225 protein-coding genes, 6 tRNA genes, 3 rRNA genes, 1 pseudogene and 2 riboswitches (1 of these 237 only partly in view) are annotated in these 220,247 nt (G+C 64.0%); of the genes and pseudogenes, 146 read left to right on the forward strand and 89 right to left on the reverse strand.

Annotation, left to right across the window (positions count from 1 at the left end; all coding sequences use genetic code 11):
- The first annotated feature begins 23 nt into the window (after positions 1–23).
- Complete coding sequence (folB, locus tag HU825_RS07480) at positions 24–377, forward strand: dihydroneopterin aldolase (RefSeq protein ID WP_234303227.1); 354 nt, start codon at positions 24–26, stop codon at positions 375–377.
- The gene (folK, locus tag HU825_RS07485; RefSeq protein WP_054094462.1) at positions 368–913 is read left to right on the forward strand and encodes a 2-amino-4-hydroxy-6-hydroxymethyldihydropteridine diphosphokinase; all 546 of its coding nucleotides are present in this window, start codon (positions 368–370) and stop codon (positions 911–913) included. The genes folB and folK overlap by 10 nt, the downstream gene beginning before the upstream one ends.
- On the opposite strand, the gene HU825_RS07490 is transcribed toward folK, so the two are convergent.
- From HU825_RS07490 to HU825_RS07540, 11 genes are all read right to left on the reverse strand, one after another.
- Positions 896–2,056 carry a tRNA nucleotidyltransferase/poly(A) polymerase-related protein gene (locus tag HU825_RS07490; RefSeq protein WP_234303228.1) on the reverse strand — a complete coding sequence of 387 codons (1,161 nt, stop codon included), beginning with the start codon at positions 2,054–2,056 and terminating at the stop codon, positions 896–898. The genes folK and HU825_RS07490 overlap by 18 nt on opposite strands.
- Before the next feature lie 76 nt (positions 2,057–2,132).
- Entirely contained in the window at positions 2,133–3,674 is a 1,542-nt protein-coding gene (locus HU825_RS07495; protein ID WP_234303229.1) for a SpoVR family protein, read from the reverse strand.
- A gap of 9 nt (positions 3,675–3,683) precedes the next feature.
- Positions 3,684–4,955, reverse strand: coding sequence for a YeaH/YhbH family protein (locus HU825_RS07500; RefSeq protein ID WP_234303230.1), 1,272 nt, complete (start codon positions 4,953–4,955; stop codon positions 3,684–3,686).
- A gap of 101 nt (positions 4,956–5,056) precedes the next feature.
- Positions 5,057–6,979: a PrkA family serine protein kinase gene (locus HU825_RS07505; protein ID WP_008568271.1), complete on the reverse strand. Its 1,923-nt coding sequence runs from the start codon at positions 6,977–6,979 to the stop codon at positions 5,057–5,059.
- 269 nt (positions 6,980–7,248) lie between these two features.
- On the reverse strand, positions 7,249–7,581 hold the full coding sequence (gene glpE / locus HU825_RS07510) for a thiosulfate sulfurtransferase GlpE (RefSeq protein ID WP_156716181.1): 333 nt from the start codon (positions 7,579–7,581) through the stop codon (positions 7,249–7,251).
- The gene (locus HU825_RS07515; protein ID WP_043298889.1) at positions 7,578–8,405 is read right to left on the reverse strand and encodes a symmetrical bis(5'-nucleosyl)-tetraphosphatase; all 828 of its coding nucleotides are present in this window, start codon (positions 8,403–8,405) and stop codon (positions 7,578–7,580) included. Before HU825_RS07515 ends, glpE begins: the two co-directional genes overlap by 4 nt.
- The gene (gene apaG / locus HU825_RS07520; RefSeq protein ID WP_043298891.1) at positions 8,402–8,785 is read right to left on the reverse strand and encodes a Co2+/Mg2+ efflux protein ApaG; all 384 of its coding nucleotides are present in this window, start codon (positions 8,783–8,785) and stop codon (positions 8,402–8,404) included. Before apaG ends, HU825_RS07515 begins: the two co-directional genes overlap by 4 nt.
- 27 nt (positions 8,786–8,812) lie before the next feature.
- A complete protein-coding gene (gene rsmA, locus HU825_RS07525) occupies positions 8,813–9,607 on the reverse strand; it encodes a 16S rRNA (adenine(1518)-N(6)/adenine(1519)-N(6))-dimethyltransferase RsmA (protein ID WP_102828980.1) in 795 nt (264 codons plus the stop codon).
- A gap of 170 nt (positions 9,608–9,777) precedes the next feature.
- Complete coding sequence (gene pdxA, locus HU825_RS07530; RefSeq protein ID WP_234303231.1) at positions 9,778–10,767, reverse strand: 4-hydroxythreonine-4-phosphate dehydrogenase PdxA; 990 nt, start codon at positions 10,765–10,767, stop codon at positions 9,778–9,780.
- An 84-nt stretch (positions 10,768–10,851) separates the two neighbouring features.
- Positions 10,852–12,159 carry a peptidylprolyl isomerase gene (locus tag HU825_RS07535; RefSeq protein ID WP_054094502.1) on the reverse strand — a complete coding sequence of 436 codons (1,308 nt, stop codon included), beginning with the start codon at positions 12,157–12,159 and terminating at the stop codon, positions 10,852–10,854.
- A complete protein-coding gene (locus HU825_RS07540; protein ID WP_156716184.1) occupies positions 12,140–14,893 on the reverse strand; it encodes an LPS-assembly protein LptD in 2,754 nt (917 codons plus the stop codon). Before HU825_RS07540 ends, HU825_RS07535 begins: the two co-directional genes overlap by 20 nt.
- Positions 14,894–15,021: 128 nt before the next feature.
- Here HU825_RS07540 and HU825_RS07545 point away from each other — a divergent pair, with 128 nt between their 5' ends.
- Genes HU825_RS07545 through HU825_RS07555 form a run of 3 tightly spaced genes read left to right on the forward strand, consistent with a single transcriptional unit; the run spans position 15,022 to position 17,473 of the window.
- Positions 15,022–16,041 carry an aminoglycoside phosphotransferase family protein gene (locus tag HU825_RS07545; RefSeq protein WP_234303232.1) on the forward strand — a complete coding sequence of 340 codons (1,020 nt, stop codon included), beginning with the start codon at positions 15,022–15,024 and terminating at the stop codon, positions 16,039–16,041.
- Positions 16,038–16,706: an N-acetylmuramate alpha-1-phosphate uridylyltransferase MurU gene (murU, locus tag HU825_RS07550; RefSeq protein WP_054094469.1), complete on the forward strand. Its 669-nt coding sequence runs from the start codon at positions 16,038–16,040 to the stop codon at positions 16,704–16,706. Before HU825_RS07545 ends, murU begins: the two co-directional genes overlap by 4 nt.
- On the forward strand, positions 16,706–17,473 hold the full coding sequence (locus tag HU825_RS07555) for a DnaJ domain-containing protein (RefSeq protein ID WP_043298901.1): 768 nt from the start codon (positions 16,706–16,708) through the stop codon (positions 17,471–17,473). The genes murU and HU825_RS07555 overlap by 1 nt, the downstream gene beginning before the upstream one ends.
- A gap of 7 nt (positions 17,474–17,480) precedes the next feature.
- On the opposite strand, the gene HU825_RS07560 is transcribed toward HU825_RS07555, so the two are convergent.
- Positions 17,481–18,533: a DUF3530 family protein gene (locus HU825_RS07560; RefSeq protein WP_234303233.1), complete on the reverse strand. Its 1,053-nt coding sequence runs from the start codon at positions 18,531–18,533 to the stop codon at positions 17,481–17,483.
- Between the two features lie 96 nt (positions 18,534–18,629).
- On the opposite strand from HU825_RS07560, the gene HU825_RS07565 reads away from it, so the two are divergent.
- From HU825_RS07565 to trpC, 14 genes are all read left to right on the forward strand, one after another.
- Positions 18,630–21,047, forward strand: a complete 2,418-nt coding sequence (locus tag HU825_RS07565; RefSeq protein WP_234303234.1) for a PAS domain-containing sensor histidine kinase — start codon at positions 18,630–18,632, stop codon at positions 21,045–21,047.
- Positions 21,044–21,673, forward strand: a complete 630-nt coding sequence (locus tag HU825_RS07570; RefSeq protein ID WP_234303235.1) for a response regulator — start codon at positions 21,044–21,046, stop codon at positions 21,671–21,673. The genes HU825_RS07565 and HU825_RS07570 overlap by 4 nt, the downstream gene beginning before the upstream one ends.
- A 147-nt stretch (positions 21,674–21,820) precedes the next feature.
- Positions 21,821–22,930: an ABC transporter ATP-binding protein gene (locus HU825_RS07575; protein WP_043298908.1), complete on the forward strand. Its 1,110-nt coding sequence runs from the start codon at positions 21,821–21,823 to the stop codon at positions 22,928–22,930.
- A gap of 44 nt (positions 22,931–22,974) precedes the next feature.
- Positions 22,975–24,006 carry an ABC transporter substrate-binding protein gene (locus tag HU825_RS07580; RefSeq protein ID WP_431978454.1) on the forward strand — a complete coding sequence of 344 codons (1,032 nt, stop codon included), beginning with the start codon at positions 22,975–22,977 and terminating at the stop codon, positions 24,004–24,006.
- 63 nt (positions 24,007–24,069) lie between these two features.
- On the forward strand, positions 24,070–25,323 hold the full coding sequence (locus HU825_RS07585) for an ABC transporter permease (protein WP_234303237.1): 1,254 nt from the start codon (positions 24,070–24,072) through the stop codon (positions 25,321–25,323).
- Between the two features lie 63 nt (positions 25,324–25,386).
- Positions 25,387–26,214, forward strand: coding sequence for an ABC transporter permease (locus tag HU825_RS07590; RefSeq protein ID WP_011911951.1), 828 nt, complete (start codon positions 25,387–25,389; stop codon positions 26,212–26,214).
- Between the two features lie 18 nt (positions 26,215–26,232).
- Positions 26,233–27,693 (forward strand): NADP-dependent succinate-semialdehyde dehydrogenase, encoded by a 1,461-nt coding sequence (gene gabD, locus HU825_RS07595; RefSeq protein WP_284692209.1) that lies wholly within the window; start codon positions 26,233–26,235, stop codon positions 27,691–27,693.
- 157 nt (positions 27,694–27,850) lie between these two features.
- Positions 27,851–29,131, forward strand: a complete 1,281-nt coding sequence (gene gabT / locus HU825_RS07600) for a 4-aminobutyrate--2-oxoglutarate transaminase (RefSeq protein ID WP_138300973.1) — start codon at positions 27,851–27,853, stop codon at positions 29,129–29,131.
- Between the two features lie 104 nt (positions 29,132–29,235).
- Positions 29,236–29,910 (forward strand): ribulose-phosphate 3-epimerase, encoded by a 675-nt coding sequence (rpe, locus tag HU825_RS07605; protein ID WP_234303239.1) that lies wholly within the window; start codon positions 29,236–29,238, stop codon positions 29,908–29,910.
- A complete protein-coding gene (locus HU825_RS07610) occupies positions 29,907–30,608 on the forward strand; it encodes a phosphoglycolate phosphatase (RefSeq protein ID WP_234303240.1) in 702 nt (233 codons plus the stop codon). Before rpe ends, HU825_RS07610 begins: the two co-directional genes overlap by 4 nt.
- 180 nt (positions 30,609–30,788) lie before the next feature.
- On the forward strand, positions 30,789–32,273 hold the full coding sequence (gene trpE / locus HU825_RS07615) for an anthranilate synthase component I (protein WP_156716191.1): 1,485 nt from the start codon (positions 30,789–30,791) through the stop codon (positions 32,271–32,273).
- A gap of 2 nt (positions 32,274–32,275) precedes the next feature.
- Positions 32,276–32,869: an aminodeoxychorismate/anthranilate synthase component II gene (locus HU825_RS07620; RefSeq protein WP_054094478.1), complete on the forward strand. Its 594-nt coding sequence runs from the start codon at positions 32,276–32,278 to the stop codon at positions 32,867–32,869.
- Positions 32,869–33,915 carry an anthranilate phosphoribosyltransferase gene (gene trpD / locus HU825_RS07625; RefSeq protein WP_054094479.1) on the forward strand — a complete coding sequence of 349 codons (1,047 nt, stop codon included), beginning with the start codon at positions 32,869–32,871 and terminating at the stop codon, positions 33,913–33,915. The genes HU825_RS07620 and trpD overlap by 1 nt, the downstream gene beginning before the upstream one ends.
- Complete coding sequence (trpC, locus tag HU825_RS07630; RefSeq protein ID WP_234303241.1) at positions 33,912–34,733, forward strand: indole-3-glycerol phosphate synthase TrpC; 822 nt, start codon at positions 33,912–33,914, stop codon at positions 34,731–34,733. Before trpD ends, trpC begins: the two co-directional genes overlap by 4 nt.
- 72 nt (positions 34,734–34,805) lie before the next feature.
- Here the strand turns inward: trpC and crp are convergent, their stop codons facing one another.
- A complete protein-coding gene (crp, locus tag HU825_RS07635) occupies positions 34,806–35,450 on the reverse strand; it encodes a cAMP-activated global transcriptional regulator CRP (RefSeq protein ID WP_008568240.1) in 645 nt (214 codons plus the stop codon).
- Between the two features lie 219 nt (positions 35,451–35,669).
- Between crp and HU825_RS07640 the strand changes: the two genes are divergently transcribed.
- On the forward strand, positions 35,670–36,092 hold the full coding sequence (locus HU825_RS07640; RefSeq protein WP_234303242.1) for an OsmC family protein: 423 nt from the start codon (positions 35,670–35,672) through the stop codon (positions 36,090–36,092).
- 90 nt (positions 36,093–36,182) lie between these two features.
- Here the strand turns inward: HU825_RS07640 and coq7 are convergent, their stop codons facing one another.
- Complete coding sequence (gene coq7, locus HU825_RS07645) at positions 36,183–36,830, reverse strand: 2-polyprenyl-3-methyl-6-methoxy-1,4-benzoquinone monooxygenase (RefSeq protein WP_043298923.1); 648 nt, start codon at positions 36,828–36,830, stop codon at positions 36,183–36,185.
- Between the two features lie 55 nt (positions 36,831–36,885).
- Entirely contained in the window at positions 36,886–37,227 is a 342-nt protein-coding gene (locus HU825_RS07650) for a histidine triad nucleotide-binding protein (RefSeq protein WP_008568236.1), read from the reverse strand.
- A gap of 80 nt (positions 37,228–37,307) precedes the next feature.
- Here HU825_RS07650 and HU825_RS07655 point away from each other — a divergent pair, with 80 nt between their 5' ends.
- Positions 37,308–38,774, forward strand: a complete 1,467-nt coding sequence (locus tag HU825_RS07655; RefSeq protein WP_077682653.1) for an AAA family ATPase — start codon at positions 37,308–37,310, stop codon at positions 38,772–38,774.
- Between the two features lie 9 nt (positions 38,775–38,783).
- Here the strand turns inward: HU825_RS07655 and HU825_RS07660 are convergent, their stop codons facing one another.
- Entirely contained in the window at positions 38,784–39,713 is a 930-nt protein-coding gene (locus HU825_RS07660) for a DUF805 domain-containing protein (protein WP_043298927.1), read from the reverse strand.
- A gap of 69 nt (positions 39,714–39,782) precedes the next feature.
- The gene (gene hemJ / locus HU825_RS07665; protein WP_043298928.1) at positions 39,783–40,211 is read right to left on the reverse strand and encodes a protoporphyrinogen oxidase HemJ; all 429 of its coding nucleotides are present in this window, start codon (positions 40,209–40,211) and stop codon (positions 39,783–39,785) included.
- Positions 40,212–40,343: 132 nt separating this feature from the next.
- Between hemJ and argC the strand changes: the two genes are divergently transcribed.
- Together argC and erpA are read left to right on the forward strand one after the other, a co-directional pair.
- Positions 40,344–41,378, forward strand: a complete 1,035-nt coding sequence (argC, locus tag HU825_RS07670; protein ID WP_234303243.1) for an N-acetyl-gamma-glutamyl-phosphate reductase — start codon at positions 40,344–40,346, stop codon at positions 41,376–41,378.
- A 111-nt stretch (positions 41,379–41,489) separates the two neighbouring features.
- Positions 41,490–41,840 carry an iron-sulfur cluster insertion protein ErpA gene (erpA, locus tag HU825_RS07675; protein ID WP_234303244.1) on the forward strand — a complete coding sequence of 117 codons (351 nt, stop codon included), beginning with the start codon at positions 41,490–41,492 and terminating at the stop codon, positions 41,838–41,840.
- A gap of 62 nt (positions 41,841–41,902) precedes the next feature.
- Here erpA and HU825_RS07680 read toward each other — a convergent pair whose 3' ends face one another.
- Both HU825_RS07680 and HU825_RS07685 read right to left on the reverse strand, forming a co-directional pair.
- Positions 41,903–42,991 (reverse strand): anhydro-N-acetylmuramic acid kinase, encoded by a 1,089-nt coding sequence (locus HU825_RS07680; RefSeq protein WP_138300977.1) that lies wholly within the window; start codon positions 42,989–42,991, stop codon positions 41,903–41,905.
- A 2-nt stretch (positions 42,992–42,993) separates the two neighbouring features.
- Entirely contained in the window at positions 42,994–44,373 is a 1,380-nt protein-coding gene (locus HU825_RS07685; protein WP_193749399.1) for a peptidoglycan DD-metalloendopeptidase family protein, read from the reverse strand.
- Positions 44,374–44,547: 174 nt separating this feature from the next.
- Between HU825_RS07685 and tyrS the strand changes: the two genes are divergently transcribed.
- From tyrS to HU825_RS07960, 55 genes are all read left to right on the forward strand, one after another.
- On the forward strand, positions 44,548–45,747 hold the full coding sequence (tyrS, locus tag HU825_RS07690) for a tyrosine--tRNA ligase (RefSeq protein WP_234303245.1): 1,200 nt from the start codon (positions 44,548–44,550) through the stop codon (positions 45,745–45,747).
- 556 nt (positions 45,748–46,303) lie between these two features.
- Positions 46,304–47,840 (forward strand): 16S ribosomal RNA (locus HU825_RS07695).
- A 64-nt stretch (positions 47,841–47,904) separates the two neighbouring features.
- Positions 47,905–47,981: transfer RNA gene (locus HU825_RS07700), tRNA-Ile, on the forward strand.
- A 29-nt stretch (positions 47,982–48,010) separates the two neighbouring features.
- Positions 48,011–48,086: transfer RNA gene (locus HU825_RS07705), tRNA-Ala, on the forward strand.
- A gap of 230 nt (positions 48,087–48,316) precedes the next feature.
- Positions 48,317–51,207 (forward strand): 23S ribosomal RNA (locus HU825_RS07710).
- A 129-nt stretch (positions 51,208–51,336) separates the two neighbouring features.
- Positions 51,337–51,452 (forward strand): 5S ribosomal RNA (gene rrf / locus HU825_RS07715).
- Together the 16S, 23S and 5S rRNA genes with 2 tRNA genes alongside form the textbook arrangement of a ribosomal RNA operon.
- Positions 51,453–51,572: 120 nt before the next feature.
- A complete protein-coding gene (gene birA / locus HU825_RS07720; RefSeq protein ID WP_054095365.1) occupies positions 51,573–52,529 on the forward strand; it encodes a bifunctional biotin--[acetyl-CoA-carboxylase] ligase/biotin operon repressor BirA in 957 nt (318 codons plus the stop codon).
- Positions 52,526–53,263 (forward strand): type III pantothenate kinase, encoded by a 738-nt coding sequence (locus HU825_RS07725; RefSeq protein WP_081002811.1) that lies wholly within the window; start codon positions 52,526–52,528, stop codon positions 53,261–53,263. Before birA ends, HU825_RS07725 begins: the two co-directional genes overlap by 4 nt.
- 13 nt (positions 53,264–53,276) lie before the next feature.
- Positions 53,277–53,960 carry an SPOR domain-containing protein gene (locus HU825_RS07730; RefSeq protein ID WP_054095366.1) on the forward strand — a complete coding sequence of 228 codons (684 nt, stop codon included), beginning with the start codon at positions 53,277–53,279 and terminating at the stop codon, positions 53,958–53,960.
- 131 nt (positions 53,961–54,091) lie between these two features.
- Positions 54,092–54,176 (forward strand) — tRNA-Tyr (locus HU825_RS07735).
- A 25-nt stretch (positions 54,177–54,201) separates the two neighbouring features.
- A tRNA-Gly gene (locus HU825_RS07740) sits at positions 54,202–54,275 on the forward strand.
- 24 nt (positions 54,276–54,299) lie between these two features.
- Positions 54,300–54,375, forward strand: a tRNA-Thr gene (locus HU825_RS07745).
- 85 nt (positions 54,376–54,460) lie between these two features.
- Complete coding sequence (tuf, locus tag HU825_RS07750; RefSeq protein ID WP_138300984.1) at positions 54,461–55,654, forward strand: elongation factor Tu; 1,194 nt, start codon at positions 54,461–54,463, stop codon at positions 55,652–55,654.
- 52 nt (positions 55,655–55,706) lie between these two features.
- Positions 55,707–55,782: transfer RNA gene (locus tag HU825_RS07755), tRNA-Trp, on the forward strand.
- 43 nt (positions 55,783–55,825) lie between these two features.
- Positions 55,826–56,194 (forward strand): preprotein translocase subunit SecE, encoded by a 369-nt coding sequence (gene secE / locus HU825_RS07760; RefSeq protein WP_043299531.1) that lies wholly within the window; start codon positions 55,826–55,828, stop codon positions 56,192–56,194.
- A gap of 10 nt (positions 56,195–56,204) precedes the next feature.
- Positions 56,205–56,738, forward strand: a complete 534-nt coding sequence (gene nusG, locus HU825_RS07765; RefSeq protein ID WP_003291424.1) for a transcription termination/antitermination protein NusG — start codon at positions 56,205–56,207, stop codon at positions 56,736–56,738.
- A 110-nt stretch (positions 56,739–56,848) separates the two neighbouring features.
- Positions 56,849–57,280: a 50S ribosomal protein L11 gene (gene rplK, locus HU825_RS07770; protein ID WP_054095360.1), complete on the forward strand. Its 432-nt coding sequence runs from the start codon at positions 56,849–56,851 to the stop codon at positions 57,278–57,280.
- Positions 57,280–57,975: a 50S ribosomal protein L1 gene (gene rplA / locus HU825_RS07775; protein ID WP_043299529.1), complete on the forward strand. Its 696-nt coding sequence runs from the start codon at positions 57,280–57,282 to the stop codon at positions 57,973–57,975. The genes rplK and rplA overlap by 1 nt, the downstream gene beginning before the upstream one ends.
- 204 nt (positions 57,976–58,179) lie before the next feature.
- Positions 58,180–58,680 carry a 50S ribosomal protein L10 gene (rplJ, locus tag HU825_RS07780; RefSeq protein WP_043299528.1) on the forward strand — a complete coding sequence of 167 codons (501 nt, stop codon included), beginning with the start codon at positions 58,180–58,182 and terminating at the stop codon, positions 58,678–58,680.
- 73 nt (positions 58,681–58,753) lie between these two features.
- Positions 58,754–59,122: a 50S ribosomal protein L7/L12 gene (rplL, locus tag HU825_RS07785; protein ID WP_003297700.1), complete on the forward strand. Its 369-nt coding sequence runs from the start codon at positions 58,754–58,756 to the stop codon at positions 59,120–59,122.
- Between the two features lie 215 nt (positions 59,123–59,337).
- On the forward strand, positions 59,338–63,408 hold the full coding sequence (rpoB, locus tag HU825_RS07790) for a DNA-directed RNA polymerase subunit beta (RefSeq protein ID WP_043299527.1): 4,071 nt from the start codon (positions 59,338–59,340) through the stop codon (positions 63,406–63,408).
- Between the two features lie 64 nt (positions 63,409–63,472).
- A complete protein-coding gene (gene rpoC, locus HU825_RS07795; RefSeq protein WP_043299526.1) occupies positions 63,473–67,672 on the forward strand; it encodes a DNA-directed RNA polymerase subunit beta' in 4,200 nt (1,399 codons plus the stop codon).
- A gap of 138 nt (positions 67,673–67,810) precedes the next feature.
- Positions 67,811–68,182: a 30S ribosomal protein S12 gene (rpsL, locus tag HU825_RS07800; RefSeq protein WP_003291416.1), complete on the forward strand. Its 372-nt coding sequence runs from the start codon at positions 67,811–67,813 to the stop codon at positions 68,180–68,182.
- Between the two features lie 95 nt (positions 68,183–68,277).
- Positions 68,278–68,748, forward strand: coding sequence for a 30S ribosomal protein S7 (gene rpsG / locus HU825_RS07805; protein ID WP_003291415.1), 471 nt, complete (start codon positions 68,278–68,280; stop codon positions 68,746–68,748).
- A 30-nt stretch (positions 68,749–68,778) separates the two neighbouring features.
- A complete protein-coding gene (gene fusA, locus HU825_RS07810; RefSeq protein ID WP_234303246.1) occupies positions 68,779–70,881 on the forward strand; it encodes an elongation factor G in 2,103 nt (700 codons plus the stop codon).
- Between the two features lie 30 nt (positions 70,882–70,911).
- A complete protein-coding gene (gene tuf / locus HU825_RS07815) occupies positions 70,912–72,105 on the forward strand; it encodes an elongation factor Tu (protein ID WP_138300984.1) in 1,194 nt (397 codons plus the stop codon).
- Between the two features lie 150 nt (positions 72,106–72,255).
- Positions 72,256–72,567 carry a 30S ribosomal protein S10 gene (gene rpsJ / locus HU825_RS07820; protein ID WP_003186070.1) on the forward strand — a complete coding sequence of 104 codons (312 nt, stop codon included), beginning with the start codon at positions 72,256–72,258 and terminating at the stop codon, positions 72,565–72,567.
- 82 nt (positions 72,568–72,649) lie between these two features.
- Complete coding sequence (rplC, locus tag HU825_RS07825) at positions 72,650–73,285, forward strand: 50S ribosomal protein L3 (protein WP_008570604.1); 636 nt, start codon at positions 72,650–72,652, stop codon at positions 73,283–73,285.
- A gap of 12 nt (positions 73,286–73,297) precedes the next feature.
- Positions 73,298–73,900 carry a 50S ribosomal protein L4 gene (rplD, locus tag HU825_RS07830; RefSeq protein WP_003289213.1) on the forward strand — a complete coding sequence of 201 codons (603 nt, stop codon included), beginning with the start codon at positions 73,298–73,300 and terminating at the stop codon, positions 73,898–73,900.
- Positions 73,897–74,196 (forward strand): 50S ribosomal protein L23, encoded by a 300-nt coding sequence (gene rplW, locus HU825_RS07835; RefSeq protein ID WP_003289212.1) that lies wholly within the window; start codon positions 73,897–73,899, stop codon positions 74,194–74,196. Before rplD ends, rplW begins: the two co-directional genes overlap by 4 nt.
- Before the next feature lie 14 nt (positions 74,197–74,210).
- The gene (gene rplB / locus HU825_RS07840) at positions 74,211–75,032 is read left to right on the forward strand and encodes a 50S ribosomal protein L2 (RefSeq protein WP_003289211.1); all 822 of its coding nucleotides are present in this window, start codon (positions 74,211–74,213) and stop codon (positions 75,030–75,032) included.
- Positions 75,033–75,048: 16 nt separating this feature from the next.
- A complete protein-coding gene (gene rpsS, locus HU825_RS07845) occupies positions 75,049–75,324 on the forward strand; it encodes a 30S ribosomal protein S19 (RefSeq protein ID WP_054093410.1) in 276 nt (91 codons plus the stop codon).
- A gap of 11 nt (positions 75,325–75,335) precedes the next feature.
- A complete protein-coding gene (gene rplV, locus HU825_RS07850) occupies positions 75,336–75,668 on the forward strand; it encodes a 50S ribosomal protein L22 (protein ID WP_003103908.1) in 333 nt (110 codons plus the stop codon).
- Between the two features lie 13 nt (positions 75,669–75,681).
- Positions 75,682–76,368 carry a 30S ribosomal protein S3 gene (rpsC, locus tag HU825_RS07855; RefSeq protein WP_003289210.1) on the forward strand — a complete coding sequence of 229 codons (687 nt, stop codon included), beginning with the start codon at positions 75,682–75,684 and terminating at the stop codon, positions 76,366–76,368.
- Positions 76,369–76,380: 12 nt separating this feature from the next.
- Positions 76,381–76,794 (forward strand): 50S ribosomal protein L16, encoded by a 414-nt coding sequence (gene rplP, locus HU825_RS07860; RefSeq protein WP_003281836.1) that lies wholly within the window; start codon positions 76,381–76,383, stop codon positions 76,792–76,794.
- On the forward strand, positions 76,794–76,985 hold the full coding sequence (gene rpmC, locus HU825_RS07865) for a 50S ribosomal protein L29 (protein WP_003289209.1): 192 nt from the start codon (positions 76,794–76,796) through the stop codon (positions 76,983–76,985). The genes rplP and rpmC overlap by 1 nt, the downstream gene beginning before the upstream one ends.
- A 2-nt stretch (positions 76,986–76,987) precedes the next feature.
- Positions 76,988–77,254, forward strand: a complete 267-nt coding sequence (gene rpsQ, locus HU825_RS07870) for a 30S ribosomal protein S17 (protein WP_008570602.1) — start codon at positions 76,988–76,990, stop codon at positions 77,252–77,254.
- A 23-nt stretch (positions 77,255–77,277) separates the two neighbouring features.
- Positions 77,278–77,646: a 50S ribosomal protein L14 gene (gene rplN / locus HU825_RS07875; RefSeq protein WP_003289207.1), complete on the forward strand. Its 369-nt coding sequence runs from the start codon at positions 77,278–77,280 to the stop codon at positions 77,644–77,646.
- An 11-nt stretch (positions 77,647–77,657) separates the two neighbouring features.
- A complete protein-coding gene (rplX, locus tag HU825_RS07880; protein ID WP_003289206.1) occupies positions 77,658–77,972 on the forward strand; it encodes a 50S ribosomal protein L24 in 315 nt (104 codons plus the stop codon).
- Between the two features lie 19 nt (positions 77,973–77,991).
- Positions 77,992–78,531, forward strand: coding sequence for a 50S ribosomal protein L5 (gene rplE / locus HU825_RS07885; protein ID WP_003289205.1), 540 nt, complete (start codon positions 77,992–77,994; stop codon positions 78,529–78,531).
- A gap of 12 nt (positions 78,532–78,543) precedes the next feature.
- Positions 78,544–78,849 (forward strand): 30S ribosomal protein S14, encoded by a 306-nt coding sequence (gene rpsN, locus HU825_RS07890; protein WP_043298100.1) that lies wholly within the window; start codon positions 78,544–78,546, stop codon positions 78,847–78,849.
- Between the two features lie 184 nt (positions 78,850–79,033).
- Positions 79,034–79,426 carry a 30S ribosomal protein S8 gene (gene rpsH, locus HU825_RS07895; RefSeq protein WP_003289202.1) on the forward strand — a complete coding sequence of 131 codons (393 nt, stop codon included), beginning with the start codon at positions 79,034–79,036 and terminating at the stop codon, positions 79,424–79,426.
- A gap of 12 nt (positions 79,427–79,438) precedes the next feature.
- Positions 79,439–79,972, forward strand: a complete 534-nt coding sequence (gene rplF / locus HU825_RS07900; RefSeq protein WP_003289201.1) for a 50S ribosomal protein L6 — start codon at positions 79,439–79,441, stop codon at positions 79,970–79,972.
- Positions 79,973–79,982: 10 nt separating this feature from the next.
- On the forward strand, positions 79,983–80,333 hold the full coding sequence (gene rplR / locus HU825_RS07905; RefSeq protein WP_003289198.1) for a 50S ribosomal protein L18: 351 nt from the start codon (positions 79,983–79,985) through the stop codon (positions 80,331–80,333).
- Between the two features lie 3 nt (positions 80,334–80,336).
- On the forward strand, positions 80,337–80,837 hold the full coding sequence (rpsE, locus tag HU825_RS07910; RefSeq protein ID WP_003289196.1) for a 30S ribosomal protein S5: 501 nt from the start codon (positions 80,337–80,339) through the stop codon (positions 80,835–80,837).
- Positions 80,838–80,839: 2 nt separating this feature from the next.
- Positions 80,840–81,022, forward strand: a complete 183-nt coding sequence (rpmD, locus tag HU825_RS07915) for a 50S ribosomal protein L30 (protein WP_003289195.1) — start codon at positions 80,840–80,842, stop codon at positions 81,020–81,022.
- 3 nt (positions 81,023–81,025) lie between these two features.
- The gene (gene rplO / locus HU825_RS07920; RefSeq protein ID WP_008570598.1) at positions 81,026–81,460 is read left to right on the forward strand and encodes a 50S ribosomal protein L15; all 435 of its coding nucleotides are present in this window, start codon (positions 81,026–81,028) and stop codon (positions 81,458–81,460) included.
- Positions 81,461–82,789: a preprotein translocase subunit SecY gene (gene secY / locus HU825_RS07925; protein WP_077682532.1), complete on the forward strand. Its 1,329-nt coding sequence runs from the start codon at positions 81,461–81,463 to the stop codon at positions 82,787–82,789.
- A 29-nt stretch (positions 82,790–82,818) separates the two neighbouring features.
- Complete coding sequence (rpmJ, locus tag HU825_RS07930) at positions 82,819–82,935, forward strand: 50S ribosomal protein L36 (protein ID WP_008570596.1); 117 nt, start codon at positions 82,819–82,821, stop codon at positions 82,933–82,935.
- Positions 82,936–83,065: 130 nt separating this feature from the next.
- On the forward strand, positions 83,066–83,422 hold the full coding sequence (rpsM, locus tag HU825_RS07935; RefSeq protein ID WP_003289190.1) for a 30S ribosomal protein S13: 357 nt from the start codon (positions 83,066–83,068) through the stop codon (positions 83,420–83,422).
- Between the two features lie 18 nt (positions 83,423–83,440).
- Positions 83,441–83,830, forward strand: coding sequence for a 30S ribosomal protein S11 (gene rpsK / locus HU825_RS07940; RefSeq protein ID WP_003281811.1), 390 nt, complete (start codon positions 83,441–83,443; stop codon positions 83,828–83,830).
- A 17-nt stretch (positions 83,831–83,847) separates the two neighbouring features.
- Positions 83,848–84,468 carry a 30S ribosomal protein S4 gene (rpsD, locus tag HU825_RS07945; protein ID WP_003289188.1) on the forward strand — a complete coding sequence of 207 codons (621 nt, stop codon included), beginning with the start codon at positions 83,848–83,850 and terminating at the stop codon, positions 84,466–84,468.
- A gap of 22 nt (positions 84,469–84,490) precedes the next feature.
- Complete coding sequence (locus HU825_RS07950) at positions 84,491–85,492, forward strand: DNA-directed RNA polymerase subunit alpha (RefSeq protein WP_003289187.1); 1,002 nt, start codon at positions 84,491–84,493, stop codon at positions 85,490–85,492.
- Positions 85,493–85,537: 45 nt separating this feature from the next.
- On the forward strand, positions 85,538–85,924 hold the full coding sequence (rplQ, locus tag HU825_RS07955) for a 50S ribosomal protein L17 (protein WP_003289185.1): 387 nt from the start codon (positions 85,538–85,540) through the stop codon (positions 85,922–85,924).
- Between the two features lie 182 nt (positions 85,925–86,106).
- Positions 86,107–87,567: a catalase gene (locus tag HU825_RS07960; protein WP_234303247.1), complete on the forward strand. Its 1,461-nt coding sequence runs from the start codon at positions 86,107–86,109 to the stop codon at positions 87,565–87,567.
- A gap of 61 nt (positions 87,568–87,628) precedes the next feature.
- Here HU825_RS07960 and uvrA read toward each other — a convergent pair whose 3' ends face one another.
- Positions 87,629–90,472, reverse strand: coding sequence for an excinuclease ABC subunit UvrA (uvrA, locus tag HU825_RS07965; RefSeq protein ID WP_234303248.1), 2,844 nt, complete (start codon positions 90,470–90,472; stop codon positions 87,629–87,631).
- 130 nt (positions 90,473–90,602) lie between these two features.
- Between uvrA and HU825_RS07970 the strand changes: the two genes are divergently transcribed.
- The 4 genes from HU825_RS07970 to HU825_RS07985 all read left to right on the forward strand — a co-directional run bounded on the left by HU825_RS07970 (position 90,603) and on the right by HU825_RS07985 (position 94,460).
- Positions 90,603–91,970, forward strand: coding sequence for an MFS transporter (locus HU825_RS07970; protein ID WP_043298095.1), 1,368 nt, complete (start codon positions 90,603–90,605; stop codon positions 91,968–91,970).
- Positions 91,971–92,145: 175 nt separating this feature from the next.
- The gene (locus HU825_RS07975; RefSeq protein ID WP_043298094.1) at positions 92,146–92,643 is read left to right on the forward strand and encodes a single-stranded DNA-binding protein; all 498 of its coding nucleotides are present in this window, start codon (positions 92,146–92,148) and stop codon (positions 92,641–92,643) included.
- A gap of 10 nt (positions 92,644–92,653) precedes the next feature.
- A complete protein-coding gene (locus HU825_RS07980) occupies positions 92,654–93,538 on the forward strand; it encodes a sugar nucleotide-binding protein (RefSeq protein ID WP_043298093.1) in 885 nt (294 codons plus the stop codon).
- A complete protein-coding gene (locus HU825_RS07985; protein WP_077682535.1) occupies positions 93,531–94,460 on the forward strand; it encodes an NAD-dependent epimerase/dehydratase family protein in 930 nt (309 codons plus the stop codon). Before HU825_RS07980 ends, HU825_RS07985 begins: the two co-directional genes overlap by 8 nt.
- A 69-nt stretch (positions 94,461–94,529) precedes the next feature.
- Here HU825_RS07985 and HU825_RS07990 read toward each other — a convergent pair whose 3' ends face one another.
- Positions 94,530–95,204 (reverse strand): OmpW/AlkL family protein, encoded by a 675-nt coding sequence (locus tag HU825_RS07990; RefSeq protein ID WP_054093417.1) that lies wholly within the window; start codon positions 95,202–95,204, stop codon positions 94,530–94,532.
- A 182-nt stretch (positions 95,205–95,386) separates the two neighbouring features.
- On the opposite strand from HU825_RS07990, the gene HU825_RS07995 reads away from it, so the two are divergent.
- The 6 genes from HU825_RS07995 to HU825_RS08020 are packed head-to-tail and all read left to right on the forward strand — an operon-like array spanning position 95,387 to position 100,277.
- The gene (locus HU825_RS07995; RefSeq protein ID WP_234303249.1) at positions 95,387–96,166 is read left to right on the forward strand and encodes a DUF3450 domain-containing protein; all 780 of its coding nucleotides are present in this window, start codon (positions 95,387–95,389) and stop codon (positions 96,164–96,166) included.
- Positions 96,163–97,509, forward strand: a complete 1,347-nt coding sequence (locus HU825_RS08000) for a MotA/TolQ/ExbB proton channel family protein (RefSeq protein WP_234303250.1) — start codon at positions 96,163–96,165, stop codon at positions 97,507–97,509. Before HU825_RS07995 ends, HU825_RS08000 begins: the two co-directional genes overlap by 4 nt.
- 1 nt (position 97,510) lies before the next feature.
- Positions 97,511–98,047, forward strand: coding sequence for a MotA/TolQ/ExbB proton channel family protein (locus tag HU825_RS08005; protein WP_418652762.1), 537 nt, complete (start codon positions 97,511–97,513; stop codon positions 98,045–98,047).
- Positions 98,048–98,057: 10 nt separating this feature from the next.
- The gene (locus HU825_RS08010; protein WP_043298087.1) at positions 98,058–98,471 is read left to right on the forward strand and encodes an ExbD/TolR family protein; all 414 of its coding nucleotides are present in this window, start codon (positions 98,058–98,060) and stop codon (positions 98,469–98,471) included.
- The gene (locus tag HU825_RS08015) at positions 98,471–99,184 is read left to right on the forward strand and encodes an energy transducer TonB (RefSeq protein ID WP_234303251.1); all 714 of its coding nucleotides are present in this window, start codon (positions 98,471–98,473) and stop codon (positions 99,182–99,184) included. The genes HU825_RS08010 and HU825_RS08015 overlap by 1 nt, the downstream gene beginning before the upstream one ends.
- A 1-nt stretch (position 99,185) precedes the next feature.
- Entirely contained in the window at positions 99,186–100,277 is a 1,092-nt protein-coding gene (locus tag HU825_RS08020) for a tetratricopeptide repeat protein (protein ID WP_234303252.1), read from the forward strand.
- Positions 100,278–100,283: 6 nt separating this feature from the next.
- On the opposite strand, the gene HU825_RS08025 is transcribed toward HU825_RS08020, so the two are convergent.
- From HU825_RS08025 to HU825_RS08040, 4 genes are read right to left on the reverse strand one after another with little or no spacing between them, the layout of a single operon-like run.
- On the reverse strand, positions 100,284–100,793 hold the full coding sequence (locus HU825_RS08025) for a DUF3299 domain-containing protein (protein WP_234303253.1): 510 nt from the start codon (positions 100,791–100,793) through the stop codon (positions 100,284–100,286).
- Positions 100,794–100,801: 8 nt separating this feature from the next.
- Positions 100,802–102,067, reverse strand: coding sequence for an ABC transporter permease (locus tag HU825_RS08030; RefSeq protein ID WP_234303254.1), 1,266 nt, complete (start codon positions 102,065–102,067; stop codon positions 100,802–100,804).
- Positions 102,068–102,069: 2 nt separating this feature from the next.
- Positions 102,070–102,780, reverse strand: a complete 711-nt coding sequence (locus HU825_RS08035) for an ABC transporter ATP-binding protein (protein WP_043298082.1) — start codon at positions 102,778–102,780, stop codon at positions 102,070–102,072.
- Complete coding sequence (locus HU825_RS08040; RefSeq protein WP_043298081.1) at positions 102,780–103,385, reverse strand: DUF2796 domain-containing protein; 606 nt, start codon at positions 103,383–103,385, stop codon at positions 102,780–102,782. Before HU825_RS08040 ends, HU825_RS08035 begins: the two co-directional genes overlap by 1 nt.
- A gap of 108 nt (positions 103,386–103,493) precedes the next feature.
- Between HU825_RS08040 and HU825_RS08045 the strand changes: the two genes are divergently transcribed.
- Complete coding sequence (locus tag HU825_RS08045; RefSeq protein WP_043298080.1) at positions 103,494–103,847, forward strand: hypothetical protein; 354 nt, start codon at positions 103,494–103,496, stop codon at positions 103,845–103,847.
- 4 nt (positions 103,848–103,851) lie between these two features.
- Here the strand turns inward: HU825_RS08045 and trxA are convergent, their stop codons facing one another.
- On the reverse strand, positions 103,852–104,721 hold the full coding sequence (gene trxA, locus HU825_RS08050; RefSeq protein WP_156716203.1) for a thioredoxin: 870 nt from the start codon (positions 104,719–104,721) through the stop codon (positions 103,852–103,854).
- Between the two features lie 167 nt (positions 104,722–104,888).
- Here trxA and yedE point away from each other — a divergent pair, with 167 nt between their 5' ends.
- Positions 104,889–106,115, forward strand: coding sequence for a selenium metabolism membrane protein YedE/FdhT (gene yedE, locus HU825_RS08055; protein WP_234303255.1), 1,227 nt, complete (start codon positions 104,889–104,891; stop codon positions 106,113–106,115).
- Positions 106,084–106,323: a sulfurtransferase-like selenium metabolism protein YedF gene (yedF, locus tag HU825_RS08060; RefSeq protein ID WP_003289152.1), complete on the forward strand. Its 240-nt coding sequence runs from the start codon at positions 106,084–106,086 to the stop codon at positions 106,321–106,323. Before yedE ends, yedF begins: the two co-directional genes overlap by 32 nt.
- 2 nt (positions 106,324–106,325) lie before the next feature.
- On the opposite strand, the gene thpR is transcribed toward yedF, so the two are convergent.
- Genes thpR through HU825_RS08075 form a run of 3 tightly spaced genes read right to left on the reverse strand, consistent with a single transcriptional unit; the run spans position 106,326 to position 107,957 of the window.
- The gene (thpR, locus tag HU825_RS08065; RefSeq protein WP_234303256.1) at positions 106,326–106,874 is read right to left on the reverse strand and encodes an RNA 2',3'-cyclic phosphodiesterase; all 549 of its coding nucleotides are present in this window, start codon (positions 106,872–106,874) and stop codon (positions 106,326–106,328) included.
- Between the two features lie 16 nt (positions 106,875–106,890).
- Positions 106,891–107,544 carry a class I SAM-dependent methyltransferase gene (locus tag HU825_RS08070; protein WP_234303257.1) on the reverse strand — a complete coding sequence of 218 codons (654 nt, stop codon included), beginning with the start codon at positions 107,542–107,544 and terminating at the stop codon, positions 106,891–106,893.
- Positions 107,541–107,957, reverse strand: a complete 417-nt coding sequence (locus tag HU825_RS08075; RefSeq protein WP_431978467.1) for a YbaY family lipoprotein — start codon at positions 107,955–107,957, stop codon at positions 107,541–107,543. Before HU825_RS08075 ends, HU825_RS08070 begins: the two co-directional genes overlap by 4 nt.
- A gap of 119 nt (positions 107,958–108,076) precedes the next feature.
- On the opposite strand from HU825_RS08075, the gene nrdR reads away from it, so the two are divergent.
- The 12 genes from nrdR (at position 108,077) to HU825_RS08135 (ending at position 117,027) form a co-directional block, all read left to right on the forward strand.
- Positions 108,077–108,544, forward strand: a complete 468-nt coding sequence (gene nrdR / locus HU825_RS08080) for a transcriptional regulator NrdR (RefSeq protein ID WP_003289148.1) — start codon at positions 108,077–108,079, stop codon at positions 108,542–108,544.
- Positions 108,541–109,641 carry a bifunctional diaminohydroxyphosphoribosylaminopyrimidine deaminase/5-amino-6-(5-phosphoribosylamino)uracil reductase RibD gene (gene ribD / locus HU825_RS08085; protein WP_234303259.1) on the forward strand — a complete coding sequence of 367 codons (1,101 nt, stop codon included), beginning with the start codon at positions 108,541–108,543 and terminating at the stop codon, positions 109,639–109,641. Before nrdR ends, ribD begins: the two co-directional genes overlap by 4 nt.
- Positions 109,642–109,775: 134 nt before the next feature.
- A riboswitch (FMN riboswitch) is annotated at positions 109,776–109,914 on the forward strand.
- A 119-nt stretch (positions 109,915–110,033) separates the two neighbouring features.
- Positions 110,034–110,696: a riboflavin synthase gene (locus HU825_RS08090; RefSeq protein ID WP_234303260.1), complete on the forward strand. Its 663-nt coding sequence runs from the start codon at positions 110,034–110,036 to the stop codon at positions 110,694–110,696.
- A gap of 11 nt (positions 110,697–110,707) precedes the next feature.
- Positions 110,708–111,787, forward strand: coding sequence for a bifunctional 3,4-dihydroxy-2-butanone-4-phosphate synthase/GTP cyclohydrolase II (gene ribBA, locus HU825_RS08095; RefSeq protein ID WP_043298073.1), 1,080 nt, complete (start codon positions 110,708–110,710; stop codon positions 111,785–111,787).
- Between the two features lie 59 nt (positions 111,788–111,846).
- Positions 111,847–112,323 (forward strand): 6,7-dimethyl-8-ribityllumazine synthase, encoded by a 477-nt coding sequence (ribH, locus tag HU825_RS08100; RefSeq protein WP_003289143.1) that lies wholly within the window; start codon positions 111,847–111,849, stop codon positions 112,321–112,323.
- A gap of 2 nt (positions 112,324–112,325) precedes the next feature.
- A complete protein-coding gene (gene nusB / locus HU825_RS08105) occupies positions 112,326–112,805 on the forward strand; it encodes a transcription antitermination factor NusB (protein ID WP_431978468.1) in 480 nt (159 codons plus the stop codon).
- Between the two features lie 12 nt (positions 112,806–112,817).
- Positions 112,818–113,780, forward strand: a complete 963-nt coding sequence (gene thiL / locus HU825_RS08110; protein WP_156716207.1) for a thiamine-phosphate kinase — start codon at positions 112,818–112,820, stop codon at positions 113,778–113,780.
- Between the two features lie 38 nt (positions 113,781–113,818).
- Positions 113,819–114,316 carry a phosphatidylglycerophosphatase A family protein gene (locus HU825_RS08115; protein ID WP_234303261.1) on the forward strand — a complete coding sequence of 166 codons (498 nt, stop codon included), beginning with the start codon at positions 113,819–113,821 and terminating at the stop codon, positions 114,314–114,316.
- Positions 114,317–114,401: 85 nt separating this feature from the next.
- A complete protein-coding gene (locus HU825_RS08120; RefSeq protein WP_156716209.1) occupies positions 114,402–115,049 on the forward strand; it encodes a retropepsin-like aspartic protease family protein in 648 nt (215 codons plus the stop codon).
- Between the two features lie 156 nt (positions 115,050–115,205).
- On the forward strand, positions 115,206–115,823 hold the full coding sequence (ribA, locus tag HU825_RS08125; protein ID WP_043298068.1) for a GTP cyclohydrolase II: 618 nt from the start codon (positions 115,206–115,208) through the stop codon (positions 115,821–115,823).
- On the forward strand, positions 115,820–116,227 hold the full coding sequence (locus HU825_RS08130) for a hypothetical protein (protein WP_054093435.1): 408 nt from the start codon (positions 115,820–115,822) through the stop codon (positions 116,225–116,227). Before ribA ends, HU825_RS08130 begins: the two co-directional genes overlap by 4 nt.
- Entirely contained in the window at positions 116,227–117,027 is an 801-nt protein-coding gene (locus tag HU825_RS08135) for a cobalamin-binding protein (protein ID WP_054093436.1), read from the forward strand. Before HU825_RS08130 ends, HU825_RS08135 begins: the two co-directional genes overlap by 1 nt.
- Positions 117,028–117,046: 19 nt before the next feature.
- Here HU825_RS08135 and HU825_RS08140 read toward each other — a convergent pair whose 3' ends face one another.
- Positions 117,047–118,918, reverse strand: a complete 1,872-nt coding sequence (locus HU825_RS08140; RefSeq protein ID WP_234303262.1) for a TonB-dependent receptor domain-containing protein — start codon at positions 118,916–118,918, stop codon at positions 117,047–117,049.
- A 98-nt stretch (positions 118,919–119,016) separates the two neighbouring features.
- A riboswitch (cobalamin riboswitch) is annotated at positions 119,017–119,233 on the reverse strand.
- 138 nt (positions 119,234–119,371) lie between these two features.
- Here HU825_RS08140 and HU825_RS08145 point away from each other — a divergent pair.
- Positions 119,372–120,697 carry an RNA helicase RhlE1 gene (locus tag HU825_RS08145; RefSeq protein ID WP_234303263.1) on the forward strand — a complete coding sequence of 442 codons (1,326 nt, stop codon included), beginning with the start codon at positions 119,372–119,374 and terminating at the stop codon, positions 120,695–120,697.
- Between the two features lie 183 nt (positions 120,698–120,880).
- Positions 120,881–121,903, forward strand: a complete 1,023-nt coding sequence (gene adhP, locus HU825_RS08150; protein ID WP_234303264.1) for an alcohol dehydrogenase AdhP — start codon at positions 120,881–120,883, stop codon at positions 121,901–121,903.
- 35 nt (positions 121,904–121,938) lie between these two features.
- Here adhP and HU825_RS08155 read toward each other — a convergent pair whose 3' ends face one another.
- The 3 genes from HU825_RS08155 to HU825_RS08165 form a co-directional block, all read right to left on the reverse strand.
- Positions 121,939–122,994, reverse strand: coding sequence for a hypothetical protein (locus HU825_RS08155; protein WP_234303265.1), 1,056 nt, complete (start codon positions 122,992–122,994; stop codon positions 121,939–121,941).
- A complete protein-coding gene (locus tag HU825_RS08160; protein ID WP_234303266.1) occupies positions 122,922–123,839 on the reverse strand; it encodes a hypothetical protein in 918 nt (305 codons plus the stop codon). The genes HU825_RS08155 and HU825_RS08160 overlap by 73 nt, the downstream gene beginning before the upstream one ends.
- Positions 123,840–123,906: 67 nt before the next feature.
- Positions 123,907–125,139 (reverse strand): TIGR03862 family flavoprotein, encoded by a 1,233-nt coding sequence (locus tag HU825_RS08165; RefSeq protein ID WP_234303267.1) that lies wholly within the window; start codon positions 125,137–125,139, stop codon positions 123,907–123,909.
- Positions 125,140–125,279: 140 nt separating this feature from the next.
- Between HU825_RS08165 and bfr the strand changes: the two genes are divergently transcribed.
- Positions 125,280–125,747, forward strand: coding sequence for a bacterioferritin (bfr, locus tag HU825_RS08170; RefSeq protein ID WP_234303268.1), 468 nt, complete (start codon positions 125,280–125,282; stop codon positions 125,745–125,747).
- Between the two features lie 54 nt (positions 125,748–125,801).
- Here bfr and HU825_RS18850 read toward each other — a convergent pair whose 3' ends face one another.
- The 5 genes and pseudogenes from HU825_RS18850 to HU825_RS08190 all read right to left on the reverse strand — a co-directional run bounded on the left by HU825_RS18850 (position 125,802) and on the right by HU825_RS08190 (position 131,442).
- Entirely contained in the window at positions 125,802–126,665 is an 864-nt protein-coding gene (locus tag HU825_RS18850; protein WP_431978469.1) for a methyl-accepting chemotaxis protein, read from the reverse strand.
- A 39-nt stretch (positions 126,666–126,704) separates the two neighbouring features.
- Positions 126,705–127,721, reverse strand: a pseudogene (locus HU825_RS18855) (methyl-accepting chemotaxis protein); the annotation flags it as partial.
- Positions 127,722–127,881: 160 nt separating this feature from the next.
- On the reverse strand, positions 127,882–128,319 hold the full coding sequence (cueR, locus tag HU825_RS08180) for a Cu(I)-responsive transcriptional regulator (RefSeq protein ID WP_234303270.1): 438 nt from the start codon (positions 128,317–128,319) through the stop codon (positions 127,882–127,884).
- A 23-nt stretch (positions 128,320–128,342) separates the two neighbouring features.
- Positions 128,343–130,721, reverse strand: coding sequence for a heavy metal translocating P-type ATPase (locus tag HU825_RS08185; RefSeq protein ID WP_234303271.1), 2,379 nt, complete (start codon positions 130,719–130,721; stop codon positions 128,343–128,345).
- 88 nt (positions 130,722–130,809) lie between these two features.
- Positions 130,810–131,442 (reverse strand): TetR family transcriptional regulator, encoded by a 633-nt coding sequence (locus tag HU825_RS08190; RefSeq protein ID WP_234303272.1) that lies wholly within the window; start codon positions 131,440–131,442, stop codon positions 130,810–130,812.
- 199 nt (positions 131,443–131,641) lie between these two features.
- Between HU825_RS08190 and HU825_RS08195 the strand changes: the two genes are divergently transcribed.
- On the forward strand, positions 131,642–132,814 hold the full coding sequence (locus tag HU825_RS08195) for a multidrug effflux MFS transporter (protein WP_155551449.1): 1,173 nt from the start codon (positions 131,642–131,644) through the stop codon (positions 132,812–132,814).
- Here the strand turns inward: HU825_RS08195 and HU825_RS08200 are convergent, their stop codons facing one another.
- The 3 genes from HU825_RS08200 to HU825_RS08210 form a co-directional block, all read right to left on the reverse strand.
- Positions 132,815–132,985, reverse strand: a complete 171-nt coding sequence (locus HU825_RS08200) for a hypothetical protein (RefSeq protein ID WP_175415072.1) — start codon at positions 132,983–132,985, stop codon at positions 132,815–132,817.
- A 110-nt stretch (positions 132,986–133,095) separates the two neighbouring features.
- Complete coding sequence (locus HU825_RS08205; RefSeq protein WP_054093448.1) at positions 133,096–134,046, reverse strand: adenosine deaminase; 951 nt, start codon at positions 134,044–134,046, stop codon at positions 133,096–133,098.
- A 430-nt stretch (positions 134,047–134,476) separates the two neighbouring features.
- Positions 134,477–135,067, reverse strand: a complete 591-nt coding sequence (locus HU825_RS08210; protein ID WP_043298056.1) for an IMPACT family protein — start codon at positions 135,065–135,067, stop codon at positions 134,477–134,479.
- A 194-nt stretch (positions 135,068–135,261) separates the two neighbouring features.
- Here HU825_RS08210 and HU825_RS08215 point away from each other — a divergent pair, with 194 nt between their 5' ends.
- Positions 135,262–135,591, forward strand: a complete 330-nt coding sequence (locus HU825_RS08215) for a four-helix bundle copper-binding protein (RefSeq protein ID WP_008570545.1) — start codon at positions 135,262–135,264, stop codon at positions 135,589–135,591.
- A gap of 10 nt (positions 135,592–135,601) precedes the next feature.
- On the opposite strand, the gene HU825_RS08220 is transcribed toward HU825_RS08215, so the two are convergent.
- From HU825_RS08220 to HU825_RS08230, 3 genes are all read right to left on the reverse strand, one after another.
- Positions 135,602–137,155, reverse strand: a complete 1,554-nt coding sequence (locus HU825_RS08220) for a GGDEF domain-containing protein (RefSeq protein WP_234303273.1) — start codon at positions 137,153–137,155, stop codon at positions 135,602–135,604.
- A gap of 235 nt (positions 137,156–137,390) precedes the next feature.
- Positions 137,391–137,777, reverse strand: a complete 387-nt coding sequence (locus tag HU825_RS08225; protein ID WP_102827689.1) for a hypothetical protein — start codon at positions 137,775–137,777, stop codon at positions 137,391–137,393.
- 149 nt (positions 137,778–137,926) lie between these two features.
- Positions 137,927–138,760: an NYN domain-containing protein gene (locus tag HU825_RS08230; protein ID WP_234303274.1), complete on the reverse strand. Its 834-nt coding sequence runs from the start codon at positions 138,758–138,760 to the stop codon at positions 137,927–137,929.
- Positions 138,761–138,879: 119 nt separating this feature from the next.
- On the opposite strand from HU825_RS08230, the gene HU825_RS08235 reads away from it, so the two are divergent.
- Positions 138,880–139,584, forward strand: a complete 705-nt coding sequence (locus HU825_RS08235; RefSeq protein WP_234303275.1) for a DUF1294 domain-containing protein — start codon at positions 138,880–138,882, stop codon at positions 139,582–139,584.
- A 48-nt stretch (positions 139,585–139,632) separates the two neighbouring features.
- Here the strand turns inward: HU825_RS08235 and HU825_RS08240 are convergent, their stop codons facing one another.
- Both HU825_RS08240 and HU825_RS08245 read right to left on the reverse strand, forming a co-directional pair.
- On the reverse strand, positions 139,633–139,977 hold the full coding sequence (locus tag HU825_RS08240; RefSeq protein WP_077682563.1) for a zinc ribbon domain-containing protein YjdM: 345 nt from the start codon (positions 139,975–139,977) through the stop codon (positions 139,633–139,635).
- A 99-nt stretch (positions 139,978–140,076) separates the two neighbouring features.
- The gene (locus HU825_RS08245) at positions 140,077–140,580 is read right to left on the reverse strand and encodes an acyl-CoA thioesterase (protein WP_008570537.1); all 504 of its coding nucleotides are present in this window, start codon (positions 140,578–140,580) and stop codon (positions 140,077–140,079) included.
- A gap of 326 nt (positions 140,581–140,906) precedes the next feature.
- Here HU825_RS08245 and HU825_RS08250 point away from each other — a divergent pair, with 326 nt between their 5' ends.
- Positions 140,907–141,587 carry a c-type cytochrome gene (locus tag HU825_RS08250; protein WP_234303276.1) on the forward strand — a complete coding sequence of 227 codons (681 nt, stop codon included), beginning with the start codon at positions 140,907–140,909 and terminating at the stop codon, positions 141,585–141,587.
- Here the strand turns inward: HU825_RS08250 and codA are convergent.
- The 9 genes from codA to HU825_RS08295 all read right to left on the reverse strand — a co-directional run bounded on the left by codA (position 141,581) and on the right by HU825_RS08295 (position 150,183).
- Complete coding sequence (gene codA / locus HU825_RS08255) at positions 141,581–142,816, reverse strand: cytosine deaminase (protein WP_234303277.1); 1,236 nt, start codon at positions 142,814–142,816, stop codon at positions 141,581–141,583. The genes HU825_RS08250 and codA overlap by 7 nt on opposite strands.
- Positions 142,817–142,960: 144 nt before the next feature.
- Positions 142,961–143,722 (reverse strand): phytanoyl-CoA dioxygenase family protein, encoded by a 762-nt coding sequence (locus HU825_RS08260; RefSeq protein ID WP_234303278.1) that lies wholly within the window; start codon positions 143,720–143,722, stop codon positions 142,961–142,963.
- A 39-nt stretch (positions 143,723–143,761) separates the two neighbouring features.
- Positions 143,762–145,183, reverse strand: a complete 1,422-nt coding sequence (locus HU825_RS08265; RefSeq protein ID WP_234303279.1) for an ATP-binding protein — start codon at positions 145,181–145,183, stop codon at positions 143,762–143,764.
- Positions 145,177–145,836, reverse strand: a complete 660-nt coding sequence (locus HU825_RS08270; RefSeq protein WP_008570532.1) for a response regulator — start codon at positions 145,834–145,836, stop codon at positions 145,177–145,179. The genes HU825_RS08265 and HU825_RS08270 overlap by 7 nt, the downstream gene beginning before the upstream one ends.
- A 61-nt stretch (positions 145,837–145,897) precedes the next feature.
- Entirely contained in the window at positions 145,898–146,548 is a 651-nt protein-coding gene (locus tag HU825_RS08275) for a tetratricopeptide repeat protein (RefSeq protein ID WP_156716223.1), read from the reverse strand.
- Positions 146,545–147,378, reverse strand: a complete 834-nt coding sequence (locus HU825_RS08280) for an SDR family oxidoreductase (RefSeq protein ID WP_234303280.1) — start codon at positions 147,376–147,378, stop codon at positions 146,545–146,547. The genes HU825_RS08275 and HU825_RS08280 overlap by 4 nt, the downstream gene beginning before the upstream one ends.
- A complete protein-coding gene (locus tag HU825_RS08285) occupies positions 147,365–148,036 on the reverse strand; it encodes an iron-containing redox enzyme family protein (RefSeq protein ID WP_234303281.1) in 672 nt (223 codons plus the stop codon). The genes HU825_RS08280 and HU825_RS08285 overlap by 14 nt, the downstream gene beginning before the upstream one ends.
- A 28-nt stretch (positions 148,037–148,064) precedes the next feature.
- Positions 148,065–149,510: an AMP-binding protein gene (locus HU825_RS08290; RefSeq protein WP_234303282.1), complete on the reverse strand. Its 1,446-nt coding sequence runs from the start codon at positions 149,508–149,510 to the stop codon at positions 148,065–148,067.
- A complete protein-coding gene (locus tag HU825_RS08295; RefSeq protein ID WP_234303283.1) occupies positions 149,494–150,183 on the reverse strand; it encodes a thermostable hemolysin in 690 nt (229 codons plus the stop codon). Before HU825_RS08295 ends, HU825_RS08290 begins: the two co-directional genes overlap by 17 nt.
- 245 nt (positions 150,184–150,428) lie before the next feature.
- Between HU825_RS08295 and HU825_RS08300 the strand changes: the two genes are divergently transcribed.
- Together HU825_RS08300 and HU825_RS08305 are read left to right on the forward strand one after the other, a co-directional pair.
- Entirely contained in the window at positions 150,429–151,379 is a 951-nt protein-coding gene (locus HU825_RS08300) for an SdiA-regulated domain-containing protein (RefSeq protein ID WP_156716693.1), read from the forward strand.
- Positions 151,380–151,526: 147 nt separating this feature from the next.
- Positions 151,527–151,916, forward strand: a complete 390-nt coding sequence (locus HU825_RS08305) for a hypothetical protein (protein ID WP_234303284.1) — start codon at positions 151,527–151,529, stop codon at positions 151,914–151,916.
- 21 nt (positions 151,917–151,937) lie between these two features.
- Here the strand turns inward: HU825_RS08305 and HU825_RS08310 are convergent, their stop codons facing one another.
- Together HU825_RS08310 and HU825_RS08315 are read right to left on the reverse strand one after the other, a co-directional pair.
- Positions 151,938–152,678: a phosphatase PAP2 family protein gene (locus HU825_RS08310; RefSeq protein ID WP_234303285.1), complete on the reverse strand. Its 741-nt coding sequence runs from the start codon at positions 152,676–152,678 to the stop codon at positions 151,938–151,940.
- A gap of 40 nt (positions 152,679–152,718) precedes the next feature.
- On the reverse strand, positions 152,719–154,677 hold the full coding sequence (locus HU825_RS08315) for an LTA synthase family protein (protein ID WP_234303286.1): 1,959 nt from the start codon (positions 154,675–154,677) through the stop codon (positions 152,719–152,721).
- A 102-nt stretch (positions 154,678–154,779) separates the two neighbouring features.
- Here HU825_RS08315 and HU825_RS08320 point away from each other — a divergent pair, with 102 nt between their 5' ends.
- The 6 genes from HU825_RS08320 to HU825_RS08345 all read left to right on the forward strand — a co-directional run bounded on the left by HU825_RS08320 (position 154,780) and on the right by HU825_RS08345 (position 160,751).
- Positions 154,780–155,463, forward strand: coding sequence for a response regulator transcription factor (locus HU825_RS08320; RefSeq protein WP_008570520.1), 684 nt, complete (start codon positions 154,780–154,782; stop codon positions 155,461–155,463).
- Positions 155,453–156,727 carry a sensor histidine kinase gene (locus tag HU825_RS08325; RefSeq protein WP_234303287.1) on the forward strand — a complete coding sequence of 425 codons (1,275 nt, stop codon included), beginning with the start codon at positions 155,453–155,455 and terminating at the stop codon, positions 156,725–156,727. Before HU825_RS08320 ends, HU825_RS08325 begins: the two co-directional genes overlap by 11 nt.
- Before the next feature lie 81 nt (positions 156,728–156,808).
- The gene (locus tag HU825_RS08330; protein ID WP_234303288.1) at positions 156,809–157,486 is read left to right on the forward strand and encodes a class I SAM-dependent methyltransferase; all 678 of its coding nucleotides are present in this window, start codon (positions 156,809–156,811) and stop codon (positions 157,484–157,486) included.
- 2 nt (positions 157,487–157,488) lie between these two features.
- Positions 157,489–158,208, forward strand: coding sequence for a lipopolysaccharide kinase InaA family protein (locus HU825_RS08335; RefSeq protein ID WP_234303289.1), 720 nt, complete (start codon positions 157,489–157,491; stop codon positions 158,206–158,208).
- Positions 158,198–158,608 (forward strand): diacylglycerol kinase, encoded by a 411-nt coding sequence (locus tag HU825_RS08340; RefSeq protein WP_234303290.1) that lies wholly within the window; start codon positions 158,198–158,200, stop codon positions 158,606–158,608. The genes HU825_RS08335 and HU825_RS08340 overlap by 11 nt, the downstream gene beginning before the upstream one ends.
- 25 nt (positions 158,609–158,633) lie before the next feature.
- Positions 158,634–160,751 carry an LTA synthase family protein gene (locus HU825_RS08345; RefSeq protein ID WP_234303291.1) on the forward strand — a complete coding sequence of 706 codons (2,118 nt, stop codon included), beginning with the start codon at positions 158,634–158,636 and terminating at the stop codon, positions 160,749–160,751.
- 10 nt (positions 160,752–160,761) lie between these two features.
- On the opposite strand, the gene HU825_RS08350 is transcribed toward HU825_RS08345, so the two are convergent.
- The 6 genes from HU825_RS08350 to HU825_RS08375 all read right to left on the reverse strand — a co-directional run bounded on the left by HU825_RS08350 (position 160,762) and on the right by HU825_RS08375 (position 163,815).
- Positions 160,762–161,244, reverse strand: coding sequence for a hypothetical protein (locus HU825_RS08350; protein ID WP_234303292.1), 483 nt, complete (start codon positions 161,242–161,244; stop codon positions 160,762–160,764).
- Positions 161,245–161,336: 92 nt separating this feature from the next.
- Complete coding sequence (locus tag HU825_RS08355; protein WP_234303293.1) at positions 161,337–161,801, reverse strand: periplasmic heavy metal sensor; 465 nt, start codon at positions 161,799–161,801, stop codon at positions 161,337–161,339.
- Complete coding sequence (locus HU825_RS08360) at positions 161,798–162,226, reverse strand: anti-sigma factor family protein (RefSeq protein WP_054093472.1); 429 nt, start codon at positions 162,224–162,226, stop codon at positions 161,798–161,800. The genes HU825_RS08355 and HU825_RS08360 overlap by 4 nt, the downstream gene beginning before the upstream one ends.
- Positions 162,219–162,779, reverse strand: coding sequence for an RNA polymerase sigma factor (locus HU825_RS08365; RefSeq protein WP_054093473.1), 561 nt, complete (start codon positions 162,777–162,779; stop codon positions 162,219–162,221). The genes HU825_RS08360 and HU825_RS08365 overlap by 8 nt, the downstream gene beginning before the upstream one ends.
- A 94-nt stretch (positions 162,780–162,873) precedes the next feature.
- The gene (locus HU825_RS08370; RefSeq protein WP_234303294.1) at positions 162,874–163,398 is read right to left on the reverse strand and encodes a diheme cytochrome c; all 525 of its coding nucleotides are present in this window, start codon (positions 163,396–163,398) and stop codon (positions 162,874–162,876) included.
- 9 nt (positions 163,399–163,407) lie between these two features.
- Positions 163,408–163,815, reverse strand: coding sequence for a DUF1924 domain-containing protein (locus HU825_RS08375; protein ID WP_033937770.1), 408 nt, complete (start codon positions 163,813–163,815; stop codon positions 163,408–163,410).
- A gap of 139 nt (positions 163,816–163,954) precedes the next feature.
- Between HU825_RS08375 and HU825_RS08380 the strand changes: the two genes are divergently transcribed.
- On the forward strand, positions 163,955–165,550 hold the full coding sequence (locus tag HU825_RS08380; RefSeq protein WP_234303295.1) for a 2Fe-2S iron-sulfur cluster-binding protein: 1,596 nt from the start codon (positions 163,955–163,957) through the stop codon (positions 165,548–165,550).
- A 111-nt stretch (positions 165,551–165,661) separates the two neighbouring features.
- Here the strand turns inward: HU825_RS08380 and trmA are convergent, their stop codons facing one another.
- Together trmA and HU825_RS08390 are read right to left on the reverse strand one after the other, a co-directional pair.
- Positions 165,662–166,750, reverse strand: a complete 1,089-nt coding sequence (gene trmA / locus HU825_RS08385; RefSeq protein ID WP_234303296.1) for a tRNA (uridine(54)-C5)-methyltransferase TrmA — start codon at positions 166,748–166,750, stop codon at positions 165,662–165,664.
- 136 nt (positions 166,751–166,886) lie between these two features.
- A complete protein-coding gene (locus HU825_RS08390) occupies positions 166,887–168,179 on the reverse strand; it encodes an NCS2 family permease (protein WP_043298026.1) in 1,293 nt (430 codons plus the stop codon).
- A 134-nt stretch (positions 168,180–168,313) separates the two neighbouring features.
- On the opposite strand from HU825_RS08390, the gene HU825_RS08395 reads away from it, so the two are divergent.
- Positions 168,314–168,871 carry a DJ-1 family glyoxalase III gene (locus HU825_RS08395; protein ID WP_043298025.1) on the forward strand — a complete coding sequence of 186 codons (558 nt, stop codon included), beginning with the start codon at positions 168,314–168,316 and terminating at the stop codon, positions 168,869–168,871.
- Here HU825_RS08395 and HU825_RS08400 read toward each other — a convergent pair.
- Positions 168,868–169,995, reverse strand: a complete 1,128-nt coding sequence (locus HU825_RS08400) for a methyltransferase (RefSeq protein ID WP_234303297.1) — start codon at positions 169,993–169,995, stop codon at positions 168,868–168,870. The genes HU825_RS08395 and HU825_RS08400 overlap by 4 nt on opposite strands.
- A 96-nt stretch (positions 169,996–170,091) precedes the next feature.
- On the opposite strand from HU825_RS08400, the gene HU825_RS08405 reads away from it, so the two are divergent.
- Positions 170,092–170,868 carry a ferredoxin--NADP reductase gene (locus HU825_RS08405; protein WP_234303298.1) on the forward strand — a complete coding sequence of 259 codons (777 nt, stop codon included), beginning with the start codon at positions 170,092–170,094 and terminating at the stop codon, positions 170,866–170,868.
- A gap of 241 nt (positions 170,869–171,109) precedes the next feature.
- On the opposite strand, the gene gdhA is transcribed toward HU825_RS08405, so the two are convergent.
- Positions 171,110–172,450: an NADP-specific glutamate dehydrogenase gene (gene gdhA, locus HU825_RS08410; RefSeq protein ID WP_043298022.1), complete on the reverse strand. Its 1,341-nt coding sequence runs from the start codon at positions 172,448–172,450 to the stop codon at positions 171,110–171,112.
- Between the two features lie 334 nt (positions 172,451–172,784).
- Entirely contained in the window at positions 172,785–174,452 is a 1,668-nt protein-coding gene (ettA, locus tag HU825_RS08415) for an energy-dependent translational throttle protein EttA (RefSeq protein ID WP_054093481.1), read from the reverse strand.
- Between the two features lie 252 nt (positions 174,453–174,704).
- Here ettA and glyA point away from each other — a divergent pair, with 252 nt between their 5' ends.
- A complete protein-coding gene (glyA, locus tag HU825_RS08420) occupies positions 174,705–175,958 on the forward strand; it encodes a serine hydroxymethyltransferase (protein ID WP_234303299.1) in 1,254 nt (417 codons plus the stop codon).
- 187 nt (positions 175,959–176,145) lie between these two features.
- Here glyA and yjiA read toward each other — a convergent pair whose 3' ends face one another.
- From yjiA to HU825_RS08435, 3 genes are all read right to left on the reverse strand, one after another.
- Entirely contained in the window at positions 176,146–177,117 is a 972-nt protein-coding gene (yjiA, locus tag HU825_RS08425; RefSeq protein ID WP_234303300.1) for a GTPase, read from the reverse strand.
- A 162-nt stretch (positions 177,118–177,279) separates the two neighbouring features.
- Positions 177,280–177,483: a YbdD/YjiX family protein gene (locus HU825_RS08430; RefSeq protein WP_234303301.1), complete on the reverse strand. Its 204-nt coding sequence runs from the start codon at positions 177,481–177,483 to the stop codon at positions 177,280–177,282.
- A 57-nt stretch (positions 177,484–177,540) separates the two neighbouring features.
- Complete coding sequence (locus HU825_RS08435; RefSeq protein ID WP_054093483.1) at positions 177,541–179,598, reverse strand: carbon starvation CstA family protein; 2,058 nt, start codon at positions 179,596–179,598, stop codon at positions 177,541–177,543.
- Positions 179,599–179,810: 212 nt separating this feature from the next.
- Here HU825_RS08435 and HU825_RS08440 point away from each other — a divergent pair, with 212 nt between their 5' ends.
- The 4 genes from HU825_RS08440 (at position 179,811) to HU825_RS08455 (ending at position 182,790) form a co-directional block, all read left to right on the forward strand.
- Positions 179,811–181,160, forward strand: a complete 1,350-nt coding sequence (locus HU825_RS08440; protein WP_043298016.1) for a cache domain-containing protein — start codon at positions 179,811–179,813, stop codon at positions 181,158–181,160.
- Between the two features lie 34 nt (positions 181,161–181,194).
- Positions 181,195–181,827, forward strand: coding sequence for a response regulator (locus HU825_RS08445; protein ID WP_077682599.1), 633 nt, complete (start codon positions 181,195–181,197; stop codon positions 181,825–181,827).
- Between the two features lie 74 nt (positions 181,828–181,901).
- The gene (locus tag HU825_RS08450) at positions 181,902–182,363 is read left to right on the forward strand and encodes a methyltransferase family protein (protein WP_054093485.1); all 462 of its coding nucleotides are present in this window, start codon (positions 181,902–181,904) and stop codon (positions 182,361–182,363) included.
- Positions 182,364–182,421: 58 nt separating this feature from the next.
- The gene (locus HU825_RS08455; protein WP_138301037.1) at positions 182,422–182,790 is read left to right on the forward strand and encodes a PilZ domain-containing protein; all 369 of its coding nucleotides are present in this window, start codon (positions 182,422–182,424) and stop codon (positions 182,788–182,790) included.
- Positions 182,791–182,793: 3 nt separating this feature from the next.
- Here the strand turns inward: HU825_RS08455 and radA are convergent, their stop codons facing one another.
- Positions 182,794–184,155: a DNA repair protein RadA gene (radA, locus tag HU825_RS08460; RefSeq protein ID WP_234303302.1), complete on the reverse strand. Its 1,362-nt coding sequence runs from the start codon at positions 184,153–184,155 to the stop codon at positions 182,794–182,796.
- A 116-nt stretch (positions 184,156–184,271) separates the two neighbouring features.
- On the opposite strand from radA, the gene HU825_RS08465 reads away from it, so the two are divergent.
- Positions 184,272–184,706 carry a CopD family protein gene (locus tag HU825_RS08465; protein ID WP_043298011.1) on the forward strand — a complete coding sequence of 145 codons (435 nt, stop codon included), beginning with the start codon at positions 184,272–184,274 and terminating at the stop codon, positions 184,704–184,706.
- Positions 184,707–184,765: 59 nt separating this feature from the next.
- Here HU825_RS08465 and HU825_RS08470 read toward each other — a convergent pair whose 3' ends face one another.
- A complete protein-coding gene (locus HU825_RS08470; protein WP_234303303.1) occupies positions 184,766–185,035 on the reverse strand; it encodes an HP1242/YdcH family protein in 270 nt (89 codons plus the stop codon).
- Between the two features lie 219 nt (positions 185,036–185,254).
- On the opposite strand from HU825_RS08470, the gene mscL reads away from it, so the two are divergent.
- Entirely contained in the window at positions 185,255–185,671 is a 417-nt protein-coding gene (gene mscL / locus HU825_RS08475; RefSeq protein ID WP_155551484.1) for a large-conductance mechanosensitive channel protein MscL, read from the forward strand.
- Between the two features lie 57 nt (positions 185,672–185,728).
- Here the strand turns inward: mscL and HU825_RS08480 are convergent, their stop codons facing one another.
- The 6 genes from HU825_RS08480 to HU825_RS08505 form a co-directional block, all read right to left on the reverse strand.
- A complete protein-coding gene (locus HU825_RS08480) occupies positions 185,729–187,741 on the reverse strand; it encodes a nitric oxide reductase activation protein NorD (RefSeq protein WP_234303304.1) in 2,013 nt (670 codons plus the stop codon).
- Positions 187,741–188,562, reverse strand: coding sequence for a CbbQ/NirQ/NorQ/GpvN family protein (locus HU825_RS08485; RefSeq protein WP_284692205.1), 822 nt, complete (start codon positions 188,560–188,562; stop codon positions 187,741–187,743). Before HU825_RS08485 ends, HU825_RS08480 begins: the two co-directional genes overlap by 1 nt.
- A 5-nt stretch (positions 188,563–188,567) precedes the next feature.
- Positions 188,568–189,938, reverse strand: coding sequence for a cbb3-type cytochrome c oxidase subunit I (locus HU825_RS08490; protein ID WP_054093490.1), 1,371 nt, complete (start codon positions 189,936–189,938; stop codon positions 188,568–188,570).
- Between the two features lie 42 nt (positions 189,939–189,980).
- On the reverse strand, positions 189,981–190,850 hold the full coding sequence (locus tag HU825_RS08495; RefSeq protein WP_043298006.1) for a c-type cytochrome: 870 nt from the start codon (positions 190,848–190,850) through the stop codon (positions 189,981–189,983).
- Between the two features lie 190 nt (positions 190,851–191,040).
- The gene (locus HU825_RS08500) at positions 191,041–191,376 is read right to left on the reverse strand and encodes a cupin domain-containing protein (protein WP_231736812.1); all 336 of its coding nucleotides are present in this window, start codon (positions 191,374–191,376) and stop codon (positions 191,041–191,043) included.
- 132 nt (positions 191,377–191,508) lie between these two features.
- Positions 191,509–192,537 (reverse strand): cytochrome-c peroxidase, encoded by a 1,029-nt coding sequence (locus HU825_RS08505; RefSeq protein WP_054093493.1) that lies wholly within the window; start codon positions 192,535–192,537, stop codon positions 191,509–191,511.
- A 268-nt stretch (positions 192,538–192,805) separates the two neighbouring features.
- On the opposite strand from HU825_RS08505, the gene HU825_RS08510 reads away from it, so the two are divergent.
- The 4 genes from HU825_RS08510 (at position 192,806) to HU825_RS08525 (ending at position 197,105) form a co-directional block, all read left to right on the forward strand.
- Positions 192,806–195,244: a Lon protease family protein gene (locus HU825_RS08510; RefSeq protein ID WP_234303305.1), complete on the forward strand. Its 2,439-nt coding sequence runs from the start codon at positions 192,806–192,808 to the stop codon at positions 195,242–195,244.
- Positions 195,245–195,413: 169 nt separating this feature from the next.
- Positions 195,414–195,755: a PA4575 family protein gene (locus tag HU825_RS08515; protein ID WP_043298002.1), complete on the forward strand. Its 342-nt coding sequence runs from the start codon at positions 195,414–195,416 to the stop codon at positions 195,753–195,755.
- Positions 195,756–195,918: 163 nt separating this feature from the next.
- Entirely contained in the window at positions 195,919–196,407 is a 489-nt protein-coding gene (locus tag HU825_RS08520) for a TIGR00645 family protein (protein WP_008567437.1), read from the forward strand.
- An 80-nt stretch (positions 196,408–196,487) separates the two neighbouring features.
- On the forward strand, positions 196,488–197,105 hold the full coding sequence (locus tag HU825_RS08525; protein ID WP_054093495.1) for a BamJ family beta-barrel-assembly machinery protein: 618 nt from the start codon (positions 196,488–196,490) through the stop codon (positions 197,103–197,105).
- Positions 197,106–197,138: 33 nt separating this feature from the next.
- Here HU825_RS08525 and HU825_RS08530 read toward each other — a convergent pair whose 3' ends face one another.
- Positions 197,139–197,366 carry a PA4570 family protein gene (locus HU825_RS08530; RefSeq protein WP_043298000.1) on the reverse strand — a complete coding sequence of 76 codons (228 nt, stop codon included), beginning with the start codon at positions 197,364–197,366 and terminating at the stop codon, positions 197,139–197,141.
- A 142-nt stretch (positions 197,367–197,508) separates the two neighbouring features.
- On the reverse strand, positions 197,509–198,477 hold the full coding sequence (locus HU825_RS08535) for a polyprenyl synthetase family protein (RefSeq protein WP_054093496.1): 969 nt from the start codon (positions 198,475–198,477) through the stop codon (positions 197,509–197,511).
- A 242-nt stretch (positions 198,478–198,719) separates the two neighbouring features.
- Here HU825_RS08535 and rplU point away from each other — a divergent pair, with 242 nt between their 5' ends.
- The 5 genes from rplU to HU825_RS08560 all read left to right on the forward strand — a co-directional run bounded on the left by rplU (position 198,720) and on the right by HU825_RS08560 (position 202,385).
- A complete protein-coding gene (rplU, locus tag HU825_RS08540; RefSeq protein ID WP_043297998.1) occupies positions 198,720–199,031 on the forward strand; it encodes a 50S ribosomal protein L21 in 312 nt (103 codons plus the stop codon).
- Positions 199,032–199,066: 35 nt separating this feature from the next.
- Positions 199,067–199,324, forward strand: coding sequence for a 50S ribosomal protein L27 (gene rpmA, locus HU825_RS08545; RefSeq protein WP_008567431.1), 258 nt, complete (start codon positions 199,067–199,069; stop codon positions 199,322–199,324).
- 152 nt (positions 199,325–199,476) lie between these two features.
- Complete coding sequence (gene cgtA, locus HU825_RS08550) at positions 199,477–200,694, forward strand: Obg family GTPase CgtA (RefSeq protein ID WP_234303306.1); 1,218 nt, start codon at positions 199,477–199,479, stop codon at positions 200,692–200,694.
- A 100-nt stretch (positions 200,695–200,794) separates the two neighbouring features.
- Positions 200,795–201,913: a glutamate 5-kinase gene (proB, locus tag HU825_RS08555; RefSeq protein ID WP_054093498.1), complete on the forward strand. Its 1,119-nt coding sequence runs from the start codon at positions 200,795–200,797 to the stop codon at positions 201,911–201,913.
- Between the two features lie 7 nt (positions 201,914–201,920).
- Entirely contained in the window at positions 201,921–202,385 is a 465-nt protein-coding gene (locus HU825_RS08560; protein WP_054093499.1) for a CreA family protein, read from the forward strand.
- 85 nt (positions 202,386–202,470) lie between these two features.
- Here HU825_RS08560 and rpsT read toward each other — a convergent pair whose 3' ends face one another.
- Positions 202,471–202,749: a 30S ribosomal protein S20 gene (rpsT, locus tag HU825_RS08565; protein ID WP_003288018.1), complete on the reverse strand. Its 279-nt coding sequence runs from the start codon at positions 202,747–202,749 to the stop codon at positions 202,471–202,473.
- A gap of 220 nt (positions 202,750–202,969) precedes the next feature.
- Here rpsT and murJ point away from each other — a divergent pair, with 220 nt between their 5' ends.
- From murJ to ispH, 6 genes are all read left to right on the forward strand, one after another.
- Complete coding sequence (murJ, locus tag HU825_RS08570) at positions 202,970–204,517, forward strand: murein biosynthesis integral membrane protein MurJ (protein WP_043297994.1); 1,548 nt, start codon at positions 202,970–202,972, stop codon at positions 204,515–204,517.
- A gap of 83 nt (positions 204,518–204,600) precedes the next feature.
- Positions 204,601–205,554: a bifunctional riboflavin kinase/FAD synthetase gene (gene ribF, locus HU825_RS08575; protein ID WP_043297993.1), complete on the forward strand. Its 954-nt coding sequence runs from the start codon at positions 204,601–204,603 to the stop codon at positions 205,552–205,554.
- A complete protein-coding gene (gene ileS / locus HU825_RS08580) occupies positions 205,551–208,382 on the forward strand; it encodes an isoleucine--tRNA ligase (RefSeq protein ID WP_234303307.1) in 2,832 nt (943 codons plus the stop codon). Before ribF ends, ileS begins: the two co-directional genes overlap by 4 nt.
- Positions 208,383–208,403: 21 nt before the next feature.
- Complete coding sequence (gene lspA / locus HU825_RS08585) at positions 208,404–208,907, forward strand: signal peptidase II (protein ID WP_054093503.1); 504 nt, start codon at positions 208,404–208,406, stop codon at positions 208,905–208,907.
- Positions 208,900–209,337: an FKBP-type peptidyl-prolyl cis-trans isomerase gene (locus tag HU825_RS08590; RefSeq protein WP_043297990.1), complete on the forward strand. Its 438-nt coding sequence runs from the start codon at positions 208,900–208,902 to the stop codon at positions 209,335–209,337. The genes lspA and HU825_RS08590 overlap by 8 nt, the downstream gene beginning before the upstream one ends.
- A gap of 106 nt (positions 209,338–209,443) precedes the next feature.
- Complete coding sequence (gene ispH / locus HU825_RS08595) at positions 209,444–210,388, forward strand: 4-hydroxy-3-methylbut-2-enyl diphosphate reductase (protein WP_234303308.1); 945 nt, start codon at positions 209,444–209,446, stop codon at positions 210,386–210,388.
- Between the two features lie 113 nt (positions 210,389–210,501).
- Here the strand turns inward: ispH and HU825_RS08600 are convergent, their stop codons facing one another.
- The 7 genes from HU825_RS08600 to HU825_RS08630 all read right to left on the reverse strand — a co-directional run bounded on the left by HU825_RS08600 (position 210,502) and on the right by HU825_RS08630 (position 218,008).
- Complete coding sequence (locus tag HU825_RS08600) at positions 210,502–210,927, reverse strand: type IV pilin protein (RefSeq protein ID WP_156716251.1); 426 nt, start codon at positions 210,925–210,927, stop codon at positions 210,502–210,504.
- 1 nt (position 210,928) lies between these two features.
- On the reverse strand, positions 210,929–214,756 hold the full coding sequence (locus tag HU825_RS08605) for a pilus assembly protein (protein ID WP_234303309.1): 3,828 nt from the start codon (positions 214,754–214,756) through the stop codon (positions 210,929–210,931).
- Positions 214,757–214,766: 10 nt separating this feature from the next.
- Positions 214,767–215,441, reverse strand: coding sequence for a pilus assembly PilX family protein (locus HU825_RS08610; RefSeq protein WP_234303310.1), 675 nt, complete (start codon positions 215,439–215,441; stop codon positions 214,767–214,769).
- Positions 215,438–216,289: a PilW family protein gene (locus HU825_RS08615; protein WP_284692206.1), complete on the reverse strand. Its 852-nt coding sequence runs from the start codon at positions 216,287–216,289 to the stop codon at positions 215,438–215,440. Before HU825_RS08615 ends, HU825_RS08610 begins: the two co-directional genes overlap by 4 nt.
- On the reverse strand, positions 216,286–216,834 hold the full coding sequence (gene pilV, locus HU825_RS08620) for a type IV pilus modification protein PilV (RefSeq protein WP_054093662.1): 549 nt from the start codon (positions 216,832–216,834) through the stop codon (positions 216,286–216,288). Before pilV ends, HU825_RS08615 begins: the two co-directional genes overlap by 4 nt.
- Positions 216,835–216,842: 8 nt before the next feature.
- Complete coding sequence (locus tag HU825_RS08625) at positions 216,843–217,319, reverse strand: GspH/FimT family pseudopilin (protein ID WP_043297984.1); 477 nt, start codon at positions 217,317–217,319, stop codon at positions 216,843–216,845.
- Between the two features lie 182 nt (positions 217,320–217,501).
- The gene (locus HU825_RS08630; protein ID WP_043297983.1) at positions 217,502–218,008 is read right to left on the reverse strand and encodes a GspH/FimT family pseudopilin; all 507 of its coding nucleotides are present in this window, start codon (positions 218,006–218,008) and stop codon (positions 217,502–217,504) included.
- Positions 218,009–218,158: 150 nt separating this feature from the next.
- On the opposite strand from HU825_RS08630, the gene thiO reads away from it, so the two are divergent.
- The 3 genes from thiO to speA all read left to right on the forward strand — a co-directional run.
- Positions 218,159–219,274 carry a glycine oxidase ThiO gene (gene thiO / locus HU825_RS08635; RefSeq protein ID WP_234303312.1) on the forward strand — a complete coding sequence of 372 codons (1,116 nt, stop codon included), beginning with the start codon at positions 218,159–218,161 and terminating at the stop codon, positions 219,272–219,274.
- 101 nt (positions 219,275–219,375) lie between these two features.
- A complete protein-coding gene (locus HU825_RS08640; protein WP_043297981.1) occupies positions 219,376–219,747 on the forward strand; it encodes a translation initiation factor Sui1 in 372 nt (123 codons plus the stop codon).
- Positions 219,748–219,864: 117 nt separating this feature from the next.
- Positions 219,865–220,247 carry the beginning of an arginine decarboxylase gene (gene speA / locus HU825_RS08645; protein WP_234303313.1) on the forward strand. It continues 1,528 nt past the right edge of the window, so only the first 383 of its 1,911 coding nucleotides appear in the window; the start codon lies at positions 219,865–219,867; its stop codon lies off the right edge, out of view.

Genomic DNA, 220,247 nt, shown 5'->3' on the forward strand with positions numbered 1-220,247 from the left:
GTCGTGTCGCAGGAGAATGCTACGTGGATACAGTTTTCATCGAGGGTCTGGAAGTCGACACCGTGATCGGTGCCTACGACTGGGAGCGCGGCATTCGCCAATGCCTGCGCCTGGACCTGACCCTGGGGTGGGACATCCGTCCGGCAGCCGCCGAGGATGAGCTGGACAAGGCGTTGGATTACGCCAAGGTCGCCGCGATGATCGATCGGTTTGCCGCGGCAGCGCGTTTCGAACTGGTGGAAACCTTCGCCGAGCGGCTGGCGGCGAGCCTGATGCAGGAGTTCGGCATCGTCTGGCTGCGGTTGCGCGTGACCAAACCCGGGGTCAACCCGCGGGCCCGGGGACTGGGCGTGGAGATCGAACGCGGATGCCGCTGACTCCGGTACTGCTCGGGCTCGGCAGCAACGTCGAGCGCGAGAATCACCTGTGTGCCGGCCTTGATGCGCTGGCCGAATTGCTGACCGACATGCGTTGCTCGCCGGTATTCGAGAGCCTGGCGGTGGGCTACAAGGGCGACAATTTCTACAACCTAGTGGTGGCCGGACAAACCGCGCTGCCGCTCAATGAGCTGGATCGCCGGCTCAAGTTCATCGAAGCGGACAACGGTCGCTATGCGCCGGAGCGCAAGGGCCTGCCGCTGGATATCGATGTGCTGCTTTACGACACGCTGGTCGGCGACTTCGACGGGCTGCGCCTGCCGCGCGCGGAGATCCTGAAGAACGCCTTCGTGCTCCGGCCACTGGCGTGGCTGGTGCCCGAGCAGCGGCATCCCGCTGTCGGCCGCAGCTTCGCCGAACTCTGGCGCGAGGCGCGGATCGACCAGCAGCTGTGGCCGGTGAGTTTTCACTGGCGAGGCGTCGAGCTGACGCCGCTGGAGCTGCTGCAGGAGCCGCGATCAGGCATCCCGGCCTGATGCTGCGCACTCGGTCCGAGCGCGGGTGAAGCGGGCGACGGCCTCCAGCCGCGTGCGCTTGAGCGCTTCGCCCAGTTCGGCGCCCTGATATCCCTGTTCGATCAGCGGTTGCACCGTCACCGCGCGGACGGCTTGCGCCGCGCCACGCAGGTAGTCGGCTTGAGGAAAGGCTGCGCCGCGACCGCGAGCGAGCAGGACGCAGGCCTGCAGGAACAGCTCGAAGCGCTCGGGGCGCCGCTGGATGTCGAAGTGCTGCAACAGCTCGAACAGCTCGGCAGACGTCAGTTCGGCCGCGCGGCTGGCGTCATCGTGGAAGTGACCAACCAGCAAGGCCAGCTCCTGGCAGTCCCGCGGTGCCTTGCTGCGTGCATTCAACCCCTCGATGGCCGTGTCGTCCAGCATGGCCAGCAGGCAGGCCCAGCGTACCGGCAGTGGCTGCTGGTCGAGCGCGCATTCGCGCAGGGTCAGAAGCAGCTGCTGCGCCGCGCTGGCCGAGCGTGCGAGCTGCGCATTCAGTTCAGGAAACAGTTCGCCGAGCGCGCCGCAATCACGCAGCACCTGAATGAACACGTCGGGGCGCGGCTCCATCAGTGCGCGGGAGATTTCCTTCCAGCTGCGCTCGGGGGTGAGTGCCTGCAGCTCGCCGGACGCGGCCAGATCGGCCATCAGTGCGCGGGTTTCCTCGGCGACGCGAAAGCCCAGCGGCGCATAGCGGGCAGCGAAGCGCGCCACCCGCAACACACGCAGCGGATCTTCGGCGAAGGCCGGGGATACGTGTCGCAGCAGTCGCGCGTCAAGATCGCGCTGGCCGCCGTAAGGATCGTAGAGCCGGCCTTCGGCGTCCTCGGCCATCGCATTGATGGTGAGATCGCGGCGAATCAGGTCCTGCTCGAGCGTGACATCCGGGCTGGCATGGAAGACGAACCCCCCGTAACCGCGACCGTTTTTGCGTTCGGTACGGGCGAGTGCATATTCCTCGCCCGTCGTGGGATGCAGGAACACCGGGAAGTCGGCGCCGACCGGGCGGAAGCCGTGCGCCTGCATGGCCTCGGCCGTGGCGCCAACCACCACCCAGTCCACCTCGGTCACTTCGCGGCCCAACAGGCGATCGCGCACGGCGCCGCCTACCTTGTAAATCTGCATGTTCACCTCCGTTGGCGCGGAGGATAAAGGATTAGCGCGCCCCCGCCATCTCGCGGGGGCGGCGCGGGTGCCGTCGTCAGGCGAAATTCATTCCCGGGAAGCGGCTTTCGGCCTCCGGTTCGGGCTGCGGCGGCATGTGATGGGCGTTGACTACCTGTTCGCCCTGCATCGATTGCAGGTGCACGTCGAATCCCCACAACCGGTGCAGGTGCTTGAGCACCTCGTCCGTGGACCTGCCCAGCGGTTTGCGGTCGTGCTGCTGATGGCGCAGCGTCAGCGAGCGATCGCCGCGGCGGTCGACGCTCCAGACCTGCACGTTGGGCTCGCGGTTGCCGAGGTTGTACTGCGCGGCGAGCAGTTCGCGGATAACGTGGTAGCCGTTTTCGTCGTGGATCGCCGGCACCAGCAGGTCGTCCTTGCGGTCGTCGTCGAGGATGCTGAACAGCTTGAGGTCGCGGATGACCTTGGGCGAGAGGAACTGCAGGATGAAACTCTCGTCCTTGAAGTTCTGCATGGCGAATTTCAGCGTGGTCAGCCAGTCGCTACCGGCAATGTCGGGGAACCAGCGGCGGTCCTCCTCGGTGGGCTGTTCGCAGATGCGGCGGATATCGCTGTAGATGGCGAAACCCAGGGTGTAGGGGTTGATACCGCTGTAGTACGGGCTGTCGAAGCCGGGCTGGTAGATCACGCTGGTGTGAGCCTGGAGAAATTCCATCATGAAACCGTCGGTGACCAGGTCTTCATCGTAGAGGTCGTTCATCAGCGTGTAGTGCCAGAACGTGGCCCAGCCCTCGTTCATCACCTGGGTCTGGCGCTGCGGATAGAAGTACTGCGCGATCTTGCGCACGATGCGCACCACTTCGCGCTGCCACGGCTCGAGCAGCGGCGCGTGCTTCTCGATGAAGTAGAGGATGTTCTCCTGCGGTTCGGCCGGGAAGCGCTTGCCGTCGTCGGCCTCGTCACCCTTGCCGGCGCTCTTGGGAATGGTGCGCCAGAGGTCGTTGATCTGCCGCTGCAGGTGCTCCTCGCGTTCCTTCTGCCGGCGCCGTTCCTCCTCGGCGGAAATCGGGTAGGGGCGTTTGTAGCGGTCCACACCGTAGTTCATCAGCGCATGGCAGGAGTCGAGCAGGTCCTCCACCGCATCGATGCCGTGGCGCTCCTCGCACTGGGTGATGTACTGCTTGGCGAACACCAGGTAATCGATGATCGAGCTGGCGTCGGTCCAGGTGCGGAACAGGTAGTTACCCTTGAAGAAGCTGTTGTGGCCGTAGCAGGCGTGGGCGATGACCAGCGCCTGCATGCAGATGGTGTTTTCTTCCATCAGGTAGGCGATGCAGGGATCGGAGTTGATCACGATCTCGTAGGCCAGGCCCATTTGCCCACGTTTGTAGCCCTTCTCGGTGCTGAGGAAGTGCTTGCCGTAGGACCAGTGGTGGTAGCCGATGGGCATGCCGACGGAGGCGTAGGCGTCCATCATCTGCTCGGCAGTAATCACCTCGATCTGGTTCGGGTAGGTATCCAGCGCGTAGCGTTCGGCGAGGCGGCCGATCTCGCGGTCGTAGGCGCGGATCAGCTCGAAGGTCCATTCCGAGCCGGTGGAGATGGGCTGTCGTTTCATGGCATCTCCTCAGGCGTTGATGCGCCGCTGGAACAGCTCGCGAAACACCGGATAGATGTCGGCGGCGCTGACCAGCTGCTGCTGGGCGAAGGAGTCGGCGAAGGCCTCGGCGACCTGGTTGTACTCGTACCAGAGCGCCTGGTGTTCGCGCGGGGTGATTTCGACGTAGGTGAAGTACTGCACGAACGGCATGATCTGGTTGATCAGGATGTCGCGGCACAACGGCGAGTCGTCGTTCCAGTTGTCGCCGTCCGAAGCCTGCGCGGCATAGATGTTCCATTCGTTGGCCGGATAACGCTCGGCCATGATCTCCTGCATCATTTTCAGCGCGCTGGAGACGATGGTGCCGCCGGTCTCGCGCGAGTAGAAGAACTCTTCCTCGTCGACTTCCTTGGCGCTGGTGTGGTGGCGGATGAACACCACATCGATCTTGTCGTAGTTCCGCTTGAGGAACAGGTACAGCAGGATGAAGAAGCGCTTCGCGATGTCCTTGGTCGCCTGGGTCATCGAGCCGGACACGTCCATCACGCAGAACATCACCGCTTTCGAACTGGGGTTCGGCTGTTTGACCAGCAGGTTGTATTTGAGGTCGAAGGTGTCGAGGAACGGCACGCGGTTGATCCGTGCGCTGAGGCGTTCGATCTCGGCCTCGGTGGCCTTGATGTCGTTGAAGTTGTCCGGTTCCTCCAGCAGCAGGCGGGTCAGCTCGGCTTTCATCTCGCGCAGCTTGGTGCGGCTGCTGCCCGACAGCGCGATGCGCCGTGCATGGGCCGAACGCAGGGTGCGCACGATGTTGATGCGCGACGGATTGCCTTCGTTGCTGATGCCGGCGCGCACGGTCTTGAAGGTTTCGGTGCCGGCCAGGTGGCGCTTGACCAGGTTGGGCAGCTCCAGGTCCTCGAACATGAAATCGAGGAATTCCTCCTGGGTGATCTGGAACACGAAGTCGTCCATGCCTTCGCCGGTGTTGCTGGCCTGACCGCTGCCGCCACCTCCACCGCCGCCCTGCGGCCGCGGGATGCGTTCGCCGGCGATGAATTCCTTGTTGCCCGGATGGACGATGGTCTGGCGGCCGCCGTGGCCGTGGTGCAGCACTGGTTCGTCGATGTCGCGACCCGGAATGCTGATCTGTTCGCCGTGTTCCATGTCGGTGATGGAACGCCGGCTGACGGCTTCCTCCACCGCCTTCTTGATATGCCCACGGTAACGCTGCAGGAAGCGCTGGCGGTTTACCGTGCTCTTGTTCTTGCCGTTCAGACGACGGTCGATGACGTAGCTCATAAGGGCCCTCCGGCCAACTGCAGGCTTCTCAGGCTGCAGACCGCAAGCCTGCGCGGCCGGTCAGGTGCACCGTCCGCGCGGGCTGGCGAGCTGGGGCCGTGTTACTGCGATTTACGCACCCGCAGATACCATTCCGACAACAGGCGAACCTGCTTCTCGGTATAGCCACGCTCCACCATGCGCACCACGAAATCGTTGTGCTTTTTCTGGTCTTCCTTGCTGGCCTTGGCGTTGAAGCTGATGACCGGCAGCAGGTCCTCGGTGTTGGAGAACATCTTCTTCTCGATCACCACGCGCAGCTTCTCGTAGCTGAGCCAGGATGGATTCTTGCCGTTGTTGTTGGCCCGGGCGCGCAGCACGAAGTTGACGATCTCGTTGCGGAAATCCTTCGGGTTGCTGATGCCGGCCGGTTTCTCGATCTTCTCCAGCTCCTCGTTGAGTGCGCCGCGGTTGAGAATCTCGCCGGTTTCCGGGTCGCGGTATTCCTGATCCTGAATCCAGAAATCGGCGTACAGCACGTAGCGATCGAAGATGTTCTGCCCGTATTCGCTGTACGACTCGAGGTAGGCGGTCTGGATCTCCTTGCCGATGAACTCGATGTAGCGCGGCGCCAGGTATTCCTTGATGTAGCGCAGGTAGCGCTCGCGCACCTCGGCGGGGAACTGCTCCTGCTCGATCTGCTGTTCGAGCACGTAGAGCAGATGCACGGGGTTGGCCGCGATCTCGTGCGGGTCGAAGTTGAATACCTTGGAGAGGATCTTGAAGGCGAAACGGGTCGACAGGCCGTTCATGCCCTCGTCGACGCCGGCGGCATCGCGGTACTCCTGGATCGACTTGGCCTTGGGGTCGGTGTCCTTGAGGTTTTCGCCGTCGTAGACGCGCATCTTCGAGTAGATGTTGGAGTTTTCTGGCTCTTTCAGGCGGCTCAGTACGCTGAACTGCGCGAGCATCTTCAGGGTGTCCGGCGCGCAATGGGCCTGGGCCAGCGAGCTGTTGATCAGCAGTTTGTCGTAGATCTTCACCTCATCGGTCACGCGCAGGCAGTACGGCACTTTGACGATGTAGATGCGGTCGATGAAGGCCTCGTTGTTCTTGTTGTTGCGGAAGGTGTGCCATTCCGATTCGTTGGAGTGGGCCAGCAGGATGCCGTTGAACGGGATCGCGCCCAGCCCCTCGGTGCTGTTGTAGTTGCCTTCCTGGGTGGCCGTCAGCAGCGGGTGCAACACCTTGATCGGCGCCTTGAACATTTCGACGAATTCCATCAGGCCCTGGTTGGCGCGGCACAGCGCACCCGAGTAGCTGTAGGCGTCGGCGTCGTTCTGCGGGAATTCCTCGAGCTTGCGGATATCCACCTTGCCGACCAGTGCGGAGATGTCCTGGTTGTTTTCGTCGCCCGGCTCGGTCTTGGCCACGGCGATCTGGTTGAGAATCGACGGGTACAGCTTGACCACGCGGAACTGGCTGATGTCGCCGCCGAACTCCTGCAGGCGCTTGGTCGCCCACGGCGACATTATCGAGTTCAGATAGCGCCGCGGGATGCCGTAATCCTCTTCGAGAATCTGCGCATCCTCAGTGGGGTTGAACAGCCCCAGCGGCGACTCGAACACCGGCGAACCCTTGATCGCGTAGAACGGTACGCGCTCCATGAGCTGCTTGAGTTTCTCGGCCAGCGAGGACTTGCCGCCGCCCACCGGGCCAAGGAGGTAGAGAATCTGCTTCTTCTCTTCCAGGCCCTGCGCGGCGTGGCGGAAGTAGGAAACGATCTGGTCGATGCAGTCTTCCATGCCGTGGAAGTCCTCGAACGAGGGGTAACGGCGGATGACCTTGTTGGAGAAGATCCGCGACAGCCGCGGGTCGGTGGAGGTATCGACCAGCTCGGGCTCGCCGATGGCCATCAGCAGCCGCTCGGCGGCAGTGGCATAGGTCCTCGGGTCCTGCTTGCACAGATCGAGATATTCCTGCAGCGAGTATTCTTCCTGGCGGGTCGCTTCGAATCGTTGTTGGAAGTGACTGAAAATGCTCATGACTTCACCTCGGTCGATGCACGGAGCCGGCGTTGTCATCAGGCATCCTGGAGCCCGGCCGAAAAGTGCGGCCAGTGGAGTTCCCCCGAACACCTAATGGTCGAAACCTGATTCTGGAAGCCGCGTAAGGCTTCAGTTCTTGGATGGCCTGAACTCAAGGATAGTTCGGATTCGGCGCAGCGAAGGGCGAGGGCGGCATTTTCCCGGTACGCGATGCCGCCGGGACGCTCGGAGGCCGCGACTGGCGCGGCGTGAAGGCTGGGATTTATTTACGCGGGTTCGTCGCCGCGCTCGACGTCCAGTGGGAACGTGGCACGCCAGAGTTCAAAGCCACCGTCCAGGCTGTAGACGTCGGAGAATCCCTGGTTGGCCAGATAGGCCGCGGCGCTCTGGCTCGAATGGCCGTGGTAGCAGGTGACGATCAGCGGATGGTCGAAGTCGGCGGCGGCGATAAAGTCCGGCAGCGAATGATTGTCCAGATGTGTCGAGCCGCTGATGTGGCCGCTGGCGTAGCTGTGTGGGTCGCGGATATCGACCACCACGGCGCCGGCGGCGCGCATCTGCTGGGCGGTGTCGGGGGAAATGCGCTTGAAGTCGGTCATGCTGCGGTTCCATGGTCGCAATCGCAGCGCAGGAGTTCTTCGCTGTCGAGGTTCATGAGGGTCATGGCGTTGCCCCAGACGCAGCCGGTGTCCAGGGCGAATACGTTGGGTTCGTCGCAGTTGCCTTCCAGCGCCGCCCAGTGGCCGAAGATCAGCTTGACGTTGCGGGTCTTGCGCTGCGGGTGGCTGAACCAGGGCGCGAAGCCTTTCGGTGCGCTGTCCAGGCCTTCCTTGCTTTCCAGCTCCAGCGTGCCGTCGGCTTTGCAGAAACGCATGCGGGTGAAGTAGTTGGTGATCAGGCGTAACCGCGGTACGCCGTGCAGGTCCTTGCTCCACTTGGCGGGCAGGTTGCCGTACATGCCGTCGAGAAAGGGCAGCAGCATCGCGTCGTCCTGCAGCGCCAGCTCGACTTCAGCCGCACGCTTGAGGGCTTTCTCCAGCGTCCACTGCGGCGGAATGCCAGCGTGCACCATCGCGGTGTGGCGCTCGGCGTCGTAGTGCAGCAGCTTCTGTCGGCGCAGCCAGTCGATCAGGTCGGCGCGGTCCGGGGCGTCGAGGATCGGTCTGAGCGTGTCGGATTTGCGCAGGCGCTCGATGTCATGTGCGATCGCCAGCAGGTGCAGGTCATGATTGCCCAGCACGGTGATGGCTGAGCCGTCCAGATCACGTACGAAACGCAGGGCTTCGAGCGATTGCGGGCCGCGGTTGACCAGATCGCCAGCCAGCCACAGGCAGTCGCGCGAGGGGCTGAAGTCGACCTGCTCGAGTAGGCATTTGAGGGGTTCGAGGCAACCTTGCAGGTCGCCGACAGCATAGGTGGTCAATGCAGTGCTCCGGGTGCGGCGAGGCGGAACGGCGCGATGGGGGCCGTGAAAGCGTGGCCATCCTCGGCGCGCATCTCGTAGCTGCCCTGCATGCTGCCGACCGGCGTCGCCAGCAGGGTGCCGCTGGTGTAGACGTGCCGCTCGCCCGGAGCAATCAGTGGCTGCTCGCCGATGACGCCGGCACCACGGACTTCCTGCACCTTGCCGTCGCCATCGGTGATGATCCAGTGTCGCGCCAGCAGCTGCGCCGCCACCTCGCCAGTGTTTTCGATCGTTACCGTGTAGGCAAAGGCATAGCGGTTTTGTTCCGGCTCGGACTGCGCAGTCAGATAGCGGGGCGTGACGCTGACGTCGATGCGGTAGCGGCGGTCTTCGGTCATGGCGGACTCGACTCGGTAGGCGCGCCGCTAGCTGCGTAGCGCGAGTTGATCGGAGAGACGGACGAATGCGGCGAGGTCGAGCTGTTCGGGGCGCAGGCCACCGTCGACCTGCGCGGCCTCGATGGCCTCGGCGTCGAGCAGACCCTTGAGCGTATTGCGTAGCGTCTTGCGGCGCTGGTTGAAGGCTTCGCGTACCACCCGCTCGAGCTGACGGTGGTCGCGTGCCGGATGCGGCAGCGTCTCGTGCGGCACCAGACGGACGATGGCCGAATCGACCTTGGGCGCAGGATTGAACGCGCCCGGACCGACGTTGAACAGATGCTCCACGCGACAGTGGTATTGCACCATGATCGACAGCCGGCCCCAGTCACCGCCACCCGGTTCGGCGGCCAGGCGCTCGACTACTTCCTTCTGCAGCATGAAGTGCATGTCACGGATCAGCCCGGCGTGCTCGAGCAGATGAAAGATCAGCGGGGTGGAGATGTTGTAGGGCAGGTTGCCGACGATACGCAGGCTGGCCGGTTCCTGGCTCAGGCGGGCAAAGTCGAACTTCAGTGCATCGCCCTGGTGCAGAGTGAAATTCTCGCGCCCGGCGAATTTGCTCTGCAGGATGGGTATCAGGTCGAGGTCCAGCTCGACCACGTCCAGGTGCGCGCCGCTGTCGAGCAGGCCTTCGGTGAGTGCGCCCTGGCCGGGGCCGATCTCCACCAGCCGTTCACCCGCCTTGGGATGGATGGCGCGCAGGATGCGATGGATGACGCCGGCATCGTGCAGGAAATTCTGGCCGAAGCGCTTGCGTGCGCGGTGTTGGTAGTCGGACATAGCGGCAGCTCCAAGCCTCAAGCTGCAAGCGTCAAGCAGGAGCCGAGAGCGGTAAGGCAAAGGCGGGCAGTTTAACAGTGAAAGGCGGTGCCGCTGTAGGCGGTCCGCCCGCTCCGCACGGAATCAGGTGCGCTAGGCGTGACATCCACCTGCAGCGCGCAAGCCTTGGCTCAGCTCGGGCTGACCATCTGGTAGGCCGTTTCCAGGGCCACTTGCAGACTGCCGGTATCGATCCGCCCGGTGCCGGCCAGGTCCAGTGCGGTGCCGTGGTCGACCGAGGTGCGCACGATCGGCAGGCCGAGGGTGACATTGACTGCGGCGCCGAAGCCCTTGTACTTGAGCACCGGCAGGCCCTGGTCGTGATACATCGCCAGTACCGCGTCGCATTGATCGAGGTGCTTCGGGGTGAACAGCGTATCGGCCGGCAGCGGACCGATCAGGTTCAGCCCTTCGCCGCGCAAGCGTTGCAGCGTCGGTTCGATGATCTCGATTTCCTCGCGGCCCAGGTGCCCGCCCTCGCCAGCGTGCGGGTTGAGCCCGCAGACCAGAATGCGCGGCCGGGTAATGCCGAACTTGCCGACCAGATCGGCATGCAGGATGCGCGCGACGCGGGTCAGCCGCTCGGCCGTGATCGCCGCGGCGACCTCCTTGAGCGGCAGGTGGGTAGTGACCAAAGCCACGCGCAGGCCGCGCGTGGCGAGCATCATGACGACCTGTTCGGTATGGGTCAGCTCGGCGAGAAATTCGGTATGGCCGGAGAAGGCGATACCCGCCTCGTTGATTACGCCCTTGTGCACGGGGGCGGTGATCATCCCGGCGAAGTGACCGTCGAGGCAGCCCCGCCCGGCGCGGGAAAGGGTTTCCAGCACATAGAGGCCATTCCGGGCGTCCAGATGGCCGGCCGTCACCGGCGCGGCGAGTGGAGTATCCCAGACATACAGACTGCCGGCCGGCGCCGGAGCGCTCGGCCAGGCGCCGGGGCCGACATCGAGCAGCGCGATGTCCAGTCCCAATTGCCCCGCGCGTTCGGCCAGCAAGGTGCGGCTGGCGATGGCGATAAGTGCTTGTGGCTGGGCCCGACGCGCCAGCAGCAGGCACAGGTCGGGGCCGATGCCGGCAGGTTCTCCGGGGGTCAGGGCGAAGGGACGCGAAGGGGACATGGGGGCCTCGAAAAAAAACAGTGGCGCAAAAAAAAGGGTGACGCACCGGTCGGTCCATCACCCTGGGTACTTCCGGCTATCAGCTTAGAGCTTGATTTCCACGTACGCCTCGTCACGGATCTGGCGCAGCCAGGCCTGTAGCTCGTCGTCGTATTTACGGTTGCGCAGCAGATTAAGGGCCTGCTGCTCGCGGAACTCTTCGCTGGTGTCGGTGGCGCGACGCCCCAGAACTTCCAGGATGTGCCAGCCGAAGGGCGACTGGAACACCGGAGACAGCTGGCCGCTGGCGGTATTGGCCATCACTTCACGGAATTCCGGCACCAGAGCGGCCGGATCGATCCAGTTGAGGTCGCCGCCGTTGAGCGCCGAGCCCGGATCCTCCGAGAAATTCTTCGCCAGTTCGGCGAAGTCTTCGCCAGCGACGATGCGCTCGCGCAGACGTTGTACCAACAGGCGCGCCTCGTCGTTGCTGCGGATGGCGCTCGGCTTGATCAGAATGTGGCGAACATGCACCTCGTCGCGCACCTGGGTATCGCCGCCGCGTTTTTCCAGCAGTTTGAGGATGATGAAACCCGGTGGTGTGCGTACCGGACGGGTGAATTCACCCACCGCCAGTTCGCGCACGTCGCTGTCGAACGGCGGTGGCAGCTGGGCGGCCTTGCGCCAGCCCATCTCGCCGCCTTCCAGGGCGTTTTCGCTGGCCGAGCGGGCAACCGCCAGCTGGGCAAAGTTGGCGCCTTGCTGAAGCTGCTCGTAGGTTTCGTTGGCGCGTCGCTCCGCCGCCTGGATGGTGGCCGAATCGGCACCCTCGGGCACCGCGATGAGGATGTTGGCCAGCCGGTACTCTTCGGACAGTTGGAGCTTGCCCAGGTCCGAAGCTAGGAAGTTGCGTACTTCCTGGTCGGAAACCTGTACACGCTCGGCGATCCGCCGTTGCCGCACACGGCTGATGATCATCTCGCGACGTATCTGCTCGCGCGCCGTTTCCAGGCTCAGGCCATCGTTGGCCAAGGCGTTGCGGAACTGCTCGAGGGTCATGTTGTTGCGCTGGGCGATGGTGCCCATCGCCTGGTTGAGCTCTTCGTCGGAGATACGGATGCCCGAGCGCTCGCCGATCTGCAGCTGCAGGTTCTCGGTGATCAGGCGCTCGAGCACCTGCTGACGCAGGACGTCCATCGGCGGCGCATCGGCACCGCGCTTGTCGATGGTCTGCTGGACCTCGCGGATGCGCTGTTCCAGCTGGCTCTGCATGATGACGTCGTTGTCGACGATGGCGACCACGCGATCCAGCGGCTGTACCTCGGCGCTTGCGAGAGGAATCAGTGCAGCGTTGCCCAGCAGCAGGGCGCCCGCCACGAGCGGGCGCAGGTAATCAGAAAGCTTGGTCTTCACGTTCACGGTAGCCTTGAATGCCTTCGTCGAGGAATGTTTCGGTCGCATTGCCGACCACGCCACCCAGTCCCTTGAGCACGATCTGCAGGAAGATACCGGTGTCCGGCTCGTCGTTGAGATCGGGGTTGAGGCTGGTTTCGTCGTAGTCGATCCAGTAGCGGTTGATCAGCCGCAGCTTCCAGCAGCAGCTGTCGTACTCGAAGCCGCCAAAGGCTTCCAGTGTGCGGCTGCGGCTGTAGTCGTGCTGCCAGCGCCCGATGACGCTCCACTGCGGGACCACCGGCCAGATGAACGAGAAGTCATGCTGGTTGATCTTGTAGTAGTCCTTGATGTAGTTCGGCTGGCCGGGTCGTCCATAGTCCCCGCCATAGGTCCATTCGCCGGTCGCCTGATCGAAACGCATGGTGTCGTTGCGATAGCGATAGCCGATATTGACGATCTTGTTCGGGTTGTCCGCCGGCTGGTAGTGCCACATGGCGCTGCCCGAGCGGGTACGCCCCTCGTCCGGATCCCAATTGAACGTCGAAGTGAAGTTCCAGTCGCGGTTATAGCGATACATGTATTCCAGCGCGTATGGCGAAACCGACGACGTTGCGCTGGCGCGCGTGCGGTAATCAATGCCGCGCAACTGGACCTTGCGATCTTCGAAGTAGAACGCCTGGCCGATGCTGAAGCGCTGCCGCTCGAAGCCGTTGGATTCGATCCAGCGGTTGGTCACGCCCAGCGATACCTGATTGGCGTCGCCGATACGGTCACGGCCAGAAAAGCGGTTCTCGCGCCAGAGCGAGGAGTAGCTGAAGCTGCTCTCGCCCGTGTCGAAGATGGGAATATCTGTCTGATCCTCTTCCGGCACATAGAGGTAGAACAGCCGCGGCTCCATTGCCTGCCGGTAGTCCTTGCCGAACCACTGCGTATCGCGATCGAAATACAGGCCGCTGTCGACGCTGAAGATCGGCACGCCGCGATTCTGGTTGCGATCGAATGATTCGTAGGCGCCCAGAGTGCGCTGCCCGGTCGCGTCGAGATCCAGATCGTACTGGGTGTACGCGTATTTCAGCGATGGCTTGACGAAGCCCCAGCTCCAGTCCAGCGGCAGGCTGACGCCCGGTTCCAGATGGATACGTTCGCCTTCGGCACGCGTCAGACCGCGCAAACGATCGTCGTACCAGCGTTCCGGATTGCCGTCTTCGTTGATGAAATTGCCGTCACGCAGGTTGCGCTGGAAGCTGACGAACTCGGTCTTGTAGGCGAAGTTCAGGCCGCCCGGCTGGAACGGCAGGCGTCCATCGAGGGTCAGCTGCGGCAGGCGCTCATAGGGCGTGATGTCGGCCACCGTGGCACGCTCGTAACCGTGGACATTGAGCCTCGCGGTATAGCTGTCGCCGCGCCAGGTCAGGGTACCGCGCTGATCGAGGTGGTCGGGCTGGTTGATGCCTAGATTCGTGTCCAGGTCCTGGAAATAGTACGGATCGCTGAGGTCGGTGTAGTCCACCTCGGCGAGCAGGCGTGAATCCAGGCCGCTGCGGTTCTGCCAGCTGTACATCCAGCGCTGGTCTTCGTACTCCGACTGCAGTTTGCGGTCGTCGTTGCTGTCGTCCAGGTAGGCGGCACCGATCTGGCCCTCGCTACTGCGGGTCAGGTAGCGGAATTCGCCTTCCATCAGCAGGCCGCGATCGGTCATCAGGTGCGGGTAGAGCGTGGCGTCGAAGTTCGGCGCCAGGTTGAAGTAGTAGGGTGTCTGCAGCGACAGGCCGGTGTCGCTAGAGGAGCCGATGCTCGGCGCGAGGAAGCCGGACTGGCGGCGATCGTCGATCGGGAAATAGATGTACGGGGTGTAGAACACCGGAACGTCCTTGACCCGCAACGTCACGTTGGTGGCCGAGCCGAAGCCGGTGGCCGGGTTCAGCGTGACGTTGTTGCCCTTCAGGTGCCAGCTGTTCTCGCCCGGCTCGCAGCGGGTATAGGTACCATCCTTGAGGCGGATGATCGCGTTCTCTTCGCGTTTGGCGTACAGCGCGCTGCCGCGCACCTTGCCCGAGTGCACGACGTACTCGGCGTTCTCGACCTTGGCTTCACCGTTATCGAGGAAGATCTCCGCGCGGTCGCCGACCATCAGGGCGTTGCGATCACGCAGGCGAACGTTGCCGTTGAGTTCGCCGCGGTTCTCCAGCTGATAGAGACTGGCTTCGTCAGCTTCGGCCTGCATGCTGCCCTGGCGCAATACGACATCGCCGGCCAGGGTGGCGACTTCCTGTTCCTGCTCGTAGCGGGTCGCCTTCGCGGAAACGTAGGTGGGCGCCTCGCTCATCGGCGTGTCGTCGAGCTTGCCCGGACGGTCGGGTTCGACGTAGGTGCCGGCGCAGTAGGGGCCGGTTTCGGCGAGCTGGGCGGCCGTCAGCTGATCGCGCGGCACCCAATCCAGATGGCTGTAGTCGGCACTGCGCGAGGCCAGGGCACGGCCCTTGCTCTCCGTCACCAGTTTGGCGCTGGTGTCTGCCTTGCCATCGCTGGCAGCGATCGCCTCGGCGCTATCGGTGGCGGCCTGATTCGGCCGGGGCGGCAGTTTGGCGGTCGGAGTGCTGGTGGCGCATGACCAGCCACCACCGGCGCCGGGTTGGCAGGCAAACTGCTCGGCAGCCAGCAGCATCGGAGCGGTCATCGGCTGCATCGCCAACAGGCCGCCAGTCATCAGAAGAGGGAATTTTCTACGAAACGCGGGATATTTGACTGCCATCTTGTTCTGGGGTCCGTGCTTGCGGCGAGCCATCGTCCGGCTGAGCCGCACGCCTCTCGATGGGCTGAGAAAGATGCCGGATAATAAAGCATGACCCGCCTATCGGCTAGCGCCGTGGAGACCGCCCGATGCCTCACCAAGATCACCGCCTGCAGCACGTCCGCACCTGGCTGGAGCAAGAACTGCCTGCCCTGTTTGCCGCCAACGGCTGGGGTGACGTGCCAGCCGCGCAGCTGACCGCAGCCAGCAGCGATGCAAGCTTTCGCCGCTATTTCCGCTGGGAGGGCAATGGCCGCAGCCTGATCGTCATGGACGCGCCACCGCCGCAGGAAGACTGTCGCCCGTTCGTCAAAATCGCCGGCCTGTTGGCGGCAGCCGGCGTGCATGTACCGCAGGTGCTGGCGGCGGATCTGGAGCGCGGCTTCCTGCTGCTGAGCGATCTCGGCCGGCAGACCTACCTGGACGTGATCGATGCGGATAACGCCGATCGGCTGTTCGCCGACGCCATCGACGCACTGCTGACCTTTCAGCGACAGCCGCTGCAGGTGCCGATGCCGCTGTACGACGAGGCGCTGCTGCGGCGCGAGCTGCAGCTGTTCCCCGAGTGGTACGTGCAGCGTCATCTCGGTTGCACCTTCGACGATGGCCAGCAGCAAGCCTGGGAGCGCGTCTGTGGTGTGCTGATCGACTCGGCACTGGCACAGCCACGGGTGCTGGTGCATCGCGATTACATGCCGCGCAACCTCATGCTCAGCGAGCCGAATCCAGGCGTGCTGGATTTCCAGGACGCGGTGCTCGGCCCGGTGACCTACGACATCACCTCGCTGTTCAAGGATGCCTTCGTCAGCTGGCCAGAAGCACGCGTGCAGGGCTGGCTGCGAGACTACTGGCAGAAGGCGCGCGACGCCGGAATCGCCGTGCCCGACAGCTTCGAGGAACTGCAGCGTGCCAGCGACCTGATGGGCGTGCAGCGTCATCTCAAGGTGATCGGCATCTTCGCGCGCATCTGTCATCGTGACGGCAAGCCGCGTTACCTGGCCGACGTGCCGCGCTTCTTCGCCTACATCGAGACGGTGCTGGCGCGGCGCCCGGAGCTGGCCGAGCTGGCCACACTGCTGCGTAGCCTGCCGGCGGAGCCGCGCCCATGAAGGCGATGATCCTCGCCGCCGGCAAGGGCGAGCGCCTGCGGCCGCTGACACTGCATACGCCCAAACCGCTAGTGCGAGCCGCCGGTGTGCCGTTGATCGAATACCACGTGCGTGCGCTGGCGCAGGCGGGATTCGCTGAGCTGGTGGTCAACCATGCCTGGCTCGGCCAGCAGATCGAGGATTACCTGGCTGATGGCGCGCGTTTCGGTGTGCGCATTCGCTATTCCGCCGAAGGCGAGCCGCTGGAGACGGGCGGCGGTATCCAGCGTGCGCTGCCGTTGCTTGGCGAGCAGCCGTTCGTGGTGGTCAACGGCGATATCTGGACCGACTTCGATTTCACCGCGCTGCGCCAGCCGCTCAGCGGTCTTGCCCATCTGGTGCTCGTGGACAATCCGGCGCATCACCCGCAGGGCGATTTCTGTCTGCTCGATGGTCGGGTGAGCGAGGGCGGTGCAGCCTCGAAGCTGACCTACAGCGGTATGGCCGTGTTGCATCCGGCACTGTTTCGCGAGTGCACGGCCGGCGCCTTCAAGCTGGCCCCGTTGCTGCGCCAGGCGATGGCGAGCGGACTGGTGACGGGCGAGCATTACCGCGGGCGCTGGGTGGATGTCGGCACCCATGAGCGGCTGGCCGAAGTTGAGCACCTGCTCGGGGCGCGCTGCTGATGGTCTGGCCGCTCACGGCGCTGGGAGCGCTGATCGGTTGGCTGCTGGCGAGCATTCCCGGCGCGCTGCTCGGCGGATTGCTCGGCCAGATGCTGGATCGCCGCTTCGGCTGGACGTCGTGGGCGGGGCTGCGCGAACGGCTGGCGAGCCGCGACGAGATGCGCGGCAACGAGCTGCTGTTCTTCTTGCTCGGGCGTCTGGCCAAGAGCGGCGGGCGTGTCAGCGAGGCGCACATACAGGCGGCACGGACGGAGATGCGTCGTCTGCGTCTGGACGGTGCGGCCCAGCGCGCGGCGATCGAGGCGTTCTATCGCGGCAAGGCCAGCGACGTGGCCTTGCGTGCTCCGCTCGCCCGCCTGCGCCAGCGACGCGAGGAGGCGGCACGCTTGCTGGAAGCCTGCTGGCGCATGGCGCGGGCCAACGGACAGATGGGCACGCGCGAGCACGAGCTGATCCTCCTCTGGGGCAAGTGGATGGGCTGGGACGGCGCCGCCGTAGCGGCACTCGATCACGCTGCGGCACGCGGTCAGGAAGCGCCGATGAGCCGGGCGGGTGCTTATGAACAGGCGCTGCGTCTGCTCGGCGTGCGCCACGATGCCGATCCGGCGACGATCAAGCGCGCCTATCGGCGCCTGCTCAGCAAGCATCATCCGGACAAACAGGCTGGCGCTGGCGCCAGTCCGGCCGCCGTGCGCGAGGCCACCGAGCGCACGCGCGAATTGCATAGCGCCTACACGCTGATCCGCGAGCGTCGCGGTTTCCGCTGATTGCCCCTCAGCGCGGCGGCTGACGATCCAGCCAGCCGCGTACGCGGCGCACCAGTTGTTCTTGCGCGCCGTAGCGATCGGCCGCCAGCGCCGGCAGGGCGACCTGACGATAGTCCGGATGGTCGGCGCGCCGCGCCGCGTTGCGTCGTTGCAGCGCCGCCGATCGTTCATCGGTATGGAAGTCGCCCACCGCGGTCGGTAGCGCCGACAACAGGTCTTCCAGCGACTGCTCGGCCGATGCCGGTCGTTGCGGGTCGATCACGATCAGCTGGCGGATGTCTTTGGGTTGATCCTGCGCCAGGTACCGGCTCGCCCAGTAGGCCCCGGTGCCGTGACCGACGAGCACGATCTCCGCCGGCTTCGCGGACCGTGCATGCTCGACCGCGGCGGCGAGGCGCGCCTGCATGTGCTCGACGTGGCTCGCAGGCACGGCGTCCTCTTCCGGCGGCGTCGGCGCCGCGGACGGCTCGTCATCGGCGGGGGCGGTCTGCTCGGGCAGATAGCCGGCGCTGGCGGGCTGCGCCGCGGCTTGCTCGGCATCCGCATCCGCATCCGCATCGGCATCGGCATCCGCGTCGTCCCCGGCCGCATCGGCTTCTGCCGCGTCCTCGGCTGGTGCTGGGGTGGAGGCTTGCGCGGGCGTCGTCAGGCGCGCCAGCGGATCCGCCATTGCATCGGTGGGCGTAAGGCTCAGAGTATGCCAGCCATGCTCGGGGAGCGTTCGGCGCAGCGGCGCGACGACACGTGGCCAGTCCGCAGTTTCGCCTTCGCTCGGCACGATGATCAGCACCCCGCGCGGCTTGGGCGTATTCGCTGGTTGCCAGAGCGCGAGAAAGACGTCTTCGCTGCCGAGCTGCAGTTGCGCGGCTTGGTCGAGCTGTCGGCGCAAGCCTTCGGCCTGAGCGGCGCTGCGCGGCTGCACGGCTGATCGTGGCGTGGCCGGGGCTTCGTCCGCCGGTTTCTGCTGTGGCGGCTGCGGCTCTTGCGCAGGGCTGATCCGTGGCGCAACGCCACCAATGGCAAGGCCGAGCACCAGCGCGAAAGCAGGCACGCGACGCATGGAGTGTCTCCCGTATCGAGGCCGGAGCCATGCTGGCGCCGGCAGGGTTTATGCATTACAACAGCGTGTCGGCACGCCCATCGATTGCGTGAATATATGCTTGCTTCCACCCTGCGCCGCCTCGTTCTGTTCGTGCTGCTTTTGCCCTTCGCCGCGCATGCCGCGCCGCAGGACGAGGGCGCGCGAGCCTGGCTGGATGGTCAGCGCGAGTGGCGCGTCGGGGTGGTGATGGGCGCGCCCTATGCGGAGTATGACCAGCGTCAACGGCGCCTGTCAGGCTTCCATGTGCAGCTGATGGAGCAGATCGCCGCACAGTTGGGGGTGCGGTTGCATTGGCGCCGCTTCGACGATGAGGCCGCGCTCGAGACCGCCGCCCGTGACGGACTGATCGACGTGGCGCCCGGTCTGCGGCAGACACCGGCCGGCCTGCGGCTGTGGCGCTACAGCGACCCGTTTCTGCGCATTGCACGCCTGCTCGTCGGCGACCGCGACGGCCCGCGCGCCATCGACCTCGAGCTGCTGCACCCCAGCGAGCTGATCGCCGCCGAGGGGCCGGGCTCGGTCACCGAATTTCTTGCCGCCAACTACCCCAACATCACCGTGCTGACTGCGGCCAGCCAGGCCGATGCGCTGCGTCAGGTGCTGGAAGCCAAGGCCAGCTACGCGGTCGTTGACGAGCCGCTGTTCGGCCGCCTGTCGCAGCAGATCGAGTACGCCCCGCTGGTGGTGGTCGGCGATCTGGGCAGCCCGCAGCTGCTGCGCATCGCCTCGCGGCGCGACAGTCCCGAGCTTGCGGCGCTGCTCGACAGCGCCATACGCGAGTTCCCGGCGCGGGAGTTCGCGCAGCTGCAGGAACAGTGGCTCAAGCCGCGCAGCATCGATCTTGGTCGAGAAGTCGGCTACTGGCGCAGCCTCAGCTTGCTGCTGGGCGTGCTGCTGCTGATCTGCCTGCTGATGTTCGGCTGGCAGCGCCATCAGCATGGCCTGCTGGAAACCCGGCTGAAGGCCGCGCGGCGCGACATCGAGCTGCGCGAGGCCGCCGAGGAGTCGCAGCGGCTCACGCAGTTCTGCCTGGATCACAGCACCGTCGGCATCCTCTGGCTGAACTGGGACAGCCGCGTGCGCTACGCCAACCAGGCGGCCGAATCGCTGCTTGGCTATGCCAGCGGCGAACTGCTGGATTGCCCGCTGGATACGCTCGATCCGACGCTGCGAATGGAAGCCTGGCTCGAGCGCTGGCGCGCCGCGCGCACCGGCGAGAACGACCGCCAAGTGCATGAATGCGAGTGGCAACGCGCCGATGGTCAACGCTTTCCCGCGGCGATCACTTACAGCTTCCTGCGCTTCGGCAGCCGCGAGTATCTGGTGGTGTTTCTCGCCGACGTCACCGAGCGCCGTCGCGCCAGTGCGCAGCTGCAGGAAAGCGAGGCGCGGCTCAAGGCCATGGCTGGCAACGTGCCGGGGCTGGTGTTCCGCCTCGAGCGCGAGGCCCCGCAGGGCGCGGTGCGCATTGCCTATATCAGTGAGGCCAGCCAGCGTCTGGTGGGTTATTCCGCCGAGCGCCTGCTGGAGCCGGAGCGGGGTATTCGCAGTCTGGTGCATGCTGACGACGAGGCCGACTATTGGGCCAGCCAGCAGCTGGCGCTGGAACAGGGTAAGGACTGGCGCTGGCAGGGACGCATCCTCAACCGCGACGGCGAGGTGCGCTGGGCCGATATCCGCGCCTCCGTGCGCGGCCCGGCCGATGGCCGCCAGGTGTGGGACGGCATCGTCTGGGACATCACCGAGAACAAGCGCATCGAGCTGGAGCTGGATGCCTCGCGCGCGCAATTGCGTCAGCTGGCCGCGCACCTGGAGACGGTGCGCGAGGAAGAGAAGGCGCACATCGCCCGCGAGGTGCACGACGAGCTGGGTCAGGTGCTGACCGTGCTGAAGCTGGAAACCTCGATGTGCGAGCTGGGCTTCGCCGAGCTCGATCCGGCGCTGGCGCAACGCCTGGACAGCATGAAGCGGCTGATCGCCCAGCTGTTCCAGCGGGTGCGCGATGTCGCCACGGCGCTGCGTCCGCCGATCCTCGACGCCGGCCTCGCCTCGGCGGTGGAATGGCAGGGGCGGCGTTTCGAGGAGCGCAGCGGCGTGGCCTGTCTGGTTGAGGTGCCGGAATGTCCGCTGCCGCTGGGCAATGCCAAGGCCATCGGCCTGTTTCGCATTCTGCAGGAGGCGCTGACGAATGTGATGCGCCATGCCCAGGCGCAGACGGTCAGCGTGCAGCTGACGGTCGAGGACGACATGCTCTGCCTGCGCGTCGGTGACGACGGCTGCGGTTTCGCCGAGACGGCGCGCGGACCGGGCAGCTCGTTCGGCCTGGTCGGCATGCGCGAGCGGGTGCAGATGCTCGGCGGGCAGCTCAGCATCGACAGCCAGCCCGGCCGGGGCACCACCATCACCGCGCGGGTGCCACTGGACTCCGCGCCGCTTTCATCAGCCGCCAGCACGGGAGCACTGTCGTCATGATCAGGGTCATGGTCGCCGAGGATCACACCATCGTCCGCGAGGGCATCAAGCAGCTGATCGGCATGGCCCACGACATGCAGGTGGTCGGCGAGGCCGCCAATGGCCAGCAGTTGCTCGACCAGCTGCGGCAGGTCAGTTGCGACGTGGTGCTGCTGGACATCTCCATGCCCGGCGTCAACGGCCTCGAAGCGATCCCGCGGATTCGCGCGCTGAACCAGCCCCCGGCGGTGCTGGTGCTGTCGATGCACGACGAAGCGCAGATGGCCGCGCGCGCGCTGAAGATAGGCGCGGCCGGCTACGCGACCAAGGACAGCGAGCCGGCGCTGCTGCTCACCGCGTTGCGCAAGGTCGCCGGTGGCGGGCGCTACATCGATCCGGCGCTGGCCGACCGCATGGTCTTCGAGGTCGGTCTGACCGATTCGCGACCGCCCCATGCGCTGCTGTCCGAGCGCGAGTACTCGGTGTTCGAACGCCTGGTACAGGGCGATTCGGTGAACGACATCGCCGGCAAGCTGGCGCTGAGCAGCAAGACCATCAGCACCCACAAGGCCCGCCTGATGCAGAAGCTGGCCGCGCACTCGGTGGCCGACCTGGTGCGCTACGCCCTGGAGCACAAGCTGGTCTGAGCGCCGCCCGCCGACCCGTCTGTAGGGCGTTCCCTACACGCGACTCTCCCCAACGCCTAGGCCAATCGCTCCGCTGCGCCGATTTTGCCGTGCCCGTCGCCCTTCTACGCTGTGGCCACGGTTCAACGGTTAGGCAGGTGCAGCAGCATGGTCGAGTCAACGGCGAACGATATCCTGGTGAGCTTTCGCGGCGTCCAGAAGAGCTATGACGGCGAGTCGCTGATTGTCCGGGATCTCAACCTGGACATCCGCCGCGGCGAATTCCTCACCCTGCTCGGGCCGTCCGGCTCGGGCAAGACCACCAGCCTGATGATGCTGGCCGGCTTCGAGACGCCCACCGCCGGAGAAATCCTCCTCGACGGCCGGGCGATCAACAACGTGCCGCCGCACAAGCGCGACATGGGCATGGTGTTTCAGAACTACGCGCTGTTCCCGCACATGACCGTGTCGGAAAACCTGGCGTTCCCCCTCAGCGTGCGCGGCATGGCCAAGCCGGACATCAAGGAGCGGGTCAAGCGGGCGCTGGCGATGGTGCAGCTGGAGGGCTTCCGCAACCGCTACCCGGCGCAGCTCTCCGGCGGCCAGCAGCAGCGCGTGGCGCTGGCGCGGGCGCTGGTGTTCGAGCCGCAACTGGTGCTGATGGACGAACCCCTGGGCGCGCTGGACAAGCAACTGCGCGAGCAGATGCAGATGGAGATCAAGCACCTGCACCAGCGCCTCGGCGTCACCGTGGTGTACGTCACCCACGATCAGGGTGAGGCGCTGACCATGTCCGATCGCGTCGCGGTGTTCCATCAGGGACAGATCCAGCAGATCGAAGACCCGTGCACGCTCTACGAAAAGCCGCTGAACACCTTCGTCGCCAACTTCCTTGGCGAGAACAATCGGCTGCCGGCGCACCTGCTGGAACAACGCGGCGACAGCTGCACGGTCAAGCTGGAGCGCGGCGAAACCGTCCAGGCGCTGGCGGTCAACGTCGGCGCCACGGGCAGTCCGGTCAACCTGTCGATTCGCCCGGAGCGCGTGCTGCTCAACGGCGCCAGCGCCAGTTGTCCGAACCGCTTCACCGGTCGTGTTGCCGAGTTCATATACCTCGGCGACCACATCCGCATCCGCCTGGAGGTCTGCGGGGTCAGCGACTTCTTCGTCAAGCAGCCAATTGCCGAGTTCGACCATGCCCTGCGCGTGGGCGATGTGGTGCCGATCGGCTGGCATGTCGAGCACGTCCGTGCGCTGGACCCGCTGCAGGCGGCCTGAGGCATTACAAGAACCCTAACAACCGCATCATGGAGCGAACTGGTATGAGCAACTACCTGAAACTGTCCGCGCTGGCGCTCGGACTCGTCTGTGCCGGCCAGGCCGCCGCCGATAGCCTGACCGCGGTGAGCTTCGGCGGTGCCAACAAGCAGGCGCAGACCAAGGCCTTCTACGAGCCCTGGGAAGCGGCCGGCAACGGTCGCCTGATCGCCGGTGAGTACAACGGCGAGATGGCCAAGGTCAAGGCGATGGTCGACACCAACAGCGTGTCGTGGAACCTGGTCGAGGTGGAATCGCCGGAGCTGGCGCGCGGTTGCGACGAGGGGCTGTTCGAGGAGCTCGACCCGGGCATCGTCGGCAATCCGGACGACTTCGTCGAAGGCGCGATCCAGCCCTGCGGCGTTGGTTTCTTCGTCTGGTCGACGGTGCTGGCCTACAACGCCGACAAGCTGAAGAGCGCGCCGTCCGGCTGGGCGGATTTCTGGGATACCGAGAAATTTCCCGGCAAGCGCGGCCTGCGCAAGGGCGCCAAGTACACCCTCGAATTCGCGCTGATGGCCGACGGCGTGCCGGCCAAGGAGGTCTACAAGGTGCTGGCCACCAAGGACGGCCAGAACCGTGCCTTCAGGAAGCTCGATCAGCTCAAGCCGCATATCCAGTGGTGGGAAGCCGGCGCACAGCCGCCGCAGTTTCTCGCCTCCGGCGACGTGGTGATGAGCAGCGCCTACAACGGCCGCATCGCTGCCGTGCAGAACGAGAGCAACCTGCAGATCGTCTGGAACGGCGGCATCTACGACTTCGATTCCTGGGCCATCCCCAAGGGCGCCAAGAGTCAGGAGCAGGCACGCAAGTTCATCGCCTTCACCGTCGAGCCGCAGCAGCAGAAGGCCTATGCCGAGCACATCGCCTACGGTCCGGCGAACACCCAGGCCGTGTCGTTGCTGGATGAAAAACGCCTGGCGCAGATGCCCACCGCGCCGCAGAACATCGCCGATCAGGTGGCGATGGACGTGACCTTCTGGGCCGACTACGGCGAACAGCTCGAACAGCGTTTCAACGCCTGGGCAGCACGCTGACCCCGGAGCCCCGCCGCACTGGCGGGGCCGGTCCCAGCCATCGGAACGAATCGCGGAGTCATCATGGCCACAGCTATATCCCTGCCGGCGAACCAGATCGCCGAGCCCAATCTGAAGCAGCGGCTGGCGCGCGCCGAACGGGTGAACAAGCTCAAGTCGCAGGCACTGATCGTGCCGCTGCTGCTGTTCGTGCTGCTGACCTTCCTGGTACCCATCGCCTCGCTGCTCTGGCGCAGCGTCGAGAATCCGGAGGTGGTGAACACGCTGCCTCGCACACTGGCGGCGCTGGCCGAATGGGATGGCCGTGGGCTGCCGGCGGAGCCGGCCTATCAGGCGCTGGCCGAGGACCTCTATCAGGCGCGTCGCGAGCAAACCCTGGGCGATCTGTCCAAGCGGCTGAACATGGAGCTGGCCGGCTACCGCAGCTTGCTGACCAAGACTGCGCGAGCGCTGCCGTTTCGCGAGGCGCCCGCGTCGTATCAGGAGGCGCTGGAGTCGCTCGACGAGCGCTGGGGCGATCCGGCGTTCTGGCAGGTGATCCAGCGTAACGACAGCGCGGTGACCGGCTACTACCTGCTGGCAGCGCTCGATCACCGCATCGACGAGCTGGGCGAGCTGGCCAAGGTCTCGCCGGATCAGGCGGTGTACCTGGACATCTTCGCCCGCACGTTCTGGATGGGTCTGGTGATCACGGTGATCTGCCTGCTGCTGGCCTATCCGCTGGCCTATCTGCTGGCCAACCTGCCGGCGCGGCAGAGCAACCTGCTGATGATCCTGGTGCTGCTGCCGTTCTGGACCTCGATCCTGGTGCGCGTGGCGGCGTGGATCGTGCTGCTGCAGTCGGGCGGGCTGATCAACGGTGCGCTGCTCAAGATGGGCCTGATCGACGAGCCGCTGCAGCTGGTGTTCAACCGCACCGGTGTGTACATCGCCATGGTGCACATTCTGCTGCCGTTCATGATCCTGCCGATCTACAGCGTGATGAAGAACATCTCGCCGAGCTACATGCGTGCGGCGGTCTCGCTGGGCTGTCATCCGTTCGCCAGCTTCTGGCGGGTGTACTTCCCGCAGACGCTGGCCGGGGTCGGCGCCGGCAGCCTGCTGGTGTTCATCATCGCCATCGGCTACTACATCACCCCGGCGCTGCTCGGCAGCCCGAACGACCAGATGGTCAGCTACTTCGTCGCCTTCTACACCAACACCACTATCAACTGGGGCATGGCCACGGCGTTGGGCGGGCTGCTGCTGCTCGCCACGCTGTTGCTGTACGTGATTTACAGCTGGCTGGTCGGCGCCAGCCGCCTGCGGCTGGGTTGAGATGAGACACGTCGCGGCGCGGCCGCCTTTTCAGAGTCTTCATGCCGGGCAGGAGAACCGTTCATGCTGAGCCCCTACATGTCGCCCGTCGAACGGGCCTGGTACTACGCGCTGCGCATCCTCTGCGCGCTGGTGCTGCTGTTCCTGATCGTGCCGGTGCTGGTCATCGTGCCGCTGTCGTTCAACTCCGGCTCGTTCCTGGTCTATCCGCTGCAGGGGTTCTCGTTGCGCTGGTACGAGGCGCTGTTCACCTCGGCGGACTGGATGCGCTCGCTGAAGAACAGTCTGCTCATCGCCCCGGCTGCGACCTTGCTCGCCGTGGTCCTTGGCACGCTGGCGGCGGTCGGCCTGACCCGCGCGGAGTTCCGCGGCAAGGCGCTGCTGATGACGGTGCTGATCTCGCCGATGGTGGTGCCGGTGGTGATCATCGGTGTCGCCAGCTACCTGTTCTTCGCCCCGCTGGGCATGGGCAACAGCTACCTGTCGCTGATCCTGGTGCACGCGGTGCTCGGCGTGCCCTTCGTGATCATCACGGTGTCGGCGACGCTGCAAGGCTTCAACTACAACCTGGTGCGCGCCGCGGCCAGCCTTGGCGCCTCGCCGCTGACCGCGTTCTTCCGAGTGACCCTGCCGCTGATCGCGCCGGGGGTGATTTCCGGCGCGCTGTTCGCCTTCGCCACCTCGTTCGATGAAGTGGTGGTGACGCTGTTCCTCGCCGGCCCCGAGCAGATCACCCTGCCACGGCAGATGTTCAGCGGCATCCGCGAGAACCTCAGCCCGACCATCGCCGCCGCGGCGACGTTGCTGATCGGCTTCTCCATCGCTCTGCTGCTGACCCTGGAGTGGCTGCGAGGCCGCGCCGAGAAGCTGCGCACCCAACAACCTGCCTGACGGAATACGCACATGACTCTGCAACTTGGGCAACCCGATCTGTTGCGCCAAACGGCCTATCTCAACGGTGAATGGTGCGAGGCCGACAGTGGCGCGCGCACCGAGATCTTCAACCCGGCCACCGGCGAGCTGATCGGCGCCGTGCCGAACATGGGCCGCGGTGAAACCCGCCGCTCCATCGAAGCCGCGCAGGCAGCCCAGCCGGCCTGGCGCGCGCTGACTGCGAAGGAGCGTGCCGCGCGCCTGCGGCGCTGGTACGAACTGATGCTGGAGAATCAGGAAGACCTGGCGCGGATCATGACCGCCGAACAGGGCAAGCCGCTGGCCGAGGCACGCGGCGAAGTGGCCTACGCCGCATCCTTCCTCGAATGGTTCGCCGAGGAAGGCAAGCGCCTGTACGGCGACGTGATCCCTGCCCACGCGGGCGACAAGCGCATCCTGGTGCAGAAGGAGCCGGTCGGTGTCACCGCGGCGATCACGCCGTGGAATTTCCCCAGCGCGATGATCACCCGCAAGGCCGGCCCGGCGCTCGCCGCGGGCTGTGCCATGGTGCTCAAGCCGGCACCGCAGACACCATTCTCGGCGCTGGCACTGGCCGCACTGGCCGAGCGTGCGGGCATCCCGGCGGGGCTGTTCAGCGTGATCACCGCCGATGCCGCCACGTCCCGCGACGTGGGCGCCGAACTCTGTGAAAACCCGGTGGTGCGCAAGCTCTCGTTCACCGGCTCGACGGCGGTGGGCATCAAGCTGATGCAGCAGTGCGCGCCGACGCTCAAGAAGCTCTCGCTGGAGCTGGGCGGCAACGCACCCTTTATCGTCTTCGATGATGCCGACCTGGACGCGGCGGTCGAGGGCGCGATGATCTCCAAGTACCGCAACGCCGGGCAGACCTGCGTATGTGCCAACCGCATCTACGTGCAGGACGGCATCTACGACGCCTTCGTCGACAAATTCTCCGCGGCGGTCGCGCGGCTGAAGGTCGGCAACGGAGCGGAGGAGGGCGTGACCACCGGTCCGCTGATCGACGCCGCAGCCGTGGCCAAGGTGCAGCGCCATCTGCAGGACGCGCTGGACAAGGGCGCCACCCTGCTGGCCGGTGGCAAACCCCATGCCTTGGGTGGCAACTTCTTCGAGCCGACGCTGGTGGGCGGCGTCACTGCCGAGATGGCCGTGGCGCGCGAGGAAACCTTCGGCCCGCTGGCGCCGCTGTTCCGCTTCCGCGATGAAGCCGAGGTGATCCGCCAGGCCAACGACACCGAATTCGGCCTTGCCGCCTATTTCTACGCCCGCGACCTGAGCCGCGTGTTCCGCGTCGCCGAGGCGCTGGAGTACGGCATGGTGGGCATCAACACCGGGGTGATCTCCACCGAGGTGGCGCCGTTCGGCGGGATGAAGGCATCGGGCCTCGGCCGTGAAGGCTCGAAGTACGGCCTGGATGAATACGTGGAAATCAAATACCTGTGCCTGGGCGGCATCTGACCAAACGGCTCAAATCAGGCGTGCAAAATAATGCACGGAGTTTTACTGTAATCCGAACGCTCTGGATGGTGCGGCAGTCGATCATCGTATGCTGCCGCGCCCGCTTCCTGGCGTTCTTTCCGACCCGTGCCGACGATGAGCGGCTACCGAGGAGCTTATGAGCAAGACCAACGAATCCCTGATGCAACGCCGTGTCGCCGCTGTTCCCCGTGGCGTCGGCCAGATCCACCCGATCTTTGCCGACCACGCGAAGAACAGCAGCGTGGTGGATGTGGAGGGCCGCGAGTTCATCGATTTCGCCGGCGGCATCGCCGTGCTGAATACCGGCCACCTGCACCCGAAGATCGTCAAGGCGGTGGAAGACCAACTGCACAAGCTCACCCACACCTGCTTCCAGGTGCTGGCCTACGAGCCGTACGTCGAGCTGTGCGAGAAGATCAACGCGCGGGTGCCGGGTGATTTCGCCAAGAAGACCCTGCTGGTCACCACCGGCTCCGAGGCCGTGGAAAACGCGGTGAAGATCGCCCGCGCCGCCACCGGCCGTGCCGGTGTGATTGCCTTCACCGGCGCCTATCACGGCCGCACCATGATGACCCTCGGCCTGACCGGCAAGGTCGCCCCGTACTCCGCCGGCATGGGCCTGATGCCGGGCGGGATCTTCCGTGCGCTGTACCCCTGCGCGATCCATGGCGTCAGCGTCGATGACTCGATCGCGAGCATCGAGCGCATCTTCAAGAACGATGCCGAGCCGCGCGACATCGCCGCGATCATCGTCGAACCGGTGCAGGGCGAGGGCGGCTTCAATGTCGCGCCGAAGGATTTCATGGCCCGCCTGCGCGCGCTGTGCGACGAGCACGGCATCCTGCTGATCGCCGACGAGGTGCAGACCGGCGCCGGGCGCACCGGCACCTTCTTCGCCATGGAGCAGATGGGCGTGGTCGCCGACCTGACCACCTTCGCCAAGTCGATCGCCGGCGGCTTCCCGCTGGCCGGGGTATGCGGCAAGGCCGAAATCATGGATGCCATCGCGCCCGGCGGGCTGGGCGGCACCTACGCCGGCAACCCGCTGTCCTGCGCGGCGGCGCTGGCGGTGCTGGAGGTCTTCGAGGAGGAGCATCTGCTCGACCGCTGCAAGGCCGTGGCGGAGCGGCTGACCACCGGCCTCAAGGCGATCCAGGCCAAGCACAAGGAGATCGGCGAGGTGCGCGGTTTGGGCGCGATGATCGCCATCGAGCTGTTCGAGGATGGCGACCTGGCGCGCCCGGCGGCGGCGCTGACTTCGCAGATCGTCGCGCGGGCGCGGGACAAGGGGCTGATCCTGCTGTCCTGCGGTACCTACTACAACGTGCTGCGCGTGCTGGTGCCGCTGACTGCCGAGGACGAGCTGCTCGACCGTGGCCTGGCGATCATCGGCGAGTGCTTCGACGAACTGACCTGACCGTGCGGCGGCGCGCCGGCATCCGCCAACGGATGTCAGGCGCGCCGCAATCCTGACCCCTCGGGTACAATGCGCGGCATCTTGCCGTGCAACCCGAGGTCGTCATGCAGTCGTTCGCCATCGCCCCTTCGATTCTTTCCGCCAATTTCGCCCGCCTGGGTGAGGAAGTGGACAACGTGCTGGCCGCCGGCGCCGACATCGTCCATTTCGATGTGATGGACAACCACTACGTACCCAACCTGACCATCGGCCCGATGGTCTGCTCAGCGCTGCGCAAGCATGGCGTGACCGCGCCCATCGACGTGCATCTTATGGTCAAGCCGGTGGATCGCATGATCGGCGACTTCCTCGAGGCCGGCGCCACTTACATCACCTTCCATCCAGAGGCTTCCGAGCACATCGACCGTTCGCTGCAGCTGATCAAGGATGGCGGCGCGAAGGCCGGTCTGGTGTTCAATCCGGCCACGCCGCTGGATGTTCTCAAGTACGTCATGGACAAGATCGACATGGTCCTGCTGATGAGCGTCAACCCTGGCTTCGGCGGGCAGAAGTTCATTCCCGGCACGCTGGACAAGCTGCGCGAGGCGCGCGCCCTGATCGATGCCAGCGGCCGCGAGATTCGCCTGGAGATCGACGGCGGTGTGAATCCGAAGAACATCCGCGAAATCGCTGCGGCGGGCGCCGATACGTTCGTCGCCGGCTCGGCGATCTTCAATCAGCCGGACTACAAGGCGGTGATCGACCAGATGCGCGCCGAGCTGGCGCTTGCCCGGCCATGACTCGCCTGGAGCAACTGCTCGACGGCCGGCTGCCGCGGCTGGTGATGTTCGACCTGGACGGCACCCTGATGGACTCGGTGCCGGATCTGGCCGCGGCGGTGGACAGCATGCTCGCCCAGCTCGGCCGCGCTCCGGCTGGCATTGAGCGCGTGCGCGACTGGGTCGGCAACGGCTCGCGCGTGCTGGTGCGTCGTGCGCTGGCCGGCAGTTATGAGCATGCCGGCATCGACGAAGACGAAACCGACGCGGCGCTGGCGCTGTTCATGCAGGCTTACGCCGGCAGCCACGCGCTGACCAGCGTTTACCCGGGCGTGCGCGAATGTCTGGACTGGCTCGCCGCGCGGGACGTGGCGCTGGCGGTGATCACCAACAAGCCGGCCCAGTTCGTCGCGCCGCTGCTGGAAGAGAAGGGCCTGGGCGGCTACTTCGGCTGGCTGGTCGGTGGCGATACGCTGCCGCAGCAGAAGCCCGATCCGGCAGCGCTGTTCTGGGTGATGGAGAAGGCGGGCGCAACGCCGGCCGAGTCGCTGTTCGTCGGCGATTCGCGCAACGACGTACGTGCCGCCGATGCCGCCGGCGTGCGCTGCGTCGGGCTGACCTACGGCTACAACCACGGCCGGCCGATTGCCGAGGAGCGCCCCGCGCTGGTGCTGGATGACCTGCGCCTGCTGGTTGCTTCGGTTTCCGGGCTGCGCTAGTGTGGCCCGATTCCCGCTAACCCCGCCGAAGAGATCAGATCGTGGTGGTTACCCGCAAACAGTGGATGAAGGTCATCAAGGCCCTGGCCCGTTGGCGCTGGCGCGCCTGATCAGTCCCGACCGGCTTCGCGCCGGTGCGTTTGCGAACCTCTCTGTACGCCCCTCAACCACGAGGCTGATATGACCCGCGAAGAATTCCTGCGCCTGGCCGCCGAAGGCCACAACCGCATTCCGCTCTCGTTCGAGACGCTGGCCGATTTCGATACCCCGCTGTCGCTGTACCTCAAGCTCGCCGACGCGCCCAACTCCTACCTGCTCGAGTCGGTGCAGGGCGGGGAAAAGTGGGGGCGCTATTCGATCATCGGTCTGCCCTGTCGTACCGTGCTGCGCGTGCATGATCACCATGTTCGCGTGACGGTCGAAGGCACCGAGACGGAAGCGCTGGACGTCGAGGACCCGCTGGCCTTCGTCGAATCCTTCCAGCAGCGCTACCGCGTGGCGCCAGTCGCCGGCCTGCCGCGTTTCAACGGCGGTCTGGTCGGCTATTTCGGTTACGACAGCGTGCGCTACGTCGAGCGCAAGCTGGCGCAGTGCCCGCATTCCGATCCGCTGGGTACGCCGGACATCCTGCTGATGGTTTCCGACGCGGTGGTGGTGTTCGACAATCTGGCCGGAAAGCTGCACTGCATCGTGCTGGTCGATCCGGCCGTCGACGGCGCCTATGAGCAAGGGCTGGCGCATCTGGCGAAGCTGCGCGAGAAACTGCGTCAGCCGATCGCGCCGCGCCTCGGGCTGGATTTCGAGGCGTCCGCCGGACGGGAGCCGAGCTTCCGCTCGAGCTTCAGCCGCGGAGATTTCGAGCAGGCCGTGCGCCGCATCAAGGACTACATCCTTGCCGGCGACTGCATGCAGGTGGTCATCTCGCAGCGCATGTCGATCCCGTTCAAGGCGGCGCCGATCGATCTGTATCGCGCGCTGCGCTGCTTCAACCCGACGCCGTACATGTATTTCTTCAACTTCGGCGACTTTCATGTGGTCGGTTCCTCGCCCGAGGTATTGGTGCGGGTCGAGGACGGCCTGGTCACCGTGCGACCGATTGCCGGCACCCGCCCGCGCGGTGCCAGCGAGGAAGCCGATCTGGCGCTCGAGCAGGACCTGCTGTCGGATAGCAAAGAGTTGGCCGAGCACCTGATGCTGATCGATCTGGGACGCAACGATGTCGGCCGGGTGGCCGAGACCGGTTCGGTGAAGGTCACCGAGAAGATGGTCATCGAGCGTTATTCCAACGTCATGCACATCGTGTCCAACGTCACCGGCCAGCTCAAGGCGCGCCTGTCGGCGATGGATGCACTGCGCGCGATCCTGCCCGCGGGCACGCTGTCCGGGGCGCCGAAGATCCGTGCGATGGAGATCATCGACGAACTGGAACCGGTCAAGCGCGGTGTCTATGGCGGCGCCGTCGGCTATCTCGCCTGGAACGGCAACATGGATACGGCGATCGCCATCCGCACCGCGGTGATCAAGGACGGCGAGCTGCATGTGCAGGCCGGTGCCGGCATCGTCGCCGATTCGCAACCGGCGCTGGAGTGGGAAGAGACGCTGAACAAGCGCCGCGCCATGTTCCGCGCGGTGGCCCTCGCCGAACGCGACCAGCAGGAGAACTGATCATGCTGCTGATGCTGGATAACTACGATTCCTTTACCTACAACGTCGTGCAGTATCTCGGCGAGCTGGGCGCGGACGTCAAGGTGGTGCGCAACGACGAGTTGAGCGTGGCCGAAATCGAGGCGCTGCAGCCCGAGCGCATCGTGGTCTCCCCCGGTCCCTGCACGCCGAACGAAGCCGGTGTGTCGTTGGAGCTGATCCGCCATTTCGCCGGCAAGCTGCCGATTCTCGGTGTCTGCCTCGGCCACCAGAGCATCGGCCAGGCGTTCGGTGGCGACGTGGTGCGCGCGCGCCAGGCCATGCACGGCAAGACCAGCCCGGTGTTCCATCGCGATCAGGGCGTGTTTGCCGGGCTGAACAATCCGCTCACGGTCACCCGCTATCACTCGCTGGTGGTCAAGCGCGAGACACTGCCCGAGTGCCTGGAAATCAGCGCCTGGACCCAGCTGGAAGACGGCTCGGTCGACGAGATCATGGGCCTGCGGCACAAGACGCTGAATATCGAAGGGGTGCAGTTCCATCCCGAATCGATCCTGACCGAACAGGGGCACGAGCTGTTCGCCAACTTTCTGAAGCAGACCGGAGGCGTGCGCTGATGGATATCAAGGAAGCCCTCAACCGCATCGCCGGGCAGCTCGACCTCTCCACCGAGGAAATGAAGGCGGTGATGCGCCAGATCATGACCGGCCAGTGCACCGACGCGCAGATCGGTGCCTTCCTGATGGGCATGCGCATGAAGAGCGAGACCATCGACGAGATCGTCGGCGCCGTGCAGGTCATGCGCGAGCTGGCCGAGCCGGTGAGGTTCGAGGTCGACCGGCTGGTCGACACCTGCGGTACCGGTGGCGACGGCATGAACATCTTCAACGTCTCCACGGCCGCCGCCTTCGTCGTCGCCGCGGCTGGCGGCAAGGTGGCCAAGCATGGCAATCGCGCGGTGTCGGGCAAGAGCGGCAGCGCCGATCTGCTGGAAGCGGCTGGCGTCTACCTCGACCTCACCCCCGAGCAGGTGGCGCGCAGCGTCGATACTGTGGGTGTCGGTTTCATGTTCGCGCCCGCCCATCACGGTGCGATGAAGTTCGCCGCCGGGCCGCGACGTGAACTGGGGCTGCGCACGCTGTTCAACATCCTTGGGCCGATGGCCAATCCGGCCGGCGTCCGTCATCAGGTTCTCGGTGTGTTCAGCAAGGCGCTGTGCCGGCCGATGGCCGAGGTGTTGCAGCGTCTGGGCAGTAAGCATGTGCTGGTGGTGCATGCGCAGGATGGCCTGGACGAGATCAGCCTGGCCGCGCCGACCCACATCGCCGAGCTGAAGGATGGCGAAATCCGCGAGTACGCCGTGCAGCCGGAGGACTTCGGCATCAAGAGCCAGAGTCTGATCGGTCTGAATGTCGAAGATGCGCAGGGCTCGCTGGCGCTGATCCGCGATGCGCTCGGGCGGCGCAAGACCGAGAACGGGCAGAAGGCCGCCGACATGATCGTGCTCAACGCCGGTGCAGCGCTGTACGCCGCCGATCAGGCCTGGACCCTGAAGCAGGGTGTCGAGCTGGCCCACGATGCGCTGAGCACCGGCATCGCCCGGGACAAGTTCGAAGAGCTGGTGTCCTTCACCGCCGTATTCAAGCAGGAGAACCAGAAATGAGCGTGCCGACCGTGCTGGAGAAAATCATCGCGCGCAAGTACGAGGAAGTCGCCGAGCGACGTTCGCGGACCAGTCTGGACGAACTCGAGCGCCTGGCTGCGGCGGCTGACCTGGTACGCGGTTTCGCCGCGGCCGTGCAGCGGCGGGTCAAGGCCAAGGAAGCGGCGGTGATCGCGGAGGTGAAGAAGGCATCGCCGAGCAAGGGCGTACTGCGCGAAAACTTCGACCCCGCCGAAATCGCGCGCAGCTACGAAGCGGGCGGCGCTGCCTGCCTGTCGGTACTGACCGACGTGGATTTCTTTCAGGGCGCCGATGCCTATCTGCAGCAGGCACGCGCGGCCTGCAGCCTGCCGGTGATCCGCAAGGACTTCATGGTCGATCCCTACCAGGTGGTCGAGGCCCGCGCGCTTGGCGCCGACTGCATCCTGCTGATCGTCGCCGCGCTGGAGGATGCGCGCATGGCCGAGCTGGCTGCCGTGGCCGCGCAGCATGGACTGGATGTGCTGGTGGAAGTGCACGACGGCGATGAACTCGAGCGTGCGCTGAAACTGGAAACGCCGCTGCTGGGGATCAACAATCGCAACCTGCACACGTTCGAGGTCAGCCTCGAGACGACGCTGGATCTGCTCCCACGCGTGCCACAGGACCGTGTGGTAGTGACCGAGAGCGGCATCCTCAACCGCGCCGACGTCGAGCTGATGGAGATCAATCAGGTCTACGCGTTTCTGGTGGGCGAGGCGTTCATGCGTGCCGAGCAGCCGGGCGCCGAGCTACAACGGTTGTTCTTCCCCGGTCGCCGCGCCCGGATCGCGGAGTGATGCGCCGCTGAAAAATAAAGGCCGGGGCATCGGTGATGCCTCGGCCTTCGTTCTTCAGGTGCCGCTGCAGGTTCAGCGTGTTCCGAAAACCACCATCGTCTTGCCTTTGACGTAGACCAGCCCCTGCGATTCGAGGCTTTTCAGCACGCGGCCGACCATCTCGCGCGAGCAACCGACGATGCGGCCGATTTCCTGGCGGGTGATCTTGATCTGCATGCCGTCGGGATGGGTCATCGCGTCGGGCTGCTTGCACAGATCTAGCAGCGTGCGGGCGACGCGGCCGGTAACGTCGAGAAATGCCAGGTCGCCGACCTTGCGGGTGGTGTTGCGCAGGCGATCGGCCATCTGGCTGCCCAGCGCGTAGAGAATTTCGGGGTCCTGCTGCGTCAGTTCGCGGAACTTGGCGTAGCTGAGTTCGGCGACTTCGCACTCGGTCTTGGCGCGGACCCAGGCGCTGCGTTCTTTCTCGCTGCCTTCCTTTTCGAACAGACCCATCTCGCCGAAGAAGTCGCCGGCGTTGAGGTAGGCAATGATCATCTCGCGGCCGTCATCGTCCTCGATCAGAATGGTCACCGAACCCTTGACGATAAAGAAAAGCGATTCGCAGCGATCACCGGCGTAAATGATGGTGCTTTTGGCGGTATATCGACGTCGGTGACAGTGGGCCAGCAGTTTGTCGATGTTCTTGATCTTTGGCGTAAGTGTGATAGCTACCATGCTCTAGGTCCCGGAAAATACTTGGAATGAGGCTGGTTCTTGTTATGTGTGACGAACAGTCGTTGATAAGCAGAGGCCAGCTTATCAGACGAAATTTAACCAACCGAAGTTGCGACAGAGTTACGCAGTCGGTCAACGCGCCTTTGGTCGGGGGTGCAGTCCTCAGCACTCGAACCGTGCATGTTAAGCTATCTGGCAATTTTTTCTGGGAGTTAGTGAATGAAAGCGCGCATTCAATGGGCGGGCGAGGCCATGTTTCTCGGCGAATCCGGCAGCGGCCACGTGGTCGTGATGGACGGCCCACCGGAGAGCGGCGGACGCAACCTCGGAGTGCGTCCGATGGAGATGCTGCTGCTGGGATTGGGCGGCTGCAGCAACTTCGATGTCGTCAGCATTCTGCGGAAGTCGCGGCAGGCGGTGGAAAGCTGCGAGGCCTTTCTCGAGGCCGAGCGCGCAACTGAAGATCCCAAGGTATTCACCAAGATTCATCTGCATTTCGTGGTCAAGGGCCGCGGCCTGAAAGAGGCGCAGGTCAAGCGGGCGGTCGAACTTTCCGCGGAGAAGTACTGCTCGGCATCAATCATGCTGGGCCGGGCGGGCGTCGAGATCAGCCATGACTATGAGGTCGTCGAACTGGGCTGAGTCTCCCCGCGTATACGCCGAGTCGAGAGACTTGGTTAAATAAGAAAAGGACGCTCCAGGCGTCCTTTTCTGTTTGCGGAATCCGGCGGGCTAGATGCGGTAGGTGGTCTTCGTCATCACCTTGGCCATCATGCTCATGCCGAACTTGATCGGTGCGGGAAAGCGCAGGCCGCCGGCGGCAATCGCGTTGGTGGAGTGCTCGGCTTCGTCGACGCGCATCTGCTCGAGGATGGCGCGGGATTTCTCGTCTTCGGCCGGAAGCTGTTCGAGATGATCGTCCAAGTGTTTGCATACCTGGTCTTCAGTGGCGGCGACGAAGCCGAGGCTGATCCGGTCGCTGATCAGCCCGGCCGAGGCACCTATGCCGAAGGAGAGGCCATAGAACAGCGGATTGAGCACGCTGGTGTGGCTGCCCAGTTGACGAATGCGTTGCTCGCACCAGGCCAGATGGTCGATTTCCTCGTCGGCCGCGCGTTCCATCGCCGCGCGCACCTGCGGCAATCGCGCGGTGAGCGCCTGCCCTTGGTACAGCGCCTGTGCGCACACCTCTCCGGTATGGTTGATGCGCATCAGCCCGGCGACGTGGCGCGAGTCGCGTTCGTCCAGTTCGGCGTCCGGCTTGACCACGGCGGGGGACGGCCGGCCGGGTTGGCCGCTGAAGGGCAGCAGTGTGCGCAGCGCGGCGTCGGCCTGCATCAGCAGGCGATCGGCGGGGGAGTAGTGGCGATGGGTTGTCATGATGCCTCCGGATTGAAACGACGCGCGGATGGATTTGGTGAGCGCAGGGCGCCAATCAGCCCGGCGGCCAGTGCATCTGGCGCTGTCCCAGCACGTGCATGTGAATGTGATAGACCGTCTGTCCGCCCAGGTCGTTGCAGTTCATCACCACACGAAACCCCTCGGCACAACCACGTTGCTCGGCCAGGCGTTGGGCGGTGAACAGAATGTGGCCGGCCAGGGCTTTGTCATCCTTCTCGCTGAGGTCATGCAGGGTCGGAATGTGCTTCTTCGGGATGACCAGGAAATGCACCGGCGCCTGCGGAGCAATATCTTCGAATGCTATGACTTGGTCGTCTTCATAGAGCTTGCGTGCCGGGATATCCCCAGCCACGATCTTGCAGAACAGGCAATCCATGGCATTCCTCCAGGCGTTGAGCGGTTGGACAGTGTAACAGGCCGCTTCGAGGCTGATGAATCCCACCATAAGGAGATGGGGTGAAGAACGATATTCATGATCTGGGGCTGGTGCTCGACTCACGCGTTCGGCTGATCGTGATCGAGTCGTGGGACGAGCTGCGCGTGCTGGAAACGCTAACGGGCCTAGCCGTGCGGCGGAGCCTGAGTCTTTACGTGTGGTCGGTAACCGAGGGGGTTCGCCGTCTCGGTTTTGGCGGCGAACCGCAGGGCGAAGACAGCAACGCGCCGGAAACCGCGCTCCGACTGGTCAAGCATGATCCCCAGCCGAATCTGTACGTGTTCTGCGATCTGCACCCCTTTCTCGACGAGCCGCGTGTGGTGCGCCTGCTCAAGGAGATTGCGATGGGGGCGACACCAACGCTGGTGCTGGTGTCGCATGCGTTGAAGCTGCCGGCGGAGCTGCAGCGCTTGGCCGCTCGCTTCAGCCTCACATTGCCGAGCGAGGAAGAATTGCTGGCGATCGTCCGCGAGGAAGCCGCGCGCTGGAGCGAGCGAAATCGCGGTGCGCGGGTACGCACCGACAACCGGACCCTGCAGCAGGTGGTGAAGAATCTGCGTGGCATGAGCCATGCGGAGGCGCGCAGCCTGGCGCGCAATCTGATCTGTGACGATGGCGCCATCACCCAGGAAGATCTGCCGGAACTCAATCGCGGCAAGTTCCAGTTGCTCGACCTGGATGGTGTGCTGAGCTTCGAGCGCGAGACGGCGCGCTTCGCCGAGGTGGGTGGCCTGCGGCATTTCCGCCGCTGGCTGGGCGAGCGCCAGAGCGCGTTCCTCGCCGGCGCGGCGGCGGATATGCCGCGCGGGGTGATGCTCGTGGGCGTGCAGGGCGGCGGCAAGAGCCTGGCGGCGAAAGCGGTGGCCGGACTCTGGGGGTTGCCGTTGCTGCGTCTGGACTTCGCCTGCCTGTACAACAAGTACTTCGGCGAGACCGAACGCAACCTGCGCGAGGCGCTGCGTCTGGCTGAGCAGATGGCGCCCTGCGTGCTGTGGATGGATGAAATCGAGAAGGGCCTGGCGACCGGCGAGATGGACGGTGGCGTCAGTCAGCGAGTGTTAGGCACGCTGCTGACCTGGATGGCTGAGCGCGCGGCACCGGTATTCATGGTCGCAACCGCCAATGCGATCGATCGATTGCCGCCGGAGCTGCTGCGCAAGGGGCGCTTCGACGAGCTGTTCTTCGTCGATCTGCCGGATCGCGAGACGCGCGCGGATATCTTCCGTATCCACCTGACGCGCCGCGAGCTGGCCGAGGCGGATTTCGATCTGAACGTACTGGCCGATGCCAGCGCGGGCTTTTCCGGTGCCGAGATCGAGCAGGTGGTGGTCAGCGCCGTGTATGCTGCGCAGGCGCGGCAACGGGCGGTCGACCTGCCGCTGCTGGTGGAGAGCATCCAGGCCACGTCACCGCTCTCGGTGGTAATGGCCGAGGATCTGGCGGCGCTGCGCGCCTGGGCGGACGGTCGCGCCGTACAGGCTGACTGAGCCGGCGCGTCAGCCGGCGCGGTGCAGATACTGCGTGGCGGCAGGCACGGTGATCGCGACCAATACACCGCCGATCACCAGCAGCAGCCACAGCGCCGCCAGCACCTTTACCGCCAGGCTGTTGGCTGGCTGCGGCGGGCCGTAGCGATTCGGCCCGCGCTTGCCGGGAATAACGATCATCAGTAGCGGCACGAAGACACCTATCACCGGCACCAGATTGAGCAGCAAAAGCCAGCCGGACACGCCGATGTCGTGCAGTCGCTGGACCCCGACCTGCACGTTGATCACCAGGGCGGCGATCGCCAGCAATGCCATGACAAATACCCCGGCAGGTTTCGAGATCGCTGCCACGATGCCGGCGATGCCGAAAAGACCGGCGACGGCCATCATTATTACCAGGGACCAAGCCAGGTAGCGCAGCCGGCCGATGCGGCCCTGCACGGAGAACACGCGCAGCTCGCCGTGGCTCGCCAGTGGCATCTCGAGCGTTGCCTGCGGCGGGGCGTACGGCGATTGGCTGCCTGCGATGGCGGGTGGCGAAAGCTCCTTTGCCTGCTGCGCCTGCCGGGAAAGAAATTTCGCGATGACGATTCCGCACGCCGAGCATTGTTCGTGCTGCGGTTGCGTATGCCCGCACTTGGGGCAGTTCATCTGCGCCTGATCTGCGGTGGGATTGTCGGTCAGTTCCTGCAGTTGAAGCTGGAGCTGCTCAGGCTCCTTGTGCGCGTGGGCGCCGGCGCGATGGAGTGCGGCCAGATAACGGTCGGCCTCGTCGCTGCGCAGCTGGCGCTTGAGTGCGACTTCGCTCGCGCCGAAAAGCCGTTCGATTCGCGCGCGGTCGGTCTTGAAAAGCTGCGCCAGATTGTTTTTCACGGCGTCGGCGCTGGCGCCGGGTATCAGCTCACCGCGGAAGAGGATCTTGTAATGGGCTTCGTTCATGTGGCATCCGTGTCACTGGAAAACAGATCTCGCCTTCGGCGAGGCCTACGCATCGCCAACCGTGGCGCGTTAGAAGGGCTTTATCACCGCCAGGATGACGATCGCCAGCAGGAACAGCACCGGCACTTCGTTGAACCAGCGGTAGAACACATGCCCGCGAACATTCTCATCGCGGGCGAAACGCTTGAGCTGGGCGCCGCACATGTGGTGGTAACCGATCAGCAAGAGGACCAGGGCGAGCTTCACATGCAGCCAGCCACCGCCGGTGAACAGCGTTGGATTGAGCGCCGCCATCGCGATGCCGAACGCCAGCGTCGCCACCATCGAGGGCAGCATGATGCCGCGGTAGAGCTTGCGTTCCATGATCTTGAAGCGTTCGCGGCTGGGCGCGTCGTCGCTCATGGCGTGGTAGACGAACAGGCGTGGGAGGTAGAAAAGGCCGGCGAACCAGCACACGATGGAAATGAGGTGGAAGGCTTTGAGCCAGAGATAGAGCATTCGCGGGCGTCTCCGAATTCCGATGGGAGCCGATAGTATTGATTGTTGGACGATCCGTCACCCTGATGGTTGGCCGGCAATCAAAGCAGCTTTATCATCCTTTACTTTTATGGCGTTCATTGCGAGGCAGACATGATCAAGGTCGGTATCGTCGGCGGCACGGGCTACACCGGGGTGGAATTGCTGCGCCTGCTGGCCCAGCACCCGCAGGCCGAGGTGGTGGTGATCACCTCGCGCTCGGAAGACGGCGTCAAGGTTACCGACCTGTATCCCAATCTGCGCGGCCACTACGACGGCCTCGCATTCAGCGTGCCGGATGTGGCCAAGCTGGGCGCCTGCGATGTGGTCTTCTTCGCGACACCGCACGGCGTGGCGCATGCCCTGGCTGGGGAGCTGCTCGAAGCCGGAACACGGGTAATCGACCTGTCGGCCGATTTTCGCCTGCAAGATGCCGAAGAGTGGTCCAGATGGTACGGCCAGCCGCATGGCGCAGCGCATCTGCTGGGCGAAGCAGTCTATGGCCTGCCTGAGGTCAATCGCGAGCAGATTCGCGGCGCGCGGCTGATCGCCGTGCCGGGTTGTTATCCCACTGCCACTCAGCTCGGCTTTCTACCGCTCTTGGAGAATAGTCTGGTCGACAACGGTCGGCTGATTGCCGATTGCAAGTCCGGCGTCAGCGGTGCGGGGCGTGCGGCGAAGATTAGCTCACTGTTCACCGAGGCCGGCGAAAGCATGATGGCCTATGCAGTCAAGGGGCATCGACATCTGCCGGAAATTAGTCAGGGGCTGCGCCGCGCGGCGGGCGGCGAGGTGGGGCTGACTTTCGTTCCCCATCTGACTCCGATGATTCGCGGCATTCATGCCACGCTCTATGCAAGCTTGATCGATACCTCGGTAGACGTGCAGGCACTGTATGAAAAGCGCTACGCCGACGAGCCCTTCGTCGATGTAATGCCGGCGGGCAGCCATCCGGAGACACGCAGCGTGCGTGGTGCGAACATGTGCCGTATCGCGGTGCATCGCCCGCAGGGTGGTGATCTGGTGGTGGTACTTTCGGTTATCGATAATCTGGTGAAGGGCGCATCGGGTCAGGCGATCCAGAACATGAACATCGTTTTCGGTATGGATGAGCGTCTAGGGCTGAACAACGTCGCCTTGCTGCCTTGAGTCCGAAAAACCGAGCTGCTTTCCTTGATCGACCAATAGTTGACCAATTTGGTAGGGTAAGCGGATAATGCTTCGCCATAGCAGTAGGCGTTCTAGCGCCGGGAGAACTCAATGAGTGTCGAATCCTTCACACCCACCGCGATCCAGTTCAGCCAGGCTGCCGCGAGCAAGGTGAAGACCTTGGTCGAAGAAGAGGGCAACCCGCGGCTAAAGCTGCGCGTATTCGTCACGGGGGGTGGTTGCTCGGGCTTTCAGTATGGTTTCACGTTCGATGAGGACGTGGCGGACGACGACACGATCATCGAGCGCGAAGGGGTCAGTCTGGTCGTGGACCCGATGAGCTATCAGTATCTGGCCGGAGCGGAAGTCGATTACCAAGAGGGGCTCGAAGGGTCTCGCTTCGTGATCACCAACCCGAATGCCACGACGACTTGTGGCTGCGGTCAATCGTTTTCCATCTGAGATAACTGTGCTTGCGATAACGCCGCGCTTTGCGCGGCGTTATCGTTTATGGACGCTGCTGCTTAGGCCGGATAGATCGCGCCGAGAATTCGCGGGCCTCTTGCGCCGGTCACGCTGGGGCGGTTGGCCGGAATGTTTTCCAGGCAGCAGTGCGCCAGCCACGCGAAAGCCGTGGCTTCCACCCAGTCGGGGGCGATGCCGAACGCTTCGGTGCTGCAGACGTGACGATTGGGCTGCAGAGCCTGTAGTCGCCGCATCAGCGCGGTGTTGTGGGCGCCGCCGCCGCAAACGAGCAGCTCCTGAGTATCGGGCTGCCCGCGCTCCAGTGCCTCGCTGATGCTGCGCGCCGTCAGTTCCAGCAGCGTCGCCTGAACATCCTCCGCCAGCAACGTTCTGCCGGACAGGTGCTGTTCCAGCCAAGGCAGGTTAAACAGTTCACGACCGGTACTTTTCGGGCCTTGTCGAGAAAAAAACTCGTCATCCAGCATTGCCCGCAACAGGCTGGCGTCGAGGTTACCGCTTGCTGCCCAGGCGCCGTCTCGGTCGAATGGCTGGCCACGCTGCACCTGGATCCAGGTATCCAGCAAGACATTGCCCGGCCCGCAATCGAAGCCGCGAACGGGCTGGCCCGGACTGAGCAGACTGAGATTGCTGAAGCCGCCGACGTTGAGAACCGCCCGCACCCTGTCGTCCGCCTGGAACGCTGCTTCGTGAAATGCCGGCACTAATGGGGCGCCTTGTCCGCCAGCCGCGACATCACGACGACGAAAGTCGCCGACAACGGTGATGCCGCTGAGCTCGGCGAGCAGGGCCGGATTGCCGATTTGAATGCTGAAGCCTCGCTGCGGCTCGTGGCGCACGGTTTGTCCGTGGCTACCAATCGCGCGGATTGCCGCCGGCTTGAGTTGGGTTTGCTCGAGCAGTTCACGGATGACCGACGCGGTTAGCGTCACCCACTGCTGCTCGATCAGCGCCGCGCGAGCCAGCTCATCGGGTCCGGAAGAGCAGAGCGCCAGAATCTCATGGCGTAGATCATCGGGTAACGGGCGAAAGCGGCTGGCCAGAAGTCTGGTCTGATTGGTCTGCTCGACGAGAACGACGTCCAGTCCGTCCAGACTGGTGCCGGACATGACGCCGAGATACAGTGCCATGCTTATTGCTTGTTGAGTGCCAGCATGGTTGCGCGCTCGTCATCCATGCGAGCCATGAGCGGCTGACTGAGCGCCATGAAACGCTGCTTCTCGTTCTTTGCAATCGGATCGGCCATCGGCAACTTCAGCCCTAGCGGGTCGACATGCGCGCCGTCTACTTGGAACTCGTAATGCAGGTGAGGTCCGGTAGACAGTCCGGTCGTTCCGATATAGCCGATGATCTGACCCTGCTTGACCGTGGAGCCGTTCTTCACACCTTTGGCAAAACCTTGCATATGCGCATAAAGCGTCCGATAACGCTGCCCGTGCTGGATGATTACGGTATTGCCGTAACCGCCCTTGCGCCCGGCGAGCAGCACTTTGCCGTCGCCTGCACTCTTGATCGGCGTGCCATGCGGAGCGGCATAGTCGACGCCTTTATGCGCACGAATCTTGTTCAGAATCGGATGCTTGCGACCGTTTGAGAAGCGAGAGCTGATGCGGGCGAAGTCTACCGGGGTGCGAATGAACGCCTTACGCATGCTGTTGCCGTCGGCGTTGTAATAGCTGGTCGTGCCGTTCTTGCTGGTGTAGCGCACGGCAGTGTAGGTCTTGCCGCGGTTGATGAACCGTGCAGCCAGAATGTTCCCCGTGCCAACGCGCTTGCCATCGACGATTTTCTCTTCGTAGATCAGATCGAAGGAATCACCCTTGTGGATGTCCAGCGCGAAGTCGATGTCATAACCGAATACGTTTGCCAAATCCATCGTCAGGTTGTGGCTCAGGCCAGCCTGGCGTGCAGCAACGAACAGGCTGCTGTTGATCTCACCGTGAGCGTATACGGCTTTTAGCTCCGGCTTGATCTCTTCTTTCTTAAACGTATAGCCGCTGTCTGTTCTTTCGAGGTGCAGGGTCTCGAGCGCGCTAATCCTGCTCTGCAGACTGGCGAGCTCACCCTGCTCGGTCAGCTGGAACTCGAATACCTGTCCTACCTTCAATCGGCTCAGCTGTTTAGCGTCTTTGCTGCTGGCCAGCACGCTGTGGACGGTATTAGATGGAAGGCCGGCTTTGGCGAAGAGCGTGGAAAGGGTGTCGCCGTTGGTCGCCACCAGCTTCTTGCTGCGCGGGTCCTCTTGCGGGGGCGCCAGTTGCTCAGCTACTTCGTTGGAGCTCTGTTCGATGGAGGCAAAAGGCGAATCGGATTCGGGGGCGGTGACGTCGTCGGAGACTTCCGGTACCACTGCCTGCTCGGCAGCATAATCCAGGCGAAGATCAATCAGGCTTTTCTTTGCTTCTACTTCGCGAGAAGGAAAGACAAGCAGTGCCAGGCTGAGCAGCGCGGCTACACCGCTGGCCGCCAACAGGTGGCTCTTCGGGTAGAGGGGGGCTTTTTGATTAGTCATCAGGTGTCTGGCATGTTTTTGCACAGGAAATAACTGTCTAAAATATAAGCAAAGCCTGCGTGAGGCAACCCTTGAATGCTCCCCGCTCGTCGAGCGGTGACGTGTTTCGCGCTTGTATTTTTCACATGATCTTGTAAGGCTTGCGCCCCTTAATTTCTGGATGCGGAGCCTGTCATGAGGTCAGTTGAGGAGCAGTTGACGGTCATCAAGCGGGGCGCTGACGAAGTGCTCGTCGAGTCAGAGCTGGTCGCCAAGCTGCAGCGCGGGCAGCCCCTGCGCGTCAAGGCGGGATTCGATCCGACTGCTCCTGATCTGCATCTGGGGCACACCGTGCTGATCAACAAGATGCGCCAGTTGCAGGACTTGGGGCACCAGGTGATTTTCCTCATCGGCGACTTCACTGGAATGATCGGCGACCCGAGCGGCAAGAGTGCGACAAGGCCGCCTCTGACCCGTGAGCAGGTGTTGGAGAACGCCGAGACTTACAAGGCGCAGGTATTCAAGATTCTGGATCCGGCAAAGACTGAGGTTGCCTTCAATTCGTTCTGGATGGATCAGCTGAAGCCGTCGGACATGATTAGGCTTGCCTCGCAATACACGGTGGCCCGCATGCTGGAGCGCGATGATTTCAGCAAGCGCTACGCCGCGAATCAGCCCATAGCCATTCATGAGTTCCTTTATCCGCTCGTTCAGGGCTACGACTCCGTCGCCTTGAGGGCCGATATCGAGCTAGGTGGGACCGATCAGAAGTTCAATCTGCTTATGGGGCGCGAGTTGCAGCGAGCCTATGGGCAGGAATCCCAATGCGTGGTCACGATGCCCTTGCTTGAGGGGCTGGATGGCATCAAGAAGATGTCCAAGTCGCTCGGTAACTACGTCGGAATTCAGGAGCCGCCGGGAGTGATGTACAGCAAGTTGGTATCGATTCCTGACGCGCTGATGTGGCGTTATTTCGAATTGCTGAGTTTTCGTACCGTTGAGGAAATTGGTGCATTTCGCGCCGATGTCGCGCGCGGGGCGAATCCGCGGGATATCAAGATCAAACTCGCGGAGGAGATCGTGGCGCGCTTCCATGGCGAGGATGCGGCGGCGACGGCTCATCGTTCAGCGGGTAATAGAATGAAAGAGGGTGAGCTGCCCGAAGATATTCCAGAGATCGAGTTGACTTTTGATCAGGATGTGCCGATCGCGTCTGTGCTTAATAAGGCGGGGCTGGTGAAGAATGCGGCGGTCGCGCGCGACCTTTTGGGGGCGGGCGGGGTGCGAGTTGATGGTCAGGTTGTGGACCGGAGCTTCCTGTTTCGTGCTGGCGCTACCCATGTCTGTCAGGCAGGTAAGAAGGCTTTCGCGCGTATTTCGGTGAAATTGGAATAAGGCCTTGACGCACACTTTCAGCCCCCTATAATGCGCACCACTTCTGGCGCGGTCCTCTGCTAAAAGTTCTTGTAAATCAACAAGTTGCTTTGAGATTAAGGGTTGCGTTGGTGGCGGATTCGAGTAGAATGCGCCGGGCTGGCAGGGTGGTGGTTGAGTCCTGTTGGTGGCTTCGGTCGGATTGATCGGAATCGGTGAAAGAGGTGGTTGACAGCGGTTTTGAACGCTGTATGATTCGCCTCCCGCTGACGAGAGATGAAGATTGATCGGAGCGGCAAGCGGTTGAGTAGAAAAGAGATTTTCGAAAAACAGCTTGACAGCGAGAAAGGCTGCTGTAAAATGCGCGGCCTCGGTTGAGACGAAAGGCTTGATCGAAACGCTCTTTAACAACTGAATCAAGCAATTCGTGTGGGTGCTTGTGAATGTAAGACTGATAGTCGCATGATTATCAGCATCACAAAGCAACACTCGTTAATTCGAGAGTTACTCTTTACTTGTAAAGAGATTTGCGATTGCTGAGCCAAGTTTAGGGTTTTCTCAAAACCCAAGCAGTATTGAACTGAAGAGTTTGATCATGGCTCAGATTGAACGCTGGCGGCAGGCCTAACACATGCAAGTCGAGCGGATGAGTGGAGCTTGCTCCATGATTCAGCGGCGGACGGGTGAGTAATGCCTAGGAATCTGCCTGGTAGTGGGGGACAACGTTTCGAAAGGAACGCTAATACCGCATACGTCCTACGGGAGAAAGTGGGGGATCTTCGGACCTCACGCTATCAGATGAGCCTAGGTCGGATTAGCTAGTTGGCGAGGTAAAGGCTCACCAAGGCGACGATCCGTAACTGGTCTGAGAGGATGATCAGTCACACTGGAACTGAGACACGGTCCAGACTCCTACGGGAGGCAGCAGTGGGGAATATTGGACAATGGGCGAAAGCCTGATCCAGCCATGCCGCGTGTGTGAAGAAGGTCTTCGGATTGTAAAGCACTTTAAGTTGGGAGGAAGGGCAGTAAGTTAATACCTTGCTGTTTTGACGTTACCGACAGAATAAGCACCGGCTAACTTCGTGCCAGCAGCCGCGGTAATACGAAGGGTGCAAGCGTTAATCGGAATTACTGGGCGTAAAGCGCGCGTAGGTGGTTCGTTAAGTTGGATGTGAAAGCCCCGGGCTCAACCTGGGAACTGCATCCAAAACTGGCGAGCTAGAGTATGGCAGAGGGTGGTGGAATTTCCTGTGTAGCGGTGAAATGCGTAGATATAGGAAGGAACACCAGTGGCGAAGGCGACCACCTGGGCTAATACTGACACTGAGGTGCGAAAGCGTGGGGAGCAAACAGGATTAGATACCCTGGTAGTCCACGCCGTAAACGATGTCGACTAGCCGTTGGGATCCTTGAGATCTTAGTGGCGCAGCTAACGCATTAAGTCGACCGCCTGGGGAGTACGGCCGCAAGGTTAAAACTCAAATGAATTGACGGGGGCCCGCACAAGCGGTGGAGCATGTGGTTTAATTCGAAGCAACGCGAAGAACCTTACCAGGCCTTGACATGCTGAGAACCTGCCAGAGATGGCGGGGTGCCTTCGGGAACTCAGACACAGGTGCTGCATGGCTGTCGTCAGCTCGTGTCGTGAGATGTTGGGTTAAGTCCCGTAACGAGCGCAACCCTTGTCCTTAGTTACCAGCACGTTATGGTGGGCACTCTAAGGAGACTGCCGGTGACAAACCGGAGGAAGGTGGGGATGACGTCAAGTCATCATGGCCCTTACGGCCTGGGCTACACACGTGCTACAATGGTCGGTACAAAGGGTTGCCAAGCCGCGAGGTGGAGCTAATCCCATAAAACCGATCGTAGTCCGGATCGCAGTCTGCAACTCGACTGCGTGAAGTCGGAATCGCTAGTAATCGTGAATCAGAATGTCACGGTGAATACGTTCCCGGGCCTTGTACACACCGCCCGTCACACCATGGGAGTGGGTTGCTCCAGAAGTAGCTAGTCTAACCTTCGGGGGGACGGTTACCACGGAGTGATTCATGACTGGGGTGAAGTCGTAACAAGGTAGCCGTAGGGGAACCTGCGGCTGGATCACCTCCTTAATCGAAGACATCAGCTTCTTCATAAGCTCCCACACGAATTGCTTGATTCATTGCGAAGACGATTGGGTCTGTAGCTCAGTTGGTTAGAGCGCACCCCTGATAAGGGTGAGGTCGGCAGTTCGAATCTGCCCAGACCCACCAATGTTATGGGGCGCAGGCTTCAAGACATTGGGGCCATAGCTCAGCTGGGAGAGCGCCTGCTTTGCACGCAGGAGGTCAGGAGTTCGATCCTCCTTGGCTCCACCACCACTCGTTAGAGTTCAGAAATGAACATTTGCAGGTTTTCTGTGGAATGTTGATTTCTGGTCTTTACCAGAATCGTTCTTTAAAAATTTGGGTATGTGATAGAAGTGACTGTTCGATCATTTTCACTGATGATCGGATAGCTCAAGGTAAAATTTGCGAATTCAAGCGCGAATTTTCGGCGAATGTCGTCTTCACGTTATAGACAGTAACCAGATTGCTTGGGGTTATATGGTCAAGTGAAGAAGCGCATACGGTGGATGCCTTGGCAGTCAGAGGCGATGAAAGACGTGGTAGCCTGCGAAAAGCTTCGGGGAGTCGGCAAACAGACTGTGATCCGGAGATGTCTGAATGGGGAAACCCACTGAGCACAAGCTCAGTATCTTGCACTGAATACATAGGTGTAAGAGGCGAACCAGGGGAACTGAAACATCTAAGTACCCTGAGGAAAAGAAATCAACCGAGATTCCCTTAGTAGTGGCGAGCGAACGGGGATTAGCCCTTAAGTTGATTTGAGATTAGCGGAACGCTCTGGAAAGTGCGGCCATAGTGGGTGATAGCCCTGTACGCGAAAGTCTCTTTTCAATGAAATCGAGTAGGACGGAGCACGAGAAACTTTGTCTGAATATGGGGGGACCATCCTCCAAGGCTAAATACTACTGACTGACCGATAGTGAACCAGTACCGTGAGGGAAAGGCGAAAAGAACCCCGGAGAGGGGAGTGAAATAGAACCTGAAACCGTATGCGTACAAGCAGTGGGAGCCTACTTTGTTAGGTGACTGCGTACCTTTTGTATAATGGGTCAGCGACTTATATTCAGTGGCGAGCTTAACCGAATAGGGGAGGCGTAGCGAAAGCGAGTCTTAATAGGGCGTTTAGTCGCTGGGTATAGACCCGAAACCGGGCGATCTATCCATGGGCAGGTTGAAGGTTAGGTAACACTGACTGGAGGACCGAACCGACTACCGTTGAAAAGTTAGCGGATGACCTGTGGATCGGAGTGAAAGGCTAATCAAGCTCGGAGATAGCTGGTTCTCCTCGAAAGCTATTTAGGTAGCGCCTCGTGTATCACTGCTGGGGGTAGAGCACTGTTTCGGCTAGGGGGTCATCCCGACTTACCAAACCGATGCAAACTCCGAATACCGGCAAGTGTCAGCACGGGAGACACACGGCGGGTGCTAACGTCCGTCGTGAAAAGGGAAACAACCCAGACCGTCAGCTAAGGTCCCAAAGTCATGGTTAAGTGGGAAACGATGTGGGAAGGCTTAGACAGCTAGGAGGTTGGCTTAGAAGCAGCCATCCTTTAAAGAAAGCGTAATAGCTCACTAGTCGAGTCGGCCTGCGCGGAAGATGTAACGGGGCTCAAACCATGCACCGAAGCTACGGGTTCAACGCAAGTTGAGCGGTAGAGGAGCGTTCTGTAAGCCTGTGAAGGTGAGTTGAGAAGCTTGCTGGAGGTATCAGAAGTGCGAATGCTGACATGAGTAACGACAATGCGAGTGAAAAACTCGCACGCCGAAAGACCAAGGGTTCCTGCGCAACGTTAATCGACGCAGGGTGAGTCGGTCCCTAAGGCGAGGCTGAAGAGCGTAGTCGATGGGAAACGGGTTAATATTCCCGTACTTCTAGTTACTGCGATGGGGGGACGGAGAAGGCTAGGCCAGCAAGGCGTTGGTTGTCCTTGTTTAAGGTGGTAGGCAGAGATCTTAGGTAAATCCGGGGTCTTAATGCCGAGAGCTGATGACGAGCTTTCTTTTAGAAAGCGAAGTGGTTGATGCCATGCTTCCAGGAAAAGCCTCTAAGCTTCAGGTAACTAGGAACCGTACCCCAAACCGACACAGGTGGTTGGGTAGAGAATACCAAGGCGCTTGAGAGAACTCGGGTGAAGGAACTAGGCAAAATGGCACCGTAACTTCGGGAGAAGGTGCGCCGGTGAGGGTGAATGATTTACTCAGTAAGCCCATGCCGGTCGAAGATACCAGGCCGCTGCGACTGTTTATTAAAAACACAGCACTCTGCAAACACGAAAGTGGACGTATAGGGTGTGACGCCTGCCCGGTGCCGGAAGGTTAATTGATGGGGTTAGCGCAAGCGAAGCTCTTGATCGAAGCCCCGGTAAACGGCGGCCGTAACTATAACGGTCCTAAGGTAGCGAAATTCCTTGTCGGGTAAGTTCCGACCTGCACGAATGGCGTAACGATGGCGGCGCTGTCTCCACCCGAGACTCAGTGAAATTGAAATCGCTGTGAAGATGCAGTGTATCCGCGGCTAGACGGAAAGACCCCGTGAACCTTTACTATAGCTTTGCACTGGACTTTGAATTTGCTTGTGTAGGATAGGTGGGAGGCTTTGAAGCGTGGACGCCAGTTCGCGTGGAGCCATCCTTGAAATACCACCCTGGCAACTTTGAGGTTCTAACTCTGGTCCGTTATCCGGATCGAGGACAGTGTATGGTGGGTAGTTTGACTGGGGCGGTCTCCTCCTAAAGAGTAACGGAGGAGTACGAAGGTGCGCTCAGACCGGTCGGAAATCGGTCGCAGAGTATAAAGGCAAAAGCGCGCTTGACTGCGAGACAGACACGTCGAGCAGGTACGAAAGTAGGTCTTAGTGATCCGGTGGTTCTGTATGGAAGGGCCATCGCTCAACGGATAAAAGGTACTCCGGGGATAACAGGCTGATACCGCCCAAGAGTTCATATCGACGGCGGTGTTTGGCACCTCGATGTCGGCTCATCACATCCTGGGGCTGAAGCCGGTCCCAAGGGTATGGCTGTTCGCCATTTAAAGTGGTACGCGAGCTGGGTTTAGAACGTCGTGAGACAGTTCGGTCCCTATCTGCCGTGGACGTTTGAGATTTGAGAGGGGCTGCTCCTAGTACGAGAGGACCGGAGTGGACGAACCTCTGGTGTTCCGGTTGTCACGCCAGTGGCACTGCCGGGTAGCTATGTTCGGAAGAGATAACCGCTGAAAGCATCTAAGCGGGAAACTCGCCTCAAGATGAGATCTCACTGGAGCCTTGAGCTCCCTGAAGGGCCGTCGAAGACTACGACGTTGATAGGCTGGGTGTGTAAGCGTTGTGAGGCGTTGAGCTAACCAGTACTAATTGCCCGTGAGGCTTGACCATATAACACCCAAACAATTTGGCTGTTAGACGGTAAGTCGACAAACAAACCGAAAATTTGCAAGAATTCGCGTTACCAGCATCACATACCCAATTCGCTGCAGCGGCTAAACCGAGGCAGCAACCGAATTGCTTGACGACCATAGAGCGTTGGAACCACCTGATCCCATCCCGAACTCAGTAGTGAAACGACGCATCGCCGATGGTAGTGTGGGGTCTCCCCATGTGAGAGTAGGTCATCGTCAAGCTTCTATCCCAAACCCCCGATCCGCTTGCGCGGTTCGGGGGTTTGTCTTTGCAGCTCGAAAAGCACGTTAGGCGATTGAGTGTTCTCTGGATATGATGCCGCTCTGTTGTGAGGGCTGGAAATGAATAAACTGCTGCAGTTGCTGGGGGACGGTCGTTTCCATTCGGGGCAAGAGCTAGGAGATGTATTGGGCGTCAGTCGAGGCTCTGTTTGGAAAAATATAGGGCGGATCGAGGAGGAATACGGTATCGATCTGTACCGCGTGCGGGGGCGCGGCTATCGTTTAGCTGAACCGCTGTCCTTGTTAGATGGCTCTGCGTTGCAGGGGCATTTGCTGTCACCGAAGTGGCCGCTATTTCTATATCCCAGTGTGGATTCAACAAACGCTGAAGCCTTGCGTTTGTTATCTGCCGGCGCGCAGCCGCCATTTGTCGTTCTGGCGGAAACTCAGAGGGCTGGGCGCGGGCGGCGTGGCCGAAAGTGGATTAGTCCAGTCGCCCAGAATCTTTATTACAGCTTGGCCTACAGAATTACGGGTGGCTTTCAGCAGCTCTCAGGGTTGAGTCTAGTTGCGGGGTTGGCAGTTATGGTTTCGTTGCGCAATCTCGGGGTGCGGCAAACTGGACTCAAATGGCCGAATGATGTTTATGCCGGGGGGAAGAAGCTGGCAGGCGTTTTGCTCGAATTGTCTGGAGATCCGGCAGATGTGTGCCACGTGGTTGTCGGCATTGGCATCAATGTGAATATGGTTTCTACCAAAGAGCAGATCGATCAGCCATGGACCTCGATTCGCGCGGAGCTTGGCCATTTGATTGATCGGAATTTGGTTGTGACCTGCCTGAGCGACATCTTACATAGGTATTTGCAGCGCCATACTGATTACGGCTTTGCTTCTATTCGGGAGGAATGGGAGCGCGAGCATATCTGGCAGGGGCGCGACTGTGTGTTAAGTACAGCCTCCCAGCAGGTGTATGGTCGGGTTGTTGGGATAGATGACATGGGGGGCTTGCGGTTGGAAGTGGAGGGGGTTGAAAAAAGCTTCAACAGCGGTGAGCTGAGCTTGAGGCTCGTCCCATGATTCTTGAGCTCGATTGTGGTAACAGTTTTATTAAGTGGCGCGTCCTAGACGCTGAAACTAACGATTCTCTGTCGGGGGGCGTCGCTGTTTCAGTTTCTGAATTGCTGCAGAGCGTTTCTGCATGTTCAAAACCGCTCGCCAGAGGACGCATGGTGAGTGTGCGAAGTGATGCGGAAACCAAACGGCTGTGCAGCAGTCTCGAGGGAGCATTGGGGGTACGGATCTCCTGTGCGCGGCCATCCAGAGAGCTAGGTGGCGTGGTTAATGGATATGACGATTATGCGCGCCTTGGATTGGATCGCTGGCTAGCAATTGTGGCGGCTTACAACATGGACGCTCGCGCCGCTCTAGTCCTTGATCTAGGAACAGCAGTGACGGCGGACCTTATAAGCGGTAGTGGCATCCATCTTGGTGGGTACATTGCTCCAGGTATGCCGCTGTTACGTCATCAGCTACAGACGCATACTCAGCGCGTTCGGTACGATCTCATAGAGGCGGTAAGCGCCGCGCAAGAGCTTGTCCCCGGACGCTCAACTGCTGAGGCGGTCGAGAGGGGGTGTCTATTGATGCTTCGGTCTTTTGTGAAGACTCAAATCGAGTGTGCCAGATCGACTTTTAGGGATGATGTCACTGTATTTGCGACTGGCGGGGACGCGGCCCTTATCATAGATATTCCAGCCGTGCGGCATATTCCAGATTTGGTGTTTCGTGGCTTAGCTATTGCTTGTCCCTAATCGCGAGGTGCGGATGCGCTGGTTGTTTTTGTTGCTGTTCACTTTGAATATTCTCTACTACGCATTTCAGCTTCAGCAGTCGCCCCTGCAGGCCAAGCAGGTTGCTCCCTCGTTGTCGTATGGTAGTGAGGTCGGCTCCAAAATAGCGTTGTTGAGCGAGTCGGCTCGGCTTCCCAACAAGCAGCCACAAATACTTCCAGAAAAAGATGTTACCTGCCTTTTTTTAGGGGGCTTTGATGATGAGGACACCGTTCGGGCGCTCGAGCAGCGCTTGCTGAGCCTAGATGTCCGGTCGAGCCTCCAGGTGATGGAGACAACCGTTGGCGTCGATTATTGGGTTTATTTGCCGCCGCTGGCTTCTCGCCAGGCATCGCTAAGGCAGTTGCGAGAATTGCAGTCGCGCAATATTGATGCCTATATCATTAGCGTCGGCGACCTCAGTAATGGCATATCGCTAGGTATTTTTTCTCGCCAGGATTCGGCGGAGGGGGTAGTGAGTCGCCTGGGGGCTGCTGGCTATGCGGCGCTTGTGCGCGAATTGCCTAGAGCGCACCGAACCCAATGGCTTCGTGTGGAGCCCGAGAGTCGTGAACTGTTGAGTGAGGCCTTGCTTGGGAGTCTGGTAGAGCAGATGCCTGCGATGAAGCACCAGCAGAAGTCTTGTGCAGGCGTTGCAAGCTCCGCGCTGTTTGAATAGAATGGCGCGCGCTTCGGGGGTGCTGAGTCGCAGCACTTTTGCAAGCGGACTGTCAGAAAGCTAACCTCAAGATTTATATGAGAAATCGCTTGACAGTAGGGTGGCAAGAAATGAAAATGCCGCCTCACTTTGGAGGGGTTCCCGAGCGGCCAAAGGGATCAGACTGTAAATCTGACGTCATAGACTTCGAAGGTTCGAATCCTTCCCCCTCCACCAGATTCAAGCGTAAGCCTCGGCTTAAGCGGGTATAGTTTAGTGGTAGAACCTCAGCCTTCCAAGCTGATGATGCGGGTTCGATTCCCGCTACCCGCTCCAGGTTTGAAGTTTGCGCAGTGCTTTGCTCATGTAGCTCAGCTGGTAGAGCACACCCTTGGTAAGGGTGAGGTCAGCGGTTCAAATCCGCTCATGAGCTCCAAATCGACAAAGGCAGATATGAGAATATCTGCCTTTGTTTTAATGGTGGCGTGACTAGCTCAATTCAACGATGGGAGACGGTCTCGATGGCTAAAGAGAAGTTCGAACGTAATAAACCGCACGTCAACGTCGGCACCATTGGTCACGTTGACCATGGCAAGACCACTCTGACTGCTGCGCTGACCCGTGTGTGCTCCGAAGTGTTCGGTTCCGCTCGTGTCGACTTCGACAAGATCGACAGCGCGCCGGAAGAGAAGGCTCGTGGTATCACCATCAACACCTCTCACGTGGAGTATGACTCCAACGTTCGTCACTACGCGCACGTTGACTGCCCGGGTCACGCCGACTACGTGAAGAACATGATCACCGGTGCTGCCCAGATGGACGGCGCGATCCTGGTTTGCTCCGCTGCTGACGGCCCCATGCCGCAGACTCGCGAGCACATCCTGCTGTCCCGTCAGGTTGGCGTTCCTTACATCGTCGTGTTCCTGAATAAGGCTGACATGGTCGATGACGCGGAGCTGCTGGAACTGGTCGAGATGGAAGTTCGCGACCTGCTGTCGACTTACGACTTCCCGGGTGACGACACTCCGATCATCGTTGGTTCGGCGCTGATGGCGCTGAATGGCGAAGACGAAAACGGGCTGGGCACCACCGCGGTCAAGAAGCTGGTCGAGACTCTGGATAGCTACATTCCGGAGCCGGTTCGTGCTATCGATAAGCCGTTCCTGATGCCGATCGAAGACGTGTTCTCGATCTCCGGTCGCGGTACCGTGGTGACCGGTCGTGTCGAGCGCGGCATCGTCAAGGTTCAGGAGGAAATCGAAGTGGTCGGTCTGCGTCCGACGCTGAAGACCACCTGCACCGGTGTGGAAATGTTCCGCAAGCTGCTGGACGAAGGTCGTGCTGGTGAGAACTGCGGCGTGCTGCTGCGTGGCACCAAGCGTGATGAGGTCGAGCGTGGCCAGGTTCTGGCCAAGCCGGGCACCATCAAGCCGCACACCAAGTTCGAAGCCGAAGTGTACGTGCTGTCCAAGGAAGAAGGTGGTCGTCACACTCCGTTCTTCAAGGGCTACCGTCCGCAGTTCTACTTCCGTACCACCGACGTGACCGGTTCGTGCGAGCTGCCGGAAGGTGTTGAGATGGTGATGCCGGGCGACAACGTGAAGATGGTTGTTACCCTGATCAAGCCGATCGCCATGGAAGACGGCCTGCGCTTCGCGATTCGCGAAGGTGGTCGTACCGTTGGCGCTGGCGTGGTTGCCAAGATCGTCGAATAAACGATTGATCTGTCTGTAGCAGGTCGGCATAATAGTCGGCCTGACTCTTTCTAGGCCAGTAGCTCAATTGGCAGAGCGGCGGTCTCCAAAACCGCAGGTTGGGGGTTCGATTCCCTCCTGGCCTGCCAAATTCGACGTCGGATTTGGCAATCTTTTGCAAGGTTCTAGCAGATGAATATCAAAGCTGAAGCCAAAGACACGCGCTTCGATCTGGTGAAGTGGCTTGTTGTGGCTGCTTTGGTGGTCGTTGCCGTCGTTGGTAATCAATATTACTCCGCTGAGCCGATTCTTTACCGGGTGTTGGCATTGCTGGTCGTTGCCGCGGTTGCAGGCTTGGTCGCTTTGCAGACAGTCAAGGGGCAGGCCTTCTTCGTTTTGCTGAAGGAGGCTCGTGTCGAAATTCGGAAAGTTGTTTGGCCGACTCGCCAGGAAACTACCCAGACCACCTTGATCGTGGTTGCGGTGGTTCTGGTTATGGCGTTGCTGTTGTGGGGTTTGGATTCCTTGCTCGGCTGGCTGGTTTCCATGATCGTAGGTTAAAGGATTTCTCGTGGCTAAGCGTTGGTATGTTGTGCATGCTTACTCGGGTTACGAGAAGCATGTGATGCGCTCCCTGATTGAGCGTGTGAAGCTTGCTGGCATGGAAGAGGACTTTGGCGAGATCCTGGTTCCGACCGAGGAAGTGGTCGAAATGCGAAACGGCCAGAAGCGTAAGAGTGAGCGCAAATTCTTCCCGGGTTATGTGCTGGTTCAGATGGAAATGAACGAAGGTACATGGCACTTGGTCAAGGATACTCCTCGTGTCATGGGCTTTATCGGTGGTACCGCTGATAAGCCTGCACCCATCACCGACAAGGAGGCTGAGGCTATTCTGCGTCGGGTCGCCGATAGTGGTGACAAGCCGAAGCCGAAAACGCTGTTCGAGCCGGGCGAGGTCGTGCGTGTTGCGGATGGTCCTTTCGCTGACTTTAATGGCGTAGTGGAAGAGGTTAATTACGAAAAGAGCCGCATTCAGGTTGCTGTGCTCATTTTCGGTCGCTCTACTCCCGTAGAGCTGGAGTTCAGCCAGGTCGAGAAGGTCTAGCTGAAAGAATCCCATACCCCGCAGCTGTTGGCTGCGGGGTTTTGTCGTCACTGGGATAAACAAGTCGCATGGGGGAGCCGCAAGGCGCTATCACCCGTAACGGAGTATTTATGGCTAAGAAAATTCAAGCTTATATCAAGCTTCAGGTAAAGGCCGGTCAGGCCAATCCGTCGCCGCCGGTAGGCCCTGCGCTGGGTCAGCATGGCGTGAACATTATGGAGTTCTGCAAGGCGTTCAACGCCCGTACCCAGGGCCAAGAGCCTGGACTGCCGACTCCGGTGATCATCACTGTATACAGTGATCGCAGCTTTACGTTCGAAACCAAGAGCACTCCGGCTGCTGTTCTGCTGAAGAAGGCCGCCGGCGTGGCCAGCGGTTCTGCGCGTCCCAACACCCAGAAAGTCGGTACCGTGACTCGTGCACAGCTGGAAGAGATCGCGAAAACCAAGAACGCCGATCTGACCGCTGCTGATCTTGAAGCCGCTGTGCGTACCATCGCTGGCTCTGCCCGCAGCATGGGCCTGAACGTGGAGGGTATGTAATGGCTAAGTTGACCAAGCGCCAGAAGGCCATCGCCGAGAAGGTCGAGGCCGGCAAGCAGTACGCTTTTGAAGATGCTGCCAAGCTGTTGTCCGAGCTGTCCGCGGTGAAATTCACCGAATCCTTCGATATTGCCATCAACCTTGGCGTTGATCCGCGCAAATCCGATCAGGTCGTACGCGGTGCTACTGTCCTGCCGAACGGCACCGGCAAGACTGTTCGCGTGGCTGTATTCACCCAGGGTCCCGGCGCTGAAGCTGCTCTGGCCGCCGGGGCTGATCGCGTCGGTATGGACGAGCTTGCCGCCGAAATGAAAGGCGGCGATCTGAACTATGACGTCGTCATCGCTTCGCCCGATGCCATGCGTGTCGTTGGTCAGTTGGGTCAGGTGCTCGGTCCGCGTGGCCTGATGCCGAACCCGAAAGTCGGCACCGTTACTGCTGATGTCGCCACTGCGGTCAAAAATGCCAAGGCTGGTCAGGTGCGCTTCCGTACCGACAAGAACGGCATTATCCATACCTCCGTTGGCAAGGTTGGGTTTGAAGCTGGCCAGCTGAAGCAGAACGTCGAGGCGTTGCTCTCCGACCTGAAGCGTCTGAAGCCCTCTACTTCCAAAGGTATCTACGTCAAGCGCGTGACCCTGAGCACCACCATGGGTCCGGGCCTGGTCATCGATCAGGCTTCCCTCGAGGCGTGAGGCAATACGACCCCGCTGCGGCAGGGTCGGCAAGATTGGGGTCCCTGCCTGGCGGGGGCTATCCAAGACCGTAGGCGGCGTAAGCCTTAAACCGAAGGAGTGATCCTTCAGCCTACGCAGAGGTGCTCCCGATTCGTACCGAATCAGACACCAAAACCCGTCCGGTTTCGACCGGATGAACCGGTAACATCCAGGAGTAAACCCGTGGCAATCAAACTCGAAGACAAGAAGGCCATCGTCGCTGAAGTCAACGAGGCTGCCAATGCTGCCCTGTCCGCTGTCGTGGCTGATGCCCGTGGCGTGACCGTGGGGGCCATGACCGGACTCCGTAAAGAGGCCCGCGAAGCTGGCGTTTACGTGCGTGTCGTACGTAATACCCTGCTCAAGCGCGCCGTTGAAGGCACTCAGTTTGACGTGCTCAACGACGTGTTCAAAGGCCCGACCCTGATTGCATTCTCCAACGAACATCCGGGCGCTGCCGCTCGTATCTTCAAGGAGTTTGCCAAGGGTCAGGACAAGTTCGAGATCAAGGCCGCTGCGTTCGAGGGTCAGTTCCTCGCAGCCAATCAGATCGATGTACTGGCAACCCTGCCGACCTACGACGAAGCCATTTCGCAGCTGATGAGCGTGATTCAAGGCGCTACCAGCAAGCTGGCTCGTACTTTGGCGGCCATTCGCGACCAGAAGGAAGCCGCTGCTGCCTAAGGCAAGCTGCGCTTTCGACTTCTTAATGAATTAGATGGCCGCAGGCCGTCACCTCAATACAGGAATTAGAGTCATGGCTCTGACCAACGAAGACATCATCAACGCCGTTTCCGAAATGTCCGTGATGCAGGTTGTTGAACTGATCAAGGCAATGGAAGAAAAGTTCGGTGTTACCGCTGCCGCCGCTACCGTCGCTGCTGCTGGCCCGGCGGCTGCCGCTGTCGAAGAGCAGACCGAGTTCACCATCGTTCTGGCCGAAGCTGGCGACAAGAAAGTGAACGTTATCAAGGCTGTTCGCGAGCTGACCGGCCTGGGCCTGAAAGAAGCCAAGGCTGTCGTTGACGGCGCCCCGGGCGTGGTCAAGGAAGGCGTTTCCAAAGAGGAAGCCGAAGCTGCCAAGAAGGCTCTGGAAGAAGCTGGCGCCAAAGTCGAGCTTAAGTAAGCGACGACCTTGCGTCTACAGCCGAAGCGCTCCGCGCAAGGCTGACGGCTGGTGGCTCTTGCCACCGGCCTTTTTCCGTTCTGAAAGACTGGCGATGAGCTGTCTTTCGCGGAAAGAGCCACCCCGCCGGGTGGAGCGAATCAAGGGTTCGCAAGATTTTCTGGCAGCTCCCGTCGGGAGAGGCCACAAGCAGGTGACCAAGCTGGGGAACGCTGATGGCTTACTCATACACTGAGAAAAAACGTATCCGCAAGGACTTTAGCAAGTTACCGCACGTGATGGACGTGCCGTATCTTTTGGCCATCCAGCTGGATTCGTATCGCGAATTCCTGCAGGCGGGAGCGACCAAAGATCAGTTCCGCGACATTGGCTTGCATGCAGCCTTCAAATCCGTTTTCCCGATTATCAGCTACTCCGGCAATGCAGCGCTGGAGTATGTCGGCTACCGTCTCGGCGAGCCGGCTTTCGACGTCAAGGAATGCGTGTTGCGCGGTGTGACCTTCGCGGTTCCGCTGCGGGTCAAGGTGCGCCTGATCATTTTCGACAAGGAGTCGTCGAACAAGGCCATCAAGGACATCAAGGAGCAGGAAGTCTACATGGGGGAGATCCCCCTGATGACCGAGAACGGTACCTTCATCATCAACGGTACCGAGCGCGTTATCGTTTCCCAGCTGCACCGCTCGCCGGGTGTGTTCTTCGATCACGACCGTGGCAAGACCCACAGCTCCGGCAAGCTGCTGTACTCCGCGCGGATCATTCCCTACCGCGGTTCCTGGTTGGACTTCGAGTTCGATCCGAAGGACGCCGTGTTCGTGCGTATCGACCGTCGCCGCAAGCTGCCGGCCTCCGTACTGCTGCGTGCATTGAACTACAGCACCGAGGAAATCCTCGATGCGTTCTATGACACCAACGTCTTCCATGTGAAGGGCGAGACCCTTGCGCTCGAACTGGTCCCGCAGCGTCTGCGCGGCGAGATCGCTTCCTTCGATATCAAGGATGAAAGCGGTAAGGTCATCGTCGAGCAGGGTCGTCGCATTACTGCGCGTCACATCAATCAGCTCGACAAGTCCGGCATCAAGGAACTTGAGATGCCGATGGACTATGTGCTGGGCCGTACGGTAGCCAAGGCAGTTGTGCATCCGGCCACCGGCGAGATCATCGCCGAGTGCAATACCGAGCTGACCGTCGATGTCATGGCGAAGATCGTCAAGGCCCAGGTGGTGCGTTTCGAAACGCTGTACACCAACGATATCGACTGTGGCCCGTTCATTTCCGACACGCTGAAGATCGACTCGACCACCAATCAGCTGGAAGCGCTGGTCGAGATCTACCGCATGATGCGTCCTGGCGAGCCGCCAACCAAGGATGCCGCCGAGACCCTGTTCAACAACCTGTTCTTCGCGTCCGAACGCTACGACCTGTCTGCCGTCGGTCGGATGAAGTTCAACCGTCGTATCGGTCGTACCGAGATCGAAGGCTCCGGTGTACTCAGCCGCGAAGATATCGTCGCGGTGCTCAAGACCCTGGTCGATATCCGTAACGGCAAGGGTATCGTCGATGACATCGACCACCTGGGTAACCGTCGTGTGCGTTGCGTCGGCGAGATGGCCGAGAACCAGTTCCGCGTCGGTTTGGTGCGCGTCGAGCGTGCGGTCAAAGAACGTCTGTCGATGGCCGAAAGCGAAGGCCTGATGCCGCAGGATCTGATCAACGCCAAGCCGGTCGCGGCGGCGGTGAAGGAATTCTTCGGTTCCAGCCAGCTGTCGCAGTTCATGGACCAGAACAACCCGCTCTCGGAGATCACCCACAAGCGCCGCGTCTCCGCGCTCGGCCCAGGCGGTCTGACCCGTGAGCGTGCCGGCTTCGAAGTGCGTGACGTGCACCCGACTCACTACGGTCGCGTTTGCCCGATCGAAACCCCTGAAGGTCCGAACATCGGTCTGATCAACTCGCTGGCCGCCTACGCCCGCACCAACCAGTACGGTTTCCTGGAAAGCCCGTACCGTGTGGTCAAGGAGGGCGAAGTCACCGACGAGATCGTGTTCCTCTCGGCCATCGAAGAGGCTGACCACGTGATCGCCCAGGCCAGCGCCAAGCTGGATGGCCGCAAGCTGGTCGACGAACTGGTTGCCGTGCGTCATCTGAACGAATTCACCGTCAAGGCGCCGGAAGACGTCACGCTGATGGACGTATCGCCGAAGCAGGTGGTTTCCGTCGCCGCATCGCTGATCCCGTTCCTTGAGCACGACGACGCCAACCGCGCCCTCATGGGCTCCAACATGCAGCGTCAGGCCGTACCGACTCTGCGTTCGGACAAGCCGCTGGTGGGTACCGGGATGGAGCGCAACGTGGCGCGCGACTCCGGCGTCTGCGTGGTCGCCCGTCGGGGTGGCGTGATCGATTCGGTCGACGCCAGCCGTATCGTCGTGCGTGTGCATGACGCAGAAGTCGAGACGGGCGAAGCCGGTGTCGACATCTACAACCTGACCAAATACACCCGCTCCAACCAGAACACCTGCATCAACCAGCGCCCGCTGGTCAGCAAGGGTGATGTGGTCGAGCGTGGCGACATCATGGCTGACGGTCCGTCCACCGACATGGGCGAGCTGGCTCTGGGGCAGAACATGCGCGTCGCGTTCATGCCCTGGAACGGCTACAACTTCGAGGACTCCATCCTCCTGTCGGAGCGTGTGGTTCAGGAAGACCGTTTCACCACCATCCACATTCAGGAACTCACCTGCGTATCGCGTGATACCAAACTCGGCCCAGAGGAGATCACAGCGGACATCCCCAACGTGGGCGAGGCTGCGCTGAACAAGCTGGATGAGGCGGGCATCGTCTATGTCGGTGCCGAAGTCGGCCCGGGTGACATTCTGGTGGGCAAGGTCACGCCGAAAGGCGAGACCCAACTGACCCCGGAAGAGAAACTGCTGCGCGCGATCTTCGGTGAGAAGGCCAGCGACGTTAAGGACACCTCCCTGCGCGTGCCGACCGGCACCAAGGGCACTGTCATCGACGTGCAAGTGTTCATCCGTGACGGCGTGGAGCGCGACTCCCGTGCCCTGGCTATCGAGAAGATGCAGCTCGACGAGATCCGCAAGGACCTCAACGAGGAGTTCCGTATCGTCGAAGGTGCTACCTTCGAGCGCCTGCGCTCGGCTCTGGTGGGCGCGACTGCTGAAGGCGGCGCTGGCCTGAAGAAAGGTGCTGTCATCACTGACGAGATCCTTGATGGGCTGGAGCATGGGCAGTGGTTCAAGCTGCGTATGGCTGAAGATGCGCTGAACGAGCAGTTGGAGAAGGCTCAGGCCTATCTGTCCGATCGTCGTCAGCTGCTCGACGACAAGTTTGAAGACAAGAAGCGCAAGCTGCAGCAAGGCGATGACCTGGCGCCGGGCGTGCTGAAGATCGTCAAGGTCTACCTGGCGATCAAGCGCCGTATCCAGCCGGGCGACAAGATGGCCGGTCGTCACGGTAACAAGGGTGTGGTCTCGGTGATCATGCCGGTCGAAGACATGCCGCATGACGCCAACGGCACGCCGGTCGACATCGTGCTCAACCCGCTGGGTGTGCCGTCGCGTATGAACGTCGGTCAGATCCTCGAAACCCACCTGGGCCTCGCGGCCAAGGGACTGGGTGAGAAGATCAACCTGATGCTGGAAGAACAGCGCAAGGTTGCCGAGCTGCGCAAGTTCCTGCACGAGATCTACAACGAGATCGGCGGGCGTCAGGAAAGCCTGGACGAGCTGAGCGATCAGGAAGTGCTGGATCTGGCTAACAACCTGCGCAAGGGCGTGCCGATGGCCACGCCGGTGTTCGACGGTGCCAAGGAGCGCGAGATCAAGGCCATGCTGAAGCTGGCCGATCTGCCGGAAAGTGGTCAGATGCAGCTGTTCGATGGTCGTACCGGCAACAAGTTCGAGCGCACCACCACGGTCGGCTACATGTACATGCTCAAGCTGAACCACCTGGTCGACGACAAGATGCACGCGCGTTCCACCGGTTCCTACAGCCTGGTTACCCAGCAGCCGCTGGGTGGTAAGGCGCAGTTCGGTGGTCAGCGCTTCGGGGAAATGGAGGTCTGGGCGCTGGAAGCCTACGGCGCCGCGTATACCCTGCAGGAAATGCTCACGGTCAAGTCGGACGACGTGAACGGGCGGACCAAGATGTACAAGAACATCGTGGACGGCGATCACCGCATGGAGGCCGGCATGCCGGAATCCTTCAACGTGCTGATCAAAGAAATCCGCTCGCTCGGTATCGATATCGATCTGGAAACCGAATAACCACGCACCGCCTACGCGGCGCCGGCGAGAGCCGGCTGCCGCAGGTCCGTGAGGAGGAAAGGCCTTGAAAGACTTGCTGAATCTGTTGAAAAACCAGGGTCAAATCGAAGAGTTCGATGCCATCAAGATTGCCCTGGCTTCGCCCGAGATGATCCGTTCCTGGTCCTTCGGTGAAGTGAAGAAGCCGGAGACCATTAACTACCGCACCTTCAAGCCGGAGCGCGATGGCCTGTTCTGCGCCAAGATCTTCGGGCCGGTGAAGGACTACGAGTGCCTGTGCGGCAAGTACAAGCGCCTCAAGCATCGTGGTGTAATCTGCGAGAAGTGCGGCGTGGAAGTCGCGCTGGCCAAGGTGCGCCGCGAGCGCATGGCGCACATCGAGCTGGCTTCGCCGGTTGCCCACATCTGGTTCCTGAAGTCGCTGCCGTCCCGTATCGGTCTGCTGCTGGACATGACCCTGCGTGATATCGAGCGCGTGCTCTATTTCGAGAGCTACGTGGTCATCGATCCGGGCATGACCACGCTGGAAAAGGGCCAGCTGCTGAACGATGAGCAGTACTTCGAGGCGCTGGAAGAGTTCGGCGATGATTTCGATGCCCGCATGGGTGCCGAGGCCGTGCGCGAACTGCTCAACCAGATCGACCTGGAACACGAAATTGGTCGCCTGCGCGAAGAGATCCCGCAAACCAACTCGGAAACCAAGATCAAGAAGCTGTCCAAGCGCCTCAAACTGATGGAAGCTTTCCATGGCTCGGGCAACCTGCCTGAGTGGATGGTGCTGACCGTGCTGCCGGTACTGCCGCCGGACCTGCGTCCGCTGGTTCCGCTGGATGGTGGCCGTTTCGCGACCTCGGATCTGAACGATCTGTATCGCCGTGTCATCAACCGTAACAACCGTCTCAAGCGCCTGCTCGATCTGTCCGCGCCGGACATCATCGTGCGCAACGAAAAGCGCATGCTGCAGGAAGCGGTCGACGCGCTGCTGGACAACGGCCGTCGCGGTCGGGCCATCACTGGTTCCAACAAGCGCCCGCTCAAGTCCCTGGCCGACATGATCAAGGGCAAACAGGGGCGTTTCCGTCAGAACCTGCTGGGCAAGCGCGTGGACTACTCCGGTCGTTCGGTGATCACCGTCGGCCCGACCCTGCGTCTGCATCAGTGCGGTCTGCCGAAGAAGATGGCGCTGGAGCTGTTCAAGCCGTTCATTTTCGGCAAGCTGGAAATGCGCGGCATGGCGACCACCATCAAGGCCGCCAAGAAGATGGTCGAGCGCGAGCTTCCCGAGGTTTGGGACGTGCTCGCCGAAGTCATCCGCGAACATCCCGTGCTGCTCAACCGTGCGCCGACGCTGCACCGTCTGGGTATCCAGGCGTTCGAGCCGGTGCTGATCGAGGGCAAGGCGATCCAGCTGCACCCGCTGGTTTGTGCGGCGTACAACGCCGACTTCGACGGTGACCAGATGGCCGTGCACGTGCCGCTGACGCTGGAAGCTCAGCTGGAAGCGCGCGCGCTGATGATGTCGACCAACAACATCCTTTCGCCGGCCAACGGTGAACCGATCATCGTGCCGTCGCAGGACGTGGTTCTGGGTCTGTACTACATGACCCGCGAAGCCATCAATGCCAAGGGCGAAGGTCGCGTGTTCGCTGACCTGCAGGAAGTCGACCGCGTATTCCGTGCCGGTGAAGCCTCGCTGCACGCGCGGATCAAGGTGCGTATCCACGAGACCGTCAAGGAGCGCGATGGTAGCGTTGCCAACAATGTGCGCATTGTCGATACCACCGTGGGGCGTGCACTGCTGTTCCAGATCGTGCCGGCCGGCCTGTCGTTCGACGTGGTCAACCAGCCGATGAAGAAGAAGGCGATCTCGAAGCTGATCAACCTGTGCTATCGCACGGTGGGGCTGAAGGACACCGTTATCTTCGCCGACCAGCTGATGTACACCGGTTTCGCCTACTCGACGATTTCCGGCGTTTCCATCGGCGTGAACGACTTCGTCATCCCGGACGAGAAGGCGCGCATCATCGACGCCGCTACCGAGGAGGTGAAGGAGATCGAGAGCCAGTACGCTTCCGGCCTGGTCACCCAGGGCGAGAAGTACAACAAGGTGATCGACCTCTGGTCCAAGGCTAACGACGAAGTGTCCAAGGCGATGATGGCCAACCTCTCGCGCGAGAAGGTCATCGACCGCGAGGGCAAGGAAGTCGAGCAGGATTCCTTCAATTCGATGTACATGATGGCCGACTCCGGTGCGCGGGGCTCCGCGGCACAGATTCGCCAGCTCGCCGGTATGCGCGGCCTGATGGCCAAGCCGGACGGTTCCATCATTGAGACGCCGATCACTGCGAACTTCCGTGAAGGTTTGAACGTACTGCAGTACTTCATCTCGACCCACGGTGCGCGCAAGGGTCTGGCGGATACTGCGCTGAAGACTGCGAACTCCGGTTACCTGACTCGTCGTCTGGTCGACGTCGCGCAGGATCTGGTGGTGACCGAGATCGACTGCGGTACCGAGCAAGGCCTGCACATGACGCCGCACATTGAGGGTGGTGACGTAGTCGAGCCGCTGGGCGAGCGTGTGCTCGGTCGGGTGATTGCGCGTGACGTGCTCAAACCGGGTACTGAAGAGGTTCTGGTACCGGCCGGTACCCTGATCGACGAGCAGTGGGTGGATTTCATCGAACTGAACAGCATCGACGAAGTGATCGTGCGCTCGCCGATCAGTTGCGAGACGCGTTATGGCATCTGCGCCAAGTGCTATGGTCGCGATCTGGCCCGCGGGCATCAGGTCAACATCGGTGAGGCAGTAGGGGTTATCGCTGCGCAGTCCATCGGTGAGCCGGGTACTCAGCTGACCATGCGTACGTTCCACATCGGTGGTGCGGCGAGCCGGACTTCTGCCGTCGACAACGTGCTGGTGAAGAACGGCGGTACCATCCGCCTGCACAACCTGAAGTACGTCGAGCGTACCGACGGTGCGCTGGTGGCGGTTTCCCGCTCCGGCGAACTGGCAGTGGCCGACGACTTCGGTCGCGAGCGCGAGCGCTATAAGCTGCCGTACGGCGCGGTTATCTCCATTAAGGAAGGTGACAAGGTCGATGCGGGCTCGGTAGTCGCTAAGTGGGATCCGCACACCCACCCGATCGTGACCGAAATGAAGGGTATCGTGACCTTCGTCGGCATGGAGGAGAACATCACCATCAAGCGTCAGACCGACGAACTCACCGGTCTGACCAACATTGAGGTGATGGATCCCAAGGACCGTCCGGCCGCTGGCAAGGATATCCGTCCGGCAGTCAAGCTGGTCGACGCGAATGGCAAGGATCTGCTGCTGCCGGGTACCGACGTTCCCGCGCAGTACTTCCTGCCGGCCAACGCCTTGGTCGGTGTGGCCGACGGCGCGGAAGTGAGTGTGGGCGACGTCATCGCACGTATCCCGCAGGAGACCTCCAAGACCCGTGACATCACCGGTGGTCTGCCGCGTGTGGCTGACCTGTTTGAGGCGCGTCGTCCGAAGGAGCCTTCGATCCTGGCGGAAATCAGCGGCACCATCAGCTTCGGCAAGGAGACCAAGGGCAAGCGCCGTCTGGTCATCACGCCGACCGATGGCAGCGATCCGTACGAGGAGCTGATTCCGAAGTGGCGTCACCTCAACGTCTTCGAAGGCGAGCAGGTGAACAAGGGGGAAGTGATCTCCGACGGTCCGAGCAACCCGCACGATATCCTGCGTCTGCTGGGCGTCAGCGCGCTGGCCAAGTACATCGTCAACGAGATCCAGGACGTCTACCGCCTGCAGGGTGTGAAGATCAACGACAAGCACATCGAGACCATCCTGCGGCAGATGCTGCGCAAGGTCGAGATCACCGAGTCGGGTGATTCCAGTTTCATCAAGGGTGACCAGATGGAACTGACTCAGGTGCTGGAAGAGAACGAGCGTCTGAGTGAAGAGGACAAGTTCGTCGCCAAGTACGTGCGCGTCCTGCTGGGTATCACCAAGGCCTCGCTGTCGACCGAATCGTTCATCTCCGCGGCCTCGTTCCAGGAGACTACGCGGGTACTGACCGAGGCAGCCGTCACCGGCAAGCGCGATTATCTGCGCGGCCTGAAGGAAAACGTGGTCGTGGGTCGTCTGATCCCGGCCGGTACCGGTCTGGCCTATCACAGCGAGCGCAAGCGCAAGCGTGATGCCGACAAACCGGTCCGCGTGAGTGCCGATGAGGTCGAAGCGGCGCTGACCGAAGCGCTGAATTCCAGCGGCAACTGAGTGCCAGGCCCCGGTGCGAGTCGGGGTCTGCCTTGACGGTGTGCGAGAAGCTCTTTAGACTCTCGTACCCCTAATTTGGCGGGGCTTTGCGCCCTGCCATTTTTCGTTTGTGTCGAAAGACAACAGTGGAGCTAGTAGATGGCAACTATCAACCAGCTGGTACGTCAGCCGCGCAAGCGCGTCGTCGAAAAGAGCGACGTCCCTGCGCTGCAAAACTGCCCGCAACGCCGTGGCGTGTGCACTCGTGTGTACACCACCACGCCGAAGAAACCGAACTCCGCACTGCGTAAAGTGTGCCGTGTTCGTCTGACCAATGGCTTCGAAGTCGCCTCGTACATCGGCGGTGAAGGCCATAACCTGCAAGAGCACAGCGTTGTGCTGATCCGTGGCGGTCGCGTCAAGGACCTTCCGGGTGTGCGTTACCACACCGTGCGCGGTTCGCTGGATACCTCGGGTGTCAAAGACCGTAAGCAGGGTCGTTCCAAGTACGGCGCCAAGCGTCCGAAGTAAGCATATTTTCTATTTATTTGAGTCGATAAGAGTAAGGTCGGGCGTGCTCTGTCACCGTCCCGAGCTAACCTGAAGACCGTTTTGAGGGCTTATCAATGCCAAGACGTCGTGTAGCGGCCAAGCGCGAGATTCTGGACGATCCGAAGTACGGAAGTCTGATCCTGGCCAAGTTCATGAACCACGTGATGGAGAGCGGCAAAAAAGCTGTTGCCGAGCGTATCGTTTATGGTGCTCTGGACAAGGTTAAAGAGCGCAAGAATGGCGACCCCCTGGAAATCTTCGAAAAAGCACTCGACGCCATCGCTCCGCTGGTCGAAGTGAAGTCCCGCCGCGTAGGTGGTGCGACTTACCAGGTTCCGGTCGAGGTTCGTCCGTCCCGTCGCAATGCGCTGGCCATGCGCTGGCTGGTAGATGCCGCCCGCAAGCGTGGCGAAAAATCCATGGCGCTGCGTCTCGCTGGTGAATTGCTGGATGCGTTCGAAGGCAAAGGCGCTGCCGTGAAGAAGCGTGAAGACGTGCACCGTATGGCTGAGGCTAACAAGGCCTTCTCGCACTACCGCTTCTAATTTCAGCGAAAACAACTTTGCGAGGGCTTTATGGCTCGTACAACACCGATCAATCTCTACCGTAACATCGGTATTTGTGCGCACGTGGATGCGGGTAAAACCACTACCACCGAGCGCGTGCTGTTCTATACCGGTGTCAACCACAAAATGGGTGAGACCCATGACGGCGCCTCGACCACCGACTGGATGGTTCAGGAGCAGGAGCGTGGTATTACCATTACCTCGGCAGCCGTTACTGCGTTTTGGCAGGGCTCCGAGAAGCAGTACAAGAGCCATCGCGTAAACGTTATCGACACCCCCGGTCACGTGGACTTCACCATTGAAGTGGAGCGTTCGCTGCGCGTGCTCGACGGCGCCGTCGTGGTGTTCTGTGGTACTTCCGGTGTGGAGCCGCAGTCCGAAACCGTATGGCGTCAGGCCAACAAGTACGGTGTGCCGCGTATCGTCTACGTGAACAAGATGGACCGCCAGGGCGCAAACTTCATTCGTGTCGTCGAGCAGATCAAGAAGCGTCTGGGGCATACCCCGGTACCGCTGCAGCTGCAGATCGGTTTCGAGGAGAACTTCGTCGGGCAGGTCGACCTGCTCAAGATGAAGGCTATCTACTGGAACGAAGACGACAAGGGCATGACCTTCCGTGAGGAAGAGATCCCTGCGGAACTGCAGGCTCAGGCTGAAGAATATCGCTCCAACCTGGTCGAGGCGGCTGCCGAGGCTAACGAAGAGCTGATGAACAAGTATCTGGAAGAGGGTGATCTGTCCCTCGAAGAGATCAAGGCTGGTCTGCGTCAGCGTACCATCGCCTGCGAGATCGTTCCGGCTGTTCTGGGTTCCTCGTTCAAGAACAAGGGCGTCCCCCTGGTTCTGGATGCGGTGATCGACTTCCTGCCGGCACCGACCGACATTCCGCCGATTCAGGGTGTCAGCCCGGATGACGAGGAGAAGACCGACGAGCGTGAGGCTTCCGATGAAGCTCCGTTCTCGGCGCTTGCATTCAAGATCGCGACCGACCCGTTCGTCGGTACCCTGACGTTTGCTCGGGTGTATTCGGGCGTGCTGAGTTCCGGTGACTCCGTCATCAACTCGGTGAAGGGTAAGAAAGAGCGCGTGGGTCGCATGGTGCAGATGCACGCCAACCAGCGCGAAGAGATCAAGGAAGTGCGTGCCGGTGATATCGCGGCGCTGATTGGCATGAAGGACGTCACCACGGGTGACACCCTGTGTGACATCGACAAGCCGATTATCCTCGAGCGTATGGACTTCCCGGAGCCGGTGATTCACGTTGCCGTCGAGCCGAAGACCAAGGCCGACCAGGAAAAGATGGGTGTTGCGCTGGGTCGTCTGGCTCAGGAAGATCCGTCCTTCCGTGTGCGGACTGATGAGGAAACCGGTCAGACCATCATCGGTGGTATGGGTGAATTGCACCTGGACATCATCGTTGACCGTATGCGTCGCGAGTTCAACGTCGAGGCCAACATCGGTAAGCCGCAAGTTGCCTATCGCGAGATGATTCGCAACAAGTGCGAGATCGAAGGCAAATTCGTTCGTCAGTCCGGCGGTCGTGGTCAGTTCGGTCATTGCTGGATCCGCTTTGAACCCTCCGACGAAGGTCAGGAAGGTCTGGAGTTCAAGAACGAAGTCGTTGGTGGTGTGGTTCCGAAGGAATACATTCCGGCGATCCAGAAGGGCATCGAAGAGCAGATGAAGAACGGTGTTCTCGCCGGCTATCCGCTGCTCGGCCTGAAGGCGACCGTGTTCGATGGTTCCTACCACGACGTCGACTCCAACGAAATGGCGTTCAAGATCGCCGCTTCCATGGCGACCAAGCAGCTCTCTCAGAAGGGTGGCGCGGTACTGCTTGAGCCGATCATGAAGGTCGAGGTAGTGACTCCTGAAGACTACATGGGCGATGTGATGGGTGACCTGAACCGTCGTCGCGGTCTGATCCAGGGTATGGAAGATTCCGTATCGGGCAAGGTTATTCGCGCGGAAGTGCCGCTGGGCGAGATGTTCGGCTATGCAACTGACGTGCGTTCCATGTCCCAGGGGCGCGCGAGCTACTCCATGGAATTCTCCAAGTACGCCGAGGCTCCGTCGAACATCGTCGAAGCTATTGTCAAAAAACAAGGTTGATTCAGCCCTTTAAGTAAGAGGTTTACTGTCGTGGCTAAGGAAAAATTCGAACGTAACAAACCGCACGTCAACGTCGGCACCATCGGTCACGTTGACCATGGCAAGACCACTCTGACTGCTGCGCTGACCCGTGTGTGCTCCGAAGTATTCGGTTCCGCTCGTGTCGACTTCGACAAGATCGACAGCGCGCCGGAAGAGAAGGCTCGTGGTATCACCATCAACACCTCTCACGTGGAGTATGACTCCAACGTTCGTCACTATGCGCACGTTGACTGCCCGGGTCACGCCGACTACGTGAAGAACATGATCACTGGTGCTGCCCAGATGGACGGCGCGATCTTGGTTTGCTCCGCTGCTGACGGCCCCATGCCGCAGACTCGCGAGCACATCCTGCTGTCCCGTCAGGTTGGCGTTCCTTACATCGTCGTGTTCCTGAATAAGGCTGACATGGTCGATGACGCGGAGCTGCTGGAACTGGTCGAGATGGAAGTTCGCGACCTGCTGTCGACTTACGACTTCCCGGGTGACGACACTCCGATCATCGTTGGTTCGGCGCTGATGGCGCTGAATGGCGAAGACGAAAACGGGCTGGGCACCACCGCGGTCAAGAAGCTGGTCGAGACTCTGGATAGCTACATTCCGGAGCCGGTTCGTGCTATCGATAAGCCGTTCCTGATGCCGATCGAAGACGTGTTCTCGATCTCCGGTCGCGGTACCGTGGTGACCGGTCGTGTCGAGCGCGGCATCGTCAAGGTTCAGGAGGAAATCGAAGTGGTCGGTCTGCGTCCGACGCTGAAGACCACCTGCACCGGTGTGGAAATGTTCCGCAAGCTGCTGGACGAAGGTCGTGCTGGTGAGAACTGCGGCGTGCTGCTGCGTGGCACCAAGCGTGATGAGGTCGAGCGTGGCCAGGTTCTGGCCAAGCCGGGCACCATCAAGCCGCACACCAAGTTCGAAGCCGAAGTGTACGTGCTGTCCAAGGAAGAAGGTGGTCGTCACACTCCGTTCTTCAAGGGCTACCGTCCGCAGTTCTACTTCCGTACCACCGACGTGACTGGTTCGTGCGAGCTGCCAGAAGGCGTTGAGATGGTAATGCCGGGCGACAACGTGAAGATGGTTGTCACCCTGATCAAGCCGATCGCCATGGAAGACGGCCTGCGCTTCGCGATTCGCGAAGGTGGTCGTACCGTTGGTGCTGGCGTGGTTGCCAAGATCGTCGAGTAATATGTGACGATGATGAAAAGGGCCCCTTCGGGGGCCTTTTTCTATTATTGAGCATTTATTGACACCCTCAGGGTGCATCCGTACAATTGCGCCTCCTTTTACCGGGGGTATTGCGCCTGGTAGGGTGGCTACTTGGAGTCTGAGGTCAAAATGCAAAACCAACAAATCCGTATTCGGTTAAAGGCTTTTGACCATCGCCTGATCGATCAATCAACCCAGGAAATCGTGGAGACCGCGAAACGTACTGGTGCTCAGGTGCGTGGTCCGATTCCGCTGCCAACCCGCAAAGAGCGGTTCACTGTGCTGGTTTCTCCGCACGTCAACAAAGACGCGCGCGATCAGTATGAAATTCGAACCCACAAGCGCGTGCTGGACATTGTTCAGCCGACCGACAAGACCGTCGATGCGCTGATGAAGCTCGATCTTGCGGCTGGTGTGGAAGTGCAGATCAGCCTCGGCTAAAACCTGAGAGTTTTAGTCGTGTAACGCTCTGAAATGGGCGGCCATAGCGGGTGAAAGCCCCGTACACTCAAGAGGTTTCAAAATGACTATTGGTGTAGTCGGTCGTAAATGCGGCATGACCCGCGTTTTCACCGAGGATGGTGTCTCTATTCCGGTTACGGTCATCGAGATCGAACCGAATCGCGTCACTCAGTTCAAGAATGAAGAGAGCGATGGCTATCGTGCAGTGCAGGTCACTGTCGGTGAGCGTCGCGCGTCCCGCGTCACCAAGGCTCAGGCCGGTCACTTCGCGAAGGCGAGCGTGGCGGCTGGGCGCACTGTCCTGGAATTCCGTCTCGAAGACGGCGAATACCAGGCGGGTGACGAGATCAAGGCGGAAATTTTCCAGGCAGGTCAGCTGGTGGATGTCACCGGTCAGTCCAAGGGTAAAGGCTTTGCCGGTACCATCAAGCGCTGGAACTTCCGTGGTCAGGACAATACCCACGGTAACTCCGTATCCCACCGCGTCCCGGGCTCTATTGGTCAGTGCCAGACTCCAGGTCGTGTATTCAAGGGCAAGAAGATGTCCGGGCACATGGGCGCCGAGCGCGTAACCGTGCAGTCCCTGGAAATCGTGCGTGTCGACGCCGAGCGTAATCTGCTGTTGGTCAAGGGTGCAGTGCCCGGCGCTACTGGCGGTGACGTGGTTGTGCGTCCGGCTGCCAAGGCTCGCGGTTAAGGGGGAGTTCACATGCAATTGAATGTAAATGGCGCACAGGCCATCGAAGTCTCCGATCGCACCTTTGGTGGCGAGTTCAACGAGACGCTGGTGCACCAGGCGGTCGTCGCCTACATGGCTGGCGGTCGTCAGGGTAGCAAGCAGCAAAAGACCCGCTCCGACGTGTCCGGTGGTGGCAAGCGTCCGTGGCGCCAGAAGGGCACTGGTCGCGCGCGCGCCGGTACCACTCGTGGTCCGATCTGGCGTGGCGGTGGCGTGACCTTCGCTGCTCGTCCGCAAAACCACGATCAGAAGCTGAACAAGAAGATGTACCGCGCAGCTCTGCGCTCCATTCTTGCTGAGCTCGTTCGTTCCGACCGTCTGGTCGTTGTCGAGGATTTCGCCGTCGACGCGCCGAAGACCAAAGTGCTTGCCAGCAAGCTCAATGGCATGGGTCTGAATGATGTGCTGATCGTTTCCGAAGCTGTCGATCAGAACCTGTACCTGGCTGCGCGCAACCTGCCGCACGTCGACGTGCGCGATGTTCAGGGTTCGGATCCGGTCAGCCTGATCGCCTATGACAAGGTGCTGATCACCGTGTCGGCCGTGAAGAAATTCGAGGAGCTGCTGGGATGAACCAGGAACGCGTATTCAAAGTCCTGCTTGGTCCGCACGTCTCCGAGAAGGCAACCGTGCTGGCTGACAGCAAGAGCCAATTCGTTTTCAAGGTTGCTACCGATGCAACCAAGCTGGAAATCAAGAAGGCCGTCGAAAGCCTGTTCAACGTGAAGGTCGCTACCGTCAACACCCTGAATGTACAGGGCAAGACCAAGCGTACCGCTCGCGGTCTGGGCAAGCGCAACGACTGGAAGAAGGCGTACATCGCACTTCAGCCGGGCCAGGATCTCGATTTCTCCGGCAGTGCTGAGTAAGGAAGGGGTGCATCATGGCAATCGTTAAATGCAAACCGACTTCCGCGGGCCGCCGCTTTGTGGTCAAGGTGGTGGGTCAGGAGCTGCACAAAGGCGCTCCTTATGCTCCGCTGCTCGAGAAGAAGTCGAAGTCCGGTGGTCGTAACAACAACGGCCGCATCACCACTCGCCACATTGGCGGTGGTCACAAGCAGCATTACCGTCTGGTCGATTTTCGTCGCAACAAGGATGGCATTCCTGCCATCGTCGAGCGCGTCGAATACGATCCGAACCGTACCGCGCATATCGCGCTGCTGAAGTATGCCGACGGCGAGCGTCGCTACATCATTGCGCCGAAGGGTGTGAGTGCTGGCGATCAACTGCTCTCGGGTGTGAACGCGCCGATCAAGGCTGGCAACAGCCTGCCGCTGCGCAACATTCCGCTGGGTTCCACCGTCCACGGTGTTGAGCTGAAGCCGGGCAAGGGTGCCCAGATTGCGCGTTCGGCTGGTGCTTCGGCTCAGCTGGTGGCGCGTGAAGGTGCCTATGTGACCCTGCGTCTGCGCTCCGGCGAGATGCGCAAGGTGCTGGCCGAGTGCCGTGCCACTCTGGGTGAGGTCTCGAACTCCGAGCACAGCCTGCGTTCGCTGGGCAAGGCTGGAGCCAAGCGCTGGAAGGGCATTCGTCCGACCGTGCGCGGCGTGGCCATGAACCCGGTCGATCACCCGCATGGTGGTGGTGAAGGTCGTACCTCCGGTGGTCGTCATCCGGTGTCGCCGTGGGGCTTCCCGACCAAGGGCGCGAAGACTCGCTCTAACAAGCGCACCGATAACATGATCGTCCGTCGTCGCAAGTAACTAGAGGGATACGACAGTGCCGCGTTCTCTGAAAAAAGGTCCTTTTATCGATCTTCACCTACTGAAGAAGGTCGAAGCGGCGTTGGAGAAGAACGATCGCAAGCCGGTGAAAACCTGGTCGCGTCGCTCGATGATCCTGCCGCAAATGGTCGGTTTGACCATCGCTGTGCATAACGGTCGCCAGCATGTTCCGGTCCTCGTGAACGAAGACATGGTCGGCCACAAACTGGGCGAATTTGCCGGAACCCGTACCTATCGTGGTCACGTGGCCGACAAGAAAGGCAAGCGTTAAGGGGTTTGGAAATGGAAGTAGCCGCTAAGTTGTCGGGCGCTCGCATCTCCGCCCAGAAAGCTCGCCTGGTCGCCGACCAGATCCGCGGGAAGAAGGTGGGCGAAGCGCTCAACCTGCTGGCTTTCAGCAGCAAGAAAGCCGCCGAGATCATGAAGAAAGTGCTGGAGTCGGCCGTTGCCAACGCCGAGCACAACGAAGGCGCTGACGTGGACGACCTGAAGGTCTCTACGGTCTTCGTCAACGAAGGGCGTTCGCTTAAGCGCATCATGCCGCGTGCCAAAGGCCGCGCTGATCGCATCGTCAAGCGGTCTTGCCATATCACTGTCAAGGTTGCGGACAAGTAACGGAGTCGATCAGATGGGTCAGAAAGTACATCCCACTGGCATTCGCCTGGGAATCGTCAAGGAGCACACCTCCGTCTGGTACGCAGACGGCCGTACGTATGCAGACTATCTGCTTGCAGATCTGAACGTGCGCGAGTACCTCCAAGACAAACTAAAAAGCGCGTCCGTGAGCCGTATTGATATTCATCGTCCGGCACAAACCGCACGCATCACCATCCACACCGCTCGTCCCGGCATCGTGATCGGCAAGAAGGGTGAGGATGTTGAGAAGCTGCGTCAGGACCTGACCAAGCAAATGGGTGTGCCGGTGCACATCAATATCGAAGAGATCCGCAAGCCGGAGCTCGACGCAATGCTGGTTGCACAGAGCGTAGCTCAGCAGCTGGAGCGTCGCGTGATGTTCCGTCGCGCCATGAAGCGCGCCGTACAGAACGCCATGCGCATTGGTGCCAAGGGCATCAAGATCCAGGTCAGTGGTCGTCTGGGTGGGGCTGAAATCGCCCGTACCGAGTGGTATCGCGAAGGTCGTGTGCCGCTGCACACCCTGCGTGCCGATATCGATTACAACACTTACGAAGCGCACACCACCTACGGTGTGATCGGCGTCAAGGTATGGATCTTCAAGGGCGAGGTCATCGGTGGCCGCCATGAAGAGCTAAAGCCGCAAGCGCCCGCGCCTCGTAAAAAAGCTGCTAAGTAAGGGGTACGCCAAATGTTGCAACCCAAGCGTACAAAATTCCGCAAGCAGATGACCGGCCACAACCGTGGTCTGGCTCAGCGCGGTAGCAAGGTCAGCTTCGGCGAGTTCGCGCTGAAGTCTGTTTCCCGTGGTCGCCTGACTGCGCGCCAGATCGAAGCGGCGCGCCGCGCGCTGACTCGTCACGTGAAGCGTGGCGGCAAGATCTGGATCCGCGTGTTCCCCGACAAGCCAGTTACCAAGAAGCCTCTCGAAGTTCGTATGGGTAAAGGTAAGGGTAGCGTCGAGTACTGGGTAGCCCAGATTCAGCCGGGCAAGGTGCTTTACGAGATCGAGGGTGTTTCCGAAGAGCTGGCGCGTGAGGCTTTCGCCCTGGCTGCTGCAAAGCTGCCTCTCGCCACCTCCTTTGTTAAGCGGACGGTGATGTGATGAAAGCGAATGAACTTCGTGAAAAATCCGCTCAGCAGCTGAACGAGCAACTGCTCGAGCTGCTGCGCGACCAGTTCAATCTGCGCATGCAGAAGGCAACTGGCCAGTTGGGGCAGTCTCACCTGCTCTCGCAAGTCAAGCGCGATATCGCTCGCGTCAAGACTGTGCTCAACCAGCAGGCAGGTAAGTGATCATGGCTGAAGTTGAAAAGACTGTCCGCACGCTGACTGGCCGCGTCGTCAGCGACAAGATGGACAAAACCATCACCGTTCTGATCGAGCGTCGCGTCAAGCACCCGATCTACGGCAAATACGTTAAGCGTTCGACCAAGCTGCACGCTCACGACGAAACTAACCAGTGTCGTATCGGCGACAAGGTCACCATCCGCGAGACTCGTCCGCTGGCCAAGACCAAGACCTGGACATTGGTTGACGTCGTTGAACGCGCCGTCGAAGTCTAAGGGCTAAGGGTCGGAGAAATTATATGATTCAGACTCAATCGATGCTCGATGTGGCGGATAACAGTGGCGCGCGTCGCGTCATGTGTATCAAGGTGCTCGGCGGTTCTCACCGCCGTTACGCCGGCATCGGCGACATTATCAAGGTCACCGTCAAGGAAGCGATTCCGCGTGGCAAGGTCAAGAAAGGCCAGGTGATGACTGCTGTTGTAGTCCGCACCCGTCACGGCGTTCGTCGTCCCGACGGTTCCATTATCCGTTTCGATGGCAATGCTGCTGTTCTGCTGAACAACAAGCAGGAGCCGATCGGCACCCGCATCTTTGGGCCAGTGACCCGTGAACTCCGTTCCGAGAAGTTCATGAAGATCGTCTCGCTTGCCCCAGAAGTGCTGTAAGGAGTAGCCGCATGCAAAAGATTCGTCGCGACGACGAGATCGTCGTCATTGCCGGCAAAGACAAGGGCAAGCGCGGTAAGGTGCTCAAGGTTCTCGCTGACGGCCGTGTGCTCGTTGGTGGGGTCAACCTGGTCAAGCGTCATACCAAGCCAAACCCGATGTCCGGCGTTCAGGGCGGTATCGTCGAGAAAGAGGCGCCTCTGCACGTCTCCAACGTCGCCATCTTCAATGGTGAAACCAACAAGGCAGACCGCGTTGGCTTCAAGATCGAAGACGGCAAAAAAATTCGTGTCTTCAAGTCCACCCAAAAGCCGGTTGGCGCTTGAGAATCATAGGTAAAACACCATGGCACGACTGAAAGAGATTTACCGGAAAGAAATCGCGCCGAAGCTGAAGGAAGAGCTTCAGCTGGCGAACGTGATGGAAGTTCCGCGCATTACCAAAATCACCCTCAACATGGGTATTGGCGAAGCGATCGGTGACAAGAAGATCATCGACAACGCGGTTGCCGATCTGGAGAAGATCACCGGCCAGAAGGTCGTCGTGACTCACGCTCGCAAGTCCATTGCTGGTTTCAAGGTCCGTGAGGGCTGGCCGATCGGCGTCAAGGTGACTCTGCGTCGCGAGCGCATGTACGAATTCCTGGATCGTCTGCTTTCCATCTCCCTGCCGCGCGTGCGTGACTTCCGCGGCCTGAATGCCAAGTCCTTCGACGGCCGCGGCAACTACAGCATGGGCGTGAAGGAACAGATCATCTTCCCGGAAATCGATTACGACAAGATCGATGCTCTGCGTGGCCTGGACATCACCCTGACCACCACTGCCCGGACGGATGATGAAGGTCGCGCACTGCTGCGTGCCTTCAACTTCCCGTTCCGCAACTGATTGGAGTAGGACATGGCTAAACAAAGCATGAAGAACCGCGAGCTGAAGCGTCAGCAGACGGTTGCTAAGTATGCGCAGAAGCGTGCGGCGCTGAAGGCTATCATCGTCAGCCCGAACTCCACTCCGGAGCAGCGTTGGGAAGCCCAGGTCGCCCTGCAGAAGCAGCCGCGTGATGCTAGCGCCTCGCGCCTGCGCAACCGTTGCCGTCTGACCGGTCGTCCGCATGGCGTCTACCGTAAGTTTGGTTTGGCGCGCAACATGCTGCGTCAGGCTGCAATGCGCGGTGATGTGCCGGGTCTGGTCAAGGCCAGCTGGTAAAGAAGCACTCAGGACCTTCGGGTCCTGTTTGTTTTCTGATCAAGCCCCGATTGGGGCTTGATTCGTTTCTGGCAACTCTCTAGAATGCCCGGCTCGCCTGAGCCTCGCATTTTTTGTAGGGCTTCGACCGTTGGCGACACGAGCCGTTGAAGGCTTATTTTTTTGTATTAGGAGCTAAGAGCCCATGAGTATGCAGGACCCGTTAGCGGACATGCTAACTCGTATCCGTAATGCCCAGATGGCCGAAAAGTCCGTCGTAAGCATGCCGTCTTCCACGCTGAAGGTGGCTGTAGCCAATGTTCTTCAGGGCGAAGGCTATATCGCGGGATACCAGGTCAGCAGCGACGCCAAGCCGCAGCTGTCCATCGAGCTGAAGTACTTCGAAGGCCGTCCGGTCATCGAGGAACTCAAGCGCGTAAGTCGTCCTGGCCTGCGCCAGTACAAGTCCGTCGATCAGTTGCCGAAAGTGCGCGGCGGTCTGGGTGTGTCGATCGTCTCCACCAACAAGGGTGTGATGACTGATCGTGCTGCTCGCGCTGCCGGTGTTGGCGGCGAAGTGCTTTGCACTGTGTTCTAAGGGGGGATAAGCATGTCTCGCGTTGCTAAGAACCCCGTCAAGCTGCCCGCTGGCGTCGAGGTAAAGATGGCCGGTCAGCAGCTTTCGGTGAAGGGCGCTAAGGGCGCTCTCGATCTGAATGTGCACCCGTCCGTGGAAGTAATCCAGGAGGCTGGTGAGTTGCGTTTTGCTGCACGCAATGGCGATCAGCAGAATCGCGCCATGGCCGGTACCACTCGTGCGCTGGTCAACAACATGGTTATCGGCGTCAGCCAAGGCTTCGAGCGCAAGCTCCAGCTGGTCGGCGTTGGTTACAAGGCGCAAGCCAAAGGCCAAGTGCTGTCCCTGGCTCTCGGCTTCTCGCACCCGGTGGAGTATGAGCTGCCGCAAGGCGTCACCGCTGAAACCCCCAGCCAGACCGACATCCTGATCAAGGGCGTTGACAAGCAGCTGGTCGGTCAGGTGGCCGCTGAAATCCGTGATTTCCGTCGTCCTGAGCCTTACAAAGGCAAGGGCGTGCGTTATTCGGATGAAGTGGTCCGTCGCAAAGAAGCTAAGAAGAAGTAGGGCATAGCAAATGAGCGTAAAGAAAGAAACTCGTCTGCGTCGCGCTCGCAAGGCACGCCTGAAGATGCGCGAGCTGGAGGTCGTACGCCTTTGTGTGTACCGCTCTTCCCAGCACATCTACGCCCAGGTCCTTTCGGCCGACGGCGGCAAGGTCTTGGCCAGCGCCTCGACTCTGGACAAAGAACTGCGCGATGGGGCCACCGGCAACGTCGACGCTGCCAAGAAAGTCGGTCAGCTGGTCGCTGAGCGCGCGAAAGCCGCAGGCGTCACTCAGGTGGCGTTCGACCGTTCTGGCTTCAAGTACCACGGTCGTGTGAAGGCACTGGCTGATGCTGCTCGTGAAGGCGGGCTGGAGTTCTAAGTTATGGCAAATAACGAGCAAAAGCGCGACGAAGGCTACATCGAGAAGCTGGTTCAAGTTAACCGCGTCGCAAAAACCGTAAAGGGCGGCCGCATCTTTACCTTCACCGCGCTGACTGTGGTGGGTGACGGCAAGGGTCGTGTAGGCTTCGGTCGTGGCAAGTCCCGTGAAGTGCCGGCAGCCATCCAGAAGGCCATGGAAGCGGCTCGCCGCAACATGATCCAGGTGGATCTGAACGGCACCACGCTGCAGTACCCGACTAAGGCCGCCCACGGCGCTTCCAAGGTTTACATGCAGCCTGCGTCCGAAGGTACCGGTGTGATCGCCGGTGGTGCCATGCGCGCCATCCTGGAAGTCGCTGGCGTGCAAAACGTTCTGGCTAAGTGCTACGGCTCGACCAACCCAGTGAACGTGGTGCATGCCACCTTCAAGGGGCTGAAGGCCATGCAGTCGCCGGAATCGGTTGCTGCCAAGCGGGGCAAGAGCGTCGAGGAGATTCTCTAACCATGGCTAACGCTACTGTCAAAGTCACGCTGGTAAAAAGCGTGAATGGCCGTCTGGCTAATCACAAGGCTTGCGTCAAGGGTCTCGGCCTTCGTCGTATCGGTCACACCGTCGAAGTTCAGGATACTCCTGAGAATCGCGGCATGATCAACAAGGCCTATTACCTTCTCCGTGTGGAGGGTTGATTCATGCAACTGAACGATCTGCGTTCCGCGCCGGGTGCCCGTCGCGAGAAGCTTCGCCCGGGCCGTGGTATCGGCAGCGGTCTCGGCAAGACCGGTGGTCGTGGCCACAAGGGTCAGACTTCCCGCTCCGGCGGTACGATTGCTCCGGGCTTCGAGGGTGGCCAGCAGCCGCTGCATCGTCGCCTGCCGAAGTTCGGCTTCGTTTCCCTGAAGGCCATGGACCGCGCTGAAGTGCGTACGTCCGAGCTGGCCAAGGTGGAAGGGGATGTCGTCTCCGTACAGAGCCTTAAGGATGCCAACATCATCAACCAGAACGTACAGCGGGTGAAAGTCATGCTGTCCGGTGAGGTTGGTCGCGCGGTCACTCTCAAGGGCATCGCAGCCACCAAGGGTGCGCGTGCGGCTATCGAAGCAGCTGGCGGCAAGTTCGAGGAATAAATGGCTAAGCAAGGTGCTCTCTCCGCGCTGAGTAATGGTGGGCTGTCCGAACTCTGGGCTCGTCTGCGCTTTCTGTTCATGGCGATCGTCGTCTACCGGATTGGCGCACACATCCCGGTGCCTGGGATCAATCCCGACCGGCTGGCCGAGCTGTTTCGTCAGAACGAGGGGACCATCCTTAGTCTGTTCAACATGTTTTCCGGCGGCGCGCTGGAGCGTATGAGCATCTTTGCGCTGGGGATCATGCCGTACATTTCGGCGTCGATCATCATGCAGCTCATGACCGCGGTCAGTCCGCAGCTGGAGCAGTTGAAGAAAGAGGGCGAGGCCGGGCGCCGCAAGATCAGCCAGTACACGCGTTACGGTACGCTGGTGTTGGCTGTCGTGCAGGCTGTCGGCATGTCGGTGGGGTTGGCTGGCCAGGGCGTTGCGTTCAGCAGCGACTTCGGCTTTTACTTCGTGGCCGTTACCACCTTCGTGGCAGGTGCGATGTTTATGATGTGGCTTGGCGAGCAGATCACCGAGCGGGGTATTGGTAATGGGATCTCCATGCTGATCTTCGCCGGTATCGTCGCCGGGCTACCTGGTGCTCTCGGTCAATCCTTTGAGTCGGCGCGTCAGGGTGACATCAATATCATCGCGTTGCTGGCTGTCGGCTTGCTGGCTGTTGCAATCATCGGTTTCGTGGTGTTCATCGAGCGTGGTCAGCGGCGTATTGCCGTTCATTACGCCAAGCGTCAGCAGGGCCGCAAGGTGTTTGCTGCGCAGACTAGTCACCTGCCGTTGAAGGTAAACATGGCGGGGGTCATCCCGGCTATCTTTGCCAGCAGCATTCTGCTGTTCCCCGCTTCGCTGGGGCAGTGGTTCGGCCAGTCCGAGAGCATGAGCTGGCTGGCGGATTTGTCCCAGGCTATCGCTCCCGGTCAACCTCTGAATATCCTGCTGTTCAGTGCCGGTATCATCTTTTTCTGCTTCTTCTACACGGCCTTGATGTTCAATCCCAAGGACGTTGCCGAGAATCTGAAGAAGTCCGGTGCGTTTATCCCGGGGATTCGGCCTGGTGAGCAGTCGGCGCGCTATATCGATGGTGTGCTGACTCGTCTGACCATGTTCGGCGCTCTGTACATGACGGCGGTCTGCTTGCTTCCGCAGTTTCTTGTGGTTGCGGCAAATGTTCCGTTCTACCTTGGTGGGACTTCGTTGCTGATCGTGGTGGTGGTTGTCATGGACTTCATGTCCCAGGTGCAGTCCCACCTCATGTCGCACCAGTACGATTCCCTGATGAAGAAAGCCAACCTGAAGAGCTACGGAAGCGGCATGCTTCGCTGAAGTGGTTCGTAAGGTTCGAGGAGTTGGTGATGAAAGTTCGTGCATCGGTGAAAAGGCTGTGCCGCAACTGCAAGATTATCCGTCGCGACGGTGTCGTGCGCGTGATCTGCAGCGCGGAGCCGCGTCACAAGCAGCGCCAAGGCTGATTGTGTAGAAGTGTGATAACCCGGCAGCTAGTGCGCTGCCGGGTTGAATATTTGTTTTTACAGCGTTAATATCTCGCGCCCTTTTCTTGGCTTCCGGGGCGTAGGTAGCTGTCAATTGGAGTTTCACTGAATGGCCCGTATTGCAGGCGTCAACATTCCGGATAACAAGCACACTGTTATCTCGCTGACCTACATCTACGGTGTTGGTCGCACCCGTGCACAGGAAATCTGTGCCGCTACCGGCGTGAATCCGGCAGCAAAGATCAAGGATCTCTCCGACGAGCAGGTCGAACTGCTGCGCGGCGAAGTCGGCAAGTTCATCGTTGAGGGCGACCTGCGTCGCGAAGTCAACATGAAAATCAAGCGCTTGATGGACCTGGGTTGCTACCGCGGCCTGCGTCATCGTCGTGGTCTGCCGGTTCGCGGTCAGCGTACCAAGACCAACGCGCGTACCCGTAAGGGCCCGCGTAAGCCGATCCGCAAGTAATCGCGTAGGAATTTAGTCATGGCAAAACCTGCTGCTCGTCCTCGTAAGAAAGTCAAAAAGACAGTGGTTGATGGCATCGCCCACATCCACGCGTCTTTTAACAACACCATCGTGACCATCACCGACCGCCAGGGCAACGCTTTGTCTTGGGCTACTTCGGGTGGTTCCGGTTTCCGCGGCTCACGCAAGAGCACTCCGTTCGCTGCCCAGATCGCTGCCGAGCGTGCTGGTCAGGCTGCCCTGGAGTACGGTCTGAAGAACCTCGACGTCAACGTCAAGGGCCCAGGTCCGGGTCGCGAGTCCGCCGTGCGTGCTTTGAACGCATGTGGCTATAAAATCGCCAGCATCACCGACGTGACGCCGATCCCGCACAACGGGTGCCGTCCGCCGAAGAAGCGCCGCGTGTAATCAGGAGACAGTGAAGAATGGCTCGTTATATTGGTCCCAAGTGCAAACTGTCTCGTCGTGAAGGCACCGATCTCTTCCTGAAGAGTGGTGCGCGCGCGCTCGAATCCAAGTGCAACATCGAAACTCCGCCTGGCGTTCATGGTCAGCGTCGTGGTCGTCTTTCCGACTACGGTACTCAGCTGCGCGAGAAGCAGAAGGTTCGTCGTATCTACGGTGTGCTGGAGCGTCAGTTCAGCGGTTACTACAAGGAAGCAGCCAGCCGTAAGGGCGCTACCGGCGAGAATCTGCTGCAGCTGCTCGAGTGCCGCCTGGACAACGTCGTGTATCGCATGGGCTTCGGCTCTACTCGTGCCGAATCGCGTCAACTGGTTTCGCACAAGTCGATCAGCGTCAATGGTCAGACCGTGAACATTCCGTCCTATCAAGTGAAGGCCGGTGATGTAGTTGCCGTTCGCGAGAAGTGCCGTAACCAGCTGCGTATCGCCCAAGCCCTCGAACTGTGCGCTCAGCGCGGTCGCGTTGAATGGGTCGAGGTAGATGCCGACAAGAAATCCGGTATTTTCAAGAGTGTTCCGGCTCGCAGCGATCTGTCCGCCGACATCAACGAAAACCTGATTGTCGAGCTCTACTCCAAGTAAGGGCTAGAAAATAGGTGTATCCATGCAGAGTTCGGTAAATGAGTTCCTGACCCCCCGCCACATCGATGTGCAGGTGGTCAGTCCGACCCGTGCCAAGATTACGCTCGAGCCGCTCGAGCGTGGTTTTGGCCACACCCTGGGCAACGCGCTGCGTCGTATCCTGTTGTCCTCTATGCCCGGCTGCGCTGTGGTCGAGGCAGAGATCGACGGTGTGCTCCACGAGTACAGCGCCATCGAGGGCGTGCAGGAAGATGTCATCGAAATCCTGCTCAACCTCAAAGGTATCGCCATCAAGCTGCACGGCCGTGATGAAGTGACCTTGAGCCTGGTGAAGAAGGGCGCGGGCGCTGTGACCGCTGCCGATATCCAGCTGGATCACGATGTCGAAATCGTCAATGGCGATCACCTGATCGCCAATCTGGCGGCCAACGGCTCGATCAACATGAAGCTCAAGGTCGCTCGCGGCCGTGGTTACGAGCCGGCTGATGCGCGTCAGAGCGATGAAGACGAAAGCCGTAGCATCGGTCGTCTGCAGCTCGACGCCACCTTCAGCCCGGTACGTCGCGTGGCTTATGTGGTCGAGAACGCGCGCGTCGAGCAGCGCACCAACCTGGACAAGCTGGTCATTGACCTGGAAACCAACGGTACGCTGGATCCCGAAGAGGCGATCCGTCGTGCAGCGACCATCCTGCAGCAGCAGCTGGCTGCGTTCGTCGACCTGAAGGGCGACAGCGAGCCAGTGGTTGTCGAGCAGGAAGACGAGATCGATCCGATCCTGTTGCGTCCGGTTGATGACCTGGAACTGACTGTACGTTCGGCCAACTGCCTGAAGGCGGAGAACATCTACTACATCGGTGACCTGATTCAGCGCACCGAAGTAGAGCTGTTGAAAACGCCGAATCTGGGCAAGAAGTCCCTGACCGAGATCAAGGACGTTCTGGCTTCGCGTGGTTTGTCCCTCGGTATGCGCCTGGACAACTGGCCGCCGGCAAGTCTCAAGAAGGACGATAAGGCCACTGCCTGATCGTCCCCAGTAACCGAACTGAACGTTTGGTAAGGAATTTCAATCATGCGTCATCGTAAAAGTGGCCGTCACCTGAGCCGCACCAGCGCCCACCGCAAGGCCATGTTCCAGAACATGGCGGTGTCGCTGTTCGAGCACGAACTGATCAAGACCACCCTGCCGAAAGCCAAGGAACTGCGTCGCGTTGCTGAGCCGCTGATCACCCTGGCCAAGGAAGACAGCGTCGCCAACCGTCGCCTTGCTTTCGACCGCACTCGTTCGAAGGCTGCCGTAGGCAAGCTGTTCAACGATCTGGGCAAGCGCTACGCCACCCGTCAGGGCGGCTATCTGCGTATTCTCAAGTGCGGTTTCCGCGCTGGCGACAACGCCCCGATGGCTTACGTCGAACTGGTTGACCGTCCGGTTGCCGGTGAGGTTGAAGCCGCCGAGTAACGCTTCGGCGTTTCAGAAAACCGAGTCCTTGGACTCGGTTTTTTTATGCCTGAAAGATTTGCGCTATCGAGCGCGTTGACCTTCATCATTAGTCGAGGTTTCGCTGGCTCCCTATGATGGATTTCAACCAGCCGGTGCCATACCGCCTCTGGACGTTTGAAATCCGCCAAGGAGATGCAGCCATGACCGATAAACCCAAATTGACGACCGTTGCCGGTGCCCCGGTGTGGGATAACCAGAATTCGCTTACCGCCGGGCGCCGTGGGCCAATGCTCCTGCAGGACGTCTGGTTCCTGGAGAAGCTCGCTCACTTCGATCGCGAAGTGATTCCCGAGCGGCGAATGCACGCCAAGGGCTCGGGTGCCTTCGGCGAGTTCGTGGTCACGCATGACATCACCCGCTACACCAAGGCAGCCCTCTTCTCGGAGATCGGCAAACGCACGCCGCTGTTCGCCCGGTTCTCCACCGTGGCCGGCGAGCGGGGCGCCGCTGATGCCGAGCGGGACATCCGTGGTTACGCGCTGAAGTTCTACACGGAGCAGGGCAACTGGGACATGGTCGGCAACAACACCCCGGTGTTTTTCTTCCGTGATCCGCTGAAATTCCCCGACCTCAACCATGCGGTCAAGCGTGACCCGCGGACCAATATGCGCAGTGCGAACAATAACTGGGACTTCTGGACGGGTCTGCCCGAGGCGCTGCATCAGATCACCTACGTCATGGGTGACCGCGGTATTCCGGCGTCCTACCGGCACATGCACGGCTTCGGTTCGCACACCTACAGTTTCATCAGCGCCGACAATCAGCGCTACTGGGTAAAGTTCCACTTCAAGACCCAGCAGGGTATCAAGAATCTGACCGACGCCGAGGCTGCTGCGATCGTCGCCAATGATCGCGAAAGCTCGCAGCGTGATTTGTTCGAAGCGATCGAGCGAGGCGAATACCCACGCTGGACCATGTACGTGCAGATCATGCCGGAAGCCGAGGCGGCGTCTTATCGGTTCCATCCGTTCGACCTGACTAAGGTCTGGTCGAAGAAGGACTATCCGTTGATCGAGGTGGGCTACTACGAGCTCAACCGCAATCCGGACAACTATTTCCAGGACGTCGAGCAGGCAGCATTCACGCCGGCCAACGTGGTGCCCGGCATCGGTTTCTCGCCGGATCGCATGCTGCAGGGCCGCCTGTTCTCCTACGGTGATGCGCAGCGTTACCGACTGGGCGTCAACCATCACCAGATCCCGGTCAATGCGCCGCGCTGCGCGGTGCATAGCTATCATCGCGATGGCGCGATGCGAGTGGATGGCAACCACGGTGGCCGGCTGCATTACGAGCCCAACACCTATGGCGAATGGCAGCAGCAACCGGACTTCAGCGAGCCGCCACTTATGCTCGACGGTGCTGCCGATCGCTACGACTACCGGGCGGACGACGCCGATTACTTTACGCAGCCGGGCGATCTGTTCCGGCTGATGAAGGCCGACGAGCAGCAGCGCCTGTTCGAGAACACCGCTCGGGCGATGCAGGGCGTGGAGCGGCACATCAAGCTGCGCCACATCAAGCATTGCTACCTGGCCGATCCGGCTTATGGTGCGGGTATCGCCAAGGCGGTCGACCTGCCGCTGGCGGAGGCGCTGGCCTGAGACGATGGTGAACAAAAAAAGCCCGCAGCGTGCTGCGGGCTTTTTTATGCACGGAGCGGCGTTATCGGGTGCGTGCCCGATCGCGCTCCAGCAGCGGTTTGAGGAAGTGTCCGGTATGCGACTGCGCCGTCGCCGCGACATCCTCCGGTGTGCCGCTGGCGATGATCTGCCCCCCCTTGGAACCGCCTTCGGGGCCGAGGTCGACCAGCCAGTCCGCCGTCTTAATCACGTCCAGGTTGTGCTCGATCACGACCACGGTATTGCCATGATCGCGCAGACGGTGCAGCACATCGAGCAGTTGCTGGATGTCGGCGAAATGCAGGCCGGTAGTTGGCTCGTCGAGAATGTAGAGGGTCTTGCCGGTATCGCGCTTGGACAGCTCGCGTGACAGCTTGACCCGCTGTGCCTCGCCGCCGGACAGCGTGGTCGCGCTCTGGCCCAGCTTGATGTACGACAGGCCGACATCGATCAGCGTCTGCAGCTTGCGCGCGACCGCCGGCACCGGGTCGAAGAATCCCCGCGCCTCCTCGATGGTCATGTCGAGCACCTCGGTGATGCTCTTGCCCTTGTACTTCACCTCCAGGGTTTCGCGGTTGTAGCGTTTGCCCTTGCAGACGTCGCAGGGCACGTAGATGTCCGGCAGAAAGTGCATCTCCACCTTGAGCACGCCGTCGCCCTGGCAGGCTTCGCAGCGCCCGCCCTTGACGTTGAAGGAGAAGCGCCCCGGCCCGTAGCCGCGCGAGCGCGCTTCCGGCACGCCGGCGAACAACTCGCGAATCGGCGTGAACAGTCCGGTGTAGGTGGCTGGGTTGGAGCGCGGGGTGCGCCCGATCGGGCTCTGGTCAATGTCGACTACCTTGTCCAGATGCTGCAGGCCGTCAAACGAGTCATGCGGTGCGACCTCCAGTGTCGTCGCCCCGTTGAGCGCGGTGGCAGTAATCGGAAACAGCGTGTTGTTGATCAGCGTCGACTTGCCCGAGCCGGATACGCCGGTGATGCAGGTGAGCAGGCCCACCGGGATCTCCAGATCGACGTTGCGCAGGTTGTTGCCGCGCGCGCCCTTGAGCTTGAGCAGTTTCTTCGGATCGCGCGGGGTGCGCTGCGGCGGGTACTCGATCTGCACTCTGCCGGATAGGTATTTGCCGGTCAGCGAATCGGGATGCGCCATGACCTCGTCCGGTGTGCCTTCGGCGACGATGCGCCCGCCATGCACGCCAGCGCCGGGGCCGATGTCCACCACATAGTCGGCGAGGCGGATGGCATCCTCGTCGTGCTCCACTACGATCACTGTGTTGCCGATGTCGCGCAGGTGGCGCAGGGTGCCGAGCAGGCGTTCGTTGTCGCGCTGGTGCAGGCCGATCGACGGCTCGTCCAGGATGTACATCACTCCGACCAGGCCTGCGCCGATCTGGCTGGCCAGGCGGATGCGCTGGGCCTCGCCGCCGGACAGGGTGTCGGCGCTGCGGTCCAGGGTCAGGTAGTCGAGGCCGACGTTGACCAGGAACTGCAGGCGCTCGCGAATCTCCTTGAGGATCTTGTCGGCGATCTCGCCGCGCCGGCCGGGCAGCGAAAGGACGCCGAAGTAGTCGGCGGCGTCGCCGATCGGCAGCGCGGTGACTGCCGGCAGGGTCTTGTCGCCGACCCACACATGGCGGGCCTCGCGACGCAGGCGCGTGCCCAGGCACTCGGGGCAGTGCTGGGTGCTCAGGTACTTGGCCAGCTCCTCGCGCACGGAGTTGGATTCGGTCTCGCGGTAGCGCCGCTCAAGGTTGGGGACGATGCCCTCGAACGGGTGCGAGCGCGTGACGATGTCGCCGCGATCATTGAGGTAGCGGAATTCGACGTTCTGCCTGCCGCTGCCGTACAGAATCACCTTCTGCTGGTCGGTCGGCAGGGCGGCGAACGGCTCGTCGAGGCTGAAACCGTAATGGGCGGCCAGCGAACTGAGCATCTGGAAGTAGTAAACGTTGCGGCGGTCCCAGCCGCGGATGGCGCCTTCGGCCAGGGTTAGCTCGCCGTTGACCAGCCGCTTGGCATCGAAGAACTGTTTAACACCCAGGCCGTCGCAGGTCGGGCAGGCGCCGGCCGGATTGTTGAAGGAGAACAGCTTGGGCTCGAGTTCGCTGATCGAGTGACCGCAGATCGGGCAGGCGAAGCGCGCGGAAAAGATCAGGTCCTCGGCGCCGTCTTCTTCCATCGAGGCGATCAGCGCGATGCCGTCGGCCAGCTTCAGGGCCGTCTCGAAGGATTCGGCGAGGCGCTGTTGCAGATCGGCGCGTACCTTGAAGCGGTCGACTACCACCTCGATGGTGTGCTTCTTCTGCTTGTCCAGCTTCGGCAACTCATCCAGTTCGTACAGCCGCCCGTTGACCCGAGCGCGCACGAAGCCCTGAGCGCGCAGTTCGTCGAACACTGCCAGGTGCTCGCCCTTGCGCTCGCGGATCACCGGAGCCAGCAGCATCAGCTTGCGCCCTTCGGGCTGTGCCAGCACCTGATCGACCATCTGGCTGACGGTCTGCGCCTCCAGCGGGGTGTCATGATCGGGACACCGCGGCGTACCGACCCGTGCGTACAGCAGGCGCAGGTAGTCGTAGATTTCGGTGATGGTGCCGACAGTCGAGCGCGGGTTGTGCGACGTGGACTTCTGCTCGATGGAGATCGCCGGCGACAGGCCTTCGATAGTGTCGACGTCGGGCTTCTCCATCATCGACAGGAACTGCCGGGCATAGGCCGAGAGCGACTCGACGTAGCGGCGCTGGCCTTCGGCATAGAGCGTATCGAAGGCCAATGAGGATTTGCCGGAGCCGGACAAGCCGGTGATCACGATCAGCTTGTCGCGCGGCAATGTGAGGTCGATGTTTTTCAGGTTGTGGGTGCGGGCCCCACGAATCAGAATCTTGTCCAAAGCAGCCTCGCGTGGCGGGCGGAAACACGGAAGTATAAGGCCGGCCGGATTGCGGCAACAGCGCGCGCCCGTGCCCGGCAAGAAGATGGCTGCTAGAATCGCCGCCCGGTTCATTCAAGCGAGACCCTTCATGCAGGATCCCTACAGCGAGCGCATGAGCGCCAGCGAAACCCGTGCTGCAACCGGACTGTCCCTGGTTTTCGCGTTTCGTATGCTTGGTATGTTCATGGTGCTGCCGGTGCTCGCGACCTACGGCATGGACCTGGAAGGCGCGACCCCGGCGCTGATCGGGCTGGCCATCGGTGCCTATGGTTTGACCCAGGCGGTGCTGCAAATTCCCTTCGGCATGCTGTCCGATCGCTTCGGCCGATTGCCGGTGATCTATGTCGGGCTGGTGCTGTTTGCAGCCGGCGCGGCACTGGCGGCGACCGCCGACTCCATCGGCGGCGTGATTGCCGGACGCATATTGCAGGGCGCCGGGGCGATCTCCGCCGCGGTGATGGCGCTGCTGTCGGACCTGACCCGCGAGCAGCACCGCACCAAGGCCATGGCGATGATCGGCATGAGCATCGGCTTGTCGTTCGCCGTGGCGATGGTGGTCGGCCCGCTGCTGACGCGGGCCTTCGGGCTTTCCGGGTTGTTCTGGGTCACCGCCGGCATGGCATTGCTCGGTGCGCTGATCATCGCCACCCTGCCGCGTGCGCAGGGGCATCTGCGGCACCGCGAATCCGGTGTGGCTCGCCAGGCGCTCGGCCTGACGCTGCGTCATGCCGAACTGCTGCGCCTGGACTTCGGCATTCTGGTCCTGCACGCGATCCTCATGGCCAGCTTCGTCGCCTTGCCATTGGCGCTGGTGGAGCAGGGCGCGCTGCCCAAGGACGAGCACTGGTGGGTCTACCTCACCGCGTTGCTGGTCGGGTTCGTCGGCATGATTCCGTTCATCATCTATGGCGAGAAGAAGCGGCAGATGCGGCGCGTATTGCTCGGCGCGGTGAGCGCATTGCTGGCCTGCGAGTTGTATTTCTGGTTGTTCGGTAGCGGGCTGTGGCTGCTGGTGATCGGCATGGTGGCGTTCTTCACTGCGTTCAACCTGCTGGAGGCGTCGCTGCCATCGTTGATCAGCAAGGTCGCGCCCGCGGGTGGCAAGGGCACCGCGATGGGGGTCTACTCGACCAGCCAGTTCCTTGGTGCCGGCGTCGGTGGGATCGTCGGTGGCTGGCTGTATCAGCACGGCGGCCTGGCGATGGTGTTCATCGGCTGTGCCGTGCTCTGTGCGCTGTGGTTGTGGGTGGCCTTCGGCATGCGCGAGCCACCTTATGTCACCAGCCTGCGCCTGCCGCTGTCGGCTCGCGCGCTGGCAGATAGTGAACTGTCCGCCCGTCTGCTCGGCGTGCCGGGTGTGACCGATGCCCTGATCGTCGCCGATGAGGCCGCTGCGTACGTCAAGGTGGATACGCAGGCTCTGGATCGGGCGGCGCTCGACCGGTTGCTCGCATAGCCAGCCGACAGCCTGTGCGGCAGCCGTGCTTTTTGCCGGTGCAGCGGCTGGAGCTGCTCGCGCCGGTTGGCCCCCCAGGGGCGGTAAGGTAAGATTCGCGGTCATTGGCCTGCTCCTCGCGGCAGGAGCGTTTACAGCGCGCCCATCAAATCAACGTTCCAGAAAGGAGTTACCCATGGCCAGAGGGGTGAATAAAGTCATCTTGATCGGCAATGTCGGCGGTGATCCGGAAACCCGCTACCTGCCCAACGGCAATGCGGTAACCAACATTACCCTGGCCACCACCGACAGCTGGAAGGACAAGCAGACCGGTCAGTTGCAGGAGCGTACCGAGTGGCATCGCGTCGTGCTGTTCGGCAAGGTCGCCGAGATTGCCGGTGAGTACCTGCGCAAGGGCTCGCAATGCTACATCGAGGGCCGCTTGCAGACCCGCGAGTGGGAGAAGGATGGCGTCAAGCGCTACACCACCGAGGTTGTAGTGGACATGAACGGCAGCATGCAGCTGCTCGGCGGTCGTGGCGGCAGCTCCGATGATGCCCCGCGCCAGCCGCGTCCGCAGCGTGAGCCCCAGCAGCAGGCACCGCGCGCCCAGGCTCAGCCGCAGCAGCCGCGTCCGGCCACGCAACAGCCGGCACCGGACTACGACAGCTTCGACGACGATATCCCGTTCTAGAGATCACTGAATGCGAATGCGCCTGATGCTGTTGGGCGGCGGCAATGCCCTGGGTCAGGCACTCATCCGCCTGGGTGCCGAGGAAGACATCGGCTTCTTCGCACCCTGTCCTCCCGCCCAGGGCTGGGATGCCGCCAGCCTCACCCAGTTGCTCGACGACAACCGTCCGGATGTTGTCATCAACCTGGCCTACTACTTCGATTGGTTCCAGAGCAGTCAGGTCGACGAACAGGTGCTGGTCCGCCAGGGGCGCGCGGTGGAGCGACTGGCCGAGCTCTGCCAGCACCATGACTTTATTCTTCTGCAGCCCTCGAGCTATCGCGTATTCGATGGTGCGCGAACCACTGCCTACAGCGAAAAGGACGAGCTTGCGCCGCTCGATTCACGCAGCCGGGCGCTCAGCGAGTTCGAGCAGAGCGTGCGCGCGCTGTGCCCACGGCACGTGTTGCTGCGTTTTGGCTGGCTGCTCGACGAGAGCGCCGATGGAATCCTCGGACGTTTTCTGCGTCGGCTGGAGGAGGGCGTATCGATTGAGCTCGCCGATGATCGGCGTGGTAATCCCACGCCAGTGGACGACGCTGCGCGGGTGATGCTGGCGGTCATCAAGCAGCTCGACTGTCAGGCGCCGCTGTGGGGCGTCTATCACTACGGTGGCCACGAAGCCTCGACGCCACTGCTGGTCGGCCAGGCGATTCTCGCCGAGGCGGGAAGATACCGGCCGCTCGAAGGTGAAATCCTGGTGCCAACCGCACATGCTGACTGTTCCGATGCCGAGGACGAGCCTCAGCACGGCGTGCTGGCCTGCAAGAAGATATTCAATACCTTCGGAATCAAGCCGCGCGCGTGGCGTGCTGGCTTGGCACCGCTGCTGGAGCGCTATTACCGTCATGGCTGAACGTCCTGTTCTGATTACCGGCGGGGCCGGTTTCATCGGTTCCAATCTGGTCGACGCCTTGCTTGCGCGCGGTTATGCGGTGCGGGTGCTGGATAATCTGTCGACCGGGAAACGCAGCAATCTGCCGGATGACTCCCGGTTGGAGCTGATTGTCGGCGACGTGGCAGATGCCGCCTGCGTGCGCCAGGCGCTGCAGGGGTGCTGTGCGGTGGTGCATCTGGCAGCAGTGGCGTCGGTCCAGGCGTCGGTAGACGATCCATTGGGCACGCACCAGAGCAACCTGATCGGCACGCTGAATGTCTGCGAGGCGATGCGCGCCGAGGGTGTGCGCAGAGTGCTGTTCGCTTCCAGTGCGGCGGTATACGGCAACAACGGCGAGGGCGAGGCCATTGACGAAGACACGCCGAAGGCGCCGCTGACGCCCTATGCCGCGGATAAGCTGGCCAGCGAGCACTATCTGGACTTCTACCGCCGCCAGCATGGCCTGGAGCCGGTGGTGTTCCGCTTCTTCAACATTTTCGGGCCGCGCCAGGATCCGTCTTCGCCATACTCCGGGGTCATCAGCATTTTCACCGAGCGTGCGCAGAAGGGCTTGCCGATTGTTGTATTCGGCGATGGCGAGCAGACGCGCGACTTCGTCTATGTTGGCGATCTGGTCGAGGTGCTGGTGCAGGCGCTGGAGTCACCCGAGGCAGTGGAAGGTGCGGTGAACGTCGGGCTGAGCCGCGCGACTTCGCTGAACCAACTGCTCGACGCGATTGGTGACGTGCTCGGCGGGCTGCCGACGGTCAACTACCAGGCGCCGCGCGCGGGGGATATCCGCCATTCCCGGGCGAACAATACCCGGCTGCTGCAGCGCTATCGCCTGCCGGAGCCGCCGACGGGGATGCGCGAAGGGCTAGTCCGGTTGCTGGGGCTGTAAGTTCAGGAAAACGAAGAAGGCGCCGATCGGCGCCTTCTTCTTGTCTGCGATACGGCGATGCCGGTTTCGTCAGAACTTGTAGCCGAGGCCGACCATGTAGACGAAGGGGTCTACGTCTACGTCGACCTTGATTTTTGCGCTTGCGGCTTCCGAATAGGTCGTGCCAGTCGTGTCGATATCGATGTAACGCAGTTGGGCGTTGAGCATGACGTTCTCGGTCAGCATGTAGTCCATGCCGATCTGCGCGGCCAGGCCCCAGGAGTCCTTCATATCGAGACCGCGAAGTTGCAGTGCCGAATTTTCAGCTTCGCTGGTCAGCTTGTCATCGAAGAACCAGGTGTAGTTGATGCCGGCGCCGACATAGGGCTGGAACGCCGAAGTCTTGTCGAGCGGGTAGTAGACGACACTCAGAGTCGGCGGCAGGTGCTTGATTTCACCCAGCTTCAGGCCGCCCAAGCCTTTGGTGCCTACATCATGGCTGAACGGAGATGCAGCCAGAAGCTCGATGCCGACCTTGTCGGTCAGCATATAGGCGAAGTTAAGGCCGAGCTGGGTGTCGCTGTCCAGGGTTGCACCAGTGCCGGGAAGTGCTGCGCCGCCAGCTTTCACATTGCCGCTATCTTCATGCGGATCAACCGTAATCGCACCTGCGCGAACGATGATGTCCCCGGCCTCGAAGGCCTGGGCGAAGGGTGCGGCCAGCGCCAGGGCCAGCGCGGAAGCGGTGAACAGGGTCTTGCGCATAGTGCTTGCTCCATCTTGTGTTAGCTGCGATGGGGCCATGTTATTGAGTAGCTTGCTGTCGAATTTGACTCAGCTCAATGAAACGCGCGGCCCGGCCTGCGACGTATTGCCCGGGTTGCGCTGCGTCAATGGGAAGATGATAATGTTTCTCTTTTGAGTTAGTCCTCCTGCAAGGATCCCCCATGTCTTCGTTCATCCCCCGCCTGCTGGCGGTTGCCGTGTTGCCGTGCTGTCTAGGCGCGGCGCCGCTGATGGCTGCCTCCCTGGATGCCGCGCTGACCGAGAGCGAGCGGCTGTCAGCCGAGGCCGCGGCTTCGCAGCAACGTATCGAGCAGCTTGATGACGCTACCCGGCAGATGCTCACTGAGTACCGCAGCGCGCTGCAGCAGACCGAGGCACTGAAGGCCTACAACAAGCAGCTGGTCGAGCTCACCGCCGCGCAGCGCAAGGAGCTGGAGGGCTTCCAGCGCCAGCTGGAAGGCATCGAGCGCACCCAGGAAGCGGTGACGCCGCAGATGGGCCGGATGGTCGCAGTGCTTGGCGAGTTCATCGCTGCCGACCTGCCCTTCCTCCCGGAGGAGCGCGCCGATCGCCTGGCCGGTCTGCAGGATCTGTTGCCGCGTGCCGATGTGAGTCTGGCCGAGAAGTACCGACGCATTCTCGAGGCCTACCAGATCGAGAGCGATTACGGGCGCACGCTGGAGGCCTGGCGTGGCGAGCTGCCGGTTGAGGGCGGCGCGCGCAGCGTCGAATTCCTGCGCTTGGGGCGGGTCATGCTCTATTACCAGACGCTGGATGCCCACGAGAGCGGCTGGTGGAATCCGCAGACGCGCAGTTGGGAAGTGCTCGACGGCGCCGCGCGCCGCCCGATCACCCAGGCCATCGCCGTGGCCCGGCAACAGCAGGCGCCGGCCTATCTGGAATTGCCCGTCAAGACCCTGGCCAAGGAGGCCGCGCAATGAGCCGTCTGTCGTACCTTCTAGCCCTCGTGCTGCTGCCGGTGCTGTCGCATGCCGCCGAGCCGCTGAATCCGGATCAATTGCTGCAGCGCATCCGCAGTGAGCGCGCGGCCGAGGTCAGCGCCATGCAGGCGCGCGAGCAGGCGTTCGTCAGCGATCGCAGCGAGCAGGCGCAGCTGCTGGCGCGCGCCAAGGCCGAGCTTGACCGCGAGAAGGCCGAGGCCGAGCGCCTGAAGGCCGAGTTCGATCGTCAGGAGGCCGAGCTGGCCGAGCAGGAGAAATTGCTGGCGCAGCGCGTCGGCCACCTCGGCGAGCTGTTCGGCGTGGTGCGCCAGAGTGCTGGCGATATCGCCGCACAGTGGCAGGACAGCCTGCTCAATGTGCAATACCCGGAGCGTCTGCAGCGCCTGCACAACCTTGCCGAGAGCCGAGCATTGCCATCCGCCGAAGACCTCGACGGTTTCTGGATGGCGCTGCTGGAAGACCTCGCTGCCAGCGGTCGGGTCGAGCAGCTGACGCTGCCGGTCGTCGCCGCCGACGGTCAGCGCAGCGAGCAGCCGGTGTTGCGCGTCGGCAGCTTCTCCGCGTACGGCCAGAATGCCTTCCTGCGTTACGACGCCGACTCGGGCCAACTGCTGGCGCCGGCACGGCAACCGTCCGGCATGGGGCTGGTGAACGACTATCTGGACAGCGATGCGGCACTGTCCCCGTTGCCGGTCGATCCGAGTCGCGGCACGCTGCTGGCGCAGCTGCAGCTCGAGCCGGATTTCTGGGCGCGTCTGCAGCAGGGCGGCCTGGTGGGCTGGGTGATCGTCGCGCTGGGGCTGTTCGGTCTCTGCCTGGCGGCTTGGCGGATGGTCTATCTCGCCGGTGTCAGCCGCAAGGTGAGCGGGCAAATGCGTGATCTGAACAATCCGCGCGCCGACAATCCGCTGGGACGCATTATCGGCGTGCTTGGCCCCAAGCCGCAGCTCGCCGATCTGGAAACCCTCGAACTCAAGCTCGACGAAGCCATCCTGCAGGAAACCCCACCGCTGGAGCGCGGCCAGCCGCTGCTCAAGCTGCTGACAGCGGTGGCACCGCTGCTCGGCCTGCTGGGCACGGTGACCGGGATGATCGTCACCTTCCAGGCCATCACCCAGACCGGTGGCGGCGACTCGCGGCTGATGGCCGACGGTATTTCGCAGGCGCTGGTGACCACCGTGCAGGGCCTGGTGGTGGCGATTCCGCTGCTGTTCCTGCATGCGCTGCTGGCCAGTCGCAGCAAGGCGCTGATCCAGATTCTGGAGCAACAGAGCGCCGGGCTGATCGCCCTGCACCTGTCCGGAGCGCCGCGTCGTGACTGACATGCACGGCCTGTGGCTGCGCCTGGTCGATAGCGGGCATCTGCTGCTCGACTTCATGGGCGCCGGCGGCATGGTCATGTGGGCGCTGGCGCTGCTCTGCGTGCTGTACTGGACGCTGGTTTTCGAACGCGTCTGGTACATGCGCCGGGTGTTTCCACACTGGGCCGACGACCGCCGCCGGGCCTGGGAGCATCTGGTCGATCAGCCTGGCGTCTGGCAGCGCGCTGTGCGCACCGCCTGGCTTGCTCAGGCGCAGCAGCAGCTGGCAGGACCGCTGCGCCTGAGCAAGGCATTGGTTGCGCTGTGCCCGCTGCTCGGCCTGCTCGGCACGGTCAGCGGCATGATCGCGGTATTCGACGTGCTGGCGCTCAACGGCACCGGCAATCCGCGCGGCATGGCCGCCGGCGTCTGGCAGGCGACCCTGCCGACCATGGCCGGCATGGTGCTGGCCATCACTGGATTATTCAGCCTGGCGCGCCTCGAGCGTATTGCCCGGCTGTCGCTCGACCGGCTGGCCGACCAGCTGCGTCACGATTGAGGATTTCTGGATGCGCATGCGTCGCCATCATTACCAGCAGGACGAAGACACCGGCATCGACCTCACGCCGATGCTCGACGTGGTGTTCATCATGTTGATTTTCTTCATCGTCACCAGCTCCTTCATCAAGGAGTCCGGCGTCGAGGTGCAGCGCCCGCAGGCGAGCACCGCCAGCGCGCAGGACAAGGGCAACATCTTCATCGCGGTGACCGCCGACGGTCAGGTCTGGATCGACAAGCAGGCCGTCGATGTACGCAGCGTGCGCGCGCATGTCGAGCGCATGCGTGTCGATCAGCCGGATGGCGCCGTGGTGGTGCAGGCCGATCAGGATGCGCGCACCGGGCTGGTGGTCCAGGTGATGGACCAGGCGCGCCAGGCCGGCGTGCACGATGTGGCCCTCGCTGCCAGCACGGGCGCGCAGTGATGGCGGCGCTGGCGCGCGTGGCGCTGTCCTTCGTCGCGGCCTGCGTGGTGGCGCTGTTGCTGTTCGCGTTGATGCTGAGCATGGTCACCCCGCCGCGTAGCAAGGTGGAGCGCGAGCCGGTGGCGATCGCCAACTTCGTGCGCATGGACGGGCGCAACGAGAGCAGCGCCAGCCGCTCGCGCCAGCAGGCGCCACAGCCGCCGCAGCCGAAAACGCCGCAACCGCCCACACCGCCGACGCCGAACATGGCCAGTCCGGATGCCAGCCTGCCGAAGCTCGATCTCGACCTGCCGAACATCGACTCGGGCATCTCGGTGGCGGCCGCGCCGGCACCGAGCCTGTCCGGGCTCAGCGCCGCGGCGGCCAGCGCAGCCGCGGCTACGGCGGGGCCGGCAGCCTCCGCCGCGGTGGCCGGCGGCCAGTCCGGCGGACCCGAACACGAGGTGATGCCGCTCAATGATGTGCGTCCCGAATATCCCTATCGTGCGCGTCAGCAGGGGATCGAAGGGCATATCAAGCTGGCCTTCACCATCAACCCGCAGGGGCGGGTGGAGAACATCCGTGTACTCGAAGCCTCGCCGCGCAATGTCTTCGACCGCGAGGCGCGTCGCGCCGCGGCGCGCTGGCGCTTCGCCCCGCGTACCGAGAACGGCGTGGCGGTATCGCGCGAAGCGGTGAAAACCCTGCACTTCCGTCTGAAAGGAGAACGCTGAGATGCCTCGTCTGCTGGTCCTGCTGCTGTTCTGCTTCAGCTGCGCAGCGCACGCCGCGCAGAGTATCGATCCGGCGATCTTCGCCGCACTCGAGCGCGCACAATCGGCACAGGCCAAGGGCGATTACCCGGCGGCGCGCAAGGCGTTGAGCGGTGTCGAGGCGCAGGCCGGCAGCGCGGAGGAGGCGCTGCTCTGGCGCAGTCGCGGTTACCTGGCCTGGGCCGAGGGCAACAATCGGCAGGCGCTGGAGTGGCTGGACAAGGCTGTCGCCAGCGGCAAGCTGGACGAGGCGCTGCTGGCCGGCGAACGGCTCAATCTGGCGCGACTCAATCTGGTCGAAGGGCGCTTCGCCAAGGTCGTCAGCCTGCTGGCGAAGGCCGACCAGGCCGACGAAGGCGTGCTGCAGATGCTGGTGCAGGCCTACCAGGGCCTTGGGCAGCATGCCAAGGCCCTGCCGCTGGCCGAGCGCTATGTACAGGCCAATCCGCGCGCCGACGACATCTGGCTGCAGTTCCTGGTCGCCGGCAACGCCGAACTCAAGCACTACTCCGCGGCCGAGCGCTGGCAGCGCCAGTTGCTGCTGCGGCATCCCGAGCAGGTGAAGGTCTGGCGCCAGCTGGCCGGGCTGCAGCAGCTCGCCGGTGCCGAGGACAAGGCACTGGCGACGCTGCGCACTGCGCACGCCAAGGGCTTGCGCTTCAGTGACGCCGAGCTGGACAACCTGGTACTGCTGGCCAGCGCCGCCAACCAGCCGTGGCAAGGCGCCAAGCTGTTGCAAGGCATGCTCGACGCCGGCCTGTTGGCCAGTAACGGCACCCGCCGCGAGCGGCTGGCCATGCTGTGGTGGCAAGCGCGCGAGCGCGGCGCGGCGGCGAAAATCTACCGCGAGCTGGCCAACCAGTCGGGCGCCGCCAAGTTCTGGATGAATGTCGCCCAGCTCGAGCTGGAGCAGGCGCACTGGCAGGCGGGGCTGGACGCGCTGAAACAGGCCGAGCGTGCCGGCGCCGAACGTCGCAGGGTGCGTGCCTGGCGGCAATGGGCCGAGGACGAGCTGAGCTTCGAGCGCGAGCGTCAGGTTGCCCGCGCGGGCTGAGCGTCTTCAGTCCAGCTCGTACAGCTCGATCGTCTGCGCGACCATCCGATAACCCGCCTCGGCCAGCTCGCTGCTGGCCGGCTCCACCTTCAGCGGCCCCTCGATCCAGTACGGCTGATACAGCTCATCGACCCTGACCCCCAGCTCGCTGGTGGCGTGCACGATCTGGTTCGACGGCGGTGGCGGCACATGGATGCAGGCGCCGAAGTAGGGCACCAGCAGGAACTCGATCACCCGACCTTCGCCATCCATCTCCAGCGGCACGATGTAGCCGGGCAACCGGGCGACGATGCCGTCCAGCGCCTCGACCACCGGCGCGGCCGGTGACTGCTGGCGTGCGGCTGGGCCGCTCTCCGCCGCCAGCGCGTCGGCCAGCTGCGACAGATCGTGCAGCGGCGTCGGCGGTGGCGGTGGTGGCGCACCCTCGGGAATCAGTTCCGACCACTGCAGCAGGCGCGCCTCGCCCGCGAAGGCGGCAGGCAGGATCAGCAGCAGGACGAGCAGCAAACGCGACATGGGTGCACTCACAATCTGATCGACAGGCCGTCGGCGAGCGACTGCCGATAGGCGCGCCAGGCGGGCACCGCTCCCATCAGCACGGCCGCCAGCAGGATCGCACCGAGCAGGCGCCATTCATAGCCGCTCGGCCAGCCGAACGGCAGATACAGGCCATAAAACTGCTGCAGCGGCGCCTGCGCCACGGCGATGCTGACATACAGCAGCGTCACTCCGAGCGCCGCGCCGGCCAGCGCCAGGGCGAACGCCTCGATCACCAGCAGACCGGCGATATGCCAGGGTCGCGCGCCCACCGAGCGCAGGATCGCCATCTCCCGCCGGCGCTCGTTGAGGCTGGTGAGAATCGCGGTGAGCATGCCGATCAGCCCAGTCAGCACGACAAACAGCGAGACCACGAACAGCGCCTGTTCGGCGGTGCCCATCAGGCTCCAGAGCTCCTGCAGCGCCACGCCGGGCAGCACCGCCAGCAGCGGCTCGCCGCGATACTGGTTGATCTCGCGTTGCAGGGCGAAAGTGGCGATCCTGCTGTTCAGGCCGAGCAGCACGGCGGTGATCTGCTGTGGCTGCAGGTCGAGCGTGCGCGCCTGCTCGGCGCTCACCCGCCCGGCGCCGCGGGCGGGTACACCGCCGCGCCAGTCGACATGCAACGCCTCCATCCCGGCGAGGTTGATGTGCAGCGTGCGGTCTACCGGCGTACCGGTGCGCCGCAGGATGCCGACCACGCGGAACGGCTTGTCGTCGTGCTGCACCAGGCTGACCTTGGCCACGCCGTGTGCCAGCACGATCTGCGCGTCCAGCCGGTAGCCGAGGCTCTGCGCGACTTCGGCACCGAGCACCACCTCGAACGGATCGTCGGCAAACGCGCGACCCTCGGCCAGTTGCAGCGGCTGCTGACGACCGTAGCGGTAATGCTCGAAATACGCCGGACTGGTGCCCAGTACGCGATAGCCGCGGTGCGAGTCGCCCAGCGAGAGCGGAATCGCCCATTTGACTTGCGGGTGGCCGGCCAGCTGCTGATAGCTGTCCCAGCGGATGTTGTTGGTGGCGTTGCCGATGCGGAACACCGAGTACAGCAGCAGATTCACCGAGCCGGAGCGGGCGCCGACGATCAGGTCGGTGCCGCTGATGGTGCTGGCGAAACTGGCGCGCGTCTCGGTGCGGATCCGCTCGACGGCGAGCAGCAGGCACACCGACAGCGCGATGGCGAATACCGTGAGCACGGCGGTGAAGCGGCGGTTGTTCAGGCTCGCCAGCGCCAGGCGCAACAGGTACATCCTCAGACCTCCGCGCCGCGCGCGGCGCGGTTGAGTTCGGCCAGCGTCAGGCTGCGGTCGAAGCGCGGCGCCAGGCTCTGGTCGTGGCTGACGAACAGCAGGCTCGCCCCCGCGGCCCGGCATTCGCCGAACAGCAGATCGAGGAAGGCTTCGCGGCTGTCGGCGTCCAGTGCCGACGTCGGTTCGTCAGCGATCACCAGCTCGGGCTGGCCGATCAGCGCACGCGCGGCGGCGACCCGTTGCTGCTGACCTATGGACAGCGTATCGGCGCGTCGTGCCAGCAGTGTCGCCGGCAGACCCAGCTGTTCGAGCAGGGCTGCCGCTGCCTGGCGCAGGCTGCCGTGGCGCTGGATCGCCCGGCCCGCACGTAACCGCGAGAAGCGGCAGGGCAAGCAGACGTTCTCGTGCACCGGCAGGAACGGCAGCAGGTTGAACTGCTGGAAGATGTAGCCGGTGTGATCGACACGAAAACGGTCACGCGCACCAGCGGACAGGCGGCCGAGGTCTTCACCGAGCAGGCGCACGCTGCCGCGGCCGGCGCGTTGCACACCGCCGATCAGCCCGAGCAGGGTGGTCTTGCCGCTACCGGACGGCCCCTTGAGAAACAGGCTTTCGCCGCGCGCCAGGCGAAAGCGCGGAATGTCCAACAGTTCGGCCTGACCGGGCCAGGCGAAGCCGAGGTCGTCGAGTTCGAGCAGGTCGGAGGCTGACATCAGAACGTCAGCTGCGCATGGTCCGGCGTCAGCTCGGCGCCTTGCTGGCCGCGCGGGCCGATCAGCTGGACCTGAATCCGCTCGGTAGCCGGAAAGCGCTCGAAGAGCGTGCGCAGATCGAGTGCCTGTATCGCCTCAGGATGGCGGCAGTCGAGCCGGTAGTGCGCTTCGATGTCGCTGTGCCCATCCGCGCGGGCGGCGGCGGGCTCGCTGGGCGCGGCGTCGCCATCGCGGCGCTGATAGCCGGCGTGTGCGCCGCCTAGCAAGTCGCCATGCAGTTCCTGTTCGCTGACGTCGCAACCGGCGGCTTCCGGCAGGCCGAACAGCACCCGCGGCTGCTCCAATTGCAGACGCGTGTGCGCTATCTGCGCTTCGTCCGCCGCGCTGGCTGGGGCGTGCTCGAAACCCAGCAGATTCGCCGCCGGGCTGCGCAGCGCCAGCTCCAGAACAGTGCCGTCCAGCGCCGCATCGAGGTGAGCGGTGCCGTGCTCGTGGGCGCCCAGACTGGCGGTGGCATCGTGTTCGTGGTGGTGGTGATCGTCCTGTGCTTGGCTGTAACTGAAAGGCAGCAGAACGAATGGCAGGGCGAGCAGCAGCGGGCGCATGGTCGGTTCCGGGAACTGATGGGGGTTACGTTATAACGCCTTTTTGCGTCGACTGGCCAGCCCGTCGCGGTCATGGGAGCATGCGCCGCGCTACCGAAGGAGAGCAGCATGATTCGTATCCGTGGGCATATCGGCGAATGGCCGGTCGATCTGAACATCGAGCTGGACGAGCAGGACTGGGCGCAGCTGGCGCGCAATCTGCCGCTGGCACCCAGCGCGCGCGCCGCCGATATCGCGCCGTCCGCCGACGACAGTCTGTGGCACACCGCGCGCGAGCGCCTGCGCCGCGCAGGCCGGCTGGATGGCCCCGAGCTGTTTGCCGAGCTGGAGGCGCTGACCGGCAGTGCGTCGATGGCCAAGCGCCTGCTGGTGCGACTGCGCCACTGCGATCAGGTGCGGGTCGAGAACGGCGCGGATACCGCGAGCTATCACTGGATCGGTGAGGGCTGCCCGGCGTCCTGACCGCTCAGTAGATCGCCTGGTACAGCTTGCGACGGTACAGCGTAACCAGCGGATGGTCGCCGCCGAGCAGATCGAAGACCTGCAGCAGCGTCTTGTGCGGCAAGCCTTCGGCATAGCCGCGGTTGCGCACGAACAGCTTGAGCAACCCGTCGAGCGCCGCTTCGTATTGCTGACGAGCCAACTGCTGGATGGCCAGCTGATAGGCGGCCTCGTCGTCCTCGCTGTTCTGCGCCAGGCGGCTTTTCAGCGTGGCGACTTCCGGCAGGTCGTTGGCCTGGCGCAGGAAGGTCAGCTGGGCGCGCGCGCCGGCCAGTGCCTGCCTGTGCTCGTCGCCCTTGACGGCATTGAGCACGGTTTCCGCTTCGCCCAGCTCGCCGCGCTCGGCCAGGCAGCGGGCGTACAGGATCAGGCCCGCCGCGTTCTCGTTGTCCTCGCCAAGCAGTTGCTGCAGCTGCGCTTCGGCCTCGGCGTAACGACCTTCGGCAAACAGCGCCTGCGCGCTTTCCAGTAAATCGCCTTGCGGCGTGGTCGGTGCCTGCACGTGCGGCTCGAGCATGGCGCGAATGGCCGACTCTGGCTGCGCACCGGCGAAGCCGTCCACCGGCTGGCCGTCCTTGAACAGCACGACCGTCGGCAGGCTGCGGATACCGAAGCGGGCGACGATGTCCTGCTCGATATCGCAGTTGACCTTGGCCAGCAGCAGCTCGCCCTGGTACTCCTCGGCGATCTTCGCCAGCAGCGGCATCAGCGCCTTGCATGGCGCACACCACTCGGCCCAGAAGTCGACCAGCACCGGTTTGTGGAAGGAATTTTCGAGCACCAGCTGTTCGAAGCTGGCGGTGGTGACATCGAAGATGTAGGGCGTCTGGCTCATCGGGATTCTCGGGCGGCGAAAGACGTGAAAGCTCGGCATGTTAAGTGGGGACGCCGGGTGCGGGAAGCAAGGGCGGGCGATGCGACGCGACGAAACGCGTAGTGGCCCCTATACTTGCGTCCCCTTTTCTTGGTGCGGCGATTGCAGTCGCGCAAAAGGAGTCATCGATGTCCGTTCTGTCCGACTTCCGGGAGCGCTATCTCGTGCGCTTCTGGTCGCCTTTGCCCGCGCTCGTCGCGCTGGGCGTCGCCTCCGCCTACTACTTCGCCATCACCGGAACCTTCTGGGCCGTCACCGGCGAATTCACCCGCTGGGGTGGCCACGTCCTGTCCTGGTTCGGCTACACGCCTGCCGAGTGGAGCTACTTCAAACTAATCGGTCTGGCCGGCACGCCGCTCGATCGCGTCGATGGCGTGATGATCATCGGCATGCTGCTCGGCGCGCTATGCGCGGCGCTGTGGGCGAACAACGTCAGCCTGCGCTGGCCGACCAGCAAGCGGCGCCTGGTGCAGGGGCTGATCGGCGGCGTCATCGCCGGCTTCGGCGCGCGGCTGGCGATGGGCTGCAACCTGGCGGCGTTCTTCACCGGCATCCCGATGTTCTCGCTGCACGCCTGGGCGTTCATGCTGGCGACCGTCGGTGGCGCCTGGATCGGTGTGAAGATCTGTCTGCTGCCCTGGCTGCGCACGCCGTTGAAAGTGGGCAGCCAGGCCAGTTCGCTGTTTGGCGACGTCGAAGGCACGCGGCGCCGTGCCGCGCTGCAGGCGCGCCTCGGCGTGGCGGTTGCCGTGCTGGCGATCGGCTTCGCCGCCTGGCGCTTCGATACCTCGCTGGTGCTCGGCATGGCGGTGCTGTTCGGCCTGCTGTTCGGTGGGCTGATCGAGCGCGCGCAGATCTGCTTCACCAGCGCCGCGCGTGATCTGTGGACCACCGGCCGCACCCGCGCCGCCTACGGCATCCTGCTGGGCATGGCGGTGGCCTGCGTCGGCACCTTCGGCGCGATCGCCCTGGGCGCCAGTCCGAAGATCTTCTGGATGGGGCCGAACGCGATCATCGGCGGCCTGCTGTTCGGCATCGGCATCGTCGTGGCGGGCGGCTGCGAGACCGGCTGGATGTACCGTGCGATGGAAGGCCAGGTGCACTTCTGGGTGGTCGGCATCGGTAACGTCATCGGCGGCACCCTGGTGGCGGTGTACTGGGATGAACTCGGCACGTCGCTGGCGCTGCCTTATCCGAAGGTCAACCTGCTGGAAAGCTTCGGTGCGACCAGTGGCCTGATGCTGACCTTCGCCGGGCTGGCCGTGGCCATGCTGCTGGTGCATCTGAACGCCAAACGTTTCCAAACCAAGAGGAGTCCTGCCCGTGAGCCAGGCCAAACCGAATCTCTCGCTTGATCTGCGCGGCGAGCATTGCCCGTACAACGCCATCGCCACGCTGGAAACCCTGGCGACCATGCAGCCGGGGCAGTTGCTGGAAGTGGTCACCGACTGCTCGCAGTCGGTCAACGGCATCCCGGAAGACACCCGCGCCAAGGGCTATAACTGCCTGAGCGTGGAACAGCACGGCTCGCTGTTCCGCTTCCTGATCGAAATTCCCGCCTGATCTCAGTCCGGGACGGCCGTCACGGTCGTCCCGGATGCCCGCAGCGGCCAGCTGCCCAGCTCGCGATAGCGCGCGCCCTGCGCGGTAGTTTCCGAGACGAACAACACGAAGCGATCCACTGTCCAGCCGAATGCCGGGCTGTGGCCGTGCACGCGCTCGTGACCATGGCGCGTCAGCGTCAGGTGCGGCAGAAAGGGCCGGCTGTCGAGCACCAGGCCGAGTGTGGCCAGTTGCGCGCGCAGCGCCGCCGCCAGGTAGTCCAGCGCCGGCGGCGGTGCGCTCGGCTGCAGGCAGATGAAACCCTTGCCGAGGGTGATCAGGCGATCCAGGGTCAGCTCGAATGCCGGGCAGTCGAGATCGGCCGCCAGCCGCTGCAGGCCGGCGAGGCAATCGGCCGGTTGCGCACCGAGAAACGCCAGGGTCAGGTGCAGGTTCTGTGGCGGAACCGGTCGGCCTTGCAGCGCCTGCTCGTCGCGCCAGCGACAGATGGCCGCCGCCTGCTCGCGCGGGCAGGGCAGCGCGAAGAACAGACGCAGGGTTGACTCGCTCACGTCACTCTCCCGGCAGCTATCGCGCCGCGTGATAGAGGCTGACCTGGCGGAATTCGGCCGGCTCGGCGAGATCCGGCCAGGTGCAGGCGTCCAGCACATCCAGGCGCCGATACAGCGGATGGGCGAAGTCGCGTACCCGCGAGTCGGCCACCAGCGCTTCGCGACCGCGACTGAGGAAGTGATCCAGCAGCGGCAGGTTGGTGCGGTCGTAGAGCACGTCGGCGACGATGACCAGATCGTAGCGGTCCGCCTCACCGAAGAAGTCTTGCGAATAGCGTAGCTCGACGTCGTTCAGCGCAGCGTTTGCCCGGCAGGCGGCGAGTGCCAGCGGGTCCAGGTCGCAGGCCACCACCTCGGCGGCTCCTGCCTTAGCCGCGGCGATGGCGGCTACGCCGGAACCCGCGCCGAAATCCAGCACGCGCTTGCCCCGCACCCAGTCCGGGCGCTCGGCCAGCCAGCGGGCCAGGACCAGCCCGCTGGCCCAGCAGAAACACCAATATGGTGGCTCGTCGAGAATCCGCCGGGTTTCCTCCGGGCTGAAGGCGCGATCCATGTTGGCCGCATCGATCAGCCACAGACGCAGATCGGTGCCCGGCAGCGGCTCGGCGACCAGCCGGGCGTCGCCGAGCAGTGCGTTCAGCGCTGCCTGCAACGGCGCCGGTGCCGTCATGGTGCGGGCACCAGCTGCAGCGGGCCGAGCGCCTGGCTGTTGGCTTTGTGGATCTGCAGCGCCGGCAGACGCATGATCAACTGGCCGGCGCGCGTCACCCGCCCGCGCAGCTCGACGCGCTGGCCGGCGGGAAAGGCGTCCGGGTTGAACTGCAGGATGAACGGCAGCTCCGAGCCGCGTCCCTTGAGCTGCACGTTGCTCAGCAGGCGATCCGGCTGGTCGCGGCGGTCGACCTCCAGCAGCGCCAGTTCGACATCGCTGCCGGCCGGCGCGCCGATCAGGCTGCCGCTCAGTTCGTTGTGCAATTTCGAGTGCGGCGCGCTGCTCAGTTCGACCGGCGCAGGTGGTGCGGGCGGCTGGCTGCCGCAGCCGGCCAGCAGGATCAGCAGCAGGGGCACGAAGGCGGTACGCAAGGGCACGGAAAGCTCCAGAACTACGGCGAATCGGGCTTGTATAGCAGCAAAGCCGCTGCCTTGTCTTGCCGGTCGGATGCGCTACCATGGCCGCCCCGACGTTCGACCGAATCCCGCCCATGCATTGTCCCTTCTGCAGTGCCCATGACACCAAGGTCATCGATTCCCGCCTGGTTGCCGAGGGTGATCAGGTGCGCCGCCGCCGCGAATGCCTGGCTTGCGGCGAGCGCTTCACCACCTTCGAAACCGCCGAGCTGGTGATGCCGCGACTGATCAAATCCGATGGCAGCCGCCAGCCGTTCGACGAGCAGAAGCTGCGTGCCGGCATGCAGCGTGCGTTAGAGAAGCGTCCGGTCAGTGTCGAGCGTCTGGAAGCGGCCATCGCCCACATCAAGCATCAGCTGCGTGCCACCGGCGAGCGCGAGATCAAGTCGCGGGTGCTCGGCGAGCTGGTGATGGCCGAGCTGCAGAAGCTCGACGAGGTCGCCTATATCCGCTTCGCCTCGGTCTACCGCCGCTTCCAGGACCTCAACGAGTTCCGCGAGGAGATCGAACGGCTGTCCCGCGAGCCGGCGAAATCCGAATGAGCGCCAGCGACCACGCCTGGATGGCCCGCGCGCTGCAGTTGGCGCGCAAGGGGCTGTATTCGACCCATCCGAACCCGCGGGTCGGCTGCGTCATCGTCGCCGATGGCGAGCTGGTAGGCGAAGGCTGGCACGTACGCGCCGGCGAGCCGCATGCCGAGGTTCACGCGCTGCGCCAGGCCGGTGAGCGGGCGCGTGGCGCCACTGCCTACGTCACCCTCGAACCCTGCAGCCACCACGGGCGCACGCCGCCCTGTGCCGAAGCGCTGGTCAAGGCCGGCGTCGGCCGCGTGGTGGCGGCCATGCAGGACCCGAACCCGCAGGTCGCCGGGCGCGGCCTGCAATTTCTGCGCAGCGCCGGCATCGAAGTTGCCAGCGGCGTGCTGGAAGCCGAGGCGCGGGAACTCAATGCGGGCTTCATCAAGCGCATGGAAAGCGGTCTGCCATACGTGCGCGCCAAGCTGGCGATGAGCCTGGACGGACGCACGGCGATGGCCAGCGGCGAGAGCCAGTGGATCACCGGCCCGGCGGCGCGTGCGGAGGTGCAGCGCCTGCGCGCCCGCTCCAGCGTGGTGCTGACCGGCGCCGACACCGTGCTGATGGATGCCGCGCGGCTGACCGTGCGCGCCGAACTGGGGCTGGACGCGGAAACCACCGCGCTGGTGCTTGCGCGCCCGCCGTTGCGGGTGCTGGTCGATGGTCGGCTGCGCGTGCCGCTGGATGCGCCGTTCTTCCAGGCTGGTCCGGCGCTGGTCGTCACGGCGGTTGCGGGGTGCGAGGAAACCTATCGTTGCGCCGGCCACGAGGCGCTGGTGCTGGGGCAGGAGCGGGTCGACCTGACCGCGCTGCTGCGCGAGCTGGCTGCCCGTGGTGCCAACGAGGTGCTGGTCGAGGCCGGACCGCGGCTGGTCGGTGCGTTCGCCCGTCTCGGCCTGATCGACGAATACCAGGTGTTCATGGCCGCCAAGTTCCTCGGTTCCTCGGCGCGGCCGCTGCTGGAGCTGCCGCTGGAGCGCATGAGCGAGGCGCGCGAACTGAAGATCGTCGACATCCGCGCGGTGGGCGACGACTGGAGGATCGTCGCGATTCCCGCCCGCTGAACGCGGCATCCGGTGACTGAAATCACCGGCCGCCGATAGCGCCAGGCTTTCGTCGCCATAATCGCTGCGAACGCACAAGCTGGCTGCCGTTTGCGGCTATTTGTGTTAAAAACGCTGCCGGGCCGCGTCTGGCCCAACGTTCTCAGGGCGGGGTGCGATTCCCCACCGGCGGTAATGGCTTCGGCCTAGCCCGCGAGCGCTTGCTTCGGCAAGGTCAGCAGACCCGGTGTGATTCCGGGGCCGACGGTATAGTCCGGATGAGAGAGAGCGGGATATTCCGATGGGCGCCGTTCGCGTGCCCGTCATGCATCCCTATCGATCCGTAGCGCCCTGTTTTTCTAAACAGGAGTTCGTCGTATGCAGCGTTTCATCAGCCTTCCGCGGGAGGCCACATGTTCACCGGAATAATCGAAGCCATCGGCACCATCCGTGCGCTCACCCCCAAAGGTGGCGACGTTCGCGTGCTGGTCGAGACCGGCAAGCTCGATCTGGGCGACGTCAAGCTGGGCGACAGCATCGCCGTCAACGGCGTCTGCCTGACCGCGGTAGAGCTGCCGGGCAACGGCTTTTGGGCCGACGTCAGCCGCGAAACCCTGGCGCGCACCGCCTTCATCGATCTCAAGGCCGGCAGCCGGGTCAACCTGGAAAAGGCCCTGACGCCCACCAGCCGCCTCGGCGGCCATCTGGTCAGCGGCCATGTCGATGGTGTCGGCGAAGTGGTGGCGCGGGAAGATAACGCCCGCGCGGTGCAGTTCCGCATCCGCGCGCCGCGCGAGCTGGCCAAGTACATCGCGCTGAAGGGCTCGATCACCGTGGATGGCACCAGCCTCACGGTCAATGCGGTCAATGGCGCCGAATTCGAGCTGACCATCGTGCCGCATACCCTCGGCGAAACCATCATGGCCGACTACCGGCCCGGGCGGCAGGTGAACCTGGAGGTCGACCTGCTGGCGCGTTACCTGGAGCGCCTGATGATGGGCGACAAGGCCGCCGAACCCAAGGCCTCGGCGCTCACCGAAGGTTTTCTCGCCGAGCACGGCTATCTGAAGAATTGAGGAGACGCCCGATGGCGCTCAATACCGCTGAAGAACTGATCGAAGACATCCGCGCCGGCAAGATGGTCATTCTCATGGATGACGAGGACCGCGAGAACGAGGGCGACATCATCATCGCCTCCGAATGCGTCACCGCCGAGCACATCAACTTCATGGCGCGCTTCGCCCGCGGGCTGATCTGCATGCCGATGACCCGCGAGCGCTGCGAACTGCTCAAGCTGCCGCTGATGGCGCCGCGCAACGGTTCCGGTTTCGGCACCAAGTTCACCGTTTCCATCGAGGCCGCCGAAGGCGTGACCACCGGCATTTCCGCCGCCGACCGCGCGCGCACCGTGCAGGCCGCGGTGGCGAAGAACGCCGTGGCCGAAGACATCGTCAGCCCCGGGCACATCTTCCCGCTGATGGCACAACCGGGCGGCGTGCTGGCGCGTGCCGGCCACACCGAGGCCGCGTGCGATCTGGCGCGCATGGCCGGCTTCGAGCCGTCCGGCGTGATCTGCGAGATCATGAACGATGACGGCACCATGGCGCGCCGCCCGGAGCTGGAAGTGTTCGCCGAGCAGCACGGGCTGAAGATCGGCACCATCGCCGACCTGATCCACTACCGGATGATCCACGAGCGCACCGTCGAGCGGGTTTCCGAGCAGCCGCTGGACACCGAGCTGGGCCAGTTCAACCTGGTCACCTACCGCGACGGCGTCGAGGACACCGTGCACATGGCACTGACCCGCGGCGAGATTTCCCCCGAGGAGCCGACGCTGGTGCGCGTGCACAACATGGAGCCGCTGCGTGATCTGCTGCTGGTCACCGTGCCGGGCCGCTGGAGCCTGCGCGCGGCGATGAGCGAGGTGGCCAAGGCCGGCAAGGGCGTGGTGCTGCTGCTCGGCAATCCGCTGACCGGCCCACAGTTGCTGGCGCAGCTGACCCGTCAGCAGCCGCCGACCCCGGCGACCTACAGTACCGTCGGCGCCGGTTCGCAGATTCTGCGTGACCTGGGCGTGCGCAAGATGCGCCTGATGAGCGCGCCGATGAAGTTCAACGCGATATCCGGCTTCGATCTGGAAGTTGTAGAATACCTTCCGGCCGAATAAATCAGAGGCGCCGCGCAGTCCGCGGCGCCTTCGTTCTTTAAAGAGATGAGAAAGCACCCATGCCCCTGAAGACCATCGAAGGAACCTTCATCGCCCCGCAGGGCAAGTACGCCCTGGTCGTAGGCCGCTTCAACAGCTTCGTCGTCGAGAGCCTGGTCAGCGGCGCGGTCGACGCGCTGGTTCGCCACGGCGTCAGCGAGAACGACATCACCATCATCCGTGCACCGGGTGCCTTCGAGATTCCGCTGGTCGCGCAGAAAGTCGCCCAACAGGGCGAATACGACGCCATCGTCGCCCTCGGCGCGGTCATTCGTGGCGGCACGCCGCACTTCGAATACGTTGCCGGCGAATGCACCAAGGGTCTGGCTCAGGTCTCCATGGAGTTCGGCGTACCGGTCGCCTTCGGCGTGCTGACCGTCGACTCCATCGAACAGGCTATCGAGCGCTCCGGCACCAAGGCCGGCAACAAGGGCGCCGAAGCCGCACTTTCCGCACTGGAAATGGTGAGCCTGCTGTCGCAGCTGGAGGCGAAGTGAGCCTGAATCACGACGATAGCCAGGACGCTCCGCAGCCCAAGGCCAAGGGCAAGATCGCTACCCGCCGGGTGGCGCGGAGCCTGGCGATGCAGGCGCTGTACCAGTGGCACATGGCCGGTCAGAGCCTCAACGAAATCGAAGCGCAGTTCCGCGTCGACAACGATTTCAGCGGTGTCGACGGTGCCTACTTCCACGAACTGCTCAACGGCGTCGCGCGCAAGAAGACCGAAGTCGATCAGGCCATCGAGCCGAACCTCGATCGTCCACTGGACGAGCTGGACCCGGTCGAGCTGGCGATCCTGCGCCTGTCCACCTACGAGCTGATGCAGCGCGTCGACGTGCCGTACCGCGTGGTCATCAACGAAGGCATCGAGCTGGCCAAGGTCTATGGCGCCACCGACGGGCACAAGTTCGTCAACGGCGTGCTGGACAAGCTGGCGCCTACTCTGCGCAGCGCCGAAGTGCGCAACCACAAGCGCTGAGGGCTGCTCGCCTTGCTGGGTGAGTTCGAGCTGATCCGTCACTACTTCGCCGCCGCCGCTTGCGCCAGGGCCGGCGGCGAAGTCGTGCTGGGCATCGGTGACGATTGCGCCCTGCTGGACATTCCCACCGGCGAACAGCTGGCCGTGTCCACCGATACCCTGGTCGCCGGGGTGCATTTCCCCGATTCCTGCGATCCGTTCCTGCTCGGCCAGCGCGCACTGGCAGTTGCCGCCAGCGATCTTGCGGGCATGGGCGCGACGCCCATCGGCTTCACCCTGGCCCTGACGCTGCCTGCCGCCGACGCGCTCTGGCTGGCCGAATTCGCCCGCGGGCTGGATGCGATGGCGCTCGACTGCAGCCTGCGTCTGATCGGCGGCGATACCACCCGCGGGCCGTTGTGCCTGACCGTCACCGTGTTCGGCCGGGTGCCGGCCGGGCAGGCGCTGGTTCGATCCGGCGCGCAGGTCGGCGATCTGCTCTGCGTCGGCGGCGTGCTCGGAGAGGCCGCCGGCGCCTTGCCGCTGGTGCTGGGGCAGGCCGAGGCCGATGCGGACGTCGCCGAGCATCTGCTGGCGCGCTACTGGTCGCCACAGCCGCAGCTGGCGCTGGGCGAGGCGCTGCGCGGGCGGGCCACGGCGGCGCTGGATATCTCCGACGGGCTACTCGCCGACTGCGGGCATATCGCCAAGGCGTCGAGCGTCGCGCTGCGGATCGAGCGCGAGCGGGTGCCGCTGTCCGCGCCGCTGCAGCGCCTCGCCGGTACCGCCGAGGCGCTGCGCTGCGCGCTCGCCGGTGGTGACGACTACGTGCTGACCTTCACCCTGCCGCCCGCCGAGCTGGCGGCGCTGCAGGACGCCCAATGGCCGGTGCATGTCATCGGCTGCGTCACGGTCGGGCAGGGCGTGCAGCTGGTCGATGCGGCGGGCAACGAACTACCCGTGTCCTCGCGTGGTTACAACCATTTCCATGCATAGCGTCGTTGCGCCAGTGCGCTCAGAAAAGGAACGCCGTCTTGACTGACTCCTCGCCGCTCGCGGCCAAGCCGCAAGTCCTGGTCTGGTCCAATCCCTGGCACAACCTGGCGTTCGGCTTCGGCTCCGGTCTGATGCCAAAGGCGCCTGGCACCTGGGGCTCGCTGGTGGCGCTGCCGTTCGTGCCGCTGTGGCAGCTGCTGCCGGGCTGGGGCTATGGCGTGCTGCTGGTGCTGAGCATGCTGTTCGGTATCTGGCTGTGCGGCAAGGTGGCGCGCGAGCTGGGCGTGCACGACCACGAGGGCATCGTCTGGGACGAGTTCGTCGGCATCTGGATGACCTTCTGGCTGGCACCGCAAGGCTGGCACTGGCTGCTGCTCGGCTTCGTGGTGTTCCGCGCGATGGACATCGCCAAGCCCTGGCCGATCAGTTGGGTCGACCGCCATGTGCACGGCGGCATCGGCATCATGCTCGACGACATTCTCGCCGGCGCCGCTGCCTGGGCGGCGATGCAGGGGCTGGTGGCACTGCTGGCGTGATCAAGTGTGCGGCGGCTCGCTGAATCCTCCGCGCGGCTGGCGGAAGATTGCCCGGCCTGTCCAATGCCTACTTTCAAGGACTCCCATGCGTCGCTTTGAACTTCTTCTCGCTGGCTTGCTGCTGTTGCCGTCGCTGGCGGTGTCCGCACCGATGGTGCAGGTGGTCGGGCTGTTTCCCGGCGCCGCGGTGCTGAACGTCGATGGCCAGCGCAAGTTGGTCAAGGTCGGCCAGGCCGGTCCCGGCGGCGTCGAAGTGGTGAGTGCCGATTCACGCGGTGCGGTGCTGCGCGTCGGCGGCGTCGAGCGCAGCTACGGCCTGAGTCGCGAGTACAGCGGCGCCGGCTATGCCGCACCGGAAAAGACTCAGCTCAGCGTGGCCAAAGGCGTGGGCGGACATTACTGGATCGCCGGATCGATCAATGGCCAGCCGGTGCAGTTCCTTGTCGATACCGGAGCGACCTCGGTCGCCATCAACGAAAACCAGGCGCGGCGGCTGGGCATCGATTACCGGGCCGCCGGCCAGCCGCTGCTGGTCAACACCGCCAGCGGTACGGCCAAGGCCTGGCGCGTGCGCCTGAACAGCGTCAAGGTCGGCAGCATCGACGTGCTGGGCGTCGAAGCGGTCGTGCTCGAGGGCGAATCGCCCAGCGAGGCCCTGCTGGGCATGAGCTTCCTTGGCCGGGTCAGCTGGCGCGAGGATCAGGGTGTGCTCCGGCTGGAGTCGAAAATCTAGCGCGGGCGATCCGTCACCGGCGGATGAGCGTTGTGCAGTCCGGTCGGAGGGCGTCGGGGCATCGATTCGGATTACATTTGGCCGATTACGCTCGCCCTTTGCGCCGTCCAGTTAGTGTTACAATATCCGCCTTTTTCCTCTCTGGGACTTCCGCCCGTGTCTGTCGTGTTCGTCGCCGCTTCCAAACTGCCGACGCCGTTCGGTGTGTTCACCATGCATGGATTTCTCGACCAGGACACCGGCAAGGAACATGTCGCGCTGACCCTGGGCGACGTGGCTGATGGCAAGCCGGTGCTGGGGCGGCTGCACTCCGAATGTCTGACCGGCGACGCGCTGTTCAGCCTGCGCTGCGATTGCGGCTTCCAGCTCGAGGCGGCCATGCGTGCCATCGCCGAGGAGGGCCGTGGCGTGCTGCTCTACCTGCGCCAGGAAGGTCGTGGCATTGGCCTGCTGAACAAGATTCGCGCCTATGAACTGCAGGACGGCGGCGCCGACACCGTCGAGGCCAACGAGCGTCTGGGATTCGCGCCGGACATGCGCGACTACGGCATCTGCCTGCCGATGCTCGAGCACCTGGGTATCGTCGAGGTCAAGCTGATGACCAACAACCCGCGCAAGGTCAAGGCGCTGCAGGGCTTCGGCATCCGCGTGGCCGAGCGCAAGCCGCTGCAGATCGCGCACAATCCGCACAACCGCAAATACCTCGCGACCAAGGCCGGCAAGCTCGGCCACATGCTCGGCGAGATTCATCAGGGCGAAGCCGAGCAGTCGTGAATCGCGCTGCTGTCCGCCGCCAGCTCGCCCGCGAGGGCTGGCTGCATGCTGCGCTGATGGTGCTGCCGGCGCTGCTGCTTGGTCGCACCGGGCTGCAGCTGGGCAACGGGGGGCTGGTGTTGTTCGCCGCCGGCCTCGCTTCGCTGTTCTTCAGCCTGCCGGCGTTCACCCGCTTCAAACATGCGCTGATCGCCACGGAGCAGGCGCTGGGTGACACCGCCGAGCCGGCGGCCTGGGCGCAGCTGCGGCGTATTCGCCGACGCGCGCTGCTGATCGCGTCATTGCCGGCCTGGCTGGCGGCGGTCGGCGCGCTGCTCGGCATGGAACCGGTGGCGCGCCTGCTGCTGGTGCTCGGCAGCCTTAGCTTGCTCATCCTCTATCGCATTCCGCGGCAGCTGCGCTGATGCGCCTGTTGTGGTTCGTCGCGCTGCTGCTGGTGCCGCTTTCGGCGAGCGCGGCACAGCGGGTGGTGAGCCTGGCGCCCTCGCTCAGCGAAATCATGCTCGAACTCGATGCCGGCGATCGGCTGGTCGGCGTGCTCGATGGCGGCGAGCGTCCGCCGGCGCTGGCCGGCGTGCAATCGGTCGGTCGCTACGGCCAGGTGGAGCTGGAAACGCTGCTCAGCCTGCGTCCCGATCTGGTGCTGCTCTGGCCCGACAGCATTGCGCGCGGCCAGCGTCAGCAGTTGCAGCAGCTTGGCATCCCGCTGCTGGTGGTCGAGCCGTCGCGGCTCGAACAACTGGCCGAACAGTTCGCGCTGATCGGACGCGCCGTCGACCGCGTCGAGCAGGGCGTCCAGCTGGCCGAGCGCTTTCGCCACGGCCTGGCGCAGCTGCGTCAGCAATACGCGCGCACGCCGCCGCTGCGGGTCTTCTATCAGGTCTGGCATCGCCCGCTGTATACGCTCGGCGGCCCGCAGATCATCAGCGAGGCGATCGAGGTATGTGGTGGGGTGAACGTGTTCGCCGACCTTCAGCTGCCGGCGCCGCAGGTGAGCGTCGAAGCCGTGCTGGCACGCGATCCCGAGGTGATCCTCGGCGGCAGCGGCGCCGAACTGGAGAGCTGGAAAGCCTGGCCGCAGCTCAGTGCGGTGCGTAGCGGGCGCTTGCTCGCCGTGCCGGACAAGGGGCTGGAGCGGCCGAGCTTCCAGATGCTGGGCGCGATCGGGAAGCTCTGCGAAGCGATGGCGCGGGCGGCGCCGTGAGGGCGCGCCCGCATTCCGCTTAGAGCGAAGGGGTCCAGGTCATGGCGAACAGGACGGTGCGTCCGGCTTCGCGATAACCGTAGTTCAGCACCGGATCGGTCCAGCCTGGGCCGGTGGGGCGGTCGTAGGTTGCCAGCGTATATTCGCGGTCGAACAGGTTGTTGACCTTGGCCTCCCAGAGCAGCTCGGGGTGGCTCTGCCAGCCCGCGCGCAGATCGAAGACGCCGTAGCCGGCCAGCTCGCGGGTATTGGCCGCATTGTCCTGGCGTGCGCTGGCGACGTGCCAGCCGGCGCCGGCCGACAGGCTGCCGAATTCGCGATCGAGGTCGATACTCAGCGTGCGCTTGGCACGGCGGGGCAGGGCATGACCGCTGTCGCGATCACGCGGATCAATGACGCTCACGCCCAGACTGGCCTGCCAGCCCAGCAGTTCGCGAGCCACGCTGGCCTCGAAGCCGTTGATCCGTGCCTGGCTGATGTTCTCCGGGCGTCTGGCGGCACTGTCCCAGGCAATCATGTCTTCCACATCGGTGCGGTAGACCGAGGCTTCCAGCTGAGTGCCTTCTACGTCGGCGCGCCATTGCAGCTCGTAGGTCTTCGACGTTTCGGGGCTCAGGCCGGCATTGCCCATTCCGGGGTAATAGAGATCGGAGAAGGTCGGCGCACGGAAGCCTTCGCCGTAGCTGAGGATCCAGCGCTGCGACTCGCCCACCGGCAGGCTGAAGGCGGCGTTCCAGCTGTTGTGGCTGCCGAACTGTTCGTTGTCGTCGTGGCGCAGGCCGAGTTCGGTACCGAAACGGTCGCCCTGGAAGCTGTGCTGGGCGAAGAAGGCCAGGTTGTCGCGGCTGTCTTCCTGATAGGCGGTGGATGCGTCGAGACGGTCTTCGTACCAGTCGCTGCCCAGACTCAACTGCTGGCGTTCGCTCAGTTGCAGCCGGTTTATCCAGGCCGCCGAATGCCGTGTGGTTTCCAGAAAGCCGTTGTTCCAGGGACTGCTGGCGCCGACCACCTTGTTGCGGTCGAAGCTGCGGCCCAGTTCCAGACGGCTGTTCCAGACGTCGGTCAGCTGACCGTTCAGGTAACCGCTGTAGCTGCTGACACGAAACTCGTCCTGCGGTGTGCCCGGGGCGAAGTCGTAGGCATCGTCGTATTCGTTCTCGCCGCGTTGATCGTTGAGGCTGAGGCCCGCCTGCCAGTCGGCATTGAGCTGGTGATCCAGCTTCAGGTGCAGTGCCTGCGCACGCTGGCCGTCGTCGTCGCTGTCGGCACCGCGGTTGTCGCGGCTGATATCGAAACCGTCACGCTCGTCGAGACTCGCGCCGAGATGGACGCGGGTCTGCTCGGTGCCAGCCGCCAGGCTCAGGCTGCGCTGGAAGGTCTGGTCGCTGCCGGCCGCGAGGCGGATTTCCGGCTTCACTCCGGGCTTGCCGCTGCGCGTGAAGATCTGGATGACGCCGCCGATCGCATCGGCACCATAGAGTGACGAGCGCGGGCCGCGGATCACTTCGACGCGCTCGATATTGTCGATCGCCAGGTAATCGAGACGGGCGAAGCCGCTGGTGGCCGAGGAAATGCGCTGACCATCGAGCAGCACCAGCGTCTGCGCGGTGCCGGTGCCGCGCAGCGACAGCGACGGCAGGCCGCCGGCGCTGCCGACGGTCACGCCCGGCACCCGGCGCAGCAATTCCGGCACGCTGCGCGCCTGCAGGCGCTGGATATCGGCGCGGGTGAACACGGTGTTGGCGGCGGTGGCGGTGGCGCGAGGCTCGGCCTGGCGCGCGGAAGTCACCAGCATGTTGGGCAGCTGGTAGCTGTTGGCGTCGGTAGTGTCGGCAAACACCTGCGTGCCAGGCAGCAGCGCCACGGCCAGGGCAAGTCGGGACAGTTTCATTCTTGGAATTCCTCAAAAGATCACAGCTTTCGAGGAGGGCAGGAACAAGCGGGGGCGAAAGGCAGACGGCCGCGCTTGACGGTGCTGCCCTCCGCAACACCCGTCGAATCCACCAGGCCGGTCTCCGGGCTTTCGACGCTCATCGCGCTCGCCTTCCCATGTCGGAACACAGTGGCTGTCGAGCGGACGGCGATCCGGCTGGATCGCGGTCGATTACCGTTGCGGGGGCAGCGCCGGCCTTGCTCTCGCGAGCGCACCGGCTTCCCGTTTAATGCGGACCTTGCGGTCGTGCACACCTGGGCGGATAAGAAATCGCGCGAACCATACGGCCGCATGCGGCTAAACACAAGCTGATCGAACGAGGTACGCGGCCGCAGATGCGCCACGGAGACAAGGCGCAGCCTGTTAGAATCCGCGCTTTTTCACCCGCCGAATCGGCGCTGCGAGCCTGCCATGACCTTCGCCTCCCTGGGCCTGATCGATCCGCTGCTGCGAACCCTGGAAACCCTCGACTACCGCAAGCCGACGCCGGTGCAGGCCGAAGCCATTCCCGCCGTGCTCAAGGGCCGCGACCTGATGGCGGCGGCGCAGACCGGCACCGGCAAGACCGCCGGTTTCGCCCTGCCGTTGCTGCAGCGGTTGACCATGGAAGGCGCCAAGGTGGCGAGCAATTCGGTGCGCGCGCTGGTACTGGTGCCGACCCGCGAGCTGGCCGAGCAGGTGCACGAAAGCTTTCGTGTCTACGGGCAGAACCTGCCGCTGCGCACCTACGCGGTGTACGGCGGGGTCAGCATCAACCCGCAGATGATGGCGCTGCGCAAGGGCATCGACGTGCTGGTGGCGACCCCCGGCCGATTGCTCGATCTGTACCGGCAGAACGCCGTGGGTTTCAGCCAGCTGCAGGCGCTGGTGCTCGACGAGGCCGACCGCATGCTCGACCTCGGTTTCGCCGACGAGCTGGATCAGCTGTTCTGCGCCTTGCCGAAGAGGCGCCAGACCCTGCTGTTCTCCGCGACCTTTTCCGAGGCGATCCGCCAGCTGGCCCGCGAGCTGCTGCGCGATCCGCTGTCGATCGAGGTCAGCCCGCGCAACGCGGCGGCGAAGACGGTCAAGCAGTGGCTGGTGCCGGTGGACAAGAAGCGCAAGAGCGAGCTGTTCCTGCATCTGCTCGCGGACAAGCGCTGGGGCCAGGTGCTGGTATTCGTGAAGACGCGCAAGGGCGTCGATCAGCTGGTGGACGAGCTGCAGGCGCAGGGCATTTCCAGCGATGCGATCCACGGCGACAAGCCGCAGGCGTCGCGTCTGCGCGCGCTGGAGCGCTTCAAGGCCGGCGAGGTGCAGATTCTCGTCGCCACCGACGTCGCCGCCCGTGGGCTGGACATCCATGACCTGCCGCAGGTGGTCAACTTCGACCTGCCGACCGTCGCCGAGGACTACGTGCACCGCATCGGCCGTACCGGCCGCGCCGGCGCCTCGGGCGAGGCGATCTCGCTGGTCAGCGCCGATGAAGTCGATCAGCTGGCGGCCATCGAAACGCTGATCAACCAGGTACTGCCGCGCCACGACGAGCTGGGCTTCGTGCCGGACCATCGCGTGCCGACCACCACCCTCGGCGGGCAGATCATCAAGAAGCCGAAGAAACCGAAGAAGCCCAAGGACGCCGCCGGCAAGGGCAAGATCCACCTCGGCAACTGGTTCGACGAGAACGAAAAGCCCAACGCCAGGCCGATTCGCAAGGTGCCGAGTCTGGGCGGCGGCAAGCCGGCGAAGAAGCGCTGATAGGCCTGGCGCGCGGAAACGGCGCAGCCTTGTCCACGGCACGGGTCGCGCGCGGGCCGTGCAAGGGCGATTTGTTGAGCGTGCCTGCGACGGTTTGCGTCATCACGCGGTTGGCGATTGAGGTCTAGGCTTGGTCCGGCCTGCCAACGCAGGCCCGTACGTCCTGTCTCAAGGAGTCAACCGATGACCCAGACCATGAAAGCCGCGGTGGTACATGCCTTCGGCGAGCCGCTGCGCCTCGAGGAAGTCAAGGTGCCGCTGCCCGGCCCCGGCCAGATTCTGGTAAAGATCGCCGCCTCCGGTGTGTGTCACACCGACCTGCATGCGGCCGAAGGCGACTGGCCGGTCAAGCCGGCGTTGCCGTTCATTCCAGGCCACGAAGGCGTCGGCCATGTGGCTGCAGTCGGTGCCGGCGTGACGCGGGTGAAGGAAGGCGACCGGGTCGGCGTGCCCTGGCTGTACACCGCCTGCGGTTGCTGCGAGCACTGCCTGACCGGCTGGGAAACCCTCTGCGAAAGTCAGCAGAACACCGGTTACTCGGTCAACGGCGGCTATGCCGAATACGTGCTGGCGGACCCGAACTACGTGGGCATCCTGCCGAAGAACGTCGAGTTCGACGAGATCGCGCCGATCCTCTGCGCCGGCGTTACCGTCTACAAGGGCTTGAAGGTGACCGGCGCGCGGCCCGGGCAGTGGGTGGCGATTTCCGGTATCGGCGGCCTCGGCCATGTCGCGGTGCAGTACGCCAAGGCGATGGGGCTGCACGTGGTGGCGGTGGATGTCGACGATGCCAAGCTGGAACTGGCCAAGCGCCTGGGGGCCAACCTGACCATCAATGCACGCACGGAAAATCCGGTGGAAGTGGTGCAGCGCGACATCGGCGGCACCCATGGCGTGCTGGTCACGGCGGTGTCCAACAGCGCCTTCGGTCAGGCCATCGGCATGGCGCGCCGGCGCGGCACCGTGGCGCTGGTCGGCCTGCCGCCGGGGAATTTTCCGACGCCGATCTTCGACGTGGTGCTCAAGGCGATCAGCATCACCGGCTCCATCGTCGGCACCCGCGCCGACCTGCAGGAGGCGCTGGATTTCGCCGGCGAAGGGCTGGTCAAGGCGACCATCCACACCGACAGCCTCGACAACATCAACCGGATCCTCGACGACATGCGCGCCGGTCGTATCGAAGGCCGCATCGTGATGAAGATGTAGGCACCGAACGGCGGCCTTCGGGCCGCCACCGCACCTCAGCCGCGCATGAACGATAGGTGGATGTCGCTGCCGTAGCGTCGGATGATCTCGCCCTTGGCCGCATGGAATGCCGCGACATCGCCGGCCTGTCCCGACTTGCCGAGCTTCCAGCGCGCCAGCTCCTCGGCGATCACGTCCATGAACAGCTCGGCCAGCAGCAGGCGGGCAGAGTCGCGGAAGTTGCCGTGGCCGTCGACGTACAGCTGCACGGTGGGCGCGGCGGTGTTGATCAGGATCTTGCGCTCCGCCGCGCTGTACACGGCGCGGTCCATGTCCTCGCCCAGATAGCGGAACTCGTAGCCGGTGAACATGACTTCGCCGTGATCGCGGGCGGGGCGGTGTTTCCCGATCGGCGGGTGTGGCGTTTTGTGGTGATGGATATGCGCCGCTGCGTGTTCGGCGATGACGATCTCGCACCAGGCCAGATAGCTGCCGGCACGCACGACGATCTCGCCACGCTCGGCGCTGGACTGGCCGCTGACCGTCCATTGCAGATACGGCGCTTCGCCGAGGCTCCGCAGTTCGACCGCGGCCGGTGGCGGATCGATACGCAGGCCTTCGCTGAGCGAGGCCTCGATCTGCAGGATGGTGTCGTCGGGCAATTGCTGCCGATCGAACAGCAGGCGTACATGGAACGGATGCTCCGGCGAACGGTAATAGAACGGCGTGCTGAAGCGCAGCGCCGCGACAGGCTCGCCAGCGCCGGCCGACGCGCTCACCGCGGCAATTGCCGGCGGGACGATGCCGAAATCGTGGATCGCCGCCTGGTTCATGCGTTGCAGCAGGTGGTCGATCATGTGTGCGGTGCGCCCGGAGGTGGTGGCGCGTTCCAGGTGTCGGAGCTTTTCCTGCTCGGCCATCACGAAGGGTGCGATCAGCTGGCTGACCGCCCGCGCGAAGGCGGCCACCAGCGGTGTCTTCGGATTCAGGCCGGCGCGTTCGTCGCTGATCACCGCCACGCCCTGGCCGAGCTGCTCGATCAACGCCGGACAGCGCACCGTGCCGAACAGGTATTCGGTGCCGACTGGTTCTCGTAGTCGAACAGCTGGCAATCCAGCACCGCGGTGCCCGACAGCACCAGCAGGCCGCTGGTGCGCTCGTCGCCGCGCGGCACCAGTTGCGCGTCCAGCGCACGTTTGAGCGTCAGGCTGAAGGGGAAGGTCTGCCCGTCGCAGTGGAACTCGCCCGGCTGGTCGGGGCCGAGCAGCAGCAGCGACGGCGGCTCCTCGAAACGGATCCGCCCGCTGCGCTCGATCTCCACGCCATCGCGCAGATGCGCGAGCTCGACATTTCGGCGCTCCAACACATCGCGCAGGTAGATGTTGTTGGCCAGCGAATCGACCAGCGCGCCGTACTGGGAAATGCTCACCTGGCTGCTTTCGATGACGATCGCCACGCGGGTGCCGTTGCCGGCGATGCCGAGGCGTGCACGGTCGCGCTCGGTCACGGGACGGTCCTGGCCGCCGTCGTCGTAGAGGTAGCCGCCATTCTCGGCGCGGAACAGCTCGATGCGCGACAGCCGCCCTTCATGGATGGTTTCCAGCCAACCGTAACCGAGGCCGAAGACCGCCTGCTTGAGGCCGCGGCCGAAGTAGCCGCGACCGCCGCCGATGCCCTGGGCCAGCGGGCTGTGCGCGCCGCCGTAGCTGAGAATGAAGCAGGCGGTGGCGAAGGGCATGCCCTGTGCCTGATCGGTGACCGTCAGCAGCGCGCCGCGGCGGTGGCGTTCGTACTGGATGAGCAACTGCCCGGACACCTCGACGCCGGCCGCTTCCAGCCGGGCATAGCTGTCGTCGCTGTTGGTGAGCAGCTCGACCAGCGCCTTCTCGATCGAGGCGAAGCGTCGGGAGTCGATGTCGATGACGCGTTGATCCACCGGAATTGCGTTGACGGCCATGGCAGCCTCCTCGCGCGCTTGCCCGTACAGCTGAAGCTAGCAGCGCAACGGCGAGCAGGCGAGGTGGCTAGTGGTCGCGCAGCCAGCACAGCATGCCAGCGGCGGCTGCCCGGCCGCTGGCGAAACAGGCGGTTAGCAGATAGCCGCCGGTGGGGGCTTCCCAGTCGAGCATCTCGCCGGCGCAGAACACCCCGGGCAGCCGCCTGAGCATCAGCTGCGCATCCAGCTCCTCGAAGGGCACGCCGCCGGCGCTACTGATCGCCTCGTCCAGCGGCCGCGTGCGGATCAGGCGGAGCGGCAGCGCCTTGATGGCCGCCGCCAGCGCCGCCGGGTCCTGAAAGGTTGCGGCGTCGGTCAGCTCGCGCAACAGCGCGGCCTTGACGCCGTCGAGCTTGAGCTGGCGATGCAGGTGCTTGGCCAGCGACTGCGAGCCGTGCGGCTTGGCCAGTGCATTGGCGATCTGCGCCTGGCTGCGATCGGGCAGCAGATCGAGCAGCACGGTGGCGGCGCCGTCGCGCTCGATCGCCGCGCGGATCGGCGCCGAGAGTGCGTAGACCAGGCTGCCCTCAATGCCGCTGGCGGTGAGCACGAACTCGCCTTTGCGCGGGACTTCGCCAGGCAGCGCGAGGCTGACGGTCTTCAGCGGCGCGCCGGCGAATTTCTGCTGCAGGTGCTCGCTCCAGGCTTGCACCTCGAAACCGCAATTGGCCGGGCGCAGCGGCGCAACGGTGACTCCGCGCGCCTGCAACAGCGGCACCCAGGCGCCGTCGGAGCCCAGCCGCGCCCAGCTGCCACCGCCGAGGGCGAGCAGGGTGGCGTCGGCGTCGAGCAGGCGCTCGCCATCCGGGCCGGCGATGCGCAGCTGGCCGCTTTCGTTCCAGCCCAGCCAGCGATGCCGCGTATGGATGTGCACACCGCTGTCGCGCAGACGCCTGAGCCAGGCGCGCAGCAGCGGCGCGGCCTTCATGTCGGTGGGAAACACGCGGCCGGAACTGCCGACGAAGGTATCGATACCCAGGCCGTGAATCCATTGGCGCAACGCATCCGGGCCGAAGGCCTCCAGCAGCGGACGCAGCGCATCGGCGCGTTCGCGATAGCGGCCGACGAACGTGGCGAAGTCCTCGGCATGGGTGATGTTCATGCCGCCGACGCCGGCCAGCAGGAACTTGCGGCCCACCGACGGCATGGCGTCATACAGCTCGACCGCGACGCCGGCCTGGCTCAGCGCCTCGGCCGCCATCAGGCCGGCGGGGCCGCCGCCGATGATGGCGACACGGGACGGGCGGGCGGAACGGGTCATGGCGCAAGCCTGGCGAAAAATGAGGGCGGGCATTGTAGCGACTCGTCGTGGCGCTGGCAGCGCGGCACCGGTGAACTTGACCGCTGCCGGTTCTGCGTCGATGCTTGCGCGCGTGATGCATATCCCGTCGGAGAGAACCCATGAAAGGCCAGGCACCGGTAGTCGAATATCTGAAGGAGCTGCTGCGCGGCGAGCTGGCGGCACGCGATCAGTACTTCCTGCATTCGCGCATGTATGCCGACTGGGGTTTCAGCCGGCTCCACGAGCGCATCGACCACGAGATGCAGGAAGAAACCGAGCACGCCGATGCCCTGCTCAAGCGCATCCTGTTCCTCGAAGGCACGCCGGACATGACGCCGGAGGCCATCCATCCGGGCCATACCGTACCGGACATGCTGCGCAGCGATCTGGCGCTGGAGTACAAGGTGCGCGCCGCGCTGGCCAAGGGCATCGCCCTGGCCGAGCAGCACGGCGACTACGCGACCCGCGACATCCTGGCCGCGCAGCTGCAGGACACCGAGGAAGATCACGCCTACTGGCTCGAGCAGCAGCTCGGTCTGATCGACCGGGTCGGTCTGCAGAACTACCTGCAATCGCAGGCCAGCTGAGCGCCGCTCACCGCGAGACGGCGCCCGGCGCTGCTCGCGGCCTCCCCGTAGTCCTCAGAGCCGGAAGCGGCTCACCATCGTCTGCAACTGCCCGCCCAGCCGTGCCAGCTCGGTACTCGAGGCGGCGGTTTCCTGGCTGGCGGCGGCGGTCTGTTCCGACACATCGCGCACATTCACCACGCTGCGGCTGATTTCCTCGGCCACCGCGCTCTGCTCCTCGGCGGCCGCGGCGATCTGCTGGTTCATCGCCTGAATGTTCGACACCGTGCGGGTGATGCTGCCCAGCGAAGCACCGGCACGGCGCGCCAGCTCGACGCCGCTGTCGGTGAGGTCGCGGCTGGTGTGCATGATCGTCGCGACCTCTTGCGTGCCGTTCTGCAGCGCGGCCACCAGCCCTTCGATTTCCTCGGTGGATTTCTGCGTGCGTTGCGCCAGCCCGCGCACCTCGTCGGCGACCACGGCGAAGCCACGCCCGGCCTCGCCGGCGCGTGCCGCCTCGATGGCAGCGTTGAGTGCCAGCAGGTTGGTCTGCTCGGCAACCGCGCGGATCACCGTCATCACGCTGCCGATCTTGTCGCTCTCTTGCTGCAGTGCGGTCATTGCCTGGGTCGAACGCTCCACCGCCTCGGCCATGCGCTCGATCTGCGAGACCACCTCGGTCACCACGCGATCGCCCTCGCGCGCTTCGCTGTCCGCGTCGGTGGCGGCCTGGGCCGCCTGTTCGGCGTTGCGTGCGACTTCCTGCACGGTGGCCGACATCTCGTGCATGGCGGTGGCGACCTGATCGGTTTCTTCCTTCTGGCTGTTCACCCCGGCGCTGGTCTGCTGGGTGACGGCGGACAGCTCTTCGGCGGCGGCGCTGATCTGGCTGACGCCATCGCGAATGCCGCCGATCAGCTCGCGCAGGGTCGCGCCCATCTGCTGGATGCCGCGCTGCAGCACGCCGAGTTCGTCGCGCCGCTGAACCGGCGCGGTGGCGCTGAGGTCGCCGGAGGCGATGCGCTCGACGTCGGCCAGGGTGGCGCGCAGCGGCAGGATGATCTGCCGGGTGATCAACCACGCCGCGAGCACGCCGAGCAGCAGCGCGAGCAGGGTGCTGACCAGCAGCTGGCTGCGCGCCGCGGCGCTTTCGCTGTCGAGCTGATCGAGCTGGTACTGGTAGAGCGTGTCGCTGATGCGCACGATTTCCTTCTGCTGGTCGGTCATCTCCTGGCGCGACTTGGCGATGGCCTGGATGGCCGCTTCCAGCGACTCGATGGTGGTGCGGTATTGGTCGAGTGCCGCTGCGACGCCCTGGATCGCCTGGCGGTGCGCATCGAGCGTCAGGCTCTGCTCGGCAATGCTGGCCTGCGCCGCGTCGAGCTGCGTGTAGACCGCTTGGGCGGCGGCGTTGCCGGGTGCCGCCATGTAGACGCGCAGCAGGTACTGCGCGCGCTGTACGTCTTCTTTGATGCGGGTGATGGCGAGCAGTTGGGCGAAGCGTTGCGCGTCATCCTCCGGCAGCTGCAGCACGCCTTCGGTGATGCCGGCGGTCAGCTCGTGCAGGTGGTTGGCGGCGGCTTCGATCGAGGCTCGTGCGTCGTTCGCCTGCGCGTAGGCGCGACGCATGTCGTTCAGCGAATTCTGGTACTGCGCGTTATAACCGGCCTGCTCCTTGAGCAGTGCGGCGTCGGCGGGATGCTTGAAGCTATTGAGCAGTTCGGTCTGCTGGGCGATGTACACGGCGAGGTTGTTGTCCAGCCGCGCGGTCGATTCGCTGTCGCCGTTGGCCAGCATGAATTGCAGACGGGCGATGCGCAGGTCGGTCAGCGTCTTGTTGAGCAGCGAGATGTCGGTCATCCAGCCGCTGCGCTGGATGACGCCGCCCAGGCTGCCCCAGCCGCTCCACGCGAGGATGAGGGTGAGGGTGAGTACGGCGCCGAAGCCCAGCGCGAGCTTCCTGCTGACGCCCATGTTTGCAAACCAGTTGTGCATGACAGTTCAACCATGATGAGGAGTTCGTTCCGAACGAGCGGCCTTGTGAGCGGCCCGCCGGTGTCTTCGCTCCCGCTGTCGGCGGTCGACATGCAAACTTGAATGTAAGGCAAGAAATAGCCGGTGCCCGCGTGGCCGCGGGCTGGCCGGCGGCTTCGGATCAGCGCTTGGCAGGTGGCGCCGGTTCCGCGCCGGTACTGGCTGCACAACAGCCCGTCTCGATGCCGCGCAGGATCGGGCAGTCCGGACGGTCGTCGCCGGCGCAGTGGTCGACCAGCTCCTGCAACGTGTCGCGCAGGCCGACCAGTTCGGCGATCTTGCGGTTCAGTTCGACGATATGCCCGGCGGCCAGCGCCTTGACGTCGGCACTGGCGCGCTGGCGATCCTGCCAGAGCGTGAGCAGCCGGCCGACTTCCTCGAGCGAGAAGCCCAGGTCGCGGGCGCGCTTGATGAAGCCCAGGCGGTGCAGGTCGTCGCTGCCGTAGCGACGGTAGCCGTTGGCGCCGCGCCCGGCCGGAGTGATCAGGCCGATGGATTCGTAGTAGCGGATCATCTTCGCCGACAGGCCGCTGCGCGCGGCTGCTTGACCGATATTCATGCTGCCTCCGTGGGCTCGTCGTTTCAGGGTTTCCAGCGCTTAAGCAGCAGCGCGTTGCTCACCACGCTGACGCTCGACAGCGCCATCGCCGCGCCGGCCACCACCGGACTGAGAAAGCCCAGCGCCGCCAGCGGAATGCCCACCAGGTTGTAGATGAAGGCCCAGAACAGATTCTGCTGGATCTTGCGGTAGGTGCGTCGGCTGATTTCCAGCGCCGCCGGCACCAGCCGCGGATCGCCGCGCATCAGGGTGATGCCGGCGGCGTGCATGGCCACATCGGTACCGCCACCCATGGCGATGCCGACGTCCGCCGCGGCCAGGGCCGGGGCATCGTTGATGCCGTCGCCGACCATCGCCACCACGGCGCCGCCTTTCTTCAGCTCCGCCACGGTGGCGGCCTTGTCCGCTGGCAGCACCTCGGCATGCACGTCATCGATGTGCAGCGCTTCGGCCACCACCCGCGCGCTGCCGCGGTTGTCGCCGGTGATCAGGTGGCTGCGGATATGCCGTGCCGCGAGCCCGGCAATCGCCGCGGCGGCACCGTCCTTGAGGCTGTCACCGAAAGCGAACAGGCCGAGGATGCGCGGCTCGGGCGTATGCTCCACCAGCCAGGAGAGGGTGCGGCCCTCGGCTTCCCAGCGCTGGGCGGTGTCCAGCAGCTCACCCGGCTGCAGGCCGTACTCCTCGAGCATGCGCCGGTTGCCCAGCGCCAGCTGCTGGCCGTCCAGCGATCCGGTGATGCCACGACCGCTCAGGGCCTGGCTCTTCTGCACATCCGGCACGGCGATGCCGTCGGCTTCGCAGCGCTCCAGCACGGCGCGCGCCAGCGGGTGTCCGCTGCCTCGCTGCAGGGCGCCGGCCAGGCGCAGTATTCGCGCTTCGTCGCCGTCCACGGCATGCAGGTGGATGATCTGCGGCTTGCCCGAGGTGAGCGTGCCCGTCTTGTCGAAGGCCACCGCGGTGACCGCATGGGCGACTTCCAGCGCTTCGGCGTCCTTGATCAGGATGCCGTGGCGCGCCGCCACGCCGGTGCCGGCCATGATCGCCGCCGGCGTCGCCAGGCCGAGGGCGCAGGGGCAGGCGATGACCAGCACGGCGACGGCATTGATCAGCGCGGTTTCCAGCGCTGCGCCGGCGAGCAGCCAGCCGAGCAGCGTGAATACGGCGATCACCAGCACCGCCGGGACGAACACCTGGCTGACCTTGTCCACCAGCTTCTGGATCGGCGCCTTGGCTGCCTGGGCATCCTCCACCAGGCGGATGATCCGCGCCAGCACGGTCTCGCCGCCGAGCGCGGTGGTGCGCACCAGCAGGCGGCCTTCGCCATTGATCGCGCCGCCGGTGATGCGGTCGCCGGGACGCTTGTCGACCGGCAGGCTCTCGCCGCTGATCAGCGCCTCGTCGGCCTGGCTTTCGCCTTCGAGCACCTCGCCATCGACCGGGAAACGCTCGCCCGGCTTGACCAGCACCCGATCGCCCAGGCGCAGCGCAGCGATGGCGACATCCTCCTCGTGGCCGTCGACGACGCGCGTGGCGCGTTCCGGGCGCAGCGCCTCCAGCGCGCGGATCGCCGCGCTGGTCTGGCGCTTGGCGCGGCTTTCCAGGTACTTGCCGAGCAGCACCAGGGCGATCACCACGGCCGAGGCCTCGAAGTACAGGTGCGGCATCTGCCCGACCGGCGTCGCCCACCACTGGTACAGGCTCAGGCCGTAGCCGGCGCTGGTACCGAGGGCGACCAGCAGGTCCATGTTGCCGGCGCCGGCGCGTACCGCCTTCCAGCCGGCGACATAGAAACGCGCACCGAGAACGAACTGCACCGGCGTGGCGAGCAGAAACTGCATCCACGCCGGCAGCATCCAGTGCAGTCCGAACAGGTCGCCGAACATCGGGATGACCAGCGGCGCGGCCAGCAGCAGGGCGATCAGCACGGCCAGGCGCTCGCGGCGCAGCCGCTGTTCGGCATTGTCGGCACCGAGCGGTTGCGCCTGCTCGATCACCTGCGCGTGGTAACCGGCGCCTTCCACCGCCTGGATCAGGGCGTTCGACTCCAGTGTGCCGAGCAGCTCCACCCGCGCGCGTTCGCTGGCCAGATTCACCGCCGCGCTGCGCACACCGGGGACCTTGAGCAACGCGCGCTCGACGCGGCCGACGCAGCTGGCGCAGGTCATGCCTTCGATGGTCAGTTCAACCACCTGGGTCGGCACGCCGTAGCCGGCGGTTTCCACCGCCTGGATCAGCGTCGTGAGTTCGCTGCCGTCGGCGTCGATGCGCACCTGTTCGTTGGCCAGGTTGACCGCGGCCGCGGTGACGCCCGGCACCTTGCGCAGCGCGCGCTCGACGCGGCCGGCACAGCTGGCGCAGGTCATGCCGCTGACGGGAAGGGTGAAGGTGGTCGTGGACATGGCGAGACTCCTCGATAACTGCCAGCAGGATCAACCTTGACCCTGCTGGAAGGTCAAGCCCGGGGCGGCTCGAGGTGCGTTTCGCGGCTCAGGCTTGCTCCGGCCAGTCGCCGATCAGGCCGCGGAACAGCGGATCGATCAGCGCCGCTGCCTCGGTGGGCGGGTCGAACAGCTGGTTGTCGCGCGTGTAGTCGCTGAACAGGCCGACCACCAGCGCGTGCAACGACAGCGCCGCCACCCGCGGCGTAACGCCGGGGCGCAGACAGGTCGCGGCGCTGGTGAAGAGTTTCTCGCACAGTTCGATGAACTGGTTGATGAACGCCTGGTGGCGTTCCTCGGCGTCGCGCAATTCGTCGGTGAATTCGCAACGGTGCAGCAGGATGGTGAAGATGCGCCGCTTCTGTTCGTGCCGGGCGAGCGCCGCCAGTGCCTCGACGGTGAGATCGCGCAGGATTTGCAGCGAGTCCAGTGGCGAGCGCGCATCGCAGCTGTTCAGGCGTTCGGTGATCTGTTCGGGCGGCAGGCGCACCTGGTTGAGCATCTCGTGGAACAGGTGAGCCTTGTTCTGAAAGTGCCAGTACACCGCGCCGCGCGTCACGCCGGCATCGCGGGCGATCTGGTCGAGGCTGGTGTGGGCCACGCCCTTGTCCAGAAACAGATGTTCGGCGGAGGCCAGAATGGCGATACGGGTCTTCTCCGCGTCTTCTTTGGTGCGGCGCATGGCTCGGGTTCCGGGCGGCCTGGGGCCGCGTCAGCGATCGATCGATGAGAGCAAGGCGAAGCAAAGCGACGCTCCGACGGCTTGCCGATGAGTGTTTACAATCGAGCGTGTATGTAACAGCATCCGGCATTCCTGTAAACGTTCGCGGTCCTACGCCAGGCGACCCGTCGTCGCGCCCCCGCCTTTCCTGTGAGCCAGTATGCCTCTGCGGTTTCTCCTGATATTGGGCGCACTCAGCGCCTTCGGTCCTCTGGCCATCGACATGTACCTGCCGGCCTTCCCGGCATTGGCGCGGGCCTTCGCCACCGACGTCGAGCAGGTCCAGCTGTCGTTGGCGGCCTATTTTGTCGGCTTGTCGATCGGGCAGCTGGTCTACGGTTCGCTGGCCGATCGCTACGGTCGGCGCAAGCCGCTGCTGGCTGGCGTGACGCTGTTTACCCTGGCGTCGCTGGCGTGCTCCTTCGCGCCGTCGATGGAGTGGCTGATCGGGGCGCGTTTCGTCCAGGCGCTCGGCGGTTGCGCCGGCATGGTGATTTCGCGGGCAGTGGTGCGCGACCTGTGTGACCCGATGACCAGCGCCAAGGTGTTTTCGCAACTGATGCTGGTGATGGGGCTGGCGCCGATCCTCGCGCCGGCGGCCGGCGGCGCGCTGTTGCTGGCCTACGGCTGGTCGGCGATCTTCATCGCGCTGATGCTGTTCGGCGCCGGCTGCCTGCTGGCGGTGGCGCTGTGGTTGCCGGAAACGCTGCCGGCTGGCCACGCCCCGGCGCCGATGCGCGGTGCGCTGGGCCAGTACCGGCGGCTGTTCGGCGACCGTTTCTTCCTCGGCCACACGCTGACCGGCGCGCTGTGCATGGGCGGCATGTTCGCCTACATCGCCGGTTCGCCGTTCGTCTTCATCGAGCTGTACGGGGTGCCGAGCGAGCACTACGCCTGGCTGTTCGGCAGCAATGCGGCAGGCTTCATCCTGATGGCGCAGGTGAATGTGCGCCTGATGCGCTGGCGCGGCCCGGAGTATTGGGTGCGGCGTTGGGTCTGGTTCTACTTCGCCAGCGCACTGGTGTTGCTGGCGGTCGCGGCAGTGCAGCCCGATGCGCTCTGGCCGCTGATGCTGCCACTGTTCTGTTCTGTGGCATGCCTGGGTTGCCTGCTACCCAACGCCACCGCCTGCGCGATGGCCGATCAGCGTGCCAACGCCGGTAGCGCCTCGGCGCTGCTCGGCAGCCTGCAGTTCGCCATCGCCGCAGCGGCGGCCGCCGCCGTGGGGGCGCTGCATGACGGCTCGGCGGTGCCGATGGCCGCGGTCATCAGCCTGTGCGGGCTGCTGGCCGCCGTCACCGCTTGGGTGACGGCGCGGGCGCGGACCAACTAACTAAACGCTGGCGCGGACCGGCAAGCTGTGTGGCGCGGTTAGCCGGCGCTGCAGCGTGTTGACGAAGGCGCGAGCTTCGGCCTCGTTGCGGAAGGTGACCGGATGACGATCCAGCCGGACCTGCCAGGCACCATCGCGGCGAGGCGTGAGCGGGCGGACGAGAATGTTCATGGCGAACCCTCGAGGATTGGTGAGCGGAAAGTCCACTCTAGACCTGCCAGCGCAGCGGCGCGCCGGGCGTGTTGTCGCACGGCGACGGCCACCTCGCAGGGCGCCGGTCGTCAGTAGGCCAGGCGTGCGTCCAGGCTGTTCTGCGCCAGGCGCCGGGCCTGTTCCTCGGTCATGCCCAGGCTCTCGTGCAGCGCCATGAAATTCTCGGTCACGTAGCCACCGAAGTAGGCCGGGTCGTCCGAGTTCACCGTGACCTTCACGCCCTGTTCCAGCAGGTCGAGGATGTTGTGCTGGCGCATGTCGCCGAACACCTTGAGCTTGGTGTTGGACAGCGGGCAGACCGTCAGCGGGATCTGTTCCTCGATCAGCCGGGCGATCAGCTTCGGGTCTTCGGCGGCGCGGACGCCGTGGTCGATACGGCTGACCTTGAGCAGATCCAGCGCCTGCCAGATGTATTCCGGCGGGCCTTCCTCGCCGGCGTGCGCGACGGTAAGCAAACCTTCGGCCCGCGCCTTGTCGAACACGCGCTGAAACTTGCTCGGCGGATGGCCGACTTCCGAGCTGTCCAGGCCGACGGCGAAGAACGCATCGCGATAGGGCAGCGCCTGCTCCAGCGTTCTGAACGCCGCTTCTTCCGGCAGATGGCGCAGGAAGCTCAAGATCAGCCCGCTGCTGATGCCCAGCAGCTCACGACCGTCGGCCAGCGCCGCGCTGATGCCGTTGAGCACGGCCTCGAAAGGCACGCCGCGATCGGTGTGGGTCTGCGGGTCGAAGAACGGTTCGGTGTGCACCACGTCCTGCTCCTCGCATTTCTGCAGGTAGGCCCAGGTCAGGTCGTAGAAGTCCTGCTCGGTGCGCAGCACATCGGCACCGCGGTAATAGAGATCGAGAAACTCCTGCAGGTTGTTGAAGGCGTAGGCCTGGCGCAGGGTCTCCACGTCCTTCCACGGCAGGGCGATCTTGTTGCGTTCGGCGAGGCGGAACAGCAGTTCGGGTTCCAGCGAGCCTTCCAGATGCAGATGGAGTTCTGCCTTGGGCAGGTTGTTCAGCCATTCGTACATAGCGCGATTCTCGTCGTCCGGGTGTCGGGGCATTCTATCGGTGGGCTGTCGCGACCGATATGCCCTAGCAGCGCCGTATGACAACCATGCGACTGTCCAGGCTGGCCTGGTGATTATTTGACCAGCGGTCTGAAGCCCAGCAGTGGCGGGCGCCGGCGCGTTTGTTCCCAGCGTTATCCACAGAGTTCTCCACCTCATCCGGGCATAACTTGCAGGACCGAAGTGCCAGCAGATGGCAACACGTCATCTCTCGACTCATCAGTCAAAAAATGCGGCTATTCAACGGGTTGGGGCGGTGCGCAAGAAATATCGGAGGCTGTTGCTCAAATTCTGAGCGGCCGCCGCGGGGCCGCATGGCAGCGGCCTCGCGGACCATCATGCAAAGGTTATCCACAGCGGCGTCCACAGTAATTGTGGGCAAACTCGATGCTCAGTCGTCGAGCGCTTGCAGCTGGCTGCGGCCGCGGCTGATATCGGCGAGCAGGCGCGCTAGCGGTTGCAGGCTGGCCGCCGGCAGTGCGATATCGAGGGTGGCGCCTTCGGCGTCGAAGCGCTCGTCCTCCAGTAGCGCGTCGAAATCCGCCAGGCGGGATTTGACCAGCGCCAGCTCGGCGAAGCGGCAATGACAGCGGCAGCGCGAGCGCGACACCAGTTCGCTGCGCTCGCCGGCCTGCAGGCATTTGGCCGTGGTGCCGCCGTAGGCGCGGGCCAGCCCGCCGGTGCCGAGCTTGATGCCGCCGAACCAGCGGATCACCACCACCGCCACCCGGTCGAAGTCCTGTCCCTCGATGGCCGTCAGCATCGGCCGTCCGGCGGTGCCGCCGGGCTCGCCGTCGTCGCTGAAGCGGTACTGGTTGCCGATCTTCCAGGCCCAGCAGTTGTGCGTCGCGGTCGGATCGCTGACGGCATGGATGAAGGCCTGCGCCTCGTCGGCGGTGGAGACTGGTGCGGCCTTGGCGAGGAAGCGGCTCTTGCTGATGACTTCCAGCAGTTCACAGGGCGCGCTGAGGGTGAAGGGCATGGCGGATACGGCGCTGGGCGGCGAATGACGGGCGGCCATTGTAACGGCAGCGGCACGGCTGTGCGGCGCGCGACGGGGAGACCGCCGGGCGCGCAGGCTGAACTTCCAGCGGCCCGCGGGCGCCCTAGCAGATAGGCGCCGCCGCCGAGTTTGCGGCCGCGCCTTTCGCCGATGACCGAACGGAGGACATTGTCATGCTCAATCCCCAGTACCAGTCATGCATCCAGGCCTGTTCCAGCTGTGCCCTGACGTGCGAAACCTGCGCGGCGTCGTGCCTGCGCGAAGACGACGTGAAGATGATGGCGCGCTGCATCCAGCTCGACCGCGATTGCGCCGACCTCTGCGCCGTCGCCGCGCTGCTGATGACCCGCGACAGCCCCTATGCGCAGCTCGCCTGCCGGCTGTGCGCGCAAGCCTGCCGCGACTGCGCGGAGGAATGCGCCAAGCACGCCCACGCGCATTGCCAGGATTGTGCGCAGGCCTGCCGGCGCTGCGCCGAAGAGTGCGAACGCATGGCCGCCTGACGGCCGCTCGTCAGGCTTCGGCGTCGCTGAGGGCGACGTCGTTGCGGCCGCTCTGCTTGACGCGGTACATCGCCTGGTCCGCCGCGCTCAGCAGGGCTTCGAATGTCTCGCCGTCGGCGGGATACAGGGCGATGCCGATGCTGCAGGCGATCGTCTGCTCGCCCGCATCGGTGGCAATGGGCGCGCGGATCGCCTGCAGAAGCGACTGTCCGGCGCTCAGGGCGTGCTCCGGCCGCGTCACGTCGCGCAGCAGGACGACGAACTCGTCGCCGCCGTAGCGCGCCACCGTGTCGTAGGGCCGGCTTGCGTGGAGCATGCGCTGGGCGACCGCCTGCAGCACCTGATCGCCGATCTCGTGACCGAGCTGGTCGTTGATCTCCTTGAAGTGGTCCAGGTCGACCACCATCAGCGCGAACGGCGTGCCGTGCCGCTGCTGGTAGGCACAGGCTTCGCTGAAGCGGGCGGCCAGCAGGTGGCGGTTGGGCAGGGCGGTCAGCGCGTCGTGGGTGGCGAGGTAGGTGGAGCGCTCATGCTCGCGCGCACTGTGCTCGATACGCCGGAAGTGACTGACCAGCACCGTCGGCGTCAGCACCAGGGCGCCGGCGAGGATGGCCAGCAACGTCAGGGTTTCTCCGGTCAGCAGGTCGTCAAGATGCAGCTGACGCTCGAATCGCAGCGTGGTGGGCTGCGATCGGCTGTCGAGCACGACCTGCTCGCGCAGCCGCGGCAGCAGTGCGTCCAACGCGCCGTGGCGCACCGGACCACTGGCGAACAGCTCGCTGGTACCGCCCGCAGCGGCGTGCAGCGAAGCCTCGATGCGCAGACGCGGATCGGTGCTGGCGTTGCGCGCGATGTCGCGCAGCGACTCAGTCTTGATCAGCAGCATGGCCACCATGCTGTTGCCGAACAGGTTGGCACGGGTACTCGACGGGCTATCTACCGGCCGCTCGACCCGGCGCAGCAGGATGTAGGCGTCGCCGCCTTCGAACATCGAAAACACCGGCGAGGCGACCGAGCGCGGACGTTTGCGCGCCACCTGCAGCGCGTACGCCAGATGCCCCACGGTTTCCAGCCGGACGCCGTAGATGGATTGAGCCTGAGGGTGTGGCGGGTACATGAAGAGCACCGGCCAGGTCTCGTCCAGCGGCACGCGAACCGGTAGTGCATGCGCGGCCTGCAGGGGAAAGTCCTGCAACTGAAAGTCCTCGCGCCAGGTGCGGCGCAGCAGGTCGACGACGGCGTCCTGCTCGTCCAGCGCGACCCGGCTCGCCACTTCGAGCATGTAGATCTGCGGGTAGGCGGCGACCACGGCCGAGGCATAGCGGGCGGCGGCCTCGCTGTCGTTCTGTTCGACGGCCTGGAGGAAGGCGGAGAAGCCGGCGAGCACCGCCTCGTTGGTGTCCAGGTGGTTGTGCACGCTGCTGGCGACGTTGTTCACCTGCTGGGCGAAGCGGATTTCCAAGCGCTGAAGCTCGCTCTTGAGCAGCAGGTGGGCCGAGAAGCCGAGCAACACGAACGACAGCAGGATGAAACCGGTAAAGGACCGCCGGCGCTTGGTCAGCATAGGCTCTTCCACATACAAGGCGGGCGTCCCGTTACCGACTGCAGGCATGCGCAGTGACATGGCTTGCCCCGCGCCGGCGCGGCGATTACTCGACGAGATATTGTCTGGATGTCAAAAAGCTAGCAAAGCGCCAGCAAAACGTCTACCGGGACGAGCGAGCGCCGCCACTGGGCTGGCGCGGCGGGGAGCCGCGGGGTGCGTGGCCGCAGCGCAGCGGCCGCTACACAGGAGCTGTCTATTGCTGCGCCGGCGTATCGCTGCTTCGGCAGGTGATTTCGGCGTAGGGCTGATCGGGCGAGTACTCGCCCGGCACGCGCTCGGTGCGCTGGGTGTTGGGAGCGACATTGAACACGGGCGAGGCCGAGGTGCTCGAGCGCGCTTCGGCGGGCACATGGAATTCGCAGGTGATCTGCCCCTCGGTGCGATTCATTACCTTCACCGCGCGCACGCCGAGCAATTCGCCCTCGATACCCTCGGAGCGGGCCGGCACGCCCATCGGGTTGATCTCAACATCCAGACCGTTGAGATGGGCGACGATCTCCGGCTGGGGTGTCTGCGCGCTGGCCCAGGGCGCGAAGGCCTGCGCGGCGCAGGCCAGGGCGACGAGAAGTTGCTTGCTCATGGAAACCTCCTTTGTGCACCTCTAAAAACTGCCTGCGTTGCCATCGCCGCGTTGAAAACAGAGGTGCCTCTACGTTCGGGTCCCCTTTAGAAGGGCCTGAGCGCCGTCGGTTCGATGAGCGGTGATCGCGAGCAGGCGAGCACCCTGGTTCAGTGCTTGCCGTGCTTGCGCAGACGCACGTAGAGGTCCTTGCCGCCGGTGGCGCTGCTGCCGCGCGACTCCAGCTCGAAACGCGACGGCTGGCCGGCGACCAGGTCGCTGAGTTTGCGGCAGCCGTACAGGCGCGGATCGAATGCCGGACGCAGCTTGCTGATGTTCTGCCCGAGCGTGCCGAGCTGAATCCAGTCGTCCTCCTCGGAAAGGTCGTCGAGCACCTTGGCGATGAAGTCCACCGGCACCTGCTGGCACTTGAGTGCCTCGGTCTTGCTGGCGCCGCGTGGCGTGCGGCTTTGCGCCTGCTCGACCTGCGCTGCAGCGGCGGCCAGCCGTTCCGGTGCCGCGACCTCTGTGGCGGCCTTCTGCGCATCGTCGCGCAGCAGCTCGGTATAGATGAACTTGTCGCAGGCGGAGACGAACGGCGAGGGCGTCTTCTGTTCGCCAAAGCCATAGACGGTCAGGCCCTCCTCGCGAATCCGCGCGGCCAGGCGGGTGAAGTCGCTGTCGCTGGAGACCAGGCAGAAGCCGTCGAAGCGCCGGGTGTAGAGCAGGTCCATCGCGTCGATGATCAGTGCGCTGTCGGTGGCGTTCTTGCCGGAGGTGTAGGCGAACTGTTGGATCGGCTGAATGGAGTGGTCGAGCAGCACCTTCTTCCAGCTGCCGAGGTTGGGTTTGGTCCAGTCGCCGTAGATGCGGCGGACGCTGGCGAGACCGTACTTGGCGATCTCCTCGAACAGCGCCTCGACGATGGAGGCGGGCGCGTTGTCGGCATCGATCAGTACGGCCAGGTGTTTCTGCTTGTTCGAATTGCTGGGCTTGGTGGCCATGTTGCGTCCCTGTCAGGAGAATGCTCCGACCATAACGCCGGCGTGCGGCCGCTGGCCATAGGGCCGTTGCCGCGTCGGCTCGGTTAGCATGCGCGCTTTCGTCTGCACGGGAAGCTCGCATGGAACGCCGCGGTACGCTGAAAAGCTGGAACGATCTCAAGGGCTTCGGCTTTATCCGCCCGGAGCAGGGCGGCGAAGATGTGTTCGCGCACATCAGCGTGGTACATGGCGAGCGCCGCCCGCTGGTGGGCGATCGGGTGCTCTATGTGGCGGGACGCGACACGCAGGGGCGGCTGCGTGCCGAGCATCTGCGGCTGGATGCGCCGCTGGCGCTGGACCAGCCGAAGATCCGCCAGCGCCCAGCTGGTGATTCGCGCCCGGCCAGGCCGCGCGCGCCGGCTCGCACGCCGCGCCAGGCTGGCTCCGGCGCCATCCGGCATTTGCCGGCCAAGCTGTTGCTGTTCGCGCTGCTGTGCCTGTTGCCGCTGGTTGGCGGCCTGTACCGGCTCGGTTCGCCATTGCCCTTGCTGATCTACCTGGGCGCCAGCCTGCTGACCTTCCTGCTCTACTGGCGTGACAAGCACAGTGCGCTGAAGCAACGCTGGCGCACGCCGGAAACCACCCTGCACCTGTTCGAACTGGCCGGCGGCTGGCCGGGGGCGTTGCTGGCGCAGCAGGCGTTTCGCCACAAGACACGCAAGCCGAGCTATCAGGCAGCGTTCTGGCTGATCGTGATGGTGCACCAGGCGCTGTGGATCGACCTGCTGTTCGTCGGCAGCGGCTTCACCCGCGAGCGGCTGGACTGGCTGCTGCGTCTGCTCTGAAACACAAAAGCCCGGTAGGTGCCGGGCTTGGTTGTTGCGCGCGAGGAGTCAGACCTTGCGGACGAACTCGGACTTGAGCTTCATCGCGCCGATGCCGTCGATCTTGCAGTCGATGTCGTGGTCGCCGTCGCACAGGCGGATGTTCTTCACCTTGGTGCCGACCTTGACCACCAGCGACGAGCCCTTGACCTTGAGGTCCTTGATCACGGTGACGGTGTCGCCGTCCTGCAGGGTGTTGCCGACCGAATCCTTGATCACCTTGTCGCCGTCACCGCTATCGGCCGCGCTTTCGGTGGCGCTCCACTCGTGGGCGCACTCGGGGCAGACCAGCATCTGGCCGTCCTCGTAGGTGTATTCGGAGTTGCATTTGGGGCAGGGCGGCAGAGTGCTCACGGCAGATCCTCACGGGCTGATGGCAGAAAGCCGCGCATTGTATAAGGTTTTGCCGGATCGTGCGGCGAGCGGGCCAGCGGCCCGCTGCGGGAGGACGGTTTACTGCACTGCGGCGAGGCGCTCGTTGCCGGTGCGCAGGTCCTGATAGCGCTGCTCCAGTTCGCGGCGAATCTCGCGGCGCTGGTAGGCCTGGGCGAAGCGGCGGCGCTGCTCGGGCGTCTTCGGGTTCAGCGGCGGCACCGGCACCGGCTTGCCGTCCTCGCCGAGGGCGACCATCGTGAAGAAGCAGCTGTTGGTGTGCCGCACGGCCTTGCCGCGAATGTCTTCGGTGACGACCTTGATGCCGATTTCCATCGACGTGGTGCCGGTGTAGTTCACCGAGGCGAGGAAGGTCACCAATTCGCCGACATGCACCGGCTGGCGAAACACCACCTGGTCCACCGACAGGGTCACCACGTACTGCCCGGCGTAGCGGCTGGCGCAGGCATAGGCCACTTCGTCGAGATACTTGAGCAGCGTGCCGCCATGGACGTTGCCAGAGAAGTTGGCCTTATCCGGTGTCATCAGAACGGTCATGGTCAGTTCTGCATGTGCGTCTGGCATGGGCTTGCGGCTCCTGGTGTTCTAGGGGGCTGCTACTTTAGTCGAACGCCGCCGTCCTGTGTGTGGCATTTTTGTATCGGTTTCATCTTTTTTTTCGATCGTCAATGCGGCGCAGGCGCGCAGCAGCGGAATCTGGCGAATCCGAGGGGGTAAGCGGCGCCTTTGCCTTGCCTGTACCGGCAATTTGTGAGCGCCGTCGCAAAAGTCCGGCGGCCGCGCTGCCAGCGAAGCGCTTTTGTTGATTTGTGCCGGGGTTGCGCGTGGGGCGCGCTTCTATAGTCGGCCACCCCGCAACGCCCTTCGGCCCTCTCGGTAACGGATGCCCCATGCGCCTTCTTGCACTCGTTCTGCTCAGCTGCCTTGCCACGTCCGCCCACGCCAGTGACGAGGCGATGAAACGCTTCAGCTACCTGATGGCCGACGACACGCGGCGAGAGCAGGCCTACACCGCAGGTAAGGAACGTGCGCTGTTCTGCAGCTACTGCCACGGCGAGACGGGCAACAGCAAGCGCGCGCACATTCCCAACCTGGCGGCGCAGAATCCGCTGTACCTGTTCCAGGCGTTCGAGAAGTTCGCCAGCGGCCAGCGCACCGACTTCGTCATGTCCAAGCTGGCGGAGAACCTGACGCTGGAGGATCGCGTCAACGTCGCGGTGTACTTCAGCCAGCAGAAGGTCAACCCGCCGACTGCCGCCGCCAACGAACCGCTGCGCGCGCGCGGCGAGGCGCTGTTCAAGACCACCTGCACCGGCTGCCACGGCGTGCATGCCGAGGGTATGGAAACCATGCCGCGGCTGGCCGGCCAGCCTGACGAGTATCTGCGCAAGGCGCTGACGCGCTTTCGCGACAACGATCCCAGCCGCGCCGGCTCGGTGATGATGCCGATCGCCGGCAAGCTGTCACCGGCCGATATCGGCGCGCTCGCCGCCTACCTGTCGCAGCTGCAGCTCAAGCCGGCCGAGGAGCTGGCCGCGGCCGCGCGCCTGCGCGAGATCGCCGCTCACTGACGCTCGATGCGCGCCGGATGGCGGCGCATCAGTACCTTGCCGTTACGCACCGAAACCAGCGCCTGGCCCTGGCTGCGCAGCAGCTCGTAGTCGTCCGGCGCGGAGAGAATCAGCAGGTTCGCCGGCCGTCCCGCTTCCAGCCCGTAGCGCTCGCCGAGGTTCAGTGTGCGCGCGCTGTTGTCCGTGACCAGGTCCAGGCAGCGTTGCAGGTCCGCGTAGCCGAGCATGTGGCAGATGTGCAGCCCGGCATCGAGGATGCGCAGGATGTTGCCGTTGCCCAGCGGATACCAGGGATCGACGATCGAATCCTGACCGAAGCAGACATTCAGCCCGGCGCGATCCAGCTCGGCGACGCGGGTCAGGCCGCGGCGCTTGGGGAACGTATCGAAGCGGCCCTGCAGATGGATGCTCTCGGTCGGGCAGGAGACGAAGTTGATGCCGCTCTGCTTGAGCAGGCGGAACAGCTTGGAACAGTAGGCGTTGTCGTAGGAGCCCATCGCCGTGGTGTGGCTGGCGGTGACGCGCGCGCCCATGCCGCGCACGCGTGCCTGCTCGGCCAGCACCTCGAGAAAGCGTGAGTGCGGGTCGTCGGTCTCGTCGCAGTGCACGTCCACCAGGCAGCCGGTGCGTTCGGCCAAGTCCATGAGAAATCCGATCGAGCTGACGCCCTGTTCGCGGGTGCTCTCGAAGTGCGGGATGCCGCCGACCACATCGGCGCCCAGCGCTACCGCCTCGGCCATCAGCTCGCGGCCGCCGCTGAACGACTCGATGCCCTCCTGCGGGAACGCGACGATCTGCAGGTCGATCAGGTGGCGGGTTTCCTCGCGCACCTCGAGCATGGATTTCAGCGCCGACAGCGTCGGGTCGGTGACATCGACGTGGGTGCGCACGTGCTGGATGCCGTGCTCGACCAGCATATCGATAGTCTTCTTGGCGCGCGTCTTGGTGTCTTCGTGGGTCACCTGCGCCTTGCGTTCGCTCCAGCGCTCGATGCCCTCGAACAGCGTGCCGCTCATGTTCCAGGCCGGCTCGCCGGCGGTGAGCGTGGCGTCCAGATGAATATGCGGCTCGACGAACGGCGGCACCACCAGGTTACTGGCGGCGTCGAGGTCGCCCGGGCCGGCCTCGGCCGGCGCCTGCTGCACTGTGATGGCGGCGATGCGCGAGCCGTCCAGTTCGATGCGCTGCAGGCCTTCGCGGCCACGCAGGCGGGCATTGACGATGTTCATCGCGACTCCTTCGTTGCGGTGGTTTCGGGCGCGGCGCGCCACCTGGCAGGGACTATATCGCCTGTGCGGCATTCGCGTGGCATCGGGGCCGAACGTCAGGGAGCGTCCGGCGCGTAACCCGCAGCAGGCTCGCCGAGTGCCCGCTCAATCGTATTCGGCAGGCTCGTGCTCGCCCAGCAGGCGCCGCTGGCGCGGCGTGGCGGCGGCCAGCACGGCGGGGTTGAAGGTGAACTGCAGGTACGGCGAGAACTTCTGCGCGACCATCCGCCGGCCATAGTGGATCTGCAGCAGGTAACGGCTGCGATCCGGTGTGCGGTTGCGGCTGCCCGCATGCCAGAGGTCGCTACGGAAGAACAGCACATCGCCGGCCCGGCACAGCACCGGCTCGGCCGCGCGTCCCTGCCAGGTGGTTTCGCCGGGGCATGGCTTGCGCCCGGCGTGGTGGCTGCCGGCGATCACCAGCGTCGGGCAGAGGTTGGCGTCGATGTCGTCCAGGTACAGATGCGCGGTACAGATCTGCATCGGCAGCTCGAGCGCCGGATCGGCCAGCAGCTGCGGTGGCAGCTCCATCGGCAGATAGTCGATGTGCAGTTCGCCGCCGATGAAACCCGGGCGGCTGCGCCAGGCGGTCTGGCCAATGATGTGGCAGTCCGTGCCGAGTGCCGCTTCGGCCAGCTCGATGACGCCCGGCAGGTCGAGAAAGCGCAGCCAGAACGGCGCGCGGTTGAACACGCAGGTGTAGTGATCGTCCACCAGCCCCTGATAATCCAGGCCGATCGGCGTCAGCCGGTCGATGGCCTCGCGCAGCGCGGCGATGCCGGCCGCGTCGAGCACGCCGGGCAGCAGCACGAAGCCCTCGCGGTGCATGGCGGCGAGTCGTGCGGCGGTGAGGGTGGTCGCGGTCATGCGCGTGCGCCTCGCAACGGTCGGTTTGCCATCTGGCGCCTAGCGGCCGCGCGGGAAGCGTACCCGCACGCACAGACCGCCCAGCGATGAATCCAGCAGTTCCACCGTCGCGCCATGCAGTTCGGCAATGCGCGCGACGATTGACAGGCCCAGCCCGGCGCCTTCGCCGTCGCCGAGGCGCACGAAGCGCTCGAACAGCTGTTCGCGCAGTTCGGCGGCGACTCCCGGGCCGCTGTCGGCGACATCCAGATTCAGTGCATCGGCGCTGGCGTGCAGGCGCACTTCGATGCGCCCCTGGTGCGGGGTGTACTGCAGCGCGTTGCCCAGCAGGTTCTGCAGCAGCGTGACCAGGCTCGCGGCATCGCCGTGCAGCTGCAGATCGGCGTGTTCGTCGACCTCCAGCGCCAGTTCCTGTTCGCGCGCCAGGGCCAGCGGTGTCAGCTCGGCAAGGGTTTCGCGCGCCAGTACGCCGAGGTCGAGTGGTACCAGCCGCAGCTGTTGGGCGCTGGGTTCCAGACGGGCGAGGGTCAGCAGCTGGGCGACCACGCGGGTGGTACGGTCGACGCCGGCGAGCAGCTGTTCCAGCGCTTCCTCGCGGTCGCGCGGGCTGCTGGCCTGCTGGGCGTTCTGCGCGTGAATGCGCAGCACCGCCAGCGGCGTGCGCAGCTCGTGGGCGGCGTCGGCGATGAAGCGCTTTTCCCGCTCCAGCAGCTGGTTGACCTGTTGCAGCAGGCGGTTGAGCGAGGCGGCCACCGGCTCCAGTTCCTGCGGCAGCGGTGCCAGCAGCAGCGGGGCGAGGTTGTCCGGCGCGCGATCCTTCAGCAGCCGCGCCATGTGCGCCAGCGGCCGCAGGCCCCAGCCCACTGCCAGCCAGATCAGCAGCGCCAGCAACGGCAGGCCGACCAGGTCGGGCAGCAGGCTGCGCCGGGCGATCTTCTCGACCAGTTCGCCGCGCACGTCTTCGCGTTCGCTGACCAGGATCCACAGCGCGTCCTGCGGGTCTTCCAGCAGGAACAGCCGCCAGTCGCGGCCATCGAGCACCACATCGTGATAGCCACCGGACAGGCCGGCGAACGGTGCCGGCGAGCTGCCCGTCGCACCGAGCAGCTGCTGCAGGGCGCCTTCCGGGGCGCCGGCCGATTGCAGCACGGTACTGCCGTCGGCGGCGTAGACCTGCAAACCCAGCTTGGTCTCGTAGTCATGCCCCGGCACGCCCTGATCGCGCCGGGCATTCACCGCGGCGTCCAGTGCCTGCTGCAGGGCGCGGCGGGTCTGCTGGTCCATGTCGCGCGCCATCAGCCCCTGCACCAACCGCGCGCTCTGCGCCAGCTGGGCGTCGAACAGCTCCTCGGTTTCGTGGCGGGCGTCGCGGTAGCTCTGCCAGGAGATCAGGCTCAGCGAAACCAGCAGGGTGCCGAGCAGCAGCGCCAGGGTGCGTTGGCGGATCGAGCGCTTCAGCATTTGTCCACCAGATAGCCGACGCCGCGCACGGTGCGGATCAGCTCGGGGAAGAACTTCTTGCGCAGGTGGTGGATATGCACCTCCAGCGCGTTGCTTTCGATGTCCTCATCCCAGCCGTAGAGCGCCTGTTGCAGGCGATCACGGGTCAGCACGCGGCCGGGCTGGGCGAGCAGTTCGTGCAACAGGACGAATTCCTTGCGCGGCAGGCTGACCGGCGCGCCCTGGTAGCTGACCTGCTGGTTGACCGGATCGAGCTGGATGCCGCGGTATTCCAGGGTCGGTTCCGGGCGGTTGAAGCTGCGTCGGAGCAGGGCGCGCAGGCGCGCCTTGAGTTCGGCGACGTCGAATGGCTTGACCAGGTAGTCGTCGGCGCCGGCGTCCAGCCCGGCGATGCGATCGCCGGTGGCGTCGCGCGCGGTGAGCACCAGCACCGGTACCGGGTTGCCCGCGGCGCGCAGGCGCTTGAGCACTTCCAGGCCGTCGAGCCGCGGCAGGCCGAGGTCGAGGATGGCCAGCTCGAAGCTCTCGTGGCTCAGCGCATGCAGCGCGCTGGCGCCGTCCTGCAGCCAGTCGACGGTGTAGCCCTCGGGCTTGAGCGCGGTGCGGATGCCCTCGCCGAGGGCGCGATCGTCTTCCACCAGCAGAATGCGCATGTCGTTCCTGTCGTCTTGAAGGGGCGCGGCGTTGCTGTGCATTCAACGCCGCCGCACCCGGTTATTCCAGCTTTTCCTTGACCTGCGCAAGCAGCGCACGGGCTTCGTCGCGGCGGCCGGCGTCGGCGACCTCGCGACCGGGGCGGGCGGGCGCGGCGAGTGCTTTCTCCAGCGCGGCACGCGCTTCGCCATAGCGCTTCTGGCGCAGCAGGAAATCGCCGTGGAAGTAGTTCGGGTCGATGCCGTTCGGGTTCAGCGCCAGCGCCTGCTGGAACAGTGCTTCGGCCTTGTCCTCGTCACCGAAGCCGATCGGCCAGCCGGGTACCTGGTAGTAGAGGCTGGCCAGGCTGGTATAGGCCGAACCGTCGAGTGCCTGTGCGTCGAGTTCGATGGCTTTTTCCAGTTCCGCCTTGGCCTGCTTGACCAGGCCGAGCGCGCCGAGCCCGCCCTTGGCGCCGGCCCAGGTGCTGAGCACGATGCCGTGCCAGATATGCAGCTCGGCGGCCTGCGGTTCGCCGACCACCGCGCGTTCGGCGTCCGCGGCGAGCTTGGCGAAGGCCGCTTCGCGCTGCGCCGCGGGCAGCTGGTAGTTGATCTCCGCCCAGCGCGTCTGGATCTGGCGTAGCGACGTTTCGCCGGCCGCGCTGAGGGCGAAGGAGGGTTGACTGGCCAGCGCCAGCAGGACGCTGCAAAGACCGAGCAGACGTTTCATGGCTGTTCTCCGCGTGAGGTTGGGGGATTGGGTGCGGTCGCAGGTGTGCCGTGGGCGAAGCGCTTGATCACCGGCAACTGCTTGCGCAGCGCCTGGTCGACCATGCGTGGCAGCAGGCTGTTGAGGCGCACGAAGAGCTTTTCCGGCCAGCCGAGGTACAGCTCCTCGCGCTCGGCGACGATGGCGCGGACGATCTGCCGCGCCACGGCTTGCGGATCGTCCATGCCGACCTTCAGCGCATCGTTCATCGCCACCACGTCGGCGCTGTTCATCGCCGTGCGGGTGGCGCGCGGCGCGATGTAGAGCACCTTGACGTGGCTGTCGGCCAGCTCGCGGCGCAACGCCTCGGAGAAGCCGCGCAGGGCGAACTTGCTCGCGCAGTACGCGGCGAAGCCCGGATAGCCGATGGAGCCGAAGGTCGAGCCGAGGTTGACCAGCAGCGCCTGCGGTTGCTGGCGCAACAGCGGCAGCAGCAGGTGGGTCAGCTGCAGCGTGGCGGTGACGTTGACGCCGATCAGCCGGGCGATGGCGTCCTCGTCCTGCTGTTCGAGCAGGCTGAACTGGTTGATCCCGGCGGCGTTGATCACGCAGTTGAGGCCGCCGAAGCGCCGCGCGGCATCCAGCACCAGATGCCGCCCGCTGCGCTGGGCGAGGTCCGCACAGGCCAGGCTGACCTGTTCCGGGTAGCGCTGGGCCAGCGTCTCCAGCGCCAGGCTGTCGCGACCGACCAGCAGCAGCCGCGCGCCGCCGGCGCAGAGCCGCTCGACCAGCACCTGGCCGATGCCGCCACTGGCGCCGGTGAGCAGGATGTGCGCGTCACGCAGTTGCATGGCCGGACTCCGTGGTGGTCAGGCTGCGGAAGATGTCGCCGTAGAGGCGATAGACCACGCGGGCGGTGTGCACCACCGCGACCTTGTCGTCCTCGTCGTCGAGGCGGTTCATCAGCCGCTTGAAGAACTCGATGTGCTCCAGGTCCAGGCTGCCGTGCGAAGTCAGGTAGCTGAAGGCCTTGGCCGGCAACCCGAGCTTGGCCTGCAGCACGCCGGCGGCCTGGGTGGCGAGGGCGATGCTGGTGCCTTCGAGCACGTTGACCATGCCGAAGAAGCTCGCCGGGTTGTGCCGGGCGATGCGGTCGTAGACGTAGGCGACCATCAGCTCGGTGGGCAGCGCCGGCTGGCCGTGGCGCACCGCCTCGGCATCGCCGCCGCAGGCGCGGATGTCGTTGAGAATCCACTCCTGGTGGCCGATCTCCTCCTCGATGTACTCGGCGATGGCCTCGCGCAGCCACTCCAGGCGCTCCGGCAGACGCGCGCCGCAGGCCATCAGCAGCGGTACGGTGTGCTTGACGTGGTGATAGGCCTGGGTGAGGAAGGCGATGTACTGCGCGTGCGTCGCCGTGCCGGCCAGTGCGGCATGGATGATCGGCGCGCCGAGCAGGTATTCGCGTTCGGCACTGGTCTGGTGTTGCAGGTGGTCGAAGAAGTCCATGGGCGTACCTCGCGATCGGAAAAGGAAATCAGGAAAGGGCGGCGGCAACGGCCGCCTGGTAATGACTGAGCAGGGCATCGCGGCGCAGCCGGCCGTTGGCGGTGGCCAGGCCGTTGCTGACGCTGAAGGGTTCGGCGGCGCGCAGCCAGAGGTGCACGCGGGCGTAATCGGGCAGGCCGGCGTTGACCCGCTCGACCGCCGCCTGCAGCTCGGCGTCGCTCAGCTCGGCGCGTCGTGGCACCAGCACGGCGACGTTCTGCGCCAGCGCCTCGCCATGCAGCCAGGCCTGGGCGATGGGCGCCTGCTGCACCAGCTCGGCCTCGACCCATTCCGGGTTGACGTTGCGCCCGTAGGCGGTGACGAACTGATGCTTCTTGCGCCCGTGCAGGATCAGGAAGCCGTCCTCGAAGTGGCCGAGATCGCCGGTGGCCAGCCAGTCGCCCGTCAGCGGCGGCTCGCCGAGATAACCGAGCATGTGCGGGCCGCGCACCAGCACCTCGCCGTCATCGGCCAGGCGCAGCTCGACGTGCGGCAACGGCCGGCCGACCGTGCCGATGCGCCGCGCTTCGGGCGTGTTCAGACAGACCACCGAGGCGCATTCGGACAACCCGTAGCCCTCGAACACCGGCAGGCCGAGGCGCGCGGCGCGTTCCAGCAGCTGCGGCGCCACGCGGCCGCCACCAACGGCGATGAAGCGCAGCGATGCGGGCAGCGGCACGCCTTGCTCGGCGGCGCTGACCAGCGCCAGCAGCAGCTGCGGCAGCAAGATCAGGCTGTGCGGCTGGCTGGCCTGCAGCGTGGCGAGCAGGCGCGGCAGCTCGAAACCCGCCGCGCCGCTGAAGCCGATCTCCGCCAGCGGCCGCAGCTCGATCCGTGCACCGGCCAGCAGCGGCGCATACAGCCCGGCGATGTTTTCCAGCAGGGTCGCCAGCGGCAGCACGCACAGGTGCTGGCGCACCTCACAGGGCAGGCTGGCCTGCCACAGGCTCTCGGCCACTGCCAGCTGCGCGGCGGCATCCAGACAGACGCCCTTGGGCTGGCCGGTGGTGCCGGAGGTGTAGGTGAGCTTCAGCGTGCCGGCCGGCACCGGTGTGACCGTCTGCGGCTCGCGCTGCAGCAGGCCGGAGGCGGTCGGGCGGAAGCCGCAGCGCTCGCTGAGCGGGCTGGCCGCGCCGATCAGGCAGTCGATACCGGCATGGTTCAGCACATGCTCCTGCTGCGCCGGGGAAAAGAACCCCGGCAGCGGCACGCAGACCAGGCCGGCACGCAGCAGCGCCAGGTCCCACAGGGCCCACTCCAGGCCGTTGTCCAGCGCCAGGGCGACGCGCTGCACGCCGAGCTGCTCCAGTTGGCTGGCGCGCGCGCCAACCTCGTGGCGCAGCTCAGCGTAGCTCAGCTGGCGCGGGCCCTCGCTGAGGGCGATGCCGCTGTGCTGGTCGAGCGCCCGGAAGAAGCGTTCAGCTGCAGGCTGCATGCGGCACCTCGCTGGCTTCGAACAGCGGCTGGTAGCCGAGCCGTGCGTACACGCCCAGCTGCGTCAGGCGCTGGTGGCCGGGCAGGATCTCGCCGGCCATCAGCTGCGGTCGGCAGGAGTAGTAGCTGCCCCAGTCGGCCAGCTCTTCGCCCATGCGCGCCGGATCGGCCAGGCCCAGTGGCAGCGGATCGAGCGCCAGGCGCTGAAAGCTGTTGAGCAGCGCCGGCGTGCCGGTGAACACCACCCAGCGAAAACCCTGGGCGACCAAAAGATCGGTCAGCGCGACGATCAGCAGGCGCGCCGAGGCATTGCCGAAGGCGGCCAGGTTGCCGACCTCGACGATCTCCTCACGCGGCACCGCACGCCCGCAGCGCTGGCTCACCGCCTGCTCGATGGGGTCGTCCAGATAGCGTTCGAGAAACAGCGGCCGGCGCCGCGCGCTGCGCAGGCCGACTGCGCCCTGCACCTCGCCGTGCTCGCCATGCAGGCCGAGCAGGCAGGGCATGAAGTGCTGCACTCGCGCGCCGTAGTGCTCGGCGAAACGCTGACGGATGAACCTTTCCAGCGCGGCGCGCCGCTCGCCCGCGTCGGCCTGCGCCAGCTGCAGGCTCAGCGCCGGCTCGCGGCCGATACGGGCCAGTACATCGGTGTGATCAACCCAGGGCAGTTCCATCGGGGAACCTCGGTTAGGAATCTGGGGCTGATTCTTCGGCGGCAAACTTAAGGCTGTCTTAACAGGCCGTTGAAAACCTGCCTACGTAGCCATTGCGGCGTTAGCCGCGCGTCGTGCGACGTTTTTTTCACATTCGCCCGGCTATGTTCGGCGCACCGTTCAGCGCGCCGGGCGACCGCCGCTGGATGCACCGAAGCGATCTGCCAGGCCGGCCAAGGAGCCCCGCGATGAAGCAAACCCGTGCGATGCCGTCGATTGCGCCGAATGGCCTGCCGCGCCGGAACGCGCTGCCCAAGCGGGTCTATCGCTGGCTCGGCCTGGGGCTGCTGCTGGCGATCGGGCTGACGGTGGGGGTCGCGTTGCACTGGGACGAGCGGCTGTATTTCCACCTGACGCACGCGGCGCCGGTCGCCGGGGCGGAAACCACGGATCGCTGGTTGCCGGACTATCGCGTGCTGATCGAGGCCAAGCCGGTGGCCGGTATCACCCGCAACCTGTCGGCGATCACCTACGACCGCGACCTCGACCGCCTGCTTGGCGTGATCAACGGCGGACCGACGCAGATCGTGGTGCTGAGCAAGACCGGCGAACTGCTCGAACGCTTCCCGCTGCGCGGCTTCGGCGACATCGAGGGGCTGGCCTACCTGGGTGGCGGCCGCGTCGCGGTGTCCGACGAGCGCAGCCAGCAGCTGAGCATCTTCCAGCTGCCGACGCGGCCGCGAGCCATCGATATCGCCGAGGCGCAGTTCTTCTCGCTGGGTATCAACCTCAACGGCAACAAGGGTTTCGAGGGCGTGACCTACGATGCCGCCGGCGATCGCCTGTTCGTTGCCAAGGAGCGCGATCCGCGCCAGCTCTACGAGATCGGCGGGCTGGCGGCGAGCCTGGACGGGCGCATGCAGCTGAGCATTCGCGACCGCAGTGACTGGATCGCCGATCAGGTGTTCGCCACCGATCTGTCGGATCTGCAGTTCGATGCCGAAACCGGCCATCTGATCCTGCTCAGCGACGAGTCGCGCCTGCTGATGGAGCTCGACGGCGACGGCCGCATGCGTAGCTATCGCGGCCTCGGGCTGTTCAGCGATCTGCGGCGCTCGGCGCCGCAGCCCGAGGGCGTGACCATCGACAACGACGGCACGCTCTACGTGGTCAGCGAGCCCAACCTGTTCTACAGCTTCCGCCGCCAGGGCAGCTAGCGCCGGGCCTCGCTCAGCAACGCCACGGCCTTCACGCGGCCTTCACATCGATTTGACGAAACCCTGACGGGTCCCCGCGCAGACTGCTTTCACTGCCGGGGAGTGCACTGCGCCCCGGCTTCCTGCCTGCCACGCCGGGGTGCCCTGATGACCGCTCGTCTGCTTCGTTCCGCTCGCCATAATCGCCCGACTCTGCTGGCGCTGCTGCTCGCCGGGTTCTCCCTGGCCGGCTGCCAGAGTGCGACGCCTCAGCTGTCGGACGCCTATCCGCCGGAATACGCCGCCGGTTTCGGCGACGGCTGCGCCAGTGGCCGCCAGGCCGGCGGCGCGCTGGTGCAGTTCCGCAAGGACGTGCCGCGTTACCTGGGCCAGCCGCTGTATGCCGAGGGCTGGAACGATGGCTATCGCCAGTGCCAGGCATTGCCGCAGGCGCGCAGCGAGCTCGCCGAGCGGCGCGGCAATGCGCTGGAGCGCCAGCGCGACCGCGAGTGGCGCCACCATGTCGATCAGGCCAAGGCGCAGGCCCTGCATCGCTGACCGGCGGCGCCAGGCCGCCGCCTAGGTCGCGGCGGTCGCAACGATGCCTGGTGCTGGCGTCGCTGCGCGACGGTAGAGCAGCAGCCGGTAGCAGGCCAGGCAGATCGTCCAGTCGAACAGCAGCGTCCACAGGTTGTGCGAGGCAAAGTGCGCACCCTGCATCACCCGCCCCGCCGACATCAGTGTGCCCAGAGCCAGCGCCACGCCCAGCGCGATATGCGCCAGGCGCGGGCGGCGGTCGCGCAGGACGAAGTACAGCGCCAGCAGCGAAAAACCGGCCGACGCGTGGCCGCCGGGCCAGCAGCGTCCCGGCTTCAGCGTCGGCGCGCGGTCGGCGAGCAGCGGCGTGAACGTCTCCGTGCCGCCGAACTCGCTCAGGCTCCAGGGGCAATGCACGCCGGTGAGGGTTTTCAGCGGCGAGACGATGCTGGTCGACAGCCCCAGCGCCAGCACCAGGTAGCCCAGCGGGCGGCGCCAGCGCGCCAGGCGTGTGGGCAGCAGGCTGAGCAGGAAGCCGGCGATGGCCAGCACGCCGATCAGGATCACCAACTGCTTGACGCGGTCATGCAGGAAATCCTCGAGCAGCCAGCTGTGCCGGCCGACGAAGCCCGCGCCGGGCTCGTAGAACAGCCGCGACAGGGCGAAATCCAGCTGGCTCGGTTCGCCGATCAGCAGCGCCGCCATCAACAGCGCGGGCAGGCCGAAGCCGAGGAGGAAGTTGAACGGCCGGCTGCCGTCGACGGTTGGCGCGAGAACGGACATGGGGGACTCCAGAGGCGCCGCGGGCGGCGCCGGCGAGGGGTTAGCGTTGGCTGAGCCGGTCGGCCGGCGGCTGCGTGGGCTGCCAGCTGAGCAGCGCATGCTGGTAGTCGTAGCTGGCGCCCTGGTAGTAGGCGATGTCGCGGCGAACCAGCGGATCGTCCGCCGCGGCGCTGGTCTCACGGCTCGCGCCGCGCGCGTCGTCGTGGCGGCGCATGCCCTGGCGCGGGCTGAGGATCGCCAGGTCCTGGCCGTCGAACAGCCCCAGGTGCTGATAGTTGCCGATCAGCGCGCGGCCCGGCGCGGCGTCCTCGCGCAACAGGTTGCGGCCGAAGAAGGTCGAGACGTAGTCCATGTTCAACAGGCCGAGCAGGGTCGGCGCCAGATCGATCTGGCTGGCCACGCCGGTGAATTCGCGCGGCGCGATCAGCCCCGGGGCGTAGATGAACAGCGGGACGTGGTAGCTGGGCACCGGCAGGTCCTGCGAGCCGGCGCTGCCGGCGGTGTGGTCGGCGACGAAGACGAACAGGGTGTTGGCGAACCATGGCTTGCCGCGCGCCTGGGCGAGGAATTCGCCGATGGCGTAGTCGGTGTACTTCACCGCGCCTTCGCGGCCTTCGCCGGAAGGAATGTCGACGCGTCCGTCCGGGTAGCTGTAGGGACGGTGGTTGGAGGTGGTCATCAGCTGCAGCAGGAACGGCTTGCTGGCGGCGTGATCGGCGTCGGCCTCGCGTAGCGCCAGCCGGTAGAGGTCCTCGTCGGCCATGCCCCAGGCGTTCTTGAAGTGGATGTCCGCCTCGTCCGCGCTGCTCTGGTCGACCACGCGGTAGCCGTTGCCGCTGAAGAACGCGCTCATGTTGTCGAAATAGCCGCGCCCGCCGTAGAGGAACACGCTGTCGTAGCCCTTGCTGGCGAGCTGCTGGCCGAGGCTGGCGAAGCCGCTCTCGCGGCCGATGCGCTTGACGATCGAACGCCCCGGCGTCGGCGGCACCGACAGGGTGATGGCCTCCAGGCCTCGGTCGGTGCGCGTGCCGGTGGCGTAGAAATCGGTGAAGAACAGGCTTTGCCGGCGCAGCGCGTCGAGGTTGGGCGTCAGCCCGCGGCTGTCGCCGAAGCTGCCGAGGTATTTGGCGCTGAGGCTCTCCACCGTGACCAGCACGATGTTCAGTGGTCGCGCCGCGCCCGGATTGTCGATCACCCGGCGGATGTCCAGCGGATCACTGCCGATGAACCGCGCATTCGGCTCGCCGACTTCGGCGCGCAGGTCGTTGCCGACCGCCTGCTCGGGCAGCGTGGCGTAGAACTGCGGGTAGTCCAGCTCGTTGTTGCGGAACGCGGCGAAGAACTGGAACGGGCCGTTGCTCGCCAGTTCGCGCTGGTAGGCGTTGCCGCCGCTGCCGCGTGGGAAGTCCTGGCCGACCAGCAGCCCGGCACCGAGCGCCGCCGCCAGCAGGCTGGCCAGGGCCGTTCCACGCCCGCGTCGGCCCAGGCTCGGCGCGGCCAGCGCGCGGCGCAGCAGTGGCTGCAGTGCGCTCATGGCGAGCAGCGTGAGCAGCGCCAGCAGCGTCAGCAGGACGAAGACCGGGTAGGACTCGCGAATGTTGGCGAGCACCTCGTCGGAATACACCAGATAGTCCACGGCGATGAAGTTGAAGCGCACGCCGAACTCGTCCCAGAACAGCCATTCGGCGAGCGCGGTGAACAGCATCGCGTACAGGCTCAGGCCGAGCAGCAGTTGCAGCGCGAGCCGGTGCCAGCGGCTGTGCCAGATGCGCGTCGGGCACGCCAGCAGGTAGAGCGCCAGCGGTAGCGCGGCGAAGGCCAGGTAGGCCAGGTCATAGACCAGCCCCACGGCGTAGATCTGCAGCAGACTGCCCGCCCCGCTGACGGCGTCCGTCCAGTGGGCGGCGAGCAGCACGCTGCGGGTGAGCAGGAACACACCCAGCCAGAGGCCGAGCAGCAGGGACAGGTAACGAAGCTGAGCATGGCGCAGAAGAGGCATCGTATGATTCCACGGCGAGGTTGAACGCGCCGGAGTCTGCGCGTGCCCTCGTGAGGCCTTCGTAAAGAAGCCGTGAAAATTTCGTCATCCGCGTGAGGCGACATGCGCATCCTGGTCATCGAAGACAACCGCGACATCCTGGCCAACGTGCTGGACTATCTGGAACTCAAGGGCTACGTGGTCGACTGCGCGCAGGACGGCCTCGGCGGCCTGCACCTGGCCGCCACCCAGGACTACGACCTGATCGTGCTGGACGTGATGCTGCCGGGCATCGACGGCTACCAGGTGTGCAAGCGCCTGCGCGAGGACGCCGGACGCGATACGCCGATCATCATGCTCACCGCGCGTGATGCCCTGGCCGACCGCCTGCAAGGGCTGGGCGTGGGCGCCGACGACTATCTGGTCAAGCCGTTCGCGCTGTCCGAGCTGGTGGCGCGCATCGAGGCGATCCTGCGGCGCAGCCAGGGCGCGCGCAAACGCCAACTGCAGGTCGGCGACCTGCATTACGATCTCGACACTCTGCAGGCCAGCCGTGCCGGTCAGCCGCTGCGGCTCAACCCCATCGGCCACAAGCTGCTGGCGCTGCTGATGCAGAAGAGTCCGGCGGTGGTGCGCCGCGAACAGCTGGAAGAGGCGCTGTGGGGCGACGACATTCCCGACAGCGACAGCCTGCGCAGCCACATCCATCAGCTGCGCCAGGTACTCGACAAGCCCTTCGACCGGCCGCTGCTGCACACCGTGCATGGCGTCGGTTTCCGTCTGGCGGAGGACGGCGATGCTCGCTAGACAGCCCTTCGCGCGGCGCATCGTCATCGCCTTCACACTGATGACGCTGCTGGTCAGCGGCGTGTTTTCCATCGGCATCGTGGCGGTGGTGTACTTCATCGAGGCGCAACTGGTCACCGAGGAAATGAGCCGCGAGATGGACACCGTGCTCGATGTCGATCTGGCCCACGGCCAGGCGCCACGCCTGGATGCCAGTACGCGCTTCTTCGCCTCCGGCTTGCCGCAGTACGGCCTGCCCGAAGAGCTTGCCGCGCTCGCGCCGGGGTTCACCGAACTGGTGCGCGACGACGAGGCCTTCTATGTGTTCGTCCGCGACCGGGCGGGCGAGCGCTACGTGCTGATGGAAGATCAGAACGAGTTCGAGGCACGCGAGAACGCGCTGTTCAACGTGGTGCTCGCCGGCTTCGTGCTCAGCGTGCTGGGTGCCTGGGGGCTGGGGCGGCTGATGGCGAACCGGGTGATGGCGCCGGTCAGCCGGCTGGCCAACCAGGTGCGCCATCGCGACCAGCTGCATCCGCTGGCGCCACCGCTGGCCCTGCAGTATCCGGACGACGAGGTGGGCCATCTGGCCGCCGCGTTCGACAGCACGCTTGGTCAGCTACGCCGGACCCTGGAACGCGAGCGGTTGTTCACTGCCGACGTCAGTCACGAGCTGCGCACCCCGCTGATGGTGGTGCTCGGCGCCTGCGAACTGCTCGGGCAGGCCGCGCTGCCGCCGCGGGCGCAACAGCAGGCGGCGCGCATCCAGCGTGCCGCGCAGGAAATGCATGAGCTGGTGGAAACCTTCCTGCTGCTCGCGCGCGCGCGTCCGGAGCAGGCCTCGTTCGCCGGCGACGCGACGCTGGCCAGTGTCGCCGCCGAGCAGAGCGAGCGCTGGGGGCCGCTGCTGGCGGAGAAGGGTCTGGACTTCGCGCTGAAGATCGAGGGCGATGACCACGGCGCCTACAACCGCACGCTGCTCGGCACGGTAATGTCCAACCTGCTGCGCAACGCGTTGCACTACACCGACAGCGGCAGCGTGACGCTGGTGCTTGCCGACGGCGGTTTTCGCGTCGAGGACAGTGGCGTGGGCATTCCGCCGGACCAGCAGGAGCGCATGTTCCAGCCGTTCGTGCGCGGCGCCGAGGGGCGCGGCGAGGGGCTGGGCCTGGGGCTGTCACTGGTCAAGCGGATCTGCGCGCACCAGGGCTGGGACGTCGGCATGACGTCGCGCGAGCCGCAGGGCAGCTGTTTCCGGGTGCGCTTGTCGCATCGCGTCATTTGACGTTTTTTTCACGTTCTTTTGACAGGGCCTTGATCCCGGCCTCGCTAGTGTGGCGGCACCATCCCAACCGGAACGCCCGCCATGACGAGATCGAGCCCCATCGAACTGGAGTTCTCGCGCAAGTACGATCGCGAGCACGCCCATCAGTACCTGGAAAAGCACCAGGACGGCCTGGCGCGGCGCCTGTCGCACTGGCGTGACGAGCAGCTGGCGCGGCGGGCGCTGAAGGTCGCCGGCGATCCCGATCTGGTGCTCGACCTGCCCTGTGGCGCCGGACGCTTCTGGCCGCTGCTGGCCGAGCATCCGAGCCGGATGATCTTCGCCGCGGACAATTCCGCCGACATGCTGGCCATCGCCCAGGGCGCGCAGCCGCCGGAGGTGGTCAGGCGCGTGGAAACCTTCCAGACCTCGGCGTTCGCCATCGACATGGGCGACAACGCGGTGGATTGCATCTTCTGCATGCGCCTGCTGCACCACATCGCCGACCCGCAGCACCGCCTGGCGATGCTGCGCGAGTTCCACCGCGTCACCCGCGACACGCTGATCGTCTCGCTGTGGGTGGACGGCAACTACAAGGCCTGGAAGCGCAAGCGTCTGGAGCGTCGGCGGCCGGCCAAGGACAACCAGAACCGCTTCGTCGTCGCCCGTTCGACCATCGAGGCAGAGTTCGCTCAGGCCGGTTTCGAGATCCTCGAGCACCGCGACTTCCTGCCCGGCTACGCCATGTGGCGGGTCTACGTGCTGCGCAAGCGGGGGTGAGCATGAATCAGCCACTCGAACTGCCGGCCCGCGAAACCCTGACCAGCACCTTCCAGCGCTGGTGGGACACTCACGGCGAATGGGTCGAGGCGCCCAACCAGCGCCGCGATGGCGAAAGCGGCGTACAGCGCCTGCGCCTGCGCGATGCCGGGCAGCCGCTGCTGTATTGCAAGCGCCAGGTCGGCCATCTGTATCGCACGCTCGCCCATCCGTTCGGCCGGCCCACCGCGCTGCGCGAACTGCGCGCCTTGCAGGCCTTTGCCGACGCCGGGGTGCGCGTGCCGCAGGTGATCTACTGCGGTACGCGCCAGCAGGCCGGGCAGTGGCAGGCGCTGCTGATCACCGCCGAGCTGGACGGTTTCGTCAGCCTGGAGAGCTGGTACCGCGACGGTCACGCCGCGCGCCACGGCACGCTCGTCCACCAGCGCATGCTGGCGGCGGTTGGCGTGGCCCTGAGCCGCATTCACCGGGCGCGCTGGCAGCACGGCTGCTGCTATCCCAAGCACATCTTCCTACGCGTGCATGGCGCAGGCGATGCAGCCTGGGTCGAGGTTGCGCTGCTCGATCTGGAAAAGAGCCGCCGCCGGTTGCGCCGCAGCGCTGCGGCACGCCACGACCTGCGCCAGCTCAATCGGCACCGCCAGTCGATGCCCGTCGAGGACTGGTTGCGCCTGCTCGCCGCGCACACCACCGCCAGCGGAGCCGATCTTCATGTCATCTGAACCGACGCCAACGGCCGCCGACGCTGCGGCGAACGCCGCCGCAGCCTTGAAAGGGCGCGGCGGACTGGCGCGCATCTGCAATGCCGCCGGTTATTCGGTGGCAGGGCTGCGCGCGGCCTATGCCGGCGAAGCGGCGTTCCGCCAGCTGGTGTGGTTGAACCTGCTGCTGATCCCCGTCGCGCTGCTGCTCGACGTCAGCCGCGTCGAGCGCGCGGTGCTGATCGGTGCGGTGGTGCTCGGGCTGATCGTCGAGCTGCTCAACTCGGCCATCGAGGCGACCGTCGACCGCATCTCCCTCGCCCTGCATCCGCTATCCGCGCGGGCCAAGGACATGGGCAGCGCCGCGCAACTGCTGGCGCTGTGCCTGGTCGGCCTGGTCTGGGGCGTGATCCTGCTCTGATCCGCATTTTCTGAAAGGACATCGCATGCGTTCCTTCTCGCGCGGCTCCGGTCTCGCCGCACACCTGCGCTTCATCCTCGCCAGCGCCGTGGCGCTGCTGGCGCTGTTCGCCCTGCTGCGCCTGGGCCTGCTGCTGTTCAACCGCGAGCTGATCGGCAGTACACCGCTGGCCAGTTTCGTCGAGGCGTTCGGCAACGGCCTGCGTTTTGACCTGCGGGTGACGGTGTACATCCTCGTGCCGCTGCTGCTCGCGGTGCTCAGTCCCCGGGCAATGGCCGCTCGCCGGCTGCAGCAGCTGTGGCTGGGCACCTGCGCCAGTGTGGCGATCCTGCTCGGGCTGATCGAGCTGAACTTCTATCGCGAGTTTCACCAGCGCCTCAACAGCCTGGTGTTCCAGTACCTGCAGGAAGACCCGGCGACGGTGCTGAGCATGCTCTGGCATGGCTTTCCGGTGCTGCGGTTGCTGGCCGCGTGGCTCGCGGCGAGCGCCGCGCTGTTCGCGCTGCTCGGCTGGTTGGAGCGGCGCACCCGCGCCGCGCCGCCGCGCCTGGCGAACGCGCCGGCCCGCGGCGCGAGCTGGCCGGCGCGGTTCGCGGTGTTCGGCGTGTTGCTGGTGGTCAGCGTGGTGGCCGCGCGCGGCACGCTGCGTCAGGGCCCGCCGCTGCGCTGGGGCGATGCCTTCACCACCGCCTCGACCTTCGCCAACCACCTCGGGCAGAACGCCACGCTGTCGCTCTACGATGCGGCGCGCAACCGCTTCTCGAGCCATCGCGACAACAGCTGGAAGGCGACACTGCCGGTTGCGGATGCGCAGGCGATCGCCCGCGAGCTGCTGCTGACCGCCAACGACCGGCTGGTGGATGCCGAGCTGGCGCCGGTGCGCCGTGACTTCCTGCCGCCGGCCGACGGCCAGCTGGCGGTGCGTAACGTGGTGGTGATCCTCATGGAGAGCTTCGCCGGCCGCTATGTCGGCGCGCTTGGCAGTGCCGACGGCATCACGCCGAACTTCGACCGCCTGGTCGGCGAGGGGCTGTTGTTCGAGCGTTTCTTCGCCAACGGCACCCACACCCACCAGGGCATGTTCGCCAGCATGGCCTGCTTTCCCAACCTGCCCGGCTTCGAGTACCTGATGCAGACGCCCGAAGGCGGCCATCGCTTCTCCGGCCTGCCGCAGCTGCTCGGTGCGCGGGCGTTCGACAACGTTTACGTCTACAACGGCGATTTCGCCTGGGACAACCAGGCGGGGTTCTTCGGCAACCAGGGCATGAAGCGCTTCGTCGGCCGCAACGACTATGTGAATCCGGTGGTTTCCGACCCGACCTGGGGCGTTTCCGATCAGGACATGTTCGCCCGTGCCGCCGACGAGCTGGGCAAGCTGGATAACGGCGCGCCGTTCTATGCATTGCTGCAGACGCTGTCCAACCACACGCCCTACGCGCTGCCGGACCCGCTGCCGGTGGCCGCGGTGCAGGGCCACGGCGCGCTGGATGCGCACCTGACGGCGATGCGCTATGCGGATTGGGCGCTGGGGCAGTTCTTCGAGCGGGTACGCCACGAACCCTGGTTCAAGCAGACGCTGTTCGTGGTGGTCGGTGACCACGGGTTCGGCGCGCCGGAGGAAGTCACCGAGATGGACCTGCTGCGCTTCCACGTGCCGCTGCTGCTGATCGCCCCCGGCATCACCGAGCGTTTCGGCAGCCGTCGCGAGGTGGTCGGTACGCAGGTGGATGTGGTGCCGACCATCATGGGCCGCCTCGGTGGCGAGGTGCGTCACCAATGCTGGGGCCGCGACCTGCTCAGCCTGGCGGCGGACGATCCGGGGTTCGGCATCGTCAAGCCGTCGGGCAGCGATCAGACCGTGGCGCTGATCCGTGGTGATCGGGTGCTGGTGCAGCCCAAGGAACAGCCGGCGCGGCTGTATCGCTATCGCCTGGGCCGCGCACCTGCGGGCGAGCGGATCGCCGCGGCCGAGGATCAGCCGCAGCTGCTGCGCCAGCTGCACGCCTATCTACAGACCGCCACCGCCAGCCTGCTGGCCAACACCAGTGGCGATCGCAGCGGCGAGGGCGAGTCGGACGCGGTGACCGCCGAGGTGCCGCTTGCGGTGAAAGCGGTCACGCCGGCGCGACCGGACAAGGGCTGAGCGGCGGCGATCAGTGTTCCAGCGGCTTGAAGCTGTCGTCGGCGAAGTAAGTGGCGTAGTCGCCCAGCGCGCCGACCACCGTCACCGCGCCGTCGCGCTGACCGGCCGGGGCGCCGCTCATGGCGTCGGCGCCGGCGAGCAGCTGAGCGATGATCAGGTGCAGCTGCGCGTCGGCCTCGGCGCTCAGCTTGCAGTTCTCCACCATGTAGGCGACCTGGCCACGCACCGTCTCGGCCAGTTCGCCATAGCGGGCGGCGGGCAGACGGTCCTCATGGATCGCCGGCAGTGCCTGGCGCATGTCGTGGTTGATGGTGCCCATCGCCTGGCGCAGCGGCGCATCGGTGGCCCAGCGCTTGCCGGCATCGAGTTGCAGCGCCGGCGCGCCTTCGACGTGGCCGTGGTCATGACTGGTGGCGGCGAGGCTGGCGCCGGCATGGCCGAGGGTGCCGGCGAGGATGATGGCGAGGGCGAGCGCCTGGGGTTTGCGGATCATCGATAGAACTCCATTGAGCGAGCCGGCGAAGTGCGGCTCCTGATGTTCTAACGCAGGCGCGATGGATTTGTTCCATGGCGCGGTGCAATTGGTCATTTGCGGTGCAGTTGCTCGATGCTGTCGGTGCCGAACGACTGCTGCGTGAGCACCTGGGCCAGCCGCGCGCGCTGCTGCGGTTCGAGGATCTCGCGCTCCTGCAGCAGCTGGTCGATGAGCAGGCGCTGCTGTTCGTTCTGCAGTTCGGCGATCTTCGCCTGCTCGGCGTCGATCACCGTGCGGTCCACCTGTTCGGCGAAGATCGCCTCGATCAGCCGGTTGCGGTGTTCGCCGAGGCTGGCGTTGGAGGCGCGCAGGTAGGCCAGGAACGGCGCCTCGGCATCGTGCCAGCGCTGCAGCTGGCTGGCGCTCAGTTGCAGCTCGCGCGACAGTTCGGTCGGTGCGCCGGAGGGCATCGGCAGGCCGTCGTGACTGAGTTTCTGCCAGCCGAGGCCGGCGAGCACGCCGACGTTGACCAGCACGGACAGGGCCAGGGCGTTGCGCAGGGTGGTGTTGCTCATTTCAGGTTTACCTTCAGATAGCAGAATTCGGGACGCGCGCAGAGCGCGCCGGGTGGCGCGCTGCCGAGGACGGCGAGCAGGTCGTGGCTGGGTGAGCTGCCCGACGGCTGGCCGGGCAGGGTGTAGCCGAGCAGCAGGCCGAGCAGAACCGACGCCGCGGCACCGATACCCTGCGCCCAGTGGCGCGCCCACCCGCTGCGCGCGGGTGGCGGCGCAAAGGGCCGCTGCAGACGCGCCTGCAACCCGGCCGGCAGCTCCGGACAGGCCAGCGCACGCAAGCCCTGGCCGAGCCCGTCGAGTTCGGCCAGCGTCGCGCGACACTGCGGACAAACCGCCAGGTGGCCGTCGGCGTGGCGCTGTTCGGCGGCGTCGAGTTGGTTGTCGAGGTAGGCGGACAGCGTCGCCATGTCCAGGTGCTCAGTCATCGAGGGTGCCTCCGTTGGCCTGACGGTAGCCGTGCAGCAGCGCCTCGCGGGCGCGCGCCAGGCGCGACTTGACGGTGCCGGCGTTGAGCTGCAGCGTGGCGGCCAGTTCGTCGTAGGCCAGCCCTTCCACCTCGCGCAGCAGCAGGATCTCGCGCTGTTCGTGGGGCAGGCGGGCCAGCAAGCGTTCCAGCAATGCCAGATCGCGCGCGCTCTGCAGTCGGCTTAGCGGCGACGGCGCCGGATCGACCGGCTCGGCCTGCTCCTCCGGCGCCACGTCGACGTAGCGCTGCCGCTGGCGCAGCGTATCCAGCGCGGCATTGCGCGCGATCTGCAACAGCCAGGTTTGCAAGCGTGCCTCCGGGCGCCATCTGGGCAGTGCCTGGAAGGCGCGGATGAACGTTTCCTGGGTCAGGTCCGCGGCCTCGTCGGTGCTGCCGAGCAGGCGACGGAGGAAGTGGTAGACCCGCGCCTGATGGACGCGCACCAGCGTGCCGAACGCCTGGCGATCACCACGCGCGGCCTGCTGGATGAGGTCCTGTTCGCTGTCGTTCATTAAGCGCTCGTCTGGGCTGACCGCATACGCTGCCGGCCGGGTTGCCGCAGGGATATAACGCAACGGTTGGCGAAATGTTCCGGTTATTTTTGCCTCAGCGTGGAATCTTCACCCGGTCCTCGTCGAAGTCGCCTTTTTCCGCGTCGCGATGGCAGGCTACGCAGTTGAAGCGGCCGCCGACCGACTCGCGGGAGAACTTGGCTTCGCTGACTTCGTCATGCTTGTGCTCGAACCAGCGCGTCTGGCTGATGCGTGGCGGCTCGCCGGCGGTGGGTGACGGCTCCACCGGTAGGCGGTTGGCGGCCGAGGCGCGGACCAGGAAGTCGAGGATTTCCTTTTCCTGCACCGGGTCCAGCGACGCGTTGCTGCCGTAGTGATCGCCCAGGGTGCGCATCTGCTCGCGCCAGGCATCGGCAGGCAGCAGGCCGGGAGAATAGAGCATGTGGCAGGCCGCGCATTCTTCCTTCCACACCAGCGGTGCGTCGCTGGGTACCGTCAGGCGCTTGGGCCGCTTGTAGCCCTTGCGCTCGTGATGGTCGTCGTCATCAGCGAAGCTGAGGCCGGCCAGTACCAGGGTCAGGCCCAGCCCGGCGACGGCGGCGAGGGGTGCAATCTTCATGGCCGGCTCCTATTTGATGCTGTCGATCCAGCTGATGAAGTCGCCCTTCTCCTGCGCGGTGCATTCACGGGCGTAGACGTCGTCGCAGTTGCGGCGGAACCATTTCTCGACCTTCTTCAGATCGGTGAAGCGCTCGGGGTTGGCTGCCGGCGCCAGCGGATCGACCTTGCGGTGCGCCGGGGTCTTGCCGGGCTGGCGCGGGTCGGCGGTGTGGCAGGTGGTGCAGCTCATGGTCTTGCCGTCGCGCTGCTCCTCGGCGAAGTACAGCGCCTTGCCGCGCTCGGCGGAGAAACCGGCGAAGTTCGGATTCTCCTGGCGCGCCTGGGCGGCGTAGCCGGCCAGCAGCGGGTGTTCGGTTTCGGCCAGGGCCGGCAGGCTCAGGCAGCAGGACAGGAGGATGATCCAGCGGGCTTTCATGGTGCGCTCTCCGGTTGGGAATGAGCGCAGCCTAGGCGCGCTGCCTTACGCCAAGCTGAACCGCAGCGGCCGGTGGCGTTCAGTTTCGTTTCAGCTCGCGGGAATACAAAGACGGCATCCATCAAAGAGGATCGCCGTCGTGGCTGCTTTCAATCGTTTCCGTCTGTTCCACTGGCTGCTGGCCGGTTTCTTTCTTGGCGCCTACCTCAGCGGTGACGACGCCGAGACGCTGCATATCTGGCTGGGCTACGGCCTGGTCGCGCTGTTGGTGTGGCGCCTGCTGATCGTGCCGCTGCGCCTGCGCGGCTTCCCGCAGCTGCTGCCGCCGAAGGGCCAGCGGAGCAAGCCCGGCCTGTCGAGCCTCGGCAAGTGGCTGACGGTCGGCGCGCTGGGCAGTTTCGCCGTCGCCAGCCTGGTCGGCCTGGGCATGGTCGATAACGGCGATGTGCTGGCCGCGCTGCCGGGCGTGGGGCCGGATGTCTTCGGCGCTGCCAGCGACATCGATTTCATCGGCTGGATGGGCGATGCCGAGGAGGTGCACGAGTTCTTCGCCAACCTGGGGCTGTGGCTGATCGGCCTGCATGTCGGCTATGTGCTGCTGTTCCGCCGCAAGTCGGTATGGCCGATGCTGCGCGGCGTGCCCAAGGCGGGGCCGGCTTCGACTGCACCTTCGGCTTCGACGTCGACACCGGCAACGACGTCGGTCGCGACCGCGTTCGCATCGGTGCCGGCGCCTGCCGCCGGGGAGTTCACCCGTCTGCGCATCGTCTCACGCCAGGCCGAAACCGCCGACAGCTGCTCGTTCACCCTGCAGGTGCCGGCCGCCCAGCGCGCACGCTTTGCCGCGCAGCCGGGGCAGTTCCTCACGCTGAAGGTGCCCGCTGCCGAGCCGGCGCTGCTGCGCTGCTACTCGCTGTCGCAGCGGCCGCAGGCGGATGGCGCGCTGCGCATCACCATCAAGCGGGTGCCCGGCGGCCGCGCGTCGAACTGGCTGCTGGACAACCTGCAGGCGGGCGATTGCATCGAGGCGCTGCCGCCGGCCGGCGTGTTCGTGCCGCGCAACCTGGATGACGATCTGCTGCTGCTCGGCGCCGGCAGCGGTATCACGCCGCTGATGGCGATCCTGCAGGCGGCGCTGGTCGAGGGCAGCGGGCAGGTACGGTTGTTCTATGCCAGCCGCGATGCCGCCTCGCTGATCTTTGCCGAGGAGCTGGCCGAGTGGTCTGCGCGTTACCCCGAGCGCCTGCAGCTGCGCATCTGGCTCGATGCCGAGCAGGGTGTGCCGAGCGGCCCGGCGATTGCCACGAAGATTGCCGACTGGACGGTGGCCGACGCCTTCATCTGCGGGCCGCAGCCGTTCATGGATGCCGCCGGTGCCGCGCTGGGCGAGCGGGGTGTGGATGCGGCGCGTATCCATCTGGAACGCTTTGCCGCCGCAGCGCCGACGGCCGCACCGGGCGGGCGCCGCAGCCGCCTGCGGGTCGCGCTCGACGGTCGCCGTCACGAGCTGGACGTGCCGCGCGGCGAGGTGCTGCTGGAGGCCATGGAACAGGCTGGCCTGCAACCGCCGAGCGCGTGCCGCTCGGGTGTCTGCGCCGCCTGCAAGTGCCGGGTGGTGGAGGGCAGCGTGAGCATGCGCAGCAACCAGGTGCTGAGCGAAAGCGAGGTGCGTCAGGGCTGGGCGCTGGCCTGCCAAGCCGAACCGCGCAGCGCCGAACTGCAGGTCGAATACTGACGTGTGGGTAAGGCCGTTGGCCGTTTTCCAGCCTGCGCATCGGGTGATCGACGGGGTGTAGGGCGGATAACGGCGCAGCCTTATCCGCCGTGTCGCGGCGCTGGGTGTGGCTCAGCGGCGGACCAGCAGCACCCCGGACTCCATGTGGTGGGTGTAGGGGAACTGGTCGAACAGCGCGCAGCGTTCGATGCGGTGGGTGTCGGCCAGCTGGGCGATGTTCTGCGCCAGGGTTTCCGGGTTGCAGGAGATGTAGAGGATGCGCTCGAAGCGACGGGTCAGTTCGCAGGTGTCCGGGTCCATGCCGGCGCGCGGTGGGTCGACGAAGACGCTGCCGAAGTCGTAGCTCTTCAGATCGATATCGGCGAGGCGGCGGAACGGCCGCACCTCGTTGAGGGCCTGGGTCAGCTCCTCGGCGGAGAGCCGCACCAGCTCGATGTTGTCGATGCCGTTGTCAGCGATATTGGCCAGCGCGGCGTTGACCGAGGTCTTGCTGATCTCGGTGGCCAGCACGCGGCGCACGCGGGTGGCCAGCGGCAGGGTGAAGTTGCCGTTGCCGCAGTATAGCTCCAGCAGGTCGTCATCGCGCTGACCGAGCGCGTCGAAGGCCCAGTTGAGCATCTTCTGGCAGACCTCGCCGTTGGGCTGGGTGAAGGCGCCCTCCGGTTGGCGATAGCGGAATGTCCGTCCGGCGACGACCAGTGCTTCTTCCACGTAGTCGCGGCCGATGACGATGCGCTTGCCCTTGGAGCGGCCGACCAGGCTGACGCCCAGTTGCGCGGCGAGCTGCTCGGCTGCGGCCTGCCAGGCCTCGTCCAGCGGACGGTGGTAGGCGAGGGTGATCAGCGCGTCGCCTGCCAGGGTGGTGAGAAATTCCACCTGGAACAGCTTGAAGCTCAGCACTTCCGATGCCTGCCAGGCGGCTTTCAGTTGTGGCATCAGCTCATTGATGCGGCGGCTGGCGATGGGGAACTCGTCGATCAGGATCGCCTTGTGCTTGTCGCCCGGCTCGAACATCGCGTAGTGGCGCTGGCCGTCTTCGCGCCACAGGCGGAATTCGGCGCGCAGGCGGTAGTGCTCGCGTGGCGAGTCGAAGACCTGCGCGGCGGGTGCGGCGAAGGGCGCGAGCAGTGCCTGCAGGCGCGCGGCCTTCTCGGCGAGTTGGCTGTCGTAGCGGGCGGGGTCGAAGCGAAGCTGGGTCATGGCGGCGGTCGTTGCGTGATGGAGCCGGCGGCGGGCGGCTGGGCGAGCGCCAGCGGTGGGGCGACGATTGTACGGACGGCGGGGAGGGTTGTCAGGCCGGGCGCGCGTGGTCGCCCGACCTGAGCGGCGGCCGCGATCAGCCGGGGAATGCCAGCTTGACCACGAACAGCGCCGACAGCACCCACATCGCCACGCTCAGCTCGCGCGCGCGGCCGGCGAGGAACTTGGCGGCGACCCAGGCGATGAAGCCGAAGGCGATACCGGTGGCGATGGAGTAGGTCAGCGGCATCGCCAGGGCGGTGATCAGCACCGGCGCGGCGACGGTGAGGTCATGCCAGTCGATCTCGGCAAGGCCGGAGGCCATCAGCACGGCAACGAACAGCAGTGCCGGCGCGGTGGCGAACGCCGGTACGCTGCCGGCCAGCGGCGCGAAGAACAGCGCCAGCAGGAACAGCACGGCAACCACGATGGCGGTCAGCCCGGTACGCCCGCCGGCGCTGACGCCCGCGGCCGATTCGATGTAGCTGGTGGTGGTCGAGGTGCCCAGCAGCGAGCCGCCGAGCGCCGCGGTGCTGTCGGCGATCAGCGCGCGGCCCATCTTCGGCAGGTAGCCGTCCTTGCGCATCAAGCCGGCCTTCTTCGCCACCGCGATGAGCGTGCCGGAGTTGTCGAACAGGTCGACGAAGAGGAAGGCGAAGATCACGCTGACCAGCCCCACATCCAGCGCGCCCATGATGTCGAGTTGCAGGAAGGTCGGCGCCAGCGACGGTGGCATCGACACCACGCCTCCGAACTCGGACACCCCGAGCAGGATGCTGATGACCGTCACCAGGAGGATGCTGATCAGCACCGCGCCGGTGACGCCGCGGGCTTCCAGGCCGATGATCAGGAAGAAGCCGAGGATCGCCAGCAGCGCCTGCGGCTTGCCGAGGTCGCCCATGCCGACCAGGGTCGCCGGGTTGTCGACGACGATGCCGGCGCTCTGCAGGGCGATCAACGCGAGGAACAGGCCGATGCCCGCGGCGATGGCCGAGCGCAGTTCCAGTGGGATGCTGTTGATGATCCACTCGCGGATTCTGAAGATCGACAGCAGGAAGAACAGGCACGCGGAGACAAATACCGCGCCGAGCGCGACCTGCCAGGTGTGGCCCATGCCCAGCACCACGGTGTAGGTGAAGAAGGCGTTGAGGCCCATGCCTGGCGCCAGGGCGATCGGGTAGTTGGCGATCAGGCCCATCACCGCCGAACCGATGGCCGCCGCCAGGCAGGTGGCGACGAAGATCGCGCCCTTGTCCATGCCGGTTTCGCTGAGGATGCTCGGGTTGACGAAGAGGATGTAGGCCATGGTCAGGAAGGTGGTGACACCGGCCAGGATCTCGGTACGCACGTTGGTGCCGTGCGCCTTGAGTTGGAACAGCTTTTCCAGCATGGTCGATTCTCTCGTGCCGGTCGTGGGGGAGGTGGGCCTGCTACAGCAAAGCCCATCCGTAGGGCGCTCGCAAAGGCGGCGCATGTTACACCGCCCGAACGTGCGTTTGAATTTCCATCGAGCAGGAGAAGCCCATGAGCAAACGTGTCCTGATTCCGATCGCCGACGGTTCCGAGGATCTCGAAGCCGTCACCCTGATCGACGTGCTGCGCCGCGCCGACCTCGACGTCACCGTCGCCAGCGCCGAGGAGCGACGCATGCTGACCTGCGCGCGCGGCACGCGGATCACCGCCGATGCCATGCTGCTTGACGTGCTGGCGCAGGACTTCGACCTGATCGTGCTGCCCGGCGGCATGCCCGGCGCGCAGACGCTCGGCGAGCTGGAGCCGCTGGCCGAGCGGGTGCGTCAGCAGGCGGCTGGCGGTCGCGAGTTCGCCGCGATCTGCGCCGCGCCGGCGGTGGCGCTGCATGCCTATGGGGTGCTCAAGGGGCGGCGCGTCACCTGCTATCCGGGCATGAGCGACAGGCTGGGCGGCAGCGTGTTCGTCGATCAGCCGGTGGTGGTCGACGGCAACTGCATCACCAGCCAGGGCCCGGCGACCGCGCTGGAGTTCGCCCTGACGCTGGTCGAGCGCCTGGCCGGCCGCAGCAAGCGCCGCGAGGTGGCTGCCGACATGCTGGTGCCGGGCTAGCCTTTGATCGCACGCAGGATGACGAACTTGGGCGTCGCCGCCACCTGCTCGACCCGCCCGTAGAGGCGCTTGAGCTTGAGGTGATAGCCCAGGTGGCGGTTGCCGACGATCCACAGCTCGCCACCCTGGCGCAGCGCGGTCTTGGCCTGGGTGAACATGCGCCAGGCGAGGAAGTCGCCGACCACCTGCTGCTGGTGGAACGGCGGATTGCACAGCACCAGGTCCAGCGAGGCCGGCGGCTGCTCGGCGAGGCCATCGCCGGCACGAATCTCCACCGGGCGCTCGCCGTGAATGGCCTGCCAGTTTTCCCGCGCCGACTGCACGGCCATGTAGCTCTCGTCCACCAGCGTCAGTTCGGCCTGTGGGTTGTTCAGCGCATAAACGATGCCGAGTACGCCGTTGCCGCAACCGAGATCGGCCACGCGCAGCGCGCCCAGCGCCTTGGGCAGATGCGGCAGGAAGGCGCGGGTGCCGATGTCCAGACCCTCGCGGCAGAACAGGTTGGCGTGGTTGAGCAATTCGAGTTTCGGCTGTTCGAGCTGGTAGCTGGTCGGGTAGGGCGACCGCGGTGCCGGTTTCGCGCTTGGCGTGGCGCTGAGCAGGCGGGCCTTCTTTACCGCCAGCGAGGCCTGCAGCGGGCCGATGTACTGCTCCAGCAGTTCGCCGGCGGCGCGCGGCAGGTGCTTGATCATCGCCGCGGCGATCACCTGTGCGCCCGGCGCCAGTTGGTCGTGCAGGCGAATCAGCTGCTCTTCCAGCAAGGCCAGGGTCTTCGGTACGCGAATCAGCACCAGATCGAACGGCCCCTGGGCCACTTCGCTGGCCGGGACGAAGCGCACGCGCTCGGCCGGCAGCCCGTTGCGCGCCAGGTTCTTCTGCAGCGCCAGATGGGCCAGATGCGAGTCGCCGCTGCTGGTCACGTCGACATGCGCCGCCAGGGCGCAGGCCAGCGCGCCGAAGCTGTCGTTGAGAATCAGCACCCGCGTGGTCGTCGGCAGGGCGCGCGGATGCAGCTCGGCGAGCAGGTATTCGTCGGCGGCATCGAAGGCCTGCAGCGGCTCGTTCGGCTGCTCCGGCTGGCGGATCAGATCGAGGCGGGCGTAGGGCGTGTCGAGAATAGGCATGAGAACTGGCGGTGTTTGTCGGCGTCGGAAAGGAGTATCAAGGCGTTACGGACGCTGCGTGCGGCAGGTCCGACAGAGGCTCGGAGGGAGCGAAGTATGACCGCCAGCGAAGAGAAGTTCACCCGCCAGCGCCTGCTCGAGGTGCAGACGCTGACGCCCAGCCTGTTTACCCTGCGCACCAGCCGCGATCCGGGATTTCGTTTCAGCGCCGGCCAGTTCGCCCGCCTCGGCGTGCGCAAGCCCAGCGGCTGCATTGTCTGGCGCGCCTATTCGATGGTCTCTGCGCCGCACGACGAGTTTCTCGACTTCTTCTCCATCGTCGTGCCGGACGGCGAGTTCACCAGCGAACTGAGCCGACTCAAGGTCGGCGACGAGCTGCTGATCGACAAGCAGGCCTTCGGCTTCCTGACCCTGGATCGTTTCCCCGATGGTCAGGACCTCTGGTTGTTGGCCACCGGCACCGGCATCGCGCCGTTCCTGTCGATCCTGCAGGATTTCCAGGCCTGGCAGCGTTTCGAGCGCATCATCCTCGTCTACAGCGTGCGCGAAGCGCGCGAGCTGGCCTATCAGCGGCTGATCGCCGAACTGCCGCAGCGCGAGTATCTGGAAGGGCTGGGGTCGAAGCTGCTGTACCTGCCGGTGGTCACCCGCGAACAGGTGCCTGGCGCCCTGCACGCGCGCATCACCACGCTGATCGAGACCGGCGAGCTGGAGCGCGCCGCCGATCTGCAGCTGACCCCCGAGCATTCGCGGATCATGCTCTGCGGCAACCCGCAGATGATCGAAGATACCCGCGCCGTGCTGAAGGCCCGCGACCTCAACCTCGCGCTGACCCGCAAGCCAGGACAGGTGGCGGTGGAGAATTACTGGTAGGCAAGAACCGCGACAAGCCGCGAGCCTTAAGAAGGCCGTCATGCCTGAAGCGGAGTCGATGCGTAGGGTGGATGGCCGAAGCCATCCACGCGCAACACCTTTTCGGCGCATGTGCCGCGTGGAAAATCGCTGCGCGAGTTTTCCACCCTACGGACAAGTCCGGCCCCCAAACGAAAAGCCCCGCCGGACAACCCGGCGGGGGCTTTTCTTGTTGCGTGCAGCCTGGGGCTTGCGGTAGCGGTTACACCACGCCCTGGGCCAGCATGGCGTCGGCAACCTTGACGAAGCCGGCGATGTTGGCGCCCTTGACGTAGTTGATCCGGCCGTCCGCTTCCTCGCCATAGGCGACGCAGGCGTGGTGGATCGACTGCATGATGCTGTGCAGCTTGGTGTCCACCTCGCCGGCGCTCCAGTGCAGGCGCATGGCGTTCTGGCTCATTTCCAGACCCGAGCAGGCCACGCCGCCGGCGTTGGAGGCCTTGCCCGGTGCGTAGAGGATGCCGGCCTCGAGGAACAGGTCCACGGCTTCCAGCGTCGACGGCATGTTGGCGCCTTCGGCCACGCAGATGCAGCCGTTCTTCAGCAGCGTGCGGGCGTCGTCGCCGTCCAGTTCGTTCTGCGTGGCGCACGGCAGCGCGATGTCGCACGGCAGGCTCCATGGACGCTGGTCGGCCAGGTAGGTGACGCCGAAGTGCGCGCCCATTTCTTCCAGGCGGCCGCGACGGACGTTCTTCAGGTCCATCAGGTAGTCCCACTGCTCGCAGGTCATGCCATCCGGGAAGTGCAGGGTGCCGCCCGAATCGGACAGCGAAACCACGTGGCCGCCCAGCTCCATGACCTTCTGCGCGGCATATTGCGCGACGTTACCGGAGCCGGAGATGGAGACACGCTTGCCCTCGAAGCCGCTCTGGATGTTCTTGAGCATTTCCTGGGCGAAGTACACGCAGCCGTAGCCGGTGGCTTCCGGGCGGATCAGGCTGCCGCCGTAGGCGAGGCCCTTGCCGGTCAGCACCGAGGTGAACTGATTGGACAGACGCTTGTACTGGCCGAAGAGGAAGCCGATCTCGCGGCCGCCGACGCCGATGTCACCGGCCGGTACGTCGAGATCCGCACCGATGTGGCGGTACAGCTCGCTCATGAACGACTGGCAGAAGCGCATCACTTCGTTGTCGCTCTTGCCCTTCGGGTTGAAGTCCGAGCCGCCCTTGCCGCCGCCCATTGGCAGCGAGGTCAGGGAGTTCTTGAACACCTGCTCGAAGGCGAGGAATTTCAGCACGCCGATGTTGACCGACGGGTGGAAGCGCAGGCCGCCCTTGTACGGGCCGATGGCGCTGCTCATCTGGATACGGAAACCGCGGTTGACCTGCACGCGGCCCTGATCGTCGATCCACGGTACGCGGAACATGATGGCGCGTTCCGGCTCGACCATGCGTTCGAGGATGCCGGCCTGCATGTAGCGCGGATTGGCTTCGAGGAAAGACCAGAGGCTACGGACGACCTCTTCTACGGCCTGATGGAATTCTGGCTGATGGGGGTCGCGCTGCTTGAGCCGGGCGAGAAAGGCATCAACGGTTTCGATCATTTTTGGGCCCTCGGCGACCGTGTGCGGCCGTCATTAAAAATTTTTTGGCGGGCGACTTTAGCAAACCTGATTCGTTCCATGAAAGTGCGACGTACATCGCGATGCGCCGAAGCGGTGCAAAACGCATCCTGTTCGCCGATTTTGAGTGCACTATATTGGTGCATTCGCGGCGGAGTGCCCGATGGGAATTGGCCTGGAGCGGGGTTCGTCGTCGTTCACTGTGCGCGAAAATGTCGCAGGCAAAAACGCTGAGAGGCTGCTAGCGAGCGCCATTTTGGCGCACCCGAAGTTCGCCGGACAAAAAAACGGAGCCTTGCGGCTCCGTCGTGCACCATTATTGTGCGAGCTTCTTGTATTTGACCCGGTGCGGCTGCGAAGCGGCGTCGCCGAGGCGCTTCTTGCGGTCGGCCTCGTAGTCGCTGTAGTTGCCCTCGAAGAACACCACGCCGCCGTCGTCCTCGTAGGAGAGGATGTGGGTGGCCACGCGGTCGAGGAACCAGCGGTCGTGGGAGATGACGATGGCCGAGCCGGGGAAGTCCAGCAGTGCCTCCTCCAGCGAACGCAGGGTTTCCACGTCGAGGTCGTTGGACGGTTCGTCGAGCAGCAGCACGTTGGCGCCCTGCTTGAGCGTCAGCGCCAGATGCAGGCGGCCGCGCTCACCGCCCGAGAGGTCCTTGACGAACTTCTGCTGGTCGGCGCCCTTGAAGTTGAAGCGACCGACGTAGCTGCGCGACGGTACCTCGTAGTTGCCGATGCGGATCTGGTCCAGGCCGTCGGAAACCGCTTCCCAGACCGTCTTGTTGCCGTCCAGGTCATCGCGGCTCTGGTCGACGCAGGCCAGCTGCACGGTTTCGCCGATCTCGATGCTGCCCGAATCCGGAGTTTCCTTGCCCATCAGCATGCGGAACAGCGTGGACTTGCCCGCGCCGTTGCCGCCGATCACGCCGACGATGGCGCCTTTCGGCACGCTGAAGGAGAGGTCGTCGATCAGCACGCGATCGCCGTAGCCCTTGCGCACGTTCTTCAGCTCGATGACCTTGTCGCCCAGGCGCGGGCCGGCCGGGATGTAGATCTCGTTGGTTTCGCTGCGCTTCTGGAATTCCTGCGACTGCATTTCCTCGAAGCGCGCCAGACGGGCCTTGGACTTCGACTGGCGGGCCTTGGCGCCCTGGCGCACCCACTCCAGTTCTGCCTTCATGGCCTTCTTGTGCGCCGACTCCTGCTTGGCTTCCTGCTCCAGGCGCGCGGCCTTGGCTTCCAGCCACTGCGAGTAGTTGCCCTCGAAGGGGATGCCCTGGCCACGGTCGAGTTCGAGAATCCAGCCGGCGACGTTGTCGAGGAAGTAGCGGTCGTGGGTGATCGCCACCACGGTGCCGGGGAAGTCGTGGAGGAAATGCTCCAGCCAGGCCACCGAGTCGGCGTCCAGGTGGTTGGTCGGTTCGTCCAGCAGCAGCATGTCGGGTGCCGACAGCAGCAGGCGGCACAGCGCCACACGGCGCTTCTCGCCGCCGGACAGATGGCCGACCTTGGCATCCCAGGCCGGCAGGCGCAGGGCGTCGGCGGCCACTTCCAGCTGGCGCTCCAGGTTGTGGCCGTCAGAGGCCTGCAGGATCGCCTCGAGCTTGGCCTGCTCGGCGGCCAGCGCATCGAAGTCGGCGTCGGGTTCGGCGTAGGCGGCATAGACGGCGTCCAGGCGGGCCTGGGCGTCCTTGATCACGCTGACCGCTTCCTCGACGATCTCGCGCACGGTCTTCTCGGGATCGAGCTGCGGTTCCTGCGGTAGGTAGCCGACATTGATGCCCGGCATGGCGCGGGCCTCGCCGTCGAACTCGGTGTCGACGCCGGCCATGATGCGCAGCAGGGTGGACTTACCGGCGCCGTTCAGGCCGAGCACGCCGATCTTGGCGCCCGGGAAGAACGAAAGGGAAATGTTCTTGAGGATCTCACGCTTCGGCGGAACGACCTTGCTCAGCCGGTGCATGGTGTAGACGTATTGAGCCATGGAAAACGATGCCCGTGACGGTGATGAAGAGACTCGAACCCGCTGCGCGAAGCCGTGCAGCCGGGGCGCGCTTAAAGGGCGCAACGCTACCCGAATGCACCGGGCAGGGCAAACCGCGGTGCCCGGCCTGGGCGGCGCCTTGCGGCAGCCGCGCTCATCTTGTGCATGACCGGCGCTCATACCCGTCGCACGGCGGATTGGGGTAGAATCCGCCGCTCTATTTTTACCGCCAGCTGACTTCAGAGGACTGCCATGTTCAGCCGTGACTTGACCATCGAACGCTTCGACGCCGAACTCTTCGCTGCCATGCAGCAGGAAGCCCAGCGTCAGGAAGACCACATCGAGCTGATCGCCTCGGAGAACTACACCAGCCCGGCGGTGATGGAAGCCCAGGGTTCGGTGCTGACCAACAAGTACGCCGAAGGCTACCCGGGCAAGCGCTACTACGGCGGTTGCGAGCACGTCGACGTGGTCGAGCAGCTGGCCATCGACCGCGCCAAGCAGCTGTTCGGCGCCGACTACGCCAACGTCCAGCCGCATGCCGGTTCCCAGGCCAACGCTGCTGTCTACCTGGCGCTGCTCAGCGCGGGCGACACCATCCTCGGCATGAGCCTGGCCCACGGCGGCCACCTGACCCACGGCGCGTCCGTGTCGTCCTCCGGCAAGCTGTACAACGCCGTGCAGTACGGCATCAACGACCAGGGCCTGATCGACTATGACGAAGTCGAGCGTCTGGCCGTTGAGCACAAGCCGAAGATGATCGTTGCCGGCTTCTCCGCCTACTCGCAGAAACTCGACTTCCCGCGTTTCCGCGAAATCGCCGACAAGGCCGGTGCCTACCTGTTCGTCGACATGGCCCACGTGGCCGGTCTGGTCGCCGCTGGCGTCTACCCAAACCCGGTGCCGTTCGCTGACGTGGTCACCACCACCACCCACAAGACCCTGCGCGGCCCGCGCGGCGGCCTGATCCTGGCGAAGAAGAACGAGGAGATCGAGAAGAAGCTCAACTCCGCAGTCTTCCCGGGTGCCCAGGGTGGCCCGCTGGAGCACGTCATCGCCGCCAAGGCGGTGTGCTTCAAGGAAGCCCTGCAGCCCGAGTTCAAGGCATACCAGCAGCAAGTGGTGAATAACGCCCAGGCCATGGCCGAAGTGTTCATCCAGCGCGGTTTCGACGTGGTGTCCGGTGGCACCCAGAACCACCTGTTCCTGCTCTCGCTGATCAAGCAGGACATCACCGGCAAGGACGCGGATGCCGCTCTGGGCCGCGCCTTCATCACCGTGAACAAGAACAGCGTGCCGAACGACCCGCGTTCGCCGTTCGTCACTTCCGGTCTGCGCATCGGCACCCCGGCGGTCACCACCCGTGGCTTCAAGGAAGCCGAGTGCCGTGAACTGGCTGGCTGGATCTGCGACATCCTCGACAACATGGGCGACGAGTCCGTGGTCGACGCGGTGCGCGCCAAGGTCCAGGCCGTCTGCGCCAAGCTGCCGGTATACGGCAAGTAAGATTCGCGCGCTGCAATGAAGAAACCCGGCCTCGGCCGGGTTTCTTTTTGTCTGCAGGAAATGCCTCGGAATCAGATCGGCGGTGCGCAGGGCGGGCTAGCTGCGTGCGGCTTGGCCCGGTTCGCGCCACCCGCCGGCCAGCCATCCGTAGCGCAGAACGGTGGACAAGGCTGCGCCGTTGTCCACCCTACGCCTGTACTGCGGCGAAGCCGGCGCGGATCTCGGCTTCCGGCAGGTTGTCGCCGATGAACACCAGCACGCTGCGCCGCGCCTCGTCTTCGGCCCATTCGGCGTCCCAGTCGAAGCCGTACAGCCTGAGCACGCCCTGAAACACCAGTCGGCGCGGCTCGCCAGCCACCTCCAGCACACCCTTGTAGCGCAGCAGCGCATTGCCGTGGCGCTCCAGCAGGTCTTCCATGAAGGCGCTCAGGCGCTGCATGTCCAGCGGGCGCTCGCTGTGCAGTACCAGTGTGGCGATGCGGTCCTTGCTGGTCGCCGGCAGCAGCGGCCGCAGCGCCGGCGCCGGGGCGATGTCGGCGTTGAGGTTGAAGCCGCGGATATCGAGCAGTTCGGCCAGTTCGATGCGCCCGTGCTCGACGATATGGATCGGCGCGCGGCGGTTGATCCGCTGCAGGCGCTGGCTCAGCGCCTCGACCGCCGGCGCTTCGACCAGATCGGTTTTGCTCAGCAGGATGCGGTCGGCAAAACCGACCTGCGCCTGGGCGATGGATTCCTGCAGATGGCGCTCGGCATTGGCCGCGTCGACCAGGGTGATGATGCCGTCGAGCACGTAGCGCTCGCACAGCTCGTCGCCGGCGAAGAAGGTCTGCGCCACCGGCGCCGGATCAGCCAGCCCGGTGCATTCGATGACCAGGCGCTCGAAGGCCAGCTCGCCGCTGTCCAGCTTGTCCAGCAGCAGGTACAGCGCCTTCTCCAGCTCGACATGGATCGAACAGCAGACGCAGCCGTTGGCCAGGGTCAGCAGCTCGACGGGCGCACTGCCGAGCAGCTGGCCGTCGATGGGCGTCTCGCTGAACTCGTTCTCGATCACCGCCAGCTTCAGGCCATGCTCGGCCTGCAGCATGTGCCTGAGCAGGGTGGTCTTGCCGGCGCCGAGAAAGCCGGTCAGCACGGTGACCGCGATGGGGGCTTGCGACATGAAGGCACTCCTCGCAACGAAACGCGCCACGACAAGGCGTGGCGCGGGAAATCAATGGTAGGGGCGGCATCTGGCGTAGGGTGGACAACGCCGCCGGCTTGTCCACCGCTACTCTGGGGCCAATGGTGGACAACGCTACGCGGTTGTCCACCCTACCCCAGGTCAACAGCAGCGGATCGGCCGCCCTTTGCCACCGCCATAACGAGCATCCTGGCGCTCGCGGAAGAACGCCTCGTAGCTCATCACCGGCTGGTCCGGGTGCGTGTTGCGCATGTGCTCGAGGTAGGTGTCGTAGTCGGGCATGCCGACCAGCATGCGCGCGGCCTGGCCGAGGTACTTGCCCATGCGGCTGAGGTCGTTGAACACGGCGGTGCTCCTCTTGCAATGAAGGCCGGGCGCCTCGCGGCGCCCGGCGCGGCAGGGTCAGGCGCTGGGCATGCTCTCGAAGGGCATTTCCTTGTCCGTGCGCTCGCTGCGAATCCAGGCGGCGCGGCCGACCTTCAACGCATAGAACAGGATACTGAACACCACCACCAGGAACAGCACGGTCAGACCGGCGTTGGTGTAGGCGTTCATGATCACGTTCTGCATCTGCCCGAGGTCCTTGGCCGGCGCCAGTACCTGGCCGGCGTCAAGCGCGGTGCGGTACTTGTCGGCCAGGGCGAGGAAGCCCACCGCCGGGTTGGCGTCGAACAGCTTGATCAGGCTGGCGACAGTGGTGCAGATCAGCAGCCACAGGGCCGGCAGCAGGGTGACCCAGACGTACTGCTGACGCTTCATCTTGATCAGCACCACGCTGCAGAGCATCAGCGCGATACCGGCGAGCATCTGGTTGGAGATGCCGAACAGCGGCCACAGGGTATTGATGCCGCCCAGCGGGTCGATCACGCCCTGGTACAGCAGGTAGCCCCACAGCGCCACGCAACCGGCGGTGGCGATCACGTTGGCGCCCCAGGAGTCGGTGCGCTTGAGCGCCGGCACGAAGTTGCCGAGCAGGTCCTGCAGCATGAAGCGCCCGGCACGGGTGCCGGCGTCCACCGCGGTGAGGATGAACAGTGCCTCGAACAGGATCGCGAAGTGGTACCAGAACGCCATGGTGTTCTCGCCCGGCAGCACCTGGTGGAGGATCTGCGCGATACCCACGGCGAGCGTCGGCGCGCCGCCGGCGCGGTTGAGGATGCTGGTTTCGCCGATGTCGCGGGCGACGCCTTCCAGCGCTTCCGGGGTGATGGCGAAGCCCCAGTTGCTGACCGCCGCAGCCACGCTGGCGACGTCGGCACCGACCACTGCCGGCGGGCTGTTCATGGCGAAGTACACGCCCGGCTCGATCACCGCGGCGGCGACCATCGCCATGATGGCGACCATCGACTCCATCAGCATGCCGCCGTAACCGATGTAGCGGGCATGGGTCTCGTTGGCCAGCAGCTTGGGTGTGGTGCCCGAGCTGATCAGCGCATGGAAGCCGGATACCGCGCCGCAGGCGATGGTGATGAAGAGGAACGGGAACAGTGCGCCCTTCCACACCGGGCCGGTGCCGTCGGTGAACTGGGTCAGCGCCGGCATCTTCAGCTCGGGCGCGAGGATCAGGATGCCGATGGCCAGCGCGACAATGGTGCCGATCTTGAGGAAGGTCGACAGGTAGTCACGCGGCGCGAGGATCAGCCATACCGGCAGCACTGCGGCGACGAAGCCGTAGCCGACCAGCATCCAGGTGATCTGCTCGCCGGTGAAGGTGAACACGCCAGCCCAGTACGGATCGGTGGAAATCTCCCCGCCGAGCCAGATCGAGCCGAGCAGCAGTGCCACGCCGATGATGGAAATCTCGCCGATGCGTCCCGGACGCAGGTAGCGCATGTACACGCCCATGAACATGGCGATCGGGATGGTCGCCATCACCGTGAACATGCCCCATGGGCTGTGCGCCAGCGCCTTCACCACGATCAACGCGAGCACCGCGAGGATGATGATCATGATCAGGAAGCAGCCGAACAGCGCGATCGTGCCGGGGATGCGGCCCATCTCCTCGCGCACCATGTCGCCCAGCGAACGGGCGTTGCGGCGCGTGGAGAGGAACAGGACCATGAAGTCCTGCACCGCACCGGCCAGCACCACGCCGGCGATCAGCCAGAGCGTGCCGGGCAGGTAGCCCATCTGCGCGGCGAGTACCGGGCCGACCAGCGGGCCGGCGCCAGCGATGGCGGCGAAGTGATGGCCGAACAGCACGTGCTTGTTGGTCGGCACGAAGTCCAGACCGTCATTGTTGAGCACGGCCGGGGTGGCGCGGGCGGGGTCCAGCTGCATCACCTTGGTGGCGATGAACAGGCTGTAGTAGCGGTAGGCGACCAGGTAGATCGCCATGGCGGCGACCACGATCCAGAGTGCGTTGATGGCTTCGCCGCGGCGCAGTGCGACGACACCGAGGGCGACGGCGCCCAGCACTGCGAGGGCGAACCAGGCGAGCTGGCTGACCAATCGGTTCATAGAGTTTTCTCCCGCCGTCGACTGTAGGGTCTGCGGCGTCATTGTTATTGGGCGTTGTGAATGCGCGCGCCTCGGGCGAGCCTTGCTACTATCGCCACATCCTGCAATCGCCGGTATTCGCAGTACTACTCAGCGTGGCTACGTAGATTTACGTAGGCGCGACGCGAGCCCTGACCCAGCGCATCCGCGCATTCCGATTCGCGAGACGTCCCATGCAGCTCAAGCACAAAATCGTTGCCCTCGGCATCCTGCCGCTGCTGCTGGCGGTGGCGATCATCTGCGCACTGGTGCTGCTGCAGAACCAGCGGCTCGGCGAGCAGCAGGTACAGCTGATCGAGAGCGCCATCCTGTCCAGCAAGCAGGCCGAGCTGAAGAACTACGTGGCGATGGCGTTGAGCGTGATCGCACCGCTGCACGCTGGCGGGCGCGGCGACGCCGCGGCGCAGAGGCAGGCGCTGGATGCGCTGGGCAAGATCAGTTTCGGCGAGGATGGCTACCTGTTCGTCTACGACGACCGCGGTCGCAACCTGATGCATCCGCGCCAGGCCGAGCTGGTCGGCCGCGATCTCTGGCACATGACCGACATCCACGGCCTGCCGGTGATTCAAGCGCTGCTCAAGAGCGCCATCAGCGGCGACGGCTTCCAGCGCTACTCCTGGCGCAAGCCATCGAGTGGGCAGGAAACCGACAAGCTGGCCTACGTGACCATGCTTGATGGCTGGGGCTGGATGGTCGGCACCGGCATCTACCTGGAAGACATCGAGCAGGCCACCCGGCAGGTGCGCTCGGAGGTGGCCAGCGGTATCCGCGCGACGATGATCGCCATCGCCGGGGTGACGCTGATCGTGGTGCTGGTGGTGTTCATCGGCAGCCTGATGTTGAGCATCAAGGAGCACCGTCTGGCCGACCGCAAGCTGCAGGCACTCAACCAGCGTCTGCTCAGCCTGCAGGAGGACGAGCGCTCGCGGGTGTCGCGCGAGCTGCATGACGGCATCAGCCAGCTGCTGGTGTCGATCAAGTTCCAGTTCGAGCTGGCCGCTCACCAGCTGCAGCGCGGCGCCAGCGGCGGCCTGGACAGCCTCGAACAGGCCATCGAACGGCTTGGCGGCGCCATCGGCGAGGTACGGCGCATCTCCCACGATCTGCGCCCCTCGCTGCTCGACACCCTCGGGCTGTCGGCGACCATCGGCCAGCTGGCCACGGAATTCGAGCAGCGGTGTGGATTGACGGTGGTCTGCCGCCAGCAGCTGGGCGATGCACCGTTGCCCGATGCGGTGGCGGTGGCGCTGTTTCGTATCGTCCAGGAAGCGCTGACCAACATCGAACGGCATGCCCGCGCCAGCCTGGTTCAGATCGACCTCGCGCCGAGCGCCGACGGCGTGCAGCTGCAAGTGCGCGACGATGGCATCGGCTTCGATCCGCGCACCATCGAGCGCATGCCCGGCGGCATCGGCCTGCGCAACATCCGCGAGCGGGTCGAGCACCTCGGCGGACAACTCAGTCTTTCGTCCAGCTCTGAGGGCAGCGCGATGCATGTAGTATTGCCGGTCTCGGCGAGTTGAGCCGCGAGCCACCGCCTGCCAGAAGAGTCGCCCAATGATTTCCGGCACCCCGATCCGCATAGCCCTCGTCGATGACCACACGCTGGTGCGCGACGGCATTCGCGCGCTGCTGGCCGTGATGCCGCAGATCGAGGTGGTTGGCGAGGCGGACAGCGGCGCCGCGGCGCTCGAACTGCTCGAACAGGTACAACCGGACCTGCTGCTGCTGGACATCGGCCTGAAGGACACCAACGGCCTGGAGCTGACCCGGCGCCTGTGCCAGCTGTACCCGCGGCTGCAGGTGTTGATGCTGAGCATGTACGACAACCTCGAATACGTGCGCAGTTCGATCCATGCCGGCGCGCGTGGCTACGTTCTCAAGGATTCCTCGGCGCGGGAGATCATCGCCGCGATCGAGGCGGTCGCCGCCGGCGGCACCTTCTACAGCGCGGAAATCACCCGTCGACTGGCCGAACAGCGGCAGGACGCCGCCGCGCACAACCTCACCCCGCGCGAGGAGCAGATCCTGCAGATGCTTGCCCGCGGTCTGGACAGCAAGGCGATGGCGCGGGAACTGGCGATCAGCGTGCGCACCGTGGAAACCCACCGGCTGAGCATCCGCCGCAAGCTGAACATCGACGGCACGGCGGCGCTGATCAAGTACGCGCTGAGCATCGCCCCGCGCTAGGCGTCGGGCCTAGCGCAGCGGTGCCCCAGCGAACCGCGTAGACTGCAGCGAATCGCCCGACCCGGAGCCCTTCCATGTTCAAGCGTGCCAATGGCGTCCTGCTGCCACCCCCGCTGATCTACCTGCTGTTTCTCGCCGCCGCCTGGGCGCTCGATGGGTTGCTGCCGCTCGGGCTGCCGCAGAATCTGTGGACGCACTATCTCGGCTGGGGGCTGATCGACGCCGGTGTGGTGCTGATGCTCTGGGCCGGCTTGCTGATGCTCTGGCGGCGCACCACGGTCAATCCTTACGGCACGCCGGCGAAGCTGTTGGAAGAGGGGCCGTTCCGCTTCTCGCGCAATCCGATCTACCTGGCCGACAGCCTGATCTACGTCGGCATCGCCTTGCTGTGGGGCACGCTGTGGCCGTGGTTGCTGCTGCCGCTGCTGATCTACAGCATGCAGCGCGGGGTGATCGTCCACGAGGAGCGCCTGCTGAACGAGCTGTTCGGCGACGCTTACCGTGACTATTGCCGACGCGTGCGCCGCTGGTTGTGACGGCATGCGCCGACGCGGCTGTCTATAGTGATTCCAGGTTTTGCGGAGTGATTTTCTGATGACTGATTCCCCCAGCGACCGTCGGCGCTTCCAGCGCATCGAGTTCGACGCCACCACCGAGCTGAGCCAGGGCGAGCGGTGCTGGCCGGTGGAGCTGCATGATCTGTCGCTCCGGGGCCTGCTGGTGCGCCGGCCGCAGCAGTGGGACGCCGACGCCGCGCAACCGTTTCAGGTGCGGGTGCGGCTGTCCGGTGACGCGGAGGTGCGCATGGAGGTGACGATGGCCCACGAGGAGGGCGAGCTTATCGGTTTCGCCTGCCAGCACATCGACCTCGACTCGATCGCCCACCTGCGCCGGCTGGTCGAACTCAACCTCGGCGACGAGACGTTGCTGGAGCGCGAGCTGGCGGCGCTGGGCGGTTTCTAGCTGTCACTCGAACAGCGCGTCGAGCGCCTGTTCCAGACGCGTCACCGCGATGATCTGCAGCCCGCTCGGCGCCTCCTTCGGCGCGTTGCCCTTGGGGACGATGGCGCGCTTGAAGCCGTGCTTGGCGCCCTCCTTCAGGCGCTCCTGACCGCTCGGCACCGGGCGGATCTCGCCGGACAGGCCCACTTCGCCGAATACCAACAGATCGGTATCCAGCGGCCGGTTGCGCAGGCTGGAGATCACCGCGGCCATCAGCGCCAGATCCGCCGCGGTTTCCAGTACCTTCACGCCGCCGACCACGTTGATGAACACGTCCTGGTCGTAGGTCGGGATGCTGCCATGGCGATGCAGCACGGCCAGCAGCATGGCCAGGCGGTTCTGGTCGAGGCCCAGGGTGACGCGGCGCGGGTTGGCCAGGTGGCTGGTGTCGACCAGCGCCTGCACCTCCACCAGCATCGGCCGGGTGCCTTCCCACGTGGCCATGACCACGCTGCCCGGCACCGCCTCCTGGGCGCGGGTGAGGAAGATCGCCGAGGGGTTGGTGACTTCCTTCAGACCCTTGTCGGTCATGCCGAACACGCCGAGTTCGTTCACCGCGCCGAAGCGGTTCTTCACCGCGCGCAACAGGCGCAGGCGGCCGTCGGACTCGCCCTCGAAATAGAGCACCGTGTCGACCATATGCTCGAGCACGCGCGGCCCGGCCAGGGCGCCTTCCTTGGTGACGTGCCCGACCAGGAAGATCGCCGTGCCGCTCTGCTTGGCGTAGCGCACCAGCAGCGCCGCGCTCTCGCGCACCTGGGCGACGCCGCCGGGCGCGGACTGCAGCTGCTCGGTGAAGATGGTCTGGATCGAGTCGATCACCATCACCTTGGGCTTTTCCAGCCGGGCGGTGGCGATGATCGACTCGATGCAGGTTTCGGTCATCACCTTGAGTTTGTCCTGCGGCAGGTCCAGGCGGCGCGCGCGCATCGCGACCTGCTGCTGGGATTCCTCACCGGTGACGTACAGTGCCGGATAGCGCTGGGCGATGGCGCACAGGGTCTGCAGCAGGATGGTCGACTTGCCGATCCCGGGGTCGCCGCCGATCAGCACCACCGAGCCGTCCACCAGGCCGCCGCCGAGCACGCGGTCCAGCTCGCCGGAGGCGGTGGAGAAGCGCGGCACTTCTTCCACGCTGACTTCGGCCAGCGTCTTGATGTTGGCCTGATCACCGGCCCAGCCGGCACGCCCCGACGCTGCGGGAGCGGCCTCGACGACGGTTTCCACCAGCGTATTCCAGGCGCCGCAGTCGCCGCATTGGCCGGCCCACTTGGGGAAGGTCGAGCCGCATTCGGTGCAGCCATACATGCGCTTGGCCTTGGCCATGGGAAACTCCGCGTGGGGCAAATGGAGTCGCATGATAACGGCTGACTTGATTGCCATCAGCCACAAGCGGCGCGGCAGCCGCCAGACTGTAAACAAATCGAACGGGAGTGAGCGCCATGCGTCATCTGTTGTTTCTGCACCTGCTGGGCGCCAGCGTCTGGGTCGGCGGCCATCTGGTGCTGCTGTTCGGCGTGTTGCCCAAGGCGCTGCGCCAGCGCGACCCGCAGCCGGTGCGCAACTTCGAGCAGATCTACGAGCGTATCGGCATTCCGGCGCTGCTGATCCAGATCGTCACGGGCTTGTGGATGGCCAGCCTGTGGCTACCGCATGCACAGTGGTTCGGCGCGACGCCGGCGGCGCAGCTGATCCAGGCCAAGCTGGTGCTGCTCGGGCTGACCGCAGTGCTGGGCGTGCACGCGCGGCTGGCGCTGATTCCCAAACTCGACGCGCAACGTTTGCCGCAACTGGGCGCGCATATCGTGCTGATCACGCTGACCGCCGTGGCATTCGTCTGGGTTGGCGCGGGATTCCGCTTCGGCGGGCTGTTCTGACGGACGGCACAAACAAAGAAGCCCGCGAATGCGGGCTTTTTTGTCGCTCTGCCGAGCTTTCAGCCGCAGCAACCGCCGCAGCAGCTGCCACCGGCGCGCTTGAGGTCGCGGGCGATGTCGTCTTTCAGATTCACACGCTCCTGCTTGAGGGCGTTCAGTGCGGCATCGTCGAGGGTTTCAACGCCGTCTTCGACGCGGCAGATGCGCTTGTCCAGCGCTTCGTAGTCATCGGCCTTGCGGGCGAAAGCCGGATCTTCCTGACGCAGTTTCTGCAGCTGCTCGCGCTTTTCGGGGAAATCCTTGACCAGGGGGTGGTGTTCAACGTGCATGGAACTGCTCCGGGATGTACAGGGAAGCGCTACCTTAGCCGCGCCTCCGTGTTCCTCGGTTGACGGCGATCAAGCGATTGCCGCGGCGCTGGCGGCGCGCGACGAACGTGCGGTTGGTGTGGTCGACTCACGACCGAACGCCTATGCTCTACGGCGGGCCTCGGCCGTCGCGGAGCGGCGCGCATGCTGGCACTTCTTCCTCAGCTAAGGATTTCTCATATGAGCCTGATCAGCGAATTCAAGGCGTTTGCCATGCGCGGCAATGTGATCGACATGGCCGTCGGTATCATCATCGGGGCGGCGTTCGGCAAGATCGTTTCTTCGTTCGTCGACGGAGTGGTGATGCCGCCGCTGGGGCTGCTGATCGGTGGCGTGGATTTCTCCGATCTGGCGATCGTGCTCAAGGAGGCGGTTGGCGAAACCCCGGCAGTGCTGCTGCGCTACGGCGCGTTCATCCAGACGGTGGTGGATTTCCTGATTGTCGCGTTCGCCATCTTCATCGCGATCAAGGCAATGAACTCGCTGCGTCGCAAGGAGGCCGAAGCGCCCGCCGCGCCGCCGGCGCCGACCAAGGAGGAGCTGCTGCTCACCGAGATCCGCGACCTGCTGCGTGAGCAGAACCGCAACCAGCCCTGAGCGCATTCGCGCTGACCGAACGCCCTGCACCTGCAGGGCGTTTTCGTTTGGCGCCGCTCAGGCGGCGATCAGTCGCCTGAGCCAGTCCAGCAGCACGCGTGGCAGCAGCTCTGGCTTGGGCAGCAGGGCGTACTGGTGCACGCCGAACACGGCCGGGAGGTAGCTGGCGGCCTGACGGTCGATGGTCAGGCAGAACGGCCGGATGCCCTGCAACCGTGCCTCGGTGATCGACTGGCGCAGGTCCTCGACGCCATAGCGGCCTTCGTATTCGTCAACGTCGTTGGGCTTGCCATCGGAGAGCAGCAACAGCAGCCGGTGCGTCGCCGGCTGCTGCATCAGCAGGCTGCTGGCGTGGCGGATGGCGGTGCCGGCGCGGGTGTAGTGCTCCGGTTCCAGCCCGGCAATGCGCCGGCCGACGCTTTCGCCGTAGCGCTCGCCGAAGGCCTTGAGGCTGCGCACCGTCACTGCGTTCGGTCCCTGACCGGAGAAGCTCTGCACGCTGTAGGGCTCGCCCAGCCCGTCGAGCGCCAGGCACACCAGCAGCAACGCCTCGCGCTCGACGTCGATGACCCGGCGGTGATTGCTCAGCCAGCCGTCGGTGGAGCCGCTGGCATCGACCAGCAGCATGATCGCCAGGTCATGCTGCTGCAGTCGCTGCGTCTGGTACAGCGCCTGCGGCATGCTCAGGCCGGCGCGGGCCTCGGCGAGGCCGTCGAGGTAGGCGTCCAGATCCACCTCGTCGCCATCCAGCTGGCGGCGCAGACGCAGACGCCGTGCGCTGAGCTGCTCGAACTGCCGGCGGATGGTCGCCAGCATGCTGCGATGGCGTTCGAGCGTCTGTTCGATCCACTGCTGTGGTCCGGGCTCTGCCGGCAACAACAGCACCTGCGCGCCCGGATGGCGGTAACTTCGGCTGCGGTAGTCCCACTCCGGGTAGCGCAGGGCGGCGGTGGCGTTCGGCGTGTTGCGGCTGAAGCGCGCGCGCGGCTCGGGTGGGTCGTCGGACAGCAGGACTTCCTTCGGGCTGCCGGGGCTGACCACCAGTCGCGCCTCGTTGAGCTCGCTGAGCGAGTCGGCGAAGTCCTCGGCCGCGGTCGCCTCGTCGCGATCACTGGGGCGCTGCATGCCGAGCGGGTCCTCGGCATGTTCCAGCGGAGGCGAAGGCTGCACCATCCAGATGCCCGGCTGAGTGTCGTCGTCCTCGTCATCGGCCGCCTCGCGCACCTGCGGCCGACGCGGCAGGCGAGCGCTGCGCGGTGGTGCGGCGGCGGGGTCCGGTGCGGTCGTCGTCGCGTCGAGCGGATCCAGCCGGGACGGTGCGCGCAGCTCGCCGGTCCACAGGTCGGGCAGCAGCGTGGCGCCAGCCGGTTCGCCGTGTGGATAGAGACGGGCCGCCAGCCGTGCCGCCAGCTGCAACGCCTGATGGCCGTCGAAGCATGTGGGCAGCTCGTCGGGCGCAGCGTCGCTTGGCGACTGCAGCAATCGGCGCAGGAGGGCTTCCAGCGGCTGGCGCGCGGCACTGAAGCGGGCCAGCGGCGGCCGCGCGGCCAGCAGCTGGTTGCGCTGCTGCTGTATGGCAGCGCGCAGGCCCGGCAGCTGCGCGATCAGGTGCGTATCCGCCGCCCAGGCTTCGAGCAGCACGAACAGGCTGCGCTGCAGCGGAGATTCGATGCGTTGCACCAGCGCCGCCGCGCCGCGCCGCGCGCGCACTGCCTGTTGCAGGGCGAGGGTGCGGTACAGCGTGCGGGCGTCGGCCGGATCGGCCGTGTCCAGGCGTGCCGGCAGCCAGATCGTGCGGCCATCGGTGGCCGGCACGGCGTGCTGTAGATAGGGCGCCTCGACGCGGCGGAACAGTTTCTCCAGCAACGTAGGTGGCGCCGGCGGCTGCGCCGCGCGCAGGGTGAAGCGTTGGCCGAGGCTGGCATGCAGCAGCAGGTCGAGGTGGTCGGCGACGTCCGCCAGGGTCGGCCGCGCCGGTGCCGTCGATTCACGCCGTCGGCGCCAGAGCGCCTGAACGTAAACGGTGGCGTGGCGGGCAACGTCGGTGACGACGTCTTCGGCTTCGGCCATCAGACGAACGTCAGCTCGACCAGCTCGCGCATGGCGCCGACCAGCGCGGGGTCGTCCGACAGCGGGGCGATCAGCGCGACATTGCAGGCGCTGCGCAACGCGACGCCGCTGCCGATCAGGCGGGCCGTGGCGATCAGCAGGCGGGTGCTGGGCAGCTCCGCCAGGCCGCGATCCTGCAACGCGCGCAGGCGCCCGGCGAGGCTGACCAGCGCGCGCGCGGTAGGCGCGTCGATAGCGCCTTCGCGCTCGACGATGGCCGCCTCGCGGTCGGCATCGGGGAAGTCGAACTCCAGTGCGACGAAGCGCTGACGAGTGCTGGGCTTGAGGTCCTTGAGCATGCGCTGGTAGCCCGGGTTGTAGGACACCACCAGTTGGAAGCCTGGCGCCGCCTCGAGGGTTTCGCCGGTCTTGTCCAGCGGCAGGATGCGCCGGTAGTCGGTCAGTGGATGCAGCACGACAATGGTGTCCTGGCGCGCCTCGACCACTTCGTCGAGGTAACAGATCGCGCCCTCGCGCACCGCGCGGGTCAGTGGGCCGTCGATCCAGCGCGTGCCGTCAGTGCCGATGAGGAAGCGTCCGAGCAGATCGCTGGCGGTCATGTCGTCGTGGCAGGACACGGTGATCAGCGGCCGGCCGAGGCGCCAGGCCATGTGCTCGACGAAGCGCGTCTTGCCACAGCCGGTCGGGCCTTTGAGCATCACCGCCAGCTGGCGCGCGTGGCACTGCTCGAAGACTTGCACCTCGTCGGCATTCGGTTGGTACCAGGGCTCGGCGGTCGGAAACGGGAGGCGTTCGCCGCGCGGCATGGGCGAGACATTCATGTCGGTCACAGTACGTGCCGCGCCGGAGCGTTGGTCGGCTGCACCTCATTCGTCTCGACCTCGATCCGTCGCGGGTGGCGGAAGAAGTCATAGATGAACAGGCCGACGCCGGTGGCAAAGATCGAGGCGGTGGCCACCAGCATGAGGAAGTGGATCTGGATCTTCAGCTGCGTATCCAGATAGCCCATGCCGAGGATGCGCTCCAGATAGACCTGGCCGATGCCGGCGGTGGCGAACGACAGGGTCATGCCGAACATGCCGGCCAACTGCAGCCAGAAGGCCCAGTAGCCGATCGTGCCGCCTTCCTCCTCGCGCCCGCGGGTCAGCGACGGCAGTGCGTAGACGATCATCGCCATGACGATCATCGCGTAGGCGCCGTAGAACGCGGCGTGGCCGTGCATGGCGGTGATCAGCGTGCCGTGGGTCCACTTGTTGACGCTGGGGAAGGTGTGCGCGAAGCCCAAGAGGCCGGCGCCGAACAGCGTGAAGACCGCGCTGCCGAGGGTCCAGTGCAGCGCCAGCTTGTTCGGATGCGCCAGGCCCGAGCGGCGCATGGCGTAGTAGGCGTACATCGCCATGCCGACCAGCGCCACCGGTTCCAGCGCGCTGAAGAAACCGCCGATCGGCAGCCAATAGCCGGGTACGCCGACCCAGTAGTAGTGGTGCGCGGTGCCGAGAATGCCGGCGATGAACACCAGGCCGACGATCACGTACAGCCACTTCTCCATCACCTCGCGGTCGGCGCCGGACAGGCGGATCAGCAGGTAGGCGAGGAAGCCGCCCTGGATCATCTCCCACACGCCCTCGACCCACAGGTGGATGGTCCACCAGCGGTAGTAGATCGACACCGTGTAGTTCTCGTAATGCAGCAGGGCCGGCAGGTAGAGCACCGCGGCGCTGGCCAGGCCGAGCAGCAGCACGCCCTCGGTGGTGGTGAAACGGCCGGATTTCTTGATCGTCATGCCGATGTTGTAGAGGAAGATCAGCATGCAGATGACGATGACAATTTTGTGCGGCAGTGGCTGCTCCAGCAGCTTGTTGCCGGTGCCGAAGCGGAACAGGTAGCCGATGATGGCGCTGACGCCCATCACCACCCACAGGCCGAGCTGGATGTAGGCCAGCTTGGTGCTGTGCAGCTCGCTGCGCGATTCGTCCGGGACCATCCAGTAGGTGGCGCCCATGAAGCCGGTGAGCACCCAGACGATCAGCAGGTTGGTGTGAATCACCTTGGTGACGTCGAAGGGCAGCAGGTTCAGCAGCGGATCGGGGCCCAGGTATTTCGCTGCCGAGAGCAGGCCGAATACCAGTTGCAGGCCGAACAGCACCATTGCGACGGCGAAATACCAATAAGCGACGGACTGTGATTTGTAGCGCATAGCCTGACCTCTACAAGTGTCGTCCCGCGGCAGCTGCCGCTGTTATTTGAATGTCGCGAGGTACGCGACCAGTTGGTCGAGCTGCTCGTCGGTGAGCGACTGGGCGTAGGTATTCGGCATGAACGAGGTGCCGCCCGCCGAATACATGTCGCCCGGATGCAGATAGGTGCTGGGGGAGACGATGGACTCGCGGATGTACGCCTCGATGCTGTCGGCGCTGCCTTTGTAGTCCGCCGAGGCCATCGTCTGTTCGGCTCGCGAGGCGAGGCCCGCCAGCGTCGGCCCGGCCAGGTTCACGCCCGGCGCGATGGAGTGGCAGGCATTGCAGGCCGGGCTGGCGGTGCGGAAAAGCGCCTCACCCTTGGCGATCGGATCCTCGGCGCCGCCGATCGGGCGTGCTCCCGGCGGCAGCGCGGCGTCGGCCTTGCCGGGCCCGGAAGCGTCCTGCTGCGCCAGCGTCAGGTCGGTGCCGGGAATCGACGAGCCGGTGACCAGAATCGGTCGCGGCGGCCAGCCTTGGTTGTCGACGTTGGCGACCCAGTCGAAGAAGGCGATCAGCGCGGCGATTTCCTCGTCGCTGAGGTTCTGGTTGGGCATCAGCCGGCGATGGCGCTGTTCGTCGTAGAACCTGCCTGGGTCCTTGAGAAAGGCGGTGAGGTAGGGCGCGCCGCGCAGCTGGGAAATCTTCGTGAGGTCTGGCGCGTAATAGGCGCCTTCGCCAAACAGGGTGTGGCAGTTGATGCAGTTCTTCGCGTGCCAGACGTCCTTGCCGCGAGTCACCTCGGGGGTGATGGTCTCGGCGTTGGTCAGCTTGGGAAACTGCCGGTGGCTGTCCACCGTGAGGCCGAGGAAGACCACCGTGGCGATGGCGGTGGAGATGACGGCGAAGGAGCGGGTTTGTCGTTTGTTCATTGAGATGCCTCAACGGCCGTCACACGCCGATGCCTGTCCAGTGGGTGATACCGATGCCGCCGGCGTACAGAATGGCAACCAGCATCAGCGCGAGGACCACGAAGCTGAGTATCCGTAGAGCTCTTTCCAAGGCCGCATTCCTCTGTGGAGTGACGTGGCGGGGGAAGTCCGGTGCTTGCGTCGGAGGCAATCAGGGCGGCGCCGGCACGCGCAGGATGGTCACCAGCGTGACCGTATCGGTGATGGCCTGTAAGGCATGCTCGGCGTGGCCGGCCAGATACACCAAGTCGTTGGCGTGCAGCGTCTGCCAGCGCCCGTCGGCCTGGACCTCGATGCTGCCTTGCAGGCAATGAATGGTGATGGAGCCCGCCACGGCGTGGCTGGGAACGACATGCCCGGCATTGAGCACCAGACGCATGACCTCCAGCTCGGGCGTACTGACGAGGGCTTGTGACTTGAGTTCGGGAAGCTGGTCTGCGCGCAGCAGATGGATCACTTCACCGGATCGGGCATGCTTCAGAGCCATGAGCGAAATTCACTTTGGTCATGTCTTGCTCGAGGCTAGTAGAGGTATCCGGGGTTGTCCAACCAGCCGGACGAGGGGTGCCGTTGCGCCCAGGGCGATCCCGATGCGTCTGCGTCGGGATCGCAGAGCCGCTTACTCGGGCTTCGGTGTGCTGGCGGTGCTTGCCGGCAGCAGCGGATAGGCGACCTGGGGCTGCTCGCCGGTGAGGCTGTGGAGGAAGGCGGTGATCGCACCGACCTCATCTTCGGAGAGCTGGCGGCCGAGCTGGCTGTCGCCCATGATCGCCACCGCCTGTTCCAGTTCCCAGACCTCGCCACTGTGGAAGTACGGCGGCGTCAGGGCGATGTTGCGCAGTGGCGCGGCGCGGAACACGTATTCGTCGTTGGCGGTGTTGGTCACGGCGAAGCGGCCCTTGTCGCCGGTCGGCAGGATCTCCGCGCCCGGTTTTTTGATCACGCCGAACGGGAAGTAGCTCTGGCCGCCCAGGTTGACGCCGCTGTGGCAGGCGCTGCAGCCGACGTCCATGAACAGCGCGAGGCCTTTCTTCTGCTGATCATCCAGAGCCTTGTCCTCGCCCTTGAGGAAGCGGTCGAACGGCGAGTTCGGCGTGGTCAGGCTGACCTCGAAGGCCTCCAGCGCGTAGGCCATGTTGTCGAAGCTGACCGGGTCTTTGTCGTTGGGGAAGGCCTTGCCGAACCCGGCGACATACTCCGGGATGCTCTTGAGCGTGGCGACGACGCGCTCGGGCGTGCTGTTCATTTCGACGCTGGCTTGCACCGGGCCCTTGGCCTGTTCCTGCAGGTCCTTGGCGCGTCCGTCCCAGAACTGCGCGGCATTGAATACCGCGTTGAGAACGGTCGGCGAGTTGCGCGGGCCTTTCTGCCAGCCGTGGCCGATGGAGGTCGGCACGTTGTCGCTGCCGCCGATGCTGAGGTTGTGGCAACTGTTGCAGCTGATGATGTGACTGCTGGACAGGCGCGGATCGAACCACAGCTTGTGGCCGAGCAATGCCTGGTTCTCGCTGACGGTCTTGCCGCGAACTTCGGTGACCTTGGCTGGAATCGGCTTGAAGACGGCGTTGGCGCGCTCGCGCAGCTCGTCGGCATGCGCCGAGGCGGAAAAAAGTAGGCTGCTAAGCAACAGGGCGTGAGAGGGACGCATCACGATAGGTCTCCTTGTTTGGGAAGGCTCTAGCAAGCCCCTTTCAGCTGCGCGGACGGTTGACCTGAATCAAACCGACGGGGACATACGGCTGCGACTAAGTGTGTCGGCGTGTGACAGCGTGGTTCGGGTTCGCCTGTTCGTGTGATCGCGGACGCGGCTCGGCCCGAAGCGCCGACGCTGCAGCCGGCAGCCTTGCGGCGTGTCGGTGGCGACGCCAGAATGGCGGCATCAATCGTGGCCCGCGTGCCATCCTCAAGGATTCCCGATGTCTGAAAATATCGCGGCCGGGCTGCGCCTGGCACCCGATGCGCTGACCCGTCCGTTCGACCCCAGCCAGTTCAACTTCACCAACACCGACGAGCTGGAGCCGTTCCTCGGCGTGCTTGGCCAGGAGCGGGCCGTCGAGGCATTGCAGTTCGGCGTGGCGATGCCGCGCCCCGGCTATAACGTCTACGTCATGGGCGAGCCGGGCACCGGTCGTTTCTCCTTCGTGCGCCGCTATCTGCGCGCCGAAGGCAAGCGCCTGCAGACGCCGGCCGACTGGCTGTACATCAACAATTTCGACGAACCGCGCGAGCCGCGTGTGCTCAAGCTGGAGCCGGGCAGTGCGGCGGCCTTCATCGCCGACATCAACCAGCTGATCGACAACCTGCTGGCGACCTTTCCGGCGGTGTTCGAGCACCCGAGCTTTCAGCAGAAGAAGAGCGCCATCGATCGCGCGTTCAATCAGCGCTACGACAAGGCGCTGGACATCATCGAAAAGCTCGCACTGGAGAAGGAGATCGCGCTGTACCGCGATGCCAGCAATATCGCCTTCACCCCGATGAAGGATGGCAAGGCGCTGGACGAAGCCGATTTCGCCCTGCTGCCCGAAGCCGAGCGCGAGCGCTACCACAACGATATTTCCGCGCTGGAGGTACGCCTGAACGAGGAGCTGGCCAGCCTGCCGCAGTGGAAGCGCGAGTCGACCAATCAGCTGCGCCTGCTCAATGACGAAACCATCAGCCAGGCGTTACAGCCGCTGCTGGCGCCGTTGTCGCAGAAGTATGCGGAGAACGCCGGGGTCGAGGCCTATCTGCAAGCGGTGCAGGTTAACCTGCTGAAGACGGTGGTCGAGCAGTTGGTGGACGAGAATCGCCCGGAAGCGCAGAGCCGGGTGCTGCTGGAGGAGCAGTACAACCCGAGTCTGATGGTCGGCCACAGCCTCGACGCCGGTGCGCCGGTGGTCTTCGAGCCGCATCCGACCTACGACAACCTGTTCGGCCGCATCGAATACAACACCGATCAGGGCGCGCTCTACACCAGCTACCGGCAATTGCGCCCTGGTGCGCTGCATCGCGCCAACGGCGGCTTTCTCATGCTCGAGGCGGAGAAACTGCTCGGCGAACCCTTCGTCTGGGAGGCGCTCAAGCGTGCCCTGCAGTCGCGCAAGCTGAAGATGGAGTCGCCGCTGGCCGAGCTCGGTCGTCTGGCCACGGTGACGCTGACGCCCGAAGTGATTCCGCTCAACGTCAAGGTGATCATCATCGGCTCGCGGCAGCTGTACTACACGCTGCAGGACCTGGACCCGGACTTCCAGGAGATGTTCCGGGTGCTGGTGGACTTCGACGAGGACATCCCGCTGGCCGAGGACAGCCTCGAGCAGTTCGCCCAACTGCTCAAGACCCGCACCTCGGAGGAGGGCATGGCGCCGCTGAGCGCCGCCGCGGTGGCGCGGCTGGCGACTTACAGCGCGCGGCTGGCTGAGCACCAGGGGCGGCTGTCGGCGCGTATCGGCGATCTGTTCCAGCTGGTCAGCGAGGCCGACTTCATCCGTCAGCTGGCCAAGGACGCGGTGACGGACGTCGGCCACATCGAACGTGCGCTGAAGGCCAAGGCGACGCGCACCGGCCGGGTGTCGGCGCGCATCCTCGATGACATCCTCGCCGGCGTGATCCTGATCGACAGCGAAGGCGCGGCCATCGGCAAGTGCAACGGGCTGACGGTACTGGAGGTGGGCGATTCGGCGTTCGGCATGCCGGCGCGCATTTCCGCCACCGTCTATCCGGGCGGCTCGGGCATCGTCGACATCGAGCGCGAGGTTAACCTCGGCCAGCCGATCCACTCCAAGGGCGTGATGATCCTCACCGGCTATCTCGGCAGCCGCTATGCGCAGGAGTTTCCGCTGGAGATCTCGGCGAGCATCGCGCTGGAGCAGTCGTACGGTTATGTCGACGGCGACAGCGCCTCGCTGGGCGAGTGCTGCGCGCTGATTTCCGCGCTGTCGCGCACGCCGCTCAAACAGTGTTTCGCCATCACTGGCTCGATCAACCAGTTCGGCGAGGTGCAGGCGGTTGGCGGGGTCAACGAGAAGATCGAGGGCTTCTTCCGCCTCTGCGAGGCGCGCGGGCTGACCGGCGAGCAGGGCGTGATCATTCCTTTCGCCAACGTCGCTACGCTGATGCTCGACGAGCGGGTACTCGAGGCGGTTCGCTGCGAGCGCTTCCACGTCTACGCGGTGCGTCAGGTCGATGAGGCGCTGTCGCTGCTGGTCGGCGAGCAGGTGGGCGCAGCGGACGAGCAGGGGCGCTTTCCGTCCGGCAGCGTGAATGCGCGCGTGGTGGAACGGCTGCGCGATATCGCTGCCATCGGTCTGGAAGATGACGACAAGCCGGAAGAGGGTCGCCCGGCTGGCGCGGAGCCGCCGGAGGAAGAAGGCAAATAGATGGCACTTTTCGCCTAACAAGCGGAACGATAGCGCAGGCGGCGGGTCTACCGGGCAGGCTCCATTCACCGTCCATCCACAGGTTTATCCACAGCCGGTGGGGATAAGCAGGCTGCCTGGCAGCGCTGGCCTTCGGCGTTGCGGCAGCCAGGTTGCGAGGACCGCCGCCATGTCGCACGCGCTATGCCTGAATCGTCAATGCCTGGGTCTGGTGACCCGTATCGAATGCATGATCCGCCCGCTGGCGGGCGGTAACGGTCTGTGGACGCTGCTCTGTGCGGCCGGTCTGGCCGATTCGCAGCCCACAGCGATAAAGGTGCAGGGTCCGTTCCGCGGACCGCGCATGGCCGAGTCGGTGCTGGAGATGATCGCCAGCAACCTGCAGGGGCAGGGCTATTGCCCCTCCGAGGATCCGGCCATCTGGCAGTTGCACATGCAAGCCGAGCTGCGCCGGGTCAACGCCAATCAGGCGCGCTTCCTGGGCGGGTGGGAGTCCCAGCCGGAGAGATGACACGCCGTGCGGGTCATGCTCGCGCAGCGGCAGCGCCTTGAACAGTGTCGATTCTTTCGGGCTGTTATCCACAGCGTAATATCGCGGCACATCCTCGACTTGTCCGTCATTTCGTGCTGCGTATACTCGCCAGCCGAATTTCCTCCCCGGTTGTGAGAGCCTCATGGAACGCTTTCTTGAAAACACCATGTATGCGGCGCGCTGGCTGCTGGCGCCTATCTATTTCGGTCTGGCGTTTGCGCTGTTGGCGCTGGCGATCAAGTTCTTCCAGGAAATATTTCACATCCTGCCGGCGATCCTCGCGCTCAGTGAGGCCGAACTGATCCTCAAGCTGCTGTCGCTGATCGACATGGCGCTGGTTGGCGGTCTGCTGGTGATGGTGATGATTTCCGGCTATGAGAATTTTGTGTCCCAGCTGGATATCGCCGAGGGCAAGGAGAAGCTCGACTGGCTCGGCAAGATGGACTCCGGCTCGCTGAAGATGAAGGTCGCGGCGTCCATCGTCGCGATTTCTTCGATTCACCTGCTGCGCATGTTCATGGACGCCCAGCAGCTGGAGAGCGAGAAGCTGATGTGGTACGTGATCATTCATCTGACCTTCGTGCTTTCGGCGTTCGTCATGGGTTATCTGGACAAGCTCACCAAGCACTGACTCCGTCCGCGCCGCTGGCGCAGAGAGGGTGGCGAGCTGTGCTAGGCTAGCGGCCCTTTTTCGCCTTTCGGAGCCTCGGCATGACCGAACTCAACCTCTCTACCGACGAAACCCGCGTGAGCTACGGCATCGGCCGCCAGCTGGGCGATCAGCTGCGGGACAATCCGCCGCCGGGGGTCAGCCTGGATGCGGTGATCGCCGGTATTCGCGATGCGTTCGCCGGGGCTGCCAGCCAGGTCAGTCCGCAGGAACTCAACGCCAGCTTCGCCGTCATTCGCGAGCGCATGCAGGCCGAAGCGCAGCAGAAGGCCGAGGCGGCTGCTGCCGAGGGGCGCGCGTTCCTGGCTGAAAATGCCCAGCGTGACGGCGTCACGGTGCTGGCGTCCGGCCTGCAGTACGAAGTGCTTGTGACCGGCGACGGCGCTCGTCCGACTCGTGAAGACAACGTGCGTACGCATTACCATGGCACCCTGATCGATGGCAGCGTGTTCGACAGTTCCTACGAGCGTGGCCAGCCGGCCGAATTTCCGGTCGGTGGCGTGATCGCCGGCTGGACCGAGGCCCTGCAACTGATGAACGCCGGCAGCAAATGGCGCCTCTACGTACCCAGCGAGCTGGCCTACGGCCCCCAGGGCGTCGGCAGCATCCCGCCGCACAGCGTGCTGGTGTTCGATGTCGAGCTGCTCGACGTGCTCTGAATCGCAGGTGGCCGTCCGTGCCGCCTCGCTTCGCTACGGGCGCAACGCCCGGGCATAGCTGTACAGGAACAGGTTGCGTACCTGTTCCTTGAGCACGCAGGGCTCGCTGGTGCTCAGCTCGTGCAGATCCAGATCGCCCTGTTCGCGCAGTTCCTCCAGGGCATCGCCTTCCAGCGACACGCAGATTGTTCCCGTTTGCCGGTCGAGTATGCGCAGGTAGGGTTGTGGCCGATCCAGCCAGGCATCAATTAAGTAAGTCATGCGGCACCTCCAGTTAAATTTCTTAATGAGAATAATTGTTATTTGCGGAAGTGCAAGCGCAGAAAGACCACCGCGCGAAGCGGTGGTCTGGAAAAGGGGGATTGGATTTCGCTAGCGCCGATTGGCGCGAAGGGTGGCTCGCTTAGTGAGTGCGGGCGATGGCGAAACGGCTCAGCTCCACCAGCGCGTCGCGGTAGTGGTTGGCGGGGATGAGTTCCAGGCTGCCGATGGCGCGCTCGACATGGTCGCGTGCCAGCTGCGCGGTATAGGCTAGTGCACCCGAGGCTTCGACCGCGCTGCGGATGCTTTCCAGATCTTCGACGCCGCCCTTCTGAATTGCGCGACGAACCAGTTCGGCCTGTTCGGCCGTGCCTTCGCGCATGGTGTAGATGAGCGGCAGGGTGGGTTTGCCTTCAGCCAGGTCGTCGCCGACGTTCTTGCCCAGGGTTTCTGCGTCGCCCTGGTAGTCCAGCAGATCGTCGACCAGCTGGAAGGCGATGCCGAGCTGGTCGCCGAAGGTGCGCAACGCTTCGCATTGCTCTGCAGTCGCGCCCGCCAGAGTAGCGGCGCTATGGGTGGAGGCCTCGAATAGCATCGCGGTCTTGCCGCGAATCACTTCCATGTAGATGGCTTCGGTGGTGCTGGCGTCGCGAACCTTCGACAGTTGCAGCACTTCGCCTTCGGCGATCACGCGGGTCGCCTGGGAAATGATGCGCATGACCGGCATCGAGCCGAGTTCGACCATCATTTCGAACGAGCGGGCATAGAGGAAGTCGCCCACCAGTACGCTCGGCGCATTGCCCCAGAGGGCATTGGCCGTCGAGCGGCCACGGCGCATGCCGGACATGTCGACTACGTCGTCATGCAGCAGTGTTGAGGTGTGCAGGAATTCGATGATTGCCGCCAGCAAACGCAACTGATCGCCCTGATGCCCCAGCGCGCTGCCGCTGAGTAGCACCAGCAGGGGGCGTAGACGCTTGCCCCCCGCCGAGGTGATATAGTCCCCGATCTTTTCCACCAGCGGAACGCGCGAGGTCAGTTGCTTGCGAATGATGCCGTCGACAGCGGCAAAATCGTCGGCCACTACCTGGTAGAAAGACTGGGGTTGCATCAGGGACTCCTCGCAGATTGCGCGGCATGCTATGAGTCGGCTCTGGCACTGTCAAGGCGAGCGCCGCTGGGCCTTGCGCCGCCATTGTCACGTGCGTACAATCGCGGACCCTGAACTTTCCCCACGGGCATTTCCCTGCCTTACGCAATTGCACGGGCGTCTCATCCGGCCCCATGCAGCCATGCCAGCCACCAATACCTTCTATAAAGCGCTGGGTGAGCAGGATCAACGGAGATACACAGATGTACGCAGTTATCGTGACCGGCGGCAAGCAGTACAAGGTTGCCGAAGGCGAATTCCTCAAGATTGAAAAACTCGAAGTTCCGACTGGCGAAGCTGTCACTTTCGACCGCGTTCTGCTGGTTGGCAACGGCGACGACGTGAAGATCGGCGCTCCGGTGGTCGACGGTGCCAAGGTTACCGCTGAGGTGGTTGCCCAGGGTCGCCACGACAAGGTCACTATCATCAAGTTCCGTCGTCGTAAGCATCACATGAAGCGTCAGGGCCACCGTCAGTGGTTCACTGAGGTCAAAATCACCGGTATTCAGGGCTAATCGGGCCTGAATCCCCCTACAGGAGTATTGAACTCATGGCACACAAAAAAGCTGGCGGTAGTACCCGCAACGGTCGCGATTCCGAAAGCAAACGCCTTGGCGTGAAGATGTTTGGTGGCCAGGTCATCAAGGCCGGCAACATCATCGTTCGCCAGCGTGGCACCCAGTTCCACGCCGGTTATGGCGTTGGCATGGGCAAGGATCACACCCTCTTCGCCAAGGTCGAAGGTGTGGTCAAGTTCGAAGTGAAGGGCGCTTTTGGCCGTCGCTACGTGAGCGTCGTCGCAGCCTAACTGCGGCGTTGCTGGAAAAGCCCTGTCATGCGACGGGGCTTTTTTGTTTCTGTATCCTGTGAGGCTCTTGCAAAACGCTGTATGCCTCAGCGTTTTTGCAAGATCCTTACGTTTCTGTTTCCTAAGCCCGTCCTGTGACGGGAGGCGTTCCCATGAAATTCGTCGATGAAGTATCGATTTTTGTAAAGGCCGGCGACGGCGGCAACGGCATGATGAGCTTCCGGCGTGAGAAGTTTATCGAGAAGGGCGGCCCCAACGGTGGCGATGGCGGTGATGGTGGCTCGGTCTATCTCGAGGCCAACGAGAACCTCAACACTCTGGTGGACTACCGCTACACCCGTCGCTTCCATGCGCAGAACGGGCAGAAGGGTGGCAGCACCGACTGTACTGGCGCCAAGGGCGAGGATCTGATTCTGCCGGTGCCGGTGGGCACCACGGTCATCGATGCCGCGACCCAGGAAATCATGGGTGATCTGACCAAGGCGGGTCAGCGCCTGCTGGTGGCGCAGGGTGGCTGGCATGGGCTGGGCAATACGCGTTTCAAATCCAGCACCAACCGTGCGCCGCGGCAGACCACGCCGGGCAAGCCGGGGGATGCGCGTGATCTCAAGCTGGAGCTGAAGGTGCTGGCCGACGTCGGCCTGCTGGGGTTGCCGAACGCCGGAAAGAGCACCTTTATTCGCTCGGTTTCTGCGGCCAAACCGAAAGTTGCCGACTACCCGTTCACCACGCTGGTGCCGAATCTCGGTGTGGTCAGCGTGGGGCGCTACAAGAGCTTCGTCATCGCCGATATTCCTGGGTTGATCGAGGGGGCGGCAGAGGGTGCCGGACTGGGCATTCGCTTCCTCAAGCACCTGGCGCGTACCCGTTTGCTGCTGCATCTGGTCGATATGGTGCCGCCGGATGGCAGTGATCCGGCCGATGCCGCCGAGGTCATCCTGCGCGAGCTGGAGAAGTTCAGTCCGGCGCTGATGCAGCGTGATCGTTGGTTGGTGCTGAACAAGGCTGATCAGCTGCTCGACGAGGAGCGCGAGGAGCGCATGCGTCAGGTGGTCGAGCGGCTGGACTGGAAGGGACCGGTGTTCGTGATCTCGGCGCTGGAAAGCGACGGTACCGAGGCGTTGGCTCAGGCGATCATGCGCTATCTCGATGAGCGTACGCTGCGTATTGCCGAGGACCCGCAGTATGCCGAGGCGCTGGCCGAGCTCGATCGTCAGATTGAGGACGAGGCGCGTGCGCGTCTGCAGGAGCTGGACGACCAGCGAGCGCTGCGTCGCGCGGGCGTCAAGGCAGCTGACGAGGTCGATGATGACGACTTCGATGACGATGATGATGACGAGGGTGGTGCCGAGATCTTCTACGTGCGCTGAGTTTGAGCGCACGGCAAGCAGATTCGGGTGAGAGGTCGGGAAGGCGTGCTCATGCGTGGCCGCCCCGGAAAGGTTTTGGCCGAATGACAAGGCGGGAACGATGCGGGACAAGGTGAGCGGTGCGCGGCGCTGGGTGGTGAAAATCGGCAGTGCGCTGCTGACCGCCGATGGGCGTGGTCTCGATCAGGCAGCAATGGCGGTTTGGGTGGACCAAATGGTGGCCTTGCGTGCTGCCGGTGTCGAGCTGGTGCTAGTGTCGTCGGGTGCGGTGGCTGCCGGCATGAGTCGTCTGGGCTGGGCGGCGCGGCCGAAGGCTGTGCATGAGTTGCAGGCGGCTGCGGCAGTCGGGCAAATGGGATTGATCCGTGCGTGGGAGTCGAGTTTTGCGCGTTGCAATCAGCAGACGGCGCAGATCCTGGTAACCCACGACGACCTTTCTGATCGCAAGCGCTACCTCAACGCGCGCAGCACGCTGCGCACGCTGATTGATCTCGGTGTGGTGCCGGTGATCAACGAGAACGACACCGTCGTCACCGACGAAATCCGCTTTGGCGACAACGACACGCTTGCTGCCTTGGTGGCCAATCTGGTCGAGGCCGATTTACTGGTCATTCTTACTGATCGTGACGGCATGTTCGATGCTGATCCGCGGACCAATCCTGATGCCAACCTCATCAGTGAGGCGCGTGCCGACGATCCGGCGCTGGATGCCGTTGCCGGTGGCACCGGGGGGGCGCTGGGGCGTGGCGGTATGCAGACCAAGTTGCGCGCGGCGCGACTGGCGGCGCGCTCCGGTGCGCATACGGTGATTGTCGGCGGGCGCATCGAGCAGGTGCTTGCGCGGCTCAAGGCTGGCGAACGCCTGGGGACGTTGCTCGCGCCCGAGTGCAGTCGGCACGCGGCGCGCAAACAATGGCTGGCGGGACATCTGCAAACGCGCGGTACCCTGACGCTGGATGAGGGCGCTGTGTATGCGCTGCGCCAGGGCAATCGCAGCCTCTTGCCGGTCGGTGTGAGGGCGGTGCAGGGCAGTTTTCGTCGCGGTGAGATGGTGGTCTGTGTCGGTCCGCAGGGCGAAGAGGTCGCGCGCGGTCTGGTGAACTACAGCGTTGCCGAGGCGCAGCGAATCCTCGGGCGCCCATCGGATGAAATCGAAAAGTTGCTCGGCTATGTCGATGAGCCGGAGCTGGTGCATCGCGACAACATGATTCTGGTCTGAGGTGGCTATGCGTGCTGCTTTCGTGGGGTTGGCGGCGGGATTGGCGTTGTCGGGGCTGGCAATGGCCGAAGAGATCGGCTCGGTCGATACGGTATTCAAATGGCTTGGACCGAATCACAAGATCGTGGTCGAGGCCTTCGATGACCCCAAGGTTGCGGGTGTGACCTGTTATCTGTCGCGCGCAAAAACCGGCGGGATCAAGGGTGGGCTCGGGTTGGCCGAGGATCGGGCCGAGGCCTCGATCGCCTGTCGTCAGGTCGGGCCGATTCGCTTTGCCGAGAAGCTCGAGGATGGTGAGGTGGTCTTCAAGGAGCGGACGTCGCTGGTGTTCAAGACCATGCAGGTGGTGCGCTTCTTCGATGAGTCGCGCAATACGCTGGTGTATCTGGTCTATAGCGATCGCGTGATCGAGGGTAGTCCGCAGAATGCAGTGACGGCGATTCCGGTGCTGCCTTGGTCGACTGCCCGCTGATCCGCGCTGGCAGCGCATAAGATAAAAGTGAAGATATGAAAAAAACCGGCGCAAGGCCGGTTTTTTCAAAGAACTTGCAGCGTGATCAGGCTGCGGCAGCTTCGCCGAGGGCCTTGATGTGGCCGTTCAGGCGGCTCTTGTGGCGAGCAGCTTTGTTCTTGTGAATGATGCCTTTGTCGGCCATGCGGTCAATGACCGGTACGGCTGCGGTGTAGGCTGCGCGGGCCTTGTCCAGGTCCTTGGCGTCGATGGCCTTGACCACATTCTTGATGTAGGTGCGGACCATGGAGCGCAAGCTGGCGTTGTGGCTGCGACGCTTCTCAGCCTGAATTGCGCGTTTTTTGGCGGAAGGGCTGTTGGCCACCGTCGAACTCCTCGAAAACGTGGGGATTGCAAAGCAAATAAGGCCGCGAATCATGCCGATGCGTCACGCGCTTGTCAAGCCTGTGTCGCGGGCGCGCGAAGCTGGTCGGACAGGTGGGCTGCGGCTAAACTCGCCGCCTCGTTGCGTGTCGTATCTGGCCAACGAACCGGCCGGCGCGAACGCGTCATGCCGAAACCCGCTGCGATTCCAGGAAAGACTGATGTCCGAAAACAACGGCAAGGGCGGATTGTTGCGCTCCAGCGCGGTGGTCAGTGCCATGACGCTGCTGTCGCGCGTGCTGGGTATGGTACGCGATATGGTCGTGGCCAGCTATTTTGGCTCCGGGGCGGCGGCGGATGCCTTCTTCATCGCCTTCAAGATCCCCAACTTCCTGCGCCGGCTGTTCGCCGAAGGAGCTTTCGCTCAGGCGTTCGTGCCGGTGCTGTCGGAGTATCGCGCCAAGCGCTCCCTGGCGGAGGTCAAGCAGCTGGTCGATCGCACGGCTGGCATGCTCGGCCTGGTGCTGGCCGGCCTGACCGCCGTGGGCGTGCTGTTTGCGCCCTACGTGGTGATGGTGTTCGCGCCGGGCTTCCATGACGATCCGGCGAAGATGCAATTGGCCGGCGATCTGCTGCGCATCACTTTTCCCTACCTGCTGCTGATTTCGCTCACCGCCTTCACGTCCGGAGTGCTCAACAGCTACGGGCATTTCGCTGTGCCCGGCTTCACTCCCGTGCTGCTGAATATCTGCATGATCGTCTCGGCGGTATTCCTGACGCCGTATTTCGAACAGCCGGTGATGGCGCTGGCCTGGGGGGTTTTCATTGCTGGTTTCGCCCAGCTGACGTTCCAGTTGCCCTACGTGGCGAAGTTGGGATTGCTACCTAGGCCCAGGTTCAAACCGGGCGACGAGGGGGTGCGGCGGATCATGTTGCTGATGGTGCCGGCATTGTTCGGCGTGTCGGTCAGCCAGATCAACCTGTTGCTGGATACTGTGCTGGCCTCGTTCCTGCAGACTGGCAGTGTCTCGTGGTTGTACTACGCCGACCGCCTGTCCGAGTTGCCGTTGGGCGCGTTCGGCATCGCCATCGGTACGGTGATCCTGCCCAGTCTGTCGCGTCAGCATGCCAGTGACGATCCGCAGGCGTTTTCCTCCACGCTCGATTGGGCGCTGCGGATGGTCCTGCTGGTGGGCGTGCCTGCCGCGCTGGCGCTCGGCATCCTTGCCGAGCCGATGATTGCCGGGCTGTTCTTTTACGGGGCGATGACGGAGGAGGCCGTGGTCCAGTCGGCTCGCGCGTTGCAGGCGTACTCGCTTGGCGTGCTGGCGTTCATGCTGATCAAGGTGCTGGCCCCGGGATTCTTCGCTCGTCAGGATCTGAAGACGCCGGTGCGCGTGGCGATCATCTGTATGGTCGCGAACATGGTGATGAATCTGATTCTGATCTGGCCGCTCAAGCACGTCGGTCTGGCGCTGGCGACCTCGCTGTCGTCGATGCTGAACGCGTTCCTGCTGTTCTGGGGGCTCTACAAGATCGGTGTTTATCGCCCCGCAGCCGGCTGGTGGCTGTTTGCGCTGCGCCTGGCTGGCGGTTGCGCAGCCATGGTGGCGGTGGTCTGGTGGCTCAATGTGCCCTCGTCGGAATGGTTCGCCTGGGGCTGGCAGCAGCGGGCGCTGCGTCTGACGCTGCTGATTTGTGCCGGGTTGGCGGCATTCGTTGCCGGCCTGGTGATGCTCGGTCTGCGACCGCGGCATTTTCGCCACTGATCGCACCGGGCGGTAGGGAGCAAACCTGTCCGGGATGCTCCGCACATGCGTATAATCGGCCACTTTTCAAGCAAGAAGTGCGTATGCAGCTGGTTCGAGGCCTTCACAACCTGCGCCCCCGGCATCGGGGTTGCGTCGCCACCATCGGCAACTTCGACGGCGTGCACCGGGGGCATCAGGCCATCCTGGCGCGTCTGCGCGAGCGTGCAGCCGAATTGGGCGTGCCCAGTTGCGTGGTCATCTTCGAGCCACAGCCGCGTGAATTCTTCGCTCCGGACAAGGCGCCCGCGCGTCTGACCCGTCTGCGCGAAAAACTCTGCCTGCTGAGCGAGCAAGGTGTCGACCGGGTGCTGTGCCTGGCCTTCAATCGGCGACTGCGCGAGCTGAGCGCCGCCGAGTTCGTTCATGCCACCCTCGTGCAGGGGCTGGGGGTGCGCCATTTGGAGGTGGGGGACGACTTCCGCTTCGGTTGCGACCGCGCCGGCGACTTTGATTTTCTGCGCAAGGCCGGCGCCGCCGAGGGCTTCACCGTCGAGGCGGCGACCACCATCGAGGTGGATGGCGAGCGGGTCAGCAGCACGCGCGTGCGTCAGGCATTGGCTGGCGGAGATCTGCAGGCGGTCGAGGCGCTGCTGGGTCGGCCGTTCAGCCTGGGCGGACGGGTGATGCACGGGCAGAAGCTCGGCCGCCAGCTCGGCGCGCCAACCGCCAATATCCAGCTCAAGCGCCGCAGCACGCCGCTGAGCGGGGTGTTCGTCGTCAGCCTGGAGCTGGATGGCCGGCAACTGGCTGGCGTTGCCAACATCGGCACGCGCCCGTCCGTCGAGAGCGATGGCAAGCCGCATCTGGAGGTGCATCTGCTCGACTACCAGGGTGACCTGTACGGCCGGCGGGTATGCGTAACCTTTCATCGCAAGCTGCGCGACGAGCAGCGTTTCGCCTCGCTGGAGGCACTCAAGACGGCGATAGACGCGGATATCGCCGCCGCCCGCGATTATTGGCGGGCTTCACTCACCCACGAGTCAGGACTGAAATGACCGATTACAAAGCGACCCTCAATCTGCCGTCCACGGCATTTCCGATGAAGGCCGGTCTGCCACAGCGCGAGCCGGAGATTCTGCAGCGCTGGAACAGCATCGACCTGTACCGGAAGCTGCGGCAGATCGGCGAAGGTCGCCCGAAATTCGTCCTGCACGATGGCCCGCCCTACGCGAACGGCAATATCCACATCGGCCACGCGGTGAACAAGGTCATCAAGGACATGATCGTCCGGTCGCGCACCCTGGCCGGCTTCGATGCGCCTTATGTACCGGGCTGGGACTGCCACGGCCTGCCCATCGAGCACAAAGTCGAGACCACCTTCGGCAAGAACCAGCCGGCGGACCTGACCCGCGAGCGCTGCCGCACCTACGCCGCCGAGCAGATCGAAGGGCAGAAGGCCGACTTCATCCGTCTCGGCGTGCTCGGCGACTGGGACAATCCCTACAAGACAATGGATTTCGCCAACGAAGCTGGCGAGATCCGCGCCCTGGCGAAGATGGTCGAGGGTGGCTTCGTCTTCAAGGGACTGAAGCCGGTGAACTGGTGCTTCGATTGCGGTTCGGCCCTGGCCGAAGCGGAAGTCGAATACCAGGACAAGAAATCCGATGCTATCGACGTGGCCTTTGCCGTTGAAGATGCCGACAAGCTCGCGGCCGCCTTCGGTGTTGCTGATCTAGCCAAGCCGGCCAGCATTGTCATCTGGACCACCACGCCCTGGACCATCCCTGCGAACCAGGCGCTCAACGTTCACCCCGAGTTCATCTATGCGCTGGTCGACACCGGCGAACGGCTGTTGGTGCTGGCCGAGGAGCTGGTGGAGTCCTGCCTGCAACGTTACGGCCTGAGCGGCGAGATCGTCGCTCGCTGCGAAGGTCGCGCGCTGGAGCTGATCCGCTTCCGCCACCCGTTCTACGAGCGCTTCTCGCCGGTCTATCTGGCCGAGTACGTGGAAACCGGCGCGGGCACCGGCATCGTTCACTCGTCGCCGGCCTATGGCGAGGATGACTTCCGCACCTGCAAGCACTACGGCATGGAGAACGACGACATTCTCAGCCCGGTGCAGAGCCACGGCGTATACGTCGCGGACCTGCCGTTCTTCGGCGGCCAGTTCATCTGGAAGGCCAACCCGGCCATCGTCGAGAAACTGTGTGAGGTCGGTGCGCTGCTCAAGCACGAGGCTATCCAGCACAGCTACATGCATTGCTGGCGACATAAGACCCCGCTGATCTACCGCGCCACCGCGCAGTGGTTTGTTGGCATGGACAAGGTCGCTCACGACGGCAGCTCGCTGCGCCGCCGCGCGCTGGATGCCATTGAGCAGACCCAGTTCGTCCCGGCCTGGGGTCAGGCGCGTCTGCACGGCATGATTGCTGGGCGCCCCGACTGGTGCATCTCGCGTCAGCGCAACTGGGGCGTGCCGATCCCGTTCTTCCTGCACAAGGAAAGCGGCGAGCTGCATCCGCGCACGGTCGAACTGATGGAGCAGGTCGCCCAGCGCGTCGAGCGCGAGGGCATTGAGGCTTGGTTCAAGCTCGATCCGGCCGAGCTGCTCGGCGACGAGGCCGGGCAGTACGAGAAGACCAACGACACGTTGGACGTCTGGTTCGACTCCGGCACCACTCACTGGCACGTGATGCGCGGTTCGCATCCGATGGGCCACGACGAAGGCCCGCGCGCTGATCTCTATCTGGAAGGCTCCGACCAGCATCGCGGCTGGTTCCATTCGTCGTTGCTGACTGGCGCCGCCATTGATGGTCACGCGCCATACCGCGGCCTGCTGACCCACGGCTTCACCGTGGACGAGAACGGCCGCAAGATGTCCAAGTCCCTCGGCAACGTCATCGCCCCGCAGGAAATCACCGACAGCATGGGCGCCGATATCCTGCGCCTGTGGGTTTCGGCCACCGACTATTCGGGCGAGATGGCGGTGTCCACGCAGATCCTGCAGCGCAGCGCTGATGCCTACCGGCGCATCCGCAACACCGCGCGCTTCCTGCTTTCCAACCTCGACGGCTTCGACCCGACACAGCACATGGTGGGTAACGGCCAGCTGATCGCCCTGGATCGCTGGGCCATCGACCGTGCCCTGTTGCTGCAGCGTGAAATCGAGGAAGCCTACGAGACCTACAAGTTCTGGAACGTCTACCAGAAAGTGCACAACTTCTGTGTGCAGGAGTTGGGCGGTTTCTACCTCGACATCATCAAGGACCGCCAGTACACCACCGGTGCCGACAGCCTGCCGCGGCGTTCCTGCCAGACCGCGCTGTACCACATCGCCGAGGCGCTGGTGCGCTGGATCGCGCCGATCCTGGCGTTTACCGCCGAGGAAATCTGGCAATACCTGCCGGGCCAGCGCAACGAGTCGGTGATGCTCAACACCTGGTATGAGGGGCTGACCGAGCTGCCGGAAGGCTTCGAGCTCGATCGCGCGTTCTGGGACAAGGTCATGGCGGTCAAGGCAGCGGTGAACAAGGAGCTGGAAAACCAGCGCAACGCCAAGACCATTGGCGGCAACCTGCAGGCGGAAGTCACGCTGTACGCCGATGAGTCGCTGGCGGCCGAGCTGGCCAAGCTGGGCGACGAGCTGCGTTTCGTACTGATCACCTCCGCAGTCGAAGTCGCTCCTCTGGCGCAGGCACCGGCCGCCGCGGTGGACAGCGAGCTGACCGGCCTCAAACTGGTGGTTCGCAAGACGGAACATGCCAAGTGCGGGCGCTGCTGGCACCACCTGCCGGACGTCGGCAGCCATGCGGCGCATCCGGAAATCTGCGGTCGCTGCGTGGAAAACATCGAAGGTGCCGGCGAGGTGCGTCACCATGCGTGATGCGTTTTCGGAGGCACGGCAATGACCAGCCGTCTCGGCAAGCTCGCCTGGCTCTGGCTCAGCGTGCTGGTGATCGTGGTCGATCAAGTCACGAAGCACTGGTTCGAGGCCAATTTCAGCCTGTACCAGAAGGTCGATGTCATCCCCGGCTATTTCGCCTGGACGTTGGCCTACAACACCGGAGCGGCCTTCAGTTTTCTCGCCGATCACAACGGCTGGCAGCGCTGGCTGTTCGCCGTGATCGCCATTGGCGTGAGCGTCGTGCTGGTGGTCTGGATGAAGCGCTTGAAGGCCAGCGAGACCTGGCTAGCAGTAGCGTTGGCGCTGGTGCTGGGCGGTGCGCTGGGCAATCTCTACGATCGCGTGGTGCTGGGCCACGTGGTCGATTTCATCCTGGTGCATTGGCAGAACCGCTGGTATTTCCCAGCCTTCAATATCGCCGATAGCGCCATCACCGTAGGCGCCCTGATGCTGGCGTTGGACATGCTCAAGGGCAATAAGACCGGAGAATCCGCACATGACTGAACAGCGCATCGGGCCGGACAAGGAAGTCACCCTGCATTTCGCGCTCAGCCTGGAAACAGGCGAGCTGGTCGACAGCACGTTCGACAAAAAGCCTGCCACCTTTAAGGTGGGCGACGGTAACCTGTTGCCTGGCTTCGAGCAGCAGCTCTACGGTTTCAAGGCCGGTGACAAGCGCACTTTGCAGATTGCACCGGAACAGGGCTTCGGTCAGGTCAACCCACAGAATGTGCAGGTGATGCCGCGCAGCCAGTTCGAGGGCATGGAGCTCTCCGAGGGCTTGATGGTGAGCTTCCAGGACGCCGCGCGCACCGAACTGCCAGGCGTGGTGAAGGCCTTCGACGAGCGCCAGGTCACCGTCGACTTCAACCATCCGCTGGCCGGCAAGACATTGACCTTCGAAGTCGAGATCATCGACGTTCGCCCGGTCTAACCTGGTCGGGGGCTGGCGGGCATCCGCTGGTCACAGTAGCGCAGGAATAGCCGAGCCGTAGCGTCACTCTTCCTTCGTTTTCAAGCTCCGCGTGCCGAGACCCATTATGCAAATCAAACTCGCCAACCCCCGCGGCTTCTGCGCAGGCGTCGACCGCGCGATCGAGATCGTCAACCGCGCGCTCGAGGTGTTCGGCCCGCCGATCTACGTGCGCCACGAGGTGGTGCATAACAAGTTCGTGGTGGAAGATCTGCGCGAGCGCGGCGCGGTGTTCGTCGAAGAGCTGGATCAGGTTCCGGACGATGTCATCGTCATCTTCAGCGCTCATGGCGTGTCCCAGGCGGTTCGCCAAGAGGCAGCCAAGCGCGGACTGAAGGTCTTCGACGCCACCTGTCCGCTGGTGACCAAGGTGCATCTGGAGGTGGCCAAGTACAGCCGGGAAGGGCGTGAGTGCGTCCTCATCGGCCACCAGGGCCACCCGGAGGTCGAAGGTACGATGGGCCAGTATGACGCGCGCAACGGTGGCGCGATTTATCTGGTCGAGGATGAGATGGACGTCGAGCGGTTACAGGTGCGCAATCCCGAGGCGCTGGCGTTCGTCACCCAGACCACGCTGTCGATGGATGACACCAGCCGGGTCATCGATGCGCTGCGTAGCAAGTTCCCCAGCATCGGCGGGCCGCGCAAGGATGACATCTGTTATGCCACACAAAACCGCCAGGATGCGGTAAAGCAGCTAGCCGACGAGTGCGATGTGGTACTGGTGGTCGGCAGTCCCAACAGCTCCAATTCCAACCGCCTGCGCGAACTGGCCCAGCGCATGGACACGCCGGCATATCTGATCGACGGTGCCGAGGATCTCAAGCTTGAGTGGTTCGAGAATGTCCAGCGCATCGGCATCACTGCCGGCGCCTCCGCCCCGGAAGTGCTGGTGCGCGGGGTCATCGAGCGATTGAAGGAGTGGGGCGCCGACGGCACGGACGAGCTGGAAGGGCGCCCGGAGAACGTGACGTTCTCGATGCCCAAGGAGTTGCGGGTTAAGCAGCTGTAACTGGCCGCCGCGGCAGTCCAGCTGCTGCACACGCGCGGATCATGTGGCTGGTTGTTCCGGTCATTAACGAAGAAGCCCGGCAGTGATGCCGGGCTTCTTCGTCTATCTGCTGATTACTTCCAACACTGCTCCACGGTCTTTCCGCTGCCGGTGCGACCTCTGACGCCAAGCGCGTTGAGCGTGAGGTTGCCGCAGGCGACGTCACCGAAGGCCTGCGTTGCGGTGAGCGTATAGCCGCCGCCGCCGCCAGCGACAGTCAGGGTGTACTTGCCGTTATCAGACTCGACGGTGGTGCCGTTAGTGCCGCGCAGTCCCAGCTTGGCAATATCCGCAGCTGTGGTTACGTAGCTGTTGTTCTGGGCAAAAAAGCGCTCCTGTCCGGCGGCGGCATCCTGAAGCAAGGCCTGTCCCTCGCTTCGATTGCTACGCTGCACGTACTCCATATAGTTGGGGTAGGCGATAGCCGCGAGAATCCCGAGAATGCCGACTACGATCATCAACTCGATCAGCGTGAAGCCGTTGCTGTGGTGCTGCGCCATATCAGTTACCTACTACTCGCCACGATTGGCGGCCAATGCTGGATGGGTCTGGATAGATCTTCTGGCACACCAGGCCGGTGCATGCCTCGAAGCCTTCCGGAGTCTGCGAAATGGTAACGCCACCTTCGCCGTCCTGTTTGATGCCGCTTACGACATTCACTGCGTTGTTGCTATCAATATGTCGAAGGTCGAAGGCATGGAATGAGGTCCGGCCTCCGGTGAAGGGATTGAGCGCATAGGTCCAGTTGCTCGCGCCGTCCGCACACGGATCGTCGTTGGGGACCAGGGTCTGGAAGAAAAGCGTCTGGCCAAGAGTCGACATCTTTTCGATCAGCATCTCGCCCTCGAACTGAGTCTCGTCGACTGCGAGGTCCAGATACCAGCCATACCTTTGGATATTGCCGTTCGCGTCGACCCAGTCCACGGCATTGGTCGTGATGGTGCGTGCCGGGTTGGTTCCGCCTTGGCTATAGGTGCCCGTCAGCTCTTCGATGATCTTCTGTTTCACCAGATGCCCGTTTTCACCGACTGTTCGCTGAATGGTGAAAGCACTGGTCGGCTCGGCACGAGTCTTGGTGTCCCAGATACCGTAGACGCTCTGTGCATGGGTTTTGACCCCCTCCTTGTCATCAGTCTCGAAGAACTTGCCCGTGCCAAAGATCACGAGGTAGCCCAAGCGGCTCGGGTGACGAACCAGACTGGGGGCCGCGGTGATGGACTGGGCCGGAGCTGTTTCGCTACTACCCGCCTTTGCCCGGAACATCGGTTTTCCGCCGTAGGCAACCTTGAAGTTATCCGCAGTAACGGTTCCGAGCGTACTTGTCGCCAACGGGGCGGTCTGATCAAGAACGCCGTCGCCGTCGGCATCGGTGTTGATGGTGGGTAGCAGGTCGAAGCGCCAAAGATTGCCTTGGAGATCGCCGGCATAGGCATAGTCGGCTATGCCGTCGGCGTTATAGTCGGCCAGCACCGGGCTGGAGAGGCCGTTAGCGGCCCCTTCGGTTCCCGATACTTCCAGGCTCTTGGTAAGTTTTCCGGTTACGGCGTCGATAATATAAAGCGCCGCCTTGCCATCACTGGCACCGTTTTCATAGCCGTTACCGGTGACCACGGCCCAACGGCCATTATGCAGACGGGCAATGGTCGGTGTGGAGAAGCTGTAGCCGGGTTTAACCGCCTCTTCATCCTCTATGTCGCTCGCGTCGAACTCCCACAGCAACTGTTCGCTGCCGGGGGTGGTGATATCCAAGGCAAACAGCGCTTTACCGCCTGCACGTAGGGTGCCCACCAGAATGGTGCGCCACTTCTTATTGTCTTGATCGTAAACGTCGGCGACCACTGGTGAGCCATCGACATAGAACTGGTGGCTGTAGTTTTTGCCGGTCAGTTTATTGAGCTTGTTGAAAACAGCGGTGGGGATGAAAGCAAACTCTTCGATGCCGGTTTCAGTATTGAAGCCATGTAGCATGCCGTCGTTGCCGCCGACATATACGCGACCGCTGCGTTTGGTCGAGCCTTCCGCCGTGCCGTTGATGGTTGCCATGAATGCCGAGTAGGAATTTTCACCGGTTACCTTGCCGTCCTTATCAAGATGCCCTTCCAGACGGTTGGCGAAACTCTCGAGATAGCGTGGGCCGGATACTACCACGGGGCTGGAACCGTACAGGTCGCCAAGTGCACTGGTGCGCGTGCGGAAGTCATCTTCGTTAGTCCCTTCTTGACTATCGTCGCCCCGCAAGTAGTCAATGCGTTGTTCCCACCTGCTGTCTGCCGACTCACCCGCTGTCTCGGGGTTGATGTTCAGGTAGTAAGCCAGCGTTCCCACCGTTGTGGGGTCGCCTGCGTTATCCGAGCTGAAGTCCTTGAGCTTGCTCGTGTTGGCGCCGCCTTCATCCGCAATCTTTATCGTGCGGCTGGCTGCCGCTGGTAACTCTTTCTGTGCGCTCCAGTCTTCTTTGATTTCGAGCACGTATTTACCATCTTTGAGTACAAGCTGCTTGGAGGAGCGTTTGAGATCGCCCGACCAGTTCTCGTCGCTAGCGTAGGAAGTTTGATAGGAAACGCTGGTGGCCATGTCGTCGATCACCAAACCGGAGCTGGTCGCCGGCCTGGCCGCGGAGGACTTTCGGTCAGCAATCCGGTTCAGGATGTCTTCGAACGCTTGCACCATTGCGTCGGGACTGTCGACGCTGAAGAACTCTCCGCGCGAATTGATTGCGGCGTGCCAGAGGTCGTATACGTTGTTGGACGAGCCGGACGCCGCCGGCGGCCAGTTCTGCGTTCCGCTCAGCAAGGCTTCATAGCCTTCTCCGGCGAATGTCGAACCTTCCCACGGCAAGCCCGAAACGTTCATGGAGCTGGTGAGGCCCAATCCCATGATGAAGTTTGTCATGTGCTGCCAAGTGGCCGGGTCGTTCTTCGGATTCCAGTAGTTTTCAGTGTCGCTACCAGTTTTATCGGCAAAAAACGGACTAACCCTGTTCTTGAGACTATGGAGGTCCGTGGACCAATAGTGCATTGCCAGGTCGGCCAGCGTATTGGAAGTAGCGTCCACGTAGGGTCGTTGCTTCGAATAGCTCTTGGTGTCGGGCAAGTCGATACTGTCACCATCGTGCTGGAACGAACTGGGATTTGTGGTCGTTTCGTTCCACATGCCGTCAGTCATCAGGATGTGGTAACTTGGCCTGCAGGCATAGGTGTTTTCGGCTGTATTCTTATTGGATTCGACCCGAGAGTTAGGGTATTTGTGCCAGGCCACATCGCTTTTAAGAAATTCGCCGGCTCTCTTCATTGCATCTGGTAGAGGTGTTCCGCTGTTGAAATAGACATCTTTGAGCCAGCTATAGAATTGGCCTTTATGTTGTGCGTCGTATTGGCGGAAGCTGTTGTCCTTGCAGTTGGTTGTATCTCCGCCGTTGAGGTTGGTGCACAATTTTAGGTTTTGCCAGCCTAGTCGGATTGCCGGGGAAAGCTGGGAAAATGCCAGGCTGGTTGCTGATAAGGTGGCCAGTGCTCTGGTTCGGTAGAAGGAATACCAAGTGGCGAAGTTCTCTTTCTCGTTGTCCTTGACGAATACGAGTTTGTAGCAGTTGGTGTTTGACTTCCTAGCGTCGCACGATTGCAAGGTGTCGTCGTAAGTGTAGTAGTAGGCCGGAGTTTTGGCGGTGTAGGTATTGCTGTTTCTGGTGCAGCTGAAAGCGGTAGCATCCAGCACGGGGCCGGCTTGTTTGATGACACAGTCATATGTGTATTTTTTTGATGTGCCGGAACGGGTGATCTCGAACTCGATACCGGCTGCACTGGTTGCGGTTCGGGTTTCGTTAGTGTTGAAAGATTGGAAGACTGAAAAGTCGTTCGGCGGATTGTTAGCCCGCTGGTGGGTTCCGAGCGGCATCCGGTACTCTTTACCAGTTGGACGGTAATCAATGGATAGGTCCAAGGTGCCATCGCTGGGGCGGAAGCCGTTGATCGGGGCTGAGCTAAATGAAGTAGTCAGCTTTATCTCGTTGCCGTTTACATCGAATGATGGGGGGGCGATGTAAGTAATGTTCGGGTTGTAGTACATCGAGTTGTATTCGGAAGCTGCGTACAGGCGGGTTATCGTGCCGCTGTTTATGACATTGCTTTCGATAGAGTCTGGAACGTAGCCCCAAGACATACTGCCCGATTCGTCGAGGGTGAAAATGATATTGGGCGATACGCCGACCGTCAGGCTGAGTGGACTCTGGGATATGGCGGCCTGGGCGCTGGTTGCCGCGCTGATTAATGTGGTTCCGATGATGGCGCTGGCGAAGAAGATTGCCGGCCGGGCGGTCTGAATTCCTTTCATGTTTCTGCTCTCAATTGTTCAGGCCGAGGTATATGTTTGCGGTGGTGGACTGTACGGCCAGTTGATCCGCGGCTTGTCCGTTAACCACATAGAAGTAAGTGCCACGTCCTTCCATCGCAGCTCCATATTCTGGATTCAACGATGAGTCGTCCTCGGTCATGGCGATGAGATGGGTATTCCAGTAGGCGGCGCGATCACTGCTGGTGATGTTGCTGTCATCACTATCGTCGGCACCGGGCACGGTTCCCCGGTAAGGCATCCAGGTTACGAAAGCTGTATTGGCGGCCTTGTCGGTATCCGCTCCGGTCTTGTTATCGGCGGAGCTGGTCTTCAGGAAAGCCAGGGGATTGAGCACGAATTTTTTGCGATCATCCGTCATTATTGCCAATAGGCATGGACGGTTTGCCCCGTTGGCCTGCAGCTCATTTGTCTTGCGGCAGTTGGATTCAAGCGGTTCCAGCTTGTCGCGCAGATTCGCCGGGCCATAGAAACGAAACTCCCCCTCACGCAACGCAGCCTCGGCTGCCGTCTGAAGGCGCTGGGATTCGGCCCGGTTTCCGGTTATGCGTGATTCCAGGACGACTCCGCGCATGCTGGATACCGCCAGAACGGTCAGAATCAGTAGCATGACCAATGCAACCAGTAAGGTCGCACCGCGTTGCGCAGCGATGTTGAAACTTGTCATGGCATGAGGTTCCTGATCGTCTGAGTGCTGCTGGAAACGTGGTAGATACGATTTTTATCGTTTGCGGTCAGGCGGGATTTGGCAGCGACACTCGATTTGGCTATCCACTGGTCATATATGGGCGATGTTCCGCTGCGCTGATTTTCCTGGCTGGCCAGCAGGATCGAGTAACGAACGGCGCGAATCGGCCCGCTATTAGCAGTCCAGCTACTGGCGTCGGCAAATCGGCCGCTGCCTTCAGTCAGTTTCTTTTCATGCATATCCTTGCTACCGAAGCCGAACTGCAGGCGCATGTCAGCAACGCCGGACATGATTTCCATCGTCCCGGGGGCTGCCGCGTTGAGGTTTTTGCAAGTGATCGAGCCTTGATGAAGTTCGCCATTCGGCGCGTACTTGATGGCCAAGGTGATGAGCGCACTATCGGGGGCAGCTTTGAATGGCTTGCTGTCGTCGAAGGCCTTGCTGGCATCGCCCTGGCAGTCGGCTTCGCCGCTCACCAGCGGCTGGTAGCGCAAGCAAATGCCGAGAGCGTCTTTGGTGGGAACTATCACGGCTCCTTTGGCAAAGGCCATGCAGTCGGCGTTCTCCCCTTTTTGGGGAAATGCACTCTCTAGCGATTGGGCTGGGTCCCTGCGATATCCGGCCTTGCCCAGATACTCGTCGAGAACCAACGTGATGAATCTGCTGCCTTCCAAGTTGGTGGACTGGCTCTGCTGGAACAAATGGTTGCGCTGGTTATCGAGGTATATTTGCGAGATACCGAGTAGCAGAAAGCTGCTGATTGCCAGCGCTACCAGCAGTTCAACCATGGAAATGCCTCGTTGCGAGGCTATGTACGCGATTTTCATAGTTCCACCCGGGCTCTGTAGATGCAGGTGGTGGCGTCGGGCGCGCGGGTATCAGGGCAGGTGCCCGCCTTGACTGTCCAGGCCAACTGAATTTCAACCATCGAGCCATTGTCGTCGCAGGTTCCCGGTGACGAGCTGCGGCAGATGTAGGTCGTGGATTCGAGGAGTGTCGCGGCTCCCGGCAGAGAGGCTTCGACAGCCTGCACCCAGCAGTCGCGCATCTCGATCGCGCTGGTGGGGTTGGCGACACAATTTGTGGGTGCTGTGTCGAAGTCGCTGCCTTTGTCCTTGTAGAACAGCGAGGTGTCCTTGAAGCCGCTGTATATGGGCTCCTTGGGAGGGGTTTTTTTGAAAACTTCGTCTGGATTGGCGCGGATTATCTCGACCAGCTCATTGGCGAGCATGATCGCGGTATTTCGCTGCGCCGAATCCTGCGTGTACTGGATGCTGCGCCCCTGCATGGCCACCATGCCAAGAATGCCAATGGTGGTCAGCACCAGTGTGACCATCACTTCGATCAGGCTGAAGCCGCTGGTTCTTCTCATGTGGTTCCTCATAGCGTGCATTTGGTGAGGGCATCTCCAGCCGCGTCTTTGCCGCGCGCGTGGCGTATGGATGCGCCGCTGGCACGAACCTGCACGACGAACGCCGTTTCATGGTTGTCGTCCCGGCAGACGATGATCAGGGCAGGCGTCGCGGTACCGTTGGCGTTGTAAGTGATGGTCGCGACATCCGCGTCCAGCTTGACCGGCCCATCGTGGCTCAGTTCTCGTACGGACTGACCGCCCACCTGGACTTCCCACGGGGCAGCATCGTTGACTTCCACAATGGCGGTGGTGCGGCGCGTGACCGCTTCGCTGCGGGCGTACTGCAGAAATGTAAGGAGATCGTCGGTCTGTCCCTGCAGTTGTGTCTTCTGAATGAAGGCGGTGAAGTTGGGAACAGCGATCGCCAAGACAATTGTCAGCAGGGCGATGGTGATCATCAGCTCGATCAGGGTAAAGCCGCGCGTGAAACTTCGGCCAGACATGGGGCACTCCGTTTGATACATGGGCGGATGATGGTGCGGCCCGGACGTTTTGTCCGTTGTACCGGGATGGCCGGTGCGTTTGCCGGGATGACCGGCTGTCGGCTCGATTATCGATCCTGCGAAGCGAAGGCCGGTGTGACCGGAGCCATGCTTTGATGAGGCGGAAGCCGTTGTGCAGGCCTTTAGCTGCTGCAGCGTGCGGCCTCCTGCGCATCTTCGGCACGGGTGCTGCGCTTCAAGCGGCCCTGACGACTCAGGATCAGTTGCCAGGCGATACGCCGCTTGTAGCACTGGAAGAAGCGTCCGTTGCTGGTGGGACTGGTTCCATTTTCGAAGAAGCGTATGCGCTGGCCGCCGAAGCTGCTCCAGTGCAGTTCGTCCGCGCCCGATAGTTGAGTAACGTGTAGAACTTCTTGAGTGGTTTCCGAGCGGATCAGCCAGCCATCGCTCCAGTTGTTGCTGCAGTTGGTTGCATCCTGTGTTCCGCAGAGCACGATCGTCTGGCGGTGAAGTACCGCCTTGGCGCGGGCGTTCTGGACCGCCTCCTGCACCTGGGTGAGCAATGCCTGCTGCCGGTTGTACTCAATCATGTCGGCCAGCGCCGGCAACGCGATGGAGACGATGATCGCGAACAGCGCGAGGGTTGTGAGCAGTTCGACGAGGGTGAAGCCTTGATCCTTGTCCAGCATGGCGCATGTCCTTTGCACATATCATGTGTCGCCATCCAGGCGTACGGGGCTGAGGCATGTATCGAGCGCCTGGCAGCGGCGGAATGGTTTAGAACATGTTCCGGTAAATCAACACTGAATAGCTGGATATGTGATCCAGATAGCGGGGGGATGGTGGCGAAGGTTACGACGATCATGGTGGGTGGCGGAGTCATAGGGTTGCTTTCGACCTACCTGTTGGCTAGCGCGGGGCAGGACGTGGTGCTGCTTGAATCGGGTACAGCAGGCAGCGAAGCCTCCTGGGCCGGCGGTGGGATCGTCTCGCCGCTTTATCCGTGGCGCTACAGTCCGGCGGTCACGGCGCTGGCGCATTGGTCGCAAAGTTTCTATCCGCAGCTGGGTGAGCAGTTGCTGGAGCAGACGCAGATCGATCCCGAGGTATACGAGACCGGCCTGTACTGGCTCGATCTGCAGGATGAAGACCAGGCGCTCGGCTGGGCTCGGCAGCATGGCCGGCCGTTGCAGTCCGTGCCGATGGCACAGGTGCATGCCGCCGTGCCGGCGCTGGGCCCAGGGTTCGAGCGGGCGGTGTACATGTCCGGGGTTGCCAACGTGCGCAACCCGCGCCTGCTGCAAGCGCTGCGGGCTGCGCTGCAGCAGTTGCCGAACGTGCGGCTGATCGAGCAGTGCCCGGTGACCGGCTTCGTGCGCGAGGGCACGCGGATCGTGGGCGTCTGCACGGCGCAAGGCGAGATGCGTGCCGAGCGAGTGGTGGTCGCGGCGGGCGCCTGGAGCGGTGAGCTGCTTCGGACATTGGGACTGGATCTGCCGGTCAAGCCGATGAAGGGCCAGATGATCCTGTTCAAATGCGCCGAGGACTTCCTGCCGAGCATGGTGTTGGCCAAGCGGCGCTATGCGATTCCGCGGCGCGATGGCCATATCCTGGTTGGTAGCACGCTGGAGGATGTCGGTTTCGACAAGGTGCCGACCGAAGATGCGCTGCAGAGCCTGCGCAAGACCGCGGCCGAGTTGCTGCCTGCGCTCGCCGATGCGCCGGTGGTGAAGCATTGGGCCGGCTTGCGGCCTGGCTCGCCGGATGGTGTGCCATATATAGGCGCGGTGGACGGCTTCGACGGGTTGTGGCTGAACTGCGGGCACTTCCGCAACGGCCTGGTGCTGGCGCCGGCGTCCTGCCAGCTGCTGGCCGATCTGATGCTGGATCGTGAGCCGATCATCGATCCGCAACCCTACGCACCGGGTACGCGTCTCCAGGTCGCAACCTCGTAGGCTTGGCGTTGCGGGAGCTGCGGGCCGGCGTGCTTTGCTGCTAGATTCTGCGCATCGCAGCCCCGGCATGCCGGGGCTGTTTCTTTTGCGACGAGGTATGCGTGGCCAAGAAAACCACATCACTGGCCGGTCTGGGCGGGCTGGTCTATTCCACCGATGCCGGCCGGCACTGTCCTGACTGTGCACAACCGCTGGATGCCTGCATCTGCAAGCAGAACGCTATCCCCGAGGGCGACGGCATCGCCCGGGTGCGACGCGAGAGCAAGGGGCGTGGCGGCAAGACGGTCACCACCATCACCGGTGTACCGCTCGCCGAGGCCGAACTCAAGGAGCTGGCCAGCGCGCTGAAGCGCCGCTGCGGCACCGGCGGGGCGCTGAAGGACGGCGTCATCGAAATCCAGGGCGACCACGTCCAACTGCTGCTCGACGAACTGATCAAGCGTGGCTTCCAGGCCAAGAAATCCGGCGGCTGAGCACCGGCGCCCCGCCGAACTTTTGCGCGATTTTCCGTATCAGGCTGTCCAAGCCGATTAGCCCTTGCGCCGGCCAGTACGAGCCGCGCGGCATGCAACCATTTCAGGGAGACTCCGATGCCCGTACGACGCACACGTAAAGATGACGGCAGCCAGTGGACCGCCGCGGACAGCCGCAGCATCTATGGGATTCGCCATTGGGGCGCCGGCTATTTCGCGATCAACGACGAAGGCGGCGTCGAAGTACGGCCGCAGCGCGACGGCGCGCCGATCGAGTTCAACCGGCTGATCCACCAGCTGCGCGAGGCGGGGCTTTCGCTACCGCTGCTGGTGCGCTTTCCGGACATCCTGCAGGACCGCGTGCGGCGTCTAACCGGCGCCTTCGACGCCAACATCGAGCGGATGGAGTACGCCGGCAGATACACCGCGCTGTACCCGATCAAGGTCAATCAGCAGGAAGCGGTGGTGGAAAATATCATCGCCACGCAGAACGTCTCCAT

The sequence above is a fragment of the Pseudomonas phenolilytica genome (assembly GCF_021432765.1).
GTDB lineage: Bacteria > Pseudomonadota > Gammaproteobacteria > Pseudomonadales > Pseudomonadaceae > Stutzerimonas > Stutzerimonas phenolilytica.

Coding starts and splice junctions, on each gene's coding strand:
- folK (WP_054094462.1), top strand. CDS start 368: ATGCCGCTGACTCCGGTACTGCTCGGGCTCGGCAGCAACGTCGAGCGC.
- HU825_RS07490 (WP_234303228.1), bottom strand. CDS start 2,056: ATGCAGATTTACAAGGTAGGCGGCGCCGTGCGCGATCGCCTGTTGGGC.
- HU825_RS07495 (WP_234303229.1), bottom strand. CDS start 3,674: ATGAAACGACAGCCCATCTCCACCGGCTCGGAATGGACCTTCGAGCTG.
- HU825_RS07500 (WP_234303230.1), bottom strand. CDS start 4,955: ATGAGCTACGTCATCGACCGTCGTCTGAACGGCAAGAACAAGAGCACG.
- HU825_RS07505 (WP_008568271.1), bottom strand. CDS start 6,979: ATGAGCATTTTCAGTCACTTCCAACAACGATTCGAAGCGACCCGCCAG.
- glpE (WP_156716181.1), bottom strand. CDS start 7,581: ATGACCGACTTCAAGCGCATTTCCCCCGACACCGCCCAGCAGATGCGC.
- apaG (WP_043298891.1), bottom strand. CDS start 8,785: ATGACCGAAGACCGCCGCTACCGCATCGACGTCAGCGTCACGCCCCGC.
- rsmA (WP_102828980.1), bottom strand. CDS start 9,607: ATGTCCGACTACCAACACCGCGCACGCAAGCGCTTCGGCCAGAATTTC.
- pdxA (WP_234303231.1), bottom strand. CDS start 10,767: ATGTCCCCTTCGCGTCCCTTCGCCCTGACCCCCGGAGAACCTGCCGGC.
- HU825_RS07540 (WP_156716184.1), bottom strand. CDS start 14,893: ATGGCAGTCAAATATCCCGCGTTTCGTAGAAAATTCCCTCTTCTGATG.
- HU825_RS07545 (WP_234303232.1), top strand. CDS start 15,022: ATGCCTCACCAAGATCACCGCCTGCAGCACGTCCGCACCTGGCTGGAG.
- murU (WP_054094469.1), top strand. CDS start 16,038: ATGAAGGCGATGATCCTCGCCGCCGGCAAGGGCGAGCGCCTGCGGCCG.
- HU825_RS07555 (WP_043298901.1), top strand. CDS start 16,706: ATGGTCTGGCCGCTCACGGCGCTGGGAGCGCTGATCGGTTGGCTGCTG.
- HU825_RS07560 (WP_234303233.1), bottom strand. CDS start 18,533: ATGCGTCGCGTGCCTGCTTTCGCGCTGGTGCTCGGCCTTGCCATTGGT.
- HU825_RS07565 (WP_234303234.1), top strand. CDS start 18,630: ATGCTTGCTTCCACCCTGCGCCGCCTCGTTCTGTTCGTGCTGCTTTTG.
- HU825_RS07570 (WP_234303235.1), top strand. CDS start 21,044: ATGATCAGGGTCATGGTCGCCGAGGATCACACCATCGTCCGCGAGGGC.
- HU825_RS07575 (WP_043298908.1), top strand. CDS start 21,821: ATGGTCGAGTCAACGGCGAACGATATCCTGGTGAGCTTTCGCGGCGTC.
- HU825_RS07580 (WP_431978454.1), top strand. CDS start 22,975: ATGAGCAACTACCTGAAACTGTCCGCGCTGGCGCTCGGACTCGTCTGT.
- HU825_RS07585 (WP_234303237.1), top strand. CDS start 24,070: ATGGCCACAGCTATATCCCTGCCGGCGAACCAGATCGCCGAGCCCAAT.
- HU825_RS07590 (WP_011911951.1), top strand. CDS start 25,387: ATGCTGAGCCCCTACATGTCGCCCGTCGAACGGGCCTGGTACTACGCG.
- gabT (WP_138300973.1), top strand. CDS start 27,851: ATGAGCAAGACCAACGAATCCCTGATGCAACGCCGTGTCGCCGCTGTT.
- rpe (WP_234303239.1), top strand. CDS start 29,236: ATGCAGTCGTTCGCCATCGCCCCTTCGATTCTTTCCGCCAATTTCGCC.
- HU825_RS07610 (WP_234303240.1), top strand. CDS start 29,907: ATGACTCGCCTGGAGCAACTGCTCGACGGCCGGCTGCCGCGGCTGGTG.
- trpE (WP_156716191.1), top strand. CDS start 30,789: ATGACCCGCGAAGAATTCCTGCGCCTGGCCGCCGAAGGCCACAACCGC.
- HU825_RS07620 (WP_054094478.1), top strand. CDS start 32,276: ATGCTGCTGATGCTGGATAACTACGATTCCTTTACCTACAACGTCGTG.
- trpD (WP_054094479.1), top strand. CDS start 32,869: ATGGATATCAAGGAAGCCCTCAACCGCATCGCCGGGCAGCTCGACCTC.
- trpC (WP_234303241.1), top strand. CDS start 33,912: ATGAGCGTGCCGACCGTGCTGGAGAAAATCATCGCGCGCAAGTACGAG.
- crp (WP_008568240.1), bottom strand. CDS start 35,450: ATGGTAGCTATCACACTTACGCCAAAGATCAAGAACATCGACAAACTG.
- HU825_RS07640 (WP_234303242.1), top strand. CDS start 35,670: ATGAAAGCGCGCATTCAATGGGCGGGCGAGGCCATGTTTCTCGGCGAA.
- coq7 (WP_043298923.1), bottom strand. CDS start 36,830: ATGACAACCCATCGCCACTACTCCCCCGCCGATCGCCTGCTGATGCAG.
- HU825_RS07650 (WP_008568236.1), bottom strand. CDS start 37,227: ATGGATTGCCTGTTCTGCAAGATCGTGGCTGGGGATATCCCGGCACGC.
- HU825_RS07660 (WP_043298927.1), bottom strand. CDS start 39,713: ATGAACGAAGCCCATTACAAGATCCTCTTCCGCGGTGAGCTGATACCC.
- hemJ (WP_043298928.1), bottom strand. CDS start 40,211: ATGCTCTATCTCTGGCTCAAAGCCTTCCACCTCATTTCCATCGTGTGC.
- argC (WP_234303243.1), top strand. CDS start 40,344: ATGATCAAGGTCGGTATCGTCGGCGGCACGGGCTACACCGGGGTGGAA.
- erpA (WP_234303244.1), top strand. CDS start 41,490: ATGAGTGTCGAATCCTTCACACCCACCGCGATCCAGTTCAGCCAGGCT.
- HU825_RS07680 (WP_138300977.1), bottom strand. CDS start 42,991: ATGGCACTGTATCTCGGCGTCATGTCCGGCACCAGTCTGGACGGACTG.
- HU825_RS07685 (WP_193749399.1), bottom strand. CDS start 44,373: ATGACTAATCAAAAAGCCCCCCTCTACCCGAAGAGCCACCTGTTGGCG.
- tyrS (WP_234303245.1), top strand. CDS start 44,548: ATGAGGTCAGTTGAGGAGCAGTTGACGGTCATCAAGCGGGGCGCTGAC.
- birA (WP_054095365.1), top strand. CDS start 51,573: ATGAATAAACTGCTGCAGTTGCTGGGGGACGGTCGTTTCCATTCGGGG.
- HU825_RS07725 (WP_081002811.1), top strand. CDS start 52,526: ATGATTCTTGAGCTCGATTGTGGTAACAGTTTTATTAAGTGGCGCGTC.
- HU825_RS07730 (WP_054095366.1), top strand. CDS start 53,277: ATGCGCTGGTTGTTTTTGTTGCTGTTCACTTTGAATATTCTCTACTAC.
- tuf (WP_138300984.1), top strand. CDS start 54,461: ATGGCTAAAGAGAAGTTCGAACGTAATAAACCGCACGTCAACGTCGGC.
- secE (WP_043299531.1), top strand. CDS start 55,826: ATGAATATCAAAGCTGAAGCCAAAGACACGCGCTTCGATCTGGTGAAG.
- rplK (WP_054095360.1), top strand. CDS start 56,849: ATGGCTAAGAAAATTCAAGCTTATATCAAGCTTCAGGTAAAGGCCGGT.
- rplA (WP_043299529.1), top strand. CDS start 57,280: ATGGCTAAGTTGACCAAGCGCCAGAAGGCCATCGCCGAGAAGGTCGAG.
- rplL (WP_003297700.1), top strand. CDS start 58,754: ATGGCTCTGACCAACGAAGACATCATCAACGCCGTTTCCGAAATGTCC.
- rpoB (WP_043299527.1), top strand. CDS start 59,338: ATGGCTTACTCATACACTGAGAAAAAACGTATCCGCAAGGACTTTAGC.
- rpsL (WP_003291416.1), top strand. CDS start 67,811: ATGGCAACTATCAACCAGCTGGTACGTCAGCCGCGCAAGCGCGTCGTC.
- rpsG (WP_003291415.1), top strand. CDS start 68,278: ATGCCAAGACGTCGTGTAGCGGCCAAGCGCGAGATTCTGGACGATCCG.
- fusA (WP_234303246.1), top strand. CDS start 68,779: ATGGCTCGTACAACACCGATCAATCTCTACCGTAACATCGGTATTTGT.
- rpsJ (WP_003186070.1), top strand. CDS start 72,256: ATGCAAAACCAACAAATCCGTATTCGGTTAAAGGCTTTTGACCATCGC.
- rplC (WP_008570604.1), top strand. CDS start 72,650: ATGACTATTGGTGTAGTCGGTCGTAAATGCGGCATGACCCGCGTTTTC.
- rplD (WP_003289213.1), top strand. CDS start 73,298: ATGCAATTGAATGTAAATGGCGCACAGGCCATCGAAGTCTCCGATCGC.
- rplW (WP_003289212.1), top strand. CDS start 73,897: ATGAACCAGGAACGCGTATTCAAAGTCCTGCTTGGTCCGCACGTCTCC.
- rplB (WP_003289211.1), top strand. CDS start 74,211: ATGGCAATCGTTAAATGCAAACCGACTTCCGCGGGCCGCCGCTTTGTG.
- rplV (WP_003103908.1), top strand. CDS start 75,336: ATGGAAGTAGCCGCTAAGTTGTCGGGCGCTCGCATCTCCGCCCAGAAA.
- rpsC (WP_003289210.1), top strand. CDS start 75,682: ATGGGTCAGAAAGTACATCCCACTGGCATTCGCCTGGGAATCGTCAAG.
- rplP (WP_003281836.1), top strand. CDS start 76,381: ATGTTGCAACCCAAGCGTACAAAATTCCGCAAGCAGATGACCGGCCAC.
- rpmC (WP_003289209.1), top strand. CDS start 76,794: ATGAAAGCGAATGAACTTCGTGAAAAATCCGCTCAGCAGCTGAACGAG.
- rpsQ (WP_008570602.1), top strand. CDS start 76,988: ATGGCTGAAGTTGAAAAGACTGTCCGCACGCTGACTGGCCGCGTCGTC.
- rplN (WP_003289207.1), top strand. CDS start 77,278: ATGATTCAGACTCAATCGATGCTCGATGTGGCGGATAACAGTGGCGCG.
- rplX (WP_003289206.1), top strand. CDS start 77,658: ATGCAAAAGATTCGTCGCGACGACGAGATCGTCGTCATTGCCGGCAAA.
- rplE (WP_003289205.1), top strand. CDS start 77,992: ATGGCACGACTGAAAGAGATTTACCGGAAAGAAATCGCGCCGAAGCTG.
- rpsN (WP_043298100.1), top strand. CDS start 78,544: ATGGCTAAACAAAGCATGAAGAACCGCGAGCTGAAGCGTCAGCAGACG.
- rpsH (WP_003289202.1), top strand. CDS start 79,034: ATGAGTATGCAGGACCCGTTAGCGGACATGCTAACTCGTATCCGTAAT.
- rplF (WP_003289201.1), top strand. CDS start 79,439: ATGTCTCGCGTTGCTAAGAACCCCGTCAAGCTGCCCGCTGGCGTCGAG.
- rplR (WP_003289198.1), top strand. CDS start 79,983: ATGAGCGTAAAGAAAGAAACTCGTCTGCGTCGCGCTCGCAAGGCACGC.
- rpsE (WP_003289196.1), top strand. CDS start 80,337: ATGGCAAATAACGAGCAAAAGCGCGACGAAGGCTACATCGAGAAGCTG.
- rpmD (WP_003289195.1), top strand. CDS start 80,840: ATGGCTAACGCTACTGTCAAAGTCACGCTGGTAAAAAGCGTGAATGGC.
- rplO (WP_008570598.1), top strand. CDS start 81,026: ATGCAACTGAACGATCTGCGTTCCGCGCCGGGTGCCCGTCGCGAGAAG.
- secY (WP_077682532.1), top strand. CDS start 81,461: ATGGCTAAGCAAGGTGCTCTCTCCGCGCTGAGTAATGGTGGGCTGTCC.
- rpmJ (WP_008570596.1), top strand. CDS start 82,819: ATGAAAGTTCGTGCATCGGTGAAAAGGCTGTGCCGCAACTGCAAGATT.
- rpsM (WP_003289190.1), top strand. CDS start 83,066: ATGGCCCGTATTGCAGGCGTCAACATTCCGGATAACAAGCACACTGTT.
- rpsK (WP_003281811.1), top strand. CDS start 83,441: ATGGCAAAACCTGCTGCTCGTCCTCGTAAGAAAGTCAAAAAGACAGTG.
- rpsD (WP_003289188.1), top strand. CDS start 83,848: ATGGCTCGTTATATTGGTCCCAAGTGCAAACTGTCTCGTCGTGAAGGC.
- HU825_RS07950 (WP_003289187.1), top strand. CDS start 84,491: ATGCAGAGTTCGGTAAATGAGTTCCTGACCCCCCGCCACATCGATGTG.
- rplQ (WP_003289185.1), top strand. CDS start 85,538: ATGCGTCATCGTAAAAGTGGCCGTCACCTGAGCCGCACCAGCGCCCAC.
- HU825_RS07960 (WP_234303247.1), top strand. CDS start 86,107: ATGACCGATAAACCCAAATTGACGACCGTTGCCGGTGCCCCGGTGTGG.
- HU825_RS07970 (WP_043298095.1), top strand. CDS start 90,603: ATGCAGGATCCCTACAGCGAGCGCATGAGCGCCAGCGAAACCCGTGCT.
- HU825_RS07975 (WP_043298094.1), top strand. CDS start 92,146: ATGGCCAGAGGGGTGAATAAAGTCATCTTGATCGGCAATGTCGGCGGT.
- HU825_RS07980 (WP_043298093.1), top strand. CDS start 92,654: ATGCGAATGCGCCTGATGCTGTTGGGCGGCGGCAATGCCCTGGGTCAG.
- HU825_RS07985 (WP_077682535.1), top strand. CDS start 93,531: ATGGCTGAACGTCCTGTTCTGATTACCGGCGGGGCCGGTTTCATCGGT.
- HU825_RS07990 (WP_054093417.1), bottom strand. CDS start 95,204: ATGCGCAAGACCCTGTTCACCGCTTCCGCGCTGGCCCTGGCGCTGGCC.
- HU825_RS07995 (WP_234303249.1), top strand. CDS start 95,387: ATGTCTTCGTTCATCCCCCGCCTGCTGGCGGTTGCCGTGTTGCCGTGC.
- HU825_RS08000 (WP_234303250.1), top strand. CDS start 96,163: ATGAGCCGTCTGTCGTACCTTCTAGCCCTCGTGCTGCTGCCGGTGCTG.
- HU825_RS08005 (WP_418652762.1), top strand. CDS start 97,511: ATGCACGGCCTGTGGCTGCGCCTGGTCGATAGCGGGCATCTGCTGCTC.
- HU825_RS08010 (WP_043298087.1), top strand. CDS start 98,058: ATGCGCATGCGTCGCCATCATTACCAGCAGGACGAAGACACCGGCATC.
- HU825_RS08015 (WP_234303251.1), top strand. CDS start 98,471: ATGGCGGCGCTGGCGCGCGTGGCGCTGTCCTTCGTCGCGGCCTGCGTG.
- HU825_RS08020 (WP_234303252.1), top strand. CDS start 99,186: ATGCCTCGTCTGCTGGTCCTGCTGCTGTTCTGCTTCAGCTGCGCAGCG.
- HU825_RS08025 (WP_234303253.1), bottom strand. CDS start 100,793: ATGTCGCGTTTGCTGCTCGTCCTGCTGCTGATCCTGCCTGCCGCCTTC.
- HU825_RS08030 (WP_234303254.1), bottom strand. CDS start 102,067: ATGTACCTGTTGCGCCTGGCGCTGGCGAGCCTGAACAACCGCCGCTTC.
- HU825_RS08035 (WP_043298082.1), bottom strand. CDS start 102,780: ATGTCAGCCTCCGACCTGCTCGAACTCGACGACCTCGGCTTCGCCTGG.
- HU825_RS08040 (WP_043298081.1), bottom strand. CDS start 103,385: ATGCGCCCGCTGCTGCTCGCCCTGCCATTCGTTCTGCTGCCTTTCAGT.
- HU825_RS08045 (WP_043298080.1), top strand. CDS start 103,494: ATGATTCGTATCCGTGGGCATATCGGCGAATGGCCGGTCGATCTGAAC.
- trxA (WP_156716203.1), bottom strand. CDS start 104,721: ATGAGCCAGACGCCCTACATCTTCGATGTCACCACCGCCAGCTTCGAA.
- yedE (WP_234303255.1), top strand. CDS start 104,889: ATGTCCGTTCTGTCCGACTTCCGGGAGCGCTATCTCGTGCGCTTCTGG.
- HU825_RS08070 (WP_234303257.1), bottom strand. CDS start 107,544: ATGACGGCACCGGCGCCGTTGCAGGCAGCGCTGAACGCACTGCTCGGC.
- nrdR (WP_003289148.1), top strand. CDS start 108,077: ATGCATTGTCCCTTCTGCAGTGCCCATGACACCAAGGTCATCGATTCC.
- ribD (WP_234303259.1), top strand. CDS start 108,541: ATGAGCGCCAGCGACCACGCCTGGATGGCCCGCGCGCTGCAGTTGGCG.
- HU825_RS08090 (WP_234303260.1), top strand. CDS start 110,034: ATGTTCACCGGAATAATCGAAGCCATCGGCACCATCCGTGCGCTCACC.
- ribBA (WP_043298073.1), top strand. CDS start 110,708: ATGGCGCTCAATACCGCTGAAGAACTGATCGAAGACATCCGCGCCGGC.
- ribH (WP_003289143.1), top strand. CDS start 111,847: ATGCCCCTGAAGACCATCGAAGGAACCTTCATCGCCCCGCAGGGCAAG.
- HU825_RS08120 (WP_156716209.1), top strand. CDS start 114,402: ATGCGTCGCTTTGAACTTCTTCTCGCTGGCTTGCTGCTGTTGCCGTCG.
- HU825_RS08135 (WP_054093436.1), top strand. CDS start 116,227: ATGCGCCTGTTGTGGTTCGTCGCGCTGCTGCTGGTGCCGCTTTCGGCG.
- HU825_RS08140 (WP_234303262.1), bottom strand. CDS start 118,918: ATGAAACTGTCCCGACTTGCCCTGGCCGTGGCGCTGCTGCCTGGCACG.
- HU825_RS08145 (WP_234303263.1), top strand. CDS start 119,372: ATGACCTTCGCCTCCCTGGGCCTGATCGATCCGCTGCTGCGAACCCTG.
- adhP (WP_234303264.1), top strand. CDS start 120,881: ATGACCCAGACCATGAAAGCCGCGGTGGTACATGCCTTCGGCGAGCCG.
- HU825_RS08160 (WP_234303266.1), bottom strand. CDS start 123,839: ATGGCCGTCAACGCAATTCCGGTGGATCAACGCGTCATCGACATCGAC.
- HU825_RS08165 (WP_234303267.1), bottom strand. CDS start 125,139: ATGACCCGTTCCGCCCGCCCGTCCCGTGTCGCCATCATCGGCGGCGGC.
- bfr (WP_234303268.1), top strand. CDS start 125,280: ATGAAAGGCCAGGCACCGGTAGTCGAATATCTGAAGGAGCTGCTGCGC.
- HU825_RS18850 (WP_431978469.1), bottom strand. CDS start 126,665: ATGGGCGCGACCCTGCGCGAGCTGATCGGCGGCATTCGCGATGGCGTC.
- cueR (WP_234303270.1), bottom strand. CDS start 128,319: ATGAATATCGGTCAAGCAGCCGCGCGCAGCGGCCTGTCGGCGAAGATG.
- HU825_RS08185 (WP_234303271.1), bottom strand. CDS start 130,721: ATGTCCACGACCACCTTCACCCTTCCCGTCAGCGGCATGACCTGCGCC.
- HU825_RS08190 (WP_234303272.1), bottom strand. CDS start 131,442: ATGCGCCGCACCAAAGAAGACGCGGAGAAGACCCGTATCGCCATTCTG.
- HU825_RS08195 (WP_155551449.1), top strand. CDS start 131,642: ATGCCTCTGCGGTTTCTCCTGATATTGGGCGCACTCAGCGCCTTCGGT.
- HU825_RS08200 (WP_175415072.1), bottom strand. CDS start 132,985: ATGAACATTCTCGTCCGCCCGCTCACGCCTCGCCGCGATGGTGCCTGG.
- HU825_RS08205 (WP_054093448.1), bottom strand. CDS start 134,046: ATGTACGAATGGCTGAACAACCTGCCCAAGGCAGAACTCCATCTGCAT.
- HU825_RS08210 (WP_043298056.1), bottom strand. CDS start 135,067: ATGCCCTTCACCCTCAGCGCGCCCTGTGAACTGCTGGAAGTCATCAGC.
- HU825_RS08215 (WP_008570545.1), top strand. CDS start 135,262: ATGCTCAATCCCCAGTACCAGTCATGCATCCAGGCCTGTTCCAGCTGT.
- HU825_RS08220 (WP_234303273.1), bottom strand. CDS start 137,155: ATGCTGACCAAGCGCCGGCGGTCCTTTACCGGTTTCATCCTGCTGTCG.
- HU825_RS08225 (WP_102827689.1), bottom strand. CDS start 137,777: ATGAGCAAGCAACTTCTCGTCGCCCTGGCCTGCGCCGCGCAGGCCTTC.
- HU825_RS08230 (WP_234303274.1), bottom strand. CDS start 138,760: ATGGCCACCAAGCCCAGCAATTCGAACAAGCAGAAACACCTGGCCGTA.
- HU825_RS08235 (WP_234303275.1), top strand. CDS start 138,880: ATGGAACGCCGCGGTACGCTGAAAAGCTGGAACGATCTCAAGGGCTTC.
- HU825_RS08245 (WP_008570537.1), bottom strand. CDS start 140,580: ATGCCAGACGCACATGCAGAACTGACCATGACCGTTCTGATGACACCG.
- HU825_RS08250 (WP_234303276.1), top strand. CDS start 140,907: ATGCGCCTTCTTGCACTCGTTCTGCTCAGCTGCCTTGCCACGTCCGCC.
- codA (WP_234303277.1), bottom strand. CDS start 142,816: ATGAACATCGTCAATGCCCGCCTGCGTGGCCGCGAAGGCCTGCAGCGC.
- HU825_RS08260 (WP_234303278.1), bottom strand. CDS start 143,722: ATGACCGCGACCACCCTCACCGCCGCACGACTCGCCGCCATGCACCGC.
- HU825_RS08265 (WP_234303279.1), bottom strand. CDS start 145,183: ATGCTGAAGCGCTCGATCCGCCAACGCACCCTGGCGCTGCTGCTCGGC.
- HU825_RS08270 (WP_008570532.1), bottom strand. CDS start 145,836: ATGCGCATTCTGCTGGTGGAAGACGATCGCGCCCTCGGCGAGGGCATC.
- HU825_RS08275 (WP_156716223.1), bottom strand. CDS start 146,548: ATGAAACGTCTGCTCGGTCTTTGCAGCGTCCTGCTGGCGCTGGCCAGT.
- HU825_RS08280 (WP_234303280.1), bottom strand. CDS start 147,378: ATGCAACTGCGTGACGCGCACATCCTGCTCACCGGCGCCAGTGGCGGC.
- HU825_RS08285 (WP_234303281.1), bottom strand. CDS start 148,036: ATGGACTTCTTCGACCACCTGCAACACCAGACCAGTGCCGAACGCGAA.
- HU825_RS08290 (WP_234303282.1), bottom strand. CDS start 149,510: ATGCAGCCTGCAGCTGAACGCTTCTTCCGGGCGCTCGACCAGCACAGC.
- HU825_RS08295 (WP_234303283.1), bottom strand. CDS start 150,183: ATGGAACTGCCCTGGGTTGATCACACCGATGTACTGGCCCGTATCGGC.
- HU825_RS08300 (WP_156716693.1), top strand. CDS start 150,429: ATGCCGTCGATTGCGCCGAATGGCCTGCCGCGCCGGAACGCGCTGCCC.
- HU825_RS08305 (WP_234303284.1), top strand. CDS start 151,527: ATGACCGCTCGTCTGCTTCGTTCCGCTCGCCATAATCGCCCGACTCTG.
- HU825_RS08310 (WP_234303285.1), bottom strand. CDS start 152,678: ATGTCCGTTCTCGCGCCAACCGTCGACGGCAGCCGGCCGTTCAACTTC.
- HU825_RS08315 (WP_234303286.1), bottom strand. CDS start 154,677: ATGCCTCTTCTGCGCCATGCTCAGCTTCGTTACCTGTCCCTGCTGCTC.
- HU825_RS08320 (WP_008570520.1), top strand. CDS start 154,780: ATGCGCATCCTGGTCATCGAAGACAACCGCGACATCCTGGCCAACGTG.
- HU825_RS08325 (WP_234303287.1), top strand. CDS start 155,453: ATGCTCGCTAGACAGCCCTTCGCGCGGCGCATCGTCATCGCCTTCACA.
- HU825_RS08330 (WP_234303288.1), top strand. CDS start 156,809: ATGACGAGATCGAGCCCCATCGAACTGGAGTTCTCGCGCAAGTACGAT.
- HU825_RS08335 (WP_234303289.1), top strand. CDS start 157,489: ATGAATCAGCCACTCGAACTGCCGGCCCGCGAAACCCTGACCAGCACC.
- HU825_RS08340 (WP_234303290.1), top strand. CDS start 158,198: ATGTCATCTGAACCGACGCCAACGGCCGCCGACGCTGCGGCGAACGCC.
- HU825_RS08345 (WP_234303291.1), top strand. CDS start 158,634: ATGCGTTCCTTCTCGCGCGGCTCCGGTCTCGCCGCACACCTGCGCTTC.
- HU825_RS08350 (WP_234303292.1), bottom strand. CDS start 161,244: ATGATCCGCAAACCCCAGGCGCTCGCCCTCGCCATCATCCTCGCCGGC.
- HU825_RS08355 (WP_234303293.1), bottom strand. CDS start 161,801: ATGAGCAACACCACCCTGCGCAACGCCCTGGCCCTGTCCGTGCTGGTC.
- HU825_RS08360 (WP_054093472.1), bottom strand. CDS start 162,226: ATGACTGAGCACCTGGACATGGCGACGCTGTCCGCCTACCTCGACAAC.
- HU825_RS08365 (WP_054093473.1), bottom strand. CDS start 162,779: ATGAACGACAGCGAACAGGACCTCATCCAGCAGGCCGCGCGTGGTGAT.
- HU825_RS08370 (WP_234303294.1), bottom strand. CDS start 163,398: ATGAAGATTGCACCCCTCGCCGCCGTCGCCGGGCTGGGCCTGACCCTG.
- HU825_RS08375 (WP_033937770.1), bottom strand. CDS start 163,815: ATGAAAGCCCGCTGGATCATCCTCCTGTCCTGCTGCCTGAGCCTGCCG.
- trmA (WP_234303296.1), bottom strand. CDS start 166,750: ATGACCCAGCTTCGCTTCGACCCCGCCCGCTACGACAGCCAACTCGCC.
- HU825_RS08390 (WP_043298026.1), bottom strand. CDS start 168,179: ATGCTGGAAAAGCTGTTCCAACTCAAGGCGCACGGCACCAACGTGCGT.
- HU825_RS08395 (WP_043298025.1), top strand. CDS start 168,314: ATGAGCAAACGTGTCCTGATTCCGATCGCCGACGGTTCCGAGGATCTC.
- HU825_RS08400 (WP_234303297.1), bottom strand. CDS start 169,995: ATGCCTATTCTCGACACGCCCTACGCCCGCCTCGATCTGATCCGCCAG.
- HU825_RS08405 (WP_234303298.1), top strand. CDS start 170,092: ATGACCGCCAGCGAAGAGAAGTTCACCCGCCAGCGCCTGCTCGAGGTG.
- gdhA (WP_043298022.1), bottom strand. CDS start 172,450: ATGATCGAAACCGTTGATGCCTTTCTCGCCCGGCTCAAGCAGCGCGAC.
- ettA (WP_054093481.1), bottom strand. CDS start 174,452: ATGGCTCAATACGTCTACACCATGCACCGGCTGAGCAAGGTCGTTCCG.
- glyA (WP_234303299.1), top strand. CDS start 174,705: ATGTTCAGCCGTGACTTGACCATCGAACGCTTCGACGCCGAACTCTTC.
- yjiA (WP_234303300.1), bottom strand. CDS start 177,117: ATGTCGCAAGCCCCCATCGCGGTCACCGTGCTGACCGGCTTTCTCGGC.
- HU825_RS08435 (WP_054093483.1), bottom strand. CDS start 179,598: ATGAACCGATTGGTCAGCCAGCTCGCCTGGTTCGCCCTCGCAGTGCTG.
- HU825_RS08440 (WP_043298016.1), top strand. CDS start 179,811: ATGCAGCTCAAGCACAAAATCGTTGCCCTCGGCATCCTGCCGCTGCTG.
- HU825_RS08445 (WP_077682599.1), top strand. CDS start 181,195: ATGATTTCCGGCACCCCGATCCGCATAGCCCTCGTCGATGACCACACG.
- HU825_RS08450 (WP_054093485.1), top strand. CDS start 181,902: ATGTTCAAGCGTGCCAATGGCGTCCTGCTGCCACCCCCGCTGATCTAC.
- HU825_RS08455 (WP_138301037.1), top strand. CDS start 182,422: ATGACTGATTCCCCCAGCGACCGTCGGCGCTTCCAGCGCATCGAGTTC.
- radA (WP_234303302.1), bottom strand. CDS start 184,155: ATGGCCAAGGCCAAGCGCATGTATGGCTGCACCGAATGCGGCTCGACC.
- HU825_RS08465 (WP_043298011.1), top strand. CDS start 184,272: ATGCGTCATCTGTTGTTTCTGCACCTGCTGGGCGCCAGCGTCTGGGTC.
- HU825_RS08470 (WP_234303303.1), bottom strand. CDS start 185,035: ATGCACGTTGAACACCACCCCCTGGTCAAGGATTTCCCCGAAAAGCGC.
- mscL (WP_155551484.1), top strand. CDS start 185,255: ATGAGCCTGATCAGCGAATTCAAGGCGTTTGCCATGCGCGGCAATGTG.
- HU825_RS08480 (WP_234303304.1), bottom strand. CDS start 187,741: ATGGCCGAAGCCGAAGACGTCGTCACCGACGTTGCCCGCCACGCCACC.
- HU825_RS08485 (WP_284692205.1), bottom strand. CDS start 188,562: ATGAATGTCTCGCCCATGCCGCGCGGCGAACGCCTCCCGTTTCCGACC.
- HU825_RS08490 (WP_054093490.1), bottom strand. CDS start 189,938: ATGCGCTACAAATCACAGTCCGTCGCTTATTGGTATTTCGCCGTCGCA.
- HU825_RS08495 (WP_043298006.1), bottom strand. CDS start 190,850: ATGAACAAACGACAAACCCGCTCCTTCGCCGTCATCTCCACCGCCATC.
- HU825_RS08500 (WP_231736812.1), bottom strand. CDS start 191,376: ATGGCTCTGAAGCATGCCCGATCCGGTGAAGTGATCCATCTGCTGCGC.
- HU825_RS08505 (WP_054093493.1), bottom strand. CDS start 192,537: ATGCGTCCCTCTCACGCCCTGTTGCTTAGCAGCCTACTTTTTTCCGCC.
- HU825_RS08510 (WP_234303305.1), top strand. CDS start 192,806: ATGTCTGAAAATATCGCGGCCGGGCTGCGCCTGGCACCCGATGCGCTG.
- HU825_RS08515 (WP_043298002.1), top strand. CDS start 195,414: ATGTCGCACGCGCTATGCCTGAATCGTCAATGCCTGGGTCTGGTGACC.
- HU825_RS08520 (WP_008567437.1), top strand. CDS start 195,919: ATGGAACGCTTTCTTGAAAACACCATGTATGCGGCGCGCTGGCTGCTG.
- HU825_RS08525 (WP_054093495.1), top strand. CDS start 196,488: ATGACCGAACTCAACCTCTCTACCGACGAAACCCGCGTGAGCTACGGC.
- HU825_RS08530 (WP_043298000.1), bottom strand. CDS start 197,366: ATGACTTACTTAATTGATGCCTGGCTGGATCGGCCACAACCCTACCTG.
- HU825_RS08535 (WP_054093496.1), bottom strand. CDS start 198,477: ATGCAACCCCAGTCTTTCTACCAGGTAGTGGCCGACGATTTTGCCGCT.
- rplU (WP_043297998.1), top strand. CDS start 198,720: ATGTACGCAGTTATCGTGACCGGCGGCAAGCAGTACAAGGTTGCCGAA.
- rpmA (WP_008567431.1), top strand. CDS start 199,067: ATGGCACACAAAAAAGCTGGCGGTAGTACCCGCAACGGTCGCGATTCC.
- cgtA (WP_234303306.1), top strand. CDS start 199,477: ATGAAATTCGTCGATGAAGTATCGATTTTTGTAAAGGCCGGCGACGGC.
- proB (WP_054093498.1), top strand. CDS start 200,795: ATGCGGGACAAGGTGAGCGGTGCGCGGCGCTGGGTGGTGAAAATCGGC.
- HU825_RS08560 (WP_054093499.1), top strand. CDS start 201,921: ATGCGTGCTGCTTTCGTGGGGTTGGCGGCGGGATTGGCGTTGTCGGGG.
- murJ (WP_043297994.1), top strand. CDS start 202,970: ATGTCCGAAAACAACGGCAAGGGCGGATTGTTGCGCTCCAGCGCGGTG.
- ribF (WP_043297993.1), top strand. CDS start 204,601: ATGCAGCTGGTTCGAGGCCTTCACAACCTGCGCCCCCGGCATCGGGGT.
- ileS (WP_234303307.1), top strand. CDS start 205,551: ATGACCGATTACAAAGCGACCCTCAATCTGCCGTCCACGGCATTTCCG.
- lspA (WP_054093503.1), top strand. CDS start 208,404: ATGACCAGCCGTCTCGGCAAGCTCGCCTGGCTCTGGCTCAGCGTGCTG.
- HU825_RS08590 (WP_043297990.1), top strand. CDS start 208,900: ATGACTGAACAGCGCATCGGGCCGGACAAGGAAGTCACCCTGCATTTC.
- ispH (WP_234303308.1), top strand. CDS start 209,444: ATGCAAATCAAACTCGCCAACCCCCGCGGCTTCTGCGCAGGCGTCGAC.
- HU825_RS08600 (WP_156716251.1), bottom strand. CDS start 210,927: ATGGCGCAGCACCACAGCAACGGCTTCACGCTGATCGAGTTGATGATC.
- HU825_RS08605 (WP_234303309.1), bottom strand. CDS start 214,756: ATGAAAGGAATTCAGACCGCCCGGCCGGCAATCTTCTTCGCCAGCGCC.
- HU825_RS08610 (WP_234303310.1), bottom strand. CDS start 215,441: ATGACAAGTTTCAACATCGCTGCGCAACGCGGTGCGACCTTACTGGTT.
- HU825_RS08615 (WP_284692206.1), bottom strand. CDS start 216,289: ATGAAAATCGCGTACATAGCCTCGCAACGAGGCATTTCCATGGTTGAA.
- pilV (WP_054093662.1), bottom strand. CDS start 216,834: ATGAGAAGAACCAGCGGCTTCAGCCTGATCGAAGTGATGGTCACACTG.
- HU825_RS08625 (WP_043297984.1), bottom strand. CDS start 217,319: ATGTCTGGCCGAAGTTTCACGCGCGGCTTTACCCTGATCGAGCTGATG.
- HU825_RS08630 (WP_043297983.1), bottom strand. CDS start 218,008: ATGCTGGACAAGGATCAAGGCTTCACCCTCGTCGAACTGCTCACAACC.
- thiO (WP_234303312.1), top strand. CDS start 218,159: ATGGTGGCGAAGGTTACGACGATCATGGTGGGTGGCGGAGTCATAGGG.